We start from the raw sequence: 220498 nt of genomic DNA on the forward strand, positions 1-220498 counted from the left end.
ACCTCAGGATGAGGGAGGAGGGTGGGAAAGAGAAAGTGGGCTTGTCACGCGCCCTGACCCTCGGGCATCGCCACCCAATGCCCCGGCGCCACTTCAATGAGCGGCCCATCCGGCGGCTGGTCGTGGCCGGCGAGGTCCCGCGCGGCGAGGCGGGCGCGCTCCTCGGCCGGGTGCGGCACCGGCACGGCCGCGAGCAGGCGGCGTGTGTAGGGATGGCGCGGATCCTCGTAGAGGGCGTCGGCCTCGGCCATCTCGACGATCCGCCCGCGCCAGAGCACCGCGACCCGGTGGCAGAGGTAGCGGACCATCCGCAGGTCGTGGGAGATGAACAGGTAGGACAGCCCCATCTCGTCCTGCAGGTCCTGGAGCAGATTCACCACCTGCGCCTGGATCGAGACGTCGAGCGCCGCGATCGGCTCGTCGGCGACGATGAAGCTGGGCTTCAGGGCGATCGCCCGGGCGATGCAGATGCGCTGGCGCTGGCCGCCCGAGAACTGGTGCGGGTAGCGCCCCATGAACCGCGGATCGAGCCCGACCCGCTGGAACAGCGCCGCGACGGCCTCGCGCCGCTCCGGGCTCCGCATGTCCCGCCGGTGCAGCTTGAAGGCTTCGGCGACATAGTCTCCGGCGGTCATGCGCGGGTTGAGGGCCGCGTAGGGGTCCTGGAACACGGTCTGCATCCGGGCGCGCATTCTGCGCATCGCCCCCGCCGAGAGCTTGGCGAGGTCGGTGCCCTCGAAGGCGATCGTGCCGGATGTCGGCGGGTTGAGCATCGTCACGGCCCGGCCGATCGTGGACTTCCCGGAGCCGGATTCGCCGACGAGCCCCAGGGTCTCGCCGGGACGGATGTCGAAGCTCACCCCCTCGACGGCGCGGAACACCGAGGCCTTGCCGCCCCACCACGAGCGCAGGGGATAGTGCTTGGACAGGTCCCGCACCGAGACGACCGGATAGTCCTGCGGGCTCATCGCGCGGCCTCCCGGCTCAGAAGCTGCGGCAGGTCGTACCAGGCGGCGACGAGGTGGCCGGGGGCGGCGCCGGGCGCCTGCGCCAGGGGCGGCATCTCGGCCCGGCACCGGGGCGTCGCGTAGGCGTTGCGCGGCGCGAAGGGATCGCCCGGCGGCAGGTGGCGCATGTCCGGGGGCGCCCCCTCGATCTGGTGCAGGCGACGGCGCCCGGCCCGGCCGCCGGAGAGGTCCGGCAGGGAGCGCAGAAGCCCCAGCGTGTAGGCGTTGCGGGGATCCGAAAAGATGTCGTCCACCGGGCCGCGCTCCAGGATCCGGCCGGCATACATCACCTGCACGGTGTCGCTGATGCCGGCCACCACGCCGAGGTCGTGGGTGATCCAGATGATCGCCATGTCGAGCTCACGCTTCAGCTCCTGCACCAGGCCCACGATCTCGGCCTGGACGGTGACGTCGAGGGCGGTGGTCGCCTCGTCGGCGATCAGCAGCTTCGGGCGACAGCTCAGGCCGATGGCGATCATCACCCGCTGGCGCTGGCCGCCGGAGAACTCGTGCGGGTACTGGTCGAGGCGCGCTCCCGCGTTCGGGATGCGGACGAGGTCGAGCAGTTCCTTCGCCCGGACGCGGGCGGCGCGGGCGTCGAGGCCCAGATGGATGCGCAGGGGCTCGATGATCTGCGCCGCCACGGTCATGCCGGGGTTGAGCGAACTCATCGGGTCCTGGAACACGAAGCCGATCGCGCCGCCGCGGATCTTGCGGAGGTCCCGCTCCTTCAGGGCGAGGAGATCGCGCCCCTCGAACAGCACCTGCCCGCCGGTGATGCGGCCGGGCGGGCGCGGGATCAGGCCCAGCATGGCGAGCACGTGCACGCTCTTGCCGGAACCCGACTCGCCGACGATCCCCAGCGTCTCGCCCTCGTGCAGGGTGTAGGAGACGCCGTTGACGGCGTGGACCGCGCCGCCGTCGGTGTCGAAGGCGACCGCGAGATCGCGGACGTCGAGGAGAGGCTTGGTCATGGGCGCTGTCATGTGCGCTGCCTCGGATCGAGGGCGTCCCGCAGGCCGTCGCCGAACAGGTTGAAGGCGAGGACGGCGAGGAAGATCGACAGGCCGGGCCAGATCGCCATCCAGGGCGCCTCGTCCATGAAGTTCTTGGCGGTGTTGAGCATCGCGCCCCAGGACGGCTCGGGCGGCTGCTGGCCGAGACCGAGGAAGGACAGGCTCGCCTCCGCGATGATCGCGGCCGCGATGGTGAGGGTCGCCTGGACGAGGATCGCCGGGACGATGTTGGGCAGGATGTGGACCCGGGCGATCCGCCAGGGCGGGTTGCCCATGGCGCGGGCCGCCTCCACGAACTCCTCCGCCGCCACGGCGCGCACCTGCGCCCGGGTCAGCCGGATGAAGGTCGAGGTCGCCGAGAGGCCGATGGCGATCATCGCGTTGACGAGGCTGGGGCCCAGGAAGGCCGCGAGCGCGATCGCCAGGATCAGGAAGGGAATTGCCAGGAGCGCGTCGGTAAGGCGCGAGATCGCCCCGTCGATCCAGCCGCCCGCGTAGCCGGCGAGCAGTCCCAGCGGCAGGCCGAGGGACACCGCCAGCGCCACCGACACGAGGCCGGCGCCGAGGGAGGCGCGGGCGCCGAAGATGATCCGCGAGAGGACGTCGCGGCCGACCTCGTCGCCGCCGAACGGGTGCGCGAGGCTCGGCGCGCCGCGGACGTTGCCCCAGTCGGTGGCGGTGGGATCGTAGGGGGCGATCCAGGGGGCGAAGACCGCCATGAGGATCAGCAGCCCGACGATGACGAGGCCCGCGACGGCGCTCGGGCGCGCCCGCAGGCGCCGCCAGAAGGCCGCGAGGGTGCCGGGTTCCTGGATGAGGGCCGGCGTGCCCGCGGGGGCCGCGAGGCCGGTGGCTTCGGCGATGGGGGTGCCGGTGCTCATCGGGGGCTCGCGGGGTTGGCAGCGATGCGTACGATCCGCGCACACTGCTTTTCAGCGCAGCCCATGATGGTTTCAGGCCGGCCAGTGCGAGATGCGACGCGCTCCCTCTCCCGTGCGGGAGAGGGTTGGGGTGAGGGATCAGGTCTTTCCGGAGAGTTCTCCTCCCTCACCCGGCTTTCTGCGAAAGCAGACCTCTCCCGCTCGGGAGAGGGGACCCGCGCTTCACTCTGTGCACTCAATTGTAACTCCCGAAGTCGCAGCTCTGAAGACTGCGAGAGCGAGGCGCGGGCAATCATTGCGCTCATGCCCGCCTCAGCTTCGGGTTCACGGCGGCCGAGAGCAGGTCGGCGGCGAGGTTCAGGGCGATGTAGGTGGCGGCCGTGCAGATCACGACGCCCTGCACGGTGGCGAAATCCCGGTTGAACACGGCATCGACCATCAGCTTCCCGAAGCCCGGCACGGAGAAGACCTGCTCGGTGAGCACCGCCCCCGACAGGAGCTGGCCGAATTCCAGCGCCCCCAGGGTGATGATCGGGATCGCGGCGTTCGGCAGCGCGTGCCGAAGGGTGACGCGAAGCGGCGAGACGCCCTTGGCCCGGGCCGTGCGGACGTAGTCGGAGCCGAGCACGCCCAGCATCGCCGCGCGGGTGTGGCGCATCATCACCGCCGCGATGGCGTTGCCGAGCACGAAGGCCGGCATCACCATGGCGGCGAGGTTGTCCGATAGGCTCTCGAACGGCGAGACGTAGCCCGAGGCCGGCAGCCAGCCGAGTTCCACCGAGAACAGCAGGATCAGCAGGATCCCGAGCCAGAAATTCGGCACCGAGAGGCCCCACAGGGCGATCCCGTTGGCGATCGTGTCGGCGGCCTGCCCGCGCTTCACCGCCGAGAGCACACCCATCGGTACGCCGATGGCCAGCGCCACCAGCATGGCGAGACAGGCGAGTTCGAGGGTGACCGGCAGCTTCTCGACGATCAGCTCGGAGACCGGCTTCTGCAGGCGGATCGACTCGCCGAGATCGCCCCGCAGCACGCCGCCGGCCCAGTAGGCGTAGCGTACCGGCAGGGGCTCATCGAGGTGGTACTTCTCGCGGATGAAGGCGATCACCTGCGGGTCGCGCTCCTCGCCGGTCAGCGCGGTGGCGACGTCCCCCGGCAGCAATTGCTGCAGGGCGAAGATGATCATCGAGGCCAGGATCAGGGTCGGGACCGCCAGGGCGAGGCGGCGCGCCAGGAAGCGAAGCATCAGGCGCGCAGCGTCAGTTGAGCTTCAGGCCGGTGAAGCGCACGAGCCCGTCCGGGTAGGGTACGAAGCCGGTGATCTTCTGGCTGTAGGCCCAGAGCAGCTTGCGGTGCAGAATGTAGATGCCGGGCCGGTCCTTCAGCACCTGATCGGCCAGGGCCTTCCAAGCGGCCTTGCGCTTGGCCGGATCGATGGTGCCGCGTTCGGCCTGGAGGGCCGCGTCGGCCTCCGGGCTGCAGTATTTGGGATAGTTCAGCGCCGCCTTGCAGGCGAGGAAGCTGTAGGTGTTCCCGTCCGGGTCGGACCGGCCGCTCCAGGAATAGAGCTGCGCCTCGTAATTGCCCTTGTCGGCGGCATCGAGCGCCGTGGTGAAGTCCACGGCCTGGATCTTCACGTCGAACCCGGCTTCCTTGGTCATCGCCTGGATCACTTGGCCCACCTGGGGCGACTCGCTGTTGGCGTAGACGGTGAGCGTGATCTGCGGGTTCGGCTTGCCGGCCTCGGCGAGCAGGGCCTTGGCCTTGGCCACGTCCCGCTTCGGGATCGGGTATTCGGCGACGTAGTTCGGGTTCTTCGGGTTGACCCACTGATTCCCGGCCAGGAACTCGCCGTTGTAGACGACCTGATTGATGGCGTTGCGGTCGATGGCGGCCTCGAAGGCGGCGCGAACCTTCGGGTCGGCCACCGGCGAGCCGGCCTTGTTGGGATTGAACAGGATCTCCTGGAAACCGAGTTCGGTGGTGGACTCGAGCTTCAGCTTGGCGTCGCGCTTCACCTGCGCAACGTCGGTGGGGGCGAGCCGCTCCAGCAGGTCGAGTTGCCCGGCCCGCAGATTGGTGAGCCGGACCGTGGCGTCTGGGATCGGCCGGAACTCGATCCGCTGGATGTGGATCGCGTCCTTGTTCCAGTAGTCGGGGAAGCGTTCGACCACGATCCGGTCCTGCGGCACCCGCTCGACGAACTTGTACGGCCCGGCGCAAACCGGCGCGGAGGCGAACTTGTCACCCAGCCGCTCGGCGGCCTTCGGCGAGACCATCATGCCGGCCCGGTCGGTGAACTGCGCGAGCAGCGGCGCGAAGGGCTGCTTCAGGTTGATGCGGACGGTGAGGTCGTCGACCACGTCCACCGAGTCGATCGGCGCGATCTCCGAGCGGCGCTGCGAGCCCGGCATCGTCCTATGCCGCTCGATGGAGTACTTGGCCGCGGCCGCGTCGAGCTTCTCGCCGTCGTGGAACAGCACGCCCGGACGCAGGTGCAGGGTCAGCGCCTTCTCGTCCGGCGACAGCTCCCAGGAGGTGGCGAGCTGCGGCACCGGCTTCAGGTCCGGGCCGATATCCACGAGCTTGTCACACAGGGCGGCGAAGACCATCCGGCTCGCAAAGGTGCGGGCGAGCGTCGGGTCGAGAGCGTCCGGATCCTCCATCATGCCGTAGCGCAGGGTCTGCGCGGCGGCGGGCCCGGCGAGGGTAAAACCGGCAAGGAGGCAGGCGGCGAGACGCAACATGAGACCAGTCCGGATGCAGGCGGAGAGGGCGGCACGGATCGGCCGCAGCCGATCCGGGAGACGGGCGACACTGTCGCGCAGCCTCCTGGCATGCACAATCCCAGGCAGCATCCATGCCATGCGGCCAATCTGCATCTTGTATTCGGTTTTCCGTGGCAATCTGGCCCGGGCCTCCCGGATCGGGCCGGCGCCGCATCCGATCGGCGCCCCCCGCAGGCCCGGCGCCGACCGCGTCCGCGATGCGAAGGTCCGGCTCGAGAGGGATTGTACAGGGCCCGAGATAAATCCAATTTTATAGATCGCCTGAACAACCCGGAAAAATTTTGGGCCGCAAAAGACAGCCTGTGTATTCCTATTGATGATGCAGGTGTGATGGTCCGGCGGCACGTCGTCATGTTGCCTGCGTTGTGCTGGAACCAGCGCCGTCGCGACTTCTACGCCGTGACCGCCGACGTCTCGACGGAGGGGATCCGCTTCCGCTCCTCCTCGCTGTTGGCGATCGGCGAGGATCTGACCTGCAGCATCCGCCATGTCGGGACTCTGGAAGCGCGCATCGCCCAAGTGGCCGGTCAGGAATTCGTCGCCTGCGTCCGGGGTGGCCGCGCGATCCTCGCCGACCTCGCCCGACAGTTCGTGACGCTGGCGCGCGCCCAGGACCTGCAGCCGGAGCCGATCCGAGCCCACAAGCGGATCGTGCCGAAGCAGAAGATCGTCCAGGTCACCACGGCCTCCGGCCAGGCCTTCCTGGGGCATGTGCTCAACGTTTCAGCCTCCGGGGTGGCGCTGCTCGTCGACCACGAACTCGAGATCGGCGCGACCATCCAGGTGGGGCACAAGGCTGCGACGGTGATGCGCCACTTCGCGCACGGCGTCGGGGTCGCCTTCACGGAGCCGTTCGAGCCGGCTGCGGTCCACGAGGCGATGTCGTTCTGACGCGCCGACCCGGGGCGGCCTGATCCGGGGAGGCGCCCCGCGGCGATGGCCGCCGGCCCCTCGCAGCAGCGGTGGAACGGCGCTACATCTTCGCAGATCCAGCGAAGGATTTCCGATGAAGCGTCTGCTCTCCTCCCGACCCGCCGCGTCCCTGGCGCTCCTGCCGGCCGCGCTCATCCTGCTGCCCCAGGCGGCGCTCGCCCATCCGGGCCACGGAGCCGCGACGGGCGCGGAGGCAGGCTTCCTCCACCCGTTGATGGGCGCCGACCATGTGCTCGCGATGGTGGCGGTCGGCCTCCTCGCCAGCCTGCGCGGCGGACGCGCACTCTGGGCGCTGCCCCTGTCCTTCCTGGCGCTGATGAGCGTGGGGGCCGGCCTGGGCATGGTTGGTTTCGCGCTGCCCCATGTCGAGGTCGGGATCGCGCTCTCCATCGTCGTGTTCGGCCTTGCCGCCATCATCGGCCTGCGCGCGCCGGTCGCCCTCCTGGCCGGCTTGGTCGGCGTCTTCGCGGTGTTCCACGGCTACGCCCACGGGACCGAGATGCCGGAGACCGCCACAGGCCTGACCTTCGGACTCGGCTTCCTGGCGGCCACCGCGCTCCTGCACGCGGCCGGGATCGGCCTCGGTGTCGCGGCGGCCCGGATCGGGGCGACGCGGGCGGCGCCGACCCTCGGCGCCGGCCTTGCCGCGGCCGGTCTCGCCCTTCTGGTGCTGCCCGCCTGAGTGCGGCGGCCGATAGGGTCCCGGGGCGAGCCTCCGCCGCAGGCGAAGGGCCGCGCCTGAGCATTCGCATCGATCTCGGGCCGGGGCACCGCCTCGGTCCCGGCAAGGTGCGGCTTCTGGAGATGATCGCCGAGCACGGTTCCATCGCGGCGGCCGGCCGCGCGCTCGGGATGTCGTACCGGCGGGCGTGGATGCTGGTCGAGGCGATGAACACCGGTTTCGGCCGGCCCGTGGTCGAGGCGCAGACCGGCGGGCGGGCCGGAGGCGGCGCCCGTCTCTCGGACTTCGGAACCGATGTGGTCCGCCGGTACCGGGCCGTGGAGGCGGCCGCGGAGGCGGCGGCCGCCCCGTTCCTGGGGCGGCTCGGGCAGGTCGAGGATACGTAACCGCCCCGGGCCCGGGCGCGATATCCGGGGTGCGATGTCACAGGCCCCCCGGGGCTGACCTCGCCCCAAGCCGCCCCACGTCCCGCCGGTCGCATCGATCCCGGCGGCAGGAAAAGGACCCGACATGACAAAGTTACCGACGCTCGTCCTGGCGAGCCTGTTGGCCGTCGTCACCGGCGCGCAGGCGGCCCCGAAGATCGAGCGCCTGCGCGGCACCGTCGAAGCGGTCTCCGGCGATGGCTTCACCGTGAAGACCCTGGACGGCGCGTCGGAATCCGTGGCGCTCGCCCCCGACGCGAAGGTTTCCTGGGTCGTCCCGTCCAGCCTGGACGCGATCAAGGACGGCGTCTTCATCGGCACGGCCACCAAGGGCGAGCCCCCGGTGGCCCTCGAGGTCGTCCTGTTCCCCGAGGCGATGCGCGGCACCGGCGAGGGGCATTACGACTGGGACATGATTCCCGACCGCACGGCGGCCGGGGCGCCGGTGAAGAGCGCCATGACGAACGGCACCGTGAAGGCGGACGTGCATGCGACCGCGCCGGACGCGCCCCGCGTGAAGAGCGCGATGACCAACGGGACGGTCAAGGCGAGCAGCGGCAGCGCGGAGCGGACCCTCACGGTCGATTACGGCCAGGGCCAGTCCTTGCAGATCCTCGTGCCGCCGCAGGCGCCGGTCGTCAGCTTCGAGCCTGCCACCGCGTCGGCCGTCGCACCCGGCGCCAAGGTCTTCGTGATCGTTGCGCGCGGGGATGACGGCCGCGTCACCGCCCGGCGGGTCGCCGTCGGCAAGGACGGCCTGACGCCGCCCATGTGAGAAAAATCTGCCGGCGCCCCGTCGCCGGCGAATCGCGAGACGCTGACGCGCCGCCCGGCCCGGGATCCGAGCCGGGCGGCGTCCTGCCTGTCGACGCGGCACATCGGCCTGTCAGGACAGCATTCGTGCACATTGCGCGACCCGTTGCCGACTAAATCACCCGGGGAATGTTGCGGGACCGCAACATCACTCTGGAACTGCCAAGGCGCTCACGAATCCTCGTTGCTCGCCGAAACCCGTTCGCACATGGTGATCGTGCACGGGGGCATCGCCAAGCGAGAGCCCGCAGGAGCCTGCCACCTAAGACGCGGGCCAAACCTACAGAACGTGCGGCTAGACCCGGACAACCGGGCACGTCCGCATCATTGGGTCTCGAAGCTTTGGAGATGTCTATGAAGCTCTTGAAGAGCTCATTGCTCGGGTCTGCTGCTGCGTTCGCGGCGGTAGGCGCAGCTCATGCCGCCGACCTCCCGGTCAAGAAGGCGGTTCCGATCGAGTACGTCCGCGTCTGCGGCGCCTACGGCGCCAGCTTCTTCTACATTCCCGGCACCGACACCTGCCTGCGCATCTCGGGCCGCGCCCGGTTCGAGGGCGGCTACATGACCAGCTACTCGCGCCAGGGCAGCAACGGCGACACGTCGGGCTACCAGGGCCGCTTGCGCATCAACATGGATGCCCGCACCCAGACCGCCTACGGCACGCTGCGCGCCTTCGTCCGCCTCGATGCCGGCTCCCGCACCGGCTACTCCGGCGTCGGCACCTCCGGCACCCAGCAGCGCATCGGCCAGGCCTTCCCGGGCCTCGGCATCGACCAGTTCGGCCGCGCCCAGCAGTTCGTGAACGTCGACAAGGCCTTCATCCAGTTCGCCGGCATGACCGCCGGTCGCGCCTCGTCGTTCTTCGACTTCTACGCCCACGACTTCGAGTTCGCCGGCGCCACGCTCGGCTCCGACATCGCCTCGACCAACCTGCTCGCCTACACGGCGACGTTCGGCAACGGCCTGTCCGCCACGATCTCGGCCGAAGATCCGGTCTTCCGCCGCAGCGTGATCTTCTCGCAGACCATCAATCCGGCTGGCGTGACGGTCAACGGCAACCTCGCGAACTTCGCACAGACGTCCTCCCCGGCCGAGGTGTTCATCGGCTACACCAACGGCGTGCCGACCCGGTACAGCTTCGTCGACGTGATCCAGCGCTCGCGCATGCCCGACTTCGTCGGCGCCCTGCGCCTCGACCAGGCCTGGGGCTCGGCTCAGGTCTCGGCCGCCGTCCACGAGCTGAACGTCGGCAACGTGGCGAACGGCGCCGGCACCGGCACCGGCTCGAACATCAGCATCCCGCACGCCAGCAACTCGTACGGCTGGGCGGTGCAGGGCGGCCTGAAGATCAACACGCCGTTCATCGCGCCGGGCGACGCCCTCTACCTGCAGGGCGCCTACGGCTCCGGTGCCCAGATGTACACCGGCTACTGCGCCTTCAGCGGCTGCTACTCGCAGAACCCAGCCACCATCCAGGGCCAGAAGTTCGCGCAGTACATGAACGACGCGACGCTCAACCCGTTCACGGGTCAGCTGGAGCAGTCGACGAGCTTCACCGCGACGGCCTCGTACCTCCACTACTGGTCGCCGGAGTGGCGCTCGGCCTTCTTCGGGTCGTACGGTGAGATGAGCTACGGCAGCGGCGCTCGTCTCGCCCAGGGCGCGGCCTTCGCGCTGGCGAACAACACCGGTGGCAACTCGTTCGGCGTGAACGGCGTCGGCGTGCCGGGCACCCGGTTCTTCCAGCTCAGCGAGGCGCTGCGCGACACCTACCAGTTCGTGGCGGGCGGCAGCATCATCTGGTCGCCGGTGAAGGACCTCGATATCGGTGTCGAGGGCTTCTACACCCAGATCGGCGTCAAGAACGGCCGCGTGATCGACCGCGACAAGAGCCCGACCGCTTACGCCAACGTCGCCGGCATCAACAACGGCACCTTCGTGCCGCGGACGACGACGGCGGACAGCGTCTCCACCTTCCGCTTCCGCGTCCAGCGCGACTTCTAAGCCGCTTTACCGGCGCCGGGGCTTCGGTCTCGGCACCGGTCCCCGTGCTTCAGGAACCTCAAGGCTCGGCTTCGGCCGGGCCTTTTTCGTTGTGGTCGCCCTTTTGGACGCGCGAAGCGGCGCGTCGCCACGCGGCCTGATCGAGCTCCACAATCGCGCCTGTCGAGAACGGCGCCGAAGCAATTCGGCCGCCCTCCGGCGCCCCGCCCGGCGCACGCGGGCGCCATCTCGCTTCCCCCTTCCGCTATGCGTCGAACCGAGGCGTCGGGCCGTCCCGCCGCCTGCTCGGGGCCGGGCCGCACGCCGCCCGACGCCGACGCCGACGCGGAGCATGGGGCCGGCTGCGTCGGCAATTCGCGGGACCGCGGATTCCGGGTCGAGAGAGCCGCGCCATCGGCGCACGATCCACTCTCTCGCCGCCCCGTCCGCGAGCGAAGCCGGGACCCTGTGTCGGGATGAACCGGCCGTGCCCTGGGCCGGGTCAGGGCCTGCGATCCCTTCTCAATCCTGATCGACGGCCCGGATGAGGGCCGCTCGCACGCCGAATCGGCGCCCCGGAATCACGCCGCGCTGCGGGTCCGTAGCGGCCTTCGGCCCGGTCCGTCGCGGCTGCTCCGGCGACGCGGAACGTCCGGAACTGGCGTTTGCAGCCGCCTCGGACGGAGGGATTTCGCGCGCCTCTGCGGTGTCTTTGATCGATGATATTGCCTCCATCGGGAAGAAGAAACTCAATTATTTTGCGGAATGAACAAAGCAAAAATCCAATACATCTTCTGTATTGAAACAAGAAATGTTGCTGATCTACAACAAAAACATAAGCGTCTCTGCGGTGTGAGATTTTTTGTTGCTCGGAAATGATCATGCGCACAGTATTGTCGACGTATCTGCTCAGCTTGGGATGAAATCAGTGAACGGAGACCCGGATCGGACTCTGTGTTTCCCAAGGGGGAGATAATTACTCTTTCGTTGTGTCGTAAATATTGAGGGATCGGGGGGTCTCAATGAACTATTTGGAATCGGTATTGCTCGGGGCCGTGGCGGCGATCACGACGGTGGGTGTCGCAGAGGCCGCCGACCTGCCGGCCAGGACGGCGGTGCCCGTCGCGTATGTCCGCGTCTGCGGCGCATACGGCCCCGGCTTCTTCTTCATCCCCGGCACCGACACCTGCCTGCGGCTCTCGGGGCGCGCCCGTTTCGAGGGCGGCTACAGAACCAGCTACGGGCGGCAGTTCGGCACGAACCTCGGCGACACGGCCGGATTTCAGGGCCAGATGCGCATCAACCTCGATGCCCGCACCCAGACCGCCTACGGCACGCTCCGCGCCTTCGCGCGCCTCGATGCCATCGCGCGGACGGGCTACATCACGTCCGGGACCCAGCAGCGCATCGGCAACGCTTTTCCGGGCTTGGGCATCGACCAGTTCGGCCGCGACCAGCAGCACGTGAATGCCGACAAGGCGTTCATCCAGTTCGCAGGGCTGACCGCCGGGCGTGCATCCTCGTTCTTCGACTTCTACGCCCACGATTTCGAGATCTACGGTGCCACCGCTGGCTCCGACGTCGCCTCGACGAACCTGCTCGCCTACACGGCGGCGTTCGGCAACGGCCTGTCCGCCACGGTCTCGGCGGAAGATCCGGTCTACCGTCGCAGCCCGATCTTCTCGCCGACCAACAATCCGGCGGGTCTCCAGAACAATGCGACGCTCGCGAACTTCGCGCAAACCAGCGCACCCGCGCCGGTGTTCATCGGCTACACCGACGGTCTACCCTCGCGGTACAGCTTCGTCGACGCGATTGAGCGCTCGCGCGTGCCCGACATCGTCGGCGCCCTGCGCCTCGACCAGGCCTGGGGCTCGGCTCAGGTCTCGGCCGCCGTCCACGAGCTGAACGTCGGCAACGTGCAGAACGGCGCGGGTATCGGCACCGGCTCCAACCTCAGCATCCCGCACACCAGCACCGCGTATGGCTGGGCGGTCCAGGGCGGCCTGAAGATCAACACCCCGTTCATCGCGCTGGGTGACGCCCTCTATCTGCAAAGTGCCTACAGCAATGGCGCGCAGATCTATGCCGGATATTCGGCCTTCGCCGGGAGCTATACGCAAGCCAGCGCCGGATATCACGGACAGAAATTCAATCAGTATTTTTCGGATGCGACGATCGACCCGTTCACCGGCCAGCTGCGGGAGTCGCGGGCCTTCTCGGCGGTCGCGTCGTTTCTGCATTACTGGACGCCGGAATGGCGCTCGGCCTTTTTCGGATCGTACGGCGAGCAGGATTTCGATCGGAGCGCCCGGCTGGGGCAGGGCGCGATCTTCGGACTGGCGAATCCGAGAGGCGCCAACAGGTTCGGCGCCAGCGCCGTCGGGTTGCCGGGGACACGGTTCTACGCGCTCAGCGAGGCCCTGCGCGACACCTACCAGGTCGTGGCGGGCGCCAGCCTCATCTGGTCACCGGTCCGCGATCTCGATATCGGCGTCGAGGGTTTCTACACCCAGGTCGGCGTGAAAAGCGGCCGCGTGATCGACTTGGACAAGAGCCCCACCGCCTACGCCAACGTCGCCGGCATCAACGCCGGCACCTTCGTCCCGCGCACCGTGACGCAGGATTCGGTCTCGCAGGTCCGCTTCCGCGTCCAGCGCGACTTCTGATCGGCAAAGCCGGTGGCGGCGCGTGGTCCCGTCGCCTGCCGCCGTGCCCGCCGACTTCGAGGCCCGGCACCCAGCCGGGCCATTGTCATGCGCCCAACGATGGAGAGTGGTCTTTAATCCCGGCTTACGGGACAGGTGGCGCCCTTTGTTCCGCGGGTCGCGTTGCCGCCCATTCTCGACGCTGATACGCCGAATGTCACTTTATCTCCGCCGACCGTGCGGGACTCGACGGACCGCGTCCCATCACGCGGCCGCGACGGCGCGGCGAAAGGCGAAACGGCCCGCAGGCGGCGAGATATCCGGGGGGGACGCCATGACCAGCACCGCTTCGACGAGTCCGATCCCATCACCGTCGAAAGGCCGTACCCGAGACGGGGGCGCGACCCGGTTCTGGCCGGACGTGTGGTGGCGCCTCATCGACCTCAAGATCGGCATCATACCGCTCCCGATCTTCGTCGTGCTGGCGATCCTACTCACCGTTCTGGTGCAAGAGGGCGAGATCAAGCCTGACGGGCCGACCATGATCGCCGTGCTGGTGATGGGCGGCTTCACCTGCGCGGAGATCGGCAAGCGGATCCCGATCCTGAAGAACATCGGGGCCGGCGCGATCTTCGCGACCTTCATCCCCTCGGCGCTCGTCTACTACGCCCTGGTGCCGCCGCAGATGGTGAAGGCGATCACCGATTTCACCAAGTTCACCAACTTCCTCTACATCTACATCGCAACGATCATCGTCGGCTCCATCCTCGGGATGGACCGCGAGGTCCTGATCAAGGGCTTCCTCAAGATCTTCGCGCCGCTCGCCCTCGGCTCGGTGGCGGCGGCCCTGGTCGGCACGCTGGTCGGCACGCTCCTCGGCCTCGGCCCGTACAAGACGTTCTTCTTCATCGTCGTGCCGATCATGGCCGGCGGTGTCGGCGAGGGGGCGATCCCGCTCTCCATCGGCTACGCGGCGATCCTGGGCGTGCAGCAGGGCGTCGTCTTCGCCCAGGTTCTGCCGCCGGTGATGCTGGGCTCGCTCACGGCGATCATCCTGTCGGGCACGCTCAATTCCGTCGGCAAGCGCTACCCGCACCTCACCGGCGAGGGGCGACTCCAGCCCGATTCGGACGAGATGAAATCCAGCGATGCGCAGGCCAAGTCCGAGGCCGCACGCGGGCAGATCGACCCCGCCACGATCGGCGCGGCCGGGCTCACGGCGATCACCCTCTACCTGCTCGGCGTCATGGCCCACCACCTCGTCGGCCTGCCGGCCCCCGTGGCGATGCTGTTCCTGGCCGTGTTCGCCAAGCTCGCCAGCGCGGTGTCGCCCCATCTCCAGGCGGGCGGCTTCGTGGTCTACAAGTTCGTGCAGGTCTCGATGACCTACCCGCTGCTCTTCGCCATCGGCGTGGCGATGACGCCCTGGCACGAGTTGATGGCCGCCTTCACGCTGGTGAACCTGATCACCATCGTGTCGACCGTGGCGACGCTGATGACCGTGGGCTTCGTCGTCGGGCGCTGGCTCGGGATGTACCCGATCGAGACCGCGATCGTGAATGCCTGCCACAGCGGCCAGGGCGGCACCGGCGACGTGGCGATCCTCACGGCGGCCAACCGCATGGCGCTGATGCCCTTCGCGCAGATCGCCACCCGGATCGGCGGCGCGCTGACCGTGACCGGCACCATCATCGCCATGAAGTGGATCGGTGCCTGACGGGCACCCGGAAAGGACGTCGTCATGGCCGGTGATCCCGGGGCCGTCGAGGCCACCCTCAAGTCCAGGATCGGAGCGATCCTCCGCTCGACCAGCGGCAACTTCCTGGAGATGTTCGACTTCTTCCTGTTCGGCTTCTACGCCACCTATATCGCGCGGGCGTTCTTCCCGGCGGGCAACGAGACCACCGAGCTGCTCCTGACCTTCGGCACGTTCTGGCTCGGGGCGCTGATGCGGCCGCTCGGGGCGATCGTGCTGGGCGCCTATATCGACCGGATCGGCCGCCGGAAGGGCCTGATCATCACGCTCGCGATCATGGCGAGCGGCACGGTGCTCATCGCCTTCTGCCCGAGCTACGACACGATCGGCGTCGCGGCCCCGCTGATCGTGCTCGCCGGGCGCCTGCTCCAGGGCTTCTCGGCGGGCGTCGAGATCGGCGGCGTCTCGATCTACCTGTTCGAGATCGCCACGCCCGGGCGGCGCGGCTTCTACACCTCGTTCCAGTCGGCGAGCCAGCAGGTGGCGATCATGTTCGCCGCCTTGATCGGCTACGGGCTGAACGCCTTCCTGACCAAGCAGCAGATCGGCGATTTCGGCTGGCGCATCCCGTTCCTGATCGGCTGCCTGATCGTGCCGTTCATCTTCTTCATCCGGCGCTCGCTCCAGGAGACGCAGGAATTCGCCAAGCGGACCCGCCACCCGACCACCCGCGAGATCCTCACCACGGTGGCCGCCAACTGGCGGATCGTGCTGCTCGGCATGATGCTGACCACGATGACCACGGTGACCTTCTACATGATCACCGTCTACACCCCGACCTTCGGCAGGAACGTCCTCAAGCTCACCGAGACCGACAGCCTGATCGTGACGCTGTTCGTGGCGATCACCAACTTCATCTGGCTGCCCGTGGGCGGAGCCCTGTCGGACGCGATCGGGCGCAAGCCGGTGCTGCTGACGATCTCGACCCTGTCGCTGCTGACGACCTACCCGGCGCTGCACTGGCTCGTGGCCGATCCGACCTTCGGCAAGATGCTCGCCGTCGAGCTGTGGTTCTCGTTCTTCTTCGGCGTCTACAACGGCGCGATGGTGGTCTCCCTCTCCGAGGTGGTGCCGGCCCATGTCCGCGCCAGCGGCTTCTCGCTGGCCTACAGCCTCGCCACCGCGCTGTTCGGCACGGCCACGCCGATGGTCTCCACCTTCCTGATCGAGAAGACCGGCGACCGGGCGGCGCCGAGCTACTGGCTCATGGCGGCGGCCGCCTGCGGCATCGTCGCGACGCTCGCGCTGTTCCGGGGCCGGCCGGGACTGGGGCGCGTGCCCGCCCACGCCTGAGGGCGATCGCCGCTCAGCTCTCCTGCCAGATCCGGATCCGGGCCTTGAACGCGGCCCGGATATGCGCCCGGGCCGCCGCTTCTGCGCCGTCTGCATCGTGCGCCCGGATCGCCGCCACGATGGCGGCATGTTCCGTGAGCGACTCCGCGGCGCGGTCGGGGGCCGCCAGCGTGGTGGCGCCCGGCAGCAGCACCAGGGACAGGCGCATCGTCTCCAGCGTGCTCTGCAGGAAGCGGTTGCGCGCCGCTCCGTGGATCTGCCGGTGGAACAGACGGTTGGTCCGCGCGAGCGCCGGCGCGTCCCCCAGCAGCGTCCGGTCCCGGGCGACCATCTCCTCCAGGATCTCGGTCTCGACCGCGCTCGCATGGATCGCCGCGAGGCGGGCGGCCGTCCCCTCCAGCACCTCGCGCAGATCGTAGAGTTCGCTCACCTGCCCGTAATCGAGCTGCGCCACGCTGGCGCCCCGGTGCGGTTCGTGGGCGACGAGGCCCTGCGCCTCCAGCCGGCCCAGCGCCTCGCGCACCGGCGTGCGGCTGATCTGAAACCGCTCGGCCAGCTCCGCCTCGCGCAGGCGGCTGCCGGGCGCGAGTTCGCCCTCCTCGATCGCCCGCAGCAGCCGCTCATAGGCGCCGGCGCCGCTGGAGCGCTCCGATTCGCTCGCCTTCATTCCCGGCTCTCCTCGGCTTGGCCATAGCCCGAAACCGACGCCGCCGAAACGCTTGCGGCATATTGCATGCACTCGTATACAATAACGCGAGGCCGAACGGCGAAGAGGAGGTTGGCATGCAGCGCCCGGGCGACGCGCAGTGGGACGTGGTGGTGGTCGGGTCGGGAAACGCCGCCATGAGCGCCGGGCTCGCCGCCCTGGAGCGCGGCGCCTCGGTGCTGATGATCGAGAAGGCGGAGCAGGATCTCGCCGGCGGCAACACCGCCTACACGGCAGGCGCCATGCGCTTCGTCTACGCGGGCAACGACGACCTGATCCCACTGCTGGCCGACCCCGAGGATCCGCGCCTGCCGCGCACCGATTTCGGCGCCTATACGGCGCAGACGTTCGAGAAGGACCTGCTCGGCTTCAACGACGGGCGGCCGCTGTCGCGCGAGCAGCGCATCCTGATCGACGAGAGCGGCGCGGCCCTGCGCTGGCTGGCGACGCAGGGCGTGAAGTTCGAGCCGATCTACTCTCGGCAATCCTTCGAGAAGGAGGGGCGCTTCGTATTCTGGGGCGGCCTGACGCTCGCCACCCACGACGAGGGCTTCGGCCTCGCCCGGACCGAGCTCGAGGCCTTCACCGAGGCCGGCGGTACGATCCGCTACGGCTGCCCGGCCACCGGGCTGACCGTCGAGGACGGACGCGTCGTCGGCGTGGAGACGCCGCAGGGAGCCTTCCGCGCCAAGGCCGTGGTGCTCGCCTGCGGCGGCTTCGAGTCGAACGCCGCCCTGCGGACGCGCTTCATCGGCGAGGGCTGGGACAAGGCCCGGGTGCGCGGCACGCCGCACAACCAGGGCGACGGGCTCCAGATGGCCCTGGACCTCGGCGCGAAGGCCCACGGCTTCTACGGCGGCTGCCACGCCACGCCGATGGACCTGCACACGCCCGATTACGGCAACCTCGACCTGCCGCACGGCGAGCGCAAGCACTACCGGAAGATCTGCTACTTCCTGGGGCTGATGCTCAACGCGAACGGCGAGCGGTTCGTCGACGAGGGCAAGGATTTCCGCAACTACACCTATGCCCAGTTCGGCCGCGCGATCATGGAGCAGCCCGGCCACGTGGCCTGGCAGATCTTCGACGCCAAGGTCGATCACCTGCTCTACAGCGAGTACCGGTTCCACGACGCGCATTTCGTCGAGGCGGATACCCTGGACGGGCTCCTCGACAGGCTCGACGGCATCGACCGCGCGGCCGCGAAGAGGACCATCGCGGATTTCAACGCCGCCGTGGACGGGACCGTGCCGTTCGACCCGACCGTCAAGGACGGGCGCGGCACGAAGGGTCTCGCCCTGCCGAAGTCGAACTGGGCCCAGACGATCGAGACCGGGCCGTTCAAGGCCTACCCGGTCACCGGCGGCATCACCTTCACCTATGGCGGCGTCGAGGTCGGCGACGATGGCGGCGTGAAGCGCGAGGACGGCCGTGCGATCCCTGGCCTCTACGCCTGCGGCGAGATGGTGGGCGGCGTGTTCTTCAACGGCTATCCCGGCGGCTCGGGGCTGACCTCCGGCGTCGTGTTCGGCCGCCGCGCCGGCTACGGCGCCGCCGCGGGGGCGCGGGGCTGAGAACCCTCGGCCGAGCGCGACCGGCTCCGTCTTCCGTAGGGGCTAGGGTGCTTGCCCATCGGCCCGGACCGGGCCCGACGCGCCCCCCTTTCCCGCGTGGGGGAGGGGACCCGCGCGTCCTCCGGTGCCCGCGCTGCCAGACTGAGGTGTGAATCCGGTCGCCCGCAGAGGGGAAGGGCGCGTGGGAGACCCGTCCGATCCCCGCATCTCGACCCCGCGCCCCCTGTCCGAGCCGCCTCGGCGGGCGTAGAAGCCCGCCCATGCCCGCCCGACACGCCGTCTTCACCATCTCCCGCGGCGTCCCGTTTCTTCCGACGCTCGCCGAGGCGCTGCTTTCCGGCCGGCTCGTCGGGCCGGTCGCGGACGATCCGCTGGCGCTCGCCGCCGTCACGATCTACCTGCCGACCCGCCGCGCCGCCCGGGCGCTCGGCGCGATCCTGGCCGAGAGGCTTGGCCGGGACGCGCCCGGTCGGGCCACCCTGCTGCCGCGGATGATTCCCCTCGGGGAGGCCGACGAGGCGGAACTCGACCTCGCCGCCGAGCCGCTGCTGGAGGCCAACGCCGATCCCCTGAGCGCGCCGATGCCTCCGCTGGAGCGCCGGCTGATCCTCGCCCGCCTCGTCCAGGCCTGGGCCAAGACCGTCGACCGGACCCTGCTGCCGCTGGACGCCGAGGTGCCGTTCCTCGTGCCGTCCTCCCCGGCCGACGCGGTCGGCCTCGCCGGTGATCTCGAACGGCTGATGGACGCCCTCACCGTCGAGGGCCTGCCCTGGTCGGAGATCGGCGCCGCCGTCGAGGCCGAATATTCCCGCTACTTCGGCCTGACCCTGGACTTCGTGAAGATCGCCGCCGAGAACTGGCCGAAGCTTCTGTCCGAGCGGGGCCTCGCCGATCCCGTCGCCCGCGCCCGCGGCCTCGTGCTGGCCGAGGAGCGGCGTCTGTCGCGCAATGCGACGCCGGACCCCGTGATCGTCGCCGGCTCGCTCGGCTCGGTCCCCGCCACCGCCCGCCTCATCGCCGCCGTAGCGAAGCTGCCGCGGGGCGCGGTGGTGCTGCCCGGGCTCGACCTCGACCTCGACGCGGCCGGCTGGGACGGCATCGACACCGGCGAGGGCTTTTCCCGCGTCATCGCGCACGGCCACCCGCAGGCGGTGCTGCACCGGCTGCTCGGGCCTGAGAACCTCAACCTGGACCGCGCGGAGATCGTCGCCCTCGGCGCGCCCGATGCCGGCCAGGCTGCGCGGGCCGCGCTGCTGTCGCAGGCTCTGCGGCCGGCCGACACGACCGACGCCTGGGCCGCCCTCGACCCGGCCGAGCGCGACACCGTCGCCCGGCGCGGCCTCGAAGGACTGGCGCTGGCCGAGGCCGCCGACGAGCGCGAGGAGGCGCTGGTCGCGGCGTTGGCGCTGCGCGAGACCCTCCAGACCCCCGGCGCCACCGTGGCCCTCATCACGCCCGACCGGGGGCTCGCCGGCCGGGTCGCCGTCGAACTCCTGCGCTGGGGCATCGTCGCCGAGGATTCCGCCGGCCTGTCCCTGGCCGGAAGCCCGGCCGGGCGGCTCGCCCGGCTCGCCGCGGAACTCGCCGCCGATCTCGCCCGCAGCCAGGCGGACACGATCCCGGCCCGGCTGATCGCGCTGCTCTCGCACCCGATGGTCCATCTTGGTCTGCCACGCGCGGAGGTGGTCCGGGGTGCCGCGGCCCTGGAGATTGGGCTGCTGCGTGGCCCGGTTCCGGCCCCGGGTTTCGACGGCCTGCGCCATGCCCTCGCCGCCGAGCGCGCCGGACCGCCCGAGCGCCGACCCCGGGCCAAACGCCGCCTGAAGGATATCGACTGGGACTTGGCCGCGGACCTGCTCGACCGGCTGGATCTGGTGTTCCGGGATTTCCCGGGCCCGGACGGGACGGGGGCGTGCGACCTCGTGGCGACGGCTGCACGCCATCGGGAGGCCTGCGACCGGCTGATCGCCGGGCCGGAGGACGCCCCCGAGGAGGAGCCGGACGGATCCCTGTCCTGCCTCGACGCCCTGTTCGACGATCTGGAGATGGCCGAGCCCGACCTGATGCCGGGTCGGTTCGACGATTACGCCACCTTCTTCACGTCGCTTGCCCGGGAACGCACCGTCGCCTGCTCGGGCGAGGCGCCGCATCCGCGACTGCGCATCCTCGGCCTGCTGGAGGCGCGCCTGCTCTCTGTCGACCGGGTGGTGCTCGGCGGGCTCGACGAGGGCGTCTGGCCGGTGCGCACGCTGACCGATTCGTTCCTCAACCGGCCGATGCGCGAGCGGGTCGGCCTCAACCCGCCCGAGCGGCGGATCGGGCAGATGGCCCACGATTTCGTGCAGGCGCTGGGCTGCCGGGACGCGGTGATCACCCGGGCCCTGAAGCGCGAAGGCGCGCCGACCGTGCCCTCGCGGCTGATCCAGCGCCTGCGCGCGCTCTCGGGCGACGCAACCTGGGAGACGGTCCTGGACGCCGGGCGCCGGTTCAACGGCCTCGCGGCCCGGCTCGACGCCGCCCCGCCGGAGCCGCGGCTGAAGCGCCCCGCGCCCAAGCCGGACCCGGCGCTGTTTCCGCGCTCCCTCAGCGTCACCGAGATCGAGACGCTGGTGCGCGATCCCTACAGCATCTTCGCCCGCCACGTGCTCGGGCTCGACCCTCTCGATCCGCTGGCGGCGGCGCCGAGCGTCGCGACCCGCGGCTCCCTGGTGCACGAGGTTTTCGCCGAGTTCGCCCGCCGGCATCCGCAGGATCTGCCCCCGGATCCGGCAGAGCGCCTCCTGAACCTTGCGGTGAACGCCTTCGCGGAGATCGAGGCGGAGTACCCGAACCTCTACGCCGAGTGGTGGCCGCGCTACGAGCGCATGGCCGCGGCCTATCTCGACTGGGAGACGCAGCGCCGGCCCGGGCTGAGCCGGATCCACCCCGAGGTTTCCGGGCGCTGGGTGATCCCGATGGGCCGGGAGACCTTCACGCTGCGCGCCCGGGCCGACCGGATCGAGCTGCGCCCGGACGGCACCGCCTGCATCGTCGACTACAAGACCGGCACGCCGCCCTCTGCCAAGCAGATCTTCTCCGGCTTCTCGCCGCAGCTCACCCTGGAGGCCGCGATGCTCATGCACGGCGCCTTCGCGGATCTGCCGGCCGTGCCGGTGACGCCGGACCTGTTCTACGTCCACGCCTCGGGCGGGCGTAAGCCCTTCGTGCCGGTGCCGGTGAAGCCGCCGAGAGGCGAGGAGCGCGCCGTCGCGGCGATCGTGGCCGAGCACGCCGAGCGGCTGCGGGGTCTGGTCGCCCGGTTCATGACCGGCGAGGCCGCCTATACGGCGCGCCCCTATCCGCAATACGCCAGCAAGTACGGTGCCTACGATCACCTCGCCCGGGTGCTGGAATGGTCGCTGGGCGGGGAGGAGGGCGGGGAGTGACGCCGTCCCATCGGGCCGAACTCATCCCGCCCGCGCCCGCATCCTGAGACGCCGGAGCGCTGCTAATGCCTCGAAGGCGGAGTCCGCACGGCGCCGCGATCCCTGGGCTCCGCTTTCGAGGCGGTTCCGCTGCACCTCAGAAGCGGTATCGGCTGGCAGGCGCGTCCCCCGGGGCTCAGAAGAACGCCTGCAGCCCCGTCTGCGCCCGGCCCAGGATCAGGGCGTGGACGTCGTGGGTGCCCTCGTAGGTGTTCACCGTCTCGAGGTTCTGGGCATGGCGCATCACGTGGTACTCGCCCATGATGCCGTTGCCGCCGTGCATGTCCCGAGCGGTGCGGGCGATGTCCAGCGCCTTGCCGCAATTGTTGCGCTTGACCAGCGAGATCATCTCCGGCGCCATCTTGCCCTCGTCCATCAGCCGCCCGACCCGCAGCGAGGCCTGGAGGCCCAGCGCGATCTCGGTCTGCATGTCGGCGAGCTTCTTCTGGACGAGCTGGGTCTGCGCCAGGGGGCGACCGAACTGCTTGCGCTCCAGCGTGTAGGTGCGGGCGCGGTGCCAGCAATCCTCGGCGGCGCCCATCGCGCCCCAGGAGATGCCGTAGCGCGCCCGGTTGAGGCAGCCGAACGGCCCCTTCAGCCCCGAGACGTTCGGCAGCAGCGCGTCCTCGCCGACCTCGACGCCCTCCATGACGATCTCGCCGGTGGTGGAAGCCCGCAGGGACAGCTTGCCCTTGAGCGTCGGAGCCGAGAGGCCCTTCATGCCCTTCTCGAGGACGAAACCGCGGATCGCGCCCTCGTGCGCGTCGGACTTCGCCCAGACAACGAACACGTCCGCGAAGGGCGCGTTCGAGATCCACATCTTGGCGCCGGTGAGCCGGTAGCCGCCGTCGATCTTCTCGGCCTTGGTCTTCATGCCGGCCGGATCCGAGCCGGCATCGGGCTCCGTGAGGCCGAAGCAGCCGATCCATTCCCCCGAGGCGAGCTTCGGCAGGAACTTCTGGCGCTGCTCCTCCGAGCCGTAGGCGTGGATCGGGTACATCACGAGGGAGGATTGCACGCTCATCATGGAGCGGTAGCCGGAATCCACCGCCTCGACGGCGCGCGCCACCAGCCCGTAGGCGACGTAGGACGCGCCGGCGCAGCCATACTCCTCCGGCAGGGTGACGCCGAGGAGACCCAGTTCGCCCATCTTGCGGAACAGGCCCGGATCGGTCGTCTCGTTCGCGTAGGCCTCGACGATCCCGGGCAGGAGCTGCTCCTGCGCGAAGCTCTGGGCGACATCGCGGATCGCCCGCTCATCCTCGGTGAGCTGATCCTCCAGCAGGAAGGGATCGTCCCAGACGAAGCGGGGCGAGGCCGGGGCCGACGGGGAGGCGCTGCCCGGAGGGCGCATCGGAGCGTTCATCGAAATTCCTCGCCTGCAGGGATGCGCCGGGCCTCGCGGACCCGCGCTTGCGCCTACCCTAGACCCGGATAACGCCCCGTCCAACGCGCGCGGTGACGCCGGGGCGCCGCCGTCACGCCCGGCCGAGGAGCATCAGCCACGCCAGGGTGGTGAGCGGCGCCAGCAGGGTCGAGACCAGCACGGAGGCCGCCACCATCCCGGTCTCGGTCTTGTAGCGCGCCGCCAGCAGGTAGGCGTTGATCCCCACCGGCATGGCGGCGAACAGGGTCGCGACGCCCGCATAGGCGGCCGGCATCGCGAAGACGTGGAAGGCCAGGATCCAGACCGCCAGCGGGTGCAGGAGGTTCTTCAGGAGAGCGATGACCAGGGCGCCCTTGAGGTCGAACAGCACCCGGTAGCGCTTCAGGCCGGCTCCGAGCGCCACCAGCGCACAGGTGGAGGCGGTGCCCGCGAAGGCGTCGATGAGCGATCGGGCGATGCCCACCGGCGCGAGACCGAGCCCCTTCATCGCCATGCCGATCAGGAGCGCCACGAAGATCGGGTTGCGCAGCAGCACCAGGGCGAGCCCCCGGATCCGCGCCAGGACCGGCAGGCCGGAATCGGATTCGATCAGGAAGGTGGCGCTGCCCATCATCAGCGGCAGGTGGACGGCGAGCAGCATGAACAGCGGGAAGGCGCCCTCCTCGCCATAGGCCTGGAGGATCATCGGCACGCCGACGAACACCGTGTTCGACTGGCTCGCCGCGAAGCCGTGCAGGATGGCGCCCCGCCGCTCGATCCCGGCGCGCCGCCGGGCGATCAGCGTGCCCACGAACCACGAGATCGCGGCGCCGCCGAAATACGCGACCCAGTAGGACCACGTGACGGTCCCGCTCATGCCGGGCTTGGTCAGCGTGGCGATGATCAGGGCCGGGACGGCGACGGCGAAGACGTATTCCGACAGACCGTCGCTCACCTTGTCGGAGAGAAGGCCCGCGAGGGCTGCCGCCCAGCCGATCAGGACGATCCCGAAGATCGGGGCGATGATGGCGAGGGCGTTCACGGATCCGGGCGGCGTGCGGGAAGGCGGGGATGACCGCCCTTAGCACGCCGCCTCGGTCCTATGCCTCGGCGCCGGGAGAATGGCTCGTCGGCGCCCGCCGCGGCCGGGACGGTCTCCGGCGCGCGGGCCTATTTGTTCTCCAGCACCTTCATGGGATCCGTGCGCTGGCTCGCGGGCGGCTCCTTGGTGAGGTTGGCGGCGCCTTCGCGCTGCACCTTCACGTCCCGCGGCGAGCCCGGACCGCCCACCGCGCGGCCGCCCGCGTCGCTCTGCGTCGGCACGGTGCCGGAGGCGAGTTCCAGGCAGGTCACCATCTCGACGTAGGACGGATAGCCGCCTGCCTTGAACTGATCCTCGCACTGACGCTTGGCGGCGGGGGTATAACTGCTCCAGTGCCGCTCGGCCTCCTTCCGGGCTTCGCGCTCGGAGCGGAGGCAGCCGTCGTAATTCGCCTTGTCGCTGATGGACGTGTTGGTGACCTGCGCCGACTGGCAGGTCCGCTCGACATCGAGAGTCGGGACGGCGTCGGCCCGCGCCGGGAGCGGGGCGAGCGCCAGGGTGAGCAGCGCGAGGGTGCCGGGGACCATCGCGCGGAAACGGGTCGTCATGTCGTCGGACTCGCGATCTGTGGCGGCGTGCGCCGTCGGAACTGCCGGCACAACGCGCCAGGAACCCGTTCGGCACCAACCACCCTCGACAATCAGCCCCCGTGGGCGCTGCGCAGAGCCTGGTCGAGATCGCCGTACAGTTCCTCCGTGTCCTCGATGCCCGTGGACAGGCGCAGGAGATCCGGCGGGCAGGGGCTGCCCGGGCCCTCCACCGAGGCGCGGTGTTCGATGAGGCTCTCGACGCCGCCGAGGGAGGTCGCCCGCTTCCAGAGCTGCACCCGCGCCGCCGTGGCGATGGCGCCGGCCTCGCCGCCGGCCACCCGGATCGACAGCATGAAGCCGAACCCGTCCCGCATCTGACGGCGGGCGATCGCGTGCCCGGGATCGTCCGGCAGTCCCGGATAGAGGACGTGGGTCACGAGCGGGTTCCCGCTCAGGCGCTCGGCGAGCCGCAGGGCACCCGCCGATTGTGCCGCGGCCCGCAGGTGCAGGGTCCGCAGCGAGCGCATCAGCAGGTAGGCCTCGAAGGGCCCGAGGATACCGCCGCTGCCGGCCCGGATCCCCCGGATCCGATCCCAGAACGCGTCGGCCCGCGCGCCCGCCAGCACGCCCGCCACGACGTCCGAATGGCCGTTCAGGATCTTCGTGGCCGAGTGCATCACGATGTCGGCACCGCGTTCCAGGGGACGCGTGTGCACCGGCGAGGCGGCCGTAGAATCGACGGCGAGCCGTGCCCCCGCCGCGTGGGCGATCTCGGCGGCGGCGGCGATGTCGGTGACCGTCCAGAGCGGGTTGCCGGGGGTCTCGATCCAGACGAGCCGGGTCCGGCCGGGCGCGACCGCGGCGCGCAGGGCATCCAGATCGGCCGTGTCCACGAAGGTGAGCGTCAGGCCGCGCCGGGGCGCCTCCTCGCGCAGCCAGCGCTTCAGCGCCCAGTACATGACCGTGCCGGCGACCACGTGGTCGCCGGGCTCCAGGGCGCCGAACACCGCGGTCGCCGCCGCCATTCCGGAGCCGAACAGCAGCGCGCCGGCCTCCGCACCCTCCAGCATCGCCAGGATGGATTCGGCCTCGCGCACCGTGGCGTTGTCGGGCCGCGCGTAGCTGTAGCCGGAGCTGTAGCCGTTGTCGGGATCGCGGATGAAGGTGGTCGAGACGTGCAGCGGCATGACCACCGCCCGCGTCCCGGGCTCGATCCGGCCCATGGCCTGGGCTGCGAGGGTTCGGGGCGTGAATTCCGGCGCAGCGTCGCTGCGGCTATCCGACGGAGCCTGCGGCGCGTTAGGCAGTGACATCTGGCGATTCTCGGCGGATGGAGACGGCCGCGTGCCACGGCGCGTCGGCCCCGGCAAGCCACGCCCGCAACCCGCGCCCCAAGCCACGCCCGCAAGCCCTGCCCGGTGGAGACGAACGATCATGACGGCCGCCATACACGTCCCCCAGGGGGCGCCTCTGTCGCGCTGGCTACGGCTCGCCGCCGCGATCCTGCCGGTAGCGGCCACCGCGGTGGTCGGCTCGATGGCGACCCAGGCCGAGATCCCGGGATGGTATGCCGGCCTGAACAAGCCGGTCTTCAACCCGCCGAATTGGGTGTTCCCGGTCGCGTGGACGATCCTCTATATGATGATCGCGATCGCACTCTGGCGGCTGCTCGGCACCATGCCGCGCACCGGACCGAGCCGCACGGGCTGGTGGCTCGCCCTGGCGGCCTTCCTGGTGCAACTGGTGCTCAACGCCGCCTGGACGCCCGTCTTCTTCACCGCCCACGCGATCGGCGCGGGGCTCATTGTCGTCGCGATGCTGCTCGTGACGGTGCTCTGGACCATCCGGCTGTCCTGGCGGTTCGACCGGATCGCCGCGTGGCTCCTCGTGCCCTACGCCGCCTGGGTGGGCTTCGCGACGCTCCTCAACGCGGCGATCCTGCGGATGAACTGAGCGCGCATGCGGTCTTCGCTCCGTCATCGCGGACGGAGCGAAGCGACCCGGAGCGGGTGAGCCGCGTCAGGATTCGCCGGCGGGCTTCTCCTCGCCGGCCGGCCGCCCGTCGTCGCGGGCGCGGTGGAGCAGGAAGATCGCGAAGACCATCGTGAGGATCAGCCCCGCCAGCACGCCGAGTTCGATCATCGATGCCTGGAACAGCGCCTGCTTCTCGGGCGACCAGTCCTTGGCGTGCATGATCTCGGAGGATTGCAGCGTGATCACCAGGACGCGCCGGATCGAGGCGATCAGCCCGACGATCAGGAACGGCTCGCAGGTCAGGGTGCCCGACCGCATCGAGACCCGCACCGTGTGCAGGATCTCGATCAGCATGAGCAGGAACAGCAGCCGGTCGATCACCTCCAGGATCTGCTGGGCGCCGCCGAGCGCCCGCATGGCCTCCCAGGTGAGCCCCGCGGCATCGACCAGCGCGACAATGGCGGTGAGGGCGAGCAGGAGACCGAGCGCCGCGTAGATCGCGTGCTCGGTGTGCAGGAAGATCGCGCTGGCGAGCCGCGTCAGGCGGCCCTGGTCTTCCGAATGAGCTGACATCATTCCCCCCTGGAATGTGCCGAAACGATCAGCTTCCGGCGCGCGCGTCCAGCCCATGGACGGGCGCGGCCGATCAATCGGACGCGAGGGTGGCGTTACGTCGCTGACTCGCGGAGCGATTCCTCAGTGGAAGAACGGCAGGGCATGCGGCGCGAGATAGCCGAAGCCGAGGAGTGCGGCTCCGGCGAGACCCAGGAAACCGCCGGCGAAGACCAAGAGGGTGATGCCGGTGATGACCTCGGCCGATGCCAGCACGATGCCGATCTGGAAGGCCGCCGAGGCCAGTTCGTAATGGTGGTAACGCAGCAGCGCGAGGTCGCGCCGGCCCTCCGAAGCGCGGGCCTTGGCGGTCAGCTCCTTGCGCCCCTCGCCGGTGGCGGGCTCTGATTCCCAGCGCGTCAGGGTCTTGGCCCACTCGGCGCGCTTGGCGGCGATCGCGTCCTGGTTCGGTCCCGGCGGAAGCAGGGCCAGGGCCTCGTCGGCGGTCTTCAGCACCGTGGAGCGGATGGTGCGGGCCTGAAAATAGGCCCATTGGTTTGCGGCCTCGACATTGGCCCCGATCGACTCCGTCTGGGACGCCTTGCCCAGGGTCTCGCTGAAGGCGAGGAACAGCGCCAGCACCGAGATCAGCAGCGCCACGCGCTTATTCGACCCTTCGATCGCCCCGTGACCACCCGACATCGTTTAGCGCGTCTCCGTTGATTCGATGGGGGGAGTCACAGCCCATCGCGGCGCGGGACGCAATGCACCGCGCCGCGGGGGGCCTATTCCGCGGCGATCCGCGGCGGCAGCGGATGCCCGTCGTTGGCCGGATGGGCCGGGTCGAAGGTCGTGGCATCCTCCGGGTCGTCGCGCTCGCCCACGAAGCGGCCGAACAGGCGCTTCAGCAGGCGCGACAGGTCGTCCATCAGGACGAAGATCGCCGGCACGAAGACCAGGGACAGCACCGTCGAGACGATCAGGCCGCCGATCACCGCCACCGCCATGGGCGAGCGGAACTCGCCGCCGATCCCGTAGGCCATCGCCGACGGCACCATGCCGGCCGCCATGGCGATGGTGGTCATCACGATCGGTCGGGCGCGTTTGCGGCCCGCATCCACGATGGCGACGTTCCGGTCGACGCCGGCGCGGATCTGCTCCACGGCGAAATCCACCAGCATGATGGCGTTCTTGGTCACGACGCCCATCAGCATCAGGATGCCGATCACCACCGGCATCGAGATCGGCATGTGGCAGATCAGCAGGGCCAGGATCGCGCCGCCGATGGAGAGCGGCAGCGAGAACAGGATGGTCAGCGGCTGCAGGAAGTTGCCGAACAGCAGGATCAGCACGCCGAAGACCATCATCAGGCCGGCGCCCATGGCGAGCGCGAAGCCCTCGAACACCTCGCCCATGACTTCTGCGTCGCCAGTCTGGCTGATCGTCACCCCCGGCGGCAGGTTCTTGGCCGTCGGCAGGTTCATCACCTGGGTGATCAGCTCGGCGAGCGCATCGGTGCCCTGCATGTCGCCCTCGAGGGCGACGCGCACGGCGCGGTCGTAGCGGTCGATGCCGGTCGGGCCCTGGCCGAGGCTGATATCGGCGACGGTGGCGAGCGGCACGGCGGCCCCGCCCTTGACCGGCACCTTCAGGGTCTCGAGATCGGAGAGCCGGCCGCGCAGGCGCTCGGGCAGCTGCACGCGGATCGGCACCTGCCGGTCGGTGGCGTTGAACTTGGCGAGGTTCATGCCGATGTCGCCGATCGTGCCGACCCGCACCGTCTCGGCGATGGTGTCCGTGCTGACGCCGAGGTCGGCCGCCACCGCGGGCTTCGGCCGGATCCGCACCTCGGTCCGGTCGAGCGGCGCCGTCGACATGACGTTGACGAGGTGGGGGACCCGCTGGGCCTCGCGCTGGAGCTTGGCGGCGACCTCCGCCACCACGGCCTTGTCGGGGCCGGCGATGATCAGCGCGAGATCGCGCTGGCCGCCCTCGCGCAGGGCCCAGAACCGCAGGTCGGGCTCCTCCCGCAGGATCGCCGCGACCTCGGCGTCGACCTGCTTCTGGGTCTTGTGGCGGGCGTTCTTCGGGGTGAGGTTGATGGTCAGGCTCGCGAGCCGCACCTCCTTCTTGGCCGGCAGCTGGCGGCCGCCGTCCACGAACACGCTCTTCACCTCGGGCAGCGCGCGGATCTTCTCCTCGATGCGGTCGGTGACTCGGACCGTGTCCGGGAGCCGGGCGCCCGGCGGCAGCTCGACCACGAACAGGGTGCGGGCCTGGTCCTCCGCCGGCAGGAAGCCCGCGGGCAGCAGGCCCGTGGAGGCGATCGAGGCGGCGAAGCACGCGATGCCGAGCACCAGCGTGATGAACTTGTGCCGGACCGACCAGGCGACGAGGCGGGTGTAGCCGCGCATCACGAAGCCGTCCCGCTCGTGGTCCGGCCCGTGGTCGCGCAGGAAGTAGGCGGCGAGCAGCGGCGTGATCAGCCGCGCCACGAGCAGCGACATGAACACCGCCGCCGCGATGGTCAGGCCGAACTGCTTGAAATACTGGCCGGCGATGCCGCCCATGAAGGAGACCGGCGAGAAGATCGCGATGATCGTCGCCGTGATGGCGATGACCGCGAGCCCGATCTCGTCGGCGGCCTCGAGAGACGCGCGGTAGGGCGACTTCCCCATCCGCATGTGCCGGACGATGTTCTCGATCTCCACGATCGCGTCGTCCACCAGGATGCCGGTGACCAGGGTGATCGCCAGCAGGCTCACGGCGTTGAGCGAGAAGCCGAGTGCGCTCATCACCCAGAAGGTCGGCAGCACCGAGAGCGGCAGCGCCACGGCGGCGATCAGCGTCGCCCGCCAGTCCCGCAGGAACAGCAGCACCACCACGACCGCGAGAGCTGCGCCCTCGATCAGGCCCATCATGGCCGAGTGGTAGTTGCCGATCGTGTTGACGACGCTGGTGTCGATCAGGTCGAACCGCACGTTCGGGTTCGCCGCATGGAGCGCCGCGATCTTCTTGGCGACGCCCACCGAGACGTCGGCGTCGCTGGCGCCGCTCGCCCGAGAGATCGCGAAGGCGACCACCGGCTCGCCGTTGAAGCGCGCGAAGGTGCGGGGTTCCTCGGCGGTGTCGGACAGGGTCGCCAGCTCGTCGAGGCGGACCTTGCGGTTGCCCGGCACGACGATGGAGGTCTTGGCCAGCGTCTCGAGGCTCGCCGAGGCGGCGAGCGCCCGGATCGACTGCTCCTGGCCGCCGACCTCGGCCCGGCCGCCGGCCATGTCGGCCGAGGTCAGACGCAGCTGCCGGTTCACGTCCGCGGCGGTTATGCCCAGCGCCAGCAGCCGGTCGGGCTTCAGGGTGACGCGGATCTCCCGGGCGACGCCGCCCAGGCGCTCAACGCCGCCGACGCCCTTCACGCTCTGCAGGCCGCGGGCGACCACGTCGTCCACGAACCACGACAGGTCCTCGGGGGTCATGGCGGGCGCGGAGGCGCCGTAGACCATGATCGGCAGGCCGGCGATCTCGACGCGGGAGACGATCGGTTCGTCGATGGTGCGCGGCAGGTTCTGCCGGATCTTGGCGATGGCGTCCTTGACGTCGTTGGTCGCCCGATCCTGGTTTACCTCAAGGCGGAACTCGATCGTGGTGGTGGAGGTGCCCTCGGTGATCGTCGAGAGGATGTGCTTGACGCCCTTCACGCCGGCGACCGAATCCTCGACCCACTTGGTCACCTGGGTCTGCAATTCGGACGGGGCCGCCCCCGATTGGGTGATCGTCACCGAGACGATCGGGATGTCGATGTTGGGAAAGCGGGTGATCGGCAGCGAGCGGAAGCTCACGAGCCCGAGGATCATCAGGACCAGGAACAGGACCACCGAGGGCAGGGGCTTGCGGATCGCCCAGGCGGAGACGTTGAGGCGCATGGCCGGATCCTTCGACTCGTCCTACCGCGGGGCCGCGTCGGCGATCGGCGTGCTGCTGGCGGCAGCCGGCACGGGGCGTACCCGGTCGCCGTCGCGCAGGAAGCTGCCGGCGCGGGCCACGACGCTCTCGCCGGCGGCGACGCCCGAACGGATCTCCGTGAAGCCCTCGGCGGAGAGGCCCGTGGTCACGGGTCGCGCCTCGACGCGCCCGTCCTTCACCACGAGGACGCTGGCGCGGCCGTCGGCGGCGTAGAGCAGGCTGGAGACCGGCACGGCGATGCCCGTACGGCGCGCGATCTCCACGTTGCCGCGGGCGAAGGCGCCGATGCGCAGGGCCGGATCGTCGCCGAGGCGGATGCGCACCTTGCCGAGCCGCGTCGCCCGGTCGACCTCCGGATAGACCCGGCGCACCGTGCCGGCGAGGCGGCGGCCGTCGTCGAGGTCGAGGCTCGCCGGATTGCCGACCTGGAGGCGCGCCAGGGACGTCTCGGGCACCTCGCCCTCCAGCTCGATCTCGCCCCGGGCGATCAGCCGGAACAGCGGCTCGGCCGCCGCGGTGGCGGTGGCCCCGATCCGGGCGGTGCGGCGGTTGATGATTCCGGCCTCGGGGGCGCGGATATCGGTGCGGGCCCGCCGCAGGGCGATCTCGGAGCCCGCGGCGCGGGCGGTGGCGAGGTCGGCCTGGGCGGATTGCAGACCGCCCTTGGCGGCGGCGAGGCGCCCTTCCGCCCCCTGGGCCGCCGAGACGCGCTGCTCCAGCACGGCCGCGGTGGCGTTGCCGGTCTTGGCCAGCGCCTGGGCGCGTTCCAGGGACTGCCGCGCCTCGACGTTGGCGGCCTCCGCCTGGACGATCTGGCTCCGGGCCTGGACGATGGCCGCCTCGGCCCGGGCGATCGCCGCGGCGTTGGAGGCCTCCTGCGTGGCGATCATCTCCAGCGACAGCTTGGCGAGGACCTGCCCCTTGGTGACGCGGTCGCCCTCCTCGACGAGCAGGTCGGTGATGCGCAGGCCCTCGACTTCGGGGGATACGAGGATCTCGTCCCGGGGGACCAGCGTGCCGGTGACGACGGCCCGCTCGACGATCTCGCGGCTCTCGGCCGGCACGACGGTCACCGCCGGGGCGATGGCGGCCGCGTCGGGAACGGCGGCAGTCTCGACGGCCCGGGCCGGCGCCGCGGCGAGGATCGCGAGCCCGCACAGGAGACTGAGGCGGGACGCGCGCCAACGGACATACTTCACGACGGGGGCCTCACAATCGGCGCTCGATTGATCTTGTCTCTCCCTCGCCGGGCAGGTCGGCGTTTTCATGGCGAGTCATCCTGGATGCGGATGAGAATAGCGCCATTGCGCGATGCCGTCGCCGGGCCTCGCGCCGCAGGGGATTGGCGCCGACGAACCGCGGCTGTTGCGTTCGGTCCCCCTGCAACCGGCGACGAACGGCGACGTTAATACCGTGAAGGTCTTTTCGCGACCGGGGAGGGATCGATGAGCATTTTCCAGATTAGGCAGACAAAGAGCGGCGCCGTGCTCTGGACCGGGGCGGCCGATGACGAGCAGACGGCCCTCGACGCGATGGCACGCGAGGCGGGATATCGTGACTTCTCTTCGCTGCCGGACGCGATCCGCGCCGACGGGATCGAGGCCGCGAAGCTCGATCTGATCTCCTGAGCCCAACCTGAAACACGTCCGCCGGAGCGAGCTTCGCTTCGGCGGCGGTGCGTTTGAAGACGGAGTTCGCTCTCCCGCCTCGCTGCGTCCGCAAGGACGCCCGCCCCGGACCGTCGCGGGCCGATCATTCAGAGGTGCCGGACCAACGCCTCGATCGCCGCTGCGCAGCCCCGGACCGCATCCGGATCGTGCAGGGCGCCGATCACCGCCGGGTCGAGGGCGAGGCCGTCCCGGATCAGGCCCGGCCAGGCCGAGGCCGGGGGCCAGCCCGGATGGACGATCGCGGCGCCGAGCCGCGCCAGCGCCTCCGCCTTCTCGGTCTGCTCGCCGTAGGCCCGCTCCTCGGGCAGGCAGAGGAAGCGCTTCGCTTGCGCGGCGGCGAGCGCGACCACACCGTCGCCGCCGCCCCCTACCAGCAGCGCCGCCTGCGCCACCCGCGCCTCGACGTCGGGGACCCAGCCGTGCAGGTGCAGGTTGTCCGGCGTCTCGCCGCTGCCCGAGACCGGCCCGAGGACGTGCCAGGGCCGGTCGGGCACCGCCCGCGCCGCCGCGGCGAGATCCGCGAGGCTGCCCCCCGTGCCGCCGCGGCCGAACACCACCACGATGTCCCGGCTGCCCTCGGTGAGCCCTTGGGCCGGAGCGCCGAGGAAGCCCGCATACAGCGTCTTGGCCCGGACCCAGTCCGGGACGGACGACCCGTCGAGCGCGGCGGGGAAGGGCGCCAGCAGTCGCGTGGCGCTGCGGAAGGCTTCGAGGTGTGGCCGGTCGGTCCGCGTTCCGGCAAGCCGCACCACCAGGGTCGGCACCGACAGCAGGCGCGCCAGGAGCGCGACCTCCACCGAGACGTCGACCACGAGCAGGGCCGGGTCCGTTCGCTCCGCCCAGGCGGCGATGCGTGCCATCCGGGCGCGGATGCCGGGATGGTTCAGAGGGGCGTAGTGGAGCGCCTGCGGCCGCTCGGCCTCGCCGTCCCGGCCGTCGAAGGCCGCGGCGCCGAGGGGGCGATCATCGGGCAGATCGACGACGTCGAGGCCGGCGGTGTCGAAGCCGGCGAGCGTACCGAGGATCGTGCAGGGTCGAGGCAGGGCCCCCGCGACGGCCCAGGCGCGCTGGAGATGGCCGGCGCCCTGGTGGTGGACGTACCAGCCGATGCCGCGGGTCACGCGGCGGCCTTCAGGGAAAGGGCGAGGGCGTCGAGATCCGCGACCGCTTGATCCAGGGCACATTCCCGCGCCGGCGCGCTGCGGGATTCGAGGATGCGGTCGGCCCGCTCCACGAAGGCGATGTCGTTGGGGCAGGCGCCGACGGAGTCGAGATCCTCCGGGGCGAGCCCGAGCCGCCCGCAGGCTGCGACGCGGGCCTCGGGGTCCAGATGGAAGGCCCGGCGCAGCGCCGCCCGGCGCAGGATCAGCGCCTGCCAATGGGCGGCCTCCGGCAGCAGGTAGGCCTCTCCGTGAAGGACACGGGCGCGGCGCAGCATCTCGGTGGCCATGCCCCCCGAGACCCGCCCCTGATGGCGGGACGAGACCAGCACATGCACCTCCGGGCAGTGGCGCAGGCGCGCCCCGTTGGCGCGCAGGAGCCCGACGAGGGCATTGTCCTCGCCGCAGGGCAGCGCCGGCAGTCCCCCGACCGCCCGGTACAGGACGGCCGGAACGGCGAGGCTCGCCCCGGTATGGTCGCCGTGGCGGGGGGCGGGATCGTGCGGCGGCGGGTCCAGGAGATCCTCCAGGCGGCGGACACCGGACCAGTAGCGCTCGATGCGTGCGTGCAGGGCCACGAGGTCGGGATCGGCGGTGCCGTCCTCGTCGATCACGAGCCGGCCGCCGACGACGTCCGCGGCCTCCAACGCGCGCAGGTTCGCCGTCACCCAGTCGGCGGGCAGGCGGGCATCCGCGTCGGTGGTGAGGAGGATTCCGTCCGGCTGTCCGTCGGCCTCCAGCCAGTCGGCCCCGGCCTCCAGCGCCATGCGCCGGGCCGTGCCGACATGGGCCTCAGCGCCGGTCAGCTCGACGTCGGTCAGGCGGAGGGCGAGGGTTGCGAGAATGCCCGAGGCTTCGACATCCCGCACCGCCTGGACGGTCCCGTCCCTGCAGTTGTTGGTGAGAACCACAACCCTGAGGGGCGCCCGTGCCGAGACGCCCTCCTGCGCGGCCAGGGAGGCGAGCAGGCGGGGCAGGCGCTCGGCCTCGTTCCGGGCGGGAATGCAGACGACGCAGGGCAGGGGGGCCGGATGGTCGGCGTCCGTGGTCATGTCAGGTCTCCCGTGGCACCGTCATGCGCCGCGGAGGTCGGGGGCGGGGCGTCGAGCCGCCGGGCTCCGGGCTCGGGTGCGGAAATGCGGCACGGCTCGCGTATCTGCGCCGCTCAGCCGCGTCCTCCGGCGACGCGCAGGGCGGGCCGCGCCCGCTCGGCGCAGCGCGCGATCACCGCATCGTACGCTTCTAGGTAGCGTCCTGTCATGGCGGTGGCGTCGTAGAGCGCCTCGGCCCGGTCGCGGCAGGCCCGGCGCGACAGGCCGGCGGCCTCCCGGATGGCCACCGCGAGATCCTGCGGATCGTCCGGACGGGCGAGGCGGCCGCAGGACGCGTCCAGGATGTCGGGCATGGCACCGCGGCGGAAGGCGGCCACGGGGGTGCCGCAGGCGAGCGCCTCCGCCACGACGAGGCCGAAGGGCTCCTCCCAGCGGGGCGAGACGATCGCGACCCGCGCCCGGCCGAGATGATGGGCCAGATCCCGGTGCGCGAGATGGCCGAGATGCGTCAGGTCCGGCCCCATGCGTGGGGCGATCTCGGCGGCCCAGTAGCCGGGATTGAGCTTCGGGCCGGCGAAGGTCAGCGGCAGCCCGGCGGCGCGGGCGGCGTCGATGGCGAGGTGCAGACCCTTCTCGGGCACGATTCGGCCCGACCAGAAGGCGAAGGCCGGAACGTCGGCTTCTTCCGAGAACACGAAGGTCGACAGATCGACGCCGTTGTCGACCACCTGCGCGTTCGGGACGAGATGCGCCCATTCCTGCGCCAGCGACGGCGAGACCGCGAGGAAGGCCATGTCGGGATCGGCATCGACGATGCCGGCGACCAGGGACTCGAAGGGCGGCGTGTGCAGCACTGTCACCCAGGGGAGGCCGATCCGGGTGCTCTCGCGCAGCGGCAGCGCGTGCAGGGAATTGTTGTGGACCAGATCGAAGCCCCCGGCCGCAACCATCTCCATCATGCGCCGGTAGGCCTCGTGCTCCGCCCGGTCGATCGCCTCCTCGCGGTCCGGGTCCAAGAGGGCGTCCCCGGTGGGATCGCAGAGCATCACGGGATCGAGCGCCGGGTCCGAGCCCCGGCTGGCGAACAGCGTGACGTCGTGCCCGTGCCGCTTCAGCGCGACGGTGAGGAGATGCGTGTGCATCTCCAAGCCGCCGGCATAGGGCTGGCCGATCGGGTATTTCAGATGTGCGAGGACAGCGATCTTCACGCGCGCACCGGATCCGGTTGGGTGGGGATTTCTGCCGCCCGCAGCGGCGCGAAAGGACTTCTTTCCGCGGCGAGGGTGGCGGGGATCATGCCGAATGTTTCTTCAACAAGCGTTGCGTTGGAGGGTCTGGAGCGACGACGAACGCGACGCTTGCCGACTTCCTAAGCGCCGCGGCCTGAACCAAAGATGATCGAAATGAATGGGGGCCCGTTCACGCCGGGCCGCGGCGGCCCCGTTTCTCGGCTGTCCGGGACCGCGGTCGCGAGGCGCGCCTCGGCCTGCTAGGCTGCGTCTCGCGCGCCGGACGCGCGGCCGGGACGGAGAGGGTGTCGATGGGGCTGCCGTTCGGGCTGAGCGTCTTCGCGGTGGGCGTGGCGGCGCTGGCGGTCATCACCCTGGCCGCGGGCGTGAAGATCGTCCCCCAGGGCTACGTCTACACGGTGGAGCGTTTCGGCCGCTACGCCCGCAGCCTCGATGCCGGCCTCGGACTGATCACCCCCTTCGTCGAGCGGATCGGCCGGCGGGTGAACGTCATGGAGCAGGTGATCGACGTGCCGAGCCAGCAGGCCTTCACCCGCGACAATGCCGGCGTCACCATCGACGCGGTGGTGTTCTACCAAGTGCTCGACGCGGCGCGCGCCTCCTACGAGGTGTCGAACCTCGACCTCGCCGCCACCACCCTGACGATGACCAACATTCGCACCGTGGTCGGCGCGATGGATCTCGACCAGCTCCTCGCCCACCGTGACGAGATCAACGAACGCCTGCTCCGGGTGATGGATGCGGCGGCCTCGCCCTGGGGCGTCAAGATCAACCGGATCGAGATCAAGGATATCGTGCTTCCGGCCGATCTCGCCGGGGCCATGGCCCGCCAGATGAAGGCCGAGCGCGAGAAGCGCGCCTCGATCCTGGAGGCGGAGGGGCAGCGCGCCGCCGAGATCCTCCGGGCCGAGGGACGCAAGCAATCGGCGATCCTGGAGGCGGAGGGTCGGCGCGAGGCCGCCTTCCGCGACGCGGAGGCCCGTGAGCGCTCCGCCGAGGCCGAGGCGGCGGCGACCGGCATGGTCAGCCGGGCGATCGCGGAGGGCGACATCGCGGCGGCGAATTTCCTCGTGGCCGAGAAATACGTCGAGGCCGTACGGGCGATCGCCACCGCGCCGAACCAGCGGGTGGTCGTGGTGCCGATCGAGGCGGCGGCTCTGGCCGGCACCCTGGGCGGGATCGGTGAACTCACCCGCACCGTGTTCGGCGATGGTCCCTCGGCGCCCAGGCGCGCGGGAACGCCGCCCAACGTCGCCCCGCCGCGGACCTGACGCCGGCGATGCCCGCCTCCGTCGCCGACGCCGTCGCGGCTCTCGGGCCCGCCTGGAGCTGGGTGATCGCCGGGCTGGCCCTGGCGGGGGCCGAGATCCTGCTGCCCGGCGTCTTCCTGATCTGGCTCGGCCTCGCCGCCGTCGCGACGGGCGTGGCCGCCGCCGCGCTGCCCCTGCCCTGGCAGGGTCAGACCCTGCTGTTCGCGGTGCTGGCCGTCGGCTTGGTCGCCGTCGCGGCGCGCCTGCAGCGGCGGGGTGCCGGACCGCCGGCTCCCGCGCTGAACCGCGCCGACAGGGGCCTCATCGGGCGCGCCGGCATGCTCGACGATCCGATCGTGCAGGGGGCTGGCCGCATCCGCTTCGACGATACGCTCTGGCGGGTCGAGGGACCCGATCTGCCGGCCGGGGCACGGGTTCGGGTGACGGCCATTCGCGGGACGATCCTGCAGGTGGAGGCCGCGTGAGCGCGTCTCCGCGGATCCCCGCCTCAGGCTGAGGCCCGGGGCCGTTCGAATCGCCGGGCGAGGTGCTGCAGCCGGGGCCTGACCCTCAGGAACACGCCGTAGAGACGCTCAAGGACCTGCAGGACGCGGCCCGACCGCGCGAGGAGCCCGAGCGGGCGCAGAACCGGGATCGCACGCCACATCGCCGCGAAGGCCGCGGCGCCGGTGAAGACGGACTCGCCCTCGCGGGCATGGAAGCGCGCCAGCATGTCCGCCCGCGAGGCCGGGCAGGTGTCCGCATCCTCTGTCACGTCGACGAAGGTGATCGCGCCGCGCCGGTCCAGCCGGCGCATCAGCGCGATCTCGCGCCGGCAGAGGGGGCAGCCTCCATCGAACCAGACGACGACCTGTTCCATGGTCGACGATATAGGCCGGCGCCGAGGTCGGGCCAGATCGCGCGTCCGGCCTCGGCCTGCGGGACGGCGTCGCGGTCATCCGAACGCGCCGACCTCGTGCTGGATCATCCCGGAGATCTCGCGGACCTGGTCGAACATCCGGCGGATCGGCTGGAACAGGTTGGCGTGCTCCGCCTCGTAGGTGCCGACGTCCCGCGGGCCGGCCGGCTCGCCGAAGTTCAGGCCGAGCGTCGGATCCGGCGTGATCGGGAAGATCGCGTCGAGGAGCTTCAGGCAGCCGTCGATGTCCAGCCGCAGGAAGCGCTCCAGCAGCTGCTCGCGTGAGATGCCCGCCTGGGGCCGGAAACCCGGGATGTGCACCGCCAGGAACCAGATCCGGTGGATCAGCGCGAGCCGCAGGGCGTGGAGCAGGGTCAGCCGCGCCGACATGGCGGGAAGGTCCGGGGCGGCCGCGCGCAGGGCGAGCCAGTCGCGGGTCAGGCGTCCGAACAGGTTCCGGAGCGCGGGGGCGAGATCGAGGCGCTCCAGGGCCCCGGAGATCACGACCAGCTCGTCCCTGCGGAAATCCTTCTGCGTGCGCCGCGCCCGCTCCAGCCACACGGCCGGATCGAGGGTGTCGATATAGGCGCGCAGCACGTCGAGGTCGCCCACCGAGGCGGCGTGCTGCACCAGCCGGAAGGCCCGGGAGAAGCGCACCGAATCGCGGCGCATGTCGCGGAACAGGTCCGGGCCGCGCTGGGCGGCCCGGCCGATCCCGTGCAGGGAATTCGCCAGGAAGCCGAGCTGGTGCAGGATCGCGTTGTTGGGGATCGCCCGCATCTGGCGCGGATGGGTGATCCGCGCCGGGCCGCCATTGTCGGTCTGGCGTGCCACCGGACGTGAGCCGGTCCGGTCGATCAGGCTCGGGCCGAAGGTGCCGAGCAGGGCGGCGTAGCCCGGATCGTCGACCAGCGCCTCCATGTCCTGGCGGGCCGCGGTGAAGAATTCGAGGGCGAAATCCGGCTCGGCGTAGATCGGATCGACCTTGGCGTCGGCCGCCTTGGGATGGTCGTTCAGGGCGTAGTCCGAGAACGAATCCTCCTCCGTCACGTCGAGCGCGTAGACGTGCTCGGCGATGCGGGCGACGCTGGCGCGGGCCAGCGCCTCGGTGCCGTACAGCAGGTAGCCGTCGGTGCCCTGGAAGCTCGATTCGAGCCGGACCCGGATGCCGGCCTTGCGGGCCCGGTCCCGCGCATCCTCGGGGGCGAGGTAGGCGAGGCGGTCGCGCAGGGAGGTCGGATGGGCGCCGCGCCCGATCGATTCGCCGTGCGTGTCGAAGATCGCGAGCTCGACGTCGGACAGGCCGTTCTGGACCAGCATCTCGGTGATGCGCAGCCGCAGTCGCTCGATCCAGAAGGTCGCCGCAAGCTGGCCGACATAGCGGCCCGAATCGGAATAGCCGAACTGCACGGTCAGCCGGCCGATGCGCTTCAGATACTGGCGCCAGTGGGGGTTGCGCAGGGCGTCGTCGAGCACCCGAATGCCCTGTTCGAGGGCGCTTGCCGTCTCGAACAGCGGCGTGATCTCCAGCTTGTCGGCGATGCCGTAGTGCCGCGCCAGCCAGAGGGCGGCCAGCAGGGTGTAGCCGGTCTCGGTCTCGGCGATGAGGAAGCGCACCGGATGGGTGCCGTCGACGTGCTTGAGGATCTGGGCGATCGTCATCATCAGCCGGGCGGCCGAGGCCCGCTCGGCCGCGAGCGCCCCGAAATCGACGGCGACCGGCCGGACATCGTTCAGCAGGGTGTGGATCGTCGCGAGGTGCGACCGGCGCCGGGCCGCGTCGGTGGGCTCGCCTTCGAGGTCGATCACCCGGCGTACCGCATTGTGGATCTGGCTGGCGTTCAGCCGGAAATGCGGCAGGGCGTTCGACAGGCCGTGCGTCGCGACGCCCGCGCGCAGGACCGCGATCCGCCGTCTGTCGGCCCCGTCGTCGGCAGCCTCGAGGGCCTTGGTCAGCGCGGCGACGAGGGCGCCCGCGTCGGTCTGGGCGCGCTCGCGCTCGATGATGAGGGCCAGGGCGAAGCGGTGCACCGCCTCGAGGGACGGCTGGTCGCCGAGGCGCGGCGCCACGGTGAGCTGGCGGTTCACCGCTGCCAGCGCGTTCTCGGCGAGGGCACGGACCTCCCGGCACGCGGGACTCGCGGGCAGATCGCGCATCACCCGGTCGAACTGCATCCGCTTCGAGATCAGCCGGTAGCGGAGGGTGTCCCACCATCCGATGTCGGTCCGCCCGTCCGTGTCGCAGCCGACCCAGCTGGCGATGGCGAAGGGGCGGGGCGTCAGTTCGGTCCAGCGGTCGGGCCAGCGGGCGCGGGCGGCGTCGAGCAGGGCGCCGTTGAAGGCGTCGAGGGCGAGCCGCCCGTTATTGGCCGCCGCGCAGGCCTGCTCGAACTCGACGTCGAGGGTGATCGGCGCGTCCGGCCGCGTGGACAAAGTCGCCGCCCGTTCGATCAGCCCGGCGCGGGCCGCAGCGTCGGGCAGGCTCGCGGCCTCGGCGAGGAGGCCGGCGACCGCCCGGGGCATGCCGAAGGTGGGATGGGCGGTGAACACCACCGCGAAGGCGGTGCGGTGGATGAGGGCCGCGAAGGCCTCGACGCTGTCCGACCGGTCGGGGATTGCCGCCACGAGACGGGCGGGAATCCCCGCCTGCGGATCCTCGGGGCTGGCATCGAGCCCGACATAGGCCCGCAGCCGCTCCGCCCGGGCCGCCAGGGCTTCGGCGCGCAGGCGCACGAACAGGCCGTCCAGGTCGCCTGCCGAGATCTCGTTCCTGTCGAACCGCCGGGTGATCGCCAGGGTTACCGCCAGGACGGGATTGCGGAACGGGTCCTCGCGGGCCTGTTCCCGGGCCGCCTCAATCAGTCCGAGGAGGTGCGCCTCCAGTTCCTCGGGCTCGCGGCTCGGCTCGTGCTGCATCGGTCGGTCCCGGCTCCGGTCTGCCCGCATCTACCCGGTCCGGCGGCGCACGCAAGGAGCGTTCCGCACGCGATCGGGGACGCGATCGGACACGCGACGGGGTGGCGGCGGCCTGAACCGCAGGTTAGAGCTTGCCTCCTTATGGAGCGCCTGTTCATCATCCTGGCCATCCTGGTTTTCGCCATCGCCGTCGTCGCCGTCGCCGCGATGGTGGCTCGCGGCCGGCGCGAGCCCCTGCGCATGGGCTCCGACCTCGATCTTGAGGACGAGGATCTGCTCATCGGCTCGGTCGGTCCCCGCAGGAGCCCGATCGACCGCAGCGCACAGGTGCTCGATCCGCGAGTGCTCGATCTGGAAGCGATGGAATTGGAACCGATCCGCGCCCTCGACAGGACGCAGCGCAGCGAGGCGCTCCACCGCGATCCGTCCGGAGGCAGCCGATGACGGTGAGCCTGCGCGGGGCGACCGGTCTGCTGCTGGCCGGCCCCCTCTACCTGACGATGGCGCAGTCCGTTTCGGCCGCGCCGGGCGGAAAGCCGCCTGCGCCGGACGTTCCGACACAGACCGCGCCCGCTGCGCCGGCTCCCGCCCCGGAGCCGAGTGCCCCTCAGGCGACGAGCCCGACGCCGGCGGCCGGCCCGACCCTCGAGCAGCCCTGTGGGACCCAGGCGGCCCGGTTCGAGAGCGGCAAGGGCTTCAAGATGGTGATCACGCGGTCCGGGCAGATCCGCACGACGAACCCGCTCAGGCCGCTGACGCCCGAACTGAACGAGGTGCTGCAGGTCGTGATTGCCGGGAAGGTCGCCACCGCCTACGGGCCTGACTTCACGACGCTGCGGCGCGGCGGCGCCCCGGCGGGGATCGAGGCGATGCTCGGCGGCCCGATTCGCTGGCAGTCGACGCTGCCGACCTTCCCCGATCCGATCGCGATCGTCACCGAGGAGGGCACGCCGCTGGCGCAGCTCACCTTCCGCGCCTGCGAGACGCCGCCCGCCGTCAAGGCGCCGAAGGAGCCGAAGGCCGAAGCCCGCAAGAAGGCGCCCCGGCACGCGGCGCCGAAGGCCGCCGCGGCCCCGAAGACGCCCCCCGGCTTCTCCATGCCTCAGGGGGCGATCGCCGAGTAGCGGCTACTTCTGCTTGGCGATGACCTTGTCCTTGATGCCGTCGTAGACGGTCTTCGGGATGATCTTCTTGGAGACGAGATCGTCCTTCCCGCGATACGGCCGCCCCTTGATGATCGCGGCCGCGCGCGCCGCGCCGATACCCGGCAGGGCGTCGAGTTCCTCGCTGCTGGCGCTGTTGAGGTCGATGAGAGCGCCCTTTGCGGCGTTGGGCGATCCGGCCACCGGTGCGCTCGGTGCCATGGGCTTCGCGGGGGCCGTCGGCGCTGCGGTCGTCGGCGTCTGGGGCGCCTGCGCCAGGGCGGGGGCCGCCACGAGGCTCGACAGGAGGGCGAGAAGGGCGAGGGTCTTGGTGGAGGAAGCCATGGCGTTCTCCCGAAGGACGCGGCCCGCTGCGCGGTGCCGTCGTGGCAGATCTGCGACGGCCTGCTTGAACCCGCGCTTAACGCCCGCGCTTAACGGTTGTGGTCCGGCACCCCTAGCCACGGGCCGGCGCCGGAGTTATAAGCCCGCCCTCATCCGTATCCCGCGGTGTGCGTGGCGATCCTCGATTGAGGAGCCGCCCGCGCGCCGCTTTGTCCGCGGCGTCACGAAGGATCCTGCCATGGCCGTTCCGAAGCGAAAGACTTCCCCCTCCCGCCGCGGCATGCGCCGCTCGGCCGACGCCCTGAAGGCGCCGACCTATGTCGAGGACAAGGATTCGGGCGAGCTGCGCCGTCCGCACCACATCGACCTGAAGACCGGCATGTATCGCGGCCGTCAGGTTCTCAAGGTGAAGTCCGCCGAGGCCTGAGCCTCGCGAAGGCGGCGCCTCAGGCGAGGCGCCGCGCGGCCTCCGCGTAGCGCGCGGCGGCCATCTGGGTCCGTGTCAGGCGTGACGGCAGCAGCGTCGGATCGTCGGCCGTGAGCAGCTGGGCGACAAAGCCGGCGCGGGGTCTTCCTTGGCCCGCGCGATCCGCCGGCCGACCCTCCGGTTCCCCCTCGGACCGCCCCCCATCGATCACCACCAGCGCCTGGGCTGCGGTCTCGGCCGGCTCCGGAGCCGCGTCCGGCTCCGACACCGGCTTGCGCCGGGTGGAGCGGACCTGTGTCGGGCCGAGACGGCTGACTGTTCCGATACGCACCATGCGCACACCTTTCGCACGTTTCCGTGCCGATGTCGCAAAGGTGGGGCCGGTGTTTACTAATCGTCAACCCTTTGTTCGGTCGCGCCGACGGGAATTTACTTTTTCGCCAGCGCTTCGAGCCGCTGCTGCATCTCCAGCATCTGGCGCTTGAGATCGTCCAGTTCGCCCCCGGCATAGGGCGTGGGCTGTGTCGGCGCCGGGGGCTGCGTCCCGGGGGCGGGCGGTCCGAAGCCTGTGAACATCTTCATGGCGTCGCCGAAGAAGTTCATGTTGGTGCGCACCTGCTGCTCGATCGCGTTCTGGAACGCCGACGGACCGAAGCTCTGAGCGAATTTCTCGCGGAGCCCGTCCTGATCCTTGGCAAAATTCGCCATCGAGAATTCGAGGAAGCTCGGCACCATTGTGCGCATGCTGTCGCCGTAGAAGCGGATCAGCTGGCGCAGAAAGGCCACCGGGAGCAGGTTCTCGGCACCGGCCTTGTTCTCCTGCTCGAAGATGATCTGCGTGAGGACCGAGCGGGTGATGTCGTCGCCGGTGCGCGCGTCGTACACGACGAAATCCTCGCCGTTCTGGACCATCGTGGCGAGGTCCTCCAGCGTCACGTAGGTCGAGGTACCTGTGTGATAGAGGCGCCGGTTGGCGTACTTCTTGATGACGGTCTGGGTGGCCTTGACGGTATCCGCCATCGGGAACGGCCTTTCTGGACTCGGGACCGGGGGGCGTTGCAGACGCGCGGTGCAGTCTGGCGGGGCTGTCTTCGCGCCCGCAGCACGATCCTTAAAGCCTTCCCCGGGCGCAGAAAACAGCAAACTGCACCTCTTCAACGCAGAATAATGCAGAGGGTGTGGGGCCGGAGCGCCATTTCAGTTTCGCGGACGCGTCATCGGCACGTTTTGGCGCTTTGATAGACAACCTTGACTTCGCCCATCTCAAGCCCTTCATCCCAGGGCCGGCACAGAGCGCGCCCCAAAACGTGGAAGGCGCGCCGGCTCGCGAGAGGAGAACGTTCACATGGCAGGCAGCGAAGAGATCGTCATCGTCGGGGCCGCGCGCACGCCGGTCGGCTCGTTCGGCGGCGCCTTCGGGGCGGTGCCGGCCCATGAGCTCGGTGCGACCGCCATCAAGGCCGCCCTCGAGCGGGCCAAGGTCTCGCCCGACGATGTGGATGAGGTGATCTTTGGCCAGGTCCTCACCGCGGGCGCCGGCCAGAATCCCGCCCGTCAGGCGGCCATCAAGGCCGGCATTCCCGAGAAGGCCACCGCCTGGGGCCTCAACCAGGTCTGCGGCTCGGGCCTGCGCACGGTCGCGATCGGCATGCAGCAGATCGCCAACGGCGACGCCAAGGTCATCGTCGCCGGCGGCCAGGAATCGATGTCGCTCTCGCCCCACGCGCAGTACCTGCGCGGCGGCCAGAAGATGGGCGACGTCAAGCTCGTCGACACGATGATCAAGGACGGGCTCTGGGACGCCTTCAACGGCTACCACATGGGTCAGACCGCCGAGAACGTCGCCCAGGCCTTCCAGCTCACCCGCGAGCAGCAGGACCAGTTCGCGACCCGCTCGCAGAACAAGGCCGAGGCCGCCCGCAAGGAGGGCCGCTTCAAGGACGAGATCGTCCCCGTCACCGTGCCGGGCAAGAAGGGCGACACCGTCGTCGACACCGACGAGTACATCCGCGACGGCGCCACCATCGAGGCCATGGCCAAGCTGAAGCCGGCCTTCGCCAAGGACGGCACCGTGACGGCCGCCAACGCCTCGGGCCTCAACGACGGCGCCGCCGCCCTCGTGCTGATGTCGGCCTCGGAGGCCGAGCGCCGCGGCCTGACCCCGCTCGCCAAGATCAAGTCCTGGGCGACCGCGGGCGTCGATCCCAAGGTGATGGGCACCGGCCCGATCCCGGCTTCCCGCAAGGCCCTGGAGAAGGCCGGCTGGAAGCCCTCCGACCTCGACCTGATCGAGGCCAACGAGGCCTTCGCGGCTCAGGCGCTGGCGGTGAACAAGGATATGGGCTGGGACGACGCGAAGGTGAACGTCAACGGCGGCGCCATCGCCATCGGCCACCCGATCGGCGCGTCCGGCGCCCGCGTCCTCGTCACGCTGCTGCACGAGATGAAGCGCCGCGACGCCAAGAAGGGCCTCGCCACCCTCTGCATCGGCGGCGGCATGGGCGTCGCGATGTGCATCGAGCGGACCTGAGCGCAGCGGGGCGTCAGCCCCGCTGGACAACTTAGACTTAAGGCCGAGATCACAAAAATTCGCGTGCGGACGCCATCCGCACGCGGCATCACGGGATGCGCACAGGAGGAAACAATGGCTCAAGGACGCGTCGCCCTGGTCACGGGCGGCACTCGCGGTATCGGCGCGGCGATCTCGAAGCGGCTCAAGGACAAGGGCTATCGGGTCGCGGCCAATTACGGCGGCAACGACGAGGCGGCCAACGCCTTCAAGGCCGAGACCGGCATCCCGGTCTTCAAGTTCGACGTGGGCGATCTCGCGAGCTGCGAGGCCGGCATCAAGGCCGTCGAGGCCGAGCTGGGGCCGATCGAGGTGCTGGTGAATAACGCCGGCATCACGCGGGACGGTGCCTTCCACAAGATGACCTTCGACAAGTGGCAGGCGGTCATCAAGACCAACCTCGACTCGATGTTCACCTGCACGCGTCCGCTGATCGAGGGCATGCGCAGCCGCAACTTCGGCCGCATCATCATCATCTCGTCGATCAACGGCCAGAAGGGCCAGGCCGGCCAGACCAACTACTCGGCCGCCAAGGCCGGCGTGATCGGCTTCGCCAAGGCCCTGGCGCAGGAGAGCGCGTCCAAGGGCATCACGGTGAACGTGATCGCGCCGGGCTACATCGCCACCGAGATGGTGATGGCGGTGCCGGAGGAGATCCGCAACAAGATCATCTCCACGATTCCCACGGGTCGCCTGGGCGAAGCCAGCGAGATCGCGCACGCGGTCGAGTACCTCGCCAGCGACGAGGCCGGCTTCGTGAACGGTTCGACGCTGACCATCAACGGCGGCCAGCACTTCGTCTGATCGCCAGCGGGCGCGCCGGATTGATCCGGCGCGCCCGACGCAGGGCCGAGGCCCCCGCGGCCGGTCCCTCTCGCGTCCGATCGCTTCGATGACGGCCGCCTCGGGCTGCGCCTCATCGAGTGCGCCGCGCAGCCGGCGCGCCGCCCGTTCCCCATCGGGGCGCGCTTCGCCCGTGCAGACCGTCGCCGCGGCCAGAGTCCGGCGGCGCCCGCTGATCGCCCGAGTGCCAGACGCCGCGCGGATCCCGCAGATCGGCGACGCGGACGATCTGACCCGGCAAGCCTGACGAAAGTCCTACCTGGCCTGCGCGGTCTCCGCGCGGCTTCGGGATAACGGGCATTGCGGGCAGCGATCGGCCCCGGCGCCCGCGTGTTCTGCGACACGAACAATTCGACCTGCCTCGTATAGACCTTCTTTCATCGGCTCGCGGATGGTCCTGCCGACAGAAATCGAGGTCCCGGGCGTCATGAACAACTGGTTTCACGGTAAATTCGGCGTTCATTTTATCGGTGGCGGCCAGGACAGTTCTTTGCGCGATACGGCTTCGCGTGCCGGCCAGAGCGAGGGCAGCCTCAACCGCACGCTGCCCACCGTCGCGAAGCTCGGTCTCGCCGCGGCCTGCGCCCTGGGCTTGGCCGCCTGCGTCACGCCGCAGGAGCGCCACGCGATGGATCAGAACCAGTGCTACGCCTTCGGCTTCGAGCCCGACACCGACGGCTTTGCCGAGTGCATGATGGGCCTCCATCAGCAGCGCGCCGTCGCCCAGGCCAACAGCAACCTGTATTGGCAGGCGCAGCTCGCCGAGCAGAACCGCCGCCGCGAGGCCCGGCAGGATCTCTACAAGATCGCTAGCCTGCAGCGGAGCGGCGACCCCCGCTTCCCCATCTGCGGCGCCTCGTCCGATGGCGGCATGGATCGCCGGACCATGACTTGGTACGGCCCGAACTGCCGCGCCCGCTGACCGCTATCAGGGAGATCGACGATGTCGGACGTCATCACGCCGCGGCCGGGGAACGCCAGCACGTTCATCTTCGCCACGACGGCGATGTTCGCGGCCACGATCGGGATGGTCACGCAGGACTGGGGATGGTTCGTCTTGGCGATGCTCGGAAGTGCCGGGGTGCAGTGCGTGATCTACATGCCGCTTCAGCGATGGTTCGGCTGGAAGCCGCTCGATTTCGGCCATCTGGGTCATCTCGTCCTGCTGCTCTCCCCGCTCTGAGACGCCCATCCCCGGCAGCGCCCCAAGGGGCTGCTGCCGGTTCTCCGGATCGCTCACCCCGAGACAACACTCATGACGCTCGCCCTGATCATCACCGGCTTCCTCATCGTCAACTTCATGATGGCCGGCGTCTTCTCCCTCGTAGCCCTGTGGGCCGACTGAGCCGCACTCCTTAGGGCGCGCCGACGCAGTTGGCGTAGAAGGTCGTGGTCGCAGGCCAGTCGGAGAAGACGCCCAGCACGCCCACCTGCCCGTGCAGGACATCGAGCAGCCGCAGGATGTCGCCGTCGCCGGTCACCACCGGCTTGATCGATTGATAATAGTACCCGCCGCCGCCCTTCAGGGGGCCCGAGCGCTCCAGGGACCACGCGATCAGGCCCAGGCCGGCCTTCTTCGCCTCCCGGGCGTAGGTCGAGGGCTCGATCGTCCCGTCAGGCCCCGGCCGCACCAGCATCCAGAGCGGCGGCGCCAGGATCTTCACGCCCTTCTGCGCGAGTTCGGTCATGCCGGGCTGCCACGTGGCGGGCTTCTCCGGGTCGAAACCCTTCGCGGTCTCGTCGCGGTCGTCGAGGAAGATCGCCTGGCGGCCGAAATCCGGATCCTTCTCCAGCCAGTACAGGATGTCCCGCAGCTGGAAGCTCTGCGGATAGACGTCGGAGGCCGGGATGCCGGCCTGCCGGTACTCGTCGATCAGCTGCTGGGCGTACATGTCCTGGGTGTAGGTGCCGTCGAACGGCATCGGCACCTGGGGGGCCTTCAATTCGGGGGTGAACTTCCGCCCCAGCCCCTTCACCAGCGCGATGTACTCCTTGTGGGACATCAGCGTGCCGGTGCCGGCGTAGAGATCGGTACGCCAGCGCGGGGTCGCGTTCATGTAGGCCGTCACGCTGGTGGCGTCCGGATCGGCGGCGTCCATCTTCCCGTTCAGCGACTTGAACTCGTCCAGCGTCAGGTCGCTGGTGCAGCACTTGGCCGAGGCCTTGCGGCCGGTGGCCGGATCGGCCGGCGTGAAGCCCTGCGTGCATTTCGCCGCGAGTTCGGGCCGGGCCAGGATGTCGGTGGTCGTGTGCAGATCGCACTGGCTGTGACGGCAGACGAGCTGGCGGTCCTTGGTGAAGGCCACGTCGCACTCGATGATCCCGGCGCCCATCCGGTCGGCGGCGAGCACCCCCTCCCGTGTATGCTCCGGAAACATCAGCGGCGCGCCGCGATGCGAGATCGAGAAGGTCCTGGGCGTGTAGGTCCGGTCGATTCCGCAGGCGGCGAGCGTGTCCTTGAGCGGGCCGGGCTTCAACTGGTCGACGAGGTAGAAGGGCCGCGGCCCGAGCTGGGCGGCCTCGCCGGCGAGGCCGGGTCCCGCCCCCAGGAGCAGCCCCAGCCCGATCATGAACGCACGCATCGCGAACCTCCCGTTTCAGGTCGCCGGTAGAGGGCCACGGTGACAGCGGCGTGACCCCGGTCTCGCCGACTCGGAAGCGGCGTGATAGCGGCACGCCATGACCGCGCCTGCATCGATCTCGACCCTGCGCACGCAGAGCGCAACCGCCACTGTCGCGGGCTTCGGTGCGATCCTGCTGTGGTCGCTGCTCGCCCTGTTCACGGCCGCCTCCGGGACGGTGCCGCCGTTCCAGCTCGCCGCCATGACCTTCCTGATCGGCGGCCTGTGCGGCTGCGCGACCTGGATCGTCCGGCCGAGCCGCGCCCGCGCCCTGATCCAGCCCTGGCCGGTCTGGCTGCTCGGGGTCGGAGGCCTGTTCGGCTACCACGCCCTTTACTTCAGCGCCCTGCGCCTCGCGCCGCCGGCCGAGGCCGGGCTGATCAACTATCTCTGGCCGCTGCTGATCGTCCTGTTCTCGGCCCGCCTGCCGGGCTCGGGCGGGTTGCGCCCGGGCCATCTCATCGGGGCGATCCTCGGTCTCGCCGGCGTCGCGGCCCTGTTCGCCGGACGGGCCGATCTCACCTTCGCTGCGGGCGCGCTGCCGGGCTACGCGGCCTCCCTGGCGGCGGCCTTCGTCTGGGCCGGATACTCGGTGCTCTCGGCCCGGGTCGGGCAGGTGCCGACCGACGCGGTCGCAGGGTTCTGCCTCGCCACGGCGGCGCTCAGCCTCGCGTGCCATCTGGCCTTCGAGGCGACGGTCTGGCCGGCCGATGCGGTGCAATGGGGCGCCGTGCTCCTGCTGGGTCTCGGGCCCGTGGGGGCGGCCTTCTATCTCTGGGATATCGGCTGCAAGCGCGGCGACGTCCGGCTCCTCGGTGTCACGGCCTACGCGGCGCCGGTCCTCTCGACGCTGATCCTGGTGGCGGCGGGCTATGCCAGCCCGAGCCCCGCCCTGGCGGTCGCCTGCCTGCTCATCGTGGCGGGGGCGCTCACGGCGGTGCGGACGTCGCGGACGTCGCGGACGGCGCCGAAGCGAGGCTAGCGCCGCGGCGTCGGCCGCCAGTCCGGCGGCGCCATCTCGAAGCCGGCGAAGTCGAAGCCCGGCGAGACCGTGCAACCGACGAGCGTCCAGGCGCCCAGGCTGGTGGCGGTCTGCCAGTGGCCGGTCGGCACGACGCATTGCGGGCGCTGCCCCGCGGCGAGATCCGGGCCGAGATGCTGGGCCGTGGCGTCGTGCCCGTTGGGGCTCGTGGTGATCACGAGCGGCGCGCCGGCATGCCAGTGCCAGATCTCGGTGGCGTCGACCCGGTGCCACGCCGAGACCTCGCCGAGATCCAGCAGAAAGTAGATTGCCGTGCCGACCGAGCGCCCCTCCACCGTGCGGGGATCGCGAAAGGTCTCGCGGTAATGGCCGCCCTCGGGATGGGGTTTCAGCCCCAGCGTCGCGATCACCTCGGCTGCCGTCATGATCCGCCTCTCCATCCGCCGGGCCGGCGTCCGGCCGGCCGCTTGCCGGCACTGGACGCCGATGCTACCGGCCGAAAAACCCGTAAGGTCCGAAAAAGATGCCGAGCCCCACCGTACGTCTCCACCGCGGCGACCTGCCCGCCGATTACGATGCGGGCCGGGCGGTGGCCATCGACACAGAGACGCTCGGGCTCAACCCGCATCGGGATCGTCTCTGCGTGGTGCAGCTCTCCACCGGCGACGGGACGGCCGACGTGGTCCAGATCCCGCAAGACGGTCCGGAGCCGGTGATGCTCAAGCGCGTCCTGGCCGATCCGGAAATCCTCAAGATCTTCCACTTCGCGCGGTTCGACGTGGCGGTCCTGTATCGGGCGCTCGGGGTGATGCCAACGCCGGTCTACTGCACCAAGATCGCCTCGAAGCTCGCCCGGACCTATACGGATCGCCACGGCCTGAAGGACGTGGTCCGCGAACTCGTCGGCGTCGACCTGTCGAAGCAGCAGCAATCCTCGGATTGGGGCGCCGAGAATCTGTCGCAGGCCCAGCTCGATTACGCGGCGTCGGACGTGCTCCACCTTCACGCGGCCCGCGACCGGCTCGACGCGATGCTGGCCCGGGAAGGGCGCAGCGATCTCGCGGCCGCCTGTTTCGCTTTCCTGCCGACCCGGGCCCGCCTCGATCTCGACGGCTGGCCCGAGACCGACATCTTCGCGCATACTTGAGGAGGCGGAGGATTCTGCACACTTCCTGTGCGGAGTGAGACTTTCCTGTCACCGCACCGCGATGTGTCGCTGGTAAGTTGTGGTTGCCAGGGCTTCCGGGTCCCGGCCAGTCCCTCCTCGCCGGTCACCCACCCGATCAGGCCGGCGAGGAGGGTCCGTCGTGCTCAGGTCAGCGTCCGCGGGCCGGACGGCGTCGTGATCCGGGCGGTCCAGCGCGGGCCGGGGCCCGCCACGACCCGCGGCGGATCGGCGAGGCCGAGCGCGGCGTGCAGCTCCGTGACGGCGTCGGGATCCGGATGCGTCAGGATGAGCGCCTCCAGACCAGCGCCGAGATCCGGCATCCGCCCCGCCGGATTCCCGCTTTGCCCCCAATCCATGACGCACGGCGCTGCCCCGTCCGCCGGCCACACCCCGCCCGGGGGCACCGCGAAGCGCCAGGACAGGTCGCCGCGGGTCATCGTCGCCGCGGCGCCGAGGAGCGCGCCATGGGCGGCGAGAACGCCGTCGAGATCGTCCGTGCGGGCGACGAAGCCGCGCAGCCGCCGGCCCGAATCCCAGTCGGCCCGCACCCGTGCGGCATCGCCGAGGCCGAACCAGCGCGCCCGCGGCGGGACCGGCGCCTCGGGATCGACAGCGATCACCTCCAGGAACGTGGCGTCGCCGAGACGCATCAGATGGTTGCGGGTGCCCATCTCGCGGTGGCGCCCGCCTTCCGGCATCGTCAGGCCGAGGCAATCCCGGACATGCGCCACGCCTTCCGCGAGATCGGGCGCGACGACGACGAGGTGGTCGAGGGTAAGCATCGGGCGGGCTCCGTGTGACCGCTAGCGCCTGGGCGGCCGGCGGCCAGGGCATTCCCGGGGCCGCGCAGGTCCCGACCCGGCCTTCGTGCTGACGGGCGCCGCAAAATCAGGTGGGGATGGGTAACTCCGGAACGTCCCCAAGAAAAAGGCCGGGGCCCCGCGAGAGGCCCCGGCCTGGGAGAGATCCGGGCCGGGCATCGTGCCCGGCCCGCACTCACCTTACAGCGAGTAGTACTGCACGAACTCGATCGGGTGCGGGGTCATCTCGTAGCGCAGCACCTCGGTCATCTTCAGCTCGATGAACGAGTCGATCTGGTCGTCCGAGAACACGCCGCCCTCCTTGAGGAAGGCCCGGTCCTTGTCGAGGTTGGCGAGCGCCTCGCGGAGCGAGCCGCACACGGTCGGGATCTTCTTCAGCTCCCGCGGCGGCAGCTCGTAGAGATCCTTGTCCATGGCCGGACCCGGGTCGATCTTGTTGCGGATGCCGTCGAGGCCGGCCATCAGCAGCGCCGAGAAGGCGAGGTAGGGGTTCGCCATCGGGTCGGGGAAGCGGACCTCCACGCGCTTGGCCTTCGGGCTCTTGGTCCACGGGATGCGGCAGGAGGCCGAGCGGTTGCGCGCCGAGTAGGCCAGCAGCACCGGCGCCTCGTAGCCCGGCACCAGGCGCTTGTACGAGTTGGTCGACGGGTTGGTGAAGGCGTTCAGCGCCTTGGCGTGCTTGATGATGCCGCCGATGTACCAGAGGCACTCCTGGGAGAGGCCGGCATACTTGTCGCCGGCGAAGACCGGCTTGCCGTCCTTCCAGATCGACTGGTGGACGTGCATGCCCGAGCCGTTGTCGCCGTAGACGGGCTTGGGCATGAACGTCGCCGACTTGCCGTAGCTCTGCGCGACGTTGTGGATGCAGTACTTGTAAATCTGCATGTGGTCGGCGAGCAGGGTCAGCGTGTCGAACTTCATGCCGAGCTCGTGCTGGGCCGAGGCCACCTCGTGGTGGTGCTTCTCGACCTTCACGCCCATGGACTGCATGGCCGCGAGCATCTCGCCGCGCATGTCCTGCGCCGAATCCTGCGGCGGGACGGGGAAGTAGCCGCCCTTGGTCTGCACCCGGTGGCCGAGGTTGCCGCCCTCGTAATCGGTGAAGCCGTTGGTCGGCAGCTCGGTGGAGTCGAGCTCGAAGCCGGTGCGGTAGGGGTCGGCGCCGAACTTCACGTCGTCGAACACGAAGAACTCGGCCTCGGGGCCGACATAGATCGTGTCGCCGATGCCGGTCTGCTGCAGGTAGGCCTCGGCGCGCTTGGCGGTGCCGCGCGGGTCGCGGCCGTAGGGCTCGCCGGTGGCCGGCTCCAGCACGTCGCACACGATCGACATGGTCGCGGCCGAGAAGAACGGATCCAGGGTGGCGGTCACCGGATCCGGCATCAGCAGCATGTCGGACTCGTTGATCGCCTTCCAGCCGGCGATCGAGGAGCCGTCGAACATGGTGCCCTCGTCGAAGATCTCCTCGTCGATGAGCGACACGTCGAACGTGACGTGCTGCCACTTGCCGCGCGGGTCGGTGAACCGGAAGTCCACGTAGCGCACGTCGTTGTCCCGGATCGTCTTCAGCACCTCGGCCGCAGTGGTCATCGTGGGCATCCTCCAGGGATCTCTGAATCGTCTCTCGGGGCGCACCCGCACGCGGTCGCGTGCGCCGGCAAGCGGGGCTTGATATCCGGCGCGGGCGTGCCTTGCCACCCGCCGGGCCCCGGAATCGGCGGCCGGATAGAACGATCGGTCCGCGATTGCGTCCGATCTCGAAACCGTGATCGCGCCATACCGTTTCTAGGGCACCGTTGTTCTCCGGCAATGGCCCTGCTGGCACGATCCATGCGAAGGCGGCCGCAGCCGTCGACGAGGCGGCAAGCCGTTCGCGTCTTCCCGGGTTGCCCAGGTCGCGCATCGATACGGACGAGAGAACCGGAATGACCAAATATAAGCTCGAGTACATATGGCTCGACGGGTACACGCCGACCCCGAACCTCCGCGGTAAGACGCAGATCAAGGAATTCGACAGCTTCCCGACCCTCGAGCAGCTCCCGATGTGGGGCTTCGACGGCTCGTCCACCAAGCAGGCCGAGGGCGGCAGCTCCGACTGCATGCTGAAGCCCGTGCGCCACTTCCCCGACCCGGCCCGCAAGAACGGCGTGCTGGTGATGTGCGAAGTGATGATGCCGGACGGCGTGACCCCGCACGAATCCAACAAGCGCGCCACCATCCTGGACGATGCCGGCGCCTGGTTCGGCTTCGAGCAGGAGTACTTCCTGTACAAGGACGGCCGCCCGCTCGGCTTCCCGGCCTCCGGCTACCCGGCGCCGCAGGGCCCGTACTACACCGGCGTCGGCTACTCGAACGTCGGCGACGTCGCCCGCAAGATCGTCGAGGAGCACCTCGACCTCTGCCTCGATGCCGGCATCAACCACGAGGGCATCAACGCCGAGGTGGCCAAGGGCCAGTGGGAGTTCCAGATCTTCGGCAAGGGCTCCAAGAAGGCCGCCGACGAGATGTGGATGGCCCGCTACCTCCTGCAGCGCCTCTGCGAGAAGTACGGCATCGACGTCGAGTACCATTGCAAGCCGCTCGGCGACACCGACTGGAACGGGTCGGGCATGCACTGCAACTTCTCGACCGCGTTCATGCGCGAGCACGGCGGTAAGGCGTATTTCGAGAAGCTCATGGAGGCGTTCAAGAACGCCCGCGAGGAGCACATCGCCGTCTACGGTCCGGACAACCACATGCGCCTGACCGGCAAGCACGAGACCGCCTCGATCCACGAGTTCTCGTACGGCGTGGCCGATCGCGGCGCCTCGATCCGCGTGCCGCATTCCTTCGTGAACAACGGCTACAAGGGCTACCTCGAGGATCGCCGTCCGAACTCCCAGGGCGACCCCTACCAGATCGCCTCGCAGGTGCTGAAGACGATCGCTTCCGTGCCGGCCGAGGCCGCTGCAGCCGCGTAAGACGCGGGGGAAGCGTCAGAGCTTCTCACAGAACGAACGAAGCCGGGCCCTCGGGTCCGGCTTCGCCGTTTCCGGATCGGGTGGGCCGGTCCGTGACCCGTGCCAGCGCTCCAGGATAGCGAGCTCCGCTCGGCGGCCCTGTAACGTATGGGTATCGCGGGGTGCGTGGACGGGCGGAACGCCCGAGTTTCGGGTCTCAGGATCGGCGCGGGCGCTCGTCGTCGCGGATCGCCGCCTCGTGGTACCACGCGCCGCCGCCGAGGCTCGGCACGGGTGCGGGTTTCGCGTCCGGAGCGGCCCGCGCGGTCAGGCGCGAGCGCCGGAACGCGGACAGATCGTAGATCTTGGCGCTCTCGCGCGGGTCCGTCGCGGCCATCGCACATCCTCCTGCATCGGGTTCAAGCGGCCGATCAGGCCAGCCGTTCCCGATGATGTGGGGTGTGGAAGGCGGCGCTCCAGTGCGGAGCGCGCCGATGCCGGACATTCGCGCAGTGCGAAATCTTAGGCAGAGAAGCGTTGCGGGAGCGGGACGGCCCGCGTCAGATCGCGTCCGTTCCGGTCTCGCCGGTGCGGATGCGGATCGCTTCCTCGATGGTCGAGACGAAGATCTTGCCGTCGCCGATGCGGCCGGTCTGGGCCGACTTGCGGATCGCCTCGACGGCGCCCTCCACAAGGGCGTCGGACAGAACGATCTCCAGCTTCACCTTGGGCAGGAAGTCGACCACGTATTCGGCGCCCCGGTAGAGCTCCGTATGGCCCTTCTGACGGCCGAAACCCTTCGCCTCGATGACGGTGATGCCCTGGAGACCGACCTCCTGGAGCGCCTCCTTCACTTCGTCGAGCTTGAAAGGCTTGATGATCGCTTCGATCTTCTTCATGCCGCTCGGGCCTGCGCTGCGGTGCCGGGCATTTCTAACATCCTCGTGACGCCTCCGCCATGCCGTTTTCGCGGCGTGCCCAACCATAGTGCCTATTTCATGTGCGATCCACGCACATCCTTCAGGCGCTTCTCCGGTTTTTGGCGCGTTTTTAGTCAGGGCTGATCGGTGCACGGGCAGAGGGGAGGGCGGACATGCGGTTGTTGACGGTCGCGGCGATGAGGCGGGTCGATGCGGCAGCCATCGACGGCGGCGTGCCGGGCCTCCGGCTGATGGAGGCTGCCGGCGCCGCGGTCGCCGCCCGCGCTCGGGCTCGCCTGCCGGCGGGCGGAAAGACGGTCGTCCTGTGCGGACCCGGCAATAACGGAGGCGACGGCTTCGTGGCCGCGCGCCTGCTGGCGGAGGCCGGCTACGGCGTCGACCTCGTCCTTCTTGGTGAGCGTGCGGCGCTGAAAGGGGACGCCGCCCTGGCCGCCGAGGCCTGGACGGGACCGGTGCGTCAGGCCGACGGCAACCCGCTGCCGTCCTGCGACCTCGTGATCGACGCCCTGTTCGGGGCCGGTCTGTCGCGCGATCTCGACGGCGCCGCCCGCGCGCTCGTCGAGGCGGTGAACGCCGCCGGGGTCCCGGTGCTCGCGGTCGACGTGCCGAGCGGGATCGACGGCGATACCGGTGCGGTGCGCGGTGTCGCGATCCGGGCGGTGGAGACCGTGACCTTCGTGGCGTTCAAGCCCGGACACCTGCTCCAACCCGGGCGCAGCCTCTGCGGGCAACTCAGCCTCGCGGATATCGGGACCGGACCGGAGGCGCTCGCGGCCGGTCTGGCCGTCGGCCCGCCGCTCCATCGGAACGGGCCCGACCTGTGGGCCGGAGCCTTCCCGCGGCTCAGCGGATTGAGCCACAAATACACCCGCGGCCACGCCCTCGTGCTGTCCGGGCCGGCCACGAAGACCGGGGCCGCCCGGCTGGCCGCCCGCGGTGCCCTGCGGGTCGGCGCCGGGCTCGTGACCGTCGCGTCGCCGCCCGCGGCGCTCGCCGAGCACGCCGCGCATCTCACGGCGATCATGCTGCGGCCTTGCGAGAGTGCCGATGACCTCGACGACCTGCTCACCGACGAGCGGCTGAATGTGGTTCTGGCCGGTCCGGGACTCGGGACCGGCGAGCCCACCCGGGAACGCGTCGCCGTGGCGGCGGCGGCCGGGCGCGGCCTCGTTCTCGATGCCGACGCGCTGACGAGCTTCGCCGGGCAGGCGCGCCTTCTCGCCGCCCATTTGGCGGATGGCGATGCCCGGGCCGTCCTGACCCCCCATGCCGGCGAGTTCGCGCGGCTCTTCGACGGTACGGCGGCGGCAGGCGCCGCCGACAAGGTCGCGCGGACCCGCGCGGCGGCGGAACTCACCGGCGCCGTCGTGGTCCTCAAGGGCGCCGATACCGTCGTCGCCGCCCCGGACGGCCGCGCGGCGATCAACGACCACGGCAGCCCCTATCTCGGCACTGCGGGCTCCGGGGATGTGCTGGGTGGCCTGATCGCCGGCCTGATGGCCCAGGGCATGGACCCCTTCGAGGCCGCCGCCGCCGGGGTGTGGCTCCACGGCGATGCCGGCCTGCGCCACGGTCCCGGCCTGATCGCCGAGGACATCCCGGAGCTGATGCCGGCGGTGCTCCGGGACCTCGTCGAATCCGCGCTCAGGTGACTTCGAAGACGGTCCACAGGCCGGTGTCGAACCGCTCCAGCACCGTGGCGCTGATCAGCCAGCGCCCCGGATTGTCGGCCAGGAAGCCGATCCGTGCGGTCCTGCCCTCCAGGAGCTGGAACGTGTCCAGCCAGTAGGGCTCCCAGCCATCGTCGAGGGGGTGGAGCAGCCGGAAGCAATGGCCGTGCAGGTGCAGGGCCTGGGGAAAGGCGGTATCGTTGCGCAGGGCCAGCACCACGACCTGGCCGCGCTTCACCGAGAAGATCGGCTGGAGGCCCGTGGTGCCGCTCACACCGTTCACCGACCAGATCTTCTGCGGATCGCCCGTATAGACGGCGTCGGGCGCCGGACCGTCCTTGGCGCCTCCCTTGTCCTTCGGCACGAAGGCGCCGCCGGTGATCACGACGTCGCGGCGCAGGGCGTTCTGGAGCTTGACCTCGGCCGGCAGGCGCTTGTTCTCGCCGATCGGCCCGATCGGCGGCCGCTTCTCGGTGATCTTGGCGCCCTTCGTGGTGACGCTGGCCAGGATGAGGCCCTTGCCGATCAGCGCGTGGATCGCGCAGGTGGCGCCTTCCTCCTCCGGCAGGTCGACGAGCAGGTCGTAGCGGGTTCCCGGCGGGAAGGGCAGGGTGGCCCGGAGCGGCTCGAACGTGTCGGTGGGCTGCCCGTCGACCGCCGCCACATAGACCTTGACGCCTTCGAACTTGATGCGCGTCGCCCGGGCGTTGCAGGCATTGCCGAGGCGCAGGCGGACCCGGGCCCCGGGGCGAACCTCGAAGATGCCCGGCACCGGCTTGCCGTTGACCGTGACGAGGTTGCCGAGGCGCCCGTGTGCGGCCGCGAGCGGAACCTGCCCGAAGGGCATGAGCGTGCCGTCATCCTCGAGCCGCCAATCCTGCAGGACGACGCTGACATCGGCATCGACGGCGGGCGGATTCGCCTCCTCGACGACCAGCATGCCCGCGAGCCCGCGCCCCGACGGTTCGCTCGCCCCCCCGACGACCAACGGCCGGATCAGGTAGGAGCCGGCATCCGGCGGCGTGAACGCGTAGAGGAAGTCGCCGCCCGGCGGGATCGGCGCCTGGGTCACCCCGCCGACGCCGTCCATGGCGTTGACGTTGCGCACCCCGTGCCAGTGCAACGCGAGCGGCTTGTCGGTCCGGTTCTCGACCTTCAGCCGCACCGGCTGGCCGAGCTTGACCCGGACGACGGGCGGCAGGGCCTTGCCGTCGAAGCACCAGACCGGCGTTTCGGGCGCGGGCTCCGGCCGGAATCGAGCCCGGCCGGGGGCCGCCGGCAGGGCGGCCGGTTCCGGTTGCGCCGGAGACGCCGCCCCGTTGCCGGGGGGCGGGCTCGGCGCCTGGGCCCGCGCCGCGTCCGGCACCAGCCCGAAGGCGGCGGCGGTGGCGAGGAGGCTCCGGCGCGACGGCGAGCCGGCGCGCGAATCGGTCGGCGGCACGGGGCGGGATGGCGGCATGGGATCTCGGCTGCGGCTCGCGACGGGTTCGCTCCATAGCGGCGTGTCGGCTCCCGCGCCACAGGGGTAAGTTTTTTGCTGCGGGCCGGCCGGCCCATGCTATAGGGCGCGCTTCCGGCGGCCGGCGATGCGCCGGATGTCGGCGCGCGCGGGCGTGGCGGAACTGGTAGACGCGCTGGATTTAGGTTCCAGTGTCGCAAGACGTGGGGGTTCGAGCCCCTCCGCCCGCACCAGGACGTCTGCTGCGGTAGCGGTCCCCTCGGGACCCTCCGTCCCGTACCCGACATCTCGGCATCCCGGTCCGCGCGAGCACGACGCCGGCCCGCCCGGCGAACCCAGGTTTCTTTGAAGAGCGACGACGACGATGCAGGTGACCGAGATCAACGCCCAGGGGCTGAAGCGCGAGTTTCAGGTTCTGCTGGCCGCCCAGGAACTCGAGGAGCGCCTGACCAACGAGCTGTCCGGCATGAAGGACAAGGTGCAGCTCAAGGGCTTCCGTCCCGGCAAGGTGCCGGTCGCGCATCTGCGCAAGGTCTACGGCCGCTCCGTGATGGCCGAGGTGGTGCAGAACGCCGTCAACGAGGCCAATCGCCAGATCGTCGCCGACAACGGCCTCAAGCTCGCCCTGGAGCCGCAGGTCGAGTTCCCGAGCGATCAGGCCGAGGTCGAGAAGGCGCTCGACGCCAAGGGTGACCTCGCCTTCAAGGTCGCCCTCGAGGTGATGCCGAGCTTCGAACTCGCCGACCTCTCCGACGTCAGCCTGACCAAGCGCGTCGCCAAGCCTTCCGACGCGGAGGTGGACGAGGCCCTGGAGCGCATGGCCGGCCAGGGCCGCCCGTTCGCCGAGCGCGACGAGGGCGCGGAGGCCCAGAGCGGCGACCGCGTCACCATCGACTTCGTCGGCCGCATCGACGGCGAGGAGTTCCAGGGCGGCAAGGGCGAGGGCATCGATCTGGAGCTCGGCTCCGGCTCGTTCATCCCGGGCTTCGAGGACCAGCTCGTCGGCGCCAAGGTCGGCGACAAGCCGCTCGTGAAGGTCACCTTCCCCGAATCCTACGGGGCCGAGCACCTCGCCGGCAAGGACGCCGAGTTCGACGTGACGGTCACGAAGATCCAGGCGCCGGGCGAGGCCAAGGTGGACGACGAGTTCGCTAAGTCCATGGGCATGGAGTCGCTGGAGAAGCTCCGCGAGGCCGTGTCGGAGGCGATCGGCCGCGACTTCGAGGCCGCCACGCGCCGCCGCCTCAAGAAGGACCTCCTCGACGCCCTGGACGGCAAGTACGCCTTCGAGCTGCCTCCGTCCCTGGTGGCGCAGGAATTCGCCGCGGTGTGGGCCCAGGTCGAGCAGGACCTCAAGACGCGCGGCAAGACCTTCGAGGATGAGGACACCACCGAGGAGAAGGCCCAGGCCGAGTACCGGAAGATCGCGGAACGGCGCGTCCGTCTCGGTCTCGTGCTTGCGCAGGTCGGCGAGAGCGCCGATATCAAGGTCTCGGACGAGGAGGTGAACCAGGCCCTCATCGCCCGGGTCCGGCAGTTCCCGGGCCAGGAGCAGCAGGTCTGGGACTTCTACCGGAAGAATGCGCAGGCGCTCGCGGAACTCCGCGCGCCCCTGTTCGAGGAGAAGGTCGTTGACCACGTCCTCGGGCAGGTCAAACTCGTCGAGGAGCCTGTCTCGAAAGAGGCGCTTTTCGCAGACGAAGATGACGACGACACGACCGGCGAGAAGCCGGCAGACAAGGCCGAGGCCAAGACCGAGGCAAAGGCCGACTGAGTCCCGCCCTGTCCGAGCGACGGCGGGCAAGGGTTAGGCGATGGTTAAGCATCGCCGGTGTTCGCTGACATGCCCGGGGCTGCCCTGATTCGCGGCAGCCCCGGGCCTCACTCCTGGGCAGGACGAGATGAGAGATCCGATCGACGTCTACAACAATGCGCTCGTGCCGATGGTCGTCGAGCAATCGAGCCGCGGCGAGCGCGCCTTCGACATCTACTCCCGCCTGCTGCGCGAGCGCATCATCTTCCTCACCGGCCCCGTGGAGGATTACGGCGCGTCGCTGATCGTGGCGCAGCTGCTGTTCCTCGAGGCGGAGAACCCGAAGAAGGAAATTTCCTTCTACATCAACTCCCCCGGCGGCGTGGTCACCTCGGGCCTGTCGATCTACGACACGATGCAGTTCATCCGCTGCCCGGTGACGACGCTGTGCGTCGGCCAGGCCGCCTCCATGGGATCGCTGCTGCTCACCGCCGGCGAGCCCGGCCATCGCTTCGCCCTGCCGAACGCCCGGATCATGGTCCACCAGCCGTCGGGCGGCTTCCAGGGTCAGGCGACCGACATCCTGATCCATGCCCGCGAGATCGAGGCGCTGAAGCGGCGCCTGAACGAGATCTACGTGAAGCACACGGGTCGCGACTACGACACGATCCACACCGCCCTTGAGCGCGACAATTTCATGACCGCGGACGCGGCCAAGGAGTTCGGGCTCATCGACGAGGTGATTGAGAAGCGCCCCGAGCCGGCAGCCGCCTGATCGGATCCGCGACGCCTGACCGCCGCGGCGCGGCCTTGATCCCGCCGCGGCAGCGTGTTTGCATCCGAGATCGGGCCCTTCGGTCAAAGGCGCGCAGCACACTGTTTCTTTAAACGGGCCCCCTACATTCAAACGATGCGCGTCCGCCCCCTTGCCGGCTGCGGACGCGAGGAATCGGAGACCGATATGAGCAAGACTGGCGGCAACGACTCGAAGAGCACGCTGTATTGCTCGTTCTGCGGCAAGAGCCAGCACGAGGTCCGCAAGCTGATCGCTGGCCCGACCGTGTTCATCTGCGACGAGTGCGTCGAGCTGTGCATGGACATCATCCGCGAGGAGTCGAAATCCTCGCTGGTGAAGAGCCGTGACGGGGTGCCGACCCCGAAGGAGATCCGCCGCGTCCTCGACGACTACGTCATCGGCCAGGACTTCGCCAAGAAAGTCCTCTCGGTCGCCGTGCACAACCACTACAAGCGGCTCGCGCACGCGACGAAGCACAACGATGTCGAGCTGGCCAAGTCCAACATCATGCTGATCGGGCCGACCGGCTCGGGCAAGACGCTGCTCGCGCAGACTCTCGCCCGCATCCTCGACGTGCCGTTCACCATGGCGGATGCCACGACCCTCACCGAGGCCGGCTACGTCGGTGAGGACGTCGAGAACATCATCCTCAAGCTGCTCCAGGCCTCGGACTACAACGTCGAGCGGGCGCAGCGCGGCATCGTCTACATCGACGAGATCGACAAGATCTCCCGCAAGTCCGACAACCCGTCGATCACCCGCGACGTGTCGGGCGAGGGCGTGCAGCAGGCGCTCCTGAAGATCATGGAGGGCACGGTCGCCTCCGTTCCGCCCCAGGGCGGCCGGAAGCACCCGCAGCAGGAATTCCTGCAGGTCGACACGACCAACATCCTGTTCATCTGCGGCGGCGCCTTCGCGGGGCTGGAGCGGATCATCTCCCAGCGCGGCAAGGGCACCTCGATCGGCTTCGGCGCGACCGTGCAGGCCCCGGACGACCGCCGCACCGGCGAGATCTTCCGCTCGGTCGAGCCGGAGGACCTCCTGAAGTTCGGCCTCATCCCCGAGTTCGTCGGCCGCCTGCCGGTCCTGGCGACGCTTGAGGATCTCGACGAGGCCGCGCTGAAGAAGATCCTGCAGGAGCCGAAGAACGCCCTGGTCAAGCAGTACCAGCGGCTCTTCGAGATGGAGAACGTTGATCTGACGTTCCAGGACGACGCGCTGTCGCTCGTCGCCCGCAAGGCGATCGAGCGCAAGACCGGCGCCCGCGGCCTGCGCTCCATCCTGGAGACGATCCTGCTCGACACGATGTACGACCTGCCGGGCCTCGAGTCCGTGGAGCAGGTCGTGATCGGTCCGGAGGTGGTCGAGGGCAAGTCGCGTCCCCTCTACATCCACGGCGACCGCAACAAGGAAGCGCCCGCCAGCGTCAGCGCGTAAGCGCTTGGTAGGGTTGCGTTAAGCGCCCGGCTCCGGCCGGGCGCGCTGCGGGGAACATCTTGAAAACGCTGCGCCCCGCAGCCACCTCAGGCTCAGCGCGGTGGCCGCACGCTCCTTCGAGGTCCGGTCCGCGTCACCAGCCGCAAAGTTTTCGAAATTCCGACCCTCGCGGCCCGGTCGGCCCCTGGCTGTAGGCGCGCTCCATGCTTGGAGGTGCCGAACCCGGGCGTCCCTGAGAGGAAGTCAGCATGTCACAGTCGAAATCGCGCCAGCCGGTGGTTCCGGGCACGACGGGCACCTACGCCGTCCTCCCCCTGCGCGACATCGTCGTCTTCCCGCACATGATCGTGCCCCTGTTCGTGGGGCGCGAGAAGTCGATCCGCGCCCTTGAGGAGGCGGTCCGCACCGACCGCCACATCCTGCTCGCCACCCAGATTAACGCGGGCGACGACGATCCGGCCACCGATGCGATCTACAAGATCGGCACCCTTGCCTCCGTCCTCCAGCTCCTGAAGCTGCCCGACGGCACCGTGAAGGTGCTGGTTGAAGGCGTCGGCCGCGCCAAGGTCACGGGCTTCACCCGCTCGGACGAGTACTACGAGGCCACCGCCGAGGCCCTGCACGACGAACTCGGCGACCGCGTCGAGGCCGAGGCGCTCGCGCGCTCGGTGCTCTCGGAGTTCGAGAACTACGTCAAGTTGAATAAGAAGATCTCGCCCGAGGTCGTCTCCGCCGTGACCCAGATCGACGAGCCGTCCAAGCTCGCCGACACGATCGGCTCGCATCTGCTCGTCAAGATTTCCGACAAGCAGGGCATCCTGGAGACCCCCACGGTGGCGCAGCGCCTTGAGCGCGTGCTGTCGCTCATGGAGAGCGAGATCTCCGTGCTGCAGGTGGAGAAGCGCATCCGGACCCGCGTCAAGCGGCAGATGGAGAAGACCCAGCGCGAGTACTACCTGAACGAGCAGATGAAGGCGATCCAGAAGGAGCTGGGCGACTCCGAGGATGGCCGCGACGAGCTGGCCGAGCTGGAAGAGAAGATCGAGAAGACCAAGCTCTCCAAGGAGGCCCGCGACAAGGCGACGGCGGAGCTGAAGAAGCTGCGCCAGATGTCGCCGTTGTCGGCCGAGGCGACCGTCGTGCGCAACTACCTCGACTGGATGCTCGGCATCCCGTGGGGCAAGCGCTCGAAGATCAAGAAGGATCTGCTCGGCGCCCAGGCGCTCCTCGACGAGGACCATTTCGGCCTCGACAAGGTCAAGGAGCGGATCGTCGAGTACCTCGCCGTGCAGCAGCGGGCGAACAAGCTCACCGGTCCGATCCTGTGCCTCGTCGGTCCCCCCGGCGTCGGCAAGACTTCGCTCGGCAAGTCCATCGCCAAGGCGACGGGTCGTGAGTTCGTGCGCATGTCGCTCGGCGGCGTCCGTGACGAGGCCGAGATCCGCGGTCACCGCCGGACCTATATCGGCTCGATGCCCGGCAAGATCGTGCAGTCGATGCGCAAGGCCAAGACCTCGAACCCGCTCATCCTGCTCGACGAGATCGACAAGATGGGCATGGATTTCCGCGGCGATCCGTCGGCGGCGCTCCTCGAGGTGCTCGACCCTGAGCAGAACAGCACCTTCAACGACCACTACTTGGAGGTGGATTACGACCTCTCGAACGTGATGTTCGTGACCACGGCCAACACCCTCAACATCCCGGGCCCGCTCATGGACCGGATGGAGGTGATCCGCATCGCCGGATACACCGAGGAGGAGAAGGTCGAGATCGCGCGCAAGCACCTGATCCCGAACGCCCTGAAGAAGCACGGGCTGGGGACGCACGAGTGGTCGATCGACGATGACGGGCTGATGATGCTGGTCCGCCGCTACACGCGGGAGGCCGGCGTCCGGAACCTGGAGCGCGAGCTGTCCAACCTGATCCGCAAGGCGGTAAAGGAGATCCTGATCACCAAGACCAAGTCGGTCGCGGTGACGACGGAGACCCTTCCGGTCTTCCTCGGCCCGCCGAAGTTCCGCTACGGCGAGATCGACGCGGACGATCAGGTGGGTGTGGTCACGGGTCTGGCCTGGACCGAGGTCGGCGGCGAGTTGCTGACGATCGAGGGCGTCATGATGCCCGGCAAGGGCAAGATGACGGTCACCGGCAACCTGAAGGATGTGATGAAGGAGTCGATCTCGGCGGCGGCGAGCTACGTCCGCTCCCGGGCGATCGACTTCGGGATCGAGCCGCCGCTCTTCGAGCGTCGCGACATCCACGTCCACGTTCCGGAGGGGGCGACCCCGAAGGACGGTCCGTCGGCCGGCATCGCCATGGCCACCGCGATCATCTCGACGCTGACCGGGATCCCGGTCCGCCGCGACGTCGCGATGACCGGCGAGGTGACGCTCCGCGGTCGGGTCCTGCCGATCGGCGGCCTGAAGGAGAAGCTGCTCGCCGCGCTGCGCGGCGGCATCAAGACGGTGCTGATCCCCGAGGAGAACGCCAAGGACATCGCCGAGGTGCCCGACAGCGTGAAGAACGGGCTGGAGATCGTCCCGGTCTCGCGGATGGATCAGGTGCTGGAGAAGGCGCTGGTCCGTCAGCCCGAGGCGATCGAGTGGGAAGAGCCGCTGCCGGTGGCCAAGCCTGCCCGGACCGAGGAAGACGGCGCCGCCTTCGTGGCCCACTGACGAAGACGTCCGAATGAGACGAGCCCCCGGAGCTTCGCGCCCCGGGGGCTTTTTCATGCGCGGAGGCTTGGATGCGCGTCCTGCTGATCAACCCGAACACCAGCGCGCACGTCACCGACCTCGTCGCCGCCCATGTCCGTGCGCAACTCGGTGACCAAGCGGAACTGCGCGCCGTCACAGGCCGCTTCGGGGCGCGTTACATCGCGAGCCGGGCTGCCGCATCCATCGCCGGCCATGCGGCGCTCGACGCCCTCGCGGAGCATGGGGCTGAGTGCGACGCGGTGTATCTGGCCTGCTTCGGCGATCCGGGTCTTCTCGCCTTGCGGGAGCTGTCGCCTGTGCCGGTCATCGGCATGGCGGAAGCCGCCTGTCGCGAGGCCGCCGCGGCGGGCCGGTTCGGCATCGTCACCGGGGGCGCGGCCTGGGAGCCGATGCTGCGGGAATTCGTGGCGGCCCTCGGCCTGTCCGATGCTCTAGCGGCGCTCCACACGGTGGCTCCGAGTGGTGGCGCCATCGCCCGTGATCCGGACGCCGCCCTGGCGACCCTGGCCGATGCCTGCCGCGCCTGCGCGGCGTCCGGCGCCGAGCGCGTCATTCTCGGGGGTGCCGGCCTCGCGGGACTGGCGCGGCGGATCGCGGCGCAGGTTCCCGTTCCGCTGATCTGCTCGGTCGAGGCAGGAACCCGTGCGGTTCTGGCAGCGGGTTCGACCGGGACGGTCCGGTTCAGGCCAGAGCCCGTGGAGAGCGTTGGCTTAGCGCCGGCACTGGCGGCGCGGCTCGTCGATCCCTGACGCCGATCCGAAACGGAGCCCCTTGCACCGCACCGGCGCCATGCCGTAACGGTCGCCGGCCGGGCGGTTAGCTCAGTTGGTAGAGCGTCTCCTTTACACGGAGAGGGTCGGGGGTTCGAGTCCCTCACCGCCCACCAGAAACCTCCCTCTTTCGCGGAGCTGGCCGTTTCACCGGTCGCACGTCCTGCACGGGGACCGTTCTGACGGCACCGCCATGCCACCGAGCCGGCAAAGCGCGCCAGGGGGCGAGCCGGCCTCGTTACGAGGTCCCGGAGGGGATCACGCGCGGTCCGGCGGCGCGTCGGTTTCGACGGTGTCTTCTGCGGCAGGACCGAGGGCCAATGCGCACCTTTCGATCCTGCGCATCTGTCCGCGCGCCACATGGCCCGGGGTGGAGCATCGATCTGTGGGCTGAGCGGCAGCGCCTCCGAACGTCAACGATTGCAATTGTTTGAGAGCCATGTGGCGGTCTGGCGTATCGAGGGCCGATCGGCGCACGTCGTGTGAAGCGCGACCTCGAGGCCGGCCTACGCCTCGGCCGATCGGGTCGCACCGCCAGGCGCGACCCGATCGGGCATCGCGAGGAGGCCTGCCGGGCGGGCTCAGGCCGCCCGGACGGTGGTCAGGAAGCGTCGCACCTCGGCCGACAGATGTTCGGATTGCTGCGACAGCTCGGACGCCGAGGTGAGGACGTGCGCGGCGGCTGCGCCCGTGTCTTCGGAGGCGCGGGCCACACCCGCAATGTTGCCGGTCACTTCGGCCGTTCCGCTCGAAGCCTGCGCCACGTTGCGCACGATCTCCTGTGTGGCGGCGCTCTGCTGCTCGACGGCCGCCGCGATGCTGGAGGCCACGTCGTTGATCTCGCGGATCCGCCCCGTGATCCCACCGATGGCCGAAACGGCCTGGTCGGTCACGCCCTGCACCTGCCCGATCCGCCGGCCGATCTCCTCGGTGGCCCGTGCCGTCTGATTGGCCAGCTCCTTCACCTCGGCCGCCACCACGGCGAAGCCGCGGCCCGACTCTCCCGCCCGGGCGGCCTCGATCGTCGCATTGAGGGCCAACAGGTTGGTCTGGCCGGCGATGTTCGAGATCATTCCCACCATCGCGCCGATCTGCTCGGCGGCCTGGCTGAGTTCCTGCACGAGGCGCGTGGTCTGGTCCGCCTCCGCCACCGCAGCCTGGGCGAGCCCGGCCGAGCCGGCCACCTGCCGGCCGATCTCCTGCACGGAGGTCCCCAATTCCTCGGCGGCTGCCGCCACGGTCCCGACATTGGCCGCCGCTTCCTCGGCCGCCGCGGCGACCGTGGTTGATTGCGCGGCCGTCTGGCTCGCATTGGCGGTCATCTGCTCCGCCGTGGACTGCAACTCCGTGGAGGACGAAGAGACCATGCTGACGATGCCGCCGACCGCCCGCTCGAAGCTGTCGGCCAGTTCGACCATCGTGCGCCGGCGCTCCGCCGCGGCGGCCGCATCGGCGATCTGCCGGAGTTCCGCTTCCTCGGCGGCTTTGCGGGCGACCATGGTCTTGATGTTGTCGACGGCGCGGCCGAGCGCGCCGATCTCGTCGCCCCGCTGGCTTTCGGGGATCTCCGCGTCGATCTCGCCGGCGGCCATGCGCTCCAGCACCGCCACCAAGCGGGTGATCGGGCGCTGGATGTTGAGCATCAGCAGGATCGCGGCCGTGAGCAGGCTCAGCAGCATGGCCGCACCCGCCAAGAGGCCGAAGCGCGTCGCGGCGCTGACCTGCTCGGTCGTGGTCTCCATGGCCTTGTCGGTGAAGCCGCGCGCGTTGGCCACGGCCTGATCGATCATGCCCTCGGCCCGGGCGATCTGCTCCGTGATCGACCGTCGTGCCGCGTTCGCCGCGTCCGGATCGACCGCGCCGCCGCGCAGGTCCGTCCGTCCGGCGTCGGCATAGGTCCTCACGGCGCCGGCCAGATCCTGCAACGCCGTCCCGCTGTCACGCAGGATCTGCGGCTTCAACGCGATGGCGATCGGGCGCTCGAGGCCGCGTGACGCCTGCTCGGCTTCCTTGGCCGCCCGGGTGACGGCCGCGTCGGCCTCGGGAGCGGTCCGGGCCAGATCGACGGCCTTGAAGCTCAGCTGGATCCGGTTCAGGGCGACCTGCGCCTGCGAGATCCCGGTCAGGATCGTCTGCTCCCGGGCGACGGCGTCGGTCGCTTCCGCGATCCGACGGTCGCTGTTCCATTGGTTGTAGATCACGCCAGCGGCGAACAAGGCCGTTACGGCGGACGACAAAATCAGTTTGCGGCCGATTGTCAGGCGGGGCATTTGGATCGCCAGTATCCGAGGTGATTGAGCTGAAATTACGTGCTCAATCTTCGGCGTATCGGATAAAGAAAATCCTAATCGCGCGTTTTTTTCCTTGGTGTCGCGATTTTCGACTTGTGTGCGCAAGAGGTTTCGGGCGCGCGCCGGGACTGGCGGCACCGCATCCGCGTGCCCGACGCATGCGAAGGCGAAAAGTTCCGGGTCGGCTGAGATTTATTGCGCGGGAAGCCGGGCGGTCAAAGCGGCGACGGGCAGCGACGGGCAGCGATAACGGGCTGGATCGAGGTGAGCGGCGCGTCGTTGGATCGGAACATTCCCGTCGCGGGCCGTGATCGGGCCGTGATCGGGCCATGTCCGGTGGACTGATCGGGATCTGCACGGGGCAGCATCTTCAGGCACCCTCGCCACGCGCGGGGCCGCCGGACGCGTCAGGCGCAGGCTTGCACCGCGCAGGCCGCGCGCACGACCGCAGCGGCCTGGAAATGATGGAGCATGTGGCCGGCGTCCGGCAGACGTTCGAACCGCGCGCCGGGGATCATCCCGGCCGCCCGCTGTCCGTGCAGGGTGGTGTTCACCACCAGGTCGGCGCTGCCGCCCAGGATGCGGACGGGCCGGTGCAGCGACGGGTAGCCGAGGACGCTGCGGGTCAGCGCCGGCCAGAGCCAGCCGGCATCCTCCCCCTCGGCGGTGATCTGCCCCGGGCGACCCGCGAGATCGAACGCGAAGTCCCGGGCGAAGCGCGGCGGCATCGCCTCGGGAAAGAACATCGCGTTCCACAGGAGCGGCAGGAGCATCCGGTCGCTGCTCGCGGCCAGGAGGGCCGACAGAGCGTCGCCGCCGAACGGCAGCGCCCGCGGCCCGAACAGCACCTGCTCCAGCCGCGGCTCCGGGAAGCAGATCGGCGCCAGGGCCACGACGCCGGCGATCTCCTCAGGATGGAGCATCCCGTACGCCAGGGCGACGGCCCCGCCGAACGAGTGACCCACGATCACCGGCCGCCGCAGGCCGAGGCGCTGCACGGCTTCCCGGATGCTCGCGGCCTGATCCCAGATGTCGGCGGCGGCGCCCCGCGGGCGTCGGCTGAAGCCGTGGCCCGGTCGGTCGACGGCGACCACGCGGAAATGCTCGGCCAGTGCCGGCACGGGGCCGAGCCAGACGTCCTCCAGGCACATCAACGTGCCGTGGATCGCCACGAGATCCGGTCCGGTGCCGGTCTCCGCGTAGGCGATCGTCCGGTCCTGCGCCAAAGCGACGATCCGGCGCGGCACGATCCGGGGATCGGCCCCGGCTCCCTGCGCCGGCCGAGCGGCGCCGGGCAGAGCTTCCGTGGCAGCGGCCACTTACAGGCGCCGCCGGCGCCCGGACGATGGGCCGAGCACCGCGAAGGCCGTGACCGCGCCGACGCCGAGGAGACCGACCGCGGCGGCGAGGGGGTGCAGGCTCGCACGGGTATAGGCGCTGGTCCGCATGACCGGGACGGGCGGGTCGCCCCGCGTCTCGCCGGCCGCCACCGGCGCATGCAGGGCGCCATCCGGATTGCGCGGCGCGTCCGTCCGCTTCTGCAGGGCGATGATCGCCGAGCTGAGGTGGTCGTAGGCCCCGGGTGCGAATTCCTTGCCGGCCACGAAGGCCTTGCCGGCCCCGCCCACGATGATGTCGCGCTGCGGGTGCACGGCCGCGTGCAGGATGGCGTTGGCGACCTCCTCCGGCGGGTAGATCGGAGGCGGCAGGCTCGGTTCGCGGTCCATGTAGTTGCGCGCCCGCTGGGGCAGGGGCGTGTCGATCGAGGCCGGCTTGATCAGCGTCACCGAGACCGGCGCCTTCTCGTCCATCAGCTCCATGCGCAGGGCATCGGTGAAGCCCTTCACGGCGTGTTTCGAGGCCGCGTACATGCCCTGGTACGGGAAGGCGAGATCCGAGGCGATGCTGCCGACGTTGATGAGGGCGCCACCGTGCTGCCGCAGGTGCTCGGTCGCCACCAGGGACCCGTAGACGGTGCCCCAGAAGTTGGTCTGGATCAGGCGCTCATGGTCGGCGTCGCTGACCTCGCGCAGCCGGCCGTAGATCGAGCCGCCCGCGACGTTCACCCAGGTGTCGAAACCGCCGAAGGTCGCCACGGCCCGGTCGGCGACCGCCTGCACGTCGGCCCGCCGGCCGACATCGGCCACGACGTCGATCGCCTTGCCGCCGACGCCCTCGATCTCGGCCCGGATGCGCGCCAGAGCGTCGCCGCTGCGCGCCGCCAGCACCACCCGGGCGCCGCGTTCGGCCGCCATACGGGCCGTGGCGAGGCCGATGCCCGACGAGGCGCCGGTGATCACGATCACCGGCGCGCGGAGCGGCTTATGCGTCATGCGGTATCCCCGATGCTGCGCGGCGCGGCCGCACGGAAACGGCCACACGCTGTGCTATCGATCGGGGAGGCCGCATGTTCCGAGCGCGCCTGCGGGCGATCGGGTCGCAGGGACGTCGGGTCCTGCGCGCTCAGCGTCCGTAGATGTCCTCGACGCGGATGATGTCGTCCTCGCCGGTGTAAGAGCCGACCTGGACCTCGATCAGCTCCAGCGGGATCTTCCCCGGATTGGCCAGCCGGTGCATCGAGCCGATCGGCAGGTAGACCGCCTCGTTCTCGTGGACCAGCACCACCCGGTCGTCGATCGTCACCTCGGCGGTGCCGCGCACCACGACCCAGTGCTCCGCCCGGTGGTAGTGCTTCTGCAGCGACAGGCGCCCGCCCGGCACCACCTGGATCCGCTTCACCTGGAAGCGCTCGCCGATGTCGATGCGCTGGTACCAGCCCCAGGGCCGGTACATCCGCAGATGCGCGTCCGCCTCCGGCGCGCCCGAGGCCCGCAGGGCGTTGACCAGATCCTTCACCTGGCCCGAATGCGCCTTGGAGGCCACCAGCACCGCGTCGGGGGTGGAGACCACCACCACGTCCTCCAGGCCCACCACCGCGGTCAGGCCCTCGCCCTGGCTGTGCACGAGGCTGTTCTTCGTGCCGATCAGCGACACCCGGCCGCGCACGGCGTTGCCTTCCGCGTCGTGGTCCAGCACCTGCCAGACCGCGTCCCAGGTGCCGACATCCGACCACGAGAACGACACCGGCAGCACCCCGGCCCGGGCGGTCCGCTCCATCACCGCGTAGTCGATCGAGATCTTGGGCGCCCGGGCGAAGGCCGCCGCATCGAGGCGCACGAAGTCGAGGTCGGTCACCGCCGCCTCCAGCGCCGCGCGCGCGGCCGCCAGCACCTCGGGGACGAACGCCTCCAGCTCGGCCAGCATCAGGTCGGCGCGGAACAGGAAGTAGCCCGAGTTCCACAGGGCGCCGTCCGTGATCAGCGCCTCGGCGCCGGCCCGGTCGGGCTTCTCGACGAAGCGGGCGACCCGGGCCGCGCCGGGCGCCTCGGCGATCGGCTCGCCCCGGCGGATGTAGCCGTAATCGGTGGCGGGCCTGTCCGGCTCGATGCCGAGCGTCATGGTGTAGCCGGCCTGGGCGCCGGCGGCCGCGCGCCGCACCGCGTCGACGAAGGCCTCCGTGTCGGGCACGACGTGGTCGGCGGCCAGGATCAGCACCACGGCCTGCGGGTCGGCGGCGGCGGCGTGCAGCGCGGCCACCGCCACGGCGGCGGCCGAGTCGCGGCCCTGCGGCTCCAGCAGGATGTCGGCGGCAAGACCCAGCTGGTCGCGCTGCTCGGCGACGATGAAGCGGGCCTCGGCCGAGGCGATGACCGTGGGCTTGGCGAAGACGGACGTGTCCGACACCCGCGCCAGCGTCGCCTGGAAGGTCGAGCGCTCGGCATCCACCAGCCGGGCGAACTGCTTGGGCATGCTCTCCCGCGACGCCGGCCACAGCCGCGTCCCCGTCCCCCCGCACAGGATCATCGGGTGGATCTGGATCGAAGATCGGGACATGGCGGCGTCTCCCGAGAGGGCTCGGCGGGGGCGCGGCCGAGCCCGCCCCGCGCGGGTGCGATGGACTCTCGGCCGCCGATTTCCAGATCTGCCCTTACCGTCGGGGCGGAGACTGAACAACCTGCGCGCATTATCCGCGCCGGAACGGACTGGCTCCGTGCCGGGGGATGGTTATCTCTGAGCTGACATGAATGCGCCTGTCCCCACCCCCCCGGCCGACGATCCGGTGCCGTCCCCGCGCCGGATCCCCTCGGTGGAGCGCCTCGTCGGCGCCGCGTCGCCCGCGGAACTCGAGACCTACGGACGGACGGCCTTCACGGATGCCATCCGGACGGTTCTGGCCGGGATCCGGGCCGGGGGCCGCCCCGTCCCGGACGCGGCGGCGATCCGGGCCGAAGCGTCCGCGCGGCTCGCCGCCGAGCGCCGCCCGTCCCTGCGGCCGGTCTTCAACCTGACCGGGACGGTGCTCCACACCAATCTCGGTCGCGCCCTGCTGCCCCGCTCGGCCGCGGAGGCGGTGGCCGCCGTGATGGTGCAGGCGAGCAACCTCGAATTCGATCTGGCGACCGGCGCCCGCGGCGAGCGCGACGACCATGTCGAGGCGCTGATCTGCCGCCTGACCGGCGCCGAGGCCGCGGTGGTCGTCAACAACAACGCGGCGGCGGTCCTGCTGGTGCTGAACGCGCTCGCCATGCGCAAGGAGGTGGTGGTCTCCCGCGGCGAGCTCGTGGAGATCGGCGGCTCGTTCCGGGTGCCGGACGTGATGGTGCGGGCCGGCTGCCGCCTGCGCGAGGTCGGCACCACCAACCGCACCCACCTGCGCGACTACGCGGAGGCCCTCGGGCCCCGCACCGGCCTCGTGATGAAGGTGCATCCGAGCAACTACGCCATCGCGGGCTTCACCGCGGCGGCGGATCCCGTCGCCCTCCACGCCCTCTGCCGGGAGCGGGGCGTCCCGCTGGCGGACGACCTCGGCAGCGGCAGCCTCGTCGACCTCGCGGCCTACGGCCTGCCCCCCGAGCCCACGGTCCGGGCCGCCCTGGAGCGGGCGGATGTCGTGACCTTCAGCGGCGACAAGCTGCTCGGCGCGGTCCAGTGCGGCATCGTCGCCGGCCGGAAGGACCTGATCGCCCGTGTGCGCAAGAATCCCCTGAAGCGCGCCCTGCGCGTCGACAAGATGACCTACGCGGCCCTCGAAGCCGTGCTGCGGCTCTATCTGCATCCCGAGCGGCTGCGTGCGGAGCTGCCGACCCTGCGGCTCCTCACCCGCGAGCGGGACGCGATCGCCGCACAGGCCGCGCGCCTCGCCCCCGCGGTGGCGGAGCGGCTCGCCGGCCGTGCCACGGTCTCGGTCGCCGACTGCATCAGCCAGATCGGATCCGGCGCCCTGCCGGTGGAGACGCTTCCCAGCGCCGCCCTGGTCCTGACGCCGAACGCCCCGGGGGGACGGGGCGGCGGCGGGCGGTGCCGGCGGCTCGCCGAGGATCTGCGCCGGCTTCCGGTGCCGGTGATCGGCCGCATCAGCGACGAGGCCGTCCGCCTCGACCTCCGGACCCTGGAGGACGAGGCCGGCTTCCTCGCCGCCCTAGCGGCGCTGACGCGCGCCGAAGACGGGCGACGAACCACATAGGGTTGTTGAGAGAACGGATCACACGTCTGGATCTTGCGCGCCGGCATCCCGTGTTATGGTATAATGACGGACCTGCGGTCGCGGTCGAGAGTGGCGGTGCGTGGACCGCGATGGGCGAACGATATGGCGTATATTGCCGATACGGCTGAGGCGGAGCCGGAGACGGATCCGCTGCTTCTCGATAACCAGCTTTGCTACGCGCTCTATGCTGCCGCGCATCGAATGACCAAGTCGTACCGGCCCCTGCTCGAGCGGCTCGGACTGACATACCCGCAATATCTGGTCCTGCTGGTGCTGTGGGAGCAGGACGGCGTCACCGTGTCGGAGATCGGCCGGCGCCTGCGTCTGGATTCCGGCACGCTGACACCGGTGCTGAAGCGCCTGGAGGGCGCGGGCTTCCTGCTCCGGACCCGCCGCCAGTCCGACGAGCGCGAGGTCGAGATCGCCCTGACGCCCGAAGGCGCCGCTTTGCGCGCCGACGCGGTGTCCGTCCGCGAGAGCGTGATGTGCCAGCTCGAACTCAGCGAGCCGGAGATCCGCGCCCTCCGCAAGGATCTCAGCCTCGTCATCGAGCGGCTCAGCGTGAGCGACTGAGGTGCCCTCGAAGCCGCGATGAGCCGCGATGAGCCGCTTGCGCCGCGCCGGAGCGATCGGCCTCACCGCCGCAGGCGGTTGCCCAGGACGAAGCCGTAGAGCCCCATCAGGATGATGCCGACGCCGCCCTCGATGCCGACCAGCAGGTTGGTGACGCGGCCGGTGGGCTTGAGGCCGATCTCCGGCGGGTTGGCGGTCATCATGTTGAGCGCGCTGTAGCTCAGGAGGTCGAGGGGATTGTAGGTCGGCCCCGCCTCCGGCCCCTCCAGGATGAACAGGCCGCCGGTGAGCCCGAAGAGGCCCGCGAACACCACGATCAGCAGGGCGAAGGCCCGGGCGATGCGCGACAGGCTCTCGCCGTAATCGCACAGCCACTCGACGAAGCGGTCCGCGGTCCAGCGATAGCCGTGCCGCAGGAAGCCGGCCCCGTCCCGGGCGCCCCAGGCGGCGCGGGCCTGCTGGCCGGCATGGAAGCGGCCCATCCGCCGGCCGCGCTTGTAGGCCCAGCTCGCCGCGTCGTGGCTTCCGATGCTCTTCCAGTTCTGCTCCAGCGCGAGGTAGCTCGCCTGGGCGGCCTCGTAGGCGCCGGCCACTTCCTCGCCCACTGCCCCGCCGAGCTGCTCCACGCTCATCCGCGTTCCGTTGAGCCAGGCGCCGGCGAAGTGGGCATGCCGCAGGCGGCAGGTGCCGAGGTTCAGCCGTACGAGGTCGGTGTCCGAGAGATCCGCGCCCGAAAGATCGGCACCGTCGAGCTTCGCCCCGGTGAAATGCGCCCCCCGCAGCCGCGAGCCGGCGAGCGACGCCTTGGTCAGGCTCGCCTCGGCGAAATCCGCATGGGTCAGATTGGCGTCGGTGAGCTTGGCCTCGTCGAGCCGCGCCCCGCGGAAGACCGTGTCGTCCGCATCCGCCCCGGAGAAATCCGCACCCCAGAGGTCGGCCTCGGCGAAATCGGTCCCGTCCAGGAGGGCGCCGGACAGGTCGGCGAAGCGCATCGCGGCGTGCCCGAAGCGGGCATCCTCCAGCATCGCCCCGGCGAACTTCACCTGACCAGCGACGATGCCGGTGAAGTCCGCCCCCGAGAGGTCGGCCTCGGACAGGTCGGCCTCCTCCAGGATCGCGCCGGTGAAGCGCGTCGAGCGTCCGACGGCGCCGGCGAGGCGTGCCCGGCGCAGGTTGGCGCCGGAGAGGTCGGCCTGCTCCATGCGGGCCCGGGACAGGTCCGCACCGGCCAGCGCCAGTCCGCCGGACTCGACGTCCGTGCCGATGCCGGCGTCCGGCTGTGCGGCGAGCGCGTCCGGCCCGGCGCTCAGCTGCGACAGGTCCGCGCCCGGCTCATGCAGGGGCGCCCCGCCGGCGATCCGGTCGAGGAGGGCGCGCAGCCGCGACTCCACCGGAGTGTCCGGTCGTGCATCGGGTGGGGTCGCTTGGTCCATGGTCGTTCCTTGCCGGAACGCGCGACCGGACGCCAGACACGCCGCTCACGGGCCCTGGGTCGCGGCCGCCACCCGCACGGCGATCGCCTTGGCGGCCGGCGTCTTGGACTGCTCGTCATGGTGCCAGAGCGGCAGCAGCACGTTCAGCTCCGGATAATACCCGGCGCAGTTGCCCTCCGGGATGTCGTAGGCCACCACGCGCAGGCCGCCGACGCGCCGCGGCACTTGGTCCTCGGCCTCGGTCTCCACGGCGACGGTGAGGCCGTCCCTCAGCCCCAGCCGGGCGATGTCCCGCCGGTTCATGAACAGCACGTCGCGGGTGCCCTTCACCCCGCGGAAACGGTCGTCGTAGCCGTAGACCGTGGTGTTGAACTGATCGTTCGACCGCAGGGTGATCAGGTCGAGCACGTCCGGGCCGCGAGCGGGAAGGTCCGGATCGGCCTCGAGGCCCTCGGGGACCGCGAAATTCGCCTTCCCGGTCTCGGTCTCCCACTTGCGGTCGCGGGCGCCCAGCGGTTTCAGCAGGCCGCCGGGCTGGAACATCCGACCGTTCAGGTCGTGGAACACGCTCGGGTAGGTCGCTTCGATCGCGTCGCGCACCCGCGCGTAGTCGGCGACCCAGGCATCCCAGTCGATGCGGGGATTCGGCGGCAGGGTCGCCTTGGCGATCTCCGCCACGATCCAGGGTTCGGCGCGCACATGCGGACCGACCGGATCGGCCACCCCCCGCGAGCCATGGAACTGCGCGGTGGAGCTCTCGATCGACACGGCCTGCGGGCCGCTCGCCTGCCGGTCGATCTCGATCCGGCCGAGGCACGGCAGGATGTAGGCGACGGCGCCGTTCACGAGGTGGGAGCGGTTGAGCTTGGTCGAGACCTGCACCGTGAGCCGTTGCCGGCGCCAGGCCGGCTCCATCCGGCCGGTATCGGGGATCGCCCGCAGGAAGTTGCCGCCAAGCCCAATGAACGCCTTCACGCGTCCATCGAGGAGACCCTCGCAGGTCTCCACCGTGTTGAGCCCCTTCTCCCGCGGCGGCTCGAAGTCGTAGAGTTCCTTCAGCCGGTCGAGCGGTGCCAGTTCGGGCTTCTCGGTGATGCCGACGGTGCGCTGGCCCTGCACGTTCGAGTGGCCCCGCACCGGGCAGATCCCGGCGCCGGGCTTTCCGATATTGCCGCGCAGAAGCAGCAGGTTGACGAGCATCCGGACGGTCTCGGTGCCCTTGCGGTGCTGGGTCAGGCCCATCCCGTAGATGCCGATCACCGCCTTCGCGCGGGCGTAGACGCCGGCGGCCGCCTCCAGCGCCGTCCGGGTCAGGCCGGAGCGCCGCTCCAGGGCGGCCCAATCCTGCCCGTCGCAGAAGCGGACGAAGGCCTCGAAGCCGTGGGTGTGCTCGGTGATGAAGGCGCGATCGAGGACCCCCGGCCGGCCGGCGGCGTCCGCCGCCCGGTCGAGGGCGAGCAGCGCCTTGCACAGGCCGGTGAGCGCCGCGAGATCCCCGCCGGCTTTCACTTGGTGATACTGCGTCGAAATCTTGGTGGAGGAGCGCGTCAGCATCTCCACCGGCGATTGCGGGTCGGTGAAGCGCTCCAGCCCGCGTTCCCGGAGGGGGTTGAAGGTGATGATCTGCGCGCCCCGGCGCCGCGCCTCCTGGAGCGGGTGCAGCATCCGCGGCGAATTCGACCCGACATTCTGGCCGAAGAAGAAGATCAGATCGGTGGTCTCGAAGTCCTCCAGCAGCACCGTGCCCACCGGGGCGCCGATCGATTGCGGCAGCGCCACCGAGGTCGGCTCGTGGCACATGTTGGAGGAATCCGGCAGGTTGTTGTTGCCGTAGAGCCGGGCGAGCAGCGCCCACATGTAGCTGGTCTCGAGGGAGGCCCGTCCCGAGGCGTAGAACACCACCGATTTCGGGTCCTGCGCGCGCAGGTCCTTCAGCTCCCGGCCGATCTCCGCGAGGGCCTCCGCCCAGGCGACGGGCCGGTAGCGGTCCGTCTCCGGATCGTACCGCATCGGATGGGTGAGGCGTCCCTGCTCTTCGAGGGCGTAGTCGCTCCAGCCGAGGAGTTCGGTCACCGTGTGTTCGGCGAAGAAGTCCGGGGTCGCCCGCCGCCGCGTCTGCTCCCAGGCAGTCGCCTTGGCGCCGTTCTCGCAATACTCGAAGGCGAGGGGCTTGGCGGGCTTCGCCCAGGCGCAGGACGTGCACATGTAGCCGTCCGGCTTGTTCTGCTTCAGCAGCATCGCCGAGCCGGTGATCGGCACGCCCTCACGGGTCAGGATCTCGACGAGGGAGCGGGCCGAGCCCCAGCCGCCCGCCGGGCCGTCATAGGGCTCGATCCGGACGTCGTCGGTCTTCTGATCGGCCATGCCGTCCTCCCATCCGGCGCATCGATCACCGGACGAAGGGAACGCACGAGGGGGCGAATGGGATCACGGGCGCGTCACCGCGTTCTTGGACGGCTTTCCTTGCCGATGGCGCGGATCTAACGTCGACGTGCGGACCGACCGCCGGAGGAGGAAACCATGGCCAGCGTCGACGTCGAGATGGTGAAGTGTGCGTGCCAGGATTGCGTCTGCGTGATTCCGGTCTCCAAGGCCGTGTCGCGGGACGGCAAGGCCTATTGCTGCGACGACTGCGCGGACGGCCACAAGAATCACGCCGGCTGCGAGCACGCCGGCTGCGCCTGCCACGGCTAGGGCCGCTCGCAATCGCGCTGCGACGGTCTGGAGAAGGCATCTTTGGCCGAGACAGCCGCGACGCGCCCCCTCTCCCGTGCGGGAGAGGGTTGGGGTGAGGGATCAGGTCTTTCCGGAAAGCTCTCGCCCCTCATCCTGTCCTCCTCCCGCACGGGAGAGGGGATTCGCGCCTCGCTCGGCGCGGGCTCGGCTGTCGTCACCCTGCCGACCTGATCGGCCGCGGCTCTGCGTCCGTGCCCGACCTCGCGGTCAGGAGACCGCCGCGAGCTTGTCTGCCATCGACTGGTCCTTGTCGCGGCGCGTCGAGAAGATCAGCGTGAAGAAGGTCCGCTGGACGCCGAGTTCTGCGAGCTTCGCCTCGCATCGCTCGGCCAGCGCGCAAATCTCCGACAGCTCACCCTCGATGTTCGTGCCGTTGGGATGCATCGTGGCGGTGAGCCCGCTCGCCTCGATGATGTCCTTGATCGCCCGGACGTAGGGCGAGACCGACGGGCCGACGCCCATCGGCACGATGCAGAGGTCGGCCGAAACTTTCATGGTGCCTGCCTGATCCGGGGGAAGCGGCCCCGCACGGTTCTGCGACCGGACGCGGGGCGGGCCGGCAGGCTATCGCCGGCCGCATCGACTTTCCAGGGCGCTGCCGAGCCGGCCGTCACGCCTCGCCGGTTTCGAGCGCGGCGGCGCGCACGGAAGGCAGGCACGGATTGGCATTGTCGGTGCGCCACGCGAGCCACAGCTCCGGCCCGGTCGTGGCGGGCAGGGCGATCGGCCGGAGCCGGATATCGGCCATGCTGTTGCCCCGGGCACTGCCCGGCACCAGCGCGACGCCGATGCCCGCGCCGACGAGCGCCAGCATCGCGTGGACCTGATTCACCCGCTGCACGATCCGCGGCTGCACGCCCCCGGCCTCGAACAGCCTGTCGAGGAGGTCGATGAAGTAGCGGCCACCCCGGGGCGACCACGTCACGAAGGCCTCGCCGTCGAGATCCCGCAGGGTCGGGGTGCGGGCGGTCGCCAGGCGGTGTCCGCGCGGGACCGCGAGCAGCAGCCGTTCCCGTGCGAGCGGCGCCGTCGCGATCGCGGATTTCGGATCCTGCAGGACCGGACTTGGCCGCAGGATCGCGAGATCGGTGCGGTTCTCGCCCAAAGCCAGGATCTGCTCGTCCGAGACCATCTCCTCCAGCACGAGGTCGACCTCGGGCAGGGTTCGGCGGACATGGGCGACGACCTGGGGCAGCGTCCGGTAGGCCGAGGCGGCGGTGAAGCTGAGGCGCAGCACCCCGCTCTCGCCCCGGTCGGCACGCTGCGTGATGCGCGCGGCGTTCTCGGCCGCCGCCAGCACCCGGTGGGCCTCCGCCAGGAAGGTCCGGCCCGCCGGGGTCAGGCGCACCGCCCGGGTGGTCCGCTCGAGCAGCGTCACGCCCAGCGTCTGCTCCAGCATCTGGATCTGCCGCGACAGGGGCGACTGGGTCAGGTTCAGCCGTGCCGCGGCCCGGCCGAAATGCATCTCCTCGGCGACGGCGATGAAGCTGCGGGCGTGGCCGAGATCGAACATTGATGCAGGATCCGGGATAATCCAGCCAAAATCAACGTTGGACGCATCGAAAGCCTGCGCCTAACCCCGGACGCGACACCGAACGGTGCGCATCAGGGAGAGGAATCGATGGCGCGGATGACCCCGGCCGAGATGGCGCGCGTGTTGGGCTCCGGCCTGCTGTCCTTCCCGGTCACGCATTTCCGCGACGATCTCGGCTTCGACGAGACCGCCTATCGGGACAATCTCGGGCGGCTGGCCGACTACAAGGTCTCGGGCTTGTTCGCGGCCGGCGGCACCGGCGAGTTCTTCTCGCTGACGCCCGCCGAGATCGACCGGGTCCTGCGCGCCGCCGTCGCGGAGACCCGCGGCCGCACGCCGGTCATCGCCCCCGCCGGCCAGGGCACCGCCCTGGCGGTCGAGATGGCCCGGGCCGCCGAGGCCGCCGGCGCGGACGGGATCCTGCTGCTGCCGCCCTACCTCGTCGGCTCCGAGCAGGCCGGTCTCGCCGCCCATATCGAGGCGGTCTGCCGCGCGACCTCTCTCGGGATCATCGTCTACAACCGCGCCAACGCCCAGCTCAACGAGCAGACGCTCGCCAGCCTGTGCGAGCGCTGCCCGAACCTCGTCGGCTTCAAGGACGGCGTCGGCGATGTCGAGCTGATGACCCGGATCTACGCCGCTTTGGGCGACCGCCTGACCTATGTCGGCGGCCTGCCCACCGCCGAGACCTTCGCGCTGCCGTATCTGGAGATGGGCGTCACCACCTACTCCTCGGCGATCTTCAACTTCCTGCCCGAATGGGCGCTGTCCTTCTACGACAGCGTGCGCCGCCGGGACCGCGACGCCGTCTACCGGGAGCTGCGCGACTTCGTCCTCCCCTACATCGCGATCCGCAACCGCAAGCGCGGCTACGCGGTCTCGATCGTCAAGGCGGGGATGAGCGCCGTCGGCCGCCACGCCGGCCCGGTCCGGCCGCCGCTGACCGAATTGGACGCGGCGGAGCGCGCCGAGCTGACGGCGCTGATCGGCGACCGCCGCTGAGCCCCCACGAGACGACCAACGACAGACCCGCCGAGCCAACGGCGGCAACGACCCGCCTCCTGGATCAACCGGGCGGCGACGAGCCAGGGAGAACGTTCATGAGTGCCAGTTCGAGCGGCGCGGCGAGCACCCTGCTCGACGCCGCCGATGCGGGTCGCCGCACCCGCGTCCGCCTGCTGATCGTCGCGATGCTGTTCGCCGCCACCACGATCAACTACGCCGACCGCGCGACCATCTCGATCGCCGGACCCGACATGGCCAAGGAACTCGGCCTGTCCCCGGTCCAGATGGGCTACGTCTTTTCGGCCTTCGCGTGGTCCTACGTTCTGGCCCAGATTCCGGGCGGCTGGCTCCTCGACCGCTACAGCGTCAAATGGGTCTACGCCGCCGCCGTCGCCCTCTGGTCCGGCTTCACCCTGGTCCAGGGAGCCGTCGGCTTCTTCTCCGGCCTCACCGCCGTGGTGCTGCTGTTCGCCCTACGGCTCGCCGTCGGCCTCACCGAGGCGCCGGTCTTCCCCGCCAATGCCCGGATCGTCGCCGCGTGGTTCCCGACCCGGGAGCGCGGCATGGCCTCGGCGTTCTTCAACTCGGCGCAGTACTTCGCCACGGTGCTGTTCACGCCGCTGATGGCGTGGATCGTCCACAATTTCGGCTGGCACCACGTCTTCACCAGCATGGGCCTGCTCGGCCTCGCCTTCGCGGTGGTGTGGCTGCGCGTCGTCGACAGCCCGAAGAACCACCCGTCCATGAATCAGGCGGAGCGGGACTACATCGAGGCCGGCGGCGCGCTGCTCGACATGGACGGGCAGAGCCGGACCGGGCAGGGCGATGCCGGCCGGACGCTGCGCCAGCTGCTCGCCAACCGCATGCTGCTCGGCATCTATATCGGCCAGTACTGCATCACCGTGCTGACCTACTTCTTCCTGACGTGGTTCCCGGTCTACCTCGTCAAGGAGCGCGGCCTGTCGATCCTCCAGGCCGGCTTCGCCGCGGTGCTGCCGGCGCTCTGCGGCTTCATCGGCGGCATCCTCGGGGGCGTGATCTCCGACCTGCTTCTGCGCCGCGGCTTTTCCCTGACGGCGGCCCGCAAGATCCCGATCGTCGGCGGCATGCTGCTGTCGATGAGCATCATCGGCTGCAACTACGTCCAGGCGGATGCCCTCGTGGTCGGGCTGATGGCGCTCGCCTTCTTCGGCAAAGGCATCGGCGCGCTCGGCTGGGCGGTCGTCGCCGACACCTCCCCGCGGGAGAGCGGCGGCCTTTCGGGCGGCCTGTTCAACACCTTCGGCAACACCGCCGGCATCACCACGCCGATCGCCATCGGCTACATCGTCCAGAGCACGGGCTCGTTCAACGGCGCCCTGGTCTTCGTGGGCCTGAACGCCCTCGTCGCCTGCTTCTGTTACCTCGTGGTGGTCGGCGAGATCCGCCGCGTCGAGCTGAAGGCCCACTGACCCGCGGGCCGGACCGGCCCCGTTCCGAACCCGCCCCGCGCCCGGCTCAGGCCGGCCGGGGATCTTCGAGGAGGACGCCATGCCGAACGACAGCCGTCATGCCGCGCGCAACACGCCCACCGTGACCGAGATGAAGGTCGTGCCGGTCGCCGGCCACGACAGCATGCTCCTCAACCTCTCGGGCGCGCACGGCCCGTATTTCACCCGCAACCTCGTGATCCTCACGGACTCCACCGGCGCCACCGGCCTCGGCGAAGTCCCCGGCGGCGAGGGCATCCGCAAGACCCTGGAGGATGCCCGGGACCTCGTGGTCGGGCAGCCGCTCGGCGCCTGGAACGCGGTGCTGAACGCCATGCGGACGCGCTTCGCGGATCGCGATTCCGGCGGGCGCGGGCTGCAGACCTTCGACCTGCGCATCACCATCCACGCGGTGACGGCGGTCGAATCCGCCTTCCTCGACCTGCTCGGCCAGTACCTCGACGTGCCGGTGGCCGCCCTCCTGGGCGAGGGCCAGCAGCGCGACGCCGTCGAGATGCTGGGCTACCTGTTCTACGTCGGCGACCGCACCCGCACCGATCTCGATTATCGCGCACCGACCGCCCGCGACGGCTGGTTCCGCCTGCGCGACGAGGAGGCGCTGACACCGGAGGCCGTCGCCCGGCTCGCCGAGGCCGCCTACGACCAGTACGGCTTCAACGATTTCAAGCTGAAGGGCGGCGTGCTGCGGGGCGAGGAGGAGATCGCCGCCGTCACCGCGATCCACGCGCGCTTCCCCAAGGCTCGGGTGACGCTGGACCCGAACGGCGCGTGGTCCCTCGACGAGGCGATCCGCCTCTGCAAGGGCCAGGGCCACGTGCTGGCCTACGCGGAGGATCCCTGCGGCGCCGAGGGCGGGTTCTCGGGCCGCGAGATCATGGCCGAGTTCCGCCGCGCCACCGGCCTGCCCACCGCCACCAACATGATCGCCACCGACTGGCGGCAGATGAACCACGCGATCCAGCTCGGCGCCGTCGACATCCCGCTCGCCGACCCGCATTTCTGGACGCTCGCCGGCTCGGTCCGGGTGGCCCAGCTGTGCCGCGACCACGGCCTGACCTGGGGCTCGCACTCGAACAACCATTTCGACGTGTCGCTCGCCATGTTCACTCACGTGGCCGCGGCGGCCCCGGGCAACGTCACGGCGATCGACACCCACTGGATCTGGCAGGACGGCGAGCGCCTGACCAAGGAGCCGCTGGCGATCCGCGGCGGCCTCGTGCGGGTGCCGGAGCGGCCGGGCCTCGGCATCGAGCTCGACATGGCGGCGGTGGAGGAGGCGCACGCCCTCTACCGCGACCACGGCCTCGGCGCCCGCGACGACGCGGCCGCCATGCAGTTCCTGATCCCAGGCTGGAGCTTCGACAACAAGAAGCCCTGCCTGGTCCGCTGAAGCCCGGCCCGGGCCCGCGCCGTCAGACGCGCGAGCTCGGGCGGTAGAACGGCTCGTGCCGCGACGGGTCGATGTAATCGGCGTAGAAGCGCCGCGCGTGGGGCAGCAGCGCCTTCGAGAGCTGGCGCCGCTCGACCTCGTCGTCCGACAGCGCCCGCGACAGGTCGTCGTGGAGCGCCTTCAGGGCGGCATCCTTGTCGACCCGGGTGAAGCGCCCGTCGGCGTAGAGCACCTCGCCCTCGCACAGCACCGTGGTGACGCCGCCGGTCTTGGCCCGCTGGATCACGGCGTCGAGGAGCGGCGTCTCCGGGTCGAGATACGGGTAGGCGATCTGGTCCCAGTCGATCAGGACGAGGTCGGCGCCCTTGCCGACCTCGATCGTGCCCAGGCTATCGCCATAGGGCGTGGTGCGGGCGCCGCCGACGGTCGCCATGCGCAGCACCTGCGCCATGCTCGGCACGTCGGCCTCGTCCATGCCGGGCACCCGGTGGGCGCGGAGCACGAGGCGCATCTCCTGCAGCATGTCGCGGTCGTCGTTGATGCCGGCCTCATCGAGGCCGATCGCCGTGTTGATCCCCTTGGCCTCGAACCGGTTGAGCGCCGCCACGCCGGAGCGCAGCCGGAAGTTCGACGAGCAGTTGTGGCAGATGCAGGTGCCGGTCGCCGCGACCCGCTCGATGTCGGATTCGTTCAGCCAGACGCCGTGGCCGAGGGTCAGGCGCGGACCGAGCATGCCGAACCGATCGAGATACTCGACGGCGGTCCCGCCGCCGCGCTTCTCCGCGTAGGCCTTCTGGTAGGCGGTCTCGACGAGGTGCATGTGCATCGGCACGTCGTAGGATTCGGACAGGCCGGCGAGCCCTTCGAGGGCCGCGTCGGAGCACCAGTGGAGGTTGGCGGGCGCGAGCTGGATCTTGGACCGCGACGCCCCGGCCTGTCCGGCATGCAGGCTGCGGAACAGGGAGAAGTTGTCTTCCAGGGACATCTGGAAGCGCTCGAACCAGCGCTTCATCGGGTCCTGCAGCGGCGCCGGTAGGCTCGCCACGAAATCCATGTCGGCCTGATAGACGAGGCGGTTCTGGTCGCGGACCGCGAAGCAGTACGAAACCCGCATGCCGATGTCGCGATAGGCGCGCAGCACCTCGTTGGAGCGCGCCTCGACCTCCTCCAGGCTGCCGGGCATCCAGCCGTGGATGTGCTGGACCGTGGTGATCCCGGAGCCGACCATCTCGAAGGCCGAGTACAGGGTGTCGAGGTAGAGGTTCAGGTTGCGCGCCACCATCCGGGTGACGAACCACAGTTCCAGCGGCATGTCGGGGGAGCCGAGCTGCACCGGCGTGAGGCCGACATGGTGGTGGCCGTTGACGAAGCCCGGCAGCAGGATCTCGCGGCCGGAGCCGATCACGGGGGCGTCGGGGTAGCGGGCATGCAGGTCCGCGTAGGTGCCGACCGCCTCGATCACGCCGTCCTTCTGCAGGACCGCGCCGTCGGCGATCTCCTCCCAGCGGTCGTGATCGAGGGTGCGGGTGATCATCCGCCGGCTGCGGATCAGCGATGTGGCCATGGTCGTGTCCGTGTTGGGGAGGAGGTCAGACGAGCGCTTCCTGCTCGGCGAAGGCCCGGTCGACCTCGTCGCGCAGAAGCTCGGTGAGGTGCCGCCGCATCGCCTCGGCCTCGGGGGAGAACGGGTCGCGCGGGCGGGGCAGGTCGTTGCGGACGATGGTCTTGATCCGCCCGGGCCGGGCCGTGAACACCACCACCCGGTCGGCGAGCGCCACCGCCTCGTCGATGTGGTGGGTCACGAACAGCACCGAGGCGCCGCTGTCGCGCCAGACGTCGAGCAGGAAGTCCTGCATCTTCTGGCGGGTCTGGACGTCGAGGGCCGCGAAGGGCTCGTCCATCAGCAGGACCTTCGGGCGCATGGCGAGCGCGCGCGCCACCGCCACGCGCTGGCGCATGCCGCCCGACAATTCATCCGGCCGCTTGTCGAAGGCCTCGGCGAGGCCGACCCGCTGGAGAGCGGCCCGGGCGACGCTGCGGCGCTCGGCCTCCGGCACGCCCTTCAGCGACAGGCCGAAGCTGACGTTCTGCCAGACGCTGAGCCAGGGCAGCAGCGAGGTCTCCTGGAAGATCAGGCTGCGCTCCGGCGACGGTCCGGTGACCGGCGCGCCGAAGGCCAGGAGCGCGCCGCCGGAGGCGGCCTCCAGCCCGGCGATGAGGTAGAGCAGCGTGCTCTTCCCGCAGCCCGAGGGGCCGAGGAACACCACGAACTCGCCGGGCCGCACGGTGAGGTCGATGTCGCGCAGGGCCTCGTGGGCGCGGGCGGTGCCATGCGCCCAGACCTTGGCGACGCCGCGGCAGGAGACGGCGGCGTCGGAGCTGAGATCAGAGGCCAAGGGCGGCCCCCGTGTCGCGCGGCAGCCAGTACAGCAGCCGCCGCTGGACCACCCGGAACAGCAGGTCGAAGGCGAAGCCGAGCAGACCGATCAGCGTGATGGTGAAGAACACCAGCGATGGGTTGAAGGTGTTGCGCGCCAGCATGATCACCTGGCCGAGCCCGTAGCCGACGCCGGTCGCCTCGGCGACGAGCACCACCATCCAGGCGCCGAACAGGTTGAGGCGCAGCACCGCCAGCAGCCCCGGCAGGATCGCCGGCACGATCACCCGCGCGTAGATCTGGCGCTTCGTCGCCCCCATCGTCCGGGCGACGTTGATGTAGTTCCGGTTGACCCCGTCGATCTGCTGGATGGTCGAGAGCACCATCGTGAAGAACAGGGCGATGAACACCATGAAGATCGCCGGGGCGTTGCCGATCCCGAACATGAAGATCGCCACCGGCAGCCACGCGATCGGCGAGACCGGCGCCAGGAGCGTGATGGTCGGCAGGGTCAGGCGCTCAAACAGCACGACGTAGCGGATCGCCACCCCGACCAGGATCGACAGGGTGGCGGCCAGGAACAGGCCCGCCAGCACCCGGCCCGTGGAGGCGAGCACGGTGATCAGCACCGCCATGGCGGGGCTCGGACCGGCATTCATGCCGGTGCCGATCTGCCAGCGCTGGGCGGTGTTGAAGAACCGGGCCTGCTCGGCGAGGTTGCCGAGGAAGATGTGCGGCGGCGGCAGCAGCTTGGCATCGGCGATGCCGAGCGCCCAGAGCAGCTCCCACAGGCCGGCGAAGCAGCCGACGGAGACCAGCATCCAGCCGATCCGGCGGAGCAGGGGGACGAGCCCGTCGGGCAGCGCGAGGCGCTGACCGAAGGGCACGCGCGGCCGGATGTGCGGGACGGCGGCGCGGGCGAGATCGACGGCCATCCGCTCAGGCCGACTTCAGCTTGAGCTTGCCGTAGAGGTCCGGGTTCTCGGCGATGACCTGCTCCAGCAGGGTCCAGTCGATCGCGTCGCGGCCGGGCTTCTTCTTGATGTAGCCCATCTCGGCCACGGAATCGGTCCGGTCGAGGATGAACTGCGTCTGGTTGCGGGCGTCCACCACCGAGGGCTGCCGGCCCATGGCGAGCTGGGCGTTGCTCATCGAGGTCTTGTAGTAGGAGCCGACGAGCTTGTTCAGGGCGGCCTGGGGATCGCCCTCGGCCAGGGCCTGGGCCTTCATCATGCCCTTGATCAGCGCCTTCACGGCGGCCGGGTTCTTGGCGATCAGCTCATTGCGGACCGCCAGCACGCAGTCGGTGTAGCCCTTGCCGTAGATGTCGGTGCCGTCGGAGAGCTTCACGGCGCCCTTCACGTCGGTGAGGAGCGCGGTGCCGTAGGGCTCGATGGTCGAGATGATGTCCAGCGCCCCGGCGCGGAACGCCTCCACGGCCTCCGGGGTCGAGCCCATGTAGCGGACCGTGATGTCCTTGAAGGCGACGCCGTTCTTCTTCAGCCAGTCGTAGGGCAGCACCTCCAGCGTATCGAGCTGGAAGGTGCCGAGCGTCTTGCCCTTGAGCTTCTCCGGGCTGTCGAGGCCGGGCTGGGCGACCAGCACGCAGCCCTCGATGCCGCCGCCGGCCACGATCTTCACGGGGGCGCCCGCGTCGTAGAGCGCCATGAAGCTCGTATAGGGCATCACGCCGGCATCGACCTGGCCCATGCCGAGGAAGGTGACCTGATCCGAGAAGGTCGGCGTGTTGACGAAGTCGATGGTCAGGCCGTCATCCTTGGCGAGCTGCATCGCCTCGGCGAGGAAGAAGTTCAGGTTGCAGAAGCCGGTGCCGTGGGTCGCGCGGATGCCGGTGGCCGCCGCGGCCGGGCCGGTCAGGCCCGGACCCACCGCCAGGGTCAGCGCGGCGGCCGTCCCTCCGAGAAAACGCCTGCGGCTGGGCTTGAACCGCGTGAAATCCGGGACGCGATAATCGCCGTGACGGTCGCACATATCGACTCTCCTCAGAGGGCGGATCGTGCGATCCGCCGGACGGCGCGTGCCGGTGCTGAAACGGAGGGATCGGAGCTCGGGACAGGCTCAAGGCAGTCGCGGAGATCCGGTCGCCCGGCACCTCACCACATCGACGGCACGCCAACCTCTAGCCGCCGCCGGGGCGACGCTGCGCTGGTGAAGACGAACCAAGAAGCGTGCCAGATGCAGGGGCCGACCGTATTGGCGGCGCGCCTTGCCCGTCGGCGCTGTCGAAGAACTGCACCGCCGTCATTGCGAGCGGAGCGAAGCAATCCAGCAGCGCCAGGCCTCCGAACGTCGCGCTGCCCTGGGTCACTTCGCTGCGCTCGTGATGACGGACACCGTCTTCGCGCCGCGCTTCGACCGGTCCGACGCCCGCGAAAGCAGCTGAATGCCGCCGGCGTATTCAGCCGGGGTCTTTGGACAGTGCCGGACCGGCCTCAGCCGCGCGCGGAGCGCTCTGCCCATTCCCGGCGCAGGATGGCGTACTGCATCGAGTTCTCGAAGATCGGGTTGCCCTGATCGTCGTCCACGAAGGTGACGAACTCGCGGAACAGGCCCTCGAGGCGCATTCCCAGCGTCGCGCACAGGCGGTGCGAGGCGGCGTTGTCCTCCTCGACATAGGCGTAGAGGCGCCGCGCCTGCCGCTCGGAGAACAGGTGCCCGAACAGAGCGGCCGCGGCCTCATGGGCGTAGCCCGCGCCGCCATACGCGGCGTTGAAGTTCCAGCCGACCGAGAAGGTGTCGGGCGGTTCGGGGAGGCAGAACAGGTCGCCGATCAGCCGGCCGGACGCGGTCAGGCACACGGCCACGTGCTCGTCGTCGCTGGCGCGCCGCCCGGCTTCCGCCTCCGCGTCCGCCGGCGTATCGAGGCGGCTGCTCAGGAAGCAGCGTGCCCGCGGCCGGTGCAGGTAGGCGAACAGGTCGGCGGCGTCGTCCGGCCTGAAGCGCCGCAGGATGAGGCGGTCGGTCCGGATGGCGATCATCGGGCTCCCGGTCGGCGCCGCCCTACGCGGCCACGAGGTTGAAGGTGCGGTCGGCCGGCGCGAGGCTCACCCGCCGCCCCCAGTCGAAGGCGACGAAATCCTGCTCGATCCCGTCCGAGAACACCACGCCGCCCTCGTTCATCCGCGACACGACGGTGAGGGGCGATCCGGCGAACTTGCCGCCGCGCAGGTCGGTGCCGGTGGCGACGCTCGGGAACGGCTCGCGGACCCAGTAGCCGAAGGCCGCCTCCTCGATGCCCACCTCAACGGTGAGGTGCGTCGCCTCGCTGATCGAGCGCGCCCAGCCGGTCAGGCCGGTGCCCGAGGCCACGATCAGCCCGCTCGACGAGTGGTCCTCCGCCCGCGCCCCGTCGTCGATGCGGTAGCGCGCCGATTGGTGGCTGCGGTGGCCGACGAAGATCTCGTTCAGGGCGAGCAGCCGCTCGCCGCCGTCGAAGGTCGCCTGCACCATGGTGCGCCGCTGCAGGGGTGCGGCGCCGGCCGCGCTGGCGGGCAGCAGGCCACGCAGGGCCTCGACCCGGGCCCGGGCCAGCACGCCGTCGTAGAGGTCGGGCGCCGGGTTGACGCCGACCACCGGCTGCCCGTCGAGGTATTTGGCGACGTTGGCCACGAGCCCGTCCTGTCCCACGGCCACGACCACGTCCTCGGGGGCGAAGAGGAAGCGGTCGAGGTCGGGGCGCCGCACCAGGGCCTGCCGCCAGTCCAGGGGCACGGCGGACCGCGCCTCGGCGAGCACGGCCTGGAACTGGGCGTGGCGCGCCTCGACCTCCGCGAGCGTCTGGCCCCGGCTCTCCAGGAAGAACCGGACCTGGCCGCGGGTCGCGTGCCGGGCGATGAGCAGCTCGTAATCCGTGTCGCGGATCACGAAGACGACCCGGGGGGTGATGGCCGGCATGGCGGGCCTCCTCAGCGCGGCGCGAGCCGCGCGGGCAGCGCGCCGCGGAACTCCCCGAGAACGGCCGCCAGCAGGTCGGGCGTGACGTTGACGTGCTCGATGGTCTCCAGCTTGCCGGCGAGTTCCCGGGCCGCCAGACCGAGCAGGACGGCGGGCGGCATGTCCCGGTAGATTGCGGCGCGGCGCTGCTCCGCCTCGGCCCGGGCCCCCTCGACGAGCCGGATCCGCTCGGCCTCCGCGGCGGCCTCCAGGCCGCGGGCCTCCGCGACGCCCGCGGCGCGGTCGCGGGCGTTCTCGGCTTCTTGTGCGATCAGCACGGTCTCGCGCCGGGCCAGCTCGGTCTTCGTCGCGAGCTCGTTCTCCGCGATGGCGCGCTCCTTCTCGACCGCGAGCGCGCGCCGGGCGAAGGTCGCCTCGTCGGCCTTCTGCTGCAGGGCCTCGAAGGTCGGCGTCTGCAGGGCGCGCTCCAGCTCGCTCGTCGGCGCGAGGTTGGTGAGCCGCACCGCCACGGCCGCGATGCCGATCTCGGCCAGCGCCGGGGCGGCGAAGAGCACCCGTTCCAGAACGGCGCGCAGCGGCTCCGGCCCCGCGTCGAGGAGGGCGCCGATCGGGCTCGCCCCGAGATATTGCAGCACCGCCTGGCCGGCGATGCCGCCGAGGCGCGCCTCGATCCGCTCGATCGGCTCGCCCTGCAGGCGCCCGGTGCGGAGGTCGATCGAGAAGTCGACCCGGCTCGCCAGCAGCTCGGGATCGACGACGTGCCAGCCGATCGTCCCCTGGACCACGACGGTCTGGAAGTCCCGGCTGCGGCCGCGGACGAACAGGGTCATCTCGCGGTCGTCCACCGGCACCTCGCTGATGCTGGCGGTCTCGGGCCGGAACCAGAAGACCAGCCCCCGCCCGCTCTGCCGGACCCGGCCGTTGCGGAAGCGGATGATGTGGCTGCTCGCCTCGCTCCGGAGCTGGGCGATCACACCGATGTTGCGGACCGTGGCCATGATGGTCTCCTCAAAACTGACCCGACCTGTCGAAGCGGAAGAGTTCGGCGGGGCGGAACGCCGTCCCGGCCTCGCGGGCGCCCGTCGGCGCGATCCAGCCCCGGTCGCGCATGCGGCGGCGGAAGGCGGATTTGTTGAGGGGCGCGCCGCGGATCGCCGCGTGCACGTCCTGGAGCTGGCGGAGGGTGAAGTGCTCCGGGAGCAGCGCGAAGCCGACATCCGTGTAGTCGAGCTTGCCGCGCAGCCGCTTCACGGCGAGCGCCAGGATGTCGGCGTGGTCGAAGGCGAGGGCGAGGGCGAGGGGGGCGCCGTCCTCCGTGACGGCCGAGACCGGGCCGCCGGCCTCGCCCGCCCAGGGCACGACCAGCGTCGCCGCCGTCAGCGCGGCGCTGCCCGCCAGGGCCTCGGCGAAGGCCGCCTCCGGCAGCAGCGCCAGGTAGGCGACCGAGACGATACGCATCCGCGGATCCCGGTCCACGGCACCGAAGGTGTAGAGCTGTTCGAGCCGCGCCCGCCCGATCCCGGCCTTGTCGCGCAGGACGCGCTCCGCGGCGGCGTCGAGGGTTTCGGCGATGCCCACGAACCCGCCCGGCAGGGCCCAGAGGCCCGCCTGCGGCTGCTGGCTCCGCCGCAGCAGGAGAGCGGCGAGCCGCCCCGCCCGGATCCCCAGCAGGACGAGATCCACCGCCAGGGCGGGCCGCTCGTAGGCCGCAGGATCGTAGCCTGCCAGGAACTCGGGTTCGGTCATCGCTCGATTTCTGCTCAGGTTGAGCATAACTAAGACGCGGGTTGCGCATATGTCAAGGCGGTGGCGGATCCGTCAGGACGCGCCGCCGGGCGCACAGCTCCGCACCGGCTCCGCACAGATCCGCCGCGGCGCGGCCGGCGGGTGCGGGCCGAGCCTGGAAAAGGGCGAAGCTTCTCGTGGCGGCCGAGGGGCGGGCGCGGGAGCTTCAGCGGCGAGCCGGCCCCGATCCGCCGGCGCAGGAGGTTTCCCCGATGCCGTTCTTCGCTCCACGACCCGCGGTCGAGCCCCCCCGCAACGCCGCGTTGTCACCGCTCTTCCTCGCGCTGCTGGCGCTCCTCATCATGCTCGCCTCGGCCCACGCGGCGCCGGGGCCGGCGCGGGGCGGCCTGATGCTGCGCGGGCCGGCCGGCGCCGCGCCGGCCGAGGCCGTCCAGCTTGCCACCGACATCAGCGTCGATGTCAGCGGCCCGACCGCCCGGGCCACGGTCACCCAGGCCTTCCGCAACACCACGGCGGAGTGGGTCGAGGGCACCTACGTGTACCCCCTGCCGGAGGACGCGGCCGTCGACCGGATGAAGCTCGTCGTCGGCAACCGCGTGATCGTGGCCGACATCCGCGAGCGGGCGGCGGCCAAGCGCGCCTACGAGGCCGCGAAGGCGGCCGGGCAGTCGGCGGCCCTGACCGCGCAGGAGCGGCCCAACATCTTCACCAACGCGGTCGCCAATATCGGCCCCGGCGAGACGGTGGTGGTCCAGATTACCTATCAGCAGACGATCCCCGTGTCCGGCGAGACGCGGACGCTGCGCCTGCCGCTGGTGGTGGCGCCCCGCTACACTCCCGCCCCCGCCGCGGTGGACGCGGTCTCCCTCGACGGCGTGGCCGAGGCGGCCCGCGACCCGGTTCCGGATCGCGCCCGGATCAGCCCGCCGGTGCTCGACCCGGCCCTGTCCCCGCCGACCAACCCGGTCGCCGTCACCGTGCGGCTCCAGGCGGGCTTCGCCGTCGGCGCCGTCCGCAGCGCCACCCACGCGATCCGCGTGACCGAGACCGGCTCGGAGGCGCGCACCGTCACGCTGGCCGACGGCGTCGTGCCGGCCGACCGCGACCTCGAGCTGACCTGGGAGCCCGCTCCGAGCCGGGTGCCCGGCCTCGGCCTGTTCCGCGAGACCGTGGCCGGCCGGACCTACCTGCTGGCCGCCGTGAACCCGCCGGCGCTCGAGCCCGACGCGGCCACCCGGCCGGCGCGCGACGTCACCTTCGTGATCGACAATTCCGGCTCGATGTCCGGCGCCTCGATGCGGCAGGCCAAGGCCGGGCTGCTGGCCGGCCTCGCGCGTCTGACGCCGCAGGACCGCTTCAACGTCATCCGCTTCGACGACACCTGGGACGCGCTGCATCCCGAGCCGGTCCCGGCGACGCGGGCGGCCCTGGCGGAAGCCGAGCGCTTCGTCGCCGCCCTGGAGGCCCGCGGCGGCACCGAGATGCTGGCGCCGCTCAAGGCGGCCCTGGCCGATCCCCATCCGGAGGACGGGCGCGTGCGCCAGGTCGTGTTCCTCACCGACGGGGCCGTCGGCGACGAGGAGCGGATCTTCGCGGCGATCCACGCCAATCTCGGGCGCACGCGCCTGTTCATGGTCGGCATCGGCTCGGCGCCCAACGGCCACCTGATGCGCCACGCCGCCGAGATCGGCCGCGGCAGCTTCACGGAGATCCGCGACCTCGCCCTGGTCGGCGAACGGACCCGCGCGCTCTACGAGAAGCTGGAATCCCCCGCCGTCACCGACCTGACCGCGACCTTCTCGGTCCCGGGCGTCGCCGTCACGCCGGGCGCGCTGCCCGACCTGTATCGCGGCGAGCCGCTGGTCTTCGCCGCGCAGCTGCCGGAGGCGGCCGAGGGGATCGCCCACGGGACCGTGACCGTCTCGGGCCGGGTGGGCGGCCGGACTTGGACCCGGACCCTGCCCCTCGCCGCGGCCGGCACGGGCGCCGGCATCTCCAAGGTCTGGGCGCGCTCCCGGATCGGCGAGACCGAGACCGCGCGGATCACCGGACGCCTCGGCGCGGAGGCGGCCGACGCCACCATCCTGGCGCTGGCCCTGGAGCACGGCCTGACGACGCGGCTGACCAGCCTCGTGGCCATCGACGCCACGCCCCGCCGGGCGCCGGGCACGCCCCTCGTCGCCGCCGACCTGCCGCTGAACCTGCCGGCGGGCTGGGACTTCGCCAAGGTGTTCGGCACGGACCGGAGCGGCGAAGCGCCCGCCGACGACAAGGCCGCCCGGATCGTGCCGATCCATGCCGGCGAGGCGGGCGTCGACCTCCCGCAGACCGGGGCCGGGATCCTGGCGCAGCTCGGCCTGGGCCTGCTCCTCGCCCTCCTGGGCCTCCTGCTGGGCGCTGGCCTGCAGCGGCGCGGCGCCCGGCGGATCGGGGACGCGCGATGAGCCGCTCTCCGGTATCCGGACTGGGGAGGGCCCTCGCGGCCCTCCTCACCCTCGGGGGGCTCGGACTGGCGGCGCAGGCCGCCTGGATCCCCGCCAAGGCCGCCCTGGCGCAGGTGCTGCTGGAGCGCGCCTTCGCCCGCACGCTGGCCGAGGGGCACCCCGCCAAGCCCTGGCCCTGGGCCGACACCGAGCCGGTCGCCCGGCTCACGGTCGCGGGCCGCAGCTTCGTGGTGCTGCGGGGCGGGAGCGGCCAGGCTCTGGCCTTCGGCCCGGGCCATCTGGACGGTACGCCGGAGGCCGGAGCGCCCGGCACCGCAATCTTCGCCGCCCACCGCGACACGCAGTTCGCGGTGCTGGGGCGCCTCGGGCCCGGCGATCCCGTCACGGTGACGGGCCGCGACGGCCGGACCCGGCATTTCCGCGTCACCGGCACGCGGGTGGCGCGGTGGGACGCCTCGGGCATCGATCCGCAGGCGGCCGGCCGGCATCTCGACCTCGTCACCTGCTGGCCCCTGGAGGCGCTGCGGGCCGGACCGCTCCGGCTGATCGTCGAGACGGAGATGGCGTCGGAGGCGGGGCGTTCCTGACGGGCAGCCGTGGATGGCCAGCTTGGCCGCGCTTGCGCAATTGTGCGGTTTCGTGCGGATCTGTGCGGATCAAGCCCGCGCGAGCCGTGCCTGTGAGCGAGATCGAACTGTCCGAGGCGCAGAGCCGCGCCATTGCCCAGACCGTGCGCGAGGCGCTGGCCCGCCGGCGCATCTCCCGGCAGACGCTGGCCGAAGAGGCCCGGATCAGCATTTCGACCCTGGAGAAGGCGCTCGCCGGCCGCCGGCCCTTCACCCTGGCGACGACGATCCGGCTGGAGGAGGCCCTGGGCCAATCCCTCCGCCAGGAACCGGGGCGACCGGCTCCGGAGACGGCCCGTCACGCGCCCGACGAACTCGGCTCCTATTCCCGGGAGAGCGTGGCCTGGATCGAGGGGCGCTATCTCACCCTGCGGCCCTCCTTCGGGACGGCCGGCTCGATCTTCGCCTACCGTACCGAGATCGCGTGGGACGCGGAATCGGCCCGCCTCGTGTTCCGCGAGGCCGAGCGGCTCGACGCCCCCTTCGCGCAATCCGGCAGCGTCGCCGTGCCGAGCCAGTCGGGCATGATCTATCTGGTGACCAACTGGCACGGGCAGCACCGCCTGGCGGTCCTGTGCCGCCCGAACATCCAGGGCGAGATGTACGGGGTCCTGACGACGCTCCATGCGGGGCGCGGCACCCAGCTGACCCCTGCCGCGGCGCCCCTGGCGCTGCTTCCGGAGCAGGCCGGCGCATTCGGCTACGGGCGCATCGGACCCGAGGAGCCGGGCTTCGCACCGTACCGCGCCTATCTCGCCCGCGTGCACGAGGACGGCTACGCCACCTTCTTCACGGGTGTCGCCTGACGGGGCCGGGCGCGATGCGGATGGGCCGGCGCCCCTGGCCGTGATGGGCCGGTCGACACAGCAGCCGACGCATTCGGCCGACCGCGCGTTGCGCCGGCTGCGGACAGGAGGCGTCCCCCGCCGGATCGGCCCCCTCGCGCTCGCGCAGGCGCCGGCCGGCCGGCCGAAGACCCTGCGCCGGTTCGGGTGCCCGTCGAAGCCTCCGTCCTTGGAGAGGGCCGCTCCGTGAGCAGACCCTCTCCGGACCCGGCGGGCCGCCGGGTTCAGGCCGCGCTACTGGGCCGCGATGTTGTAGGCGAGCGCCGACGAGGCGAGGGAGGCCCCCCACACGCAGAGCGTCGTGCTCGTTCCCATGGTCGGCACCGCGATCAGCGCGCCGACGCTGGCCACGGCGAGGCCGATCGCTGCCCCGTACAGTGCGTCGTCGCTCACGCCGCCGGCGACACAATCGATCTCTTCATCCGTCAATTCGCGGATCTCTGGCACATTCTTCATCATCGCGACCTTTCGATATCGATGGTTGAATGCCGAATTATCCATCGGCGTCGCGCAGGCAGCCCCAAAGCGTTCGAGAGATCAAATCGTATAAAAGCACTATAGCCTGCGTCCGGGCGAGGTCCTATCGCCGGTGCGGTCCTGCCCTGGGCTCCGGAGCCGCGACGGCAGAGGTGAAGACCTGCCGCTTCGATCGCGACGACTGCGCCGCGATCACCGAGGCGAGTCGGCATCCGGTGGGGCTCCGAGCCCGCGTCCGAAGCGCGCCGACGCTCGCCCATGCTCCGATGCTGCGGGCGTCCGGCCTTGCGATGGCGTTGGTGATCACATCGCGGCGTCGAGGCTGAGCAACCATCGATCAACGCACCGGGTCGACGGGGCGTCGAGGCATGCGCGAGGCGGGCTCGTCGATCGACGGCATGGGATCGATGCCCAGGAGGGCTGCGAGATCCTGCCCGGCATTCGGCTCCAGCAGGTCGGCGAGGGTATGTCGGTCGAGGACCGCGAGGAACGCGGCGAGCGCTTCGTTCAAGACACCCTTGAGGCGGCAGGCGGGCGTGATCGCACAGGCCGCACCGGCGAAGCAGGGGACCAGCGCCAGATCCTCCTCCATGGCCCGCACGACGTCTCCGACGCGGATCTGGTCCGCAGGCCGGCCCAGAAGCAAGCCGCCGCCCCGGCCACGCGTCGTCCGGATCAATCCCAGCCGGCCCAGCTGATGCACCACCTTCACCAAGTGATGCTCGGAGATCCCGTAGGCCGCCGCGACGCCGGCTATGGAGCCCTGCCGGGGGCCCAGCGAGCCGAGATAGATCAGAGTGCGCAGGCCGTAATCGGTGAAGCGGGTCAGCCGCATGTCAACTCCGTAACAGCCCTTAAGGTGCATGACGATTGCACCTTTAAAAATGGGCCGTCATAAGGTGCATGTAATATGCATCTTGAGGACCGCCATGCCTGCCCCGCTGAGTCCCTCCACCGTCGCCCTTATCAAAGCCACGATTCCCGCCCTGGAGGCGCGAGGCCTGGACATCACGCGGCGCATGTACGAGCGCCTGTTCGAGAACGCCGAGATGCGCGACCTCTTCAACCAGTCGCACCATGGGGCAGCGGGCTCGCAGCCGAAGGCCCTCGCGCAAGCCGTGCTGGCCTATGCCCGCAACATCGACAATCTGAGCGTTCTCGGCGGGGCGGTGGAGCGCATCGCGCAGAAGCATGTCGCGCTCAACATCCTCCCCGAGCACTATCCGCACGTCGCGGATGCGCTGCTCGGCGCGATCGGCGACATTCTGGGCGATGCGGCGACGTCCGAGATCTGCGCGGCCTGGGGAGACGCGTACTGGCTCCTGGCGGAGATCCTGATCGGGCGCGAGGCGGCCATCTACCGCGACCACGCCGCAAAGCCTGGAGGCTGGACCGGCTGGCGCGCGTTCCAGATCGAGAGCGTGACCCAGGAGAGCGAGACGATCCGCTCCTTCGTGCTGGCGCCGGTCGATGGGGGGCCCGTGCTGCGCCACCAGCCCGGTCAGTACCTCGGCTTCCTCTTCGACCTGCCAGGCCAGGGCGTTCTGAAACGCAATTACTCAGTCTCGTGTGCCCCGAACGACCGCGTCTACCGCATCACCGTCAAGCGCGAGAACGCGCCCGGTGCGCCGGCCGGTGTCGTCTCGAACTGGCTGCACGACGCGGCCGGCATCGGCACGATCCTGCGCGTGGCACCGCCGGCGGGCGACTTCTCCCTCGACCGGTCGACGAACGGCCCCGTGGTCCTGGTCAGCGGCGGCGTCGGACTGACGCCGATGGTGAGCATGCTGGCCGCCATCGCGGATGAGATGCCCGAGCGCCCGACTTGGTATGCCCACGGAGCCCTCAACGGCCGTGTCCATGCGCTGCGGGACGCAACGGCCGCCGCAGCCTCGGGGCGCGCGCATATCCGCGTCCGGACCTTCTACGCCCAGCCGGACGCGCAGGACCGGCGTGGCGAACATTACGACGAGGCGGGTCTCATCACGGCGGATTGGCTCGTCGCGAACACGCCGCAGGCCGAAGCGGTCTACTACCTCTGTGGTCCCAAGCCGTTTCTGGCCGCGCTCGTGAACGGCCTGCGGCGCCACGGCGTCCCGGCCGAGCGGGTCCGCTTCGAATTCTTCGGGCCGGCGGACGAATTGCTGGAGGACGAGGTGCGGCGCGTCGCCTGATCGTGGCGCCACAGCCGGGTGTCGGCGGCGCCGCGAACGGCGCTGCCGCCTCCCGTGATCGCGCGTGCGGGCGCCGGACCGCCCGGTGCCGACGGAACGGGCGTCCGCCGTCGGACGCCGCGGGCCGCCCTGCCGTCCCTATCCCTTCAACCGCTCGATCAGGGCCAGGGTCCGGCGACCGGTGTCGTCGAAGGCAGGCAGATCGATCATGGGGTCGGGCTTGGCGACGGCGGTCAGTCGCGCGCGGTCGCGGATGACGATCTCCTGGCCCGCAACGCCGATGCCGATCTTGGTGAGGGCTTTGAGGGCGCGGGAGAAGGACTCGCGCGTCATCCCGAGTTCGGACGCGATCATGTGCTTCTCGTAGGGCAGGATCGCGCGGTCCGGCGTGCCCTGCCGTTCGGATAGGACGAGGATATGGCATCCGACGCGCTCGGCCGCGGAGCGCAGCTTCAGATTCTTGGTCTGCCGCACCATCCGACGGAACTGCTCGGCGAGCGTTTCCAGAACCGCCTTCGCCAGATGCGGGTTGCGTTCCACCGCGTCGCGGAACGCATCGGCCGGAATGAGCAGGAAGCGGGTCGGCTCCGGAGCCCGCCCCTGCATCAGATACGGCGATGCGGTCACGACGGCGGCAGGGATCAACAGGTCCGGCGCCCTCACGACTTCGATGAGCACCTCGCGGCCATCGCGGGATCGTCCGAAGAGCTGAACCGATCCCGACAGGACGACGATCTGGAAGGTCGGGACCTCGCCTTGCGCGAAAAGGATCGTCCCCGCCGGCACTTCGTGCTCGAGCGTGTGCTGGAACATGGTGCGGATGCGCGGTGCCTCCTTGCTGCTGTCACCCGTTCCGGGATCGGTGTTCGCTTCTCCGCGCATGGCAAGCTGCGCTTCCACTCGACCTCGGCATCGTGAGAACCGGGGCGCATTCCGGCCTTGATGCATATCAACTGCAGATTTGGCCCAACCCCGATCCCGATCCGGCATCGACCGCGCACCGCCGACCCGCGGCGAACGCGAACCGCCGGAGCCGGCAAGCGCCTTGGGGTCGGAAGTGACTGCCGTGCGCCGATCCACCCGATGTCGGCGCGGAGGCGGGCCTGCAGCCCTACGACCAGCTGTGGGCGGGCGCCGAGAGGGCATTGGGGATGCCTTCGAAGAGCGAGCCCCTGCGTCGAAGCCCGTCCCCTGAGGCATCCCGGAATCGGCATCTCGACGGGACGCAACGCGCGTCGGTCTTCAGTCGCCCTCCAGGCTTTCTGCGATCAGTGCCATGCGCACCAGCTCGGACAGGCTGCCCGCCTGCATCTTGGACATGACGTTGGCCCGGTAGATCTCGACGGTCCGCGGGCTGATGCCGAGATCGAGCCCGATGACCTTGTTGGCCTTGCCGGCGACCAGTCCTTCCAGGACCTGGCGCTCGCGCTCGCTGAGTGCGGCCAAGCGCGCCCGCACCGCGTCCCCCTCGGCGTCGCGCGTCCGGGCGCGATCCGCCCGCGCCAAGGCCGATCGGATGCTGGCGAGAAGAACGTCGTCGTCGAAGGGCTTCTCGATGAAGTCCACCGCGCCGGCCTTCATCGCTTCGACCGCGAGCGCGACGTCCGCATGGCCTGTCATGACGATCACGGGCGGCATCCGGCCTCTCTGCCGGAGGCGGTGCAGCAGTTCGACGCCGTCGATGTCGGGCATGCGCACGTCCGTGACGATGCATCCGACACGGTCGGTCCCCGCGGCGAGGAAGGCGGTCGCCGAGTCATGCACCTGGACGGCCAGTCCGTCGGTCCCCAGCAGGAAGGCGAGGGATTGGCGCACCGCGAGATCGTCATCCACGATGTGGACAGGCGCGTCAGTCGACATGAGCCATCTCCTCGCGGTCGAGCGTGCGCAGGGTGAAGCGGAAGGTCGTTCCGCCGTCCGGACCCGGGCAGGCCTGGATCTTGCCCCCATGGGCCTCGACGATGGTTCGACAGATCGACAGGCCGACGCCCATGCCGTTCGCCTTCGTCGTCACGAAGGGCTGGAACAGCTGCTCGGCGATCTCGGGCGCGATGCCGGTCCCGGTATCCGACACCCGTATCTCGACCAGGCCTTCGGCCGGACGCGCCCGCGTCCCGACGACGAGTTCGCGCCGGGTCACGTCCTGCATGGCCTCGATCGCGTTGCGGATGAGGTTGAGCAGGACCTGCTGCACTTGGATCCGGTCGGCCAGCACGAGCGGCGCATCCGGATCGAGATCGAAGCGGACGCGCACGCCCTTCTCCTTGGCGCCGACGAGGGCGAGGGCGCTCGCCTCCTCGACCAGCTTGGGCAGGCTTTCGATATGCCGCTCGTTCTCGCCGCGCGACACGAAGTCCCGCAGGTGCCGGATCACCTGTCCGGCTCTCAGGGCCTGATCGGCCGCTTGGTTCACCGCGTCGGAGAGCCGGGCCGCCTCCGGGCCTTCCATGCGCCCGAGGAGGCGGCGGCAGCCCTTGAGGTAGCTCGCGATCGCCGTCAGCGGCTGGTTGATCTCGTGCGCCAGCGTCGATGCCATCTCGCCCAGGGCGGTGAAGCGCGACATGTGCACCAGCTCGGACTGCAACTCCTGCAGACGCATCTCCGTCTGGTTCCGTTCGGTGAGGTCGCGGATGAAGCCGGTGAAGTAGCGCACGCCGCCCGAACGCATCTCGCCGACCGCCAATTCCATCGGGAAGGTCGAGCCGTCCTTGCGCTGGCCGACCACGACGCGGCCGATGCCGATGATGCGGCGTTCTCCGGTCGAACGGTAGTGCGCCATGTAGGCGTCGTGCTGGCTCCGATAGGGTTCCGGCATCAGCAGGCTGACGTTCCGGCCGACCATCTCGTCCGGCCCGTAGCCGAACTGCCGCACGGCCGCCGCGCTGAACGATTTGATCTGCGCCTGCTCGTCGATGACGATCATGGCGTCGGGGACCGTGTCGAGGATCGAGCGCAGATGCGCCTCGCGCGCCCGCAGGTCTTCGTCGGCCTGCTTCTGTTCGTGAATGCTGAAGACCACGCCGCGGTGGCGGCACGGCCGACCGTCGGCGCCGATCTGCACGCGGCCGCGCGAACGCAGCCAGTGGACGCGCCCATCGGGATGCACCGCCCGATAATCGACCTCGTAGCGTCCGCCCTCCGCCAGCGCGCGCCCGATGGCGTCCGCCCTGGCTGCGCGGTCGTCCGGATGCACGAAGGCCTGCATCGCGTCGAAGGTGGTCAGGCGGTCCGGCGGCACCCCGAACAGACGGATGCAGGACGGCAAGATCGTGACGCGCCCGGTCCGGACGTCGAGGGCCCAGCCGCAGATGCCCGCTTCGTCGAGCGTCAGCCGAAGTCCCTCCGCGTCGAAGGGGTCGTCGCCGCGGGAACCCGGATCGTTGGGAGGGTCAGACGTCGTCATGTCGGCCGTACGGGGGGACGGCATCGTCATCCGTCCGGATCGTCGGCGCCCGTCTTACAACGCCGGGTCCATCAAGAAACAGCCGGCGCGCACCGCGGTCGTCGGTCCTCCGGGAGGGCCTGGCCGGCGGGGCTCCTGGCGGCCCGCGATCCTGGCCTCGAGCCGCCGACGCCTCCGCCCCGCATCCGGCTGCCCGCGGCGCGGCGGGGCCGGGAACGCAGCTTGCACGGCGCAGGTGGCGGCCGCGCGACGCCCGGGGAGGGCCGGCCGGTTACGCTTAAGCGCGTGATGCGATTTCGGATTTTGGAATGGAGCGGGTGAAGGGAATCGAACCCTCGTATTCAGCTTGGAAGGCTGCTGCTCTACCATTGAGCTACACCCGCGCGGGCGGATCGTTAGCACGCTGCGATGCCCGTGAGAAGGTGGGGCGCGGCCGGCGATGAACGGCCGCCGCGAAGGGACGATCCTCCGTCGCGGTGCCGCTCGGAAGCCCGGCACCCCCTCGAAACGAGGGGCTTGCGACGGTCGCGTCGCTCCAGCCGGGGGCACTCGTCGCGGGACCGAGGCGTCGCCCGATCAGCCGAGCCCCAGCGCGGCGCGGGCCTCGACGGGCGTCGCGACCCGCCGGCCGTGCCGGGCCACCGCCTCGGCGGCGAGGCCGACCAGTTCGGCGTTGCTGGCCGCCAGACGATCCTTCGTCACCCGGATGTTGTCCTCCAGGCCGGTGCGGACCGCGTCGGCGCCGCGGGCGAGCGCCCAGTCCATCACGATCGCCTGGTTGCGGCCGATCCCGGCCGCCGTCCACGTCGCCTCCGGCAGGATCCGCCGCGTCTCGGCGAGCAGGATGTCGAGGAGGTGCTCCTCGGCCGGCATCGCGTTCTGGACGCCCATGACGAACTGCACGTGCGGGCGCGCGTCGATCAGGCCCGCCTCCACGAGGCGCTTGGCGCCGTGCAGGTGCGAGAGGTCGAAGATCTCGATCTCGGGCCGGACGCCATACTGCTTCATCTGGCCAGCGAGGTCGGTCACGAGGCTCGCGGAATTCTCGTAGACGATCGTCGGGAAGTTCACCGAGCCGGTGGACAGGGACGCCATGTCGGGCCGGTGCTTGAGCGAGAGGCCGCGGGCGGCCGGGTCGCGCCCGCGCCCCCCCGTGGAGAACTGCACGATCATCCCCGGGCAGTGCTCGCGCAGCCCCGCCTGCACGGCGGCGAACTTGTCCGGGTCGGAGGAGGGCGACTCGTCGTCGTTGCGCACGTGGATGTGGCAGAGCGTGGCGCCCGCCTCGAAGGCCTGATGCGTCGACTCGACCTGCTCGGAGACGGTGACCGGAACGGCCGGGTTGTCGGTCTTGCGCGGCACGGAGCCGGTGATCGCCACCGCGATCACAACGGGCGCTTCGCTCCGGGATCCTGCCATCCGCCTGTCCTCCCTGCCTTTTGGAATTCGGAAATCCGGATAGCGCCGCGCAAGCCGGATCTGAACCGCCCGGCGCGGGCGGCAGATCCGTATGCGGGACATCTCGGGCCGGATGACAGCCCGGACTCGTGTCCCGACGGACTTGTGTCTCGCCGGCGCTTGCCGCACCTCTTCCGGCCGCGAGGCACATGATGAACGACACGATCCTGGTCCTGAACGGGCCGAACCTGAACCTGCTCGGCAAGCGCCAGCCCGAGATCTACGGCCGCGAGACCCTGGCCGACGTCGAGGCCCTGTGCCGCGAGACCGCCGCCGGCTTCGGGCTCACGGTCGATTTCCGCCAGAGCAACGCCGAGCACGTGATGATCGACGCGATCCACGATTTCCGGGTCGGCTCGGCCGGCATCGTCATCAACGCTGGCGCCTACACCCATACCTCCGTGGCGCTCCTCGACGCGCTCAACACCTGCGAGGTGCCGGTGATCGAGTGCCACATCTCGAACGTCCACCGGCGCGAGGCCTTCCGCCACCACTCCTACATCTCGCTCGCCGCCACGGCGGTGCTGGCGGGGTTCGGGAAGCACGGCTACGCGCTCGCCATCCGCCACCTCGCGCATCTGCGGGCCGGCAAGCCTGCATGAGGCGCGGATAGCGCCGCGATCAGGGTTGACGCTGGCGGAGACAGGGCGGAGGAGGGCGGTCAGGCCCTAGTTTCACGCGCGCTCCCCGGCCGGACCGGTCCTCATGGCCCCGGAGAGCGCCTCAAGCGGAGCGCGCACGCCGCATGACCAGCCCCTTCCTGCCCCTCGACCGGACCGTCATCGCCCGCGAGGCGGCCAAGATGTTCCTCGAGATCGGTGCCGTCCTCTTCTACAAGGACGAGCCGTTCAAGTTCACCTCCGGCTGGGCGAGCCCGGTTTACACCGACAGCCGGAAGATCATCTCGTTCCCGCGCCTGCGCTCGACGCTGATGGACTTCGCCACCGCCACGATCGTGCGCGAGATCGGCTACGAGAAGCTCACCCACATCGCGGGCGGCGAGACCGCCGGCATCCCCTTCGCGGCCTGGATCGCCGACCGGATGATGCTGCCCATGCAGTATATCCGCAAGAAGCCCAAGGGCTTCGGCCGCAACGCGCAGATCGAGGGCGAGATCGTCGACGGCGCCCGGACGCTGCTGGTCGAGGATCTGGCCACCGACGGACGCAGCAAGGTCAACTTCTGCAAGGCCCTGCGCGAGTCCGGCGCCCAGGTCGATCACTGCTTCGTGCTGTTCTACTACGACATCTTCCCCGGCAGCGCCGCGCTGATGGAGGAGATCGGCATCAAGCTCCACTACCTCACCACGTGGTGGGACGTTCTGGCGGTGGCCAAGGAGATGGGCACCTTCGACCCGAAGACGCTCGACGAGGTCGAGCGCTTCCTCAACGCGCCGGCCGAGTGGTCGGCCGCCCATGGCGGCATCTCCGCCTTCGGCCAGGCCTGAGGGGTTTTCGCGATGGGCGTCGCAGACCTGTTCCCCGCCGAGCGCCAGGACGCGAAGCCGGTCGACCGGATCACGATCCGCCGGCCGGACGACTGGCACATCCACCTGCGCGACGGCGCGATGCTGAAGGCGGTGCTGCCCTACACGGCGGCGCAGTTCGCCCGGGGCATCATCATGCCGAACCTCGTGCCGCCGGTGACCACGGTCGCCGCCGCGGAGGCCTATCGCGCGCGGATCCTGGCGGCCCTTCCCGCCGGCATGGACTTCACCCCGCTCATGACCTGCTACCTGCGGGACGACACCGATCCGGACGAGATCGAGCGCGGCTTCCGGGAGAAGGTCTGGGTCGCCGCCAAGCTCTATCCGGCGGGCGCGACCACGAACTCCCATGCGGGCGTCACCGACCTCCTGGGGATCGCGCCGGTGCTGGAGCGGATGGAGCGGATCGGCATGCCGCTGCTGATCCACGGCGAGGCCACCGACCCGGAGATCGACATCTTCGACCGCGAGGCCGCGTTCATGGAAGGCAGCCTGGTCCCGCTGCTCGGCCGGCACCAGGGGCTGAAGGTCACCGTGGAGCACGCCACCACGGCGGAGATCCTCGACGTGGTCCGGGAGCACCGGAGCCGGTGCGCGGCCACGATCACGCCGCACCACCTCGTGATCAACCGGACGCACATCTTCCAGGGCGGGCTGCGCCCGCACCTGTACTGCCTGCCGGTGGCCAAGCGCGAGCGGCACCGGCTGGCCCTGCGCCGGGCCGCGACCTCCGGCGAGGCCTGCTTCTATCTCGGCACCGACACCGCCCCCCACGTCCGCGGCGCCAAGGAGGCGGCTTGCGGCTGCGCGGGCGTGTTCTGCGGGCCGAGCGCGCTCCAGACCTACGTGCAGGTCTTCGACGAGGAGGGGGCGCTCGATAAGTTCGAGGCCTTCGCCTCCCTCAACGGCGCCCGCTTCCACGGTCTGGAGCCGAATGCCGGGACCGTCACCCTGGAGCGCCGGCCCGGCCGCGTCGCCGAGGCCGTGACCGTGGACGACACCGCGGTGGTGGTGTTCCGGGGTGCCGAGACGCTGCCCTGGTCGGTGGTATCCAGCTAATCGCGACGGATGCCGGTCTCAGGCCGTTCGGCTTGAGACGAAGACCCCGCCAAGCCGAGGAAGACGAGTATCGCTCGGTCGAGCCGCAGCAGATCCTCGTCGTCGAGCCGTCCGATGCGGTCGCCCATCTTGATTTTCGGAACGGTCGTGATCTTGTCGACCATGAGCCGTGACGGTGCACGCAATCCGTTGCGTCCGGTTGGAAGGACGGGGATCCGGAAAAGAGGCGCGTCCGTCTCGTTCGACGTGAAGGCGCAGATGGTGATCGAGTCGGTCGCGTCGAAGCTGTCATCCTGAACGATCACGGCCGGGCGTGGCTTCCCCGCGTAGGTTTTTCCGCCGGCTACCGTCCAGATCGCACCGCGCCTCATTCATCGCCCTGATCGGACACGGCGTCGATGAAGGCCTGATCCTCCGCATCGCGCTCGCTCTCGGCGATCGCGTGCGACTGGCGATGCGCCTCCGCTCTGAACGCGGGCGCGCTCACGTCCGGCACCCAGATCTGCATGGGTCTCAGGCCTTGAGCGCGCAGACGTGCACGGTCGTTGCGGGCCTTCGCGGCTGCGGATCCGGCTTTGAAAGCGGGCGGCATGTCGTTCGCGCTCCTCGGCGACGACCTGTAAGCTACATGGGCGGCCGAGGGCTTGCCAACGCTCTGCTCGGCGGCCGTCATCTCCGTACTCATCCCGACCAAGCTGGAGGCGGTGTACGATGCAGGACGCGCGACAGGACGGCATCACGGCGATGGGCGCCGTGGACCTCGCCGCCGCCATCCGCGGCCGGGTGGTCTCCTGCGCGGAGGTGATGCGCGCCTATCTGGAGCGGATCCACCGGCTCAACCCGCAGGTCAACGCAATCGTGGGCCTGCAGGACGACGCGGCGCTCTTGCGCGAGGCCGAAGGTGCGGACGCCGTCCTGGCGCGGGGCGAGCCCGTCGGGCCGCTGCACGGCTTCCCGCTGGCCGTGAAGGATCTCGACCCGGTCCGCGGCCTGCCGTTCACCCAAGGGTCGCCGATCTTCGCCGACCGGATCGCCGAGACGGACTCGATCATGGTGACGCGCCTGCGCGCCGCCGGGGCGATCTTCATCGGCAAGACCAACATCCCCGAATTCGGCCTCGGCTCGCACAGCTTCAACCCGGTCTACGGCGCCACCGGCAACGCCTACGATCCGGCGAAGACCGGGGGCGGGTCGAGCGGCGGCGCGGCCGTGGCGGTGGCGCTGCGGATGCAGCCGGTGGCCGACGGCAGCGACCATGCCGGTTCGCTCCGCAACCCGCCGGCCTTCAACAATTGCTACGGCCTGCGCCCGGCCTGGGGACGGATCCCCGCCGAGGCCAAGGACGTGTTCAGCCCCGGGCTCGGCGTGCTCGGGGCGATCGGGCGAACGCCCGGCGATATCGGACTGATGCTCTCGGTTCTGGCGGGCTACGACCCCCGCTGCCCGAACGCCATCCGGCAGGACCCCTCCGCCTTCGCGAGCCCGCTCGCCCGCGACTTCCGCGGGACGCGGATCGCGTGGCTCGGCGATTGCGGCGGCCAGATCCCCTTCGATCCCGGCGTGCTCGACGTCGGACGCGCCGCCCTGGCGACGTTCGCGGAGATCGGCTGCACCGTCGAGGAGGCGATGCCGCGCTACGACATGGAGCGGCTCTGGGAGGATTGGCTGGTGCTGCGCGCCTTCACCGTCGCGGCAAATCTCCGCCCGTTCTACGACGAGCCCCGCCACCGGGCCCTGCTCAAGCCGGAGGCGGTCTGGGAGGTCGAGCGGGGGCTGGCGCTCGGCGCCGACCGGATCATCGCGGCCCTGGAGGGGCGCACCCGCTGGTACGAGACCCTGCGCCGCTTCATGGAGGGCTACGATTACCTCGTGATGCCGAGCGCGCAGGTCTTCCCGTTCGACAAGGCCCTGCGCTGGCCCGAGACGGTGGGCGGACAGGCGATGGACACCTATCACCGCTGGATGCAGATCACGATCCCGGCGACGATGTCGGGCCTGCCCGCGCTCGACGTGCCGGCCGGGTTCGGAGCCGCCGGACTGCCCACCGGCATCCAGATCGTCGGACCGAACCACGGCGAACTCGCCTGCCTGCAACTCGGGGCCGCCTACGACGCGGCGAGCAACTGGGTCCGCCGCTTCCCGCCGCCCCTGCAGTGAGGGAGCGGCTTCACCTCCGAACCGGCTCACTTGCACGCGCGGACGCGTTGACCCGCCGCGCGCGCTCCGCTATGAGGCCCGACACTTCGCGCGCCGACCATGAGCCAGTTCCGGATCATGCGGGCGCCGCGGGGCAGGTTCGGATTTCCGATGACCACGGTCCTTATTGTAGCGGTAGCGTCACCGACGGGGCGGCCCTGAGCTAGGGCCGCGATCCGGGCGGTGGCGCATGCAGGGTCCCTCGGGGCCCTTTTTTGTTGCCCGCGTCCGGGCGGGACAGGACTGGGACGGACGGAGATCCGAGGCGATAGGCACCTTCGGGCGAGGCGGAGACCGCCCCGCATGACGAGGGTGCCGGGAGAGAGGACGGGGCAGGGCGGCGATCACGGGATCGCGGTGGCTCCGGAGAGCGCGAGGAGACGAGCATGGGCGGCGAGGTCATGACCGGGGCCGAGATGGTCATCCGGGCCTTCCAGGATCAGGGTGTCGACACGCTGTTCGGGTATCCGGGCGGCGCCGTACTTCCGATCTACGACGCGCTCTTCCACCAGAACGCCGTCAAGCACATCCTCGTCCGCCACGAGCAGGGCGCCGTCCACGCCGCCGAGGGCTATGCCCGCTCCTCCGGCAAGGTCGGCTGCGTGCTGGTCACCTCGGGCCCCGGTGCGACCAACATCGTCACCGGGCTGACCGACGCGATGCTGGATTCGATCCCGCTGGTCTGCATCACCGGGCAGGTCCCGACGCACCTGATCGGCACCGATGCCTTCCAGGAATGCGACACGGTCGGCATCACGCGCCACTGCACGAAGCACAATTACCTGGTCAAATCGATCGACGACCTGCCGCGCATCCTGCACGAGGCGTTCTACGTCGCGGCCAACGGCCGTCCCGGCCCGGTCGTGGTCGACCTGCCCAAGGACATTCAGTTCGCGTCCGGCCTCTACGAGCGCCCGGAGATCGCGAGCCACAAGACCTACCGCCCGGCCGTGAAGGGCGACGCCGACCGGATCCGCGCGGCCGTCGAGCTGATGGCGACCGCGCGCCGGCCGGTCTTCTACACCGGCGGCGGCGTGATCAATTCCGGCCCGGAGGCGTCGCGCCTGCTGCGCGAGCTCGTCCGCGAGACCGGCTTCCCGATCACCTCGACCCTGATGGGGCTCGGCGCCTATCCGGGCACGGACGAGAAGTTCCTGGGCATGCTCGGCATGCACGGGACCTACGAGGCCAACCTCGCGATGCACGAGTGCGACGTGATGATCTGCGTCGGCGCCCGGTTCGACGACCGGATCACCGGCCGGCTCGACGCGTTCTCCCCCTTCTCCAAGAAGATCCACATCGACGTCGACGCCTCCTCGATCAACAAGGTTGTCAAGGTCGATGTCGGGATCGTCGGCGACTGCGCCTCGGTGCTCGCCGACATGCTGGAGGCGTGGCGCGCCCTGCCGTCGCGGCCCGACAAGTCCAACCTCGATCCGTGGTTCCAGAAGATCAGTGCCTGGAAGGCGCGGGACTGCCTCGCCTACTGGCCGTCGGGCACGATCATCAAGCCGCAATACGCTGTCCAGCGCCTCTACGAGGCCTGCAAGGACCGCGAGACCTACATCACCACCGAGGTCGGCCAGCACCAGATGTGGGCGGCCCAGTACTTCAAGTACGACGAGCCGAACCGCTGGATGACCTCCGGCGGCCTTGGCACGATGGGCTACGGCCTGCCGGCGGCGATCGGCACGCAGCTCGCGCATCCGAACGGGCTGGTGATCGACATCGCCGGCGAGGCCTCGATCCTGATGAACATGCAGGAGATGTCGACGGCGGTGCAGTACCGCCTGCCGATCAAGGTGTTCATCCTGAACAACGAGTACATGGGCATGGTCCGGCAGTGGCAGGAGCTGCTGCACGGCTCGCGCTACTCGCAGAGCTACTCGGAGAGCCTGCCGGACTTCGTGAAGCTCGCGGAGGCCTACGGCGCCAAGGGCATGCGCTGCGAGAAGCCGGGCGACCTCGACGGCGCCATCGCGGAGATGCTCGCCTATGACGGCCCGGTGATCTTCGACTGCATCGTCGACAAGACCGAGAATTGCTTCCCGATGATCCCGTCGGGCAAGGCGCACAACGAGATGCTCCTGTCCGACTACCTCGGTGAGACCGGCGTCGAACTCGGCGACGTGATCTCCGAGGAAGGCAAGATGCTGGTGTGATGGGTTTGGCGGCGGCCCTCCGGGGTCGCCGCTGGTGAGCACGGACGGGACGACGAGGACGAGGCCGGCGATGAATGCGATGAACACCCACTACCCCGATGCCGTCCGCGTCGAGCCGGTGAACCGGCACACGCTGGCGGTGATCGTCGACAACGAGCCCGGCGTGCTCGCGCGCATTTCGGGCCTGTTCTCCGGCCGCGGCTACAACATCGAGAGCCTGACCGTCTCCGAGACCGAGGAGGCGCGCCACATCTCCCGCATCACCATCGTCACGACGGGCACCAACGCCGTGATCGAGCAGATCAAGGCGCAGCTCGACCGGCTGGTGCCGGTCCACCGGGTGGTGGACCTGACGCTCCAGGGCAACGCCCTCGAGCGCGAGATCTGCCTCGTGAAGGTGAAGGGCGAGGGCGAGCACCGCAGCGAGGCCCTGCGGCTCGCCGCCGCCTTCGGCGCCAAGACGCTGGACGCTACGCTCAACTCCTTCGTGTTCGAATTGACCGGGGCCACCGAGGAGATCGACCGGTTCGTGCGCCTGATGAGCGTCATCGGGCTGGTGGAGATCTGCCGGACCGGCATCTCCGCGATGGGGCGCGGGGCTGAGCCGCTGTAGGATTGCCGAGAGCGTCCCGACTCGGACGCTCTGCAGGGCAGACGATTGCCTCTGCGTGCATGCTCCTCCGCGGCCGATGACATCTGCTATGCTGCCGCCACCTCAAGGGAGGCATAGCGATGGAAGCCAAGGTCGTCCGCTGGGGCGATGACTTCGCCGTGAAACTGACAGCGGGGGAGGCCGAAGAACTCGGCGTCCGTGAAGGAACGACCGTCGAGGTGAGCAAGCCGCGTTCGCCCGTGACGCGCCGCGTCGTCAACGGGGAGCCCGTCATGACACTCGCCGAGATGATTGCCGAAATGGAGCGCCTCGGTCCCTCGCATCGACCGGAACTGGTCGACTGGGGACCGGATGTCGGAGCAGAGATCGTCCGTGACGATTGACGCTGAGCCGCTCGAAGCCGGTGCCCTCGTCTGGGTTGATCTCAGGCCGAGCCTCGGCCGCGAGCAGGATGGCGTCCGGCCGGCCGTCGTCGTATCGAACAAGGACTTTCACAGGCTGAACGCAACCGCGATCGTCTGCCCCATAACCGGCAATGTGAAGCCGTGGCCAACCAAGGTCATTCTGCCACCCGGCCTCGCGGTCTCCGGCGCTGTCCTGACCGATCAGATCCGATGTCTTGACCGGGCCAAGCGCGGTTTTCGCCATGTTGGGATGGTAACGGATGAAGTTCTGCTCGCCATCCGCATCAAGCTCCATGCGTTGATTGGGATTGGGGCGAATTCCCCGTCCGCGTCGCATCTGTCGAAGGAATGAACTTGACCGCCCGCACCCTCTACTACGCCCCCGGCGCCTGCTCGCTCGCCGCCCACATCGTCCTGGAGGAATCCGGGCTGCCCTACGAGGGCATCAAGCTCGACCTCGCCGCCGGCGACCAGCGCCGGCCGGAATACCTCGCGATCAACGATCGCGGCCGCGTGCCGGCGCTGACCGAGGACGGCTGGGTGCTCACCGAATGTGCGGCCATCATGCGCCACGTGGCCCGTCAGGTGCCGGAGACGGCTCTGTGGCCCGCCGACCTGCGGGAGCAGGCCGCCGCGGACGAGTGGCTCGGCTGGCTCGCCTGCAACCACCACGTGACCTACGCGCATGTCCGCCGTCCGGAACGCTACACCGAGGATGAGAGCGCGTTCGACGGCATCAAGAGCAAGGCGGCCAACACCTACGCGGATCTCGCCACCATGACCGAGGTGCGCCTCTCGCACGGCGGCTGGGCGGTGGGCGACCGCTTCAGCGTCGTCGACGCCTACCTGATGGTCTTCTGGTTCTGGGCGAACGGCCCGGTGCTGCGGTTTGACATGGCCGGCCGCTTCCCGGCCTGGACCGCCCATGCCCGCCGCGTCGCCGAGCGCCCGGCCGTGCAGGCCGTCTTTGCCCGCGAGGGGTTGCCGCTCCCGCGCTAATCCCATTCGGTCGCGGCAACCCCCTTGCCGCGGCCATCGAATCGGCCTAGAGCGCGTACCGTACGGTACGGTACGCCATTCGAGATGATGCAGGCCAGCACCATAGCAGAGCGGGAAGCGCCGTCGGCACGCCAGCAGGCGGTGCTGGACGTCGTGCTCGGCCTCATGGTCGAGGACGGCGAGCAGCTCACCATGGACGCCGTCGCGCGCCGGGCGAGCTGCTCGAAGGAGACGCTCTACAAGTGGTTCGGCGACCGGGACGGGTTGCTGACCGCGACGGTGCGCTGGCAGGCCTCCCGGGTCCATGCCGGGCACGACGCCGCGCAGATCCTCGACGGGGCGACCCTGCGGGAGCGCCTGCAGGATTTCGCCGTGACGTGGCTGGAGGTCATCACCGGCCCCACCTCGGTCGCGTTGAACCGCATCGCCATCGCGCATGCCGGCTCGCGCAAGAGCAATCTCGGCGGCATCGTGCTGGCCAACGGCCGCTTCGCCATCGGCGAGCGGGTGAAGCCCGTGCTGGAGGCCGGGCGCGCCGCCGGGCTACTCGCCTTCGCCGACAGCGAGGCCACCTTCCGCACCTTCTTCGGCCTCGTCGGCCGGGATATCCAGATTCGACTTCTGCTCGGCGAGACCCTCGATTTCGACGGGGCCGAGATCCGGCGCGATGCGGGCCGCGCCGTCGAGCAGTTTCTGGCCCTCTACGGCCAGGCCAAACCCGACCCGAACCGCCACGTTTAAGAGGAGACAGACATGCGGGTGTATTACGATCGCGACGCCGACCTGAACCTGATCAAGGGCAAGAAGGTCGCCATCGTCGGCTACGGCAGCCAGGGCCACGCCCACGCGCTCAACCTGCGCGATTCCGGCGTGAAGGACATCGTCATCGCCCTGCGCGAGGGCTCCGCCACCGCCAAGAAGGCCGAGCACGAGGGCTTCAAGGTCCTGTCGGTCGCCGAGGCCGCCAAGTGGGCCGACGTGGTGATGATGCTCACCCCCGACGAGCTGCAGGGCGACATCTACCGCGAGTCCCTCGAGGGCAACATGAAGCAGGGCGCCGCCCTCCTGTTCGCCCACGGCCTCAACGTCCACTTCAACCTGATCGAGCCGCGCAAGGACCTCGACGTCCTGATGGTCGCCCCGAAGGGCCCCGGCCACACCGTGCGCTCCGAGTACCTCCGCGGCGGCGGCGTGCCGACCCTGATCGCCATCGCGCAGGACGCCAGCGGCAACGCCCACGATCTCGGCCTGTCCTACGCCTCCGCGAATGGCGGCGGCCGCGCCGGCATCATCGAGACGACCTTCAAGGAGGAGTGCGAGACCGACCTGTTCGGCGAGCAGGCCGTGCTCTGCGGCGGCCTCGTCGAGCTGATCAAGGCCGGCTTCGAGACCCTGGTCGAGGCAGGTTACGCCCCCGAGATGGCCTATTTCGAGTGCCTCCACGAGGTGAAGCTGATCGTCGACCTCATCTACGAGGGCGGCATCGCCAACATGAACTACTCGATCTCCAACACGGCCGAGTACGGCGAGTACGTCACCGGCCCGCGCATCGTCACGCCCGAGACCAAGGCCGAGATGAAGCGCGTGCTGAACGACATCCAGTCGGGCACCTTCACCCGCAACTGGATGCTGGAGAACAAGGTCAACCAGACCTCGTTCAAGGCCACCCGCGCCAAGCTCGCCGCCCACCCGATCGAGGAGGTCGGCGCCAAGCTCCGCGGCATGATGCCGTGGATCTCCGAGAAGGCGCTGGTCGACAAGACCCGCAACTGATCTGTTCGCATCACGCGGCCGGGCTTCGCCCGGTCGTCACGCCGGGGGCCGGTCGCGCGAAGGCGTGGCCGGCCCTTCGCGTTCCGGGTTGCCCGACCTGGGGAGTCCCGGCCATAAGCCCGCCAGCGGTCCCGCGTGTACGAGGACCGGCTAGCGGAGAGGACACGCATGGCATCGCTCTATTCCGACGCGCACCGGGCGCTGCAGGAGGAGTTCGGCACCACCAAGCTCGCGGTGCGCCTCGACGAGGACTGGGTCCACGAGAGCATCCAGCCGGACGAGGCCGCCTTTATCGGCTCCCGCGACATGTTCTTCCTTTCGACCGTCGACCCGGACGGCATGCCGACCGTCTCCTACAAGGGCGGCCCCACGGGCTTCGTGAAGGTGCTCGACGCCAACACGCTGGTGTTCCCGGGCTTCGACGGCAACGGCATGTTCTACTCGATGGGCAACATCGCGGGGCAGGCCAAGGTCGGCTTGCTGTTCATCGATTTCGAGACGCCCCACCGCATCCGCGTGCAGGGCCACGCCACGCTGCTGCGCGACGACGCCCTGATGGCCGAGTACACCGAGGCCAAATACTTGGTGAAGGTCGCGGTGACGAAGATCTGGATCAACTGCCCGCGCTACATCCACAAGTACCAGAAGCTCGAGCAGAACAAGTACGTGCCGCGGCCCGGCCGCGAGACGCCGCTCGCCGCCTGGAAGCGTCTGGACCTCGCGGGCGACGTGATCAGCGACGAAGACAAGGCGCGGGTCGCCCGGGAGGGCAAGCTGGAGGTCTCGGAGTACGAGGCGCTGGTCGCCCGCGGCGAGGCCTGACGACCTTTTGCCGGCCGCCCCGCGAAATGGGGCGGCCGGCCGGCACTCGATATGCCGGGAATTCAATCTTCGGCGCACAAGTTGATACCAAGTTGATATCCGCGGCGCTTCATATTGGTGTAGCAATATAATTGCGACTGATCGCGGCCGAGTTCAAAATTTCTTGACGATGTGCGGGGGTGGCCGCTAGATTTCCTGCAAATCTGGTCGGTCACATCCTTGCGCGGATCGTAGAGAACATGCTTTCGCTGCCCCTGCGTGTCGCCGTTATCTGTAGCGTCCTGATCGCTGCGGTTTTCGCGGGAGGGATGACTTTTCTTGCCCGTCGAATCAACGCTTCCTTCGAGGAGCAGGCGGCCAAGATGCATTCGGAGACTCTGTCGAACGAGGCGCGCGAGGTCCGGTTTCGCCTCGCGGTCGCGGCCAAGACCGCCGAGAGCATCGCGGTCTCCGCCTCGGCCCTGCGCGCCCGCGGCATTCAGGACCGTGAGGTCTACGATGCGATGCTGCGCGAGCTTCTGCGCGCCAACCCCAGCCTGATCGCGACCTGGACGGGCTGGGAGCCGGATGCCCTGGACGGGCGCGACCGCACGTTCGCCGGCACGGCCTCCTCGGACGCGAGCGGCCGCTTCATGCCCTACTGGAATCGCGGCAGCGGCACGATCAAGCGGGAGGTTCTCACCGGCTACGAGGCCGAGCCGGACGGCGCCTATTACCTTCAGCCGAAGAAGCTGAACCGCTTGGTGGCCATCGAACCCTACATCTACCCGGTGGCCGGGAAGGACGTCGTCATGATGTCCTTCGGCGCGCCGATCAGCGTGGACGGCACGTATCGCGGCACCGCCGGTGTCGACATCGACCTCGGATCCCTGAATGCCGCCTTCGGCGCGGTGAAGCCGTTCGGGACCGGCTACCTGGCCGTGGTCTCGGCGAGCGGAACGACCGTCGCGCATCCGACCGGCGCGGCGGCCGGGAAGCCGATGCACGGCTTCGACGCGTCGGCAGCCGACGCGGCCAGGCAGGCGATCGCGGCAGGCGCCGTGGTGGTGACCGATGCGCCGGGTCCGGATGGGGCGCCGTGGCGGTACATGGCGCAGCATATCCAGGCGGGCGAGACGCCCGACCGCTGGGCCATCGTGGTCGCGGTGCCGGTGGCGACGCTCACGGCCGCCGCCGATCAGGCGCGCGCCAGGCTCATCGGCATCTCGGTCCTCTGCGTGCTGATCGGCTGCGCGGTCGTCTTCGGCGCGCTGCATCGCCTCGTCGGAAAGCCGGTCCGCGCCCTCGGCAGGACCATCGGCGACATGGCCGCGGGCGATTACGGGGCGGACGTGCCCGAGGCTCGGCGCCGCGACGAGGTCGGGCTGGTCGGGCGGGCCGTCCTGAAGCTGCGCGACGGCCTCCGGGCGCAGGCGGAGGCCGACACGCAGGCGCGGGCTTCTGCCCAGGCCGCCGCCGACCGGGACCGCAAGCGGGTGACGGCGGATCTGGCGAACACGTTCGAGCAGGCGGTCGGCGGCATCGTCGAGACGGTCACGAACGCGGCTACCGAGCTGCAGGCCACGGCCCGGGCGCTGGCCGCCACGGCGTCGGAGACCGCCGGCCAGTCGACCACCGTCGCGGCCGGGGCCGAGGAGGCGGCCGCCAACGTCCGGGCCGCGGCCTCGGCGGCCGAGGAGCTCGGCAGCTCCGTGCAGGAGATCGGGCGTCAGGTCCAGGGCTCCGCGCAACTCGCGCGGGCCGCGGCCGACGAGGCCGGGCGGACGGTGCGCCTGGTCGAGGACCTGAGTGCGGCCGTGATGAAGATCGGGGACGTGGTGGCGCTGATCAGCGGCATCGCGGGCCAGACCAACCTGCTGGCCCTCAACGCCACCATCGAGGCGGCCCGTGCCGGCGAGGCCGGACGGGGCTTCGCGGTCGTGGCCGCCGAGGTGAAGGCGCTGGCCGAACAGACCGCGCGGGCCACCGAGGAGATCGCGGGCCAGATCGCCCGCGTGCAGGCCTCGACCGCGCAGGCGGCCTCTGCGATCGGCAGCATCACGACGCGCGTCGACGAGATCAGCGGCGTGGCCACGACGATCGCCGCCGCGGTCGAGCAGCAGGGTACGGCGACCCAGGAGATCGTCCGCAACGTGACCCAGGCCGCCGCCGGCACGGGCGAGGTGACGACGAACATCGCCCGCGTGGCCGAAGCCGCCGACATGACCGGCTCGGCCGCGGGCCAGGTGCTGGACTCGTCCGCGAACCTGTCGCAGCAATCCGAGCACCTCCGGACGGAGGTCAGCCGCTTCCTCGGAACGGTGCGCGCGGCCTGAGGACCACCGGGCCGGCCTGCGCGCTACGGGGCTTTTCGGGCGACGATGAACACCCGCGGGAAGGCCAGCAGGCGCTGCCCGTCGCTGCGCGGCGTGTAGGCGGCGTCGATCGCGCCGGTATAGGCCGCCAGAAAGCCGGCCTTCTCCCCGGGCTCCAGCGGGTCGAGGAAGGGCCGGAGCCCCGTGGCGCTCACCCAGTCCACGATGGCGGCGGCATCCGCCATCCGGTGGTGATAGGCGGTGCGCCAGACATCGACCTCGGCGGCCAGGGGCGCCAGCAGGTCGTAGTAGGCCGCGGGCTCCAGCATGCGGCCGAGGCGGCCGGCCACGGCCGGGTCGCCGATCGTTGCCGCCCAGGGTCCGGCCGCCGCGACTTCGCGCATCAGCCGGTGGGTGGGCTCGGCGAGATTGTCGGGCATCTGCACGGCGAGCACCCCGCCCGGGGCGAGGAGACCGAACAGCCGCGGCAGCAGGGTCGCGTGGTCCGGCAGCCATTGCAGGACGGCGTTGGCGAAGATCAGGTCCGGGGCGCGCTCCGGGACCCAGGTCGCGGCATCGGCCTGCGCGAAGGTGAGGTCGGGCAGGCGGCCACGGGCGCTCTCCAGCATCGCCGGGGAACTGTCGAGGCCGAGCACCTCAGCATCGGGAAATCGCGCCGCGATCAGCGCGGTGGAATTGCCGGGCCCGCAGCCGAGATCGCAGGCGAGCCGTGGCGCGTCGAGGGGCACGCGGGCGAGGAGCTCGGCCGCCGGCCGCGTCCGCTCGTCCTCGAAGCGGGTGTAGAGGGCGGGGTTCCAATCGGCCATCTCAACCTCCGTGCGACGCCTCAGCAGCCGAGCTGGTCGGCGAGGTCCGCCAGGTCCCGCGCCGCGTGGGTGACCGGCACCGTCGGCGCGGTCTCGCCGCCGGCCGGGCCGTGCTCGTGCGGGCGGGCGATGTGGGCGGTGGACAGACCGTGGCGCGCCGCCGCCGCGAGGTCGTTCGAGTGCGCCGCCACCATCATCGTTTCCGCCGGCGCGAACCCGAAGGCCGCCACAGCGTCGCGGTAGAGCGCCGGCTTCGGCTTGTAGTCGCGGGAATAGCCGGCGCCGAGCACCGCGTCGAAGATCAGCCCGTTGCGGCGGGCGAGGTCGGCCATCAACCGGACAGGCCCGTTGGAGTTCGGTGCCAGGAGGTGCTTCTCCCGCAGCCGCCGCAGCGCGTCCGGCACCTCGGGCCAGGCGTCGAGCCGGTGCCACGCCTGGACCAGCTCCCGCTGCACGGTCTCGGGCACGCCCGCGATGCCGAACTGCGCCAGCACGTCGGGCAGGGACTCGGCCTGGAGCGTGTCGAGGTCGACATAGGGCCGGGCGCCGGAGCGCACCGTCTCCATCGACGGGTCGTAGCGGGCCCGCCATGCATCCGCGAAGGCGCCGGCATCGAGGCTCGGCGCGACGGGCGCCAGCAGCCGCGCCGCCTCGCGGGCGACGCCGGAGCGCCAGTCGACGAGCGTCCCGAAGACGTCGAAGACCAGCGCCCGGATTGTCACCGCACCGCCTGGAGGCTGGGTCCCCGCCGCACGAAGCCGACGATGTCCTTGACCGCGTCGAGGGTCTGCGCCGCGATCGTCTCCGCCCGGGCGGAGCCGTCGGCCAGCACGGCGTCGATATGGCCGGGATCGGCGGTGAGCCGCCGCATCTCCCCGGCGATCGGCGCGAGGCTCGTCACGGCGAGGTCGGCGAGCGCCGGCTTGAAGGTCGAGAACTGCGCCCCGCCGAAGTCGCGCAGCACGTCCTCGCGGCTGATGCCGGCCAGCGCCGCGTAGATCCCCACGAGGTTGTCGGCCTCGGGCCGCTCCTTCAGGCCCGCGACCTCGGAGGGGAGGGGCTCCGGATCGGTCTTCGCCCGGCGGATCTTCTGGGCGATGGCGTCCGCATCGTCCGTGAGATTGATCCGGGCGTTGTCGGACGGGTCCGACTTCGACATCTTCTTGGTGCCGTCGCGCAACGACATGACCCGGGCGGCCGGGCCGCCGATCAGCGGTTCCGTGATCGGGAAGAACGCGTCGCCGTGGCCGTGCGCCGCGATCGAGCCGGCGAAGTCGGTGTTGAACTTCTGCGCGATGTCGCGGGTCAGCTCCAGATGCTGCTTCTGGTCCTCGCCCACGGGCACGTGCGTCGCCCGGTAGGCCAGGATGTCGGCGGCCATCAGCACCGGGTAGTCGTACAGGCCGATCGAGGCGTTCTCCCGGTCCTTGCCGGCCTTCTCCTTGAACTGGGTCATGCGGTTCAGCCAGCCGAGGCGGGCGACGCAGTTGAACACCCAGGCGAGCTCGGCGTGCTGGGGCACCTGGCTCTGGTTGAATACGATCGAGCGCTTCGGATCGATTCCGGCGGCGAGGAAGGCGGCCGTGACCTCGCGGATCTGGCCGCGCAGGGCCTCCGGATCCTGCCAGACGGTGATCGCGTGCAGGTCGACCACGCAGTACAGGCACTGCGCGTCGCGGTCCTGCATCTCCACGAAGCGCTTCACCGCTCCGAGATAGTTGCCGAGATGCAGGTTGCCGGTGGGCTGGACGCCCGAGAAGACCAATTCGGTGAACGCGGCCATCGGCGCCGATCCTGAGCAAAGATAGACCGGGGCTCCGCGCCGTCCGGGCGCGGGGTTACTCGCACCCGTAGGCCGGAATGGTCAAGGACGCGCTCACGGCTCCCGCACGGGGCGCTTCGCGCTGGGGCAGAGGTCGGTCAGGACGCAGCGCCCGCAGGCGGGCCGGTGATGGTGGCAGACCTGCTGGCCGTGCAGCATCAGGATCTCGTGATTGTCGTAGAGATCCTGCGCGCTCCACGCCGCGGGCAATTGCCCCCGCAGGATCGCGTGCGCCGGGCCGACATCGACCCGCGGGCCGATCAGCCCGAGGCGCTGGGCGACCCGGTGATGGTGGCTGTCCACCGGCAGCGCCGGCATCCGCAGGGTGGAGAACGACAGGACCGCGGCACTGGTCTTCGGCCCGATCCCGGGGATGGCCTGCAGCCACGCCCGCGCCGCCTCGACTTCCATGTCGGCCAGGAAGGCGAGGTCGAGGGTTCCGCACCGGTCGCGCAGGGCCCGGATCACGTCGCGGATGCGCGGCGCCTTCAGCTCCGGCCATGTCACCCCCGCGATGGCGGCCTCGATCTCCGGCACGTCCGCGTCGATCACCGCCTCCCAGTCCGGGAAGCGTGCCCGCAGGGCCTTGAAGGCCCGGCCGGATTCGGCGTTGCGCGTCCGGTGCAACAGGAGCGAGGAGACGAGTTCGCTGACCGGATCCAGGCTGTGGAAGTACGGGATCGGGCAGCCGTAGACCGGGCAGAGGCGCGCGTGGATCGCCAGAGCCTTCTCGGCGAGGGCGGGATCCATGGCGTTGGGGGCCGCCTTGCGGCGCGGAGGCGGGACGGTCCCGGTTCTGAGGTCGGTGGCGGGCATGTCGGGCGAATCCGCGAGCCGACGCCCCTGTTCCTGCCGGGGCGGGGCAGCGGCGATCTGTCCGATCTCCGCGCATGCGCGTCAGGAACGGGCGATCGGGTGCCGTGCACTCCTCCCTTCCCCGCAGAGGGGGGCGCGAGGCGGCGGTTGCGGCCGGTTCTCCGGCGCGGGATCGGTCCGCGACGTCGGCCGATCTGCCGGCCCCTACTTCACCAGCGCGTAGATGTTCACGTCGAGGTTGTCGTCGGTACCGTCCTTGAGGTCGGTGGCGTATTCCTCGACGAACCGGTCCTGCACCACGATGTCCTTGGCATCGAGATAGGCGGTCAGGGTCTCGTAGGTGCTGTCGATCGACTCGTAGGAACCCTTGTGGGCGAAGCGCAACGCCTTGCCGGAGGGCGTCGTGCCGAAGCGCAGCCCGTCGGTCTCCGCCGGCACCGGGTTCGGCGCGGCCGCCACCGGGATCATCGCCTCGAACTCGAAGCCGTCATCGTCGGTCCGGGTGAAGACCGCCAGCGGCCGGCCGGCCGGCGCGACGCCCAGCTTGGCGAGGTCGGCCTCGATCCGCGCGAAGGCCTGCTTCAGGTTCGGCACGGCCTCCTCCCATTTGGTCTTGCCCGACAGGATCGCGGCGGGCTTCGACGGCAGGGTGACCTCGTCGACGTCGCCGGGCTCGCCGGCCTTCTCGATGAGCGTCGGACGCGCGGGCGTTCCCACCGCGGACTGGCCCGCGGGCGGGGGCGCCACCGATTGCTGGGGGGCCGGGGCCGCGCTCTTGTCCGGATCGGCCACCGGGTTCGGCGCCGTCGTCGTCGGCAGCGGGTTCGTCTGGGCCGGCGCGGGTGCCGTGGAGGGCGGCGGCGCAGGCTGCTGCTGCGCGGCGATCGGGCCGCCGGACGCGAGCACGAGGGCGGCCGAGAGGGCGACGAGCGGACGAAGGCGGATCACGTGGGGCGCTCCGGTCGAGGCCCGCGGATGATCGCGCAGGCTCCCGCCGCGTAACCTAGTGGCGAACGTGACGGCCCGCGAGGGCACCGCGGACGAGAGCCGCGGGTGCGGCGCATCTGCCACGCTGCTGCACCCCTCGCGCCGGGCGGTCGCTTTTGCGATATAGCCGGCCCCTCCTCGACCTGCGGGACCGCATGAGCGCACTCGCCCACAGACGCTTCCTGAAGATGCACGGCGCCGGCAACGCGATCGTGGTGCTGGACCTGCGCGGCTCCACCGTGACGGTGCGGCCCGAGGAGGCGCGGGCGATCGCGCAGGATCCCGGCTCGGCCTTCGATCAGCTGATGGTGCTACACGATCCCGTGAGCCCGGGCACGGACGCGTTCCTGCGGATCTACAACACCGACGGTTCGGAATCGGGCGCCTGCGGAAACGGCACGCGCTGCGTCGCCTACGCGATGCTCGACGATCCGGCCATGGCCCGGCCGGCCGAGGGCGGGCGGCTCACCCTGGAGACCGAAGCGGGCGTGCTCGGCGTGCGCCGCGTCTCGGAGCGGGCCTTCACGGTCGATATGGGCCGGCCGCGTCTCGCCTGGGACGAGATTCCCCTGTCGGAGCCCTTCCCGGACACGCGCCGGATCGAGTTGCAGATCGGCCCGATCGACGATCCGATCCTGCACTCGCCGGGCGCGGTGAACATGGGCAACCCGCACGCGGTGTTCTTCGTGGAGCAGGATCCGGATTCCTTCGACCTCGCGCGGATCGGTCCGATGCTGGAGAACCACCCGCTCTTCCCGGAGCGCGCCAACATCTCCGTGGCGCAGGTGACGGGCCGCGAGACGATCAAGCTCCGCGTCTGGGAGCGCGGCGCCGGGCTGACGCTCGCCTGCGGCACCGCCGCCTGCGCCACCGTGGTGGCCGCCTCGCGCCTCAAGATGATCGGCCGGCAGGCCCAGGTCGCGCTGCCCGGCGGCGAGCTGTTCATCGAGTGGCGCGCCGACGACCATGTCCTGATGACCGGCCCGGTCGCGCTCGTCGCCGAGGGGACCCTGGCGCCGGAGCTGTTCGACAGCGCGGCCTGATGGCGGTCGAGACCCTCACCTTCGGCTGCCGCCTCAACACCGTCGAGTCCGAGGCTCTGCGGGCCCATGCGGCCGCGGACGGCCGCGACCGGGTGGTGGTCAACACCTGCGCGGTCACCGCCGAGGCCGGGCGGCAGGCCCGCAAGGCGATCCGGCGCATCGCCCGCGAACGGCCCGGCGCCGAGATCGTCGTCACAGGCTGCGGCGCCGAGGTGGAGACGGAGGCCTACGCGGCCATGCCGGAGGTCGCGCGCCTCGTCGGCAACGCCGAGAAGCTGCGGCCGGAGGGCTGGTCGGCGGCCGCGACCGGACCGGGGGCCGTCATGGCGGCGCGGATGGCCGAGCCGACGCGGATCGAGGCCATGGCCGGGCATACCCGCGCCTTCGTGCCCGTGCAGAACGGCTGCGACCACCGCTGCACCTTCTGCGTGATCCCGTTCGGACGCGGCGTCTCCCGCTCGGTGCCGGTGCCCGATGTGGTCGCGCAGGTGGAGACCCTCGTGGCCCGGGGCGGGCGGGAAGTGGTGCTGACCGGCGTGGATCTCACCGCCTATGGACGGGATCTCGCCGGGCCGTCCCTCGGCGGTCTGGTGCGGTCGATCCTCCGGGCGGTGCCCGACCTCCCGCGCCTGCGCCTCTCCTCCATCGATTCCGTGGAGGCCGACGACGCCCTGCTCGCGGCGATCGCCGAGGAGGAGCGGCTGATGCCGCACCTGCACCTGTCGCTGCAGGCCGGCGACGACCTGATCCTCAAGCGCATGAAGCGCCGGCACCTGCGCGCCGACGCGATCCGCTTCTGCGAGACCGTGCGGCGGCTGCGGCCCGACATGGTGTTCGGCGCCGACCTGATCGCGGGGTTTCCGACCGAGACGGAGGCGCAGTTCGCCCGCTCCCTCGACCTCGTGGCGGAATGCGGCCTGACGCACCTGCACGTCTTCCCGTATTCCCCGCGCCCGGGGACGCCCGCCGCGCGGATGCCGCCGGTGGAGGCGGACGCGATCCGCGCGCGGGCGGCGCGGCTGCGCGCAGCCGGTGCCGACGCCTTGTGGCAGCACCTCGACGCACAGGTCGGACGGCGGCTGACCGTGCTGGCGGAGCGCGGCGGCACCGGGCGGAGCGCGGATTTCACCGCCGTGCGCCTGTCAGACGCGCCTGCCCCCGGCACGTTCCACAGCGTCGCGATCGCGTCTCACGACGGGGCGCGGCTGATCGCGGCCTGAGCCGCGAGCGGCGCCACGGCCTCGGCGATGTGCGGCGGCGGTGGGGCCGTCACCGTGATGGCGTCGCGCTTCGGATAGAGCGGGATCGACAGGGTCCGCGCGTGCAGGTGCAGCGCGCTGCCGCGGGGCGCCCCGCCGTAGATCGCGTCGCCCAGGATCGGCCAGCCGGAGGCGGCGCAATGGACCCGGAGCTGGTGGGTGCGGCCGGTCACCGGCTTCAACTCCAGCCATGTCCGCCCCCCGGCGCGGCCGAGCACCCGCCAGTGCGTCAGCGACGGATCGCCCGCCGGGTCGGCCTTCATCCACCAGGAGCGCGGATCGTCCGAGCGGCGGGCCAGCGGCAGGTCGATGCGGCCGGCCTCCTCGGCGGGGCCGCCCTCCACGATCGCCCAGTAGGTCTTGTCGACGCCGCTGCCGGAGAACAGCTTGCCGAGCCGCGCCAGCGCCTTGGCGTGGCGGCCGAGCGCGAGGCAGCCGGAGGTGTCGCGGTCGAGCCGGTGCGCGGCCTCCGGGCGGCGCGGCAGGCCGAAACGCAGGGCGTCGAGGTGATCGGTGAGCGTCTCGCCACCGCGGGGACCCGGATGGACCGGTAAACCCGCCGGCTTGTCGATGACGAGCAGCAGGGCATCGCGGTAGAGGAGGCGCGCGCCTATGTCGAAGGCGTTGGACATCCGGATCGGCTAGAGGGTCGGTGTCGGCGGGGCAAGGTGGGGCGAGGACGCGATTTCATGGCGAGCGAGGAGAAGCCCGGCTGGTTCGGACGCCTGTTCGGGCGCAAAGGCCAGCCCGCGCCCGAGGACAAGCCCGAGGACAAGCCGGAAGACAAGCCCGAGGCCGAGCTGCCCGCGGAGGCGGCCTCGCCCTCCGAGGGTGAGCCGGACTTCGCCACCGCCGCGGAGGACGTCGCGCATGTTCCGCTGCCGCCCGAGGAGACCGGGGAGCCGGTCCCGGACGTGGTCGAGGGCGCCGATCTGCTGCCCGTCGCGGGCGAGCCCGAGCGTCCGCCGGCCGGCACCGCCGGCGACGACCCCGCGCACGGGGCCGACCCGGTCGATACCGGTGACGTGAACCGGGAGCCGGTGGTCGCGCCGATGCCCGACATCCAGCCGGTCGACAGCGCCGCGGCCCTGGCCCACGACGCGGGCGCCGGGCCGGACCGCGAGCCGGAGGCCAAGGGCTGGTGGAGCCGGCTCACCTCGGGGATGAAGCGGACCTCGTCGGCGCTCTCCGAGCGCGTGACCGGCCTGTTCACCAAGCGCAAGCTCGACGCCACCACCCTGGAGGACCTGGAGGACGCGCTGATCCAGGCCGATTTCGGCCTCGAGACCGCGATGCGGGTCTCGGAGGCCGTCGGCAAGGGCCGCTACGAGAAGGGCATCTCGCCGGACGAGGTGCGGGCGATCCTCGCGGCGGAGGTCGAGCGGGCGCTGGAGCCCGTGGCGGTGCCGCTCGCCATCGACGCGAGCCGGAAGCCCTTCGTGATCCTCACCGTCGGCGTGAACGGCGCCGGCAAGACCACGACCCTCGGCAAGCTCGCCTCGAAGCTGCGGGCGGAGGGGCGCACCGTGATGCTGGCGGCGGGCGACACGTTCCGGGCGGCGGCGATCGACCAGCTCAAGGTCTGGGGCGCGCGCACCGGCACGCCGGTGGTGAGCGGCGCGCAGGGGGCAGATGCCGCGGGCCTCGCCTTCGACGCCCTCAAGCAGGCCTCGGCCGCCGGGACCGACGTGCTGCTGATCGACACCGCCGGCCGGCTCCAGAACAAGACCGGCCTGATGGCGGAGCTAGAGAAGATCGTCCGCGTGCTGCGCAAGCAGGATCCGGAGGCGCCCCACGCCACGATCCTCGTGCTCGACGCCACGGTGGGCCAGAACGCCCTCAGCCAGGTGGAGCTGTTCTCGCAGGCCGCGCCAGTCTCGGGCCTGGTGATGACCAAGCTCGACGGCACCGCCCGGGGCGGCATCCTGGTGGCGCTGGCGGCGAAGTTCGGCCTGCCGGTCCACTTCATCGGCGTCGGCGAGGGCGTCGAGGACCTGGAGCCCTTCGCGGCCCGCGACTTCGCCCGGGCCATCGCCGGGCTGGAGAAGGATTAGGACGCGGGCGCCCGCCGACCTTTGGTGCGCGATGTCATGGACATCGCGCGCTCGGCGTACCACACACCCCGCAAATCCCGTTCGACGCTCCCGGCCCACCGTGAGCGCCGCAGCCGAGCCGACCGAGCGTATGCAGATCGAATCCGTCCCCCCGCACCGCCACCTGCCGCCGCTCGTGAAGCTGGCGCTGGAACTCGGCCCGCTGGTGCTGTTCTTCCTTGGCAACGCGTATTCCGAGAAGTTCGGCGTCGCCCCGGACCAGAAGCTGTTCGTGGCCACGGGCGTGTTCATCGCGGCGACCGTGTTGGCGCTGGCGATCCACTACGTCATGGTGCGCCGCCTGCCGATCATGCCGCTCGTGTCCGGCGTGGTGGTGGTGGTGTTCGGCGGCCTGACCCTGGCGCTGCAGGACAAGACCTTCATCATGGTCAAGCCGACCATCGTGAACGCCCTGTTCGGCACCGTTCTGCTCGGCGGCCTCCTGTTCGGGCGCTCGCTGCTCTCGGTGGTGCTCGATTCGATGTTCAGCCTCACCGAGGAGGGCTGGCGCAAGCTCACCTTCCGCTGGGGCGTGTTCTTCTTCGTGCTGGCGGCGCTCAACGAGCTGGTGTGGCGGACGCAGACGGAGGATTTCTGGGTGAACTTCAAGGTGTTCGGCATCATGCCGATCACCGTGCTGTTCGCCCTGGCGCAGACGCCGCTGCTGACCCGCTACGAGCGCAAGACCCCGCAGCCCGAAATCTAGGGTCTACTGCGCCGCCGCGACCTTGCCGGCGGCGCGGATCCGCGTCAGCACGCTCGCGAAATTCTCAGGCGTGAGGATGCCGACGAGCTTGTCGCGGATGATGCCGTCCGGCCCGATGATGAAGGTTTCGGGCACGCCGTAGACGCCGAAATCGATCGCCGCCCGCCCTCCGGCATCGGCCCCCACCGCGCTGAACGGGACCCCGTGCCGGGCCAGGAAGCGCTGGCCAGCCTCGGGGCTCGGCTCCTTGTAGTCGATGCCCACGAGCCGGATGCCGGGCTCCTTCGCCAGGCGCATCAGCATCGGGTGCTCCACCTGGCAGGGCGCGCACCAGGAGGCGAAGACGTTGAGCACCGTGATCTGGCCCTTCAGATCCGCGCTCGACAGGCCGGGCACGGGCGCGCCCCCGGCGGTCAGCCCCGGCACGGCGGGCAGATCGAACTGCGGCACCGGCTTGCCGATCATCGCGGAGGGCAGGGCCGCCGGATCGGCGCCGGAGCGCAGGCGCAGGAACAGCACGGCGGCGAGCGCCGCGAAGGCGAGGGCCGGCACGATCAGCAGCAGCGAGCGGCGGACCGGCGGCGGCCGCCCGGTCGCCTCGTCGAGGGGCGCGGTCATCGCCGATCCTCGCCGAAGCCCTTCAGGGCACGCAGCTGCGTCCGGCGATCGCGCAGGGCGTTGCCGACCAGGGCGACCATCACGAAGGCGGTGAAGGCGTAGGCGAGCAGGATGAAGCCGCCGTGAGACCCGAGATCCATTGCGGCCCCCTATACCGGTTGGCCGACCGGCATCGCGGCCGGTGTCGGAGTGATGTGCGGCTGGGCGCGGTCGAGGCGCTCGGCCTCGCGGATCGTCAACGTCCGCACCCGGCGACGCATGATCTCGGTGCGCATCGTGTAGAGATGCAGGGTGGTCCCCCCCAGGGTCGCGGCGCCGATCATGACCAGCAGCGGGTAGAGCATCGAGGGATCGATGGTCGAGCCGCCCATGCGCAGGATCGAGGCCGGCTGGTGGAGGGTCGACCACCAGTTCACCGAGAACTTGATGATCGGCAGGTTCACGGCCCCGACCAGGGTCAGGATCGCCACCGCGCGTGCGGCACGGTTCGGATCCTCCAGCGTGCGCCACAGGGCGATGATGCCGCAATAGATCAGCAGCAGAATGAGCATGGAGGTCAGGCGGGCGTCCCAGACCCAGTAGGTGCCCCACATGGGCTTGCCCCACAGGGAGCCGGTCACGAGGCAGATCAGCGTGAAGGCCGCGCCGATCGGCGCCGCCGCCCGCTGGGCGACGTCGGCCAACGGGTGGCGCCAGACCAGGGTGCCGATCGCCGACACGCTCATGGCCCCGTAGAAGAACACGCCGAGCCACGCCGCCGGGACGTGGATGTACATGATCCGCACGGTCTCGCCCTGCTGGTAGTCGGGCGGCACCACGAAGAAGGTCTGGTACAGCCCCAGGGCCAGGACGGCGAGCGACAGGGCCGTGAGCCACGGCACCAGCGCGCCTGACCAGCGCATGAAATGGCTGGGATTCGACAGGCGGGTCCAGAGGGAAGGCGTCATCGCGGCAGCTGTCTCGGACATCGTGGAAGCGGTCTAGCCTAGGGTGCGGTGCAGCAACAATGCGGGACGGCGGCGCAGGCGGTGGGGTCGCCGGAATGTGGTCGCAGACGGTGCTAACGCTGACGGGGCGTCGGAGCCGACGCGCTCCTGGACGATCGCGTCGACACCCAACCGTCTTCTTGGGACATCCGCGACGCGCCCCCTCTCCCGTGCGGGTGAGGGGACCCGCGCTACGCCCACGCGCGTCTAAACCTCCCAGCGTTCGCCGGTCTGAAAAGTATCGCTATATCGAGCTTCCTGACCGCGCCTGTTCGAGGCGTCCCGGGCCATGCCCCCGGCGCGCGGGGACGATGACGCATGTCCGCAACCGCAGGTTTTGGCGTCCGAGCCTTGCGCATCGCGGGCAGATTGCGCATATAGACGTGAACAAAAAGAGAACGAAAGAGCGTCCCCGAGAAAAGCTGTGGACGACCTGCCTCCCTCCTGACGGAACGAGCGCCTCATGCGAACCGCCGACAAGCAGATCGCCGACATCCTCGTCCGCTACGGCGAGCCCTTCGGGGGCAATGTCTGGCGCGTTCAGGGGACCGCCGTCATCTACCACAAGACCCTGGAGCGCATCGCCGCCCAGGCCGGCATCGTGTTCGAGCCGCCGACCGTCATCCGGGCCGAACGCGACGAGGCCGTGATCCTGGTGACCGGCCGCCTGCCCGGCGCGAAGCCCGGGACCGAGCGGGTCGAGTGGTCGATGGGCGAGGCGCTGGTCAACGTGAACTACCGCGTCTCCGGCAAGCAGGCGGCCTACGTCTACGCCATGGCCGAGAAGCGCGGGAAGGACCGCGTCATCCTCAAGCTCATCGAGCTGCACGGTCTCGTCTACTCGGAGGAGGAGGCCGATGAGTTCCGCGCTCACCAGATCCCGGTCCGCGCCGTCGACGAGGATTTCGAGGAGGCGCCCGCCTTCGACGAGGTCACCGAGGCGGAGGGCGACCTCAAGCGCCGCATCGACGAGGCCGCGACGATCAACGCGGTCACCGACCTGATGCTGGACGGCGCCACCCAGGCCGTCCTGGCGACGATGCCGCCCGGCACCCGCGACGAGGTGCGCGACTACGCCAAGGCCCGCCTCGTGGCGCTCGGCTGGCCGAAGCGCGCCGGACGCCGCAGCGCCGCCTGATCCCGCTTCCACCCCACCGAAGGAGACCGCCATGCATCGCGCGACGAGCCGCCGCACCATGAAGGCCCGCCGGGATTCCCACCACGGCTGGAGCATCGAGACGCTGTCCTACAGCCCGACGCGGATCGTGCGCCTCGGCGCCGAGAAGGTCGCGATCCTGTTCCCCCCGGTCGAGCCCGGCGCGGCCTGGCAGCTCTACCCGCATCCCGACACGTTCCCGGGCCTCAACTTCGAGGGCCTGCCCGAGCCGCTGCGTCCGGAATTCCTCGCCTTCCCGGATCTTCCGGAGGTCGAGCGGTTCCTCGGCATCCGTGATGCCGAGCCCGCCGCGCTGGCGGCGTAAGCTGACGGCTCAGAGCGATGGCCAGGGTGCGCCGCGATGGAGCGCCTCGGCCTCGGCCGTGAAGGTGCCGTCGGAACCGTGCAGCACGAGGGGCGGGCGCAGGCTCGCGGCGGCGCGGCTGCCGCGGACCGCGGCGATCAGCACACGGATCGCGGGCGCGTCGCCGCGGGGATGGACCGGGCGGATCGCCAGCCCGCCGTAGCGGCCCTTGAGGGCGTCGAGGCAGGCGGGAAGGGCGTCCGCCCGGTGGATCAGGCCGAGGCGGCCGCCGGGCCGCAGGATCGCCGTGCAGGTCCGGATCCAGGTCTCGAGATCCCCGCCCGCGAAGGTGTGGGCGGCGGCGCGGCCCGGATGTGGCGAGGCACGGTGGCTGCCGGGTGCGAAGAACGGCGGGTTGGTGAGCACGACGTCGAAACTGTCCGGCACCAGGCCGGCGGCGCGGCGTTCCGCCGCGGATGCCAGGACGTCGGCCACCAGAACCTGCGCGTCGATGCCGTTGAGGGCCGCGTTGGCGCGGGCCTGCCCGGCGAGCACCGGGTCGCGCTCGACCAGCGTCGGCCGGAGGCCCGGCGACAGGGCCGCGCAGGCGAGACCGACGGCACCGGTCCCGGCGCCGACATCGCAGACCCGCTCCCCGGCCTGCGGCGCGAGCAGCCGGGCGAGCAGCACCGCGTCGGTCCCGGCGCGATGCGCCCCCCGCGGCGGCTGGTGCAGGCGCAGGAGGCCGCCGAGGAAGGAATCGGCGCCGGTGTCGGCCTCTTCCGTCACGGCTGGCGCAGCTCGTGGGCGATGCCGGCATCCGTGAGCAGGCGGCGGGCCTGGGCCTCATGGTCGCGCGGGACGAGAAGGCGCTGGCCGAAGACCCCGATCGATCCCTCCATCAGGCTCATGTGGCTGTCGGCGACGAGGACCGGGATCTCGGCTGCCTCGAGGACCGATCGGGCGAACCCGATCAGCACGACATCGTTGGCCCGGATCAGCTCGATCATCGCGCGTTCGCTCCGAAGCGGGCTCGGATCGGCGGTTTCGTCGCGTGAGCCCCGCGCTGGCGGCACCCCATATCCGGACGGCGACGATGTTGCGGCGCCGCGGGGCGCGTGCGAAGGGATCGCCCGCCCCCTGAGGGGCGACCGGTCTGGAGGTCACGGATCTTGGGTATGGCCCTCTCCATCGAGAATCCGAAGCCCGAGGCGGAGGCGGGGCTCAACGACCTCGTCGCGCTGGTGGCCGACGGCATGGCGCGGGTCAACACCACGATCCTGTCGCGGACGGGATCGGACGTGGCGATGATCCCCGAGGTCGCCAACCACCTGATCGCCTCCGGCGGCAAGCGCCTGCGCCCGATCCTGACGCTCGCCTGCGCCCAGCTCTGCGGCTACGCGGGCGCGACCGACGGCGACGTGAAGCTCGCCGCCAGCGTCGAGTTCATGCACACCGCGACGCTCCTCCACGACGACGTGGTCGACGAGAGCGACATGCGCCGCGGCCGCGTCGCCGCCCGGATCAAGTGGGGCAACGAGGCCTCCGTGCTGGTCGGCGACTTCCTGCTCGGCCAGGCCTTCCGGATGATGGTGGAGGTCGGCTCCCTGCGGGCGCTCGACATCCTCTCGGCCGCCGCCACGGTGATCGCCGAGGGCGAGGTGATGCAGCTCACCAACGCCAAGAACCTGGAGACCGACGAGGCCGCCTACCTTGCGGTGATCCGCGGCAAGACCGCCGAGCTGTTCGCCGCCGCCTGCGAGGTTGGGCCGGTGCTCGCCGGACGGCCCGAGGCCGAGCAGGCGGCCGCCCGGTCCTACGGGATGAATCTCGGCATCGCCTTCCAGCTGATCGACGACGTGCTCGATTACGGCGGCACCTCGGCGGAGCTCGGCAAGAACGTCGGCGACGATTTCCGCGAGGGCAAGATCACCCTGCCGATCGTGCTCGCCTACCGCCGCGCCAGCGAGGGCGAGCGCGGCTTCTGGCGCCGCACCCTGCAGCAGGGCGAGATCGGCGCCGACGATCTGGAAACGGCCCTCGACCTCCTGCAGCGCCACGGCGCCCTGGAGGAGACCGTCGCCCGCGCCCACCATTACGGCGCAGAGGCCCGGGCCGCCCTCGACATCTTCCCCGACGGGCCCGTCAAGGCGGCGCTCCTCGGCGCCGTCGAGTTCTGCGTGGCGCGGGCGCGCTGAGGCGGGGCCTCGCGGCTCCCGCATCGACAGCCAGACCGCCCCACCATCGGATCGGCAGCGCGTCGCCCCGGGCTGATCGGACCGCGGCCCGCCGCGAAGGTATCCCTCGCGCTCCGTCCCCGCAGGCGGGTCGGTGATGCCGGTCCCCTGCGATTGAACGACCCATCGGCCGCCGGTCGCGTCAGCGCGTCGCGGGTCCGAGGGCGTCGGTGAGGGCGGGGGCGAGGTTGCGCAGCTCGTCCAGATGCGCGGCCGTCAAGCTTTGCAGGAGACCCTCGGCACGGGGGGTGAGCGACAACGCGCTCCGCCGCCGGTCCTCCACGGCGCGTGTCTTGGTCAGCAGACCGGCCTCCACCATGCGGGACACCAGTTCGGCCGCGCTGTGCGGGGCGATCAGCAGCTGCTCGGCCAGAAGGCCGACCGTGGCGGGCGCGCGTCCGATATGGCCTGCCAGGGTCAGCAGGGCCTGATGCTGCTGTGGCGGCAGCCCCGCCCGGGCCGCCGCGGCCTCGCTGAACGCCAGGAAGCGGCGGAGCCGGAACCGGAAATCCGCGAGCGCCGCATATTGCTCCCGCGACAGCGCCTCCGTCCCGGACGCGTCGGTGTTCATGATCGCCTCCGTGATGGGGCCTGTGATCCGCCGACGATGCCCCGGATCGACAGGCTTGTGCAGCCTCGCCACGACCGTGCCGTTGTGGATTATATCGGATCACGACATAAATGCGGTCGTGAGGAAAGGAGGCCTGGATGATCGGCGGGACGGAAGGGGAGCGCGGGGGTGCGAGGCCGTTGCGCCGTGCGCTGCGGGATTTCAGTGCTGATCGGCGGGTCCTGACGCTGGCCGGCATGGCTGTCGTCACCGGCACGGCCGCGAGCGGCACCGCCTGGATCCTGCTCACGCTCATCGGCCTTGTGACCAATCTCGCGTGGTATGGCCGCTTCGATACCGCTCTGACCTCCCTGGCCGGCGCGACGCCGGGGCCCTGGATGGTGGCGATCCCGGTGATCGGGGCGCTGATCGTCGGCGCCATGGCGCGCTACGGCTCGGAGAAGATTCGCGGCCACGGGATCCCGGAGGCGATGGAGGCGATCCTGATCGGCGGGAGCCGAATGTCGCCCAAGGTGGCCGTGCTCAAGCCGCTCTCCTCGGCGGTGGCGATCGGCACCGGCGGCCCGTTCGGCGCCGAGGGGCCGATCATCGTGACCGGCGGCGCGGTCGGCTCGCTCTTCGCGCAGTTCTTCCACCTCAGCGCCGCCGAGCGGAAGACCCTGCTGGTGGCGGGCGCGGCGGCGGGCATGACCGCCATCTTCGGGACGCCCGTGGCGGCCGTGCTGCTCGCCGTCGAAGTCCTGCTGTTCGAGTGGCGGCCGCGGAGCCTCGTCCCGGTGACCGTCGGGGCGGTCACGGCGGCCTGCTGGCGGCCGGCCCTGTTCGGCGCCGGCCCGCTGTTTCCCTTCGCCGACAATCCGGCCCTGCCCTGGTGGGGGCTTCCCGCCTGCGCGCTGCTCGGCGTCGCCTGCGGCCTGATCTCCGGCGCGCTGACCCGGGCGCTCTACGCGCTGGAGGATGGGTTCGGGCGGCTTCCCCTCCACTGGATGTGGTGGCCCGCCCTCGGCGCCGTCGTGGTCGGCCTGGGCGGCCTCGCGGAGCCCCGGGCGCTCGGCGTCGGCTACGACGTGATCCACGACCTGCTCTCCGGCCACATGCTGGCGAGCGCCGTGGTGCTGATCCTGGTGGTGAAGGCGGTGATCTGGCTCGCCGCCCTGTCGTCGGGCACGTCCGGAGGCGTGCTCGCGCCGCTGCTGATCCTTGGCGGCGCCGTCGGCTGGCTGATCGGCCTGCTCCTGCCCGGCGCCCACGGCTTCTGGGCGCTGCTCGGCATGGCGGCGATGCTCGGCGGCACGCTGCCGGCGCCGCTCACGGGCGTCGTCTTTGCCGTCGAGGTGACCGGCGACGTCGCCGCCCTGGCGCCGCTGCTCGCCGCCACCATGGCGGCCTACGCGGTGACCGTGCTCCTCCTCAAGCGCTCGATCCTGACCGAGAAGATCGCCCGGCGCGGGCAGCACGTCACCCGGGAATACGGGATCGATCCCTACGATCTGGCCCGGGTCGAGGCGGTGATGACCCGCACCGTCGAGACCCTGGACGCGGACCTGCCCCTGGCCGAGGCCCTCGCCGCCATCGAGACCGGCCTCCACCACGCCTACCCGGTGGTCGACGGCGCGGGCCGGCCGGTGGGCCTCGTTTCCCGCAACGACGCCCTGCGCTGGACCCTCGAAGAGCGCGAGGGTGAGACGGAGGCGGGCACCCTCGGCGAGCGCGTCTCCGACGCCGATCTGGCCGTCGTCCATCCGGGCGACGTGGTCTCGCACGCCCTCGACGTGATGCTGTCGGCCGGGCAGGGCCGCCTGCCGGTCACCGATCCGCAGACCGGCAGCCTCGTCGGGCTCCTGACCCGCAAGGACCTGCTTCAGGTGCGCGCCACCGTGGTGCGGGCCGAAGCCGAGCGCCGCGCGTTCTACCGGAAGGGGCGGGGTGAGCGGCGCGCACGGATGGAGGCATGACCATGGAGCCGCGCCTTCCTGGCCGGACCACCCGCCTCGACCAGCTCGGGCCGGGCAGCTGCTACCTGATCGCCGGCCCGGACGGGCCTGATCTCGCCCTCGTCGTCCTGCGTGACGGACGGCGGGAGGCCCTGCTGCTGAACCGGCGTCACGAGGCCGACGGCCACCTGCGGATCGTCTCTGAGATCGCCCCCGACACCGACGTGTTGGCGCTGCGGGGCGCTTTCCTGGCGCCCAGCGGTGCCCTCGCGGACATCGCCTTCGGCCACGCCGCCCTCGCTCCGGCTGCGCTCCATCTCGGTGGCGGCCGCGCGTATCTGTGCGGCTGCGACAGGGACGGCCGGCTGGCCGCCTTCGATGTCGGGAGCGGCCGGGTCAGCGCGATGGATCCCGGCGACCTGCCGCGGGCAAGCCGCTGGCGCGTGATGGTGCCGGAGGGGAACGGGGTCGTGACGGTCTACGCAGCGAAGCCGGCCTGAACGCCTGCCGCGGGTTGGCTCAGCGCAGGAAGGTCGGTGCGACCCACCATGCAGGGTGGGCGGTGCGCAGGGCTGCGGCGGCCCGCACGGCCGCGCGACGGTCGGCGAACAGCGCGAACACGGTCGCACCCGAGCCCGACATCCGCGCGAGGCGGCAGCCCTGGCCGCGGAGGGCCTTGAGCGCGTCGCCGATCACCGGCGCCACGGTCAGGGCCGGCGCCTCCAGATCGTTGCGGGCCCCGGCCAGGGCTTCCAGCAGCGCGCCGGTCGTCATGTCTTGCGGGATCGTCGGATGCGGCGCGCCCGGGAGATCCTGGCCGGCGGCGAGGCCCAGCGCCTTGAAGACCGGTGCGGTGGGCACCGGAACGCCGGGATTGATCAGCACCGCGGGCAGCGGCGCGAGGCCGAGGGCCGGGCCGATCTCCTCGCCGGCCCCGCGCATCATCCGGGCCCGCGGGACGAGGCAGACCGGCACGTCGGCGCCGGTCTCGCGCGCCACCGCGCCGACGGCCTCGTGGTCGAGGGACAGCCCGTTGAGGCGCGCCAGCAGCCGCAGCGCCGCGGCGGCGTCGGAGGAGCCGCCGCCGATCCCCGCCGCGACCGGCAGGCGCTTCACCAGATGGAAGGCGCCCACGCGCAGCCCCGGCACCCGCGTGGCGAGCCCCCGGGCGGCCCGGAGGACGAGGTTGTCGTCCGTGGGACCGGCCGGGCCGGCGGTGGGCCCGCTGACGGTCAGGCCCAGCGGGGCAGCGGGATCCAGCGTCAGGCGGTCGGCAGTCCCCGCGAAGGCGACGAGGCTCTCAAGCACGTGGTAACCGTCGCCGACGCGGCGGCCGAGGACGTGGAGCGTCAGGTTGACCTTGGCGGGGGCGCGATCGGCGAGAAGGGTCACGGGGTCTCGGTCGGGTCGTGGCGGTTTGTCCCGAGGCTCTACAGCCTCGCGGACCAGAACAACAGCTCAGCGGGTGTCTCCGCCGAACGCCCCGTGCGGCCGATAGGGCAGGGCGTCGCCCACGCGGATCGCGGTCAGATCCTCGGCGAGTTCGACCAGCCCGTCGCTTCCCGCAAGGCCCGACAGAGCTCCGCCGGGCGCCTGCACGGCCTCAGGCAGTCCGTCCGGGCCGGCGCGCAGGCAGACGCGCAGATATTCGCGCCGCCCGGGACGCTTCTCGCGGGCGAAGCCGCTGCGGACCGCCATCTCGGGCGCCGTGTCGTGTGCCCCGGAGAGATGCAGGACCAGGGGACGCAGCACCGCAAGGGCGGTCACGTAGGCAGCGGCCGGATTGCCCGGCAGGCCGATGAAGGGCGTGCCGGCCACGGTTCCGAGTGCCACCGGGCGACCGGGCTTGATCGCCAGCCGCCAGAAGGTCAGCGCGCCCGAAGCCTCGACCGCGGCGCGGACGTGATCCTCCTCGCCGACCGAGACGCCCCCCGATGTCAGGATCAGGTCGTGGGACGCGGCGGCGCCCGCGATGCGCGCCCGCAGAGGCCCCGGCTCGTCGCGCAGGATGCCGAGATCGACCGGGTTGGCGCCGAGCCGTTTCAGGAGCGCGGCGAGCATCGGCCGGTTGGCGTCGAAAATGCCGGCCGGCGACAGCGGCTGGCCGGGCGGCGTCAGCTCGTCACCGGTGGAGAACAACGCGACCGTCAGGGGCTTCCGCAGGGGCAGCGCGGGCATGCCGCAGGCGGCGGCGAGCGCGATGTGCTGCGGCCCGAGGCGGGTCCCGGCGCGGATCACGATGCTGCCGCGGGCGACGTCCTCGCCGGCCCGCCGCCGGTTGGAGCCCGGCAGCAGGCCCTCGGGCAGGACAACGGTGCCGCCCTCGATCCGCACGTCCTCCTGCATGGCGACGGTGTCGGTCCCCGGAGGCATCGGCGCCCCGGTGAAGATCCGAACCACCGCGCCCGGATCCGGATCGGCGGCCGGATGGCCGGCCGGCACGCGTCCGCCGATGGGCAGGCGCGTTTCGCCCTCGACCGCGAGATCGCCGGCCCGCAGGGCGTAGCCGTCCACCGCGGCGTTGTCGAAGGGGGGCAGATCGAGCGGCGCGATCAGGTTCTCCGCGAGGACCCGGCCATCCGCACCCGCGAGCGGAACCGTCTCGATTCCGGACAGGACCGGAAGCCGCGCCCGGATCAGCGCCACCGCGTCGGCGACCCGCATCGGCGCGGGTGCGGCGTCGAAGCAGTCGGGGCTCAGGCGGCCCATGGCGCTGCGGGCTCAGACGGGGGCGGGCGGGTCGGCACAGGCGGCCTCGCGGGCTGGGACGAGTCGCCTTGCGGCATCGGCGCCGCGCGATCAAGCCCGGGCCTTGGTCCCGACAGGTCAGATCCTCTAGGCTCCCGCGCATCATGGCGTTTCCCGAATCCGTCTCTGTCGCGCTTCCCTGCCAGCGCCACCTGTTCGAGATGCCTGCCGACATCTGCTATCTCGACGCGGCGGCGTGGTCGCCGCTTCCGCGGGGCGTGCGCGAGGCGGGCGAAGCGGGAATTCTGGTCAAGAGCCGACCCTGGGACCATCCCCGCGCGGTGGTCCCGGCTTGGGCCGAGCGGGCGCGCGCAGCGGCCGCCCGGCTGATCGGGGCCGGCGCGGACGATATCGCGATCGTCGGCGCGGTCAGCCATGCCATGGCGGTGGCCGCGCACAACCTGACTTTGAGACCGGGCGGGCGCCTGCTGCGCGTGGCCGACGAGTTTCCGTCCCTGCGATTCGCCTTCGACCGCCTGGCCGAGCGACAGGGCCTCGTGGTTGAGGAGATCCCGCGCCCTTCGGACGGGGACTGGACCGAAGCCGTCGCGGCCGCGATCACGCGGCCGGGCGCCGCGCCGCTCGCCCTCGCCACCCTGACCCCGCTGCACTGGACCGATGGCAGCCTGATCGACCTCGACCGTCTCGCCCCCCTGGTCCATGCGGCGGGCGCGGCCCTGGTGATCGACGCGACGCAGGCCGTGGGCGCCGTTCCTGTGAGCGTCGCCCGGTGGCGCCCCGATTTCCTGGCCTTCCCCACCTACAAATGGACCCTCGGTCCCTATGGCCTCGCCTTCCTGTACGCGGCGCCGCACCGGCAGGACGGGGCGGCCATCGAGGAGAATGTCGGGAACCGGCCGCCGGCCGTCGGCGCACGCCGCTACGACCGGGGCGAACTCTACGATCCGGTGGCGTTGTCCATGGCCGTAGCCGGGTTGGAGCTTATCGCCGAATGGCGCGTGCCGGCCATCGCCGCCCGCCTACGCGGGCTGACAGACCGCTTGGCGGACGGGGTCGCCGCGTTCGGCCTGACGCCGATGCCGGCGGCCTTGCGGGCACCGCACATCCTGGGATTGCGGCCGCCTGCGGGGATGCCGACCGATCTCGTCGGGCGCCTGCACCAGGACAAGGTCTTCGTCAGCGAGCGCTCCGGCGCCCTGCGCATCAGCCCGCATGTCTGGGCGAACGACGACGATCTCACGCGCTGCATTGCCGCACTGCGCGCCGCGTGCCAGGGCGTCATCTGAGACCGATCGGACGCGGATCCTTCGACGCAGGCATAGAGCCGGAGGAATGCGGATGCTGCGCCACCGGCCGGCTCTCGATGACGGTGCCGGAACACCGTCGGCGCGCCCACACGGAGACTGTCCACACCCACATGCCCGATTCGATGCCGCGTCCCGGTGATTGGCTCCGGATCCCGGGTCCCGGCCGTCGCCGCCTGCCCGGACCGACGCGCGCCGTCCTCTCCGGGCGGTTCGCCGTGATCCTGTCAGGCGAACTGATCCAGAGCCTGTTCCACTTCCTCCTGAACATCCTGCTGGTGCGCGAACTCGGCGCGCACGATTACGGCTTGTTCGCCATCGTCTTCGCGGTCGGTGCGGTCGGCATCACCTATATCCGGGCCCTGGTCGCGGTCCCGGCGACGATCCACGTCGCCCGGAGCCTGGGGCGGCCCGCGGCGCTCGGCTACGACGTGATGTTCGGCTCGGGGGCGGTGCTCGTCTCGGGCGTCATGGCGACCGGCGTCGGCTTGGTGCTGATCCCGGTGATCGGCCTCGGCGCGCTCGCGGCGGGAGCCTTCGTGGGCCTCTACGCCTTCCGCAGCTATCTGCGGATCGTGCTTCTCGCCCGCGGCCGTCCCCGGATCGCCGGCCTGAGCGATCTGGTCTACGCGGTCTGCGGCGGTCTCCTGGTCGCCCACTGGCTGAACGGCGAGGGCACGGCGCTCCTGGATCGGGCCTTCGCGGCGATCGCACTCGCCCACGCGATCGCGATCGCCGTGGCGTACGGGGCACTCCGCGAGCGGATCCGCTTCTCCCTCCACGCGCGGGCACGGGCGCGCTACCGGGCGATCTGGCGGACCCTCGCTTGGTCTCTGGCCGGCGTCACCAGCCTGACCGTGCAGGGCCAGGGGCTGACCCTGCTGCTGGCGCTCCTGGCCGGGCCTGCCGCCTACGCGCCGATCGCCGCCACGATCGTGCTCTATGCGCCGCTGCGCATCCCGGCGAGCGCGCTGCTGAACATGATCCTGCCGGAGATCAGCCGGCTGCTCGCGGCCGGGCAGGTCGACGCCGCACGCCGGCTCGTCATCCGCAACGGGATCCTGCTCGGCAGCGCCTGTCTCGCCTATGGTGCGCTGATGGCGGCCGCCCTGCCGCTGATCGAGGACATCCTGTTCAAGGGGCGGTTCGCCGACCAGCCGATGGGCTGGATCGGGCTCGGCGTCTGGGCGGTGGTGACCGTGTCGCTGCTCTACGCGATCCCGCGGGCCTATCTGGAGGCCTCCGCGGCGTTCCGGACCATCACGGCGGGTGCGGTGGCGAGCGCCGCCCTCGGCATGGCCGTGATGGTGCCGGTGCTGCTGCTGAAGATGCCTCCCGCCACGGCGCTCGTCGGCCTGCTGTCCTCCGAGGTGGCCACGCTGGTCTGGTCGGTCTCGGCCTTTCGGACACTGGCCCGGCATCCGAGGCCGGCGCGGCCCGTCGGCGTCCTGTGAAGGGCGTGGCGGCGCTCAGCGGAGGGAGAGCAGGACGGGCGCCAGTTTCCGCAGCGCGGGCGTCTTGCTGTAGATCCAGAGCGGATTGTGCTGGACGACGTGGGTGCACAGGCCGCGCTTGAAGTCGAAGACGGGACGGTTCACAGCCGGATCGATGCCGCCGAAATCGAAGACGCGGCAGCCTTCCGCCTTCGCTCGTTCCACGAAGCGCCAGACGGCGAGGGTGGCGGCGCCCGTCGCCCGGGCCCGCGCGTTCGAGGCCGTGTAGAAATCCGTGCAGCGCGTGTCCGACAGATGCGCGATGCGCACGAGGATGCGCTCTCCCTTCTCGCGGACGTCGAGGAAGAGCAGGTGCTCGTCCTCAGCCGCGATGTCCCGGTAGGCCTTCGGCTGCAGCGTCGTGGCGAAACCCTTGCGCTCCCGCAGGGCCGCGAACATCGCGGTGAAATCGTCGAAGGCCGACAGGCGCTCGGCTCGGTCTGTCAGGAAATGAGTCGTGACCTCGGTGTTGCGCTCCGCCTTGCGCAGGGCCTTGCGCCAGCGCTGCTCCATACCGGCCTGGATGGCGTCGAGATCCTGCGTCAGGTCGAGTTCGAGAGTGTGATCGTGCGCGCCGATCACCGGGGTGAAGCCGTGCATCAGGAGAGCCAGCGTCGCATCCCGTGTCTCGAACTGCTCGTAGTCGATGGCGAGGATGTCGAGCCGACCGAGGGCGAGGTGATCGATGAACGCCGCGAACACCGCCTCCGCGCGGTGTGTCCCAGCCTGGGTCAGCAAGGGGCCGCCTTGGACGTGGATGAACCGCGCCGGCCCCTTGCGACGGGTCTGCCACTGGATGAAGGCGAGATCCGCACCGTCGCCGGTCACCACCGCGCGCCGCACCGCCAATCCGCGCCGCGCCTTGTAGGCGCCCCAGGGACTGCCGCAATAGATGTTGGCGCCCGGGCAAGCCCAGATCCGTCTGTCCCAGTCCAGGGCATCCGCAGTCTCCTGAACTGCGAGCTTGGCTGCCATGTCGCTCCTCGTCCTGCCCAGGCAGGGTTGTCCGCGCTGCACGCTCATCGATCAGGCGCGGTCGCATTGCATCCTTGCGCCGCCGATCGTCCACAGGGTGACTGCCGCACTGCGCGCCGAATCCCCGGCGTGTCCAGCGGGCCTTCGAGGCCTCGGGGCGGATCCGCGAAGCGGTGGACGACCGTCAGTTGCCGTACGGTTCGCCCCGCGCGGCTGCGGCGCTCGGCCCCGATCGCTGAGGGCGAGCCCGGTCCCGCGACCGGCTCCGTCGCCGGATCGGAACCGAGGCGAATGCGAGGACGCCGGCTCTAAGCTGCCGGGCGGGCCGGAACGTCCGCGGCGCGCGCGGCATCCGTCGCCCGCGGGCGGCGCAGCGTCGTCCGGACGATCGCCTCGATACCCTCGGCCGCCGAGGCTTCGGAGAACAGGCTCTCGTAGCGTGCCCGCGCCGCACGGCCGAAATCGCGCCAGCGCGCCGGGTCCGCGACCAGATCCGCCAGCACGGCGGCGATCGGCTCCGGGCCGCCCGACGGAACGATCCAGCCGGTCTTCCCGGCCTCCACCACCTCCGGAAGGCCGCCGATGGCGGTGACGAGGGGCGGAACGCCGTAGGACATCGCCTCGATCGCCACGCGGCCGAGGGATTCCGGTCGCTGCGACGGCATCGTGACCACGTCGGCCCAGCGGTAGAGCGCTGCGGGATCGGCGACGAACGGCGCGAGGGTGACCTGATCGGCGAGACCCGCCTCGGCGATCCGCTTCACCAGGGCCTGCTCGCGGGCGTCATCCTCGAAGGCGCTGCCGACGATGCGCACCTGGATCCGCTGGCGCACGGGTTCGGGCAGCGAGGCGAGGGCCTCCACGAGGACGTCCTGTCCCTTGATCCGGCTGATCCGGCCGAGCATCAGCACCCGAAGCGGCCGAGACCCGTCATACGCAGGCCGGTTCGGCTCCGCCGGACCGGCGATGCCGTTATAGACGACGCGGGCTGTGGTCCCGTGGGGCAGGGCGTAGGTTCGCTCGGTGGCCCGCGAGTTGAACACCACGTTGGCGCCGCTCCAGCGGATCAGACCACGCAGGACCTTCAGCACAACGCCTTCGGGGATCTCGTGGACGTGCACGATGCTCCGGCCGGGCGCGAGCCGGGCGGCCAACAGATAGTCGGCCACCACGGTGGTGTTGATGTAGACGAGGTCGCTCGCGCGGATGCGACGCAACGCACGGATTATGGCGATGGGCAGCGTCAACAGACCCAGAGTTGCGAGGCGCGCCAGATTCTTGCGCCGCAGGATCCAGAGCGGTGCGATGACGATGTCGTTGGCGAACGGCTCCAGCCCGGCGACGATCGGCCCGCGCCGCGGGAGCACCACGTCGATCCGCGCGGTGGGATGGGCGGCCCGGATGGTCCGGACGGTCTCGATGAAGCAGCGATCCGAGCCGTACAACTCGAAGCCCTGATGGACGCAGGTGATCCGCAGACGCGACGTGGCGTCGCCCTCCGCGCGCATGGCGGCTGCGAGGGCGCGATCGTCGTCGCTGACGCGACCCGACTTGAATCCTGGGCTATCAACCATAAGTCTATTTCTGAATTTTTACAGCAACTAGCGGTTGTAATAGCAGGGCGCCGTGACTGTATCCTCGGGCTTTACAATAGGGGCCCTTAATTGGGAAGGAAGGTCCATGGCTGACCGCGCACCGAAACTACTTATTCTTGGCACGCGCGGAATTCCGGCTGCGCATGGCGGCTTCGAGACTTTTGCCGAACGTCTGGCGCTGTTCTTGGCCGGTCGCGGATGGCAGGTCGGGGTGTACTGTCAGCGAGACGTCGACACGGTGCGGGAGCGCATTTCGACTCGCCTCTGGAACGGCGTCGAACTGATCACCGTGGAGACCGGCCTGAGCGGCCCTGCCGCGACTCTCGCCTTCGACGCCATCTGCACGCACGATGCGGCGACACGCGGCGGCGTGTGCCTGGTGCTCGGGTACAACGGTGCGGTGTTCCTGCCCTACCTGCGGGCGCGCGGCGGACGGATCGTGACGAACATGGACGGCATCGAGTGGCGCCGTCCGAAATGGTCGCTGCCCGTCCGCGCCTTCTTCTATGTCAGCGAGTGGATCGCCGCGTGGTCCTCGCAGCGGTTGGTGGCCGACCATCCCGGGATCGCCGACCATCTCGCCCGACGCCGGCCGCGCGCGGCCATCACGACCATTCCGTATGGCGGCGACCCTCCGGCCGAAACCGGACCGCCGCCCCTCGGGCTCGAGCCCGATCGCTACCTCGTTTCGATCGCTCGCATCGAGCCGGACAACAACATCCTGACGCTCGTCGAGGCGTTCTCACGCCGCGCCCGGGGCATGCGGCTGGTCGTCCTCGGCACGCTGAATGTCGGCAACCCGTACCATCGCGCCGTGGAGGATGCCGCCTCGCCCGAGGTGCTGTTCCCCGGCGCCATCTATGAGCCCGAGCAGGTTCAGGCCCTTCGGGTTCATGCGCGGGCCTATCTCCACGGTCACACCGTGGGCGGCACCAACCCGTCGCTGGTCGAGGCGCTGTGGGCAGGCAACGCCGTGATCGCCCACGACAATCCGTTCAACCGGGGCACGGCCGGCGACGATCAGTTCTACTTCTCGGATCGGGACAGCTGCGCCGCAGCGATCGCGCATGTCCTCGCCGACGAGGCCGCGGTCGCGGCGGCCCGCAAGGCCGCACGGCGGCGCGCCGAGCGGTTCCGCTGGGACGACGTGCTGGCCTCCTATGAGGACACGCTGCGCCGGGTCGGCGGCTACCCGCCGGCGCCGGACGTCTCGGCCGCCGAACCCGGCGCCGTTCTCGTCGGCGCCGCAGCCGGTCCGGAATGGTAGGCCCAAGCCGGCGCTCGCTGCTCGTCGGTGCCCTCGCAGCGGCGGGGGCGCGACCCGTCCGAGCGACGCCTGCGCCGATCGCGTTGCGTCGGGGCATCGCCCTGTGGCCGTGGTTCTCGCTGACCACCGAATACCCGCCTCCGCGGACCGACTATGCCTGGCCGCCCTTCCAGGCCGGCCGGCCGATACCCACGCCCCGCGACCTGGGGCAGCTCGCCGATCTCGGCTTCGACTTCGTGCGACTGCCCCTCGATCCCGGACCCTTCGTGGCCTTCACGGGCACCCGGCGCACCGAACTGTTCGATGCGCTCTCTGCCGCCATCGATGCGATCCTGGCGGCCGGGCTGCGCGTCGTGGTCAATGTCCAGGCCAATGCCGCGACTCACCATTACACGCCCGACGCGTTCTACGGTTCGGACCGGGCGCCGCTGTTCTCCGCCTATCGCGACCTCGTCGGCGCCCTCGCGCGCCTGTGTGCCCGGAAGGATGCCGGCCAAGTGGCCCTGGAACCGGTGAACGAGCCGCCGCAGGCCTGCGGCGCGCTCGCCTGGAATCGAGTCCAGGACAGGCTCCTCGAGGCGGCCCGGGCGGCGGCACCGGCGCTGACCCTGGTGGCGACGGGATCCTGCGGCAGTCTCGTCGCCGGCCTGACCGCGCTCGATCCGGGCACCCTCGCGCGGTTTTCGCCGCTGCTCTTCACGTTCCACTTCTACGAGCCGTACCTGTTCTCCCATCAGGGGGCGACGTGGCTTACCGAGGAGCCGTTCTATCGCTGGCTCACGGCGGTTCCCTGGCCCGGGACGCGCGGCACGCTGCGGGAGACGCTGGCGGCGATCGAGGCGCGCATGGACGCGGACCGCACGGTGACGCAGGCCGAAAAGGCGCGCGATCTGGCGGTGATTGAAGCGAAGCTGCGCGACTATTTCGAGGCCGCGCCCGGCCCCGCCTATATCGCCGACGCGATGGCGCCGGTGTCGACTTGGGCGGACCTCTACGGCATCGCCCCGGGACACGTTCTGATGGGCGAGTTCGGGGCCCTGCGCACCGATGCCCGGTTCACGGCGTCCCGGGCTCCGGACCGGGCCGCCTATATCCGCGACGTCCGGATGGCGGCCGAGACGAATGGGTTCGCCTGGTCGTTCTGGAATCTCTTCGACGGCCTCGGCTTCATGGACGACGCGCACGTCGCCGATCCCGCCCTCGTCGCAGCGCTCGGGCTCCGGAGCCGGTCCTGATACGGCCGCCGATCCGGCTGCCCTCCGCTCACGATCAGGCGCGCCCCCGGGCGGGGAGGGGCGGGAACAGCACGATGAGCATCAGGGCGAACTTGGCGAGCAGGGTTGTCTTGCCGGCCAGGCCCTCGAAGGTGTTGACCAGGATCACGAAGGCCAGGATCGGCAGCCAGACCCCGCGCCGACAGTCCCGCGCGACCTCCGCCAGGTAGAGCCCCACCGCGATCACCAGCACCGCCGTCACCAGGATGCCGTGATAGAGCACGGCCGAGATGATCGAATTCTCGATGCCCCATTCCAGCCCGTAGATCCGGCGCAGGGTGTTCACCTGCAGGAAGTCGGGGCCGAGCAGAAGCTGCCGGAACGGGATCGCGTCGAAGACCGAGAGCATGTCGACCCGGGCCTTGGCGCTGCCGCCGTCCGAGACGAACCGGTCCAGGAGGGTGTCGAAGAAGCCGGCAGCGGCCAGGATAGCGACCAGAACCGGCAGCAGGGTGAGGGCGAAGCAGGCACCGGCCGCCGCCGCCAGCGGAACGCGGCCGGTGCGCAGGGTGCGGTTCAGGGCCACGAGGCCCACGCCGCTCCCGAGAACCAGTGTCGTGACGGTGGCCGAGCGACCGCCGAACGTGACGAGGGCGACCAGCTGGAGGCCGATCATCGCGGCGCGGGCCATCGGCGCCAGCCGGCCACCACCCTTGGCGAGCGCCAGGATGTAGCAGGCCGTCAAGGTCGCGTTGGCCAGCGGATGCCCCTGCAACGCCGCCGAGCGGGTGTCGGATTCGAACGCGACGCCGTCGAACCGATAGGGGAAGAATCGCTGGCCGCTCGCCAGTTCGAACAGGCCGAGCAGGGCGTTGGCGAGCATGACCCCGTGGAAGACGGTCTCCAGCCGGCCGAGCGTGGCGGCGTCGCGGTCCATCAGCAGGATCGGGATGAGGCCGGCGAGCACGAAGGTATCGATCGAGCCGGCAAGGCCCGCGCCGCCCCGGGCCGCGATCAGCGCGAGGAGCGCCACGCCGCAGGCGGCCAGGAGCACGCTGGCCGGCCGTCGGTTCAGCGCGCCTGCCACCGGGATCACGGGATTGCCCGCCCGCACCAGCGTCCAGCCGATCAGGATCACCGCCAGATAGGTGGCCGGGTGGATCTTGGAGGCGGCCGAGCCGGTGATCCCCTCGTAGTTGAGCCCCAGCACCCACAGAAGGCCGCCGGAGACCCCGACGAGGAGGAGGGCCCAGAGCGACAGCGCCGCCGCTTCCACCCGCAGAAGGACCCGCAGAACCGGACCCGGACGCGCCACCGCGGCGCGGCGGCGCGCGACGGCGGTCTGCCGGAGGGTCCTCACGCGGTGCGCCGGGTGAGGAGCAGGGAGCCGGAGACCGGTCGGCCGAGGGCCTCCGACGTGTCGACGAGGTCGATCAGATCGCGCTGGCGCGTCGCACCGTTGCAGGCGACCAGCAGCAGCCGGTCCGCGGCGGCGGCCAGAGGGCCGAGCCGCAGATTCTCGGTCAGCACGCCGCCATCCACGATCACGAGGTCGAAGCGTCCTTTCACGCCTGCAATGAAGCGCTCGATGTTGGCGGGTGTCAGGGCGTCGCGCAGGGGCTTCACCGTATCGCCGAGTCCGATCCGGCGGGCACCGGAGGCCGGGTCGGTCTGCGTCACGGCGTTGAGGCTCTGCTCGCCGCGCAGCACGTCGAGCAGGCCGCCAGTGCCGGAGCCGTCGGATCGCAGATCGGCATCGATCCGCAAAACCCGGTCGCCGCGCCCGACCGCCACGGCGGCGAGCAGCGCGATCACGGCCCGGCGCTCCGCATCGTCGGATTCGCCCGAAGTCACGAGCAGCGCCAGGGAGCGGCCGCGGCTGCTTGAGGTCGCGGCGAGGTGATCGAGCGTCATGCTCGCCGCGCTCGCGCTCGCGCCGCCCGGCCGCAGGCCGGGCAGCACCGCGACGACCGGGGCGTTCGACAGGCGCTCCAACTGCCGGGACGAGAGCACGGTCGGCGCGAGGTATTCCCGCGTCAGCGCGAGACCGGCGCCGAGGCCGAGGCCGCCGGCGAGGGCGGCGGCGACCAGGATCAGGCGCGGTGGCCAGCTCGGATCCTGCGGCGGCCGCGCCGCGGTGATGATCCGCGCGTTCGAGCTGTCGATGCTGGTCTGCTCCTTGATCTCCCGGGCGCGGACCAGGAAGGCGTTGTAGACCGAGCGCGCCGCGTCGACCTCCCGCTCCAGCTCGCGCTGCTGCACCGACGACTGGGCGTTGACCGCCGATTGCCGCTGCAGGCGCTCCAGCTCCGCCGCGAGGGTCCGTTCGTTGGCTTGGGCCCGCTGGGACTCGGTCTCGGCGGCGCCCGCGATCCGGTTCAGCTCGGCGTCGATCAGCCGGCGGACGTCCTGCATCTGCGTGCGCACGGCGGCGATGAACGGGTGGCGCTCGCCGAGATTGGTGCGCAGGTCCGCCTCCTTGGCCGCGAGTTCCGCGTACTGGCCGCGGAGCCGGTCGATCACTGAGGACTGGACGGCTTCCGGCATCGCTCCGGACCCGATCGCCTGCCCGCGCGCGTCGCGGATCCCCTGAAGGCGCGCCTTGGCCTCGGCGGTCCGAGCCCGTGCCGCGACAAGCCGTGCATTCAGGTCGGTGAGTTGCTGCTCGTTCACCAGCCGGCCGCTGGAGGCGATGAGGCCGTTGCGCGCCTTGTAATCCTCCAGTTTCTTGTCGGCGGTGTTCACGGCGTTCCGCAGCTCGTCGAGGCGCCCGCGCAGATCGCCCGCGGCGCGCTTGGCGGCGTCCGAGCGGGCCTCGGTCTGGTCCGTCAGGTAGGCGCCCGCGATGGCATTGACGATCCGCGCCGAGAGATCGGGATCGGTCGTAGTGACGACCAGATCGATCACGAACACCTTGTCGGCGCGCTTGACCGCGAGCCGGCGTCGCAGCTGGTCGAGGGCGCGGCCGCGCGCATCGACGCGGCGTTCCGGTCTCGGCCCGGTCAGCATCTCGCGAAGGGACGCCAACGCACGGGCGATGCCGCTCTCCTGCGGAACGCCGAAGCCCGGCACCCGCTCGAGGCCGGCCTGATCGACCGCCCGCCCCAGGACGGCGTCCGACTCGATCACCTTCACCTGGCTCTCGACCTGCGCGATGCCACCATCCGGCGACAATGCGGCGGGATTGACGTCGTTGGTGACGACCTGACGGTCCCGGGGATCGATCAGGATCTGTCCCGTGGCCGTGTAGAGCGACGGCGTGATCAGGGCATAGGCCAGCACGGTGAGTCCGAGCAGCAGCGCCGTTCCGAAGACCAGCCACTTGCGCCGCCACAGGATCCGCCACAGGTCGCCCAGCTCGGCCGTCGTGTCCGGACGGTTCGGGCCCGGACGCTCGGGATGAGCCGGCTGCACGGGGGCGAGCCACGTCGCGACAGCGATGTTATGGTCGATCTGTGCCACGATCGGTCACCGTCGTCTCAATCCTGGTCGGTCCCTCGCGGGCGCCTTCTCTACTGCAAGAGTCGCGCAGTCTGCGGACAATGTATCGGGACCCCGATCAGCGCCTCAATCGCGCGGATGACTGGGGGCATGGTAAACAATCGGCACGCGGCGCGGTCCCGGATGACTGCGTCGTTCCGATTGTTGCTACAGCATGTCGGTGGCGCGCGGCTCGCACACGTCGCCGCATCGCGGAGGTCTGTCGGCAGGCCGACCTAGCCGGCTCGCCAGCCACGCAAAGACGGCGGCCCCCGTGATGCGGCTTTCACCGATACGGAGCGCCATCGGCGTGGATAACCTCTTTGGCGTGCTCTATTATCCCATCGGATAAATTGTATTGATCACATGGCGTCGTAGCATTGTCTAACTTCGCGGCCTGCGATCCAATTTTGGGTGCGCTCTTATGCAGACAGCCAGCTTCGAGGACCGGGCCGGTGGGCGGCGCGATGTCAGTGCCCATCTGCGTCAGATCGCGGCCGTGACCGGGGTGCCGGTCGCGGCCTTCTTCGGGACTCCGGCATCGCGCCCACGGGCCGATCTCATCGAGCTGATCCGCCTGTGGCAGTCGGTCGCCGACGAGGAGGGCCGCATCGAGATTCTCGCCGTAGCCCGGGCCCGAGCGGCCAGCGCGAAAGATGGCGGAGCGGCGCCGGCCTGAAGCGACGGCCTGAAGCGACGACCTGCGGTTTTTGGTACGCCCGGCCCTGGCGGGATCGGGTCAGGACCGCTACATGATGACAGCGGGGCTGCAGAGTTCGTCAGGAGCACTATCCCCGGGGCCTTATCGACTCCCTCGGGAGCTGTCCCTGGCCTCGTCCCTGGACTTGGCCAACACGGCGCCCACCTACGCTGTAGGTTTCCCGGGATCGATCCTCCAACGGCTCACGTGGCTCCGCACCCGACCCCTCCCCAGGCCAGCGCCGAAGCTCCGGACGTCGCCCGAAAGGCGGAACTCCGCCGCGCGGCGCTCGCAGCCCGCGACGCCCTCGATCCCGCGGCTCGGCAGGCCGCCTCGGCGGCGATCGGACGCGCGCTGCTCGCGCTGCCCGAGCTTGCCCAGGCCCGTCTGGTGGGTGCCTTCTGGCCGATCCGCAGCGAAGTCGATCCCCGCCCCGCCGTCGAGGGCCTGCGCGCCCGCGCCCAGGCCGTTGCCCTGCCGCACGTCACGCCGGACGGCCTGGTGTTCCGCGAATGGCGCGTCGGCGACGACTTGATCGCCGGCCGATTCGGTCTCAGCGAGCCCGATCCTTCGCTTCCGCCGGTGGAGCCCGACGCGCTGATCGTCCCGCTCGCCGCCTTCGACCGGACCGGTCAGCGTATCGGATACGGCCGCGGCTACTACGACGGCGCGATCGCGCGCCTCTCCCGGACCCGTCCGGTCCTGACCGTCGGCATCGGCTTCGCCGCCCAGGAAGTGGAGCGGGTGCCGGCCGAGCCGCACGACCGACCCCTCCAGTTCGTGATCACCGAGTCCGGCGTGATCCGCTGCGACAGGACCGCCTGACCCATGCGCCTGCTCTTTCTCGGCGACGTCGTCGGGCGCTCGGGCCGCACCGTCGTGTGCGAGCGCCTGCCGCGTCTGCGTGAGCGGTGGCGCCTCGACTGCGTGGTGGTGAACGGCGAGAACGCGGCCGGCGGCTTCGGCATCTCCGAGGCAATCTGCGACGAACTGATCCAGGCCGGTGCCGATGCGGTGACGCTGGGCAATCACAGTTTCGACCAGCGCGAGGCGATGGTCTTCATCGCCCGCCAGCCACGCCTGGTGCGGCCGGCGAACTATCCCCCGGGTACGCCGGGCCGCGGCGCGACCGTCGTGGAGACGCAGGGAGGCGCCCGCGTCCTCGTCGTCAATGTGATGGGCCGCGTCTTCCTCGACCCGATGGACGATCCGTTCACGGCCGTGGAGCGGGAAATCACCGCCTGCCCCCTCGGCGCGGCGGCCGACGCCGTGATCGTCGACGTCCACGCCGAGGCGACGAGCGAGAAGCAGGCCTTCGGTCACTACCTCGACGGGCGGGCGAGCCTCGTCGTCGGGACGCACACGCACACGCCCACCGCGGACCACCGGATCCTGCCGGGTGGCACGGCCTACATGTCGGATGCCGGCATGTGCGGCGATTACGATTCGGTGATCGGCATGCAGAAGGACGAGCCGATCCGGCGCATGATCCAGAAGACGCCGGGCTCCCGATGGGAGGTGGCGGTCGGTGAGGGCACCCTGAGCGGCATCGCGGTGGAGACGGATGCGCGCGGCCTCGCCACGCGGGTCGCAGCCCTCCGCCTCGGGCCGAATCTGGAGGAGAGCTGGCCGCAATTCTGGGATTAGCGTCCCGTCTGGTGCCGCAGATGCCGGTTCGGCTTAGGACGAAGCGGCGGTCTTAAGCCTTTTGTGCGTCGCCGGTCCCGAAGGGGGTGGGCATAGCTTCCCGCTGACCTTCGCGAGACTTGATCGCGTGCGGGCCTACCCCCACAGTGCCCGCGATCGGCGCCGGCATCCGGCTGCCGCGTAATGAGATCAGGTTAGAGCGACGGATGGCCGCCCGAGAAACCGGCGACGTTAACAAGGGGCCGCTGGCACAACCCGGGATCTATCTCGGGCGCATGGTCATCTTCTTGATCCTGGTGGGCTTCCTGGCCTTCATCCTGTTCAGGCAGATCACCCCGGCCTTCCTGGCCAATCCCGGACTCAACGGTCTCATCCTCGGGGTGTTGCTGATCGCGGTCCTGATCGCCTTCGGTCAGGTTGTGCGGCTGTTCCGCGAGACCGCCTACGTCAACGCCGTCGCCAACGGCGGGCCGGTGAAACGGCCGCCGGCCCTGCTGGCGCCGATGGCGCCGATGATCGCCGCGCGGGCTGGAGGCGCCACCCTGCCGGGCACCACCGGCTATCTGGACACGATCGCGGTGCGCCTCGACGAGGGCCGCGACATCCTGCGCTACATCGCCGGCATCCTGATCCTGCTCGGCCTGCTCGGGACCTTCTGGGGACTCATCGATACGCTGTCGGCGGTGGGCGGCGTCATCAAGGGTATGCGCGGTGGCGGCGATGCCGGCGTGATGTTCGACGAACTGAAATCCGGTCTTGCGGTGCCGCTCTCAGGCATCGGCCTGGCCTTCTCGGCCTCGCTGTTCGGCTTGGCCTCGTCTCTGATCACCGGCTTCCTGGAACTGCAGGCGGGGCAGGCCCATGCCCGGTTCCACAACGAATTGCAGGACTGGCTGATGTCCGGCGCGACCGCGCCCGAGGCCGTGGCGACCGTCGCGGCGGTGCGGCCTGCCGCGGGCACGCAGGAATTGAAGGACGCCGTCGACCGCCTGACGGCTCTGGTGGCCGAGGGCGGCGGGAGCCGCGCAGCGACGCAGGCGATGACCAATCTCGCCGAGGGCATCCAAGGTCTCGTCCAGCACATGCGCGCCGAGCAGCAGATGATCCGCGACTGGGTGGAGGCGCAGGCCAGCCGCGAGCGCGAGCTGAAGCAGGTGCTCGACCGGCTGGGCCGGGAGCGCGTCTAGTGGCCTCCACGGCGACGCGGACCCGGCGCACGCTCAATGTCTGGCCCGGCTACGTCGACGCGCTGGCGACGCTGCTCCTCTCGGTGGTCTTCCTGCTCACGGTGTTCGTGGTGGGGCAGTTCTTCCTGTCGCAGGAGCTGACCGGCCGGGACGAGACGCTCGCCAAGCTCAACCGCCAGATCTCCGACCTCACCGATCTGCTCGCCTTGGAGCGGACGAACCGCCGGAATCAGGAGGAGGAGGCGCGGAACCTCCGCACGACCCTCGCCGGCGTCGAGGCCGAGCGCGACCGGGCCAAGGTGCAGGCCGAGGCCGCGACCGTCAGCCAGGGCGCCGCGGGTACGCTCGACAAGCAGCTGGAGGCCGAACGCGGGGCGACCAAGCGGGCGCTGTCTCAGATCGACCTGCTGAACGAGCAGATCAGCGCCATGCGCCGGCAGCTCGCCGCCCTGGAGGACGCCCTCTCGGCCTCCGAGAGCCGCGACCGGGAATCCCAGGCGCGGATCGCCGAACTCGGCAGCCGGCTGAACGTCGCCCTCGCACAGAAAGTTCAGGAACTGGCCCGCTACCGGTCCGACTTCTTCGGCCGCCTGCGCCAGATCCTCGGTAACCGGCCCGACATCCGCGTGGTCGGCGACCGGTTCGTGCTGCAATCCGAGGTGCTGTTTCCGGGCGGCTCCGCGACCCTCAAGCCTGAGGCCGGGCCGGAGCTCGACCGCATCGCCGGGGCCATCTCGGATCTCGCCAGGCAGATCCCGGCGGATCTGCCCTGGGTCCTGCGGGTGGATGGACACACCGATGCGCGCCCGATCAGCACGTCGCAATTCCCGTCGAACTGGTCGCTCTCGGCGGCGCGCGCCATCGCGGTGGTCCAGTACCTCGCCGGCAAGGGGATCCCGCCGCAGCATCTCCTGGCGGGTGCCTTCGGCGAATTCCAGCCTCTCGAGGCCGGGGCGACCGAGGAGGCCTACGCCCGCAATCGCCGGATCGAGATGAAGCTCACCGAGCGGTAGGGCTGCGCGGCCCACCCGGTGGCCTCAGGCGCATCCGGCCTCAGGATCTGAGCCGGCTCCCCCGGCGACGTCGGGATCGTTCAGTCTTCCCTGTCGAAGAAGTCTATAAAGACGCAAAATTTGTGGTCAATTCAATCTGTATGATTTTTACATGTTATCATCGGGGCGTGTTTTGCCTCCTGTATTTGCGGTTCATTCGCGGCCGTCTTGACGGCCCATCGATTTAACCTCTCGTTATCTTTGATGCTCCAGGGTGCCGGCGATCCGGGGAGTGTCATCGATGTCGAAGCTCAACCTGTTCCCGAACGCCGCTCGGCGCGACGTCAGCGATCTGCCCGGTCCGGCCACGGACGGGCACGCCGCTCGACGCCCTCCGGTGGGCCGCGATACGATGGAGTGTCTGGGTGACCAGGAGCCGCATGACGAGGCCGGCGCGATCGCGGCGGCCGTGCGGGTCTTCGAGGACGGGCTGATGCAAATGCAGGCGAGCGCGAGGGTTGCCGGCGCGTCGGACGCGGGTGAGGCTGTGGCCGACCAGGCGACCGGCCTCCTCGCGAGCATCGCCGGTCAGACGAGCCTCATGGCACTCCGGGCCGCAATCGAGGCGGTCCGTGACGGCGGGGAGGGGAAGGGCTTCGCGGTCGCCGCCGCGGACGTCAAAGATCTGGCCGGTCAGATGGCACGGGCGACGGATACGATCGTCGCGCAGGTCGGCCTGATCCAGGCCGCGGCGGAGCGGGCGCAGGGCGGGGCTGGGCATCGTCATCGCCGCGTCGCGCAGGCCTCCGCCCAGTGAGCGGCGCCGGCCGTCGCGGCGATGTCCAGACCCGCTCCGGCTAGTCCGCGACCGGCAGGCGCTCGCCGCGGCTGCGGGGCTCCTTGCCCCGTGCCGTTTCGTCCAGCGCATCGGTGAATTGCAGGTTCGCGAGCTGGGCGTAGAGCGCACCCTGCGCCAGAAGGCTCTCATGGGTTCCGGTCTCGACGATTCGGCCGTCGTCGAGGACCAGGATGCGGTCCGCGGCGCGGATCGTCGCGAGTCGGTGGGCGATCACCAGCGTGGTGCGGCCCTGCATCAGCGTGGCGAGGGCGGCCTGGACCGCGCGTTCGGACTCGGCATCCAGCGCCGATGTCGCCTCGTCGAGGAGGAGGATCGGCGCGTCCTTGAGGATTGCCCGCGCGATGGCGATGCGCTGCCTCTGACCGCCGGAGAGGGTCACGCCGCGCTCGCCGACCTGGGTGGCGTAGCCCTGCGGCAGTGCCGTGACGAAACCGTGCGCGTTGGCGAGTTCGGCCGCGCGCCGGACCTCCGCCTCGCCGGCCTCCGGTCGGCCGTAACGGATATTCTCGGTGACGGTCCCGGAGAACACCACCGGGTCCTGCGGGACCAGGGCGATGCGGGAACGCAGGCGCTCGGGGTCGACCCGGGCGATGTCCGTGCCATCCACCAGGATCCGGCCGCTCTGCGGATCGTAGAAGCGCAGCAGCAGCTGGAACACCGTCGATTTGCCGGCGCCGGACGGGCCCACGATGGCGATGCGCTCGCCGGGTGCGGCCGTGAAGCTCAACCCGCCCAGGGCGGCATGTTCCGGTCGGGTCGGATAGGCGAAGCGCACTTCCTCGAACGACACCGAGCCCCGCGCGGGCTCGGGAAGCGGCATGACGGGCGACGGCGCGCGAATTGCGGGTTCGGCAGCGAGGATCTCGGTGAGCCGCTCGGCCGCCCCGGCCGACATGGCGAGGTCGCCGTAGACCTCGGAGAGCTGGCCGAGGGCGCCCGCGCCGAACACGGCGTAGAGCACGAATTGCGAGAGTTCGCCGCCCGTCATCGTGTGATTGAGGACGCCCTGGGCGCCGTACCACATCACCCCGACAACCGAGGCCGAGATCAGGAAGATCGCGACCCCCGTGAGCAGGGCCCGGGCGCGGATCGAGGCGCGGGCGGCCAGGTAGGCCTCCTCGGAGGCTGCGGCGAACCGGGCCGCCGTCGCGGCCGAGCGGCCGAAGGCCTGCATGGTGCGCACCGCCCCGACGGCCTCGGCCGCGTACGCGGAGGCATCGGCGAGGCGGTCCTGGGCCGCACGGGATCGCCGCCGCACGCCGCGGCCCGAGACGATCAGCGGGAAGACGATGATGGGGATTGCGGCCAGCACCATCACGGACAGGCGCGGGCTCGTCACGACCATCATGGCCGTGGCGCCCACGAACAGGAACAGGTTGCGCAGCAGGATCGAGACCGAGACCCCGAAGGCCGACTTGATCTGCGTCGCGTCCGCGGTGAGCCGGGAGACGATCTCGCCGGATTGCGACCGGTCGAAGAAGGCGGGGTCGAGCAGGGTCAGCCGGGCGAAGACCGCGCTGCGGAGATCCGCGACCACTCGCTCGCCCAGGGACACCACCGTGTAGACGCGGGCCGCGCTCGACAGCGCGAAGGCCGCGACGACGCCGAGCAGAGCCAGGAAATAGGCGTCGATCACCCCCGAACCGTCGGCGGTGAACCCGTGGTCGATGACCCGACGCATGGCGATCGGCACGACCAGCGTCGAGGCGGAGGCGCAGACGAGGGCGATCAGGCCCGCGGCGATCCGCACGCGGTAGCGCAGGGCGAAGGGGATGAGCGGCCGGAGGGCGCTCAGCGGGGCTTTGGGTCGGCCATCCGCGGCCGCCTTGGTCTTACGGGCCATCACGCCTCACGTGTTTTCTTTGTCCCGGTCCGCGGCGCTTGTGACCGGGGAGCGGCTGCGGTATAGGCCGCCGCTCATCCGATTGCGTGTGTTCAATGGCCGCGGGCCGCCACCACGGTCGGCTTGGACGTGCCGTTGCCACGAACCCATGGTTCGGTGCAACCGGTGATATCTTCCGCATTCCGGGCCGGGCGGCGCCTCCTGCGCTTCCCGCCGGCGTGCCAGACAGGGACCAAGGTCATGGCGAAGGACGCGGCCGCAAAGGCCAAGGGGACCGAGCACCCCGATTACCACTTCATCAAGGTCGTGATGACGGACGGTACCGAGTACCAGACCCGTTCGACCTACGGGAAGGAGGGCGACACCCTCAATCTCGACATCGATCCGCTGACCCATCCGGCCTGGACCGGCGGTGAGCAGAAGATGCTCGATCGCGGCGGCCGGGTGTCGCGCTTCAACTCGCGCTTCGGCAATCTCGGCAAGCGCTGAGTCCCGAACACCTCGCTCACGCGAATCGCGCAATCAGGCGGGCGGTCTCGTTTCGGGGCCGCCCGTTTTCGTGCGCGCTGCCCAGCGCACGTCCTCGCACAGCGGGGCGCATGGTCCTGTCCGGCGGATGGTCTTCAGTTCGGAGTGGAGACTTCTCGCGCAAGTTGTTTTTGGACTTAGACTTAAGAATTATTGATTTTTTGCGGAGAAAAACATAGGGAGATCGAGCGCGATCTGACCAGAGGCAGCGCGGCTGCCGTCGCGGGCGGGGTTTCTGCGTCAGGGAACGGTTGCAACGATGAGTGGGGCTCCGTCGATAGAGCATGTCGACCGCGCAAACGTCGACCGGACTCTCTCGATCGAGCGCCGCGAGCCGCGGGCGGCACGTTACGGCTACGCCATCGCGATTGCCGCGGTGCTCTGCGCGCTGGCTGCGCGTGCGGCGCTTCCGCCCGGCCTTCCGTTCATCACCTTCTATCCCGCGGTCATCCTCACCGCCTATTTCTGCGGTCTCGGTCCGGCACTCGTCTGCACGATCCTATCGGGCGTGGCCGTGTGGTACGCCGTGCTGCCGTCGAACCTTCCAGCCACGGGCGCATCGTCGGCCGCCATCGCCCTGATCCTGTTCGGGATCGTCGTGGGCATCAACCTGATCCTCATCGAGAGGATGCGGCGGGCCTCGGACGCCAACGCGGCGTTGGCGCAATCCACGCGGCAGCTCATGGTCGAGCTCCAGCGTGAGACCAGCCTGCGCATGGCCAACGAGCAGCTCGCCGAGAAGACGCTGCTTCTCGATCTCGCCCTGCAGGCCGCCGATGCCGGAACCTGGCGCTACTGTGTCCGGACGGGGCGCGCCCAGCTCTCGGAGCAGATGGCGCGTCACCACGGCTTCGGCGACCAGCCCATCGAGATCGACGTCGAGCGCGACTGGCGACCGCGTATCCATCCCGACGATGCCGAGCGGACCTTGCGGGATCTCGGGGCGGCCATTGCCGGGCGAACGAAAGTCGTCACGGACTTCCGCGTTCTTCTGCCGGATGGCCGGGTGCGCTGGATCACCGGCCTCGGGCAGGTGGAGACCGACGCGGCCGGTGCCGTCACCGCGGTCGTCGGTCTCAGCCTGGACATCACCGCCCGTAAGGAGGCCGAGGCGAAGATCGCCCACATGGCGTGCCACGATCCCCTGACCGGGCTCGCCAATCGAACGCTGTTCCATGACCGTCTGGACGCGGAGATTGCCCGTGTCCGCCGGCACGGCGCCACCTTCGCGCTGTTCTGCCTGGACATCGACCGCTTCAAGGCCGTGAACGACACCCACGGCCACTCGGTCGGCGACGCGCTGCTCCGGATCGTCGCAGCCCGACTTCAGGCCGTCATCCGCACGGAAGACATGCTGGCGCGGATCGGGGGCGACGAGTTCGTGATCATCCAGACCCAGGCCGAGCAGCCCGAGAGCGCTTCCGCCCTCGCCGAGCGCCTGATCGGCACCGTGGAGCAGCCGATCGAGCTCGAGGGGCATACCCTCTCAGTGAGCCTCAGCGTCGGGATCGCCCTGGCGCCCGCCGACGGCCACGATCCGCTGAGCCTCTACAACAGCGCGGACCGCGCCCTGTACCGTGCGAAGGCGCAGGGCCGGAACACCTTCCGATTCGCGGGCTGAGGCTTCAGGCGATCAGCCCTCGGCCATCCGGAACGCCATCCGCAGCAGGCCCTGCTGCTGGGCCACCGGGCTCTCGACGGGGACCGGGGTCGGCCGGTCCTCGGCGATCAGCGCGTCGAGGTGCAGGATGCGGCTGTGCAGGCGCCGGGCGCGCACGATCAGCTGCTGGAGGCGCATCGGCAGCAGGTTGAAATCCTGCTGCTTCGGCGGCTCCGCCGTGCCGAGCTTGACGCGGTGCTTCTCCTGAAGGGCCTCCGCCGGGGTCATCTCGCCTTCAGCGACCGCGCGCTGCACCAAGAGCCACGAGGCGATCTGCATCAGCAGCGTGGTCAGGCGCATGCTCTCGGCCGCGTAGCTGAGGGTCGCGTCGCGGGAGACCAGACGCGACTCGTCGCGGCCTTCGCCGTCGAGATAGGCGGCGGTCTCCTCGACCAGGGTCATTCCGTCGCGGAACAGCGCCTTGAAGGCGTCCGAGTTGACGTAGGACCTGCCGAAATCGATCCAGTCCTGATCGTCCCGAAACGTGACATCGAAGCCGTTCATCTGCCTCTCCTGTGCCGTCCGACGGCCCGGCTCGTTCCGATCCGGGACGCTCCGTCCTTGGCTTTCGGACGACACCGCAATCCTAGCGCCGATTGGCCCGAACAGCAGGGTTCATGTTTTTTTAACCTTAACCCGCCGTCCGGTGCCTGGAGAAGGGGTTCGGGTCCGGCGGCGGAGAACGCCTCAGAACGCGGCCCGGATCCCTCCGAAGACGCTGCGGCCGCTGCCGGGATAGAACGCCGCCAGCGCGCCCGCTCCGCCGGCCGTCGCGGCGGCGTTGGCGACCACGGCGATGTCCGAGACGTAGCGGGCATTCGTGAGATTGCGGGCATCCACGAACAGGGCGACGCCGTCGGCGAAATCGATGCCGGCCTCGACGCCGAGCAGGGCGTAGCCCGGCACCCGCAGGGTGTTGGCGTGATCCGCGAAGGCGCCCTGCGGGACCCAGTCGAGCGACGGCGCGACGTGGAAGCCGCTCGGGTGCCGGTAGCTCAGGACCGTCCGCAGCACGTCCGCCGGGATCCCGGCGATGCGGTTGTTGCCGAAGACCGGGTCGCCGACGAACCGGAAGTCGTTGTGGGTCCAGATCTGGGTCAGGCTGACCCCGTCGCCGGTCCCGGCGAGATCGCGGACGAGGTCCAGGGTGACGGCCGCCTCGACGCCCTGGTGGACGGAGCGGGGCGTGTTGAAGGTGGCGGCCGGAATGTTGAGGCCGGGATTGGTCGCGAAGTTGATCAGCTCGTCGCGCAGGTCCGACCGATAGAGCGTCACGTCGAAGGCGAGGCGGCCGAAGCGCCCGCGGGCGCCGGCCTCGTAGGTCCAGGCGCGCTGCGCCCGCAGGGGTACGAAGGTGGTGCTCAGGAGGTTCTGCTGAACGAGATCGGAGAAATCCGGCACGTCCCGGGACCGGACGACGTCGCCGAAGACCTGGATGTCGGGCCGCGGCTGCCACAGCAGGCCGACCTTCGGGTTGAGCCCCTCGTAGGTCACATCGGCGAAGCGCGGCCTCGGGTTGCCCGGCAGGCCGCCCTTGTCGCTGAAGGTCCGGTTCGACGAGAACGCCTTCGCGCCGGTCATCAGCGCCACGTCCGGCAGGAACCAGAAGCGGTTCTCGCCATAGGCCTCGACGCTCGACGCGCTTTGGAGGGAATTCAGCGTCTGCGCCCCCCGCTGTCCGCGGACATTGACGAATTGCAGCGCGGAGTTCTGGCCCGCGAAGGCGCGCAGCCCGAGGACGACGTCGTCGCGGAAGCCGCCGAGATCGAAGGTCCCGGCCCAGTGCGGGCTGATCCCGTAGGTCCAGCCATCCTGGTCGATCGCCTGGAAGATCGGATGGTACAGGCTCTTGTGGATCGCCCAGGTGTCGACGTCGAGCTTGCCCACGTCGAGGAGGAACGAGGTGCGGTTCGCGATGCGCTTCGTCTCGACTTTGCGGGACTGGTTGCCCGTGATGGCGGCGGGATTGGCCAGCGTCGGCGTCGTGAGGCTCTGGCCGAGGGTCAGGGTGCCCGGGAGCTTCTGGTCGGTGAGATAGGTGCCGAGATAGAAGCGGGTCTCGATGTCGGGGGCGATCCGGTAGCCGATATTGACGTTGAAGTTCTTTGTGGCCTGCGCCTCGTGGGCACGGAACCCGTCGGAATTGGTCAGCGTCGCGTTGACCAGCACGTCGAGCGGCCCGTCGATGCGGGACATCTGGGCCTGTTCGCGGATCGTGCCGAAGCTGCCGCCATCGACCCGCAGGATGTTGGGCGCCAGCGCCGTGTAGGCCGTGGGCGTCACGACGTTGACGGCGCCGCCCAGTGTCGTTGCCCCGAAGGTGAGGGCGTTGCCACCCTTGTAGACCTCCACCGAGCGCAGGGCGAGCGGATCGACCTGATAGAAGTCGCCGCTCCCGTCCGCGAGGTTGAGCGGGATCCCGTCCTGCAGCAGCTCGATGCCGCGCAGGTGAAAGGCGCGGGCGATGCCGGAGCCGCGGACCGACAGGCGCAGCTCCTGCCCGTAGCGCTCCTGCACGTAGACGCCCGGCACGTCCTTGAGCACGTCGCGAAGCGTGTTGGCGTAGCGGTCCTGGAGCGTCGCGGCGTCGACGAAGGCTACGGACCCGACGGTTCCCGCGAGGGCGGCCCGCTGGCGGTCGACGCTCGGCACCGAGAGCGAGCCGCGGGTCTCGCCCGACGGCGCGTCCGTCGCGGCGGCGCCGACGACGCTGAGTTCGGACAGGGTGACCGAGGCGGCCGATGACTGAGGTTGCGCTGCGGCCGGCGTCGCGCAGGCGGAGAGCAGGAGCGCGGCGCATCGGCCGGCCCGGGACAGGCGGGGCATGGGGCAGAATCCGTGTCTGATGATCGGGGGCGGGCGGCGATCGGTCAGACGACGGGTGGGGCGCGGGCTCCGAGACCGGGACGTGGCGGCGCCCGCGGGAAAGCGACGCGCTGCGGCCGCGGGCCGGCGGCCGCGACCGGACGGGCGAAGGGGACGGCCGTCACGGTCGAGGGCGCGGGGAGGGTCGCTGGCCCCCCCGCGTGACAGGCGACGCAGCAATCCCCGTGGTGATGAGCCGGCAGCTGCTTGCCGGCCGGTGCCCGATCTGCCTGGCCGCCATCGGCGAGGCACAGGATATGGTCCGGTCCCGCATTGGCCGAGGCGATGCCGCCGAGGATGCCCTGCAGCGCCAGGGCATAGAGGGCGAGGAACGCCACGACCCGAGCGCATGCACGGACCGACCGTGCGGGAACGTCCCGACGATCCGCGCGGCCGCGCGGGCCGGGCGCCGTGGTGGCCCGGCCTCGTGGGTTCTCCCTTCTCACGTCGGTCGCCCGGCGGCCGATGCTCCCTGTCGGGCGGCTAGTGCTGGTGCTGATGCTGGCCGCCCGGCGCGCCCGCGCCGATCGGGGCCACCGTGAAGGTCACCGGCACGGCGCCCGCCCGCTGGAAGGTGAGCGTCCCCGCGACGGTCTCGCCGGCCTTCGGCGCGCCGGTGAGACCCTCGAACATCAGGTGGTAGCCGCCGGGCTTGAGCTCCACGGTCTCGCCGGGCTTGATCGTCAGGCCGTCCGAGACCGGTGCCATCTTCATGACGCCGCCCTCCATCGACATGGAGTGGATGTCGCTGCTCTTGGCAAAGGGCACCGTCGCACCCGTGAGCGTGTCGGGCGTGCTCCCGGTATTGGTGATGCGCACATACCCGCCCGCGACCTTGGCGCCGTTCGGCGTGGCGCGCAGCCACGGCGTCTCGATCGTCAGGTCCCCGGCCTTCACGGTCGAGCCGGTGGCGGGCGTCGCCGCGGCCGGTGCGCCGCCGGCCTGAGCCACCTGGACGATCCGGAAGGACGGTGCCGCGGCCTTCAGGTCATGGGCGTCCTGGCCGGCCTTGGGGATCTCCGACCAGGAATAGCCGCCCTCCGAGCAATCCTGCTGGACCGGGACGTAGACGGTCGCGCCGGGCTCGAACGTGCCGGCCACCTGCGCCAGGAACGTGAACTCGTCGACCTGATCGTCCGGCAGGGAGCCGCCGCTCCAGGTGATCGCCGTCACGCCCTCAGAGGCCGTGCCGTGATGGGTCGCGTAGGTCTTGGCGTAGGGGCCGCGCGTCGTGGCGAGGGTCCAGCCGGGCTTCGGCATCGGCTTGGCGCCGACGAGGCCCTCCGGAATGCTGACGCTCACGCGGGTGGTCGGCTTGCCGTTGCAGCCGTGCATGATCTGGACGACGCCGCGATACGCGGCGCCGGGGGCGGCCTGCTTGCGTTCCAGCACTGCGTGAGCCTGCGCCGCGGAGGCGAGCAGCCCGAGGCCGAGGGCGGCCGAGACAAGGGTCTTCATGGGAATTTATCCGTCCTGAGGGATCCGAGAGGTGGTGATCGCTCAGGCGGTCGGCGGCCCCCGGGGGGAGGCAATTGTCCCGGGCGGGGCGCGGGCACCGATGCTGCCGGTGAGGGGCCAGGCCGGATGAAGATCCGCGGCCGCGGCCCACCGGAGGGCGGTCACGGCCGGTCGCGGCGGAAGCGCCGGCCCGGTGGCCTGGGCCGCCGTGCAGCAATCGCCATGGCGGTGGGGAACGGGCGCTCCCGGTATGGCCGCCGCGTCGGAATGCTGCGCGCAGAGGCCGTCGGTCGTCGCCGGCCACGGCATCAGGCCGCCGAGGAAGGCCTGGAGCAGCAGGGCGTAGAGCGCCAGCACGGCGATCACGGCCCGCAGGGCCGGCCCGACACGTCGATCCGAAAGGGCCTCGCCCGAATCCATGCTGCTCCCGCGCACCGTCCGAACCGGACCGCTATGGCATCCCTGCCACACCGGGCCGACTTAGGCTGTTGCCAGGGTGCCGCACCGGGACGCTGCGTGCGCTGGCGCACGGCGATGCCACATTCCGGCCCCTTCGATAGGGAGTCTTAACGCCATCCCGACACCGTGGCGCACGAGACAATCCGCTCCCGTCACGATCTGACGAACCCCGGACCAGAGCCAGCGACCGATGCGCAAGAAGGCACAAAACCGGTTCACCGCAATCCTGAGCGTCGCCGCTTTCGGCGCGCTGGGCTTCGGCGCCGCCCAAGCCCGCGATCAGGGCAACTATGCCCAGGCCGAATGGGCGCAGGACTACGCTTCACCCGCCGGCATGCAGGTGCAGCGCGAGACGGTTCCGATCCTCTCGCCGCAGACCGTGACGTCCACCGAGCAGATGGTGGAGCGCTACAAGGACATCGTCGCCCGCGGCGGCTGGCGTCAGGTTTCCGGCGCCGACCATCTGCGGGTCGGATCGCGCGGCCCGGCCGTGGCGGCCATCCGCCAGCGCCTGATCGTCACCGGCGACCTCGATCCGGCCGCCGGTGGCTCGGGCGTGTACGATTCGTACGTCGCCGCGGGCGTGAAGCGGTTCCAGGCCCGTCACGGCCTCAGCCAGACCGGCGCGATGACGATGGCCACCCAGCAGGCCATGAACGTCCCGGCCGAGGTGCGCCTCCGCCAGCTCGAGATCAACGTCGTGCGCCTGCGCTCCTACTCGGGCGATCTCGGCCGGCGCTTCGTGATCACCAACATCCCGGCCGCGCTCGTCGAGACGGTCGAGAACGGTCAGGTCGTGACGCTCCACGCCGCAGGCGTCGGTAAGATCGACCGCCAGTCGCCGATCATGAACACCAAGGCGACGCAGATCAATTTCAACCCGACCTGGACGGTCCCGGCTTCCATCGTGAAGAAGGACCTGATCCCGAAGATGCAGAAGGATCCGAACTACCTCACGGACAACAAGATCCGGATCCTGTCGAACGGCTCCGAGATCTCGCCGAAGTCGGTGAACTGGTTCTCGGATGAGGGCACCCGCTACACCTACCGGCAGGATTCGGGCGCCGACTTCAACTCGATGGGCATCGTCCGCATCAACATCCCGAACCCCTACGGCGTGTTCATGCACGACACGAACACCAAGGGCGTGTTCGGCGACGACTTCCGCTTCATCTCCTCGGGCTGCGTGCGCGTGCAGAACGTGCGCGAGTACATCACGTGGCTGCTGAAGGACACGCCCGGCTGGGACCGCCAGAAGGTCGAGGAGGCGATCGAGAGCGGCAAGCGCGTCGACGCCAACATCGCCCAGCCGGTGCCGGTCTACTGGACCTACATCACCGCCTGGTCGACCCCGGACGGCATCGTCCAGTTCCGCGACGACATCTACAAGCGCGACGGCGTGAACGTCCCCTCGACCATCGGCGCACCGACCCCGGTCGCCAGCGCCGAGCCGATGCCGCAGACCTTCGAGCCCGGCGACGAAGAGTAATCGTTCCGCGGGCGCCGGCCGCCTCCGGCGGCGCCCGCCCATCGAACCCGATCCGAGGCCCGCACCTCCGCCGAGGCGCGGGCCTCGTGCGTTCGGGGCCGCTTCTGTCATCCGGAAGTCAAACGCGTCTGCTTGGCCGCGGAGGCTGCGTCCCGGAGCCGGTTGCCGGCCTCCCGCGAGACGACGCGCCGCGAAGCCGTGCAGGAGCCATCCATGTCGCGCGATACTCAACCCGGAGGCCTGACCCGCCGGAGCACCATGGCGGGCGCCGCCGCCCTGGGCCTCGTCGCGGGCCGGGCCGGCGCGCAGGAGACCGCCGAGGCCACCGGGATCGTCTCCGCGCGCGATGCGGCCGGCGGGGACCCGGCTCCGTTGCCGGGTGTGCTGGTGTCCAACGGTCGCGAGGTCGTGCGCACGGACGATCAGGGCCGCTACCGCCTGCCGATGTCGGGCGACGGGGCGGTCTTCGTGATCAAGCCGCCGGGCTACGCCCTGCCGCGCGACGCCGACAACGTGCCGCGCCATTCCTACATCCACCAGCCCGGGGGCACGCCCGCCGAGCTGGGCCTGCGCTATCGCGGGCTCGCGCCCACCGGGCCGCTCCCGGCCTCGATCGACTTCACCCTGACCCGCGTGGACGAGACGACGGACTTCGACGTCGTGCTGTTCACCGATCCCCAGCCCGAGAGCCGGTTCGAACTCGACCATGTGCGGGACACGGCGGTCGCCCGCGCCATGGCGATCCCGGCGGCCTTCGGCCTGACCACCGGCGACGTGCTGTTCGACGACCTGTCGCTCTACGGGCGGTCCAACCGCATCGTCGGGCGGATCGGTCTGCCCTGGTACAATCTGCCGGGCAATCACGACCTCAACATGCAGGCGCCGGACGCGCGCTACAGCCGCGAGACGTGGAAGCGGGTGTTCGGCGCGCCGACCTACGCGTTCCGGCACGGCCGGGCCTGGTTCGTGATGCTCGACAACGTCGAGTGGCTCGGGCCGCCCGTGCCGGTGGGCGCCAACACCTATCGAGGCCGGATCGGCGAACGCAGCCTCACCTTCCTGCGCAACCTCCTGGCCGAGATCCCCCGGGACGACCTGATCGTGCTGGCCATGCACATCCCGCTGCACACCGACACCGCGCCGGACGATCCGCGCAACACCACCACCGACCGCGCCGCGCTCCTCGAGCTGCTCGCCGGCCGCAAGGTTCTGAGCCTCGCCGGCCATACCCACACGACCGAGCACCATTACCTCGCCGACGGGCACCACCATCACGTGCTGACCGCCGTCTCGGGCTCGTGGTGGAGCGGTCCCGACGCCCGCACCGGCATCCCCTCCGCCGACAGCCGCGACGGCACGCCGAACGGGTTCCACGTCCTGTCGATCCGCGGCGCCGACTACACGTCGCGCTACGTCGCGGCGCAGGGTCAGCCGGACGAGACCATGCGGATCCTGTTCGAAAGCGAGTTGCGGGCCGGCGCGCCGGAGGTGGTGCGCTGGACCCGGCCCGTGCAGGGCCTCCGGCCGCCGGTGCCGCAGGACGCGCTCCCCGACACGACCCTGGTGGTGAACGTGTTCGACGGCGGCCCGCGTACGCACCTCGCGTTCCGGGTCGGCGAGGCGCCGGCCCGGCCGATGGCGCGCACCCGCCGCCTCGACCCGTTCGTCACCGAGCTCTACGAGCGCTACCCGGAGACCAAGAAGAGCTGGGTGAAGGCGACGCCCTCGACCCATATCTGGACGGCGCGGCTTCCGGACGATCTCGCCCCTGGGGCCCACCGGGTGATCGTGGAGGGGACGGACGAGTACGGCCGCCCGATCCGCGGCTGCACGGTGCTGGAAGTCACCGGCGAGCGCAGCCGCGGCTGAATCCGGGCGCCGCGTGCTCGGCGGCGCCCGCGCGGCTCACGCCGCCAGCTGGCGGGCGCCGTGGCCGCCCTCCTGGATCTCCTCGATGACCTTCGCGCAGAAGGCGTCGAGGTCGCCCGGGTTGCGGCTCGTGACGATGCCGTGATCGGTCACGACTTCCTTGTCGTGCCAGCGGCCGCCGGCATTGATCACGTCGGTCCGGATCGAGCTGAACGAGGTCAGATCGCGGCCCTTGGCCGCGCCGGTCTCGATCAGCAGCCACGGGGCGTGGCAGATCGCGGCTACGACCTTGCCGGATGTGAGGAAGCTCCTGATCACGTCGAGCGCCCGGGGCTCCAGCCGGAGCTTGTCCGGGTTGATCTGACCACCCGGCAGGACCAGGGCGTCATAGGATGCGGGATCGACCTGCTCCAGATCGGTATCGACCGCGACCTCCTTGCCCCAGTCGGTCTTGTCCCAGCCGCGGATCGTACCCTTGCTCTGGCGCGATTGCGGGGCGGCGACGGTCACGGCGGCGCCGGCCTGGGCCAGCTTGGCCTGCGGGACGGTCAATTCGCTCTCCTCGAAGCCGTCGGTGGCGAGGATCAGGATCTTGGCTTGGCGGATGTCGGGCATGGCGGGTGTCCTCTTTGGGGATCTGCCCGGCTAACGGAGGGTCGTTCGCCCTGTTCCTGCGGCCCTCGGCCGCCCGGCCGCCCGGCCGCGTCCGAAACCGGATGTCGGTGCGGTCAACGGAACTCCCGCGAGGGCGACCCGTTGGTCACCACCCCAACCGCCAGGAGTCGCGTCATGGCCAATCCCGGTCTTCCCGAGCCCACGCCCGGCGACCTGCCGCCACCCCCGCCGGCGCCCGATGAGGAGCCCGATATCGGTCCGACCGGTCCGCGCACGCCTTATCCGGTGAACGATCCGGGGATCGGAGAGCCCGGCGGCCCGGGCTCCGAACCCGACGTCTTCCCGGGCACGCCGACCGATCCCGGCACCCGCATGTGAAATGCTGTCAGTGACCGCCGTGCGAGGTTCGCACGTCGCGCGGCGCGCTGAGGATTTCGGAGAGGCTCGTCACCACGTGGCGGGCCTCTTCGTCCGTGAGGCGAAGCTGAAAGGGCGGTAGCGCGCCGGCCTGGAGGGCGACCACGGCCTGGCCTTCGTCATCGGTGCCGATCTCGATCGCGGACGACGTCACGTCGAGCATGGCGACCTCTTCGTCGCCCATCTCGTCGGCCATGTCGGGCTCGTCCGTGTCGTCGATCGCCGTCAGAAGTTGCCCGACGGCGCGCACCAGCGCCCGGGCGGCGCGGGCATCCATCACCACTGCCGTCGCCTGATCGTCCTTCTGGAAGGACAGCTGGATGTTCGCACCGTCCAGCGAGACCGAGATGCCTGCCATGTATCGTCCAGAGCCACGCGCCTTAACTGCTTGAGCGCATTCCGTATATGCATCGTGAACGCCCGGAATCACAGGGGGGCGGGGCCTCTCGGCCGCCTCCCGATCCCGGCCTGCGACGCAGATGATACGCCGCTCATGCCTTGTTGCGGCCGCAGCCTGCGCTTAAATACGTCCTCGGGGGGCTTTTCCACCGAGGCTGACGCTGCTCAAGGTTCAGCGACTCGCGCCCCGCCGCACTGGCCAAATCCAGAAAGACCGTGGTGCATCACGCGGCCCTCGTGCCGCGCGGATGGCCTATGGACGAACGAGGTACACTACGTGAATACCGGCACTGTAAAGTGGTTCAATGAGACCAAGGGCTACGGTTTCATCCAGCCCGACGATGGCGGCAAGGACGTGTTCGTCCACATCTCGGCAGTCGAGCGCGCCGGGATGCGCAACCTGATCGAAGGCCAGCGGATCACTTACGAGATCCTCACGGACAAGCGCAGCGGCAAGGACGCCGCCGGCAACCTGCAGGCGGCCTGACCGTCGCAGGATTTGAAGGCGCCTCACGCGGCTTTCCTTGCGCCAGCCGGTACAGGTGAAAGGCGCGCATGACGCGCGAAGCGGCCGCCCGAAGCGGTTCCCCCTTCCGACGCTGCCATTCCGGGCAAGATCGCCCGGTCCGGGTCGCGTCGGAGGCAATATCCCAGAAACGACGCCGGACGGAGCCAACGTTCGGTCCAGAGAAGAAAAGACACAGATGTTGTTCGAGTTTACACGGCGCCGCGGCGTCCGTTCCCCCGTGACCGATGCGCCGACCTTCCGGGTGGGCAAGCTGGCCCGGGCCAAGACCGCGGAGCAGACCGGGGTCGATGTCAGCGACCTGATCGACCGATCCTACAATTACCATTCCCCGCGCGAGCTGCATTGGCATCTCGCCGAGCGCCTCGGGCTCGCGCCCGGCGCGGTGAAGCTTCGCGAGGCGGCGGCGGCCTGAGAGGCCGGACCGCCGGTCTGCGCAGGGCCTCGTCCTCAGACGTCCCAGGCGGACAGGACGGGGTCGCGCAGGCCGACCGGTGCCGCGAGCAGCTCGCCGTGCACCGGGTCGGGGCGGTTGTAGAGCGTTGCCGCCCCCCCGAAATCGCAGACCACGCCTCCTGCCTCGCGCAGGACGAGGTCGGCGGCGGCAAGGTCCCAATCGCGGGCATGGCCGGAAATCATCCCGATATCGACCGTTCCGTCCGCCACGCGGGCGAGCCGCAGCGCGAGGGAGGGGATCCGCGCGATCACCTCGAAATCCGGTTCCGTACCGGCGCCGCGGGTCAGACGGTCGAGCATCGGCTTCGGGCCGGTGATGCGGGCGCCCGTCAGGTGCTGCCGTGCATCGACGCGGATCGGTTCGCCGTTCCGCGTCGCGCCGCGACCGCGCACCGCCTCGTAATCGGCGTTGCCCACCGGCGCGTGCACGAACCCGATCAGCGGTTCGCCGCCCGACAGGAGCGCAACCGCGATCGACCAATCCGGATGGCCCGACAGGAAGGCCCGCGTCCCGTCGATCGGATCGACGATCCAGACGAGGTCGTGGCCGAGGCGGGCCGGGTCGTCGGCCGTCTCCTCCGACAGCCACGCGGCGCGCGGCACGAGGGCGCTCAGGCGCACCTTCAGGAAGGCATCCACCGCGACGTCCGCCTCGGTCACCGGCGAGCCGCCGGCCTTGGACCAGATGCGGGCCGAAGTCTGACCGCCGAGCCTGAAGAACGGCCGCGCGATGTCGGCCGCCTCGCGCATCACGGCGCGCAGCTCCGGCATGAGGGCGGATACGGCATCGTCGGTGAGAGAGTCGGGCATCGCGCTCCGCGTGGAATCCGTGCGGCCCGCGAGGGCCTTGCTGTCCCGTCCGTCCGGTGACGCGGACGTCCGGGCCCGCCTGGGCTCACCCGCTCGGGCTGAGAAGACCCGGCACGGAGGATCGCGCGCCCGGTCGCCTCGTTGTACGGCGCCTCCCGCAGCGCCACAAGGATGCTGGTTGATCGTTCGATAACGACCGGTCTGGGCAAGGAAATGTTGAGCATTCAAGGAAGCATTGAGCATTCCGCAAATGACAGCGCTGTCCAGATTCGCTTAACGACGGCTCTTAAGCGGTGCAGAGGAGTTCGGGTGCGATTTTGCTTGGCATAACGGACGGCCCGACAGGGACCGCCACTTGCTCCAGGGACTCGAACTGATGAACACTTCCCCGGCCACGGACAAAAGCCACGCAGGACACCCGATGCACGGTGCCGACACCGCGCTACGTTTCGTCGCTTCGCCGCTTCCGGTGATCGGTCGCGCCGCGGGTGCGCGCCGCGCCGTCGGGATCGCGCTCGCCTATGCCACCGAGGATGCGGAGATCACCGGGGCCGACCGGTTCAGCCTGATCCTGGTGGATGCCGAAGGCGACGTGCTCCAGCGTCTCGGCAGCTTCGAGGAGGACGACGTCGTCGCCGTGTGGCGCGACATCGCGGCGCGGGCCGGACTGACGCGGATGATCGTCCGCGAGGACGGCCTCCTGGTCCCGGTCTCGCAGCAGATCGGCCGGCTGATTCTCGGCCAGGTCCGGATCCGCCGCCGTCATGCCGGCCTCGGCCGCCGCCGCCCGCGGTTCCTGGCCCGCCGCAAGACCGGCCGGCTGCCGGCGCGTCCGCAGATCTTCCGCGGCGAGAACGAGATCATCGCCCGCACCTGAGGGCGCCGACCGCTCTTAGACGAGATTGCGCAGCACGAGGTCGGCGGTGAGGCCGACGAACAGAAGCAGACCGGCATCCCGGTTCGACCGGAACAGCGCCAGAGCCCCGCGCCCATCGCGTTCCCGCAGCGACAGGACCTGCCAGGCCAGGTGCCCGGCGAAGGCCGCGACGCCCAGATACCCGACGAATCCCGCACCGGCCCCGCGCGCCGCCAGCATCACCAAGGCAGCCGCCAGCGCGTAGCAGAGCCCGACGGCGAGACGCACATGCCGGCCGAACAGGCGCGCCGACGAGCGGATCCCCGCGATCTCGTCGTCCTCGATATCCTGCACCGCGTAGATCGTGTCGTATCCGACGATCCAGCACAGAGCGCCCGCGTAAAGCAGCAGCGCCGGCGGATCGAGGCGGGCGAACACGGCGGCCCAGCCCATCAGCGCTCCCCAGGCGAAGGCCAGGCCCAGAACTGCCTGCGGCATCGGCATGACCCGTTTCATGAACGGGTAGATCGCCACCGGCAGCAGCGAGCAGAGGCCGATGATCACCGCCTCGGCGTTGAACTGCAGCAGGACGGCCAGCCCGATCAGGGCCTGGATAACCAAGAAAAGGGCAGCATGGCGCGGACGGACCTGACCGGAGGGCAGGGGGCGCAGGCGCGTGCGCTCGACCTGCGCGTCGAGGTCTCGGTCGGCGATGTCGTTGTAGGTCGAGCCCGCCCCGCGCATCGCCACCGCGCCGATCAGGAACAGGAGGCAGTGCCAGGGATCGGGAAAGGCCTGATCCGCGGCGATCGCCGCCAGGGCGGCCGACCACCAGCAGGGCAGGAGGAGGAGCCACCAGCCGATCGGCCGATCGATCCGGGCGAGGCGCAGGTATGGACGCCAGGAACGGGGCGCCAGCCGGTCGACCCAGTGACCGGAGACGGCATCGGCTGGCCGCCCGTCGTCAAGCGCCGTCCCGTTCATCGGTCGGATCTCCGGTCGTGCCACACGTGCGTCCCCCATCGCTGCAGAGGGGGGACCCGCGCCGGATCCGTGATCCTCTCAGACGATCTTACAGAGCGCCCTGCGGCAGCTTGAAGCTGCCGGTCAAGCCCGGTCCGCCGAGCAGGCCGCCGCCACCGCCGCCGGCCTGGGCCTGGGCCTGGGCGCGGGCCTGCGCCTCCATCTTGGTCGCCTGAGCGGCGACGCTGCAGATCTTGGTGCGGATGCCGCTGACCTTCACGTGGTCGGCCTTGAAGCCTTCCGCGAAGGAATCCGGGATCGAGCACCATTCCTTGTTGGCGGCGATCCACTTGATGCCCTCGGTGCCGTTGGCCTGGAGCTTCCCGAACAGGGCGCAGGCCTCTTGCGGGGTCATCTTCTTCTTGGATTGCGACGCCGCATTGGCGCGGCCGACCAGTGCCTTGCGCTCGGCCAGGGTCTTCTGGATGGCGCCGCATTCCGGTGCCGCGCTCTGCGCGAACGCGGCGGTACCGAACACGACGGTGCCGACCAGCACCGCCGCCCCCAGCTTCAGACTCCCCTTCGCCATTCCGAGACTCCCTCGACGCCCCTGCCGAATCCGCGAGCGGCCGGCTTTCTTCCGTTCCCCTGGGTTCGCCATAGGATTGTGGCGTCAATCGAGCGGCAAACCGGCTGCGCCATGCACCGGTGGACTGGCTGCCGAAAACCGGGGCTCGTAACCATTCGGCAACACTTTCGGGCGCGCCCCCCGCGTTGACAGGCTCGCCGCCCCGCGCGACCACGCCGCCATGCCGGCCTATGACTTCACCGCCCCGCGCCTTCACGTCGCGGCCGATCTCGCCGCGGGCGTGATTCTCCCCCTCGATCGCGCCCAGGCCAACTACCTGCTCAACGTGCTGCGCCGGGGGCCGGATGATCCAGTCCTGGTCTTCAATGGACGCGACGGCGAGTGGCGCGCGCATCTGGTCCAGACCGGGCGCAAGGGCGCCGACCTCCACGTCGCCGCACTGACGCGCGCCCAGACGAAGCCGGCCGACCTGCATTATCTCTTTGCCCCGCTGAAGAGCGCGCGCCTGGACTACCTCGCGCAGAAGGCGGTCGAGATGGGCGCCGGGACGATCCGCCCGGTCATCACCCGGTACACGCAGGGCGACCGAATCAACATGGACCGGTTGCGGGCCAATGCCGTCGAGGCGGCCGAGCAATGCGGCATCCTGACGATTCCCGATTGTCCCGACCCCGAGCGTCTCGCCCCGGCCCTGGCGGGGCTCGCCGCCGAGCGGCTCCTGGTGTTCTGCGACGAGGACGCGCCGGTGCGCGATCCCGTGCAGGCGCTGCGGGCGGCCGGCGATCCGCAGGATCCCCCACCGCTCGCCGTGCTGGTCGGTCCGGAGGGCGGCTTCTCGGAGGAGGAGCGTGCGCTGATCCGGGCGCGGCCGAACACCGTCGCGCTCTCCCTGGGACCGCGCATCCTGCGGGCCGACACGGCCGCGGTCGCCGTGCTGGCCCTGGTGCAGGCGGTCCTCGGCGACGCGCGCTGAAGGCGGGCCGGCCCGATCCATGTGTGCCCGCGCACATGAAGGCGTCAGCCCGGACGATTGTTTCCCCGGATCGGACGTGAAGCGGCGCGCCGGCCGAGGCCGCCGCGTTGTGGGTTCCCGGCGGCTCGATTATGTCCCGGAACGGACGCCGCCTGCGCCGCGGGCTCATCGGGGTCGGGGGCGGGTGTCCGCCCGGAGCCCGCTCGCGAGAGCGGGTCGATACCGGGTGGATCCGCCGAAGCAGTTCGGCGCGCCCGTTCCAACGCATAAATCAGACGCACGGGCAGGCAGCGCATGGCGCGCGACAGCAACGACACCACGCCGCTCACCACGCGCGCCGAACTGATCGAATGGTTCGCGGCGGGCGAGAAGCCGCGCGCCCGCTTCGCGATCGGCACCGAGCACGAGAAGATCCCGTTCTACCGGGAGAGCCGGGCGCCCGTCCCCTATGACGGGGATCGCGGCATCCGGGCCCTACTGGAGGGCCTTGCCGGCGAGACGGGCTGGGAGCCGATTGTCGATCTCGGCAACATCATCGGCCTGTCGGCGGAGGCGGGCGGTGCGATCTCGATCGAGCCCGGTGGCCAGTTCGAGCTGTCCGGCGCCGCGCTGCCCGATGTGCACGCCACCGCCGCGGAACTCGCCACGCATCTCGCCGCCACGAAGCGGGTGGCCGATCCTCTGGGAATCGGTTTCCTGACGCTGGGCATGAGTCCGAAATGGCGCCGGGACGAGACCCCGGTCATGCCCAAGAGCCGATACCGGATCATGGCCGGTTACATGCCGAAGGTCGGATCGCTCGGCCTCGACATGATGCTGCGCACCGCCACGGTGCAGGTGAACCTGGATTTCGCCTCCGAGGGCGACATGGTGCGCAAGATGCGCGCATCCCTGGCGCTGCAGCCGGTGGCCACCGCGCTCTTCGCCAACTCTCCCTTCACAGACGGCCGGCCGAACGGCTTCCTGTCGCGCCGGTCCGAGATCTGGCGCGACACCGATGCCGATCGGACGGGGATGCTGCCCTTCGCCTTCGATGCCGGGTTCGGCTACGAGGCCTATGTCGACTGGCTGCTCGACATGCCGATGTACTTCGTCAAGCGGGGCGACACCTACCACGACGTGTCGGGCGCCTCGTTCCGTGACCTGATGGCCGGCAAGCTGCCGCAGCTGCCCGGCGAGTTCGCGACGGTCTCGGACTGGGCCAATCACGCCTCCACCGCCTTCCCCGAGGTCCGGCTGAAGCGTTTCCTGGAAATGCGCGGCGCCGATGTCGGCGATTCCGGCATGATCGCCGCCCAGGCCGCTTTCTGGGCGGGCCTCCTCTACGACGAGGCGGCCCTCGACGCGGCCCTCGACCTCGTGAAGGGGTGGAGCCCGGCCAATCGCGAGGCTGCGCGGGCCACCGCACCGCGCCTCGGGCTCGCGACTCCGGTGGCCAACACCACCCTCGGCGCGGTCGCCGCCGAGGCCCTGGCGATCGCCCGGTCGGGTCTGCGGGCACGGGGCCGCCGCGACGCCGAGGGGCGGGACGAGACCATCTACCTGCAGCCTCTCGAGGCCATCGTCGCGGCCGGCCGGACGCGGGCAGAGGATCTGCTCGCCGATTACGAGGGCCGCTGGGGCGCCTGCGTGCGGCCGGCCTTCGCCGAATGCGTCTTCTGACGCCTCCCTGATCGACCGACGTACCGGGGGCGAATCACGGCCCGAGCGTGCTATTGGAACGTTCCAGCAGGGCGTTCTGCCGCTGGAGGACCGTACCATGACCCGTGTCACCGCCGTCATCCTTCTGGCGATGGCTTCCTTGTCGGCGAGCGGGGGCGCAGGTCAGGCGGCCGATCTGGCACGGTTCGAGGCTCCAGGCCCGGCGCCGGGCCCCGGCCGCTGGCATTACGGGGCGGGCGGACGCAGCGCCGGAACCGTGGCGGCCCGCGGGCGTCCGCAATACAGCTACTATGGCGAGTACGGTTATCCCGCACCCTTCGGTTACGGCTATGCCTACGCGCCGGTGCCGAGCCACGGCTTCGACTACGGCTATTCCGGTCCGCGCTATCTCTGGTCTGCACCAGACAGCTATTACGGGCCTGCCTTCGGTTATTACGAATGGTGAGCGGATCCGCTGGCTTCGCGGGCCGGCGATGCCTATGACGCGCCGGGTGCCGGTCGCTATGCCGGTCGCTATGCCGGTCGCTGCGCCGGTTCGGGAGCTTGCGGCGTGCGGGACGAAGATCCGGATTGCGTCGATCTCGACCTCAGCGGGCTGAAATGCCCCCTCCCGGTCCTGCGCACGCGCAAGGCCCTGCGAAGCCTTCCTGCCGGCCGCACGCTGGTGGTGACGTGCACGGATCCGCTGGCTGCCCTCGACATCCCGAATCTCGTGCGGGAGGAGGGCGCGCGCCTCGACGCTGTCGAGCGGCGCGCGGAACGCCTGCGCTTCCGCATCACCGTGTCCGCAAGGCCGCCGCATTCCTGAACGATCCGTGAGCCTTCCAGGGGCAAGGCAGGATCGGTATGGCACCGCGGATCGGGGGCGTGCGCCTCGTGCACGACGGTTGGGCGCGCTACCTCGTGGCCGAGGTGATGCAGGAGGACGGAACCCGCCTCACGCGGGAGATGGAGGATCACGGCCGGGCGGTCGCGGTGCTGCCTTACGATCCGGAGCGGCGGGTCGCCACGCTGGTCTCGCAGTTCCGGGCGCCGGTCCTCTACTCGGGGGGGCCGCCGAGCCATATCGAGGTGCCGGCCGGCCTCCTCGACGAGGGCGCCTCGGAGGATGAGGCACGGCGCGAGGCCCTGGAGGAGACGGGGTTGCGCCTGGGGGCGCTCGACTTCGTCGCCAGCGCTTGGTCGATGCCGGGCATCTCCACGGAGCGGATGGACCTGTTCCTCGCCGCCTACGGCGAGGCCGACCGGACCGGAAGCGGCGGCGGCCTCGCCGCGGAGGGCGAGGCCGTGGCGGTGCATGAGATCCCGCTGCCGGAGCTGGCCGCCATGGGCCGCCGCGGCACGATCACCGACATGAAATCGCTGACGCTGCTGTTCGCGCTCCAATTGCGGCGGCCGGACCTCTTCGAGGCGACGCGCTGAGATCAGCCGGCGCGCCGTCCCATCTGCTCCCGCATCGCGAGGCCGATGAAGCGCCAGGACTTGATGAAGTAGCGGCGGAACAGCCGCCGCGGCGCCTGCAGGAACCGGTAGATCCATTCGAGGCCGAGGCGCTGCATCAGCTGCGGCGCGCGCGGCAGGAACCCGGCCGCGACGTTCAGGGCGTCGCCGACGCAGAACACCACCGGTTCACCGAGCGTCTGGCCGTGCCGATCCACCCAGATCTCGGATTTGGGCGCGCCCACACCCATCACCAGCAGTGTCGTACCGTGGGCGCGGATCCGCTCCGCCAGCGCGCGGCTGTAGGCCGCATCGTGCTCGAAGCCGAAGGGCGGGACCGCGCTGGCTACGGCGCCGGCCGGAAGGCCCGCCGTCTGCAGGCGAAGGGCCAGGGCGTCCGCCGCATCCTTGCGGGCGGAGACGAAGAAGACCTGCTGCGCGAAGGCCGGCGGATCGGCGAGGACGCAGCCGAGGAGATCGTGCCCGGTGATCCGGTGCACGGGCCGGCGACAGGCCCTCCGGGCCAGCCAGACCAGCGGCATCCCGTCGAGGGTCCTGGCCGCCGCACGCGCGTAGGCCTCGCGAAAGGGGGCATTCTCGCTGAGCTGGACGACATGATCGACATTCGCCGTGACGATCATCCGGGGCCGGCCGTCTCGCCGGGCCGCGACGGCGGCCACGAGGGCCGCGACGGGTCCGGTGTGAAACTGGTATCCGAAGAGTTCGACGGTCGCCTCCGCCTGCGGCGACCCGGACGCCGCGCAGGCGGGGCCGCTCACCGTGTGTGCTTCCCCGCGGACCGGATCCATGGCGCCGAGGTAGAGGCTCATTTCTCCGATGTCACGCATCGGCGGCCCGGAAGCTGGCCGCCGGCCGAGTGGCGGCGCGCAGGGTGCGGCGACGGTCGCTGTCGGCGCCGAGGAGCAGGGCGATGCCGCCGCCGAGCAGCAGGCCGAGGATCAGGGCCACCGGCAGGACGATCTTGGGCGACGGCGGGAAGGTCCGCTGGCGCGCGGGTGTCGCGGCCGAGATGATGCGGACGTTGGTGGTGTTGAGCCGCTCCTGCTCGCTCGCCTCGCGGGCGCGCTTCAGGTAGGCCTCGTAGATGCCGCGGCGGGCCTCGAGAGTCCGCTCCAGTTCGCGCAGGCCGACATAGGCCCGGTCGCTGCTCGCCGTCTCGGTCTTCACCCGGTCGAGATTCGTCCGGATCGCCGCCTCGCTCGCGGCGGCGCGGTCGTAATCCTTCTGGGTCGTCTCGATGATCCGCTCCTTCTCGCGCTGGATCAGGCGCTGCAGGTCGCGCTGCTGGGCGTATTGCTCGGCCATGGCCGGGTGGCGTTCGCCGAGGCGGGTGGCGAGCTCCGCGGTGTTGCGGGACAGCGTGGCGTATTGCTGCCGCAGAGCCTGCATCTCCAGGGATTGCAGCATCTCCGGCAAAGCGGTGCTGGGATCCGACGAGCGCATCCGGCGCGCTTGGTCGAGGCGCGACTTGGCCTCGGCGGTCTTGATCGAGGCGGTGACGAGCTGCTGATTGAGGTCGCCGAGCTGCTGGTCGGTGAGCAGGCGGCCGCTGGCCGCCACGAGCTTGTGATCCTCACGGTAGCGCACCACCGCGCCCTCCGCCTGCTCGACATCCCGCTTCAGGCTGGCGAGCCGTCCGGCCAGGGCGCTGGACGCGCGGCGCGCGGTCTCGGTGCGGGCCGCCGCTTCTTCGGCGAAGTAGGCGTCCCCGACGGCGTTGGCGATGCGCGCGGCCTTCTCGGGATCGCGGGACTGCACCGCGACATCGATCACGAAGGTCCGCTCGGCCCGCCGGACGGTGAGCCGGTTCTGAAGCGTGTCGAGAGCGGTGATGACCGGGTCGCGACTCGCCGCCGGCGGAAGCATGCCCAGAGCGCCCTTCACCCAGGTGAGGGTCGGGTTGTTGCCGTCCGGCAGGACGAACTCGTCGTCCTGATCAAGGTGGAGCTTGGCGATCACCCGGCGCAGGACGCTGTCGGACTGGATGACCCGCACTTGGCTCTCGGCGATCGAGACGCCGCTGTCGGCCTGGGGCTGGCGCGCGTTCACGTCGTTCTCGACGACGCGCAGATCGCTCGGATCCACGAGAACCTGGATGCTGGACGTGTAGCGCGGCGGGATCAGGCCGAGCAGCGCCACCGCCACGGCGACCATGAACAGGCCGCCCAGCACGATGAAGCCGCTGCCGCGCCACAGGCGCCGGAGGATCACGCGACCGTCCGTCTGCGGGGTCACCTGCGGCAGCACCATTCGGACGGGCTGCTCACCGCTCATCCGTGTCGAGAAGTCGAACATACGCCTCGCTCCCTGACCTGTCGGGACGGAGACAACCGCCCGCCGCCAACCTCGTCGCCTGTTCCTTTTCTGACCAGCTTCGTGCCGGTCTGGAACAGGTGCTCGCCCGAGGCGCCGTCTTCGTCGGGAGTCCAGCAATCAGCATACCGGACCAGTAGTATCGCCCCGTTGCGGTTCCTGCTTCAGGAAGCCCGCAGATATCGCATACAGACGTAATCCTAACTGTCACGACAATCGAACGTGAAAAGTCTCCGATTTGTTGGGGACTACGCAGGCCGCCTCAGGCGCTGCGGTCGCATGCGACAATTGACTCCAACGGTGCGTAGGCTGTCGGGTCGCCCGACAGGAAGCGTTGGAAGCGCAGCCCGTCCTCGGCCGCGGTGGCGTTCCAGCACGCCACGTTGGCCCGGCTTGCCGCCGCCGCGCGGGTCAGACCGCCATCCCGGAGCCAGGCGGCGATGGTCCGAGCGGCGCCGTCCGGATCCTCCGGCCGGATCAGCAGGCCGGACGTCCCCAGCACCTCACGGAACACCGGGTCGTCCGGCGCCACGACCGGCAGGCCGCCATGCTGGACTTCCAGGAGCGGCAACCCCAGCCCCTCCGCCTTGGAGGTCGAGACCAGCAGGTGGCACGACCCCACGAGGGCCCGCAGCTCCGCGTCGGCGAGGTATCCGTGCCGGTGCAGGAACGGCGGTGGTGCCTCCAGGAAGGCGTGCCGCCCCCATCCGACCCGGCCAACGAGATGGAGTTCCGCCGGGATGCCGGCGCGGATCAATGCCGCCGTCAGGGCGAGGGTCGCCGGATAGTTCTTGCGCGGTTCGATGGTCCCGATGGCGAGGAGCCGCAGCGTTGCGCCGGGCTCGTAGGCCGCCGGCCCCGGCAGGTCGGCCAGGCCGAAGGCGTCGCGGACGGCGGGTCGCAGCAGGGCGACGCGGGCATGCTCCGCGCAGAGGGCGCGCACGGCCGCGCCGGTGGTGCGGCTGTTGACGAACAGGTTCGGGCACCAGCGCAGGGCGAGGGCGAAGCTCGGGCTCATGTAGATCCGGCTGCGCAGGCTCAGATCCGCCTTCCTCGTGAGCAGGAAGGTGTCGTGGACGTAGAGCAGGCACCGCGCCGCCGCGACGGCGCAGAGCGGCCCGGGCGGGAAACCCGGGAACAGGAACAGGGCGTCCCTGTCCGTGAGCGCCCGCGCGGGGAGGCCGATCTGCTGCGCGGCGATCATGCCGGGCAGGGAGCCGGCGGTCACCGGCCGCACAGTGTGCGGGGCGAGCTTCTCCGGGGCGAACAGGTCGAGGGTGACCCGCTCGATCCCCGTGACATGGGCCCGCAGATGGGTCTGGTCGAGGTAGATCCGCCGCTGCGCCATGCCGGATTTCGCCTTGTGGTCCGTCATGGCACCCTGCGCCGCAGCGTGCCGGCCAAGTACAGGCACCGCCGCACGAAGAGCGGCATCCGGCGCCCGAACACCATCTGCTTGGCCCGCCGCAGCCGGCGCACGAGCGGAGGCGAGACCGCCGGGACCGTGCCGGTCGCGCCCGTCCGCAGATCGGCCGCGAAGGGGAAATGCCCGAGCATCGCCGGGGCGAAGCGCGGATGGGCCGCGCCGTCCCCCAGGCCCAGCCGCCGGAAGACCGCCTCCAGCGACAGCGCCGCCGCGGCCGGGCTGTAGCGGCTCTCCAGGGCGATCCGCGCGAAGGCGCCGAGGCGGGTGCGGGTCGCCCGGTCATCGACCAGGGCGGCCAGGGCGTCGGCAAGGGCGCCGGGCCGCATCGGCACGAGGCGGCCCGAGACGCCGTCGATCACCGCTGAGGTCAGCCCGGCGGTGCGGTAGGCCAGGGTCGGGACCCCGCACAGGCCGGCCTCGATGGGCGTCTGTCCGAGAGTCTCGTGGCGGCTCGCGGTGACGTGGAGGTCGCAGGCGCCGTACCACGCCGCCAGCATCGCCTCGTCCGCGATGAGGCCGGGCGCGAACAGGTTCGCGATCCCGAGCCGGGCCGGATCGTCGAGGCGGCCGATCGCCACGACGCCGACGCCCGGTTTCGCCACGGCCTGAAGCGCCGCCCGGAGATCGGCAAAGCCCTTGTCGGGCCCGTCGACGATGACCGAGGATACGAGGATCAGCACGTCATCGGGGGGCAGGCCGAGCCGGCCGCGCAGGCCGGCGCGATCGCCGGGCCGGAAGACGGCGGTCGGGAAGGCGAGGCGGATCGGCTCGACCACGGTGCCGGGCGGCGCGAGTTCGCGGGCCCGCGCCAGCGTCCAGTCGGAATTGGCGAGAAGCCAGGGAGCCGGAGATCGGGCCGGGGATCGCACTTCGGGCCCGACCGGGGCGCCGGCGAGCACCGCGCGTTTGCGTTCGTGAATGCCGGCGATCCGGCCGGGGGCCAGTTGCGGATACTCGTCGGGGGTGGGGCAGGCCGCATCGCAGCCGATCGCGGCGCGGCCGCACGCGCGCGGATGGGCGCACCGGCCCGTGAGGGGGAAGAGGTCGTGCAGCACGAGGCCGACCGGTCCCCGCCGGGCCAGACGGCCGACGACGTCGAGGCTGCGGGTGGCGCCGTGCAGGTTGCCGGCCAGGACGAGATCCGGTGCGGTCGCCGCGATCGCGGCCTCGGCCGGGGGGAAGACGTCGCGCCACTCGGCGGCCTCGGGACGGCCGCTCAGGGTGACCTCCGCGATCCGGTGACCGGCGAGAGTCAGTGCCTCGGCGAGCCGGCGCTGGGCCACGCCGGCCCCGCCCTGGGTGCCCGTCCCGGTGAGCGACACGATCGACAGACCGCTGGCGGGCGGAGGAAGGTCCGAAAGCAGCCTGTGGAGCAGGGCGGGACGACCGATCAGGTTGCGCCGGTTCTCGGATGTCGTCGACCAGGCGGACCCTTCGTTCAGCATGCCGTCCGGGTCGAGGTCCGCATGGTCCGCCAGCCCGTCGCGCCGCCAGAGGATCCCGCCCCTCGCAGACCTGCGGCCACCGGCTTCCGCCGCGCGATCGGGCCCGTCGAGGCCCCGGACGGCGTGGTCGAACAGGACGCGCAACCCCGCGACCGCGTCGACCTCGGCGAGCGAGGCCTCCAGCGCCAGAGCGATCAGCGCACCCGGGGCGAGCAGGTCGCCGGCAGCGAGCCAGAGCAGATGATCCGGACCGGGATCGGTCAGGATCCGCTCCACGGCCGCGCGTCCGGTCCTGGGCGCCAGCACGTCGTGTCGGAACTCCGGATAGTCCTGGCGCAGGACCGACGCGACGGTCCCGGCCAGGGCGGCATCCGCGTGGGCCACCGTGATGATCCGGATCCGCGGCCAGGGGCGCCCGTCGGGCAGCGACCGCGGACGGGCGGGTCCGGGGGGGCTGCGCCCGTACGGCCAGCCGGCGACGCCGTGGGGAGGCGGTGACATGTCTGCGGCCTCGGTGACGGCGGCTCTGGCGGCGGCTCGGGTCTCGTGCGGGGCGACAGAGTGGACGGGAAGGTTGAAGATTGCCTCTCGGGGCCGGCGGCGTCTCAGCCCATCACCCGGATCCGCGCCGGACCGGCCTCGATCCGGCCGATGCGGGCGGCCGCCGGGTAGCCCGCCGATCGGATGCGCGCGAGGAGCGCGTCGGCCCGGTCGGCCGAGCAGGTCACCAGCAACCCGCCCGAGGTCTGCGGATCGGTGAGGATGTGGCGCCGCCAGTCCGGAAAACCCTCCGGCAGGTCGACCGCCTCGCCGAACGCCGACCAGTTCCGGTGCGAGGCACCGGTGACGGCGCCGGCGCGCGCCAGCGCCTCCGCCTGCGGCAGCAGGGGGAGGGCGTCGGCCTCGAGGGTCAGCGTGAGACCGGCGCCGCGGGCGATCTCCAGCCCGTGGCCCAGGATGCCGAAGCCGGTCACGTCGGTGAGAGCGTGGACGGCGGGCTCGGCGGCTAGGTCGGGTCCGATCCGGTTGAGCAGCGTGGTGGTGGCGATGAAGTCGCGGTAGCCGGCGTCGTCCAGGGTCTCCCGCTTGATCGCCGCGGAGTAGACCCCGACCCCGAGGGCCTTGGTGAGCAGGACGGCATCTCCCGCCATCGCGTCGGCGTTGCGTCGCACCGCCTCCCGGCGGCAGGTGCCGATCACCGCGAGGCCGTAGATCGGCTCGGGGGCATCGATCGAGTGGCCGCCCGCCACCGGGATGCCGGCCTCGGCGCATTGCTCTGCGCCGCCGCGCAGGATCCGCGCGACCACCTCCGGGTCGATCTTGCCCAGGGGCATCCCGAGGATCGCGAGCGCGAAGAGCGGCCGGCCGCCCATGGCGTAGACGTCCGAGATGGCGTTCGTCGCGGCGATCCGGCCGAAATCGACGGGGTCGTCCACCATCGGTGTGAAGAAATCCGTGGTGGCGATGATGCAGGTGCCGTCCTCCAGCTCCCATACGGCCGCATCGTCCGCCGTCTCGTTGCCGACGAGGAGCCGCTCGAACGGCCCGGCCGCCGGCTGCTGGGCGAGGAGCTGGCGCAGGGTGGCGGGGTCGAGCTTGCAGCCGCAGCCGCCGCCATGGGCAAGACTGGTCAGGCGGGGGGCATCGGTCATCGCTGATCTCCGTTCCGGACGTCCTGGGACCATGGCGACTCAGTAGCGCGTCGTCAGCGCATTGAGCCAGTCCGGCGAAGCCGCGACGGCCGCAGCTTCGACCTGCTTGTCGAGTCCCGTCAGCACCAGCAGGCCGAGGACCACCATCACGGCGCCCAGCGCGGCCTTCGCGGCCCGGCCGGCCGCGGCGAGGCCGCCGCGCCAGCGCAGCAGCGCCTCGCGGGAGACGAAGCCGAGGAGCATCAGCGGGGCCGCGGCCCCGATCCCGAAAGCCAGCATCGTCAGGGCGACGCTCCCGAGATGCTCGCCCCGCGCCGCCATCAGCGAGGCCGCGCCCAGGGTCGGTCCCACGCAGGGGCTCCAGGCGGCGCCGAGCAGCAGGCCCACGGCGAACTGGCCGGACAATCCGCCGGAGCCGAAGCCGCCGAAGCGTTCCTCCGCCCAGGCGCCGACCGGGCCGGCCGCCGTCGCGACCCGGGCCTGGAGCCGCGGCAGCATCAGCACCACGCCCAGCAGAAGAAGGAGAACCGCGCCGGCGCGCCGGAACGCGTCGCCGTCCAGGCCGATGGTGAAGCCGATCGTCGCGACGAACAGACCGATCGCCGTGAAGGCGATCGCCAGCCCGCCGGCCAGCGCCACCGGGCCGAGGCGATGCTCCGCGGCCGCGGTGCCGAGCACGATCGGGATCAGCGGCAACACGCAGGGCGAGAGCACCGACAGAAGCCCGGCCAGGAAGGCGAATCCGACCGTTCCCAGCATGCCCTCGCGCTCCCGATCCCGCTCGCCCTGCGGAGGTCTCCTCCGTGCCGCGCGGGCGGTCAACGCGCCAGGCGGCCGCGGGCGCGCGGGAACCAGGCGGCGGCCAGCCGATTTCGGCGGCAGTCCGGTGGCGTTCCCGGGCGAGGCGGAGCAGACCGGTGACCATCTTCTTCACGGGCGACACGCATTTCGGCGACCCGCGGGCACTGCGCTTCGACCACCGGCCCTATCCGGATCTTGAGGCCCACGATGCCGGGCTGGTCGCGGCCTGGAACGCCGCGGTCTCGCCCGGCGACACGGTCTGGCACCTCGGCGACTTCGCCCTCGGGCCGAGCGGAGACCGGATTCGCGAGATCCTCGCCGGGCTGAGCGGCGAGAAGCACCTGATCGTCGGCAACAACGACGGGCCCGATACTCTTGGTGCGCCCGGCTGGACGTCGGTTCGGCACTACGCGGAAATCGAGGTCGAAGGCCGCATGGTCGTGCTCTGCCACTACGCGTTCCGCACGTGGAACGGCATGAGCCGCGGGGCCCTCAATCTCCACGGGCACAGCCACGGCAAGCTCAAGCCAATGCCGAAGCAGTACGATGTGGGCGTCGACCCGATGGGGCCGGCACCCGTGCCGCTCTCCGCAATCCTCGCGTCCCGCCGGCGTCGGGGGCGGTGAGTCGGGGCGGAACTTTCACGTCAGCTTCACCGTTTCAGCGGACAGAAAGGGAGTGGACTCGTGCCGCTCCGAGAAACCCGGCCGGTCCGCCTTCGGAGCGGCCATCCCAAACCGTGTGTGAGTGTTGAAGTGAGTGCCATGTCGGTCACTCTGACCCGTTGCCTCGCCAGCCTCGTGGCAGGCCTCGTGATGACTTCCGCGGCGTCGGCTGTGCCGGCCTGCATCGAAGCCCAGCGCAAGGTCGACGAGGCGAATGCCCTGCGCTTCCAGGCGCGTCAGGAGGCCCGTCTGGGCGATCATGACCGCGTCTGCGACACGCTCGATGAAGTGGGCGACCGCTACGACGATGCCCGCGACGCCTTCGAGCGATGCGGCGAGGGCGTCGTGGCGATCGATCTCCGCAGCGAACTGCGGGGCCTGCGGATCGCCAAGAAAATTAACCGCTGCGATTGATCGGGTGCGCATCCGCACCTCGGACGTCCCGTTCCTGCAGCATCACCCCGTCACGCGCGACGCCGGTCGCCGAAAAGGTTCTGCGCCCATGACCCCCGCCACGCTTTCGAACGACATCGAACCCGCCGTCGTCCGCACCGGCCCGTCCTTCGCGGCCGCCCTGTGCGGCTTCGTCAGCACCACCGTCGCGACGACGATGCTGCTCATGCTGATCGGTGCGTTCTGATCAGGGCGCGACCGACCAGAATCGCTGACGGTTGAACAACATGTCCTGGGAGCCGACCTTCGGTGCCGGCTCCGTCCGCCGCCCGCAATCGGGTTCGGCCGGCTTCGTGACGGCCGCGAGGGTCGTGTGAGCCGGCACGGGTATCAGACCCAGGCGCGTCTGAACCTCGGGCTGCCGCGCCGCCGCGATGGTCAGCACGCAGGCGATCAGGCCGCCGGCAACAGTTCCGAGAACGAAATTCAACATCGGGCCTGGGATCCGGGGCCCGATTCCTTTGGGCCACACAGCGTCGTCGATAAGCAACCCGGCGGCATCATGGCGGATCTGGCGCTCACGCGCTTTTAACTCCTGGTCTGCGACAGCTACGCGCCAGCTTGCCGCCAAGGCAGGCCTGACGACGGGGCTGGACCGCCGATGAATTACGCCGCCAACGCCTACGCCAAGACATCCCACAGCGCCCTCTCGCCGCGCGAAGCCGAATCCGCGGTTCTGCTGAAAGCGGCGCAGAAGCTGATCGGTGCGAGCCAGGGGCTCTCCGAGGGCGATGCCGGGCGCCTCAACGACGCCCTGTCGTTCAACCAGCGCGTCTGGACGCTGCTGACCTCCGAGGCCACGTCGGACCTGAACCCGCTCCCTTCGGACGTCAAGCAGGGCGTCGGCCGCCTGGGCGTGTTCGTGCTCCAGAGCTGCATCGACACGATGATCGCGCCGACGCCCGAGAAGATCGCGACGCTCGTGTCGATCAACAACCACATCGCCGCCGGCCTGCAGGGCAATCCCGGCTGAGGCCCGAGAGCCGTCAGGAAGCCGCCGACGTTTCCGGCAGGTCCGGCTGGGACACCGCGCCGGCGGCTTCCCACTCGACGAGTTTGCGGCTCAGCTTGAGCGCCCGATAATACGCGCCGGTCTCGACGGCCTGGGCGATCCCCGCGATGTGAGGGGCCGCCGCCGGCGCGAGCCCGAGCAGATCCGTCGCCTGCCGGAAGAACAGGTCGATCCCCTGCGTCGGATCGTCGGCGAGGTAGATGACCGTCAGGGTCAGGTGGAGGCGCTTGCAGGCCGTGTCGGCCTCGGTCTCCGTGATGATCTCGCTCTCGCGCAGGAACTTGCACTGCGTCTCGATCAGGAAGGTCGAGCGCCGGTCGCCGTTGCGCAGCAGGGCACCGTTGATGATCAGCCGTTCGAAGGGCTTGAGTTCCAGACGCAGGGGCATCGGGCGTTCCTTTTTAGAAGACCCGGCGATCTCATTCGCGAACCGTTAACGTTTCGAGAATTCCCGCATCGAGCGCAGCCGTTGCACCACGCGGGTGCCGTGATAAACTCCCACAAATGACGACCGGGTGAGAAGTGTCGGGGAGGTCCGATGACGGCGCAGACGGATCGGCGCGCACGGTATCCGAGCCTCGGCGGCAAGCGCGTCCTGGTCACGGGCGGAGCCTCGGGAATCGGCGCGGGTCTGGTCGAGGCCTTCGTCGGCCAGGGGGCCCGCGTCCTGTTCTGCGACATCGCGGATGATGCGGCGAACGCAATGGTGGCGCGTCTGACGCCCGGCGCCGCGCACGCCCCGCTCTACCGGCGCTGCGACCTGACGGATGTCGATGCGGTCCGCGCGCTGGTCGCCGAGGCGGATACGGTTCTGGGCGGCTTGGATGTCCTGATCAACAATGCCGGCAACGACGACCGCCACAGCCTCGCCGAGGTGACGCCCGCCTATTGGGACGACCGGATGGCGGTGAACCTGCGCCACCTGTTCTTCGCCGCCCAGGCGGCGGTGCCGGCGATGCGGCGTGCGGGCGGCGGCGTGATCCTCAATTTCGGATCGATCAGCTGGCATCTCGGGCTGAAGGAGATGCCGCTCTACCAGACCGCTAAGGCGGCCATCGAGGGGATGACCCGCGCCCTGGCCCGCGACCTCGGCCGCGATGGGATCCGGGTGGTGTCGATCATCCCCGGCAACGTCCAGACGCCGCGGCAGGAGAGATGGTACACGCCGGAGGGCGAGGCGGACATCGTCGCCGCGCAATGCCTCGACGGCCGGATCCAGCCGGCCGACGTCGCCGCGCTGGTCCTGTTCCTCGCCTCGGACGATGCCCGGATGTGCACAGGCCACCCCTACGTCATCGACGCGGGGTGGCGCTGACCGGGAGCCGGGCAGAAAACCGGCCGGACATGAGACCGGCCGGACAGGGGGCGCGGGTCCGCGCTCCGGCCCGGCCCGCTTCCGTGCCTCAGTCGCACGTCTCCTTCTTGACGGTCTTGGAGTCGCCCATGTCGTTCTCCTTGCGCACCGTCTTGGTGACGCAGCCGTCGCCATGGTCGTGGACGGTCACGGATTTCGACTCGGTCGCCGGGCGGTCGACGACGACGGCCGGCCGGTCGCGCTCGATGACGGTGGTCTGGGCCTGTGCGGCGGCGCCGAGGCTCAACAGGGCGGCGGTCGCGAGCAAGGTCTTGCGCATGCTGAAACTCCAATACCGGTTTCGGTACCGGGTAACGGCGGTCACAGCTTGAGCGTTCCGCAGAGCCGTCGGTCTCGAAGGCGGACCGAACCCGTAAAAAAACTTGGCTCGGCCCGCGCGCCGTTCGGTTCGAAGCAGAGCCGGAGCGACGGCGCCAATGACTGCGGAACCGGGACCAAGACAACCCCGGTGGACTACGTGCGCGGCGTGGCCGGACGTCAGCCGCCCGTCATCGGCGGGAAGAAGGCGATCTCGCGGGCGCCCGCGATCGGCGCGTCCGGCTTGGCGTGGACCCGATCGATCGCGGCCCGGACGACGCCCGGATCCTCGAAGGCGTAGGCATATTCCTCGCCCCGGCCCCGGAGCCACCCGACGAGGTCGGCGACGGTGGCGACCTCCGCCGGCGGTGCCAGCTCCTCCTCGGGGCGGCCGATCCGCTCGCGGACCCAGGCGAAATAGACGAGCTTCATCGCATCACCGTAGCGAAGACAGGGCAGGGACCGCACGTCCCGCAGGCCGATCCGTCAGCGCGGATCGTCGATGACGTGCTTGATCCCGGCCCGCATGTAGTCCCAGCCGGTCCAGAGCGTGAGGGCGGCGGCCAGCCACAGCAGCGTCAGGCCGATCGGCTCAGTGCCCGGCAGCAGGGTCTCGCCCGCCGGGCCGGCGACCAGGAAGCCGAGAGCCACGAGCTGCACGGTGGTCTTCCATTTCGCGATCTTGCTGACGGGCACCCCGACCTTCAACTCGGCCAGGTACTCGCGCAGGCCGGAGACCAGCACCTCGCGGCACAGGATCACGATGGCCGCCCAGATATTCGAGCCGACGATCGTGTGGTCCGCCGTCAGCATCAGCAGGCACGCCGAGACGAGAAGCTTGTCGGCGATCGGATCGAGCATCCGGCCGAGCGCCGAGCTCTGATGGTAGGTGCGTGCGACGTACCCGTCCAAATAGTCGGTGATCGCGGCCGCGACGAAAACGCCCAGCGCCGTCCACCGGGCGGTGTGGGATTCGGGCCAGAACAGCAGAGCGACCATCACCGGCACGGCAACGAGGCGCCCGTAGGTCAGGCAATTCGCGAGCGTCCAGGCCGGCGACCGTCGTCGGGGAAGGACGGCGTTCATCGCAGGGGTGAAATCAGAGCGGGGCCCGGGCGTCAACGTCCTGGTTTCGGTCTCGGCCATCGCGGTCGGGTTCTCAGGCGCCGGCATGGAAGAAGTCGTAGACCGCCCGCGCGGTGGCGGCGTTCACGCCCGGTGTCTTGGCCAGATCCTCGAAGGCCGCACGCTCGATGGCCTTCACGGTCCCGAAGTGATGGAGCAGCGCGCGCTTGCGGCTGGGCCCGATGCCGGCGATCTCGTCCAGGGGGTTCTTCACCATCTCGCGCTTCCGCTTGGCCCGGTGGCTGCCGATGGCGAAGCGGTGCGCCTCGTCCCGGAGCCGTTGCACGAAGTAGAGCGTCGGGTCGCGCGGCGGAAGCTTGAAGGGCGGCCGGCCGGGCACGAAAAACGTCTCGCGCCCGGCATCCCGGTCGCGGCCCTTGGCGACGCCGATCAGCGGCACACCCGAGACGCCGACCTCCTCCAGGGCCGTCCGTGCGGCGTCGAGCTGGCCCTTGCCGCCGTCGATCAGCACGAGGTCCGGCCAGGCCGGGAACGCCTCGCTCTCCTCGGCCGGCACCGGCTCCTGGACGCCGCCCTCGACGGCCGCGGCCGCGGCTTCGCGTTCGGTGCGCGGTGACTCCTTCACCAGCCGCTTGAAGCGCCGCTGCAGGACTTCGCGCATCATGCCGTAATCGTCGCCCGGAGTGAGCTCCTCGGACTTGATGTTGAACGTGCGGTAATGTGTCTTCATGAAGCCCGTCGGGCCGGCGACGATCATGCCGCCGACCGCGTTCGTCCCCATGATGTGCGAGTTGTCGTAGACCTCGATCCGGCGGGGCGCGCCGTCGAGCCCGAAGGCCTGGCCGAGCGCCGCGAGCAGCTTGCCCTGGGAGGCCGTGTCGGCGAGGCGCCGCGCCAAGGCTTCCTTGGCGTTGCGCTGCGCGTAGTCGACGAGGTTCTTCCGCTCGCCGCGGCTCGGCTTGTGGATCTCGACGCGGTACTCCACCCGGCTCGACAGGGCCGCCGCCACCAGCTCGGCATCCTCGACCGCATGGCTCGTCAGCACCGTCCGGGGCGCCGGCTTGTCGTCGTAGAACTGGCCGATGAACGACCCGAGCACCTCGTCGGGGGTCATCGACCGGTCGGCCTTGGGGAAATAGGCGCGGTTGCCCCAGTTCTGGAAGTTCCGGAAGAAGAACACCTCGATGCAGAACTGGCCGGCCTGCTCGTCGAGGGCGAACACGTCCGCTTCCTCCACGCCCTGGGTGTTGACCCCCTGCACGCCCTGGATCGCCGACAGCGCGGCGATCCGGTCCCGGAAGCGGGCGGCGCGTTCGAACTCCATCGCTTCCGAGGCTTCCTGCATCTCGGTGCGCATCCGGTCCTTCACGGCGTTCGACTTGCCCGCCAGGAACGCCCGGGCGGAATCCGCCATGGCGGCGTAATCCTCCGTGGCGATCTCGCCGGTGCAGGGACCGGAGCAGCGCTTGATCTGGAAGAGCAGGCAGGGACGGGTGCGGTTCTCGTAGTAGCTGTCCGTGCAGGTGCGCAGGAGAAAGGCGCGCTGCAAGGCGTTCACCGTCCGGTTCACCGCCCAGACGCTGGCGAAGGGCCCGTAATAATTGCCCTTCCGGCGCCGGGCGCCCCGGTGCTTGACGATCTGCGGGGCGGGGCCGTCGTCGGTGACCAGAATGTAGGGGAACGACTTGTCGTCCCGCATCAGCACGTTGAAGCGGGGCTTCAGCTGCTTGATCAGGTTGGCTTCGAGGAGCAGCGCCTCGGTCTCGGTGGCGGTGGTGACGAACTCCATCGCCGCCGTCTGCGAGATCATCCGGGCGATGCGGTTCGAATGCGCCTGACCCCGCGCATAGGAGCCGACCCGCGCCTTCAGGTTCTTGGCCTTGCCGACATAGAGGACGTCGCCGCGATGATCGAACATCCGGTAGACGCCGGGCGAGGACGGCAGGGTCGACCAGAACCGGCGGATCACCTCGGTGCCGGCCTGGACGGCACCCGGCTCGAAGTCGAAATCGATTTCCGGCGCCTCCGTGTCGGGGAGGCCGGCTTCCGGCCCGTCGGCGGTTTCGTCCCGCTCGGCGTCGCGGCCGTCGTCGAAAGTGTCCGGGGGCAGGTCTGAGAGGGCTCTGCGGCTCATACCGCAGATCTAAGCGTTCCTGAGCGCCAGCGGGACCGGGGCGGCGACAAAAATCGCGCGCCCGGACCGGGGATCAGTCGAACAGCGAGTCGATGTCGCTCTGGTCGACGTGGCCGGGATCGTGGTCGAGCTTCGGACCGTTCAGGAGCGAGCTCTCGTCGTCCAGGGAGGTCGGCACCGGCATGACGGTGATGAGCTCCTTGAAGCTGTCGAGTTCCGACCACGTGGCGATCAGCCGGTCGAGATGCTCCTCGATGAACTTCATCACGCCGACGATCTTGGTGATCCGCTGGCCGGTCAGGTCCTGGAAGTTGCAGGCCTCGTAGGCGGTGATCACGCGCTCGAGGATCACGTCGACGTGCTGCTTCAGCCCAGGCGGCAGCGTCGCGGCGTTGAGCATGCCGGCGTGGCTCTCGATCTCCTCGATCGCCCCGAGGAGCTGCGTCGTGGCGCGCTCCGTCGAATCGACCACGGCGTCGAGTTCGTCGGCCGCCCGGCGCATGCCCTTGCCGGTATTCTCCGTCCGATGCAGCGTCGCCAGCTCCGACTTGGTGCGGGTGATCGCCTCCTTCATCACGTCGAGTTCCGTGCGCATCGCGAGCGCTTCGTGCAGCTCGCGCCGGCACGACTCGATCGTCTCGCTGGCGCTCATCTGCGTGACGCGGCGCAAGTCCTGGATGGCGCTGAAGATTTCTTCGAGTCGCTCGTTCGAGGCGATCGAGCCCGGACCAGGCTGGGGGGCCGCGGGAATCCCGAGGCTGTCTTCGATGCGATAGCGCTTCTGGGTCATCGTCCGGGCGTGGGCGTTCGGGTTCCGTCGACGCAACTCTCTACCACATCGGTTAGCGGACTGTGACTGCCAAGCTTTTTCCGAGCGTTCCGGGCTCCTTCCCGAAGGCGCGGCGGGCTGCGATGAACGGTTAACCGGCGATTCACGCTGCCGCCGACGGGCCGGGGAGAGACCGCGGCCTCGGCGCGATTCACCACGTTCCTTCACCTGATTCGGTAAAATGCCGCGGGATCGTTCGCGGGCCGGGCGCTTGGGCGCCGGCTCGGGAGCATGCAACGATGCGGGGTTCGGTCCGATTGGGAATGGCGGCGGCCACGGCCGCTTTCGTGCTGTGCGGGCCTGCGCGCGCGCAACAGGCGCGCTACGCCGAGGGCGGCTACGGCGGCGGCCTGATCGAGTACCTCGTCACCGGAAGCGCCGGGGGCGGCGGCCGCGGCTGGCCGCAGCGCTCCGCGGCCCCGCAGCGGGCGGCGACGTCCCAGCGGGTCGCGGCCTATTCCGGGGAGCTGGTGCCGGCCGAACCGGAGGCCGCTCAGGCATACGGACAATCCTACGGACAGGCTTACGGTGCGGCTCAGCCCTACAGCGCGCCGCCCGCGGCCGCCTACGGAGCGTCCCAGGCGGATCCCGGCCGGATCGCCCGCGCGGTCGCGCCGGAATTCCAGCGCCAGGAGGTCCCGTTCGCGGGGCCGCAGAAGCCCGGGACGATCGTCATCGACACCGCCGGCAAGCATCTCTACCTCGTGCAGGCCGGCCAGCGCGCCCTCCGCTACGGGATCGGCGTCGGCCGTCCCGGCTTCGCCTGGAGCGGTCTCAAGACCGTCAGCCGCAAGGCGGAGTGGCCGGACTGGACACCGCCGGCAGAGATGCTCGCCCGCCGGCCCGACCTGCCACGCCACATGGCCGGCGGGCCGGAGAATCCCCTCGGGGCGCGGGCCCTGTATCTCGGCTCCTCGCTCTACCGGATCCACGGCACCAATGAGCCCAACACGATCGGTCAGTCGGTCTCGTCGGGCTGCATCCGGATGATGAACGACGACGTCGTCGACCTCTACGACCGCGTGCCGGTGGGAACGCGCGTCGAAGTCCTGTGAGCGCCTGACGTCGTCGGCATCACGCAGGCTGACCCTTCGGATACGGAAAGGCCCGGCCGCGCCTGACGCGACCGGGCCTCTTTCTTTGGGGGGCTGACGCCGGGGCTGGACGATCAGGTCCAGTCGCTGTCGTCGCCGCCGCCCAGGTCGCCGCCGAAATCGCCACCCGGATCGCTGTAGTTCGCGTCCTGGAAGCTACCCAGGTCGCCGCCGCTGTTGTCCAGGGCGGCTCCGAGATCCTGGTTGCCACCGTCGCCGTAGTAGTTGTTGACCACGGTCTCGCCGGCACCGCCGCCCAGGCCGGCGGCCGCAGCGCTGCCGAGGCTCGAATGGCCGCCCGCGAAGGCGTTCGACAGGGCGCTGCCCAGGAGCATGCCACCGGCCGCGCCCGCCGCCATGGGGAGCGCCGTCGCCATGAAGCCGCCGCCGCGGGCCGGCGCCTGCGGCTGACCGCCCCACGGGCCGCCCTGCTGGGGATAGCCGCCCTGCTGGGGATAGCCCCCCTGCTGCGGGTAGCCTTGCTGGGGATAGCCCTGCGGGGGCGCGCCGCCCTGATTGCCCCAGGGTTGTCCGGCGGGACGCTGCTGTGCGTAGCCGGGCTGCGGCTCCTGGCGCTGGCTGCCGCCGCCGAAGATGCTCGACAGGAAGCCGCCGCCGCCCGAGGGCTGCGCAGAGGCCGCCTGGCTGCGCGCCTGCTCCAGCTGCTGGTTCAGGCTCTTGATCGCCTCTTCCTGGACGTAGATCAGCTGCGCCATCGCGTAGGGCGCGTAGGGCTGGGCGCGGATCTTGTCGGCGATGAAGCGCTCCGCCTCCGCGTCGCGGGGCTGGGTCTGCGCCTGCTCCAGCCGCTGGAAGATGCCCGAAATGACGTCGCGTTCTTCGCTGTTCATGGAGTCGTCCTCCTCGAATCTCACCCGCGGGCCCGAACGCGCCGCATGGCAGACACGACATGGGTGCGCGGCGACGCTTTGTCAGGGGGATTGCGAAAACTTCATCCGCCGACTGCGAAAAACGAGAAGCCCGACCTTTCGGCCGGGCTTCCCAAAGACGGATCCCGAACGCGGCCGTAGCCGCGCCGTCGCGCAATCCTAGAAGGTGCCGAACTTGTAGTTCAGACCGGCGCGGACGACGGCGAACTCGTCGGAGCGGCGGCCGACGCCGCTGTAGACGACGGGGAAGTTGTTGGCGGCGTTGACGACGAGCGCGCCCTGGTTGCGGGTGCCGCGGTCGAGGTTGACGTACAGGCCTTCGACCTTGAGCGTCACGGCCGACGAGCGGAAGAAGTTCAGGAAGGAGTCGGTGGGCAGGGCATACTCGATGCCGCCGCCGGCGGCCCAGCCGGTGCGGAAGCTGTCGTTGCCGGCATAGCCGCCGAAGGAGCGGTCGGCGCTGCCCGAGCCGTAGGCGAAGCCGCCGGTGCCGTAGATCAGGGTGCGGTCGAAGGCGTAGCCGAGGCGACCGCGGACGGTGCCGAAGAAGTCGAGGCTGGAGAGGCCGCGCGGGTCGGTGACGTAGTAGCCGGGGGCCAGCGCACCGGAGATGAAGGCGTTGTTCCGGCTGCGGCCGAAGTCGAGGTACTGGGCGTCGGCCTCGACGCCGATGACGATGCCGGAGCCGGGCGTGAACTGGTAGTTGTAGCCGACCTGGCCACCGCCGGAGAAGCCGTCCTGGCTGCGGTTGCGGAAGGTGGCGACGGTGCCGGGGGCGGCGTAGGGGAAGGGCACGCCGAAGCTGGAACCGGTGTTGCGGTCGCTGGCGTCGAAGGCGTAGCCGGCGTTGATACCGAAATAGGCGCCGGTCCAGGTGAAGACCGGGACGGGGGTGAAGATCGGCGGCGGGGCGGCGCGGCGCGGCAGGTCGGCGGCGAAGGCCGAGCCGGCGAAGGCGACGCCCGCGAGGGCCGTGGTCACACGGAGCAGGGATTTCATGATCTGGTCCTCACTGGTGGTCCGCCCCGACCGTGGCCGGACGGGGGCGTAACCGGATCTGGCTGCGTTCCAGCGGTTCCAGGGCTGCTTTGCGCTCCGCGGTGTCGCCGACCGCATTCGCGGCCCCTTATGGCAACCCGCCGTTTATCCCCGGCACCTTGACCCCCCAACGCGGGCGAATGGCCAAGGTTCATTCACGGCTACGCTTTTTTCTCACCCGTGCATCGACAAAGTGTCGCACCCCTGGTGTCCGATGGCGGACCGCGCCGTCAGGGGACGAGCGTCACGGCGGAGATGAGGCGGCCGTAATCGGCCTCGCCGCGATGCGTGGTCCGCCGATAGCTGTAGAACCGCTCCGGATCCGCGTAGGTGCAGAGGTTGAGCGCGCTGGCTTCCCCGACCTCGGCCTCGGCGAGCCGGGCCAGGATGAAGCCCGGCAGGTCGAACTGCGCGTGTCCGGGCCGCGTGCCGGCCGCGAGGAAGCGCTCCATGCCGGGGGCGTCGGACCGGAACCGGGTGATGAAGTCCGGGCCGACCTCGTAGGAAGCCTGCCCGATCGTCGGGCCCAGCACGGCGACGATCCGCTGCCGCCGCGCGCCGAGCGCCTCCATCGCCGCCACCGTCGCGCCGATCACGCCGGTGAGGGCGCCCTTCCAGCCGGCATGGGCGGCGCCGACGACCCCGTTCTCGGGATCCGCGAACAGGATCGGCCCGCAATCCGCCGTGGCGATACCGAGCGCCAGGCCCGGCACCCGCGTCACCATGGCGTCGGCCTTGGGCCGCTCCGCCGCCGCGAAGGGCGCTTCGACGGTGACGACATCGGCCGAGTGGACCTGGTACAGGCTGACGAGCCGATCCGGCGGCAGGCCGAGCCGGCCGCACATCCGCGCCCGGTTCTCGGCGACGCGCTTCGGCACGTCCTGGGAGCCGAGCCCACCGTTGAGCGACGCGTAGAGGCCGTCCGAAACCCCGCCGACGCGGGTGAAGAAGGCGTGGCGCACGCCCGCATGCGCGGAGAGTTCCGGCGCCTCGATGATCATGCCTGCGGTCACGGTCGGCCTCGCGGTTGCTCGTATCGCGCCCCGATAGCGCAAGGGCGGACCCTTGACGATGTCGTTCAACCGTCAGATTCTTGCTGCATTGCAGTATGGAGCCGATCCGGCTCCGCCTTGAGAAGGATCGCAATGTCACGAGGGATCGAGACCGACGTCCTGCCCGAGACGCCCGAGGCTGAAGAGCCCCGGATCCCGAGCGCGCCCGCCCACCCCGTCACGGGAGAGCCCGCCGCCTTCGACCCGACCGACCTCAACCCGCCTGCACCGCCGACACCGCGGCCGTCCACCCAGACGGATTCCGGCTTCGGCTCCTTCGGCTGACCGAATCCGGCCCCCTGCGGGGCCGAGGATCGGCCCGGCGGCTCAGGCCGCCGGAAATCCCGGGAGCGGTCCGAGGGCCGGGCCGCTCACCGCCATCACCTTGAACAGGCTGCCCATCCCGCCCCGGCTCGGATCCGTGAGGCGGGTGATTGCCGCGTCGATCGCGGCGGATTGCGCCGCATTGGCCCGGGCCTTCAGACGTTCGGCACGGGCGCCGAGGCCGAGGGCGGCCAGGAAGTCGCCCTGGTCCACCGGCCCTTGGATCGCCGCGCCCTCGGCCTGCGCCGCCTTCGCGTGGGCGGCGAAATCGACATGATGCGTCAGATCCGCCTCGCCGGGCGCGGCCAGTGGATCGGCGAAGCGATGCCCCGACAGGGCCTGGAGGGTGTCGCCGAAGCCCGGTCGGACATGGCCGTAATCGATGGCCAGCAGGGTGCCCCCCTGGGTGCACAGACGCCGCGCCAAGCTGCGCATCAGCGCGAGCCCGGCCGTCGGCACGCTCATGAGCGCCCCGTCCGGGCCGTCCGCGTCGAGGCCGGGGGTCGGCTCCGGCGACAGCCCGAAGGCGAGGCCGCCCTGCGGATCGAGGCCGACCTGCCGCTCGTGCCAGCCCGTCGGCCGGCGCTCGAACTGGCGCACCGGCAGGCAGTCGAAGAACTCGTTCGCCAGGATGATCGCGGGACCCGGAGGCAGCGACTCGATGTCGGCGTGCCACGCCGCGCCGGTCCCGGCAAGGAGGCGTTCCTGCGCGGCCCGCAGGACCGGGCTGGTCTCCACCAGTTGCGGCGCCACGCGCATTCCCGGGCGCGCCGCCCGCAACGCCCGCAGCGCGTCCGCCATCAGCGTGCCGCGGCCGGGCCCCAGCTCCACCAGAACCAGGGGATCGGGTCGTTCCATCAGCTCGTGGACATAGGCGCTCCAGGCACCGATCAGCTCGCCGAACATCTGGCTGATCTCGGGCGCGGTGGTGAAGTCGCCCCGGGCGCCCAGAGGGTCGCGGGTGCGGTAGTAGCCGTGGACCGGATGGCCGAGGCACAGGGCCATGTAGCGATCGACGCCGATCGGCCCGTTCTGGCGGATCAGCGCCGCGATCTCGGCTCCGAGGGGGCTCACGCCTCGACGGCCGCCTTGCGGTCCGCCTCGGCGGCGGGTGTCGCCACCGGATGGCGCGGACGCGTCCGGCCGGTCCCGGCCAGCACGATGTAGGTGAGGCCGACGACCATCATCGGCACGCACAGCAGCATGCCCATGGTCACGCCGCCGCCCATCGGACCGAAATGGTCGCCGAACAGGAAGCCGAGCTGGCGGTCCGGCTCGCGGAAGAACTCGCAGAAGGTCCGCGCCAGGGCGTAGCCGAGGACGAAGATGCCGCCGAGGAGGCCGGGCTTGCGGAAGCCGAACCGGCGGACGCTCACCGCCATCACGATGAACAGCAGCAGACCTTCTGTGGCGGCCTCGTAGAGCTGGCTCGGATGGCGGGGCACGGGCCCGCCGCTGGGGAACACGATGGCGTAGGGGAAGTCCGGCGCCACGCGGCCCCAGAGTTCGCCGTTCACGAAATTGGCGATCCGGCCGAAGAACAGGCCGATCGGCACGACCACCGCGCCGATATCGAGGAGCGTGTAGCCGTTAAGGCCCTTGCCGCGCGCGAACAGCAGGAAGGCCAGGATCGCCCCGATGAAGCCGCCGTGGAACGACATGCCGCCGTTGCGGATCGCCAGGATCTCCATCGGATCGGCGATGTACATTGGGAGATTGTAGAACAGCACGTAGCCGATCCGGCCGCCGAGCACGACGCCGAGCGCCACCCAGACGACGAGGTCGTCGATGTCGACGACCTGCGGGCGCTTCACCACGCCCCAGAGGCTGTCGGCCATGACGAGGCGGCGCGCGTAGTACCACCCGCCGATCAGGCCGGCGATGTAGGCGAGGGCGTACCATTTGATCGTGATCGGCCCGATCGCGAGCGCCACAGGATCGATGGCCGGAAAGGGCAGGGCGAGGAACGGCATCAGTCTCACCTCCGGGGCGGCCGGATTGGACGCCGGAGGGGCGACGCGTCAAGCCCGGCGGAGGATCACCAGATCCGCTCCACGATACCGTCGAAGACGGTGTCTGCGGAGATCAGCGGATACGCGTAGTGGAGTGCGGTGGCGGCGAGGAGGCGGTCGAACGGATCACGATGGTGCCAGTCCATCGTGCCACCGGTGAGGCAGATGGCGGGCAGCAAGTCGGCGACCCGGCCGCCTTGCTGATCGAGGAGAGCGACGAGCTGATCGACATACGCGGCCATCTGGGGCCATTTTCCGAGACGCACCTTCTGCGCGATCTCGAAGAACGAGATGGGACTGACTTCAACCGATCCCGCGCCGGTGATCGCCGCCCGCGCGCGGGCCGATAGCCTCGGATCGTCGGTCAGGCTCCATGCCCAAGTATGCGTATCGAGGAGAACGGCGGTCAAAGATCGCCTTCCCAGAGCGCGATCTCGTCCTCAGGGATCGGTTCGAGCCAATCCGGTCCTCGCCCCAGGGCAAGCGGAGGCAGAATGCCGACGCGGAACGAAGACGTCGTAATGGGAACGATGCGGGCTACGGGCCGGTCTGCCTGGGAAAGGATCACGTCCTCGCCCTGTGCGGCGGCTTCGATAAGTTGCGGAAGGCGGCCTCCGGCAGCCTCGACGCTGATGCGCATGATGGCGCTCGCTCACGGAATCTACGAATAGAGCCTACCTGCTCCACGATGGCGAGCAAGTCGGCGCTGCGTCCTCAATTCCGGAGGAACAGGAAACCGTGGCCGCCCGGCCCGCTACAGTAGGCCGCCGTGCGATCGGCGGAGATTCGCAAGCGCGGGCTTTCCGGACGGTCCGTCGCGAACAGGCGATCTAAATCAGTCGCTCCAAAAACATAGCGGGTCGCGGCCCGGTCGGCGGGCCCGAAGACGAGCCGCCGTTCGGTGGCGGGCACGCGATAATGCAGCAGTTCCACGTGCGGCGCCGGCTCCGGCGGTTCCAGCGCCAGCACATCGACCTGCGGATCGTCCAGGCCATCGAGGCGTGCCTGTTCCGGGCCCTGATTCAGGCCGCGTTCCGCCAGCGTGAGACCGAGGGGGCCGGTCAGGAAGGCCAGGGTCGCCCCAAGATCGGTGACGGTGATCGCCGAGTGATCGATCCCCAGAAACAGCCCCGGCGCCTCGCGCCAGCGGTCGGCCGGGGGGCCGCCGGGAAAGACGATCAGCTCCAGCGGGTGCCCGTCGGGGTCACGGAACTTGTAGGCGGTCACGCCCCCCGTGGATTCCGGCAGGCGCTGGGGACCGCCGCGGCTGATGGGAAGCGGGGATAGCGGCGCGAGCTGCGCCATCGCGGCCGCCATGTCGCGGACCGGGATCGCGAGATGCTGGAAGAACGGGTCGGTCGCCGCCGGATCGGCCGGGTAGGGCGCACCGGGCGGATCCACCGTGAGGAAGGTGACGGTCTGCGCGCCGAGCCGCATGCGCAGCTGCGTCGCGCGCCTGTCCCCGAGTCCCATCGCTTCCGCCTGCGCGGGGGGCAGGGGTTCCGGCGGCGCGATCCGCGCGAAGCCGAGCCCGTCCCGATAGAAGGCTTCCGTGACGGCGAGGTCCGCGACGGTGCGGCCGAACCCGATGAGCGCCCGCACCCCGCTCACAGGAGAGGAGCCCCCCGCACGTTCACGTAGATCGCGTAGAGCGCCTGCGAGGCGCAGAGGAAGAGGCGGCTGTTGTTGCGGCCGCCGAAGGTCAGGTTGGCGACCGTCGCGGGCACGCGGATCTTGCCGACCAGCTCGCCGCCCGGGTCGATGCAGTGGACCCCGTCCCCGGCGCTCGACCAGAGATTGCCATGCTCGTCGCAGCGGATCCCATCGGCATTGCCCGGTGCGATCGTGCAGAAGACGGCGCCCCCGGACAGGCCGCCGTCTTCGCCGACGTCGAACACGCGGACGTGCTGGAGCGGGTCGGTGTCGAACTGGAGGCCAGTCTCGACGATGTAGAGCCTGCGCTCGTCGTGCGAGAAGCACAGCCCGTTCGGCCCCTGGAAATCGTCGGCCACCACCCGCAGCGAGCCGTCGCGCGGGTCGAACCGGTAGACTGCGGCGGGCAGCTCGGAATCCTGCTTGCCGCCTTCGTAGTCGGTCTGGATGCCGTAGGGCGGATCCGAGAACCAGATCGTCCCGTCCGACTTGCAGACGATGTCGTTGGGCGAGTTCAGCCGCCGCCCCCGGTAGCGCTCCACGAGGCTGGTGATGCTTCCGTCGAGTTCGGAGCGGTGGATGCGCCGGCCGCGATGCGAGCAGGACAGCATCCGTCCCTGGCGATCGCGGGCATGGCCGTTCTCGAAGTCGCTCGCCGCCCGGTAGACGCTCAGGCCGGCAGAGTCGGACCAGCGCATCACCCGGTTGTTCGGGAGATCCGAGAACAGCAGCTCGTCGCGGTCGCCGAACCAGACCGGACCCTCCGTCCAGCGGAACCCCTCGGCGAGCTTCTCCAGCGGCGCGTTCGGCAGGATGTAGGCCTTGAAGCGCGGCTGCGTGAGGTCGAAGCCCTCCATCAGACCGGGCCTACTTGAAGCGGCCGGGCTGATTGACGGTCGGCTCGACCTGCAGGCCGGTCACGATCATGGTGCAGGGCTCGTCGCCCACCGTGCCGGACAGGTGGCCCTTCTTGCCGTCCCGCGCCTTCGTGTTCTGGTCCTCGCCCATCATCAGCTCGCCCGGGCCCATCTCGACCCGGTGGCCGTCCATGGTCTCGACGAACCAGCGCCCCGAGAGGATGGCGATCCATTGCGGCCGCGGATTCTCGTGCCACTCGCCCACCCACCCGACCGGCAGGACCGTGAAGGTCACGACCGACGGGGCCGGATCCATCTTGTCGTTCCACTGCGGCGCGGTCTCGGGGTTGATCCCCTCGAACTTGAACCGCTCGAGATGGAACAGCTCCTGGCGGCTCACCCCCTCCGCATCGGTGTAGACGTGCCAGTACGGCATCTTCGGAGGGGTCTGCTCGCTCATCGTCGCTCCTGCCGCGGCGGGACACTTGTTGTCCCACAACGGCCGGGCTTGGCGATGGTTCGCGCGCGGATGTCGGCGATCGGGACGGCCGACGTGCCGTCCCGAGGCCGGACCCGCCAGCGGCCCGCGCCGTCACATCTGCTCGGGGATCCGATCCGTCTGCGCGAGGTTCGAGAACCGGGTGATGTTGGCGTCGAATTGCAGCTCCACCGTGCCGGTCGGGCCGTGACGCTGCTTGCCGAGGATGACCTCGGCCTTGCCGTGGACGCGCTGCATCTCGGCCTCCCAGGCGAAGAACTCTTCGGTCCCTTCGCGGGGCTTCTTGTTGCCGACGTAGTATTCCTCACGGAACACGAACATCACCACGTCGGCGTCCTGCTCGATCGAGCCCGATTCGCGCAGGTCGGCGAGCTGCGGGCGCTTGTCGTCGCGGTTCTCCACCTGACGCGAGAGCTGCGACAGGCCGATGATCGGCACCGCCAGTTCCTTGGCGAGCGCCTTCATGCCCGTGGTGATCTCGGTCATCTCCTGCACGCGGTTGTCGCTGCGCTTGCCGGAGCCCGACAACAGCTGGAGATAATCGACGATCAGCAGATCCAGCCCCTTCTGGCGCTTCAGGCGCCGGGCCCGGGCGGCGAGCTGGGCGATCGAGATGCCGCCGCTCTGGTCGATGTAGAACGGGATCGTCTGCATGTCGCGGGCGGCATCGGTGATCTTGTAGAAATCTTCCGGCCGGATGTCGCCGCGGCGGATCTTATAGGAAGGGACGCCCGACTGCTCGGCGATGATACGGGTGGCGAGCTGCTCGGCCGACATTTCGAGGGAGAAGAACCCGACGATCCCGCCATTCACGGTCTTGGTCGTGCCGTCCGCCTGCTTCTCGCCGCGATAGGCCTTGGCGATGTTGAAGGCGATGTTGGTCACCAGCGAGGTCTTGCCCATGGCCGGGCGGCCCGCAAGAATGATCAGGTCGGAGGGCTGGAGGCCGCCCATCTTGGCGTCGAGATCGCTGAGGCCCGTGGCGATGCCGGAGAGCTTGCCCTCGCGCTGATAGGCCTTGGCGGCCATGTCGACCGCAGCGGTCAGCGCGTCGGAGAACTTCTGGAAGCCGCCGTCGTAGCGTCCGGCCTCGGCCAGTTCGTAGAGCCGCCGCTCGGTTTCCTCGATTTGGTCGCGCGGCGCCTGCTCCACGGGCGCCTCGTAGGCGCCGTTCACCAGATCCTCGCCGATGGTGATCAGCCGGCGGCGGATGGCGAGGTCGTAGATCGTGCGGCCGTACTCGCCGGCATTGATCACCGTGGTGGCGTCGGCGGCGAGCCGGGCGAGGTATTGCATCACCGTCTGGCCGCCGAAATCGGCGTCGCCCAGATAGGTCTTCATGGTGATGGGCGTGGCGAGCTTGCCCGCCTTGATCAGGGATGCCGCCACCGTGAAGATCTGCTGGTGGGCATCCTCCATGAAGTGCTCGGCCAGCAGGAAGTCCGACACCCGGTAATAGGCGTCGTTGTTCACCAGGATAGCGCCCAGCAGCGCCTGCTCCGCGTCGATGTTGTGCGGGGCGACGCGGTACTCGGCCTGGACCGTTTCGAGCTTGGCCGTGAGCGCATTGGGCAGGGCCATCGGCGGACGACTCCGTATCAGGCGCCGCGGCGGGCGCGCCAGGATCACACCGCACGACCTTGGCCTCGGTATGGTTACCGAAGCTTAGCCGACGGCCGGTTCTCCCGGGCCGGGGCGCGGAAAAGCGGACGCCCGCCGACTCTCGCGAGCGGCGGGCGTCCATGCTGGAACAAAACTGGAACGTGTCAAGTCTCGGGGGCAATCGTCCCCAGTGTTCACCGGTATACAGGGCTGGGGACGGTTCCCAGCCGAGCCCGAACGCGGCGCGTCCGGCGCCCGGCGCCCGGCCTAGGGCGTGGCCCGGTCCGATACCCGGCCCGCCATGTCCCGCACGCCCGACCGGCCCCGAAGCCGGTCGGATTATCTGCGGAAGAAATCAGCCGCGGTCGTCGGCACCCTCGCCGGCATCGGCCAGCGCCATGCCGACCTCGAGACCCAGGTCGTCGAGGTTGAACGCCTCGCGCTCGGTGACCGACTCGCCGCGGGCCTGACGCTCGGCCTCCTCGGGGCTGCGGGCGACGTTGACGGTGATCTCGACCTCGACCTCGGGGTGCAGCACCACCGGGACCTTATGGAGACCCAGGGTCTTGATCGGCTGGTTCAGGGTGAACTGGCCGCGGTCGACCGTGAAGCCCTCCTTCGAGACGACCTCGGCGAGGTCGCGGGTCGAGACGGAGCCGTAGAGCACGCCGGTCTCGCCCGACTGGCGGATCAGGACGAAGCTCTGGCCGTTCAGCTTCTCGGCGACGGCCTCGGCGTCCTTCTTGCGGTCGAGGTTGCGGGCCTCGAGCTGGGCGCGCTGGGCCTCGAAATGCTTCTTGTTGGCTTCCGTCGCGCGCAGAGCCTTGCCGCGGGCGAGCAGGAAGTTGCGGGCGAAGCCCGGGCGGACATTCACGGTCTCGCCCATCTGGCCAAGCTTGGCCACGCGCTCGAGCAGGATCACTTCCATGGTCTTTCTCCTTCAGGTGGTCGGCCGCTGAGGCCGGGGTCTCACGGCGCCGGGCTGTCCTTGGGACGCCGGCGGTCGAGGGCTGTATCGGCGAGGCCGAACAGGGTGAGGGCGACCAGGGCGATACCCTGGGTCACGAACAGGATCAGATACATGCCGAACAGCATCAGCCCGCGTCCGGGCCGGCCGCGGGAACGGTCGTGGAAGGCGGCGAGTCCCTGAAGGGCGAAGGCCGCGCTGAAGGCTCCGACCAGCGCGACGCCGAAGACGCCGACATAGCCGGGGGCGAAGCACATCGCGACGGCGGCCGCGAGCGCCGCGAGCGTCGAGCGCGGCATCGTGGTGGAGGGGATGTCCGGCCAGGGCCGCGGCAGGCGGCCCGAGATCTTCACGATCCGGGCCGAGGCCCAGAGATAGAAGGCCAGCAGTAGCGCGAGACCGTTCGCCGCCAAGGCCGGTACCACCCGGGCGAGGGCATCCGCGACCTCAGTCCGCGTCACGTCGGCCTGATCGTCACCGGTCTGCGGCGCCGGCTCGGGCGCGGCCGCCGCGTCCTGTCCGCCCGCGTCCTGTCCGGCCGTGCCTTGGCCGGCGGCGTCTTGGCCGGCGGCGTCGGAGCCGGTCGACGGCGCACCGGCGCGTCGGGTTTCGGCAGGGCTGCGGGTTGCAGGCATGCGCGTCTGCACCAGCGTCTGGGCGAGCCCGCGCAGCTGCGCATCGAAGGCCGCGTGATTCGGCGAGGACAGGACCGCGATGGCGATGAAGGCGAGGGCGGCCGTGGCGGCGATCCAGCCGAGCAGGCGGCCGGTCGGGTACCATTCAAGGCCGGCTTGCGTCTCGCGCCCGAGGAGCGTGAGGTAGGCGAGCCACCAGGCGGGGAGGGCGATGTAGGCCGCGAAGGCGAGCCCCATGAACGGGGCGATCACGAGGATCAGCACGAGGCTGCCGGTGGCCGCCGCCACGAGGGCGGCCTTATGGCTCCAGCCGAGGCCGACGATCAGGATCGGCAGCGGTGCCACGAGGTAGAGCAGGATCGCGAGGGGGGTCGCCTTCAGAAGCACCCCGAACAGGAGTGCCGAGACGAGGCCCGCGCCGATACCGATGCCGATATGCTGTGCCATGAATTCCGCTGTCCCGCTGCCGGTGCGGCAGGGTTAGAGGCACGGATACGCCCCAACGATCGGGCGGCGCGCGCCGCCCTCTGTGAGGACCGGCCCGGGCGAGAGCCGGGCCGGTCGGTTCGGTGACCTACTTGATCACGTAGGGCAGCAGGCCGAGGAAGCGGGCACGCTTGATCGCCTGGGCGAGCTCGCGCTGCTTCTTGGCCGAGACCGCGGTGATCCGCGACGGGACGATCTTGCCGCGCTCCGACACGTAGCGGGAGAGGAGCTTGACGTCCTTGTAGTCGATCTTCGGCGCGTTCGCGCCGGAGAACGGGCAGGTCTTGCGACGACGGAAGAAGGGACGGCGTCCGCCGCCTGCACCAGCACCGAAAGCCATGGGTTAGCCCTCCCCGCCGAAGCTGCGCTCGCCGCGGTCACCGCGATCGCCGCGGTCACCCCGGTCGCCGCCGAAGCCGCCACCACCGAAGCCCTCGTCATCCCGACGACGGCCGCGCTCGCGATCCTTGCGGTCGTCGCGGTCGCGCTTCTGCATCATGGCGGACGGCTCGGAATCGAGCTCCTCGACCCGGATGGTCATGAAGCGCAGCACGTCCTCGGAGATCTGCATCTGGCGCTCCATCTCGGCGATGGCGGCCGGCGGGGCGTCGATGTTGAGGAGCGCGAAATGCGCCTTGCGGTTCTTCTTGATCCGGTAGGCGAGGGACTTCACGCCCCACATCTCGATCTTCTCGAGACGGCCACCGTTCTGCTCGATCACACCCTTGTAGGTGTCGATCATCGTCTCGACCTGCTGGGACGTCACGTCCTGGCGGGCCAAGAGCACATGCTCGTAGAGAGGCATATCGGGCCTTTCATCGTCAAAAGGAGCCCGGCCGCCGGAGGGCGGCTGAGTCGGGCCGGTTCATCTCGCGAGACGCTCGGCGCCAAGCCCTTCGAGCCGATTTGCAGGCCCGAGCGGTTGATCGAAGGCGGAGACACCGGACGACGGGATCCGACAAGATCCCTATGCCGCAAGCAGCATTGTCCGTTCAGCCCCCGGCCGGAGCGAACGCGAGGGGCGGCGCATAGTCGGTTTTTGCCGCTCTGGCAAGTTCGCCGCGCGCTTCAGGCATCCCGGTGCGGCGCCGAAGCGGGCTTCGGAGCTGGCGCGCCACGCTGCCGGGCTCTTGGCAAGGCTCGTGCCGGAGGCCGCGCGGGGGCAGCGCCGTCCGGGCCTGATTCTGCGAGCGGACGGCGGGGCGGCCACGATCGGTCTCCGGATCCGTCGACGGGCACCGCGGCTTGCCGCTCGGGCGGTTCGATGACACAAGCGCGGCGCAGCTGGGGATCCCCGGCCGCGCTGGTTGTTCGGTAATTCTCCAGATCCGTGATGGCAGAGGCCCCATCTTCCGGCCCCTCCGAGGTCGGTCCCGTGCTGATCACCGGCGCGAGCGGCTTCCTCGGCTCAGCCCTGGTCGACGTCTTTCGCCGGGCCGGCTTCCCGGTGCGCATCCTCGTGCGCGCGTCGAGCCCGCGCCGCAACCTCACCTGGACCGACGTGGAGATCGCCGAGGGCGACATGCGCGACCCGGCGGCCGTGGCGGCGGCGATGCGCGGCCAGCGCTACCTGATCCACGCCGCCGCCGATTACCGGCTGTGGGCGCCGGACATGGAAGAGATCGTCCGCACCAACCGCGACGGCACGCGCCTGATGATGCGCGCGGCGCTGGAGGCCGGGGTTGAGCGGGTCGTGTACACATCGAGCGTCGCGACGATCCGGCCGCCGGCCGACGGCGTCACGCCCTCCGACGAAACCATGCCGCTGACGCCCGAGACCGCCATCGGCGCCTACAAGCGCAGCAAGGTCGTGGCCGAGCGGGTGGTCGAGGAGATGGTCGCCCGGGACGGCCTGCCGGCGGTGATCGTCAACCCGTCGACGCCGATCGGCCCCCGCGACGTCAAGCCGACGCCCACCGGGCGGATCATCCAGGAGGCGGCGCTGGGCAAGATGCCGGCCTTCGTGGATACCGGGCTCAACCTCGCTCACGTGGACGACGTGGCCCACGGCCATCTCCTGGCGCTCCGCAAGGGGCGGGTGGGCGAGCGCTACATCCTCGGCGGCGAGGACGTGTTCCTGTCGCAGATGCTCGCCGACATCGCCGGCATGGTCGGGCGCAAGCCGCCGACCGTGAACCTGCCGCGGGCCGTGGTCTATCCCGTCGCGTTCTTCGCCCAGCTCGCCGCCCGGGTCACCGGAAACCAGCCCTTCGCGACGATCGACGGCATCCGCATGTCGCGGTACCGGATGTTCTTCTCGGATCGGAAGGCGCGCGCCGAACTCGGCTACACGGCCCGGCCCTACCGCGAGGGCCTGTCGGACGCGATCACGTGGTTCCGTGAGGCGGGGTACCTCGCATGAGCACCCTCGAATCCGCCACCGCGACCCGTTCCGGCAAGGGGCACCGCGACGAGAACTTCCCCGTCGCCTCGCACCTGATCCACCCCCGCCATCGCGGCGCGATCCTGGCCTTCTACAATTTCGTCCGCGCCGGCGACGACGTGGCCGATCACGCGGAGCTGTCGCCGGAGCGCAAGATCGCGCTCCTCGACAGCCTGGCCGATTCGCTGACCGGCGCCGGTCCGTCCGATCCGGAGGCCGAGCCGCTCAAGCGCGAGCTCGCCGCCCGCGGCCTGCCGCCCCGCCACGCCCTGGAGCTCCTCGACGCGTTCCGCATGGACGCCCGCAAGAGCCGATACGCGGATTGGGATGAGCTGATCCACTACTGCCGCTATTCGGCCATGCCGGTGGGGCGCTTCGTCCTCGACGTGCACGGCGAGGATCCGGCCCGGGTCTACGGGGCCTCCGACGCCATCTGCGCGGCCCTTCAGGTGATCAACCACCTTCAGGATTGCGGCAAGGACTACGCCGCCCTGGACCGGGTCTACCTCCCGCAGGATTGCCTGGATCGGCACGGCGCCACGGTGGCGATGCTCGGCGAGGCCAAGGCGCCGCCGCAACTCCGGGCGGTGATCCGCGACCTGGCGCAGAGATGCCTCGACCTCCTCGACGAGGGCGCGGTCCTGCCGGATCTGATCGACGACCTGCGCCTGTCGCTGGAGATCGCCGCCATCCACCGCCTCGCCGTGGTGCTGAGCCGGGGCCTGCTGGAGCGCGACCCGCTCTCGGAGAAGGTCCATCACGGCAAGGCCGCCTTCGCCCTGACGGCCCTGGGTGGCGTCGCCGCCACCCTGGCACGCCGGCCCTTCCGCGGGCGCACGATCCGGGCCGCGGCTCAAGGAATCCGCTCGTGACCGCCACCGCCACGCCCGCCCAGAACCCAGAGAGCGCCGCCCCGGCGCTGCCCGCCGCCGGCTCCTCCTTCTATACGGCGATGCGCCTGCTGCCGAAGGAGCGGCGGGAGGCGATGTATGCCGTCTACGCCTTCTGCCGCGCCGTCGACGACGTCGCCGATGACGGCGGCAGCCGCGCCGTGCGGCAGGCCGAGCTCGACCGCTGGCGGGCCGATATCGACGCGCTCTACGCCGGCCGGCCCGCGCCGCGCGTGCGCGACCTCGTGGAGCCCGTGCGCCGCTTCGGCCTGAAGCGCGAGGATTTCCAGGCGGTCATCGACGGCATGGCCATGGACGCCGTCGAGGACATCGTCGCCCCCGACGCCGAAACCCTCGACCTCTACTGCGACCGGGTCGCAAGCGCGGTCGGCCGGCTGTCGGTGCGGATCTTCGGCATGCCGGAGGCGGACGGCATCCGGCTGGCGTGGCACCAGGGCCGGGCGCTCCAGCTCACCAACATCCTCCGCGACATCGACGAGGATGCGGAGCGCGGCCGGCTCTACCTGCCGCGCGAGAAGCTCCAGGCGATCGGCCTCACAGATCCGACGCCGGTCCAGGCGATCAGCCACCCGCGCATCGGCGAGGTCTGCATCTCCCTCGCCCGCGAGGCTGAGGAGCATTACGAGGCGACCTGGGAGATCATCCGCCGCAGCCCCCGCAAGGCCACCAAGGCCGCCCGGCTGATGGCGGCGGCCTATCATCTCTATCTCAAGGCGGTCGTCGACCGCGGCTGGGCGATGCCCCGGGCGCGGGTGAAGCCCGGCAAGCTCGCGCTGCTGGGCGTCGTCCTCCGGCACGGCCTGATCTGATGGGCACCGTCCACGTCGTCGGCGCCGGCCTGGCCGGCCTCTCCGCCGCCGTCGCCCTCGCGGAATCCGGTGTCCGGGTGGTCCTGCATGAGGCCGCCAAGCAGGCGGGTGGCCGCTGCCGCTCGTACTACGATCCGGCACTCGGCCTGACCATCGACAACGGCAACCACCTGCTGCTGTCCGGCAATGCCGATGCCCTGGGCTTCCTCAGGACCGTCGGTGCCCCGGCCGATGCGCTGACGGGTCCGGACACGGCGGAGTTCGATTTCGCCGATCTGAAGACGGGCGAGCGCTGGCGCCTGCGGCCCAACGCCGGGCGGCTGCCCTGGTGGGTGATGAGCCCGGCGCGCCGCGTTCCCGGCACCCGGGCGCGGGACTATCTGGCGCCCCTCGGCATCCTGCGGGCGGCCTCCGGCAAGGCGGAGGGCGCGGGCGGGACCATCGGTGCGCACATGGCCTGCGAGGGCCCGCTCTACCGGCGCCTCTGGCATCCGGTGCTGCTCGCCGCCCTCAACACCGAGCCCCGCGACAGCGATGTCGGGCTGGCGGCCCGGATCCTCCGCGAGACCCTGGGCGCCGGCGGGAAGGCCTGCCGACCCCTCGTCGCCGTGGAAGGCCTGTCCTACGCCTTCGTCGACCCGGCGATTCGCTATCTCACCGCGCGCGGCTCCGAGATCCGCCTGGGCCGGCGCCTGCGCGGGCTCGAGACCGTGGACGGTCGCGTCGGGCAGCTCGTGTTCGCGGATGGCGCCGAGAGCCTCGGCCCGGAGGACGGCGTCGTGCTGGCGCTGCCCCCGTGGGTGGCCCGGGAAGTGTTGCCCGGTCTCCTCGCCCCGACGGAATTCCGCTCCATCGTGAACGCGCATTTCGCGCTCGCTCCGAAGCCCGGCAGCCCCCTCGTCCTCGGCGTCGTCAACAGTCTCACGGAGTGGCTTTTCGCCTATCCGGACCGGTATTCGGTCACGATCAGCGGTGCCGACCGGCTTCTCGATGTGCCCCGCGAAGACCTCGCGCGGCAGATTTGGGCCGAGATCGCACAGTTGTGCAACCTTGCACCGGATCTGCCCAGCTGGCAGATCGTAAAGGAGAAGCGTGCGACCTTCGCGGCGACGCCGGCAGAAGCCGCGCGGCGCTCGGGGGCCGAAACCGCCTACGAGAATCTCGTCCTGGCAGGCGATTGGACTGCGACCGGCCTGCCATCGACGATCGAGGGAGCGATCCGTTCGGGCCAGACGGCCGCGCGTTCCTTGCGCGCGGCATCGGTCGTGCGCTCTGGAACCCCAGCGCGCGGCGCAGCTTGAGGCATGGCGTCCGCCGCGAGGCGGTCGTTCGAGGCGAGGACTATGAGAGAGGCCGTAAGCAAAGTCGAGGCGCTGCAGCGCTCCAAGACGCAGGGGATCGCGCTCGAGGACGTCGAGCGCGGCGTGGCACAGGCGACGCGCGCGCTGACCGACCTGGCGCATGACGACGGGCATATCTGCTTCGAACTCGAGGCGGATGCCACCATCCCGTCCGAGTACATCCTGTTCCACCACTTCCGCGGCACGCAGGTCCCTGGCGACCTCGAGGCCAAGATCGGCACCTACCTGCGGCGCACCCAGGGCCGTCACGGCGGCTGGGCCCTCGTCCACGAGGGGCCGTTCGACATGAGCTGCACGGTCAAGGCGTATTTCGCCCTGAAGATGATCGGCGACGACATCGAGGCGCCGCACATGCGCCGGGCGCGCGAGGGCATCCTGTCCCGCGGCGGCGCGGCCAACGCCAATGTCTTCACCCGCTTCATGCTGGCGCTCTACGGCGAGGTGCCGTGGCGCGCCGTGCCGGTGATGCCGGTCGAGGTGATGTTCCTGCCGAAGTGGTTCCCCTTCCACCTCGACAAGATCAGCTACTGGGCTCGCACCACCGTGGTGCCGCTGTTCGTGCTCCAGGCGACCAAGCCCCGGGCCCGCAACCCGCGGGGCATCAGCGTGCAGGAGCTGTTCATCACGCCGCCGGAGAGCGTCCGCTCGTGGCCGGGTTCGCCCCATGCCACCTGGCCCTGGACCCCGATCTTCGGCTTCATCGACCGGGTGTTGCAGCGGGTCGAGAACCACCTGCCGCGCAAGAGCCGCCAGCGGGCCATGGAAATGGCCCGTGCCTGGGTGAGCGAGCGCCTGAACGGCGAGGACGGCCTGGGCGCCATCTTCCCCGCCATGGTCAATTCGGTGCTGATGTACGAGGTGATGGGCTACCGGCCCGATCACCCGCAGGTCCGCGTCGCTTGCGACGCCATCGAGAAGCTCGTCGTCGAGAAGGCCGACGAGGCCTATGTCCAGCCCTGCGTCTCGCCGGTCTGGGATACGGCGCTGGCGAGTCACGCGCTCCTGGAAGCCGGCGGCCCCGAGGCCGAGGCCCAGGCCCGCGCCGGGCTCGACTGGCTGAAGCCCCGGCAGGTGCTCGACATCGTCGGGGACTGGGCGGCGCGCAAGCCGAAGGTCCGGCCGGGCGGCTGGGCATTCCAGTACGCCAACGCCCATTATCCCGACCTCGACGACACCGCCGTGGTGGTGATGGCGATGGACCGGGCCATGCGCCAGCACGGTCTGGTCGCCGGCATGCCGGACTACAAGGTCTCCATCGCCCGCGCCCGCGAATGGGTGGAGGGGCTGCAGTCGGAGGACGGCGGCTGGGCGGCGTTCGACGCCGACAACAACCACATGTACCTCAACCACATTCCGTTCTCGGATCACGGCGCGCTGCTCGATCCGCCGACCGCGGATGTGACCGCCCGCGTGGTCGGCATGCTGGCCCAGCTCGGCGAGACCCGGGAGACCTCCCGCGCCCTAGACCGCGGCGTGAACTACCTCCTGAACGACCAGGAAGAGGACGGATCCTGGTACGGCCGCTGGGGCATGAACTTCATCTACGGCACGTGGTCGGTGCTCTGCGCCCTCAACGCCGCGGGTGTCGATCCCGCCGATCCCCGCATCCAGCGGGCGGTGAACTGGCTGATCCGGATCCAGAACCCGGATGGCGGCTGGGGTGAGGACGCTTCCTCGTACAAGATCGACCCGGCCTTCGAGCCCGGTTCGTCCACCGCCTCGCAGACCGCCTGGGCGCTGCTCGCCCTGATGGCGGCCGGCGCGGTCGACGATCCGGCCGTCACCCGGGGCATCAACTTCCTCACCCGCACGCAGGGCGCGGACGGGTTCTGGAAGGAAGAGCGCTACACGGCCACGGGCTTCCCGCGGGTGTTCTACCTGCGGTATCATGGTTACCCGAAGTTCTTCCCGCTCTGGGCGATGGCGCGCTTCCGCAACCTCAAGCGCGGCAACAGCCGGCGCGTCCAGTTCGGCATGTGACGGCCTGCGGCCGGCCCGCAGGGCCGGCCGCGCCTCGCCGGATCGCAGCGCGTTCGACCGTTCCGACGACCGATCTGCGAGCCCGGTATTCCAGACGTGGCCTCCTCAGACAGCGACCCCGCGGGACCGGGCGAACCGCGTTCCGCGCCGGAGCCGGCCCAGACGCCGCCGCGACGTCCGCGCCGGCTTGCGGACCTGGCCGGACTGGTCCACCAGCGGGCCATGATCGATCCCACCGCACCCGTCCTGGCCGTCACCGGCCTCGCCCGCGAGCGCCGCATGGCGGCGGGGGAGGGGGTCGAGGCGGTGGGGGCCGGCGGCAACCCGCATCGCCTGCGTCACCTCCTCGACGCGCGCGTCTCCGCCGGCTGCCGGGCGGTTGTGAGCTTCGGCATCGCGGGGGGCCTCGATCCCTCCCTCAAGCCGGGTGACGTCGTCGTCGGTACCGGCGTGGTGAGCGAAGACGGGCGGCGTGCCGCCGATCTCGACCTCTCGGCGGCGCTCCTCAATCTCCTGTCCGGTTCCGGCGCGCGGGTGATCGCCGCCGATCTGACCGGTGTCGATACGGCCGTGCTCTCCGTCGAGGGCAAGACCGATCTGCGGGCCACCTCCGGCGCGGCCGCCGTCGACATGGAATCGCACGTGGCTGCGTCCTTCGCGGGCCGGCACGGCGTGCCCTTCGCGGCGCTGCGCGTGATCTGCGATCCGGCCGGTCAGGCGCTGCCCGCCTTCGCCGCACAGGCGCTCACGGCGGACGGCGAACCCGACATTGCGGCGGTGTTCTTCGCCTTCGCCCGCGGCCGGGCACGGCTGGGGGACCTGATGCGGTTGGCCCGTGACTCCAATGCGGCCTTCGCGTCGCTCGGACGCTGTCGCGCCCGGCTCGGACCGGGGCTGGGAATACCGGCTGCGGAGCGCTGAGACGTCAGAGCCCGTTTCTGCCAGCGGACGCGAAGCAGGCCGGTTTCTCGCTTCCCAGTGCGCGCCAGGACCATCGTGAGGGACGACAAAAGGCGCCGGCCTGTTCGGCCGGCGCCATTCGGAGGTCACCACGCGGCGGCGCGGGGGAGGGGCCCCGCGCCGGGAGGAGCCGGCCTCAGCCGTCCTTCTTGTTGAGCGAGACCGCCACGAACCGGGTCTGGCCCTTGCCGCTCTTCACCCGCATCAGCACGGCCTTGCGTCCGCTCGACTCGGCCGCCCGGATCTGCGTCGCCACATCCGACGGACGGGACACGCTCTGGCCGCCGACATCGAGGATCACGTCACCCGCCTCGATACCCTTGGCGGCAGCCGGCCCGTCGGGATCGACCTGCACCACCGCGACACCCTGATCCGACAGGCCGACATCGCCGGCCGGAGCGAGCTGCAGGCCGAGCCGCGGCTGGCCGTTGCTCGAATCCTCGTCACGGCTCGCCATCTTCGTGCCGTCGGTCGGCATCGTGCCCAGCGTCACCGTGGCGGTGTCGGACTTGCCGCCGCGCAGGTAGCTCAGCTCGACCTTGGCGCCGGGCTTCATGCCGGCGATCCTGCGCGACAGCTCGCGGGCGCTGTCCACCGTGTCGCCGTTGACCTTCTCGATCACGTCACCGGCCTTCAGCCCGGCCTTGGCCGCGGGGGTGCCGTTCTCGGCATGGTCGACGAGCGCGCCCTTGGCCTTGTCGAGGCCCAGGCCCTCGGCGATGTCCTGCGTCACGGGCTGGATCTGGACGCCCAGGTAGCCGCGGGCGACTTTCCCGTCGGTCCGGAGCTGATCGACCACCGCCTGAACGGTCTCGGCCGGGATCGCGAAGGCGAGGCCGACGCTGCCGCCCGACGGGGACGCGATGGCGGTGTTGACGCCGACGACCTCGCCGTTGACGTTGAAGGTCGGGCCGCCTGAGTTGCCCTTGTTGATGGGCGCGTCGATCTGCAGGAAGTCGTCGTACGGACCGGCGCCGATGTCGCGGCCGCGGGCCGAGACGATGCCGGCGGTCACGGTGCCGCCGAGGCCGAAGGGGTTACCGATCGCCACAACCCAGTCGCCGACCTGAGGCGCGGATTTGCCGAACTGCACGTAGGGGAAGTTCGAGCCCTCGGTGATCTTCAGCAGAGCGACGTCGGTCTTGGGATCCTTGCCGATGACCTTCGCGTCGAGGGTGCGGCCGTCGTCCAGGGTCACCTGCACGGTCTTGGCGTGATCGACGACGTGGTTGTTGGTGACCACGTAGCCGTCGGCCGAGATGATGAAGCCGGAGCCGACCGCGCCGCGCGGACCCTGGCGCTGGGGCTGCATCCCGCCGGGGCCGTTCTGGCCGAAGCGCTTGAAGAACTCGCGCAGCTGCGGCGGCACATTCTGAAGGTTGCGGCCCTGGCTCGGGCCGTCATCGTCGTCGCTGCTCGCGGAGTCGTCGAGCTTGACCTTCACCGAGACGACGCCCGGCTTCACCTTGTTGACGATGCCGGCAAACGAGCCCGGCGGATGCTCGGGGGCCTCGATCGGGGATTTCGGAAGGGCCTGCGCGTAGGCCGGAGTCGCGCTCGGCAGATAGCCACTGCCGATGGCACCGCCGGCGATCAGCGCGGCCGCCGCCACGGAGGCGAGGGCGCGGCGCGAGGTGCGGCCAGTGGGACGGGTCTCGGTCATGGGGGGCTCAACCTCTCGAAAATGATCGGGACGACGCCTGCGGTCGCGGCCGTCGATGGGATCTGTCTAGAGAGCGCCGCCTGACCCGGGCGTGGCGGTCAGATTACCGTTTGGACAGGTGGCCAAGCGGTCGCGGAGCCCCATCGCGATCCCGGCGGTGGCCTGCGATCGGAAGAGTGCGACGCCTCGATGCGGCACGGGACAGGCCCAGGCTTGTGCTGTCCGACACCGCGATTTCCGAGGGTCGGCCTTAAATCCCGCTGAGTTCGGCAGGCCGGCATAAGTTTCGGCGTTGCTCGATCCCAGTGTTCAGGCAGAGGGGATTGCAATGAAGACGCTGTTGGCCGCCGCCATGTTCTTCGGGCCGACTGTCGGCGCGCTGGCGGCCGACTCGTACGCGGATTACCGTGACTACTTTGACGCGAAGCCCGCCGTGGCAGATCACGCGCCGCGCGGCGGGTCCAAGAGGACATACGGCGTCGATACGCGCCGCCCTGGCGACGATCGCACCGCCAAGTCGGCGACCCACCTGCGGCCCGGCTACTGGAACCAGGCCGGCGGCTATGTTCCGCCGGACTATTCCACGCATCCGCGGGCCGCGTCGCAGGACGGGTTCTGGAGCCCGAACGACGCGTCGGCCGCCAACTGGGCCGGGCCGCGGGCCTTCACCGGCACCCTCGGCACCCGCCGCTGACGCAGGGCCGTCCGGGTGACGGCGCGCTGCCGGTCCCGCCGGCGCAGGGCGCCGAGCCCGGGCCTCAGCGGCCCGGGACGGGCGCTCAGTCCCCGCTGAGCCGGACCAGAGCCTCCTCGATCTTCACGAGCCGCGCCGCCTCGCTGTCGCGCCGCTCCCGGTTCTCCTCGATGATCTCCTCGGGCGCCCGGGCCACGAAGTCGGCATTGCCGAGCTTGGCGTCGATCTTCTTGATCTCGCCCTGCGCCTTGCCCTGCTCCTTCTTCAGGCGGGCGACCTCGGCGGCGAGATCGACGACGCCTTCCAGGGGCAGTGCGGCGACGCTCCCGCGCACCAGCAGCTGAACCGAGTTCTTCGGCGGCGCCTCCGCGAAGGTGATGTCCGACAGGCGCGCGAGGCGCAGCAGCGTGTCCCGCCATGCCTCCACCCGCGCCCGGACCTCCGGGGCCGCGCCGACCATCACCAGCGGGATCTGCGCGGCGGCCGGGACATTGGTCTCGGACCGCGCCGAGCGGATCTGGCTGACGAGATCGACCACGAACCCGACCTCGGCCTCCGCGGCCGCATCGGCGAGGCCGCCGAGGTCCGGCCAGGAGGCCAGGGTCAGGAGGCCCCGCTCCGGCAGCTCGGCCCCCTTGATCGCCCACAGCTCCTCCGTGAGGAAGGGCATGAACGGGTGCAGCAGCTTGGCGACCTGATCGATCAGGAACGCCACGCTCGCCTGTGTCTCGGCCCGGATCGCGGGGTCGACGCCCTCGCCCTGGAGCACGGGCTTGGCGAGTTCGAGATACCAGTCGCAGAAGATGTTCCAGACGAAGCGATAGGCGGCCGCCGCGGCGTCGTTGAAGCGGAAGGCCTCGAGGGCACCCGTGACCTCGTCGACTGCGCGCGCGGCCTCGGTGAGCGCCCAGCGGTTGATCGCGCCGGTGGCGGAGCGCGGATCGAAGGCCGGGTCCAGGCGGCAGCCGTTGAGCTCGGCGAAGCGGGCGGCGTTCCAGAGCTTGGTCGCGAAGTTGCGGTAGCCCTGGACCCGGTCGGTGGACAGCTTGATGTCGCGGCCCTGGACGGCCAGCGCACAGAGGGTGAAGCGCAGGGCGTCGGCGCCGACCTGATCGATCAGCTCCAGCGGATCGACGACGTTGCCCTTCGACTTCGACATCTTCGCCCCCGACGCGTCCCGCACCAGCGTGTGCAGGTAGACCGTGTCGAAGGGGGCCCGGTCGGTGAGGTGCAGGCCCATCATCATCATCCGGGCGACCCAGAAGAACAGGATGTCCTTGCCGGTCACCAGGGTGTTGGTCGGGTAGAAGCGGCCGAGTTCCGGGGTCGAATCCGGCCAGCCGAGGGTCGAGAACGGCCAGAGGGCCGAGGAGAACCACGTGTCGAGGACATCCTCGTCGCGGGTCAGCGCCACGGAGCGGCCGTGCTTCGCCTCGGCCGCTTCCAGCGCCTCCGCCTCGCTCTCGGCGACGAAGATGCCGCCCTCCGCGTCGTACCAGACCGGAATCTGGTGGCCCCACCAGAGCTGGCGGGAGATGCACCAGGGCTCGATGTTGGTGAGCCACTGGAAGAAGATCTTCTCGTAGTTCTCGGGCACGAACTTGGTCTGCCCGTCGCGCACCGCCTGGAGGGCGCGCTCCGCGAGCGGCTTGACGTTCACGTACCACTGGTCGGTCAGGTAGGGCTCGATGACCACGCCGGACCGGTCGCCGTGCGGGACCGCGTGGGTGTTCGGCTCGGTCGCGCGCAGGAGCCCGCGCGCCTCCATCAGCGCGACCACCGCCTTGCGCGCCTGCGCCCGGTCGAGGCCGTGGAGCGCCAGGGCCTCCGGCTCGGGCGAGGTCCCGTCGAAAAAGGCCGCATTGCCCTCGAGCAGCATCCGCCCCTCGGGGTCGAGGATGTTGATCACGCCGAGTCCCTGGCGGCGGCCGACATCGAAATCGTTGAAGTCGTGGGCGGGGGTGATCTTGACCGCGCCCGTCCCCTTTTCCGGGTCGGAGTAGGTGTCGGCGACGATCGGGATCAGCCGCCCGACCAGCGGCAGGCGCACGCGCTTGCCGACCAGCGCCGTATACCGCTCGTCCTCGGGATGGACCGCGACGCCGGTATCGCCCAGCATCGTCTCGGGACGGGTGGTCGCCACCGTGATGACCGCCCCGGTCTCGGTTCCGGTCTCGTCGACGACCGGATAGTCGAAGTGCCAGAGATGGCCCTTCGTCTCGATCTGCTGGACCTCCAGGTCCGAGATCGCGGTCTGGAACTTCGGGTCCCAGTTCACCAGCCGCTTGTCGCGGTAGATCAGGCCCTGCCGGTGCAGGTCGACGAAGGTCTTAAGGACGGCCCGGCTCAGGCCCTCGTCCATGGTGAAGCGCTCGCGGGACCAGTCGCAGGAGGCGCCCAGCCGCTTCAGCTGGTTGACGATCGCGCCGCCGGATTCCGCCTTCCAGGCCCAGACCTTCTCGACGAAGGCCGCGCGGCCGATCTCGCGGCGGCCGGGCTCCTGATGCTCCATCATCCGCCGCTCGACCACCATCTGGGTGGCGATGCCGGCATGGTCCGTCCCCGGCTGCCAGAGCACGTCCTTGCCGCGCATGCGCTCGAAGCGGCAGAGGATGTCCTGCAGGGTGTTGTTGAGGGCGTGGCCCATATGCAGCGAGCCCGTCACGTTCGGCGGCGGGATCACGATGCAGTACGGCGGAGCCCCGGCGCGCTCGGGCCGGCCGGCGCGGAAGGCGTCCGCCTCGGCCCAGGCGGCGGAAATCCGCGCCTCGACGGAGGTGGGCTCGAAGGTCTTGTCCATCATCGCGGGTACGGGCCGGCGCTTGTCCAAACGGGGTTGGCCCCGCTTTCGACCGTCACGCCGCTCCCGTCAACACGCGGACGGCGGCTCGCGGCCACCGTACCCAGGCCGCCGGCTCAGCGGCCGCGCGAGACCCGCTCGATCTCGGCGCGCACGAGGCGCTCGACCACGGCCGGCAGGTTGTCGTCGAGCCAGGATTTCAGCATCGGCCGGAGCATCTCCTTGACGAGATCCTCCAGGGTCCGGGCGTTCTGCGTCAGCACGGTATGGGCCAGCAGGTTGAACGCGCCGCTGACGCTGGCGTCGGTCGCCGGGGAGACCAGGGCCTCCCGCTCCGGCTCCGGCTCCGGCGCGCGCACGGCCTGGAGCACGGGCTGCGGCCGCGGCGGTGCCGGCGGTTCCGGGATCGGATCGGGCTCCGGTGCCGCGGCGACCGGGTCCTCGAAGTCGATCGCGTCGAAATCGAGCAGGTCCGGAGCAGGTTCCGGCTCCGGCTCCGGCTCGACCACGCGCGGGCGCGTCACCGGCTCGGCGACCTCAGCGAGGTCGAGCACGTCATCGGGCTCCGGCGCGACCGTCGTCTCGGCGGGCTTGGCGGCCTGATCGTCGGCGATGATCCTGCGGATCGACGCGAGGATCTCTTCCATCGAAGGCTCGTGCGCCTTATCGGCAGCCTTGTCCTGGAATTTCGTGTCCGGGATCTTTGGGCTTGCTGCACTCATCGGCAGGCGCACTCGGGCATGGGAGACTGGAACGCGACCCGATCGGATCGTTGTTCAATCAGTATTCCATGCCGTTTCGTGGCGGCAAGCGTGCCCGCAACACACTCCCCGTGGAAAAGCCCTCAGCGACCGTCCGGCGTGCGCAGACCGAACCACAGATCCTTGACCTGATCGAAGTGGACCTTGGCGCTGTAATATTCGACCGGCAGTGCCGTGAACCGCGCGGTGAGTTGCCCGATCGCCTGGACCACGCCGTAGGAGAAGATCACGCGGTCGCGTTGGGCGACGATGAGGTTCACGCGGGAGTTCAGCAATTCCTGCTGCGCATTCAGCACGTCGAGGGTGGTGCGCTGGCCGACGCGGGCCTCCTCGCGCACGCCGTTCAGCGCCACCTCGTTGGCCTGGACCTGGGCCTGGGCGGCGATGACCTGGGCCTTGGCGGCTTCCAGGCGACCCCAGAAATCGACGATCTGGGCGCGGACCTGATCGCGGACCTGATCCACCTGGATGCGCGTCTGGCCGACGGTCTCCTTCGCCTGCCGGATCTGCGCGTAGGTCTGGCCGCCCTCGTAGATCGGGATGTTCAGCCGGCCGC

At 70.4% G+C, this 220498-nt stretch carries 214 protein-coding genes, 3 tRNA genes and 1 other RNA gene (1 of these 218 cut by a window edge); 102 read left to right on the forward strand and 116 right to left on the reverse strand.

All coding sequences use genetic code 11. From position 1 onward, the window contains the following. Positions 1-44: 44 nt before the first annotated feature. The 5 genes from MCBMB27_RS22025 to MCBMB27_RS22045 all read right to left on the reverse strand — a co-directional run bounded on the left by MCBMB27_RS22025 (position 45) and on the right by MCBMB27_RS22045 (position 5651). Positions 45-968 (reverse strand): ABC transporter ATP-binding protein, encoded by a 924-nt coding sequence (locus MCBMB27_RS22025; protein ID WP_053609519.1) that lies wholly within the window; start codon positions 966-968, stop codon positions 45-47. After that, positions 965-1993: an ABC transporter ATP-binding protein gene (locus MCBMB27_RS22030; protein ID WP_075381277.1), complete on the reverse strand. Its 1029-nt coding sequence runs from the start codon at positions 1991-1993 to the stop codon at positions 965-967. The genes MCBMB27_RS22025 and MCBMB27_RS22030 overlap by 4 nt, the downstream gene beginning before the upstream one ends. Beyond that, positions 1990-2904 carry an ABC transporter permease gene (locus tag MCBMB27_RS22035; RefSeq protein WP_043385606.1) on the reverse strand — a complete coding sequence of 305 codons (915 nt, stop codon included), beginning with the start codon at positions 2902-2904 and terminating at the stop codon, positions 1990-1992. Before MCBMB27_RS22035 ends, MCBMB27_RS22030 begins: the two co-directional genes overlap by 4 nt. 301 nt (positions 2905-3205) lie before the next feature. Then, on the reverse strand, positions 3206-4150 hold the full coding sequence (locus tag MCBMB27_RS22040; protein WP_043760182.1) for an ABC transporter permease: 945 nt from the start codon (positions 4148-4150) through the stop codon (positions 3206-3208). A gap of 13 nt (positions 4151-4163) precedes the next feature. After that, the gene (locus MCBMB27_RS22045; protein WP_053609520.1) at positions 4164-5651 is read right to left on the reverse strand and encodes an ABC transporter substrate-binding protein; all 1488 of its coding nucleotides are present in this window, start codon (positions 5649-5651) and stop codon (positions 4164-4166) included. A 393-nt stretch (positions 5652-6044) separates the two neighbouring features. On the opposite strand from MCBMB27_RS22045, the gene MCBMB27_RS22050 reads away from it, so the two are divergent. The 8 genes from MCBMB27_RS22050 to tcuC all read left to right on the forward strand — a co-directional run bounded on the left by MCBMB27_RS22050 (position 6045) and on the right by tcuC (position 16226). Then, complete coding sequence (locus MCBMB27_RS22050) at positions 6045-6584, forward strand: PilZ domain-containing protein (protein ID WP_078947135.1); 540 nt, start codon at positions 6045-6047, stop codon at positions 6582-6584. Between the two features lie 115 nt (positions 6585-6699). After that, complete coding sequence (locus MCBMB27_RS22055; protein ID WP_051045111.1) at positions 6700-7308, forward strand: HupE/UreJ family protein; 609 nt, start codon at positions 6700-6702, stop codon at positions 7306-7308. Between the two features lie 107 nt (positions 7309-7415). Further along, positions 7416-7694 (forward strand): winged helix-turn-helix domain-containing protein, encoded by a 279-nt coding sequence (locus tag MCBMB27_RS22060; protein WP_236952784.1) that lies wholly within the window; start codon positions 7416-7418, stop codon positions 7692-7694. A gap of 124 nt (positions 7695-7818) precedes the next feature. Next, positions 7819-8508 carry a hypothetical protein gene (locus tag MCBMB27_RS22065; RefSeq protein WP_043385596.1) on the forward strand — a complete coding sequence of 230 codons (690 nt, stop codon included), beginning with the start codon at positions 7819-7821 and terminating at the stop codon, positions 8506-8508. A 392-nt stretch (positions 8509-8900) separates the two neighbouring features. Next, positions 8901-10550: a porin gene (locus tag MCBMB27_RS22070; RefSeq protein WP_075381278.1), complete on the forward strand. Its 1650-nt coding sequence runs from the start codon at positions 8901-8903 to the stop codon at positions 10548-10550. A gap of 1001 nt (positions 10551-11551) precedes the next feature. Next, positions 11552-13198, forward strand: a complete 1647-nt coding sequence (locus MCBMB27_RS22075) for a porin (protein ID WP_075381279.1) — start codon at positions 11552-11554, stop codon at positions 13196-13198. 313 nt (positions 13199-13511) lie between these two features. Then, the gene (locus tag MCBMB27_RS22080) at positions 13512-14894 is read left to right on the forward strand and encodes a 2-hydroxycarboxylate transporter family protein (protein WP_075381280.1); all 1383 of its coding nucleotides are present in this window, start codon (positions 13512-13514) and stop codon (positions 14892-14894) included. Positions 14895-14918: 24 nt separating this feature from the next. Continuing rightward, entirely contained in the window at positions 14919-16226 is a 1308-nt protein-coding gene (gene tcuC, locus MCBMB27_RS22085; protein WP_043357373.1) for an MFS transporter, read from the forward strand. Between the two features lie 13 nt (positions 16227-16239). On the opposite strand, the gene MCBMB27_RS22090 is transcribed toward tcuC, so the two are convergent. Next, positions 16240-16893 carry a GntR family transcriptional regulator gene (locus MCBMB27_RS22090; RefSeq protein WP_043357372.1) on the reverse strand — a complete coding sequence of 218 codons (654 nt, stop codon included), beginning with the start codon at positions 16891-16893 and terminating at the stop codon, positions 16240-16242. A gap of 116 nt (positions 16894-17009) precedes the next feature. On the opposite strand from MCBMB27_RS22090, the gene tcuA reads away from it, so the two are divergent. Both tcuA and addB read left to right on the forward strand, forming a co-directional pair. Then, positions 17010-18506 (forward strand): FAD-dependent tricarballylate dehydrogenase TcuA, encoded by a 1497-nt coding sequence (tcuA, locus tag MCBMB27_RS22095; RefSeq protein ID WP_043385585.1) that lies wholly within the window; start codon positions 17010-17012, stop codon positions 18504-18506. 260 nt (positions 18507-18766) lie between these two features. After that, positions 18767-21931: a double-strand break repair protein AddB gene (addB, locus tag MCBMB27_RS22100; RefSeq protein ID WP_075381281.1), complete on the forward strand. Its 3165-nt coding sequence runs from the start codon at positions 18767-18769 to the stop codon at positions 21929-21931. Between the two features lie 175 nt (positions 21932-22106). Here addB and MCBMB27_RS22105 read toward each other — a convergent pair whose 3' ends face one another. The 4 genes from MCBMB27_RS22105 to MCBMB27_RS22120 all read right to left on the reverse strand — a co-directional run bounded on the left by MCBMB27_RS22105 (position 22107) and on the right by MCBMB27_RS22120 (position 26281). Continuing rightward, entirely contained in the window at positions 22107-23336 is a 1230-nt protein-coding gene (locus MCBMB27_RS22105) for an acyl-CoA dehydrogenase (protein WP_043760194.1), read from the reverse strand. Between the two features lie 112 nt (positions 23337-23448). Next, complete coding sequence (locus MCBMB27_RS22110) at positions 23449-24378, reverse strand: AEC family transporter (RefSeq protein WP_043760196.1); 930 nt, start codon at positions 24376-24378, stop codon at positions 23449-23451. 128 nt (positions 24379-24506) lie between these two features. Then, complete coding sequence (locus tag MCBMB27_RS22115; protein ID WP_083683670.1) at positions 24507-24986, reverse strand: hypothetical protein; 480 nt, start codon at positions 24984-24986, stop codon at positions 24507-24509. A gap of 92 nt (positions 24987-25078) precedes the next feature. After that, entirely contained in the window at positions 25079-26281 is a 1203-nt protein-coding gene (locus MCBMB27_RS22120) for a trans-sulfuration enzyme family protein (protein WP_075381282.1), read from the reverse strand. A 121-nt stretch (positions 26282-26402) separates the two neighbouring features. On the opposite strand from MCBMB27_RS22120, the gene MCBMB27_RS22125 reads away from it, so the two are divergent. Then, positions 26403-26921, forward strand: a complete 519-nt coding sequence (locus MCBMB27_RS22125) for a TspO/MBR family protein (RefSeq protein ID WP_075381283.1) — start codon at positions 26403-26405, stop codon at positions 26919-26921. A gap of 66 nt (positions 26922-26987) precedes the next feature. Here MCBMB27_RS22125 and MCBMB27_RS22130 read toward each other — a convergent pair whose 3' ends face one another. The 4 genes from MCBMB27_RS22130 to MCBMB27_RS22145 form a co-directional block, all read right to left on the reverse strand. Next, positions 26988-27515 (reverse strand): phosphate-starvation-inducible PsiE family protein, encoded by a 528-nt coding sequence (locus MCBMB27_RS22130; protein ID WP_043353367.1) that lies wholly within the window; start codon positions 27513-27515, stop codon positions 26988-26990. 123 nt (positions 27516-27638) lie between these two features. Further along, positions 27639-28196 carry a DUF4337 domain-containing protein gene (locus MCBMB27_RS22135; protein ID WP_043385577.1) on the reverse strand — a complete coding sequence of 186 codons (558 nt, stop codon included), beginning with the start codon at positions 28194-28196 and terminating at the stop codon, positions 27639-27641. 83 nt (positions 28197-28279) lie between these two features. Then, complete coding sequence (locus MCBMB27_RS22140; protein WP_043385575.1) at positions 28280-31417, reverse strand: efflux RND transporter permease subunit; 3138 nt, start codon at positions 31415-31417, stop codon at positions 28280-28282. 21 nt (positions 31418-31438) lie between these two features. Continuing rightward, positions 31439-32725: an efflux RND transporter periplasmic adaptor subunit gene (locus MCBMB27_RS22145; RefSeq protein ID WP_083683673.1), complete on the reverse strand. Its 1287-nt coding sequence runs from the start codon at positions 32723-32725 to the stop codon at positions 31439-31441. Positions 32726-32902: 177 nt separating this feature from the next. On the opposite strand from MCBMB27_RS22145, the gene MCBMB27_RS22150 reads away from it, so the two are divergent. Further along, complete coding sequence (locus MCBMB27_RS22150; RefSeq protein ID WP_043353351.1) at positions 32903-33085, forward strand: hypothetical protein; 183 nt, start codon at positions 32903-32905, stop codon at positions 33083-33085. Positions 33086-33213: 128 nt separating this feature from the next. Here the strand turns inward: MCBMB27_RS22150 and MCBMB27_RS22155 are convergent, their stop codons facing one another. From MCBMB27_RS22155 to MCBMB27_RS22165, 3 genes are all read right to left on the reverse strand, one after another. Next, a complete protein-coding gene (locus MCBMB27_RS22155; RefSeq protein WP_075381284.1) occupies positions 33214-34248 on the reverse strand; it encodes a glycosyltransferase in 1035 nt (344 codons plus the stop codon). Next, positions 34245-35339 (reverse strand): glycosyltransferase family 2 protein, encoded by a 1095-nt coding sequence (locus MCBMB27_RS22160; protein ID WP_075381285.1) that lies wholly within the window; start codon positions 35337-35339, stop codon positions 34245-34247. The genes MCBMB27_RS22155 and MCBMB27_RS22160 overlap by 4 nt, the downstream gene beginning before the upstream one ends. Before the next feature lie 113 nt (positions 35340-35452). Further along, positions 35453-36547 (reverse strand): glycosyltransferase family 4 protein, encoded by a 1095-nt coding sequence (locus MCBMB27_RS22165; protein ID WP_053609530.1) that lies wholly within the window; start codon positions 36545-36547, stop codon positions 35453-35455. Between the two features lie 332 nt (positions 36548-36879). On the opposite strand from MCBMB27_RS22165, the gene MCBMB27_RS22170 reads away from it, so the two are divergent. After that, the gene (locus tag MCBMB27_RS22170; RefSeq protein ID WP_043385564.1) at positions 36880-37860 is read left to right on the forward strand and encodes an SPFH domain-containing protein; all 981 of its coding nucleotides are present in this window, start codon (positions 36880-36882) and stop codon (positions 37858-37860) included. An 8-nt stretch (positions 37861-37868) separates the two neighbouring features. Then, positions 37869-38324, forward strand: coding sequence for an NfeD family protein (locus MCBMB27_RS22175; protein WP_075381286.1), 456 nt, complete (start codon positions 37869-37871; stop codon positions 38322-38324). Between the two features lie 23 nt (positions 38325-38347). Here MCBMB27_RS22175 and MCBMB27_RS22180 read toward each other — a convergent pair whose 3' ends face one another. After that, entirely contained in the window at positions 38348-38719 is a 372-nt protein-coding gene (locus MCBMB27_RS22180; protein WP_075381287.1) for a thiol-disulfide oxidoreductase DCC family protein, read from the reverse strand. Positions 38720-38794: 75 nt separating this feature from the next. Then, the gene (locus MCBMB27_RS22185) at positions 38795-41674 is read right to left on the reverse strand and encodes a phosphoenolpyruvate carboxylase (RefSeq protein ID WP_043357361.1); all 2880 of its coding nucleotides are present in this window, start codon (positions 41672-41674) and stop codon (positions 38795-38797) included. A gap of 141 nt (positions 41675-41815) precedes the next feature. Here MCBMB27_RS22185 and MCBMB27_RS22190 point away from each other — a divergent pair, with 141 nt between their 5' ends. Both MCBMB27_RS22190 and MCBMB27_RS22195 read left to right on the forward strand, forming a co-directional pair. Continuing rightward, the gene (locus MCBMB27_RS22190) at positions 41816-42118 is read left to right on the forward strand and encodes a hypothetical protein (RefSeq protein WP_075381288.1); all 303 of its coding nucleotides are present in this window, start codon (positions 41816-41818) and stop codon (positions 42116-42118) included. Beyond that, positions 42115-42798 carry a hypothetical protein gene (locus MCBMB27_RS22195; RefSeq protein ID WP_075381289.1) on the forward strand — a complete coding sequence of 228 codons (684 nt, stop codon included), beginning with the start codon at positions 42115-42117 and terminating at the stop codon, positions 42796-42798. The genes MCBMB27_RS22190 and MCBMB27_RS22195 overlap by 4 nt, the downstream gene beginning before the upstream one ends. A gap of 3 nt (positions 42799-42801) precedes the next feature. Here MCBMB27_RS22195 and MCBMB27_RS22200 read toward each other — a convergent pair whose 3' ends face one another. Beyond that, positions 42802-43161 (reverse strand): helix-hairpin-helix domain-containing protein, encoded by a 360-nt coding sequence (locus MCBMB27_RS22200; RefSeq protein WP_075381290.1) that lies wholly within the window; start codon positions 43159-43161, stop codon positions 42802-42804. 238 nt (positions 43162-43399) lie between these two features. Between MCBMB27_RS22200 and rpmF the strand changes: the two genes are divergently transcribed. Continuing rightward, a complete protein-coding gene (gene rpmF / locus MCBMB27_RS22205) occupies positions 43400-43588 on the forward strand; it encodes a 50S ribosomal protein L32 (protein WP_003601373.1) in 189 nt (62 codons plus the stop codon). A gap of 19 nt (positions 43589-43607) precedes the next feature. Here rpmF and MCBMB27_RS22210 read toward each other — a convergent pair whose 3' ends face one another. Further along, positions 43608-43922 (reverse strand): hypothetical protein, encoded by a 315-nt coding sequence (locus tag MCBMB27_RS22210; RefSeq protein WP_043357354.1) that lies wholly within the window; start codon positions 43920-43922, stop codon positions 43608-43610. Positions 43923-44017: 95 nt separating this feature from the next. Then, the gene (phaR, locus tag MCBMB27_RS22215) at positions 44018-44608 is read right to left on the reverse strand and encodes a polyhydroxyalkanoate synthesis repressor PhaR (protein ID WP_043385545.1); all 591 of its coding nucleotides are present in this window, start codon (positions 44606-44608) and stop codon (positions 44018-44020) included. Positions 44609-44933: 325 nt separating this feature from the next. Here phaR and MCBMB27_RS22220 point away from each other — a divergent pair, with 325 nt between their 5' ends. The 4 genes from MCBMB27_RS22220 to MCBMB27_RS22235 all read left to right on the forward strand — a co-directional run bounded on the left by MCBMB27_RS22220 (position 44934) and on the right by MCBMB27_RS22235 (position 48183). Continuing rightward, positions 44934-46118 (forward strand): acetyl-CoA C-acetyltransferase, encoded by a 1185-nt coding sequence (locus tag MCBMB27_RS22220; protein ID WP_043347468.1) that lies wholly within the window; start codon positions 44934-44936, stop codon positions 46116-46118. 114 nt (positions 46119-46232) lie between these two features. Next, positions 46233-46961: an acetoacetyl-CoA reductase gene (gene phbB, locus MCBMB27_RS22225; protein ID WP_043347469.1), complete on the forward strand. Its 729-nt coding sequence runs from the start codon at positions 46233-46235 to the stop codon at positions 46959-46961. Between the two features lie 529 nt (positions 46962-47490). Continuing rightward, complete coding sequence (locus tag MCBMB27_RS22230; RefSeq protein WP_081948722.1) at positions 47491-47922, forward strand: hypothetical protein; 432 nt, start codon at positions 47491-47493, stop codon at positions 47920-47922. A 21-nt stretch (positions 47923-47943) separates the two neighbouring features. Further along, a complete protein-coding gene (locus MCBMB27_RS22235) occupies positions 47944-48183 on the forward strand; it encodes a hypothetical protein (RefSeq protein WP_043347471.1) in 240 nt (79 codons plus the stop codon). Positions 48184-48355: 172 nt separating this feature from the next. Here the strand turns inward: MCBMB27_RS22235 and MCBMB27_RS22240 are convergent, their stop codons facing one another. Then, on the reverse strand, positions 48356-49582 hold the full coding sequence (locus MCBMB27_RS22240) for a glycerophosphodiester phosphodiesterase family protein (RefSeq protein WP_043347473.1): 1227 nt from the start codon (positions 49580-49582) through the stop codon (positions 48356-48358). Positions 49583-49679: 97 nt separating this feature from the next. Here MCBMB27_RS22240 and yddG point away from each other — a divergent pair, with 97 nt between their 5' ends. Continuing rightward, positions 49680-50603, forward strand: a complete 924-nt coding sequence (yddG, locus tag MCBMB27_RS22245) for an aromatic amino acid exporter YddG (protein ID WP_051044680.1) — start codon at positions 49680-49682, stop codon at positions 50601-50603. Here yddG and MCBMB27_RS22250 read toward each other — a convergent pair. After that, positions 50600-51028 (reverse strand): cupin domain-containing protein, encoded by a 429-nt coding sequence (locus tag MCBMB27_RS22250; protein WP_078947133.1) that lies wholly within the window; start codon positions 51026-51028, stop codon positions 50600-50602. The two genes, yddG and MCBMB27_RS22250, sit on opposite strands and share 4 nt — an antisense overlap. A 98-nt stretch (positions 51029-51126) precedes the next feature. Between MCBMB27_RS22250 and MCBMB27_RS22255 the strand changes: the two genes are divergently transcribed. Continuing rightward, entirely contained in the window at positions 51127-51750 is a 624-nt protein-coding gene (locus MCBMB27_RS22255; protein WP_043347481.1) for a ribonuclease D, read from the forward strand. Between the two features lie 164 nt (positions 51751-51914). Here MCBMB27_RS22255 and MCBMB27_RS22260 read toward each other — a convergent pair whose 3' ends face one another. Both MCBMB27_RS22260 and glnA read right to left on the reverse strand, forming a co-directional pair. Next, entirely contained in the window at positions 51915-52553 is a 639-nt protein-coding gene (locus MCBMB27_RS22260; RefSeq protein ID WP_043385532.1) for a VOC family protein, read from the reverse strand. 219 nt (positions 52554-52772) lie between these two features. After that, positions 52773-54182, reverse strand: coding sequence for a type I glutamate--ammonia ligase (gene glnA / locus MCBMB27_RS22265; protein ID WP_043385529.1), 1410 nt, complete (start codon positions 54180-54182; stop codon positions 52773-52775). A 335-nt stretch (positions 54183-54517) separates the two neighbouring features. Here glnA and MCBMB27_RS22270 point away from each other — a divergent pair, with 335 nt between their 5' ends. After that, positions 54518-55552, forward strand: coding sequence for a glutamine synthetase beta-grasp domain-containing protein (locus MCBMB27_RS22270; RefSeq protein ID WP_043347488.1), 1035 nt, complete (start codon positions 54518-54520; stop codon positions 55550-55552). 196 nt (positions 55553-55748) lie between these two features. Here the strand turns inward: MCBMB27_RS22270 and MCBMB27_RS22275 are convergent, their stop codons facing one another. Both MCBMB27_RS22275 and MCBMB27_RS22280 read right to left on the reverse strand, forming a co-directional pair. After that, positions 55749-55928: a DUF2735 domain-containing protein gene (locus tag MCBMB27_RS22275; RefSeq protein ID WP_043347490.1), complete on the reverse strand. Its 180-nt coding sequence runs from the start codon at positions 55926-55928 to the stop codon at positions 55749-55751. Between the two features lie 163 nt (positions 55929-56091). Then, positions 56092-56430 carry a P-II family nitrogen regulator gene (locus MCBMB27_RS22280; RefSeq protein ID WP_003600526.1) on the reverse strand — a complete coding sequence of 113 codons (339 nt, stop codon included), beginning with the start codon at positions 56428-56430 and terminating at the stop codon, positions 56092-56094. 194 nt (positions 56431-56624) lie between these two features. Between MCBMB27_RS22280 and MCBMB27_RS22285 the strand changes: the two genes are divergently transcribed. Continuing rightward, complete coding sequence (locus MCBMB27_RS22285; protein WP_075381291.1) at positions 56625-58124, forward strand: bifunctional ADP-dependent NAD(P)H-hydrate dehydratase/NAD(P)H-hydrate epimerase; 1500 nt, start codon at positions 56625-56627, stop codon at positions 58122-58124. Here the strand turns inward: MCBMB27_RS22285 and MCBMB27_RS22290 are convergent. Further along, positions 58117-59601 carry a multicopper oxidase family protein gene (locus tag MCBMB27_RS22290; RefSeq protein WP_075381292.1) on the reverse strand — a complete coding sequence of 495 codons (1485 nt, stop codon included), beginning with the start codon at positions 59599-59601 and terminating at the stop codon, positions 58117-58119. The two genes, MCBMB27_RS22285 and MCBMB27_RS22290, sit on opposite strands and share 8 nt — an antisense overlap. 148 nt (positions 59602-59749) lie before the next feature. On the opposite strand from MCBMB27_RS22290, the gene MCBMB27_RS22295 reads away from it, so the two are divergent. The 7 genes from MCBMB27_RS22295 to MCBMB27_RS22325 all read left to right on the forward strand — a co-directional run bounded on the left by MCBMB27_RS22295 (position 59750) and on the right by MCBMB27_RS22325 (position 67190). Beyond that, positions 59750-59834 (forward strand) — tRNA-Leu (locus MCBMB27_RS22295). A 131-nt stretch (positions 59835-59965) separates the two neighbouring features. Further along, positions 59966-61375 (forward strand): trigger factor, encoded by a 1410-nt coding sequence (tig, locus tag MCBMB27_RS22300; RefSeq protein WP_043347496.1) that lies wholly within the window; start codon positions 59966-59968, stop codon positions 61373-61375. Positions 61376-61502: 127 nt separating this feature from the next. Then, a complete protein-coding gene (locus MCBMB27_RS22305; protein ID WP_012322036.1) occupies positions 61503-62129 on the forward strand; it encodes an ATP-dependent Clp protease proteolytic subunit in 627 nt (208 codons plus the stop codon). A gap of 186 nt (positions 62130-62315) precedes the next feature. Beyond that, the gene (clpX, locus tag MCBMB27_RS22310; RefSeq protein ID WP_043385521.1) at positions 62316-63587 is read left to right on the forward strand and encodes an ATP-dependent Clp protease ATP-binding subunit ClpX; all 1272 of its coding nucleotides are present in this window, start codon (positions 62316-62318) and stop codon (positions 63585-63587) included. 248 nt (positions 63588-63835) lie between these two features. After that, positions 63836-66262 (forward strand): endopeptidase La, encoded by a 2427-nt coding sequence (gene lon, locus MCBMB27_RS22315; RefSeq protein ID WP_075381293.1) that lies wholly within the window; start codon positions 63836-63838, stop codon positions 66260-66262. A 71-nt stretch (positions 66263-66333) separates the two neighbouring features. Further along, positions 66334-67053: an aspartate/glutamate racemase family protein gene (locus tag MCBMB27_RS22320; RefSeq protein WP_075381294.1), complete on the forward strand. Its 720-nt coding sequence runs from the start codon at positions 66334-66336 to the stop codon at positions 67051-67053. A 61-nt stretch (positions 67054-67114) separates the two neighbouring features. After that, positions 67115-67190: transfer RNA gene (locus tag MCBMB27_RS22325), tRNA-Val, on the forward strand. 465 nt (positions 67191-67655) lie between these two features. Here the strand turns inward: MCBMB27_RS22325 and MCBMB27_RS22330 are convergent. The 4 genes from MCBMB27_RS22330 to MCBMB27_RS22345 form a co-directional block, all read right to left on the reverse strand. Then, complete coding sequence (locus tag MCBMB27_RS22330) at positions 67656-69344, reverse strand: methyl-accepting chemotaxis protein (protein WP_075381295.1); 1689 nt, start codon at positions 69342-69344, stop codon at positions 67656-67658. 428 nt (positions 69345-69772) lie between these two features. Further along, positions 69773-70684 (reverse strand): alpha/beta fold hydrolase, encoded by a 912-nt coding sequence (locus MCBMB27_RS22335; protein WP_075381296.1) that lies wholly within the window; start codon positions 70682-70684, stop codon positions 69773-69775. After that, positions 70685-71698: an SDR family oxidoreductase gene (locus MCBMB27_RS22340; protein WP_075381297.1), complete on the reverse strand. Its 1014-nt coding sequence runs from the start codon at positions 71696-71698 to the stop codon at positions 70685-70687. A 130-nt stretch (positions 71699-71828) separates the two neighbouring features. After that, complete coding sequence (locus tag MCBMB27_RS22345) at positions 71829-73259, reverse strand: mannose-1-phosphate guanylyltransferase/mannose-6-phosphate isomerase (protein WP_075381298.1); 1431 nt, start codon at positions 73257-73259, stop codon at positions 71829-71831. A gap of 187 nt (positions 73260-73446) precedes the next feature. Here MCBMB27_RS22345 and selA point away from each other — a divergent pair, with 187 nt between their 5' ends. Further along, positions 73447-74889: an L-seryl-tRNA(Sec) selenium transferase gene (selA, locus tag MCBMB27_RS22350; protein ID WP_075381299.1), complete on the forward strand. Its 1443-nt coding sequence runs from the start codon at positions 73447-73449 to the stop codon at positions 74887-74889. A gap of 123 nt (positions 74890-75012) precedes the next feature. Continuing rightward, on the forward strand, positions 75013-75483 hold the full coding sequence (locus tag MCBMB27_RS22355; protein WP_043760232.1) for a MarR family winged helix-turn-helix transcriptional regulator: 471 nt from the start codon (positions 75013-75015) through the stop codon (positions 75481-75483). A 62-nt stretch (positions 75484-75545) separates the two neighbouring features. Here the strand turns inward: MCBMB27_RS22355 and MCBMB27_RS22360 are convergent, their stop codons facing one another. Beyond that, positions 75546-76916: a pentapeptide repeat-containing protein gene (locus MCBMB27_RS22360; protein WP_075381300.1), complete on the reverse strand. Its 1371-nt coding sequence runs from the start codon at positions 76914-76916 to the stop codon at positions 75546-75548. A 45-nt stretch (positions 76917-76961) separates the two neighbouring features. Next, on the reverse strand, positions 76962-79280 hold the full coding sequence (locus MCBMB27_RS22365) for an FdhF/YdeP family oxidoreductase (protein WP_043357026.1): 2319 nt from the start codon (positions 79278-79280) through the stop codon (positions 76962-76964). 156 nt (positions 79281-79436) lie between these two features. Between MCBMB27_RS22365 and MCBMB27_RS22370 the strand changes: the two genes are divergently transcribed. Then, entirely contained in the window at positions 79437-79610 is a 174-nt protein-coding gene (locus MCBMB27_RS22370) for a metallothionein (protein WP_043357024.1), read from the forward strand. A 249-nt stretch (positions 79611-79859) separates the two neighbouring features. Here the strand turns inward: MCBMB27_RS22370 and MCBMB27_RS22375 are convergent, their stop codons facing one another. Both MCBMB27_RS22375 and MCBMB27_RS22380 read right to left on the reverse strand, forming a co-directional pair. After that, positions 79860-80147: an MTH1187 family thiamine-binding protein gene (locus tag MCBMB27_RS22375; protein ID WP_043357022.1), complete on the reverse strand. Its 288-nt coding sequence runs from the start codon at positions 80145-80147 to the stop codon at positions 79860-79862. 115 nt (positions 80148-80262) lie between these two features. After that, positions 80263-81165, reverse strand: coding sequence for a LysR family transcriptional regulator (locus MCBMB27_RS22380; RefSeq protein ID WP_043357021.1), 903 nt, complete (start codon positions 81163-81165; stop codon positions 80263-80265). Between the two features lie 108 nt (positions 81166-81273). On the opposite strand from MCBMB27_RS22380, the gene kdgD reads away from it, so the two are divergent. The 3 genes from kdgD to gudD all read left to right on the forward strand — a co-directional run bounded on the left by kdgD (position 81274) and on the right by gudD (position 85071). Beyond that, positions 81274-82188, forward strand: a complete 915-nt coding sequence (kdgD, locus tag MCBMB27_RS22385; protein WP_075381301.1) for a 5-dehydro-4-deoxyglucarate dehydratase — start codon at positions 81274-81276, stop codon at positions 82186-82188. Between the two features lie 98 nt (positions 82189-82286). Next, the gene (locus MCBMB27_RS22390; protein WP_075381302.1) at positions 82287-83642 is read left to right on the forward strand and encodes an MFS transporter; all 1356 of its coding nucleotides are present in this window, start codon (positions 82287-82289) and stop codon (positions 83640-83642) included. A gap of 79 nt (positions 83643-83721) precedes the next feature. Continuing rightward, positions 83722-85071, forward strand: a complete 1350-nt coding sequence (gene gudD / locus MCBMB27_RS22395) for a glucarate dehydratase (RefSeq protein ID WP_043386727.1) — start codon at positions 83722-83724, stop codon at positions 85069-85071. A gap of 22 nt (positions 85072-85093) precedes the next feature. On the opposite strand, the gene MCBMB27_RS22400 is transcribed toward gudD, so the two are convergent. The 8 genes from MCBMB27_RS22400 to MCBMB27_RS22435 all read right to left on the reverse strand — a co-directional run bounded on the left by MCBMB27_RS22400 (position 85094) and on the right by MCBMB27_RS22435 (position 93109). After that, the gene (locus MCBMB27_RS22400) at positions 85094-86635 is read right to left on the reverse strand and encodes an amidohydrolase family protein (protein ID WP_075381303.1); all 1542 of its coding nucleotides are present in this window, start codon (positions 86633-86635) and stop codon (positions 85094-85096) included. Positions 86636-86660: 25 nt separating this feature from the next. Next, positions 86661-87467, reverse strand: coding sequence for an ABC transporter ATP-binding protein (locus MCBMB27_RS22405; protein ID WP_075381304.1), 807 nt, complete (start codon positions 87465-87467; stop codon positions 86661-86663). Next, positions 87457-88383, reverse strand: coding sequence for an ABC transporter permease (locus MCBMB27_RS22410; RefSeq protein ID WP_075381305.1), 927 nt, complete (start codon positions 88381-88383; stop codon positions 87457-87459). The genes MCBMB27_RS22405 and MCBMB27_RS22410 overlap by 11 nt, the downstream gene beginning before the upstream one ends. Positions 88384-88387: 4 nt before the next feature. Then, entirely contained in the window at positions 88388-89440 is a 1053-nt protein-coding gene (locus MCBMB27_RS22415) for an ABC transporter substrate-binding protein (RefSeq protein ID WP_043760248.1), read from the reverse strand. A gap of 461 nt (positions 89441-89901) precedes the next feature. Beyond that, positions 89902-90447, reverse strand: coding sequence for a GNAT family N-acetyltransferase (locus tag MCBMB27_RS22420; protein ID WP_075381306.1), 546 nt, complete (start codon positions 90445-90447; stop codon positions 89902-89904). 22 nt (positions 90448-90469) lie between these two features. Then, positions 90470-91363 (reverse strand): NAD(+)/NADH kinase, encoded by an 894-nt coding sequence (locus tag MCBMB27_RS22425; protein ID WP_075381307.1) that lies wholly within the window; start codon positions 91361-91363, stop codon positions 90470-90472. An 11-nt stretch (positions 91364-91374) separates the two neighbouring features. Further along, on the reverse strand, positions 91375-92361 hold the full coding sequence (locus MCBMB27_RS22430) for an SPFH domain-containing protein (protein WP_043760252.1): 987 nt from the start codon (positions 92359-92361) through the stop codon (positions 91375-91377). 10 nt (positions 92362-92371) lie between these two features. Then, positions 92372-93109, reverse strand: coding sequence for an NUDIX hydrolase (locus MCBMB27_RS22435; RefSeq protein WP_075381308.1), 738 nt, complete (start codon positions 93107-93109; stop codon positions 92372-92374). A 251-nt stretch (positions 93110-93360) separates the two neighbouring features. Here MCBMB27_RS22435 and MCBMB27_RS22440 point away from each other — a divergent pair, with 251 nt between their 5' ends. The 3 genes from MCBMB27_RS22440 to MCBMB27_RS22450 all read left to right on the forward strand — a co-directional run bounded on the left by MCBMB27_RS22440 (position 93361) and on the right by MCBMB27_RS22450 (position 96985). After that, positions 93361-95553 carry a marine proteobacterial sortase target protein gene (locus MCBMB27_RS22440; protein ID WP_075381309.1) on the forward strand — a complete coding sequence of 731 codons (2193 nt, stop codon included), beginning with the start codon at positions 93361-93363 and terminating at the stop codon, positions 95551-95553. Further along, positions 95550-96140 carry a class GN sortase gene (locus tag MCBMB27_RS22445; RefSeq protein ID WP_075381310.1) on the forward strand — a complete coding sequence of 197 codons (591 nt, stop codon included), beginning with the start codon at positions 95550-95552 and terminating at the stop codon, positions 96138-96140. The genes MCBMB27_RS22440 and MCBMB27_RS22445 overlap by 4 nt, the downstream gene beginning before the upstream one ends. Positions 96141-96232: 92 nt before the next feature. Further along, positions 96233-96985, forward strand: a complete 753-nt coding sequence (locus tag MCBMB27_RS22450; RefSeq protein WP_075381311.1) for a helix-turn-helix domain-containing protein — start codon at positions 96233-96235, stop codon at positions 96983-96985. A gap of 273 nt (positions 96986-97258) precedes the next feature. Here MCBMB27_RS22450 and MCBMB27_RS22455 read toward each other — a convergent pair whose 3' ends face one another. Both MCBMB27_RS22455 and MCBMB27_RS22460 read right to left on the reverse strand, forming a co-directional pair. Continuing rightward, positions 97259-97417 (reverse strand): hypothetical protein, encoded by a 159-nt coding sequence (locus MCBMB27_RS22455; protein WP_158498482.1) that lies wholly within the window; start codon positions 97415-97417, stop codon positions 97259-97261. A gap of 421 nt (positions 97418-97838) precedes the next feature. Further along, positions 97839-98336, reverse strand: coding sequence for an Rrf2 family transcriptional regulator (locus MCBMB27_RS22460; RefSeq protein WP_075381312.1), 498 nt, complete (start codon positions 98334-98336; stop codon positions 97839-97841). Between the two features lie 94 nt (positions 98337-98430). Here MCBMB27_RS22460 and hmpA point away from each other — a divergent pair, with 94 nt between their 5' ends. Then, positions 98431-99675, forward strand: a complete 1245-nt coding sequence (gene hmpA / locus MCBMB27_RS22465; RefSeq protein ID WP_075381313.1) for an NO-inducible flavohemoprotein — start codon at positions 98431-98433, stop codon at positions 99673-99675. Positions 99676-99813: 138 nt separating this feature from the next. Here hmpA and MCBMB27_RS22470 read toward each other — a convergent pair whose 3' ends face one another. From MCBMB27_RS22470 to MCBMB27_RS22490, 5 genes are all read right to left on the reverse strand, one after another. Next, a complete protein-coding gene (locus MCBMB27_RS22470; protein ID WP_236952785.1) occupies positions 99814-100755 on the reverse strand; it encodes a cyclic nucleotide-binding domain-containing protein in 942 nt (313 codons plus the stop codon). Positions 100756-100917: 162 nt separating this feature from the next. Next, positions 100918-101535, reverse strand: coding sequence for a response regulator FixJ (gene fixJ / locus MCBMB27_RS22475; RefSeq protein ID WP_075381314.1), 618 nt, complete (start codon positions 101533-101535; stop codon positions 100918-100920). Beyond that, positions 101525-103078 carry a PAS domain S-box protein gene (locus MCBMB27_RS22480; protein ID WP_075382074.1) on the reverse strand — a complete coding sequence of 518 codons (1554 nt, stop codon included), beginning with the start codon at positions 103076-103078 and terminating at the stop codon, positions 101525-101527. Before MCBMB27_RS22480 ends, fixJ begins: the two co-directional genes overlap by 11 nt. A 309-nt stretch (positions 103079-103387) precedes the next feature. Then, positions 103388-103461, reverse strand: a tRNA-Gly gene (locus tag MCBMB27_RS22485). A gap of 193 nt (positions 103462-103654) precedes the next feature. After that, positions 103655-104497 (reverse strand): 3-oxoadipate:acetyl-CoA acetyltransferase, encoded by an 843-nt coding sequence (locus tag MCBMB27_RS22490; RefSeq protein ID WP_075381315.1) that lies wholly within the window; start codon positions 104495-104497, stop codon positions 103655-103657. A gap of 191 nt (positions 104498-104688) precedes the next feature. Here MCBMB27_RS22490 and aroQ point away from each other — a divergent pair, with 191 nt between their 5' ends. The 3 genes from aroQ (at position 104689) to pyrC (ending at position 107081) form a co-directional block, all read left to right on the forward strand. Then, the gene (aroQ, locus tag MCBMB27_RS22495; protein WP_075382075.1) at positions 104689-105138 is read left to right on the forward strand and encodes a type II 3-dehydroquinate dehydratase; all 450 of its coding nucleotides are present in this window, start codon (positions 104689-104691) and stop codon (positions 105136-105138) included. Positions 105139-105281: 143 nt separating this feature from the next. Continuing rightward, complete coding sequence (locus MCBMB27_RS22500) at positions 105282-105983, forward strand: orotate phosphoribosyltransferase (protein WP_043382568.1); 702 nt, start codon at positions 105282-105284, stop codon at positions 105981-105983. A gap of 12 nt (positions 105984-105995) precedes the next feature. Beyond that, complete coding sequence (pyrC, locus tag MCBMB27_RS22505; protein WP_075381316.1) at positions 105996-107081, forward strand: dihydroorotase; 1086 nt, start codon at positions 105996-105998, stop codon at positions 107079-107081. Here pyrC and MCBMB27_RS22510 read toward each other — a convergent pair. Both MCBMB27_RS22510 and MCBMB27_RS22515 read right to left on the reverse strand, forming a co-directional pair. Further along, entirely contained in the window at positions 107078-107452 is a 375-nt protein-coding gene (locus MCBMB27_RS22510) for a type II toxin-antitoxin system PemK/MazF family toxin (RefSeq protein ID WP_043347142.1), read from the reverse strand. The genes pyrC and MCBMB27_RS22510 overlap by 4 nt on opposite strands. After that, positions 107449-107754: an antitoxin MazE family protein gene (locus MCBMB27_RS22515; protein ID WP_335632945.1), complete on the reverse strand. Its 306-nt coding sequence runs from the start codon at positions 107752-107754 to the stop codon at positions 107449-107451. Before MCBMB27_RS22515 ends, MCBMB27_RS22510 begins: the two co-directional genes overlap by 4 nt. 38 nt (positions 107755-107792) lie before the next feature. Here MCBMB27_RS22515 and MCBMB27_RS22520 point away from each other — a divergent pair, with 38 nt between their 5' ends. From MCBMB27_RS22520 to MCBMB27_RS22560, 9 genes are all read left to right on the forward strand, one after another. After that, the gene (locus MCBMB27_RS22520) at positions 107793-109238 is read left to right on the forward strand and encodes an amidase (RefSeq protein ID WP_043347138.1); all 1446 of its coding nucleotides are present in this window, start codon (positions 107793-107795) and stop codon (positions 109236-109238) included. A gap of 425 nt (positions 109239-109663) precedes the next feature. Continuing rightward, the gene (locus tag MCBMB27_RS22525) at positions 109664-111439 is read left to right on the forward strand and encodes an acetolactate synthase 3 large subunit (protein WP_043760269.1); all 1776 of its coding nucleotides are present in this window, start codon (positions 109664-109666) and stop codon (positions 111437-111439) included. A gap of 70 nt (positions 111440-111509) precedes the next feature. Beyond that, positions 111510-112052, forward strand: coding sequence for an acetolactate synthase small subunit (gene ilvN / locus MCBMB27_RS22530; protein WP_043347129.1), 543 nt, complete (start codon positions 111510-111512; stop codon positions 112050-112052). A 119-nt stretch (positions 112053-112171) separates the two neighbouring features. Continuing rightward, on the forward strand, positions 112172-112435 hold the full coding sequence (locus MCBMB27_RS22535) for an AbrB/MazE/SpoVT family DNA-binding domain-containing protein (RefSeq protein ID WP_075381317.1): 264 nt from the start codon (positions 112172-112174) through the stop codon (positions 112433-112435). Further along, a complete protein-coding gene (locus MCBMB27_RS22540) occupies positions 112425-112808 on the forward strand; it encodes a type II toxin-antitoxin system PemK/MazF family toxin (protein ID WP_236952786.1) in 384 nt (127 codons plus the stop codon). Before MCBMB27_RS22535 ends, MCBMB27_RS22540 begins: the two co-directional genes overlap by 11 nt. A 2-nt stretch (positions 112809-112810) precedes the next feature. Continuing rightward, complete coding sequence (locus MCBMB27_RS22545; RefSeq protein WP_043347125.1) at positions 112811-113455, forward strand: glutathione S-transferase family protein; 645 nt, start codon at positions 112811-112813, stop codon at positions 113453-113455. Between the two features lie 84 nt (positions 113456-113539). Further along, a complete protein-coding gene (locus tag MCBMB27_RS22550) occupies positions 113540-114196 on the forward strand; it encodes a TetR/AcrR family transcriptional regulator C-terminal domain-containing protein (protein WP_091955158.1) in 657 nt (218 codons plus the stop codon). Positions 114197-114208: 12 nt separating this feature from the next. Beyond that, positions 114209-115228, forward strand: a complete 1020-nt coding sequence (gene ilvC, locus MCBMB27_RS22555) for a ketol-acid reductoisomerase (protein WP_012322218.1) — start codon at positions 114209-114211, stop codon at positions 115226-115228. A 168-nt stretch (positions 115229-115396) separates the two neighbouring features. Then, positions 115397-116050 carry a pyridoxamine 5'-phosphate oxidase family protein gene (locus tag MCBMB27_RS22560; protein ID WP_043347120.1) on the forward strand — a complete coding sequence of 218 codons (654 nt, stop codon included), beginning with the start codon at positions 115397-115399 and terminating at the stop codon, positions 116048-116050. A 62-nt stretch (positions 116051-116112) separates the two neighbouring features. Here the strand turns inward: MCBMB27_RS22560 and MCBMB27_RS30640 are convergent, their stop codons facing one another. Next, complete coding sequence (locus MCBMB27_RS30640) at positions 116113-116418, reverse strand: hypothetical protein (RefSeq protein WP_236952787.1); 306 nt, start codon at positions 116416-116418, stop codon at positions 116113-116115. Here MCBMB27_RS30640 and MCBMB27_RS22565 point away from each other — a divergent pair. Then, positions 116413-118365 carry a methyl-accepting chemotaxis protein gene (locus tag MCBMB27_RS22565; RefSeq protein ID WP_236952788.1) on the forward strand — a complete coding sequence of 651 codons (1953 nt, stop codon included), beginning with the start codon at positions 116413-116415 and terminating at the stop codon, positions 118363-118365. The genes MCBMB27_RS30640 and MCBMB27_RS22565 overlap by 6 nt on opposite strands. A gap of 23 nt (positions 118366-118388) precedes the next feature. Here MCBMB27_RS22565 and tam read toward each other — a convergent pair whose 3' ends face one another. The 5 genes from tam to MCBMB27_RS22590 all read right to left on the reverse strand — a co-directional run bounded on the left by tam (position 118389) and on the right by MCBMB27_RS22590 (position 122757). Further along, complete coding sequence (gene tam, locus MCBMB27_RS22570) at positions 118389-119171, reverse strand: trans-aconitate 2-methyltransferase (RefSeq protein WP_075381320.1); 783 nt, start codon at positions 119169-119171, stop codon at positions 118389-118391. A 20-nt stretch (positions 119172-119191) separates the two neighbouring features. After that, positions 119192-119893, reverse strand: coding sequence for a haloacid dehalogenase type II (locus MCBMB27_RS22575; RefSeq protein WP_075381321.1), 702 nt, complete (start codon positions 119891-119893; stop codon positions 119192-119194). Continuing rightward, on the reverse strand, positions 119890-120954 hold the full coding sequence (gene trpS / locus MCBMB27_RS22580; RefSeq protein WP_043760278.1) for a tryptophan--tRNA ligase: 1065 nt from the start codon (positions 120952-120954) through the stop codon (positions 119890-119892). The genes MCBMB27_RS22575 and trpS overlap by 4 nt, the downstream gene beginning before the upstream one ends. A 93-nt stretch (positions 120955-121047) precedes the next feature. Beyond that, positions 121048-121809 carry an endonuclease III domain-containing protein gene (locus MCBMB27_RS22585; protein ID WP_083683675.1) on the reverse strand — a complete coding sequence of 254 codons (762 nt, stop codon included), beginning with the start codon at positions 121807-121809 and terminating at the stop codon, positions 121048-121050. Between the two features lie 204 nt (positions 121810-122013). Continuing rightward, positions 122014-122757 carry a GyrI-like domain-containing protein gene (locus MCBMB27_RS22590; protein ID WP_083683678.1) on the reverse strand — a complete coding sequence of 248 codons (744 nt, stop codon included), beginning with the start codon at positions 122755-122757 and terminating at the stop codon, positions 122014-122016. Between the two features lie 194 nt (positions 122758-122951). Here MCBMB27_RS22590 and dapF point away from each other — a divergent pair, with 194 nt between their 5' ends. Together dapF and mtaB are read left to right on the forward strand one after the other, a co-directional pair. After that, positions 122952-123839, forward strand: coding sequence for a diaminopimelate epimerase (gene dapF / locus MCBMB27_RS22595; protein WP_043382597.1), 888 nt, complete (start codon positions 122952-122954; stop codon positions 123837-123839). Further along, complete coding sequence (gene mtaB, locus MCBMB27_RS22600; protein WP_075381322.1) at positions 123839-125059, forward strand: tRNA (N(6)-L-threonylcarbamoyladenosine(37)-C(2))-methylthiotransferase MtaB; 1221 nt, start codon at positions 123839-123841, stop codon at positions 125057-125059. The genes dapF and mtaB overlap by 1 nt, the downstream gene beginning before the upstream one ends. Here the strand turns inward: mtaB and MCBMB27_RS22605 are convergent. Beyond that, positions 125029-125730 (reverse strand): RluA family pseudouridine synthase, encoded by a 702-nt coding sequence (locus MCBMB27_RS22605; protein ID WP_043347155.1) that lies wholly within the window; start codon positions 125728-125730, stop codon positions 125029-125031. The two genes, mtaB and MCBMB27_RS22605, sit on opposite strands and share 31 nt — an antisense overlap. 57 nt (positions 125731-125787) lie before the next feature. Here MCBMB27_RS22605 and ftsY point away from each other — a divergent pair, with 57 nt between their 5' ends. Continuing rightward, complete coding sequence (gene ftsY / locus MCBMB27_RS22610; RefSeq protein WP_043760283.1) at positions 125788-127152, forward strand: signal recognition particle-docking protein FtsY; 1365 nt, start codon at positions 125788-125790, stop codon at positions 127150-127152. Between the two features lie 130 nt (positions 127153-127282). Next, a complete protein-coding gene (locus tag MCBMB27_RS22615; protein ID WP_075381323.1) occupies positions 127283-127897 on the forward strand; it encodes a septation protein A in 615 nt (204 codons plus the stop codon). A 3-nt stretch (positions 127898-127900) separates the two neighbouring features. Here MCBMB27_RS22615 and MCBMB27_RS22620 read toward each other — a convergent pair whose 3' ends face one another. Genes MCBMB27_RS22620 through MCBMB27_RS22630 form a run of 3 tightly spaced genes read right to left on the reverse strand, consistent with a single transcriptional unit; the run spans position 127901 to position 129462 of the window. Beyond that, positions 127901-128515: a DsbE family thiol:disulfide interchange protein gene (locus MCBMB27_RS22620; protein ID WP_053611104.1), complete on the reverse strand. Its 615-nt coding sequence runs from the start codon at positions 128513-128515 to the stop codon at positions 127901-127903. Beyond that, entirely contained in the window at positions 128512-128655 is a 144-nt protein-coding gene (ccmD, locus tag MCBMB27_RS22625) for a heme exporter protein CcmD (protein WP_043347163.1), read from the reverse strand. Before ccmD ends, MCBMB27_RS22620 begins: the two co-directional genes overlap by 4 nt. Positions 128656-128664: 9 nt before the next feature. Then, positions 128665-129462, reverse strand: a complete 798-nt coding sequence (locus tag MCBMB27_RS22630) for a heme ABC transporter permease (RefSeq protein ID WP_043382608.1) — start codon at positions 129460-129462, stop codon at positions 128665-128667. 502 nt (positions 129463-129964) lie between these two features. Here MCBMB27_RS22630 and MCBMB27_RS22635 point away from each other — a divergent pair. Further along, a complete protein-coding gene (locus tag MCBMB27_RS22635; protein ID WP_043382610.1) occupies positions 129965-130639 on the forward strand; it encodes a hypothetical protein in 675 nt (224 codons plus the stop codon). Between the two features lie 31 nt (positions 130640-130670). Then, positions 130671-130982, forward strand: coding sequence for a hypothetical protein (locus tag MCBMB27_RS22640; protein ID WP_020090705.1), 312 nt, complete (start codon positions 130671-130673; stop codon positions 130980-130982). 9 nt (positions 130983-130991) lie between these two features. On the opposite strand, the gene MCBMB27_RS22645 is transcribed toward MCBMB27_RS22640, so the two are convergent. Together MCBMB27_RS22645 and MCBMB27_RS22650 are read right to left on the reverse strand one after the other, a co-directional pair. Beyond that, on the reverse strand, positions 130992-131750 hold the full coding sequence (locus MCBMB27_RS22645) for a tRNA1(Val) (adenine(37)-N6)-methyltransferase (RefSeq protein ID WP_075381324.1): 759 nt from the start codon (positions 131748-131750) through the stop codon (positions 130992-130994). Then, positions 131747-131971: a putative signal transducing protein gene (locus MCBMB27_RS22650; RefSeq protein ID WP_026604550.1), complete on the reverse strand. Its 225-nt coding sequence runs from the start codon at positions 131969-131971 to the stop codon at positions 131747-131749. The genes MCBMB27_RS22645 and MCBMB27_RS22650 overlap by 4 nt, the downstream gene beginning before the upstream one ends. Positions 131972-132139: 168 nt before the next feature. Between MCBMB27_RS22650 and MCBMB27_RS22655 the strand changes: the two genes are divergently transcribed. Further along, on the forward strand, positions 132140-133159 hold the full coding sequence (locus MCBMB27_RS22655) for a polyprenyl synthetase family protein (RefSeq protein ID WP_043347174.1): 1020 nt from the start codon (positions 132140-132142) through the stop codon (positions 133157-133159). 181 nt (positions 133160-133340) lie between these two features. Here the strand turns inward: MCBMB27_RS22655 and MCBMB27_RS22660 are convergent, their stop codons facing one another. Beyond that, positions 133341-133769, reverse strand: coding sequence for a MarR family winged helix-turn-helix transcriptional regulator (locus MCBMB27_RS22660; protein ID WP_075381325.1), 429 nt, complete (start codon positions 133767-133769; stop codon positions 133341-133343). Between the two features lie 137 nt (positions 133770-133906). On the opposite strand from MCBMB27_RS22660, the gene MCBMB27_RS22665 reads away from it, so the two are divergent. Beyond that, entirely contained in the window at positions 133907-135724 is a 1818-nt protein-coding gene (locus MCBMB27_RS22665; protein WP_075381326.1) for a chloride channel protein, read from the forward strand. Beyond that, on the forward strand, positions 135721-136203 hold the full coding sequence (locus tag MCBMB27_RS22670) for a hypothetical protein (protein WP_075381327.1): 483 nt from the start codon (positions 135721-135723) through the stop codon (positions 136201-136203). The genes MCBMB27_RS22665 and MCBMB27_RS22670 overlap by 4 nt, the downstream gene beginning before the upstream one ends. 19 nt (positions 136204-136222) lie before the next feature. On the opposite strand, the gene MCBMB27_RS22675 is transcribed toward MCBMB27_RS22670, so the two are convergent. Both MCBMB27_RS22675 and MCBMB27_RS22680 read right to left on the reverse strand, forming a co-directional pair. After that, positions 136223-137095 (reverse strand): 4-(cytidine 5'-diphospho)-2-C-methyl-D-erythritol kinase, encoded by an 873-nt coding sequence (locus tag MCBMB27_RS22675; RefSeq protein WP_075381328.1) that lies wholly within the window; start codon positions 137093-137095, stop codon positions 136223-136225. A 66-nt stretch (positions 137096-137161) separates the two neighbouring features. Further along, a complete protein-coding gene (locus MCBMB27_RS22680; RefSeq protein WP_075381329.1) occupies positions 137162-138412 on the reverse strand; it encodes a molybdopterin molybdotransferase MoeA in 1251 nt (416 codons plus the stop codon). A 143-nt stretch (positions 138413-138555) separates the two neighbouring features. Here MCBMB27_RS22680 and MCBMB27_RS22685 point away from each other — a divergent pair, with 143 nt between their 5' ends. Further along, the gene (locus tag MCBMB27_RS22685) at positions 138556-139698 is read left to right on the forward strand and encodes an aminotransferase class V-fold PLP-dependent enzyme (RefSeq protein ID WP_075381330.1); all 1143 of its coding nucleotides are present in this window, start codon (positions 138556-138558) and stop codon (positions 139696-139698) included. Positions 139699-139829: 131 nt separating this feature from the next. Further along, positions 139830-141170 (forward strand): hypothetical protein, encoded by a 1341-nt coding sequence (locus MCBMB27_RS22690; RefSeq protein WP_236952789.1) that lies wholly within the window; start codon positions 139830-139832, stop codon positions 141168-141170. A 15-nt stretch (positions 141171-141185) separates the two neighbouring features. On the opposite strand, the gene MCBMB27_RS22695 is transcribed toward MCBMB27_RS22690, so the two are convergent. Together MCBMB27_RS22695 and MCBMB27_RS22700 are read right to left on the reverse strand one after the other, a co-directional pair. Continuing rightward, positions 141186-142184, reverse strand: coding sequence for a lipid II:glycine glycyltransferase FemX (locus tag MCBMB27_RS22695; protein ID WP_043382631.1), 999 nt, complete (start codon positions 142182-142184; stop codon positions 141186-141188). Between the two features lie 308 nt (positions 142185-142492). Next, complete coding sequence (locus tag MCBMB27_RS22700) at positions 142493-143758, reverse strand: glycosyltransferase family 4 protein (protein WP_083683680.1); 1266 nt, start codon at positions 143756-143758, stop codon at positions 142493-142495. A gap of 106 nt (positions 143759-143864) precedes the next feature. Here MCBMB27_RS22700 and MCBMB27_RS22705 point away from each other — a divergent pair, with 106 nt between their 5' ends. Both MCBMB27_RS22705 and MCBMB27_RS22710 read left to right on the forward strand, forming a co-directional pair. Further along, entirely contained in the window at positions 143865-145046 is a 1182-nt protein-coding gene (locus MCBMB27_RS22705) for a DUF1972 domain-containing protein (protein ID WP_075381331.1), read from the forward strand. Continuing rightward, complete coding sequence (locus MCBMB27_RS22710; protein ID WP_075381332.1) at positions 145040-146281, forward strand: glycoside hydrolase family 5 protein; 1242 nt, start codon at positions 145040-145042, stop codon at positions 146279-146281. Before MCBMB27_RS22705 ends, MCBMB27_RS22710 begins: the two co-directional genes overlap by 7 nt. Before the next feature lie 34 nt (positions 146282-146315). Here MCBMB27_RS22710 and MCBMB27_RS22715 read toward each other — a convergent pair whose 3' ends face one another. Beyond that, complete coding sequence (locus MCBMB27_RS22715) at positions 146316-147620, reverse strand: VpsF family polysaccharide biosynthesis protein (protein ID WP_075381333.1); 1305 nt, start codon at positions 147618-147620, stop codon at positions 146316-146318. Continuing rightward, positions 147617-149722 carry a GumC family protein gene (locus MCBMB27_RS22720; RefSeq protein WP_075381334.1) on the reverse strand — a complete coding sequence of 702 codons (2106 nt, stop codon included), beginning with the start codon at positions 149720-149722 and terminating at the stop codon, positions 147617-147619. Before MCBMB27_RS22720 ends, MCBMB27_RS22715 begins: the two co-directional genes overlap by 4 nt. A gap of 442 nt (positions 149723-150164) precedes the next feature. Between MCBMB27_RS22720 and MCBMB27_RS22725 the strand changes: the two genes are divergently transcribed. From MCBMB27_RS22725 to MCBMB27_RS22755, 7 genes are all read left to right on the forward strand, one after another. Next, positions 150165-150419 (forward strand): hypothetical protein, encoded by a 255-nt coding sequence (locus MCBMB27_RS22725; protein ID WP_075381335.1) that lies wholly within the window; start codon positions 150165-150167, stop codon positions 150417-150419. 82 nt (positions 150420-150501) lie between these two features. Next, a non-coding RNA gene (gene ssrS / locus MCBMB27_RS22730) (6S RNA) lies at positions 150502-150658 on the forward strand. Continuing rightward, positions 150648-151265: a 5-formyltetrahydrofolate cyclo-ligase gene (locus MCBMB27_RS22735; protein ID WP_043760307.1), complete on the forward strand. Its 618-nt coding sequence runs from the start codon at positions 150648-150650 to the stop codon at positions 151263-151265. The genes ssrS and MCBMB27_RS22735 overlap by 11 nt, the downstream gene beginning before the upstream one ends. 3 nt (positions 151266-151268) lie before the next feature. Beyond that, positions 151269-152087 (forward strand): TIGR00282 family metallophosphoesterase, encoded by an 819-nt coding sequence (locus MCBMB27_RS22740; RefSeq protein ID WP_075381336.1) that lies wholly within the window; start codon positions 151269-151271, stop codon positions 152085-152087. Positions 152088-152293: 206 nt separating this feature from the next. Beyond that, positions 152294-153274 carry a MotA/TolQ/ExbB proton channel family protein gene (locus MCBMB27_RS22745; RefSeq protein WP_043382654.1) on the forward strand — a complete coding sequence of 327 codons (981 nt, stop codon included), beginning with the start codon at positions 152294-152296 and terminating at the stop codon, positions 153272-153274. Continuing rightward, complete coding sequence (locus MCBMB27_RS22750) at positions 153274-154287, forward strand: peptidoglycan -binding protein (protein ID WP_075381337.1); 1014 nt, start codon at positions 153274-153276, stop codon at positions 154285-154287. The genes MCBMB27_RS22745 and MCBMB27_RS22750 overlap by 1 nt, the downstream gene beginning before the upstream one ends. A gap of 280 nt (positions 154288-154567) precedes the next feature. After that, on the forward strand, positions 154568-155083 hold the full coding sequence (locus MCBMB27_RS22755; RefSeq protein ID WP_236952790.1) for a methyl-accepting chemotaxis protein: 516 nt from the start codon (positions 154568-154570) through the stop codon (positions 155081-155083). Between the two features lie 40 nt (positions 155084-155123). On the opposite strand, the gene MCBMB27_RS22760 is transcribed toward MCBMB27_RS22755, so the two are convergent. Continuing rightward, positions 155124-156968, reverse strand: a complete 1845-nt coding sequence (locus MCBMB27_RS22760) for an ABC transporter transmembrane domain-containing protein (RefSeq protein ID WP_075381338.1) — start codon at positions 156966-156968, stop codon at positions 155124-155126. A gap of 240 nt (positions 156969-157208) precedes the next feature. Between MCBMB27_RS22760 and rpmE the strand changes: the two genes are divergently transcribed. Both rpmE and MCBMB27_RS22770 read left to right on the forward strand, forming a co-directional pair. Next, entirely contained in the window at positions 157209-157457 is a 249-nt protein-coding gene (rpmE, locus tag MCBMB27_RS22765) for a 50S ribosomal protein L31 (protein ID WP_012322259.1), read from the forward strand. A gap of 298 nt (positions 157458-157755) precedes the next feature. Then, complete coding sequence (locus tag MCBMB27_RS22770) at positions 157756-159117, forward strand: diguanylate cyclase domain-containing protein (RefSeq protein ID WP_075381339.1); 1362 nt, start codon at positions 157756-157758, stop codon at positions 159115-159117. Positions 159118-159129: 12 nt separating this feature from the next. Here the strand turns inward: MCBMB27_RS22770 and rcdA are convergent, their stop codons facing one another. The 5 genes from rcdA to MCBMB27_RS22795 all read right to left on the reverse strand — a co-directional run bounded on the left by rcdA (position 159130) and on the right by MCBMB27_RS22795 (position 163899). Next, on the reverse strand, positions 159130-159660 hold the full coding sequence (rcdA, locus tag MCBMB27_RS22775; RefSeq protein WP_043353077.1) for a protease adaptor protein RcdA: 531 nt from the start codon (positions 159658-159660) through the stop codon (positions 159130-159132). A gap of 183 nt (positions 159661-159843) precedes the next feature. Further along, the gene (locus MCBMB27_RS22780) at positions 159844-161982 is read right to left on the reverse strand and encodes a TonB-dependent receptor family protein (protein WP_075381340.1); all 2139 of its coding nucleotides are present in this window, start codon (positions 161980-161982) and stop codon (positions 159844-159846) included. 44 nt (positions 161983-162026) lie between these two features. Then, the gene (locus MCBMB27_RS22785) at positions 162027-162359 is read right to left on the reverse strand and encodes a DUF2946 family protein (RefSeq protein ID WP_075381341.1); all 333 of its coding nucleotides are present in this window, start codon (positions 162357-162359) and stop codon (positions 162027-162029) included. Positions 162360-162504: 145 nt separating this feature from the next. Next, positions 162505-163479 carry a copper chaperone PCu(A)C domain-containing protein gene (locus tag MCBMB27_RS22790; protein WP_075381342.1) on the reverse strand — a complete coding sequence of 325 codons (975 nt, stop codon included), beginning with the start codon at positions 163477-163479 and terminating at the stop codon, positions 162505-162507. Between the two features lie 42 nt (positions 163480-163521). Beyond that, a complete protein-coding gene (locus tag MCBMB27_RS22795) occupies positions 163522-163899 on the reverse strand; it encodes a hypothetical protein (protein WP_075381343.1) in 378 nt (125 codons plus the stop codon). Positions 163900-164128: 229 nt separating this feature from the next. Here MCBMB27_RS22795 and MCBMB27_RS22800 point away from each other — a divergent pair, with 229 nt between their 5' ends. Then, complete coding sequence (locus MCBMB27_RS22800) at positions 164129-165427, forward strand: L,D-transpeptidase family protein (protein ID WP_043760317.1); 1299 nt, start codon at positions 164129-164131, stop codon at positions 165425-165427. Positions 165428-165640: 213 nt separating this feature from the next. Next, the gene (locus tag MCBMB27_RS22805; RefSeq protein WP_043382677.1) at positions 165641-167296 is read left to right on the forward strand and encodes a calcineurin-like phosphoesterase C-terminal domain-containing protein; all 1656 of its coding nucleotides are present in this window, start codon (positions 165641-165643) and stop codon (positions 167294-167296) included. A gap of 36 nt (positions 167297-167332) precedes the next feature. Here the strand turns inward: MCBMB27_RS22805 and MCBMB27_RS22810 are convergent, their stop codons facing one another. Continuing rightward, positions 167333-167911 (reverse strand): type 1 glutamine amidotransferase domain-containing protein, encoded by a 579-nt coding sequence (locus MCBMB27_RS22810; RefSeq protein WP_043353091.1) that lies wholly within the window; start codon positions 167909-167911, stop codon positions 167333-167335. Positions 167912-168085: 174 nt separating this feature from the next. Here MCBMB27_RS22810 and MCBMB27_RS22815 point away from each other — a divergent pair, with 174 nt between their 5' ends. Next, complete coding sequence (locus tag MCBMB27_RS22815; RefSeq protein WP_043353093.1) at positions 168086-168289, forward strand: hypothetical protein; 204 nt, start codon at positions 168086-168088, stop codon at positions 168287-168289. Positions 168290-168296: 7 nt separating this feature from the next. Here the strand turns inward: MCBMB27_RS22815 and MCBMB27_RS22820 are convergent, their stop codons facing one another. Continuing rightward, positions 168297-168686 (reverse strand): hypothetical protein, encoded by a 390-nt coding sequence (locus tag MCBMB27_RS22820; protein WP_043353095.1) that lies wholly within the window; start codon positions 168684-168686, stop codon positions 168297-168299. A 318-nt stretch (positions 168687-169004) separates the two neighbouring features. Between MCBMB27_RS22820 and MCBMB27_RS22825 the strand changes: the two genes are divergently transcribed. Together MCBMB27_RS22825 and MCBMB27_RS22830 are read left to right on the forward strand one after the other, a co-directional pair. Then, complete coding sequence (locus MCBMB27_RS22825; protein ID WP_010682786.1) at positions 169005-169214, forward strand: cold-shock protein; 210 nt, start codon at positions 169005-169007, stop codon at positions 169212-169214. Positions 169215-169431: 217 nt separating this feature from the next. After that, positions 169432-169668, forward strand: coding sequence for a hypothetical protein (locus MCBMB27_RS22830; RefSeq protein ID WP_043353097.1), 237 nt, complete (start codon positions 169432-169434; stop codon positions 169666-169668). Between the two features lie 35 nt (positions 169669-169703). On the opposite strand, the gene MCBMB27_RS22835 is transcribed toward MCBMB27_RS22830, so the two are convergent. Then, positions 169704-170519 (reverse strand): inositol monophosphatase family protein, encoded by an 816-nt coding sequence (locus MCBMB27_RS22835; RefSeq protein ID WP_053611120.1) that lies wholly within the window; start codon positions 170517-170519, stop codon positions 169704-169706. 421 nt (positions 170520-170940) lie between these two features. Between MCBMB27_RS22835 and MCBMB27_RS22840 the strand changes: the two genes are divergently transcribed. After that, the gene (locus MCBMB27_RS22840; RefSeq protein ID WP_075381344.1) at positions 170941-171396 is read left to right on the forward strand and encodes a DUF6101 family protein; all 456 of its coding nucleotides are present in this window, start codon (positions 170941-170943) and stop codon (positions 171394-171396) included. 15 nt (positions 171397-171411) lie between these two features. Here MCBMB27_RS22840 and ubiA read toward each other — a convergent pair whose 3' ends face one another. Together ubiA and MCBMB27_RS22850 are read right to left on the reverse strand one after the other, a co-directional pair. After that, positions 171412-172359: a 4-hydroxybenzoate octaprenyltransferase gene (gene ubiA / locus MCBMB27_RS22845; RefSeq protein ID WP_053611122.1), complete on the reverse strand. Its 948-nt coding sequence runs from the start codon at positions 172357-172359 to the stop codon at positions 171412-171414. Positions 172360-172447: 88 nt separating this feature from the next. Then, positions 172448-172927 carry a hypothetical protein gene (locus MCBMB27_RS22850; RefSeq protein ID WP_043353104.1) on the reverse strand — a complete coding sequence of 160 codons (480 nt, stop codon included), beginning with the start codon at positions 172925-172927 and terminating at the stop codon, positions 172448-172450. Positions 172928-173147: 220 nt separating this feature from the next. Here MCBMB27_RS22850 and MCBMB27_RS22855 point away from each other — a divergent pair, with 220 nt between their 5' ends. The 5 genes from MCBMB27_RS22855 to MCBMB27_RS22875 all read left to right on the forward strand — a co-directional run bounded on the left by MCBMB27_RS22855 (position 173148) and on the right by MCBMB27_RS22875 (position 176984). Further along, on the forward strand, positions 173148-173900 hold the full coding sequence (locus MCBMB27_RS22855) for a 16S rRNA (uracil(1498)-N(3))-methyltransferase (protein WP_075381345.1): 753 nt from the start codon (positions 173148-173150) through the stop codon (positions 173898-173900). 294 nt (positions 173901-174194) lie between these two features. After that, a complete protein-coding gene (locus MCBMB27_RS22860; RefSeq protein WP_043353108.1) occupies positions 174195-175562 on the forward strand; it encodes a glutamate--cysteine ligase in 1368 nt (455 codons plus the stop codon). A 97-nt stretch (positions 175563-175659) separates the two neighbouring features. Then, the gene (locus tag MCBMB27_RS22865; protein WP_053611124.1) at positions 175660-176007 is read left to right on the forward strand and encodes a hypothetical protein; all 348 of its coding nucleotides are present in this window, start codon (positions 175660-175662) and stop codon (positions 176005-176007) included. 105 nt (positions 176008-176112) lie between these two features. Beyond that, positions 176113-176370, forward strand: coding sequence for a sulfurtransferase TusA family protein (locus MCBMB27_RS22870; RefSeq protein ID WP_043353112.1), 258 nt, complete (start codon positions 176113-176115; stop codon positions 176368-176370). Between the two features lie 38 nt (positions 176371-176408). Next, positions 176409-176984, forward strand: a complete 576-nt coding sequence (locus MCBMB27_RS22875; RefSeq protein ID WP_043382695.1) for an NUDIX domain-containing protein — start codon at positions 176409-176411, stop codon at positions 176982-176984. A 2-nt stretch (positions 176985-176986) separates the two neighbouring features. Here the strand turns inward: MCBMB27_RS22875 and MCBMB27_RS22880 are convergent, their stop codons facing one another. The 6 genes from MCBMB27_RS22880 to MCBMB27_RS22905 all read right to left on the reverse strand — a co-directional run bounded on the left by MCBMB27_RS22880 (position 176987) and on the right by MCBMB27_RS22905 (position 184618). Further along, the gene (locus MCBMB27_RS22880) at positions 176987-177832 is read right to left on the reverse strand and encodes a WecB/TagA/CpsF family glycosyltransferase (protein WP_236952791.1); all 846 of its coding nucleotides are present in this window, start codon (positions 177830-177832) and stop codon (positions 176987-176989) included. A 10-nt stretch (positions 177833-177842) separates the two neighbouring features. Then, a complete protein-coding gene (locus MCBMB27_RS22885) occupies positions 177843-179318 on the reverse strand; it encodes a GumC family protein (protein ID WP_043760326.1) in 1476 nt (491 codons plus the stop codon). Between the two features lie 280 nt (positions 179319-179598). Further along, complete coding sequence (locus tag MCBMB27_RS22890; protein WP_075381347.1) at positions 179599-180711, reverse strand: glycosyltransferase; 1113 nt, start codon at positions 180709-180711, stop codon at positions 179599-179601. Then, a complete protein-coding gene (locus MCBMB27_RS22895; RefSeq protein ID WP_075381348.1) occupies positions 180708-182708 on the reverse strand; it encodes a glycosyltransferase in 2001 nt (666 codons plus the stop codon). Before MCBMB27_RS22895 ends, MCBMB27_RS22890 begins: the two co-directional genes overlap by 4 nt. A 104-nt stretch (positions 182709-182812) precedes the next feature. Further along, on the reverse strand, positions 182813-183859 hold the full coding sequence (gene selD / locus MCBMB27_RS22900) for a selenide, water dikinase SelD (RefSeq protein ID WP_043760332.1): 1047 nt from the start codon (positions 183857-183859) through the stop codon (positions 182813-182815). A gap of 39 nt (positions 183860-183898) precedes the next feature. Continuing rightward, positions 183899-184618, reverse strand: coding sequence for a cytochrome c biogenesis CcdA family protein (locus MCBMB27_RS22905; protein ID WP_043760334.1), 720 nt, complete (start codon positions 184616-184618; stop codon positions 183899-183901). 158 nt (positions 184619-184776) lie between these two features. On the opposite strand from MCBMB27_RS22905, the gene MCBMB27_RS22910 reads away from it, so the two are divergent. The 3 genes from MCBMB27_RS22910 to MCBMB27_RS29775 all read left to right on the forward strand — a co-directional run bounded on the left by MCBMB27_RS22910 (position 184777) and on the right by MCBMB27_RS29775 (position 185965). Then, positions 184777-185286 (forward strand): metallophosphoesterase, encoded by a 510-nt coding sequence (locus MCBMB27_RS22910; RefSeq protein ID WP_075381349.1) that lies wholly within the window; start codon positions 184777-184779, stop codon positions 185284-185286. A 138-nt stretch (positions 185287-185424) separates the two neighbouring features. After that, positions 185425-185739: a hypothetical protein gene (locus MCBMB27_RS22915; RefSeq protein WP_043355560.1), complete on the forward strand. Its 315-nt coding sequence runs from the start codon at positions 185425-185427 to the stop codon at positions 185737-185739. A 4-nt stretch (positions 185740-185743) separates the two neighbouring features. After that, positions 185744-185965, forward strand: a complete 222-nt coding sequence (locus tag MCBMB27_RS29775) for a hypothetical protein (RefSeq protein WP_139231596.1) — start codon at positions 185744-185746, stop codon at positions 185963-185965. Here MCBMB27_RS29775 and MCBMB27_RS22920 read toward each other — a convergent pair whose 3' ends face one another. Then, positions 185966-186211: a hypothetical protein gene (locus MCBMB27_RS22920; RefSeq protein ID WP_043355558.1), complete on the reverse strand. Its 246-nt coding sequence runs from the start codon at positions 186209-186211 to the stop codon at positions 185966-185968. Positions 186212-186379: 168 nt separating this feature from the next. Here MCBMB27_RS22920 and flaF point away from each other — a divergent pair, with 168 nt between their 5' ends. After that, positions 186380-186751: a flagellar biosynthesis regulator FlaF gene (gene flaF, locus MCBMB27_RS22925; RefSeq protein WP_043355557.1), complete on the forward strand. Its 372-nt coding sequence runs from the start codon at positions 186380-186382 to the stop codon at positions 186749-186751. A gap of 13 nt (positions 186752-186764) precedes the next feature. Here flaF and MCBMB27_RS22930 read toward each other — a convergent pair whose 3' ends face one another. After that, on the reverse strand, positions 186765-187178 hold the full coding sequence (locus MCBMB27_RS22930; RefSeq protein WP_043355555.1) for a flagellar biosynthesis repressor FlbT: 414 nt from the start codon (positions 187176-187178) through the stop codon (positions 186765-186767). Between the two features lie 150 nt (positions 187179-187328). Between MCBMB27_RS22930 and MCBMB27_RS22935 the strand changes: the two genes are divergently transcribed. Further along, entirely contained in the window at positions 187329-188105 is a 777-nt protein-coding gene (locus tag MCBMB27_RS22935) for an SDR family NAD(P)-dependent oxidoreductase (protein WP_075381350.1), read from the forward strand. 88 nt (positions 188106-188193) lie between these two features. Here the strand turns inward: MCBMB27_RS22935 and MCBMB27_RS22940 are convergent, their stop codons facing one another. The 5 genes from MCBMB27_RS22940 to MCBMB27_RS22960 all read right to left on the reverse strand — a co-directional run bounded on the left by MCBMB27_RS22940 (position 188194) and on the right by MCBMB27_RS22960 (position 192472). Further along, the gene (locus tag MCBMB27_RS22940) at positions 188194-188424 is read right to left on the reverse strand and encodes a hypothetical protein (protein ID WP_043355551.1); all 231 of its coding nucleotides are present in this window, start codon (positions 188422-188424) and stop codon (positions 188194-188196) included. Between the two features lie 218 nt (positions 188425-188642). Continuing rightward, entirely contained in the window at positions 188643-188894 is a 252-nt protein-coding gene (gene moaD, locus MCBMB27_RS22945) for a molybdopterin converting factor subunit 1 (RefSeq protein ID WP_043355564.1), read from the reverse strand. 54 nt (positions 188895-188948) lie between these two features. After that, positions 188949-189548 (reverse strand): CDP-diacylglycerol--glycerol-3-phosphate 3-phosphatidyltransferase, encoded by a 600-nt coding sequence (gene pgsA / locus MCBMB27_RS22950; protein ID WP_043355549.1) that lies wholly within the window; start codon positions 189546-189548, stop codon positions 188949-188951. Between the two features lie 73 nt (positions 189549-189621). Next, complete coding sequence (uvrC, locus tag MCBMB27_RS22955; RefSeq protein ID WP_075381351.1) at positions 189622-191682, reverse strand: excinuclease ABC subunit UvrC; 2061 nt, start codon at positions 191680-191682, stop codon at positions 189622-189624. A 73-nt stretch (positions 191683-191755) separates the two neighbouring features. Next, positions 191756-192472 carry a protein phosphatase CheZ gene (locus tag MCBMB27_RS22960; protein WP_043382723.1) on the reverse strand — a complete coding sequence of 239 codons (717 nt, stop codon included), beginning with the start codon at positions 192470-192472 and terminating at the stop codon, positions 191756-191758. Positions 192473-192750: 278 nt separating this feature from the next. On the opposite strand from MCBMB27_RS22960, the gene MCBMB27_RS22965 reads away from it, so the two are divergent. Beyond that, the gene (locus MCBMB27_RS22965) at positions 192751-193566 is read left to right on the forward strand and encodes a L,D-transpeptidase (protein WP_075381352.1); all 816 of its coding nucleotides are present in this window, start codon (positions 192751-192753) and stop codon (positions 193564-193566) included. A gap of 113 nt (positions 193567-193679) precedes the next feature. Here MCBMB27_RS22965 and MCBMB27_RS22970 read toward each other — a convergent pair whose 3' ends face one another. The 3 genes from MCBMB27_RS22970 to pgeF form a co-directional block, all read right to left on the reverse strand. After that, complete coding sequence (locus MCBMB27_RS22970; RefSeq protein ID WP_043346900.1) at positions 193680-194456, reverse strand: DUF2076 domain-containing protein; 777 nt, start codon at positions 194454-194456, stop codon at positions 193680-193682. A 198-nt stretch (positions 194457-194654) separates the two neighbouring features. Then, on the reverse strand, positions 194655-195494 hold the full coding sequence (locus MCBMB27_RS22975; RefSeq protein WP_043346898.1) for an outer membrane protein: 840 nt from the start codon (positions 195492-195494) through the stop codon (positions 194655-194657). Positions 195495-195763: 269 nt separating this feature from the next. Then, positions 195764-196534 carry a peptidoglycan editing factor PgeF gene (pgeF, locus tag MCBMB27_RS22980; protein WP_075381353.1) on the reverse strand — a complete coding sequence of 257 codons (771 nt, stop codon included), beginning with the start codon at positions 196532-196534 and terminating at the stop codon, positions 195764-195766. 144 nt (positions 196535-196678) lie between these two features. Between pgeF and MCBMB27_RS22985 the strand changes: the two genes are divergently transcribed. Further along, on the forward strand, positions 196679-196870 hold the full coding sequence (locus tag MCBMB27_RS22985) for a hypothetical protein (protein ID WP_043346894.1): 192 nt from the start codon (positions 196679-196681) through the stop codon (positions 196868-196870). Between the two features lie 42 nt (positions 196871-196912). Here the strand turns inward: MCBMB27_RS22985 and MCBMB27_RS22990 are convergent, their stop codons facing one another. From MCBMB27_RS22990 to rpsF, 12 genes are all read right to left on the reverse strand, one after another. Next, a complete protein-coding gene (locus tag MCBMB27_RS22990; protein WP_075381354.1) occupies positions 196913-197983 on the reverse strand; it encodes a class I SAM-dependent methyltransferase in 1071 nt (356 codons plus the stop codon). Next, positions 197980-198882, reverse strand: a complete 903-nt coding sequence (lgt, locus tag MCBMB27_RS22995; RefSeq protein WP_374701296.1) for a prolipoprotein diacylglyceryl transferase — start codon at positions 198880-198882, stop codon at positions 197980-197982. Before lgt ends, MCBMB27_RS22990 begins: the two co-directional genes overlap by 4 nt. 65 nt (positions 198883-198947) lie before the next feature. Continuing rightward, positions 198948-199331 (reverse strand): type II toxin-antitoxin system VapC family toxin, encoded by a 384-nt coding sequence (locus MCBMB27_RS23000; protein ID WP_043346889.1) that lies wholly within the window; start codon positions 199329-199331, stop codon positions 198948-198950. Then, positions 199328-199561, reverse strand: coding sequence for a type II toxin-antitoxin system Phd/YefM family antitoxin (locus MCBMB27_RS23005; RefSeq protein WP_043346886.1), 234 nt, complete (start codon positions 199559-199561; stop codon positions 199328-199330). The genes MCBMB27_RS23000 and MCBMB27_RS23005 overlap by 4 nt, the downstream gene beginning before the upstream one ends. Before the next feature lie 74 nt (positions 199562-199635). Beyond that, positions 199636-200523 (reverse strand): VOC family protein, encoded by an 888-nt coding sequence (locus tag MCBMB27_RS23010; RefSeq protein WP_236952792.1) that lies wholly within the window; start codon positions 200521-200523, stop codon positions 199636-199638. A 5-nt stretch (positions 200524-200528) separates the two neighbouring features. Continuing rightward, a complete protein-coding gene (locus MCBMB27_RS23015; protein ID WP_075381356.1) occupies positions 200529-201431 on the reverse strand; it encodes an SMP-30/gluconolactonase/LRE family protein in 903 nt (300 codons plus the stop codon). A 10-nt stretch (positions 201432-201441) separates the two neighbouring features. Beyond that, on the reverse strand, positions 201442-201891 hold the full coding sequence (locus tag MCBMB27_RS23020; protein ID WP_043346879.1) for a cupin domain-containing protein: 450 nt from the start codon (positions 201889-201891) through the stop codon (positions 201442-201444). 132 nt (positions 201892-202023) lie between these two features. Then, complete coding sequence (locus MCBMB27_RS23025) at positions 202024-203511, reverse strand: replicative DNA helicase (RefSeq protein ID WP_043346877.1); 1488 nt, start codon at positions 203509-203511, stop codon at positions 202024-202026. A 376-nt stretch (positions 203512-203887) separates the two neighbouring features. Continuing rightward, positions 203888-204460 (reverse strand): 50S ribosomal protein L9, encoded by a 573-nt coding sequence (rplI, locus tag MCBMB27_RS23030; protein ID WP_043346875.1) that lies wholly within the window; start codon positions 204458-204460, stop codon positions 203888-203890. Between the two features lie 41 nt (positions 204461-204501). Continuing rightward, positions 204502-205581 (reverse strand): DUF2232 domain-containing protein, encoded by a 1080-nt coding sequence (locus MCBMB27_RS23035; RefSeq protein WP_075381357.1) that lies wholly within the window; start codon positions 205579-205581, stop codon positions 204502-204504. Between the two features lie 127 nt (positions 205582-205708). Further along, positions 205709-205960: a 30S ribosomal protein S18 gene (gene rpsR / locus MCBMB27_RS23040; RefSeq protein ID WP_007561044.1), complete on the reverse strand. Its 252-nt coding sequence runs from the start codon at positions 205958-205960 to the stop codon at positions 205709-205711. A 3-nt stretch (positions 205961-205963) separates the two neighbouring features. Then, positions 205964-206425 (reverse strand): 30S ribosomal protein S6, encoded by a 462-nt coding sequence (rpsF, locus tag MCBMB27_RS23045; RefSeq protein WP_020090632.1) that lies wholly within the window; start codon positions 206423-206425, stop codon positions 205964-205966. 528 nt (positions 206426-206953) lie between these two features. Between rpsF and hpnA the strand changes: the two genes are divergently transcribed. The 6 genes from hpnA to MCBMB27_RS23075 all read left to right on the forward strand — a co-directional run bounded on the left by hpnA (position 206954) and on the right by MCBMB27_RS23075 (position 213985). Beyond that, positions 206954-207982 (forward strand): hopanoid-associated sugar epimerase, encoded by a 1029-nt coding sequence (hpnA, locus tag MCBMB27_RS23050; RefSeq protein WP_043346872.1) that lies wholly within the window; start codon positions 206954-206956, stop codon positions 207980-207982. After that, positions 207979-208875, forward strand: coding sequence for a squalene synthase HpnC (gene hpnC / locus MCBMB27_RS23055; protein ID WP_075381358.1), 897 nt, complete (start codon positions 207979-207981; stop codon positions 208873-208875). The genes hpnA and hpnC overlap by 4 nt, the downstream gene beginning before the upstream one ends. Further along, complete coding sequence (gene hpnD, locus MCBMB27_RS23060; protein ID WP_053611139.1) at positions 208872-209723, forward strand: presqualene diphosphate synthase HpnD; 852 nt, start codon at positions 208872-208874, stop codon at positions 209721-209723. The genes hpnC and hpnD overlap by 4 nt, the downstream gene beginning before the upstream one ends. Beyond that, positions 209723-211024, forward strand: a complete 1302-nt coding sequence (gene hpnE, locus MCBMB27_RS23065) for a hydroxysqualene dehydroxylase HpnE (protein ID WP_083683683.1) — start codon at positions 209723-209725, stop codon at positions 211022-211024. Before hpnD ends, hpnE begins: the two co-directional genes overlap by 1 nt. Before the next feature lie 42 nt (positions 211025-211066). After that, complete coding sequence (shc, locus tag MCBMB27_RS23070) at positions 211067-213064, forward strand: squalene--hopene cyclase (protein ID WP_043387030.1); 1998 nt, start codon at positions 211067-211069, stop codon at positions 213062-213064. A 222-nt stretch (positions 213065-213286) separates the two neighbouring features. Continuing rightward, positions 213287-213985, forward strand: a complete 699-nt coding sequence (locus MCBMB27_RS23075; RefSeq protein WP_075381360.1) for a phosphorylase family protein — start codon at positions 213287-213289, stop codon at positions 213983-213985. A 175-nt stretch (positions 213986-214160) separates the two neighbouring features. Here MCBMB27_RS23075 and MCBMB27_RS23080 read toward each other — a convergent pair whose 3' ends face one another. Beyond that, positions 214161-215687 (reverse strand): Do family serine endopeptidase, encoded by a 1527-nt coding sequence (locus MCBMB27_RS23080; RefSeq protein WP_043355239.1) that lies wholly within the window; start codon positions 215685-215687, stop codon positions 214161-214163. 328 nt (positions 215688-216015) lie between these two features. Here MCBMB27_RS23080 and MCBMB27_RS23085 point away from each other — a divergent pair, with 328 nt between their 5' ends. After that, positions 216016-216381 carry a hypothetical protein gene (locus MCBMB27_RS23085; protein WP_052083777.1) on the forward strand — a complete coding sequence of 122 codons (366 nt, stop codon included), beginning with the start codon at positions 216016-216018 and terminating at the stop codon, positions 216379-216381. Positions 216382-216466: 85 nt separating this feature from the next. Here the strand turns inward: MCBMB27_RS23085 and MCBMB27_RS23090 are convergent, their stop codons facing one another. The 3 genes from MCBMB27_RS23090 to MCBMB27_RS23100 all read right to left on the reverse strand — a co-directional run. Beyond that, positions 216467-219184 carry a valine--tRNA ligase gene (locus MCBMB27_RS23090; RefSeq protein WP_075381361.1) on the reverse strand — a complete coding sequence of 906 codons (2718 nt, stop codon included), beginning with the start codon at positions 219182-219184 and terminating at the stop codon, positions 216467-216469. Positions 219185-219297: 113 nt separating this feature from the next. After that, positions 219298-219828, reverse strand: a complete 531-nt coding sequence (locus tag MCBMB27_RS23095; protein ID WP_043355243.1) for a PopZ family protein — start codon at positions 219826-219828, stop codon at positions 219298-219300. Between the two features lie 197 nt (positions 219829-220025). Then, positions 220026-220498 carry the end of a TolC family outer membrane protein gene (locus MCBMB27_RS23100; protein ID WP_051045025.1) on the reverse strand. Its footprint extends 1117 nt past the window's final position, so the window shows 473 of its 1590 coding nt (coding positions 1118-1590); its start codon lies beyond the right edge, outside the window; its stop codon occupies positions 220026-220028.

The sequence above is a fragment of the Methylobacterium phyllosphaerae genome (assembly GCF_001936175.1).
Classification (GTDB): domain Bacteria; phylum Pseudomonadota; class Alphaproteobacteria; order Rhizobiales; family Beijerinckiaceae; genus Methylobacterium; species Methylobacterium fujisawaense.

Excerpts from the sequence above, each read along its gene's own strand:
- tig (WP_043347496.1), top strand. The coding sequence starts at position 59,966 with ATGCAGGTGACCGAGATCAACGCCCAGGGGCTGAAGCGCGAGTTTCAG.
- MCBMB27_RS22035 (WP_043385606.1), bottom strand. The coding sequence starts at position 2,904 with ATGAGCACCGGCACCCCCATCGCCGAAGCCACCGGCCTCGCGGCCCCC.
- rpsF (WP_020090632.1), bottom strand. The coding sequence starts at position 206,425 with ATGCCTCTCTACGAGCATGTGCTCTTGGCCCGCCAGGACGTGACGTCC.
- MCBMB27_RS22285 (WP_075381291.1), top strand. The coding sequence starts at position 56,625 with ATGCGGTTGTTGACGGTCGCGGCGATGAGGCGGGTCGATGCGGCAGCC.
- mtaB (WP_075381322.1), top strand. The coding sequence starts at position 123,839 with ATGGCGGTCGAGACCCTCACCTTCGGCTGCCGCCTCAACACCGTCGAG.
- MCBMB27_RS22425 (WP_075381307.1), bottom strand. The coding sequence starts at position 91,363 with ATGCCGGCCATCACCCCCCGGGTCGTCTTCGTGATCCGCGACACGGAT.
- MCBMB27_RS30640 (WP_236952787.1), bottom strand. The coding sequence starts at position 116,418 with ATGCATCTTGGCCGCCTGCTCCTCGAAGGAAGCGTTGATTCGACGGGC.
- MCBMB27_RS22150 (WP_043353351.1), top strand. The coding sequence starts at position 32,903 with ATGAGCATTTTCCAGATTAGGCAGACAAAGAGCGGCGCCGTGCTCTGG.
- MCBMB27_RS22620 (WP_053611104.1), bottom strand. The coding sequence starts at position 128,515 with ATGACCGCGCCCCTCGACGAGGCGACCGGGCGGCCGCCGCCGGTCCGC.
- MCBMB27_RS22635 (WP_043382610.1), top strand. The coding sequence starts at position 129,965 with ATGCGAACCGCCGACAAGCAGATCGCCGACATCCTCGTCCGCTACGGC.
- gudD (WP_043386727.1), top strand. The coding sequence starts at position 83,722 with ATGCCGAACGACAGCCGTCATGCCGCGCGCAACACGCCCACCGTGACC.
- MCBMB27_RS22885 (WP_043760326.1), bottom strand. The coding sequence starts at position 179,318 with ATGTTCGACTTCTCGACACGGATGAGCGGTGAGCAGCCCGTCCGAATG.
- rcdA (WP_043353077.1), bottom strand. The coding sequence starts at position 159,660 with ATGAACGGCTTCGATGTCACGTTTCGGGACGATCAGGACTGGATCGAT.
- MCBMB27_RS22700 (WP_083683680.1), bottom strand. The coding sequence starts at position 143,758 with ATGGTTGATAGCCCAGGATTCAAGTCGGGTCGCGTCAGCGACGACGAT.
- rplI (WP_043346875.1), bottom strand. The coding sequence starts at position 204,460 with ATGGAAGTGATCCTGCTCGAGCGCGTGGCCAAGCTTGGCCAGATGGGC.
- MCBMB27_RS22835 (WP_053611120.1), bottom strand. The coding sequence starts at position 170,519 with ATGCCCGACTCTCTCACCGACGATGCCGTATCCGCCCTCATGCCGGAG.
- MCBMB27_RS22525 (WP_043760269.1), top strand. The coding sequence starts at position 109,664 with ATGGGCGGCGAGGTCATGACCGGGGCCGAGATGGTCATCCGGGCCTTC.
- MCBMB27_RS22690 (WP_236952789.1), top strand. The coding sequence starts at position 139,830 with ATGCCCGATTCGATGCCGCGTCCCGGTGATTGGCTCCGGATCCCGGGT.
- MCBMB27_RS22695 (WP_043382631.1), bottom strand. The coding sequence starts at position 142,184 with ATGGCAGCCAAGCTCGCAGTTCAGGAGACTGCGGATGCCCTGGACTGG.
- MCBMB27_RS22090 (WP_043357372.1), bottom strand. The coding sequence starts at position 16,893 with ATGAAGGCGAGCGAATCGGAGCGCTCCAGCGGCGCCGGCGCCTATGAG.
- MCBMB27_RS22975 (WP_043346898.1), bottom strand. The coding sequence starts at position 195,494 with ATGAAATCCCTGCTCCGTGTGACCACGGCCCTCGCGGGCGTCGCCTTC.
- MCBMB27_RS22810 (WP_043353091.1), bottom strand. The coding sequence starts at position 167,911 with ATGCCCGACATCCGCCAAGCCAAGATCCTGATCCTCGCCACCGACGGC.
- flaF (WP_043355557.1), top strand. The coding sequence starts at position 186,380 with ATGAATTACGCCGCCAACGCCTACGCCAAGACATCCCACAGCGCCCTC.
- MCBMB27_RS22175 (WP_075381286.1), top strand. The coding sequence starts at position 37,869 with ATGCCCGCCTCCGTCGCCGACGCCGTCGCGGCTCTCGGGCCCGCCTGG.
- MCBMB27_RS22890 (WP_075381347.1), bottom strand. The coding sequence starts at position 180,711 with ATGACGGACCACAAGGCGAAATCCGGCATGGCGCAGCGGCGGATCTAC.
- ccmD (WP_043347163.1), bottom strand. The coding sequence starts at position 128,655 with ATGGATCTCGGGTCTCACGGCGGCTTCATCCTGCTCGCCTACGCCTTC.
- MCBMB27_RS22200 (WP_075381290.1), bottom strand. The coding sequence starts at position 43,161 with ATGGCTTCCTCCACCAAGACCCTCGCCCTTCTCGCCCTCCTGTCGAGC.
- MCBMB27_RS22370 (WP_043357024.1), top strand. The coding sequence starts at position 79,437 with ATGGCCAGCGTCGACGTCGAGATGGTGAAGTGTGCGTGCCAGGATTGC.
- MCBMB27_RS22895 (WP_075381348.1), bottom strand. The coding sequence starts at position 182,708 with ATGTCACCGCCTCCCCACGGCGTCGCCGGCTGGCCGTACGGGCGCAGC.
- MCBMB27_RS22430 (WP_043760252.1), bottom strand. The coding sequence starts at position 92,361 with ATGGCCACGGTCCGCAACATCGGTGTGATCGCCCAGCTCCGGAGCGAG.
- MCBMB27_RS22970 (WP_043346900.1), bottom strand. The coding sequence starts at position 194,456 with ATGAACAGCGAAGAACGCGACGTCATTTCGGGCATCTTCCAGCGGCTG.
- MCBMB27_RS22930 (WP_043355555.1), bottom strand. The coding sequence starts at position 187,178 with ATGCCCCTGCGTCTGGAACTCAAGCCCTTCGAACGGCTGATCATCAAC.
- MCBMB27_RS22125 (WP_075381283.1), top strand. The coding sequence starts at position 26,403 with ATGACGGCCGCCATACACGTCCCCCAGGGGGCGCCTCTGTCGCGCTGG.
- MCBMB27_RS22780 (WP_075381340.1), bottom strand. The coding sequence starts at position 161,982 with ATGCCCCGCCTGTCCCGGGCCGGCCGATGCGCCGCGCTCCTGCTCTCC.
- MCBMB27_RS22740 (WP_075381336.1), top strand. The coding sequence starts at position 151,269 with ATGCGCCTGCTCTTTCTCGGCGACGTCGTCGGGCGCTCGGGCCGCACC.
- MCBMB27_RS22390 (WP_075381302.1), top strand. The coding sequence starts at position 82,287 with ATGAGTGCCAGTTCGAGCGGCGCGGCGAGCACCCTGCTCGACGCCGCC.
- MCBMB27_RS22365 (WP_043357026.1), bottom strand. The coding sequence starts at position 79,280 with ATGGCCGATCAGAAGACCGACGACGTCCGGATCGAGCCCTATGACGGC.
- MCBMB27_RS22140 (WP_043385575.1), bottom strand. The coding sequence starts at position 31,417 with ATGCGCCTCAACGTCTCCGCCTGGGCGATCCGCAAGCCCCTGCCCTCG.
- phaR (WP_043385545.1), bottom strand. The coding sequence starts at position 44,608 with ATGGCGGATACCGTCAAGGCCACCCAGACCGTCATCAAGAAGTACGCC.
- MCBMB27_RS22320 (WP_075381294.1), top strand. The coding sequence starts at position 66,334 with ATGCGCGTCCTGCTGATCAACCCGAACACCAGCGCGCACGTCACCGAC.
- pyrC (WP_075381316.1), top strand. The coding sequence starts at position 105,996 with ATGGGCGTCGCAGACCTGTTCCCCGCCGAGCGCCAGGACGCGAAGCCG.
- tcuC (WP_043357373.1), top strand. The coding sequence starts at position 14,919 with ATGGCCGGTGATCCCGGGGCCGTCGAGGCCACCCTCAAGTCCAGGATC.
- MCBMB27_RS22805 (WP_043382677.1), top strand. The coding sequence starts at position 165,641 with ATGTCGCGCGATACTCAACCCGGAGGCCTGACCCGCCGGAGCACCATG.
- MCBMB27_RS22770 (WP_075381339.1), top strand. The coding sequence starts at position 157,756 with ATGAGTGGGGCTCCGTCGATAGAGCATGTCGACCGCGCAAACGTCGAC.
- MCBMB27_RS22650 (WP_026604550.1), bottom strand. The coding sequence starts at position 131,971 with ATGATCGAGCTGATCCGGGCCAACGATGTCGTGCTGATCGGGTTCGCC.
- MCBMB27_RS22250 (WP_078947133.1), bottom strand. The coding sequence starts at position 51,028 with ATGACGGCAGCCGAGGTGATCGCGACGCTGGGGCTGAAACCCCATCCC.
- MCBMB27_RS22170 (WP_043385564.1), top strand. The coding sequence starts at position 36,880 with ATGGGGCTGCCGTTCGGGCTGAGCGTCTTCGCGGTGGGCGTGGCGGCG.
- MCBMB27_RS22290 (WP_075381292.1), bottom strand. The coding sequence starts at position 59,601 with ATGCCGCCATCCCGCCCCGTGCCGCCGACCGATTCGCGCGCCGGCTCG.
- MCBMB27_RS22940 (WP_043355551.1), bottom strand. The coding sequence starts at position 188,424 with ATGCGCAAGACCTTGCTCGCGACCGCCGCCCTGTTGAGCCTCGGCGCC.
- lgt (WP_374701296.1), bottom strand. The coding sequence starts at position 198,882 with ATGCCGTTCCTCGCCCTGCCCTTTCCGGCCATCGATCCTGTGGCGCTC.
- MCBMB27_RS22135 (WP_043385577.1), bottom strand. The coding sequence starts at position 28,196 with ATGTCGGGTGGTCACGGGGCGATCGAAGGGTCGAATAAGCGCGTGGCG.
- selD (WP_043760332.1), bottom strand. The coding sequence starts at position 183,859 with ATGACCGATGCCCCCCGCCTGACCAGTCTTGCCCATGGCGGCGGCTGC.
- MCBMB27_RS22115 (WP_083683670.1), bottom strand. The coding sequence starts at position 24,986 with ATGACGACCCGTTTCCGCGCGATGGTCCCCGGCACCCTCGCGCTGCTC.
- MCBMB27_RS22875 (WP_043382695.1), top strand. The coding sequence starts at position 176,409 with ATGGCACCGCGGATCGGGGGCGTGCGCCTCGTGCACGACGGTTGGGCG.
- MCBMB27_RS22410 (WP_075381305.1), bottom strand. The coding sequence starts at position 88,383 with ATGGCCGTCGATCTCGCCCGCGCCGCCGTCCCGCACATCCGGCCGCGC.
- MCBMB27_RS22360 (WP_075381300.1), bottom strand. The coding sequence starts at position 76,916 with ATGGACCAAGCGACCCCACCCGATGCACGACCGGACACTCCGGTGGAG.
- MCBMB27_RS22055 (WP_051045111.1), top strand. The coding sequence starts at position 6,700 with ATGAAGCGTCTGCTCTCCTCCCGACCCGCCGCGTCCCTGGCGCTCCTG.
- MCBMB27_RS22490 (WP_075381315.1), bottom strand. The coding sequence starts at position 104,497 with ATGGCAGGATCCCGGAGCGAAGCGCCCGTTGTGATCGCGGTGGCGATC.
- MCBMB27_RS22185 (WP_043357361.1), bottom strand. The coding sequence starts at position 41,674 with ATGCAGCACGAGCCGAGCCGCGAGCCCGAGGAACTGGAGGCGCACCTC.
- MCBMB27_RS22615 (WP_075381323.1), top strand. The coding sequence starts at position 127,283 with ATGCAGATCGAATCCGTCCCCCCGCACCGCCACCTGCCGCCGCTCGTG.
- MCBMB27_RS22965 (WP_075381352.1), top strand. The coding sequence starts at position 192,751 with ATGCGGGGTTCGGTCCGATTGGGAATGGCGGCGGCCACGGCCGCTTTC.
- MCBMB27_RS22755 (WP_236952790.1), top strand. The coding sequence starts at position 154,568 with ATGTCGAAGCTCAACCTGTTCCCGAACGCCGCTCGGCGCGACGTCAGC.
- rpsR (WP_007561044.1), bottom strand. The coding sequence starts at position 205,960 with ATGGCTTTCGGTGCTGGTGCAGGCGGCGGACGCCGTCCCTTCTTCCGT.
- ftsY (WP_043760283.1), top strand. The coding sequence starts at position 125,788 with ATGGCGAGCGAGGAGAAGCCCGGCTGGTTCGGACGCCTGTTCGGGCGC.
- MCBMB27_RS22535 (WP_075381317.1), top strand. The coding sequence starts at position 112,172 with ATGGAAGCCAAGGTCGTCCGCTGGGGCGATGACTTCGCCGTGAAACTG.
- MCBMB27_RS22050 (WP_078947135.1), top strand. The coding sequence starts at position 6,045 with ATGTTGCCTGCGTTGTGCTGGAACCAGCGCCGTCGCGACTTCTACGCC.
- MCBMB27_RS22180 (WP_075381287.1), bottom strand. The coding sequence starts at position 38,719 with ATGGAACAGGTCGTCGTCTGGTTCGATGGAGGCTGCCCCCTCTGCCGG.
- hpnE (WP_083683683.1), top strand. The coding sequence starts at position 209,723 with ATGGGCACCGTCCACGTCGTCGGCGCCGGCCTGGCCGGCCTCTCCGCC.
- MCBMB27_RS22280 (WP_003600526.1), bottom strand. The coding sequence starts at position 56,430 with ATGAAGAAGATCGAAGCGATCATCAAGCCTTTCAAGCTCGACGAAGTG.
- MCBMB27_RS22270 (WP_043347488.1), top strand. The coding sequence starts at position 54,518 with ATGACCAAATATAAGCTCGAGTACATATGGCTCGACGGGTACACGCCG.
- MCBMB27_RS22840 (WP_075381344.1), top strand. The coding sequence starts at position 170,941 with ATGCACGGTGCCGACACCGCGCTACGTTTCGTCGCTTCGCCGCTTCCG.
- MCBMB27_RS22040 (WP_043760182.1), bottom strand. The coding sequence starts at position 4,150 with ATGCTTCGCTTCCTGGCGCGCCGCCTCGCCCTGGCGGTCCCGACCCTG.
- tcuA (WP_043385585.1), top strand. The coding sequence starts at position 17,010 with ATGCAGCGCCCGGGCGACGCGCAGTGGGACGTGGTGGTGGTCGGGTCG.
- dapF (WP_043382597.1), top strand. The coding sequence starts at position 122,952 with ATGAGCGCACTCGCCCACAGACGCTTCCTGAAGATGCACGGCGCCGGC.
- MCBMB27_RS22305 (WP_012322036.1), top strand. The coding sequence starts at position 61,503 with ATGAGAGATCCGATCGACGTCTACAACAATGCGCTCGTGCCGATGGTC.
- MCBMB27_RS22190 (WP_075381288.1), top strand. The coding sequence starts at position 41,816 with ATGGAGCGCCTGTTCATCATCCTGGCCATCCTGGTTTTCGCCATCGCC.
- rpmE (WP_012322259.1), top strand. The coding sequence starts at position 157,209 with ATGGCGAAGGACGCGGCCGCAAAGGCCAAGGGGACCGAGCACCCCGAT.
- MCBMB27_RS22210 (WP_043357354.1), bottom strand. The coding sequence starts at position 43,922 with ATGGTGCGTATCGGAACAGTCAGCCGTCTCGGCCCGACACAGGTCCGC.
- MCBMB27_RS22865 (WP_053611124.1), top strand. The coding sequence starts at position 175,660 with ATGACCCGTGTCACCGCCGTCATCCTTCTGGCGATGGCTTCCTTGTCG.
- moaD (WP_043355564.1), bottom strand. The coding sequence starts at position 188,894 with ATGAAGCTCGTCTATTTCGCCTGGGTCCGCGAGCGGATCGGCCGCCCC.
- MCBMB27_RS22030 (WP_075381277.1), bottom strand. The coding sequence starts at position 1,993 with ATGACAGCGCCCATGACCAAGCCTCTCCTCGACGTCCGCGATCTCGCG.
- lon (WP_075381293.1), top strand. The coding sequence starts at position 63,836 with ATGTCACAGTCGAAATCGCGCCAGCCGGTGGTTCCGGGCACGACGGGC.
- tam (WP_075381320.1), bottom strand. The coding sequence starts at position 119,171 with ATGGCCGATTGGAACCCCGCCCTCTACACCCGCTTCGAGGACGAGCGG.
- pgeF (WP_075381353.1), bottom strand. The coding sequence starts at position 196,534 with ATGATCATCGAGGCGCCGGAACTCTCCGCGCATGCGGGCGTGCGCCAC.
- MCBMB27_RS22255 (WP_043347481.1), top strand. The coding sequence starts at position 51,127 with ATGCCGAGCCCCACCGTACGTCTCCACCGCGGCGACCTGCCCGCCGAT.
- MCBMB27_RS22820 (WP_043353095.1), bottom strand. The coding sequence starts at position 168,686 with ATGGCAGGCATCTCGGTCTCGCTGGACGGTGCGAACATCCAGCTGTCC.
- MCBMB27_RS23035 (WP_075381357.1), bottom strand. The coding sequence starts at position 205,581 with ATGGCACAGCATATCGGCATCGGTATCGGCGCGGGCCTCGTCTCGGCA.
- clpX (WP_043385521.1), top strand. The coding sequence starts at position 62,316 with ATGAGCAAGACTGGCGGCAACGACTCGAAGAGCACGCTGTATTGCTCG.
- MCBMB27_RS22745 (WP_043382654.1), top strand. The coding sequence starts at position 152,294 with ATGGCCGCCCGAGAAACCGGCGACGTTAACAAGGGGCCGCTGGCACAA.
- MCBMB27_RS22480 (WP_075382074.1), bottom strand. The coding sequence starts at position 103,078 with ATGACGACGTCTGACCCTCCCAACGATCCGGGTTCCCGCGGCGACGAC.
- MCBMB27_RS22630 (WP_043382608.1), bottom strand. The coding sequence starts at position 129,462 with ATGACGCCTTCCCTCTGGACCCGCCTGTCGAATCCCAGCCATTTCATG.
- MCBMB27_RS22025 (WP_053609519.1), bottom strand. The coding sequence starts at position 968 with ATGAGCCCGCAGGACTATCCGGTCGTCTCGGTGCGGGACCTGTCCAAG.
- MCBMB27_RS22920 (WP_043355558.1), bottom strand. The coding sequence starts at position 186,211 with ATGTTGAATTTCGTTCTCGGAACTGTTGCCGGCGGCCTGATCGCCTGC.
- MCBMB27_RS22905 (WP_043760334.1), bottom strand. The coding sequence starts at position 184,618 with ATGCTGGGAACGGTCGGATTCGCCTTCCTGGCCGGGCTTCTGTCGGTG.
- MCBMB27_RS22515 (WP_335632945.1), bottom strand. The coding sequence starts at position 107,754 with ATGACGGCCGCCGAGCAGAGCGTTGGCAAGCCCTCGGCCGCCCATGTA.
- ilvC (WP_012322218.1), top strand. The coding sequence starts at position 114,209 with ATGCGGGTGTATTACGATCGCGACGCCGACCTGAACCTGATCAAGGGC.
- hpnC (WP_075381358.1), top strand. The coding sequence starts at position 207,979 with ATGAGCACCCTCGAATCCGCCACCGCGACCCGTTCCGGCAAGGGGCAC.
- MCBMB27_RS22985 (WP_043346894.1), top strand. The coding sequence starts at position 196,679 with ATGTCACGAGGGATCGAGACCGACGTCCTGCCCGAGACGCCCGAGGCT.
- MCBMB27_RS22960 (WP_043382723.1), bottom strand. The coding sequence starts at position 192,472 with ATGACCCAGAAGCGCTATCGCATCGAAGACAGCCTCGGGATTCCCGCG.
- MCBMB27_RS22105 (WP_043760194.1), bottom strand. The coding sequence starts at position 23,336 with ATGAACGCTCCGATGCGCCCTCCGGGCAGCGCCTCCCCGTCGGCCCCG.
- MCBMB27_RS22235 (WP_043347471.1), top strand. The coding sequence starts at position 47,944 with ATGTCGGACGTCATCACGCCGCGGCCGGGGAACGCCAGCACGTTCATC.
- MCBMB27_RS22680 (WP_075381329.1), bottom strand. The coding sequence starts at position 138,412 with ATGGGCCGCCTGAGCCCCGACTGCTTCGACGCCGCACCCGCGCCGATG.
- MCBMB27_RS22790 (WP_075381342.1), bottom strand. The coding sequence starts at position 163,479 with ATGAAGACCCTTGTCTCGGCCGCCCTCGGCCTCGGGCTGCTCGCCTCC.
- MCBMB27_RS22850 (WP_043353104.1), bottom strand. The coding sequence starts at position 172,927 with ATGGCGAAGGGGAGTCTGAAGCTGGGGGCGGCGGTGCTGGTCGGCACC.
- MCBMB27_RS22710 (WP_075381332.1), top strand. The coding sequence starts at position 145,040 with ATGGTAGGCCCAAGCCGGCGCTCGCTGCTCGTCGGTGCCCTCGCAGCG.
- MCBMB27_RS22330 (WP_075381295.1), bottom strand. The coding sequence starts at position 69,344 with ATGCCCCGCCTGACAATCGGCCGCAAACTGATTTTGTCGTCCGCCGTA.
- MCBMB27_RS22640 (WP_020090705.1), top strand. The coding sequence starts at position 130,671 with ATGCATCGCGCGACGAGCCGCCGCACCATGAAGGCCCGCCGGGATTCC.
- MCBMB27_RS22120 (WP_075381282.1), bottom strand. The coding sequence starts at position 26,281 with ATGTCACTGCCTAACGCGCCGCAGGCTCCGTCGGATAGCCGCAGCGAC.
- uvrC (WP_075381351.1), bottom strand. The coding sequence starts at position 191,682 with ATGAGCCGCAGAGCCCTCTCAGACCTGCCCCCGGACACTTTCGACGAC.
- addB (WP_075381281.1), top strand. The coding sequence starts at position 18,767 with ATGCCCGCCCGACACGCCGTCTTCACCATCTCCCGCGGCGTCCCGTTT.
- selA (WP_075381299.1), top strand. The coding sequence starts at position 73,447 with ATGAATGCGCCTGTCCCCACCCCCCCGGCCGACGATCCGGTGCCGTCC.
- MCBMB27_RS22415 (WP_043760248.1), bottom strand. The coding sequence starts at position 89,440 with ATGTGCGACCGTCACGGCGATTATCGCGTCCCGGATTTCACGCGGTTC.
- kdgD (WP_075381301.1), top strand. The coding sequence starts at position 81,274 with ATGGCGCGGATGACCCCGGCCGAGATGGCGCGCGTGTTGGGCTCCGGC.
- MCBMB27_RS22560 (WP_043347120.1), top strand. The coding sequence starts at position 115,397 with ATGGCATCGCTCTATTCCGACGCGCACCGGGCGCTGCAGGAGGAGTTC.
- MCBMB27_RS22065 (WP_043385596.1), top strand. The coding sequence starts at position 7,819 with ATGACAAAGTTACCGACGCTCGTCCTGGCGAGCCTGTTGGCCGTCGTC.
- MCBMB27_RS22665 (WP_075381326.1), top strand. The coding sequence starts at position 133,907 with ATGATCGGCGGGACGGAAGGGGAGCGCGGGGGTGCGAGGCCGTTGCGC.
- MCBMB27_RS23095 (WP_043355243.1), bottom strand. The coding sequence starts at position 219,828 with ATGGAAGAGATCCTCGCGTCGATCCGCAGGATCATCGCCGACGATCAG.
- MCBMB27_RS22075 (WP_075381279.1), top strand. The coding sequence starts at position 11,552 with ATGAACTATTTGGAATCGGTATTGCTCGGGGCCGTGGCGGCGATCACG.
- MCBMB27_RS22510 (WP_043347142.1), bottom strand. The coding sequence starts at position 107,452 with ATGAGGCGCGGTGCGATCTGGACGGTAGCCGGCGGAAAAACCTACGCG.
- MCBMB27_RS22915 (WP_043355560.1), top strand. The coding sequence starts at position 185,425 with ATGTCGGTCACTCTGACCCGTTGCCTCGCCAGCCTCGTGGCAGGCCTC.
- MCBMB27_RS22705 (WP_075381331.1), top strand. The coding sequence starts at position 143,865 with ATGGCTGACCGCGCACCGAAACTACTTATTCTTGGCACGCGCGGAATT.
- MCBMB27_RS22240 (WP_043347473.1), bottom strand. The coding sequence starts at position 49,582 with ATGCGTGCGTTCATGATCGGGCTGGGGCTGCTCCTGGGGGCGGGACCC.
- MCBMB27_RS22260 (WP_043385532.1), bottom strand. The coding sequence starts at position 52,553 with ATGCTTACCCTCGACCACCTCGTCGTCGTCGCGCCCGATCTCGCGGAA.
- MCBMB27_RS22815 (WP_043353093.1), top strand. The coding sequence starts at position 168,086 with ATGGCCAATCCCGGTCTTCCCGAGCCCACGCCCGGCGACCTGCCGCCA.
- MCBMB27_RS22345 (WP_075381298.1), bottom strand. The coding sequence starts at position 73,259 with ATGTCCCGATCTTCGATCCAGATCCACCCGATGATCCTGTGCGGGGGG.
- MCBMB27_RS22670 (WP_075381327.1), top strand. The coding sequence starts at position 135,721 with ATGACCATGGAGCCGCGCCTTCCTGGCCGGACCACCCGCCTCGACCAG.
- MCBMB27_RS23090 (WP_075381361.1), bottom strand. The coding sequence starts at position 219,184 with ATGATGGACAAGACCTTCGAGCCCACCTCCGTCGAGGCGCGGATTTCC.
- MCBMB27_RS23005 (WP_043346886.1), bottom strand. The coding sequence starts at position 199,561 with ATGCGCATCAGCGTCGAGGCTGCCGGAGGCCGCCTTCCGCAACTTATC.
- MCBMB27_RS22195 (WP_075381289.1), top strand. The coding sequence starts at position 42,115 with ATGACGGTGAGCCTGCGCGGGGCGACCGGTCTGCTGCTGGCCGGCCCC.
- MCBMB27_RS22440 (WP_075381309.1), top strand. The coding sequence starts at position 93,361 with ATGCCGTTCTTCGCTCCACGACCCGCGGTCGAGCCCCCCCGCAACGCC.
- MCBMB27_RS22355 (WP_043760232.1), top strand. The coding sequence starts at position 75,013 with ATGGCGTATATTGCCGATACGGCTGAGGCGGAGCCGGAGACGGATCCG.
- phbB (WP_043347469.1), top strand. The coding sequence starts at position 46,233 with ATGGCTCAAGGACGCGTCGCCCTGGTCACGGGCGGCACTCGCGGTATC.
- MCBMB27_RS22070 (WP_075381278.1), top strand. The coding sequence starts at position 8,901 with ATGAAGCTCTTGAAGAGCTCATTGCTCGGGTCTGCTGCTGCGTTCGCG.
- MCBMB27_RS23075 (WP_075381360.1), top strand. The coding sequence starts at position 213,287 with ATGATCGATCCCACCGCACCCGTCCTGGCCGTCACCGGCCTCGCCCGC.
- MCBMB27_RS23085 (WP_052083777.1), top strand. The coding sequence starts at position 216,016 with ATGAAGACGCTGTTGGCCGCCGCCATGTTCTTCGGGCCGACTGTCGGC.
- MCBMB27_RS22220 (WP_043347468.1), top strand. The coding sequence starts at position 44,934 with ATGGCAGGCAGCGAAGAGATCGTCATCGTCGGGGCCGCGCGCACGCCG.
- MCBMB27_RS22080 (WP_075381280.1), top strand. The coding sequence starts at position 13,512 with ATGACCAGCACCGCTTCGACGAGTCCGATCCCATCACCGTCGAAAGGC.
- MCBMB27_RS22145 (WP_083683673.1), bottom strand. The coding sequence starts at position 32,725 with ATGAAAACGCCGACCTGCCCGGCGAGGGAGAGACAAGATCAATCGAGC.
- MCBMB27_RS22760 (WP_075381338.1), bottom strand. The coding sequence starts at position 156,968 with ATGGCCCGTAAGACCAAGGCGGCCGCGGATGGCCGACCCAAAGCCCCG.
- MCBMB27_RS22565 (WP_236952788.1), top strand. The coding sequence starts at position 116,413 with ATGCATTCGGAGACTCTGTCGAACGAGGCGCGCGAGGTCCGGTTTCGC.
- MCBMB27_RS22130 (WP_043353367.1), bottom strand. The coding sequence starts at position 27,515 with ATGTCAGCTCATTCGGAAGACCAGGGCCGCCTGACGCGGCTCGCCAGC.
- MCBMB27_RS23020 (WP_043346879.1), bottom strand. The coding sequence starts at position 201,891 with ATGAGCGAGCAGACCCCTCCGAAGATGCCGTACTGGCACGTCTACACC.
- ubiA (WP_053611122.1), bottom strand. The coding sequence starts at position 172,359 with ATGAACGGGACGGCGCTTGACGACGGGCGGCCAGCCGATGCCGTCTCC.
- MCBMB27_RS22420 (WP_075381306.1), bottom strand. The coding sequence starts at position 90,447 with ATGATCGCCATCCGGACCGACCGCCTCATCCTGCGGCGCTTCAGGCCG.
- yddG (WP_051044680.1), top strand. The coding sequence starts at position 49,680 with ATGACCGCGCCTGCATCGATCTCGACCCTGCGCACGCAGAGCGCAACC.
- MCBMB27_RS22725 (WP_075381335.1), top strand. The coding sequence starts at position 150,165 with ATGCAGACAGCCAGCTTCGAGGACCGGGCCGGTGGGCGGCGCGATGTC.
- MCBMB27_RS22500 (WP_043382568.1), top strand. The coding sequence starts at position 105,282 with ATGACCAGCCCCTTCCTGCCCCTCGACCGGACCGTCATCGCCCGCGAG.
- ilvN (WP_043347129.1), top strand. The coding sequence starts at position 111,510 with ATGAATGCGATGAACACCCACTACCCCGATGCCGTCCGCGTCGAGCCG.
- aroQ (WP_075382075.1), top strand. The coding sequence starts at position 104,689 with ATGAACGACACGATCCTGGTCCTGAACGGGCCGAACCTGAACCTGCTC.
- MCBMB27_RS22795 (WP_075381343.1), bottom strand. The coding sequence starts at position 163,899 with ATGGATTCGGGCGAGGCCCTTTCGGATCGACGTGTCGGGCCGGCCCTG.
- fixJ (WP_075381314.1), bottom strand. The coding sequence starts at position 101,535 with ATGTCGACTGACGCGCCTGTCCACATCGTGGATGACGATCTCGCGGTG.
- glnA (WP_043385529.1), bottom strand. The coding sequence starts at position 54,182 with ATGACCACTGCGGCCGAGGTGCTGAAGACGATCCGGGACAACGACGTG.
- MCBMB27_RS22400 (WP_075381303.1), bottom strand. The coding sequence starts at position 86,635 with ATGGCCACATCGCTGATCCGCAGCCGGCGGATGATCACCCGCACCCTC.
- MCBMB27_RS22045 (WP_053609520.1), bottom strand. The coding sequence starts at position 5,651 with ATGTTGCGTCTCGCCGCCTGCCTCCTTGCCGGTTTTACCCTCGCCGGG.
- MCBMB27_RS22550 (WP_091955158.1), top strand. The coding sequence starts at position 113,540 with ATGATGCAGGCCAGCACCATAGCAGAGCGGGAAGCGCCGTCGGCACGC.
- MCBMB27_RS22460 (WP_075381312.1), bottom strand. The coding sequence starts at position 98,336 with ATGCGGCTGACCCGCTTCACCGATTACGGCCTGCGCACTCTGATCTAT.
- MCBMB27_RS22340 (WP_075381297.1), bottom strand. The coding sequence starts at position 71,698 with ATGACGCATAAGCCGCTCCGCGCGCCGGTGATCGTGATCACCGGCGCC.
- MCBMB27_RS22685 (WP_075381330.1), top strand. The coding sequence starts at position 138,556 with ATGGCGTTTCCCGAATCCGTCTCTGTCGCGCTTCCCTGCCAGCGCCAC.
- MCBMB27_RS23015 (WP_075381356.1), bottom strand. The coding sequence starts at position 201,431 with ATGGAGGGCTTCGACCTCACGCAGCCGCGCTTCAAGGCCTACATCCTG.
- pgsA (WP_043355549.1), bottom strand. The coding sequence starts at position 189,548 with ATGAACGCCGTCCTTCCCCGACGACGGTCGCCGGCCTGGACGCTCGCG.
- MCBMB27_RS23080 (WP_043355239.1), bottom strand. The coding sequence starts at position 215,687 with ATGACCGAGACCCGTCCCACTGGCCGCACCTCGCGCCGCGCCCTCGCC.
- MCBMB27_RS22160 (WP_075381285.1), bottom strand. The coding sequence starts at position 35,339 with ATGACCACGGACGCCGACCATCCGGCCCCCCTGCCCTGCGTCGTCTGC.
- MCBMB27_RS22660 (WP_075381325.1), bottom strand. The coding sequence starts at position 133,769 with ATGAACACCGACGCGTCCGGGACGGAGGCGCTGTCGCGGGAGCAATAT.
- MCBMB27_RS23025 (WP_043346877.1), bottom strand. The coding sequence starts at position 203,511 with ATGGCCCTGCCCAATGCGCTCACGGCCAAGCTCGAAACGGTCCAGGCC.
- hpnA (WP_043346872.1), top strand. The coding sequence starts at position 206,954 with ATGGCAGAGGCCCCATCTTCCGGCCCCTCCGAGGTCGGTCCCGTGCTG.
- MCBMB27_RS22880 (WP_236952791.1), bottom strand. The coding sequence starts at position 177,832 with ATGAGCCTCTACCTCGGCGCCATGGATCCGGTCCGCGGGGAAGCACAC.
- MCBMB27_RS22855 (WP_075381345.1), top strand. The coding sequence starts at position 173,148 with ATGCCGGCCTATGACTTCACCGCCCCGCGCCTTCACGTCGCGGCCGAT.
- MCBMB27_RS22445 (WP_075381310.1), top strand. The coding sequence starts at position 95,550 with ATGAGCCGCTCTCCGGTATCCGGACTGGGGAGGGCCCTCGCGGCCCTC.
- MCBMB27_RS22655 (WP_043347174.1), top strand. The coding sequence starts at position 132,140 with ATGGCCCTCTCCATCGAGAATCCGAAGCCCGAGGCGGAGGCGGGGCTC.
- rpmF (WP_003601373.1), top strand. The coding sequence starts at position 43,400 with ATGGCCGTTCCGAAGCGAAAGACTTCCCCCTCCCGCCGCGGCATGCGC.
- MCBMB27_RS22520 (WP_043347138.1), top strand. The coding sequence starts at position 107,793 with ATGCAGGACGCGCGACAGGACGGCATCACGGCGATGGGCGCCGTGGAC.
- MCBMB27_RS22860 (WP_043353108.1), top strand. The coding sequence starts at position 174,195 with ATGGCGCGCGACAGCAACGACACCACGCCGCTCACCACGCGCGCCGAA.
- MCBMB27_RS22435 (WP_075381308.1), bottom strand. The coding sequence starts at position 93,109 with ATGACCGAACCCGAGTTCCTGGCAGGCTACGATCCTGCGGCCTACGAG.
- MCBMB27_RS22605 (WP_043347155.1), bottom strand. The coding sequence starts at position 125,730 with ATGTCCAACGCCTTCGACATAGGCGCGCGCCTCCTCTACCGCGATGCC.
- MCBMB27_RS22275 (WP_043347490.1), bottom strand. The coding sequence starts at position 55,928 with ATGGCCGCGACGGACCCGCGCGAGAGCGCCAAGATCTACGATCTGTCC.
- MCBMB27_RS22380 (WP_043357021.1), bottom strand. The coding sequence starts at position 81,165 with ATGTTCGATCTCGGCCACGCCCGCAGCTTCATCGCCGTCGCCGAGGAG.
- MCBMB27_RS22800 (WP_043760317.1), top strand. The coding sequence starts at position 164,129 with ATGCGCAAGAAGGCACAAAACCGGTTCACCGCAATCCTGAGCGTCGCC.
- MCBMB27_RS22935 (WP_075381350.1), top strand. The coding sequence starts at position 187,329 with ATGACGGCGCAGACGGATCGGCGCGCACGGTATCCGAGCCTCGGCGGC.
- MCBMB27_RS22585 (WP_083683675.1), bottom strand. The coding sequence starts at position 121,809 with ATGCCCGCCACCGACCTCAGAACCGGGACCGTCCCGCCTCCGCGCCGC.
- shc (WP_043387030.1), top strand. The coding sequence starts at position 211,067 with ATGAGAGAGGCCGTAAGCAAAGTCGAGGCGCTGCAGCGCTCCAAGACG.
- MCBMB27_RS22375 (WP_043357022.1), bottom strand. The coding sequence starts at position 80,147 with ATGAAAGTTTCGGCCGACCTCTGCATCGTGCCGATGGGCGTCGGCCCG.
- trpS (WP_043760278.1), bottom strand. The coding sequence starts at position 120,954 with ATGGCCGCGTTCACCGAATTGGTCTTCTCGGGCGTCCAGCCCACCGGC.
- hmpA (WP_075381313.1), top strand. The coding sequence starts at position 98,431 with ATGCCTGCCCCGCTGAGTCCCTCCACCGTCGCCCTTATCAAAGCCACG.
- MCBMB27_RS22830 (WP_043353097.1), top strand. The coding sequence starts at position 169,432 with ATGTTGTTCGAGTTTACACGGCGCCGCGGCGTCCGTTCCCCCGTGACC.